The organism is Pantoea sp. E2023-21 (assembly GCF_051302795.1).
GTDB lineage: Bacteria > Pseudomonadota > Gammaproteobacteria > Enterobacterales > Enterobacteriaceae > Pantoea > Pantoea ludwigii_A.
Genome location: NZ_CP195344.1, coordinates 2,921,104 through 3,151,789 on the forward strand (window position 1 = coordinate 2,921,104; position 230,686 = coordinate 3,151,789).

At 55.1% G+C, this 230,686-nt stretch carries 202 protein-coding genes, 4 tRNA genes, 3 rRNA genes, 2 pseudogenes and 2 riboswitches (2 of these 213 running past the window's edge); of the genes and pseudogenes, 84 read left to right on the top strand and 127 right to left on the bottom strand.

Annotation, left to right across the window (positions count from 1 at the left end):
• The 12 genes from trpS to pilM all read right to left on the bottom strand — a co-directional run.
• Positions 1-152, bottom strand: the 5' portion of a protein-coding gene (gene trpS / locus ACRQ84_RS13785; RefSeq protein WP_064739723.1) for a tryptophan--tRNA ligase. Its footprint begins 853 nt before the window's first position; only the first 152 of its 1,005 coding nucleotides appear in the window; it begins with the start codon at positions 150-152; its stop codon lies off the left edge, out of view.
• A gap of 15 nt (positions 153-167) precedes the next feature.
• Entirely contained in the window at positions 168-845 is a 678-nt protein-coding gene (locus tag ACRQ84_RS13790; RefSeq protein WP_064739724.1) for a phosphoglycolate phosphatase, read from the bottom strand.
• A complete protein-coding gene (gene rpe / locus ACRQ84_RS13795) occupies positions 829-1,512 on the bottom strand; it encodes a ribulose-phosphate 3-epimerase (protein ID WP_007892266.1) in 684 nt (227 codons plus the stop codon). The genes ACRQ84_RS13790 and rpe overlap by 17 nt, the downstream gene beginning before the upstream one ends.
• A 65-nt stretch (positions 1,513-1,577) precedes the next feature.
• A complete protein-coding gene (gene dam, locus ACRQ84_RS13800; protein ID WP_064739725.1) occupies positions 1,578-2,390 on the bottom strand; it encodes an adenine-specific DNA-methyltransferase in 813 nt (270 codons plus the stop codon).
• A 96-nt stretch (positions 2,391-2,486) separates the two neighbouring features.
• On the bottom strand, positions 2,487-3,524 hold the full coding sequence (locus tag ACRQ84_RS13805) for an SPOR domain-containing protein (RefSeq protein ID WP_483816351.1): 1,038 nt from the start codon (positions 3,522-3,524) through the stop codon (positions 2,487-2,489).
• Between the two features lie 64 nt (positions 3,525-3,588).
• Entirely contained in the window at positions 3,589-4,677 is a 1,089-nt protein-coding gene (aroB, locus tag ACRQ84_RS13810) for a 3-dehydroquinate synthase (RefSeq protein ID WP_064739727.1), read from the bottom strand.
• Between the two features lie 39 nt (positions 4,678-4,716).
• Positions 4,717-5,238, bottom strand: a complete 522-nt coding sequence (gene aroK, locus ACRQ84_RS13815) for a shikimate kinase AroK (RefSeq protein WP_008107887.1) — start codon at positions 5,236-5,238, stop codon at positions 4,717-4,719.
• 481 nt (positions 5,239-5,719) lie between these two features.
• Positions 5,720-6,979 (bottom strand): DNA uptake porin HofQ, encoded by a 1,260-nt coding sequence (gene hofQ / locus ACRQ84_RS13820; RefSeq protein WP_483816352.1) that lies wholly within the window; start codon positions 6,977-6,979, stop codon positions 5,720-5,722.
• Positions 6,921-7,301: a HofP DNA utilization family protein gene (locus ACRQ84_RS13825; RefSeq protein WP_483816353.1), complete on the bottom strand. Its 381-nt coding sequence runs from the start codon at positions 7,299-7,301 to the stop codon at positions 6,921-6,923. The genes hofQ and ACRQ84_RS13825 overlap by 59 nt, the downstream gene beginning before the upstream one ends.
• The gene (locus ACRQ84_RS13830) at positions 7,291-7,785 is read right to left on the bottom strand and encodes a HofO family protein (RefSeq protein WP_483816354.1); all 495 of its coding nucleotides are present in this window, start codon (positions 7,783-7,785) and stop codon (positions 7,291-7,293) included. Before ACRQ84_RS13830 ends, ACRQ84_RS13825 begins: the two co-directional genes overlap by 11 nt.
• Entirely contained in the window at positions 7,778-8,320 is a 543-nt protein-coding gene (locus ACRQ84_RS13835) for a PilN domain-containing protein (RefSeq protein WP_483816355.1), read from the bottom strand. The genes ACRQ84_RS13830 and ACRQ84_RS13835 overlap by 8 nt, the downstream gene beginning before the upstream one ends.
• Positions 8,320-9,129: a pilus assembly protein PilM gene (pilM, locus tag ACRQ84_RS13840; protein ID WP_483816356.1), complete on the bottom strand. Its 810-nt coding sequence runs from the start codon at positions 9,127-9,129 to the stop codon at positions 8,320-8,322. The genes ACRQ84_RS13835 and pilM overlap by 1 nt, the downstream gene beginning before the upstream one ends.
• Before the next feature lie 243 nt (positions 9,130-9,372).
• Here pilM and mrcA point away from each other — a divergent pair, with 243 nt between their 5' ends.
• Complete coding sequence (mrcA, locus tag ACRQ84_RS13845) at positions 9,373-11,913, top strand: peptidoglycan glycosyltransferase/peptidoglycan DD-transpeptidase MrcA (RefSeq protein WP_064739733.1); 2,541 nt, start codon at positions 9,373-9,375, stop codon at positions 11,911-11,913.
• Between the two features lie 50 nt (positions 11,914-11,963).
• Here mrcA and nudE read toward each other — a convergent pair whose 3' ends face one another.
• On the bottom strand, positions 11,964-12,530 hold the full coding sequence (gene nudE / locus ACRQ84_RS13850) for an ADP compounds hydrolase NudE (RefSeq protein WP_064739734.1): 567 nt from the start codon (positions 12,528-12,530) through the stop codon (positions 11,964-11,966).
• A gap of 396 nt (positions 12,531-12,926) precedes the next feature.
• Between nudE and ACRQ84_RS13855 the strand changes: the two genes are divergently transcribed.
• The 5 genes from ACRQ84_RS13855 (at position 12,927) to pckA (ending at position 19,000) form a co-directional block, all read left to right on the top strand.
• Positions 12,927-15,068, top strand: coding sequence for an intracellular growth attenuator family protein (locus tag ACRQ84_RS13855; protein WP_483816357.1), 2,142 nt, complete (start codon positions 12,927-12,929; stop codon positions 15,066-15,068).
• A gap of 53 nt (positions 15,069-15,121) precedes the next feature.
• Entirely contained in the window at positions 15,122-15,790 is a 669-nt protein-coding gene (gene yrfG / locus ACRQ84_RS13860) for a GMP/IMP nucleotidase (RefSeq protein WP_064739736.1), read from the top strand.
• Between the two features lie 18 nt (positions 15,791-15,808).
• The gene (gene hslR / locus ACRQ84_RS13865; RefSeq protein WP_064739737.1) at positions 15,809-16,210 is read left to right on the top strand and encodes a ribosome-associated heat shock protein Hsp15; all 402 of its coding nucleotides are present in this window, start codon (positions 15,809-15,811) and stop codon (positions 16,208-16,210) included.
• A gap of 24 nt (positions 16,211-16,234) precedes the next feature.
• On the top strand, positions 16,235-17,107 hold the full coding sequence (gene hslO, locus ACRQ84_RS13870) for an Hsp33 family molecular chaperone HslO (protein WP_064739738.1): 873 nt from the start codon (positions 16,235-16,237) through the stop codon (positions 17,105-17,107).
• A gap of 273 nt (positions 17,108-17,380) precedes the next feature.
• Positions 17,381-19,000, top strand: a complete 1,620-nt coding sequence (gene pckA, locus ACRQ84_RS13875) for a phosphoenolpyruvate carboxykinase (ATP) (protein WP_483816358.1) — start codon at positions 17,381-17,383, stop codon at positions 18,998-19,000.
• A gap of 73 nt (positions 19,001-19,073) precedes the next feature.
• On the opposite strand, the gene envZ is transcribed toward pckA, so the two are convergent.
• Positions 19,074-20,438, bottom strand: coding sequence for a two-component system sensor histidine kinase EnvZ (envZ, locus tag ACRQ84_RS13880; protein ID WP_064741228.1), 1,365 nt, complete (start codon positions 20,436-20,438; stop codon positions 19,074-19,076).
• Positions 20,435-21,154, bottom strand: a complete 720-nt coding sequence (gene ompR / locus ACRQ84_RS13885; protein WP_001157751.1) for an osmolarity response regulator transcription factor OmpR — start codon at positions 21,152-21,154, stop codon at positions 20,435-20,437. The genes envZ and ompR overlap by 4 nt, the downstream gene beginning before the upstream one ends.
• Before the next feature lie 500 nt (positions 21,155-21,654).
• On the opposite strand from ompR, the gene yjbE reads away from it, so the two are divergent.
• Positions 21,655-21,894: an exopolysaccharide production protein YjbE gene (yjbE, locus tag ACRQ84_RS13890; protein WP_064741230.1), complete on the top strand. Its 240-nt coding sequence runs from the start codon at positions 21,655-21,657 to the stop codon at positions 21,892-21,894.
• A 56-nt stretch (positions 21,895-21,950) separates the two neighbouring features.
• On the opposite strand, the gene greB is transcribed toward yjbE, so the two are convergent.
• Positions 21,951-22,439 carry a transcription elongation factor GreB gene (greB, locus tag ACRQ84_RS13895; protein WP_064741231.1) on the bottom strand — a complete coding sequence of 163 codons (489 nt, stop codon included), beginning with the start codon at positions 22,437-22,439 and terminating at the stop codon, positions 21,951-21,953.
• 192 nt (positions 22,440-22,631) lie between these two features.
• On the opposite strand from greB, the gene ACRQ84_RS13900 reads away from it, so the two are divergent.
• Positions 22,632-24,959, top strand: a complete 2,328-nt coding sequence (locus tag ACRQ84_RS13900) for a Tex family protein (protein WP_483817929.1) — start codon at positions 22,632-22,634, stop codon at positions 24,957-24,959.
• A gap of 114 nt (positions 24,960-25,073) precedes the next feature.
• On the top strand, positions 25,074-26,762 hold the full coding sequence (locus ACRQ84_RS13905) for an alpha-amylase family glycosyl hydrolase (RefSeq protein WP_483816359.1): 1,689 nt from the start codon (positions 25,074-25,076) through the stop codon (positions 26,760-26,762).
• Here ACRQ84_RS13905 and bioH read toward each other — a convergent pair.
• Positions 26,743-27,516 carry a pimeloyl-ACP methyl ester esterase BioH gene (gene bioH / locus ACRQ84_RS13910; RefSeq protein ID WP_064741233.1) on the bottom strand — a complete coding sequence of 258 codons (774 nt, stop codon included), beginning with the start codon at positions 27,514-27,516 and terminating at the stop codon, positions 26,743-26,745. The two genes, ACRQ84_RS13905 and bioH, sit on opposite strands and share 20 nt — an antisense overlap.
• A gap of 35 nt (positions 27,517-27,551) precedes the next feature.
• Here bioH and gntX point away from each other — a divergent pair, with 35 nt between their 5' ends.
• Both gntX and nfuA read left to right on the top strand, forming a co-directional pair.
• Positions 27,552-28,229: a DNA utilization protein GntX gene (gene gntX / locus ACRQ84_RS13915; RefSeq protein WP_483816360.1), complete on the top strand. Its 678-nt coding sequence runs from the start codon at positions 27,552-27,554 to the stop codon at positions 28,227-28,229.
• Between the two features lie 58 nt (positions 28,230-28,287).
• On the top strand, positions 28,288-28,863 hold the full coding sequence (gene nfuA, locus ACRQ84_RS13920; RefSeq protein ID WP_064741235.1) for a Fe-S biogenesis protein NfuA: 576 nt from the start codon (positions 28,288-28,290) through the stop codon (positions 28,861-28,863).
• A 38-nt stretch (positions 28,864-28,901) separates the two neighbouring features.
• On the opposite strand, the gene malQ is transcribed toward nfuA, so the two are convergent.
• The 5 genes from malQ to glpE form a co-directional block, all read right to left on the bottom strand.
• The gene (malQ, locus tag ACRQ84_RS13925; protein WP_483816361.1) at positions 28,902-30,959 is read right to left on the bottom strand and encodes a 4-alpha-glucanotransferase; all 2,058 of its coding nucleotides are present in this window, start codon (positions 30,957-30,959) and stop codon (positions 28,902-28,904) included.
• An 82-nt stretch (positions 30,960-31,041) separates the two neighbouring features.
• On the bottom strand, positions 31,042-33,447 hold the full coding sequence (malP, locus tag ACRQ84_RS13930; protein ID WP_483816362.1) for a maltodextrin phosphorylase: 2,406 nt from the start codon (positions 33,445-33,447) through the stop codon (positions 31,042-31,044).
• Positions 33,448-33,621: 174 nt separating this feature from the next.
• On the bottom strand, positions 33,622-34,380 hold the full coding sequence (locus tag ACRQ84_RS13935; RefSeq protein ID WP_064741238.1) for a DeoR/GlpR family transcriptional regulator: 759 nt from the start codon (positions 34,378-34,380) through the stop codon (positions 33,622-33,624).
• 42 nt (positions 34,381-34,422) lie between these two features.
• A complete protein-coding gene (gene glpG / locus ACRQ84_RS13940; protein WP_064741345.1) occupies positions 34,423-35,247 on the bottom strand; it encodes a rhomboid family intramembrane serine protease GlpG in 825 nt (274 codons plus the stop codon).
• 32 nt (positions 35,248-35,279) lie between these two features.
• Positions 35,280-35,606 (bottom strand): thiosulfate sulfurtransferase GlpE, encoded by a 327-nt coding sequence (glpE, locus tag ACRQ84_RS13945; protein ID WP_064741239.1) that lies wholly within the window; start codon positions 35,604-35,606, stop codon positions 35,280-35,282.
• A gap of 360 nt (positions 35,607-35,966) precedes the next feature.
• Between glpE and glpD the strand changes: the two genes are divergently transcribed.
• Complete coding sequence (gene glpD, locus ACRQ84_RS13950) at positions 35,967-37,475, top strand: glycerol-3-phosphate dehydrogenase (protein ID WP_064741240.1); 1,509 nt, start codon at positions 35,967-35,969, stop codon at positions 37,473-37,475.
• 80 nt (positions 37,476-37,555) lie between these two features.
• On the opposite strand, the gene iolE is transcribed toward glpD, so the two are convergent.
• From iolE to iolD, 3 genes are all read right to left on the bottom strand, one after another.
• Positions 37,556-38,452: a myo-inosose-2 dehydratase gene (gene iolE, locus ACRQ84_RS13955; protein WP_483816363.1), complete on the bottom strand. Its 897-nt coding sequence runs from the start codon at positions 38,450-38,452 to the stop codon at positions 37,556-37,558.
• 54 nt (positions 38,453-38,506) lie between these two features.
• A complete protein-coding gene (locus ACRQ84_RS13960; protein ID WP_064741242.1) occupies positions 38,507-39,520 on the bottom strand; it encodes a bifunctional inositol 2-dehydrogenase/D-chiro-inositol 1-dehydrogenase in 1,014 nt (337 codons plus the stop codon).
• Positions 39,521-39,712: 192 nt separating this feature from the next.
• Positions 39,713-41,647, bottom strand: a complete 1,935-nt coding sequence (gene iolD / locus ACRQ84_RS13965) for a 3D-(3,5/4)-trihydroxycyclohexane-1,2-dione acylhydrolase (decyclizing) (protein WP_064741243.1) — start codon at positions 41,645-41,647, stop codon at positions 39,713-39,715.
• A gap of 549 nt (positions 41,648-42,196) precedes the next feature.
• Here iolD and ACRQ84_RS13970 point away from each other — a divergent pair.
• Both ACRQ84_RS13970 and ACRQ84_RS13975 read left to right on the top strand, forming a co-directional pair.
• Positions 42,197-44,110 (top strand): bifunctional 5-dehydro-2-deoxygluconokinase/5-dehydro-2-deoxyphosphogluconate aldolase, encoded by a 1,914-nt coding sequence (locus ACRQ84_RS13970; protein WP_483816364.1) that lies wholly within the window; start codon positions 42,197-42,199, stop codon positions 44,108-44,110.
• A gap of 411 nt (positions 44,111-44,521) precedes the next feature.
• Entirely contained in the window at positions 44,522-45,367 is an 846-nt protein-coding gene (locus tag ACRQ84_RS13975) for a MurR/RpiR family transcriptional regulator (protein WP_064741245.1), read from the top strand.
• A gap of 295 nt (positions 45,368-45,662) precedes the next feature.
• Here the strand turns inward: ACRQ84_RS13975 and iolB are convergent, their stop codons facing one another.
• Both iolB and ACRQ84_RS13985 read right to left on the bottom strand, forming a co-directional pair.
• Entirely contained in the window at positions 45,663-46,478 is an 816-nt protein-coding gene (gene iolB, locus ACRQ84_RS13980) for a 5-deoxy-glucuronate isomerase (RefSeq protein ID WP_064741246.1), read from the bottom strand.
• Between the two features lie 24 nt (positions 46,479-46,502).
• A complete protein-coding gene (locus tag ACRQ84_RS13985; protein WP_483816365.1) occupies positions 46,503-48,008 on the bottom strand; it encodes a CoA-acylating methylmalonate-semialdehyde dehydrogenase in 1,506 nt (501 codons plus the stop codon).
• 423 nt (positions 48,009-48,431) lie between these two features.
• Between ACRQ84_RS13985 and ACRQ84_RS13990 the strand changes: the two genes are divergently transcribed.
• Positions 48,432-49,247: a TIM barrel protein gene (locus ACRQ84_RS13990; RefSeq protein WP_483816366.1), complete on the top strand. Its 816-nt coding sequence runs from the start codon at positions 48,432-48,434 to the stop codon at positions 49,245-49,247.
• A gap of 152 nt (positions 49,248-49,399) precedes the next feature.
• On the opposite strand, the gene ACRQ84_RS13995 is transcribed toward ACRQ84_RS13990, so the two are convergent.
• A complete protein-coding gene (locus ACRQ84_RS13995; RefSeq protein ID WP_064741250.1) occupies positions 49,400-50,623 on the bottom strand; it encodes an MFS transporter in 1,224 nt (407 codons plus the stop codon).
• Between the two features lie 226 nt (positions 50,624-50,849).
• Between ACRQ84_RS13995 and ACRQ84_RS14000 the strand changes: the two genes are divergently transcribed.
• The 4 genes from ACRQ84_RS14000 (at position 50,850) to ACRQ84_RS14015 (ending at position 55,400) form a co-directional block, all read left to right on the top strand.
• A complete protein-coding gene (locus ACRQ84_RS14000; RefSeq protein ID WP_483816367.1) occupies positions 50,850-51,563 on the top strand; it encodes an ABC transporter ATP-binding protein in 714 nt (237 codons plus the stop codon).
• On the top strand, positions 51,541-52,512 hold the full coding sequence (locus ACRQ84_RS14005) for an ABC transporter substrate-binding protein (RefSeq protein ID WP_483816368.1): 972 nt from the start codon (positions 51,541-51,543) through the stop codon (positions 52,510-52,512). The genes ACRQ84_RS14000 and ACRQ84_RS14005 overlap by 23 nt, the downstream gene beginning before the upstream one ends.
• A 3-nt stretch (positions 52,513-52,515) precedes the next feature.
• Positions 52,516-54,165: an ABC transporter permease gene (locus ACRQ84_RS14010; protein ID WP_483816369.1), complete on the top strand. Its 1,650-nt coding sequence runs from the start codon at positions 52,516-52,518 to the stop codon at positions 54,163-54,165.
• A gap of 188 nt (positions 54,166-54,353) precedes the next feature.
• Positions 54,354-55,400, top strand: coding sequence for an AI-2E family transporter (locus ACRQ84_RS14015; protein ID WP_064741254.1), 1,047 nt, complete (start codon positions 54,354-54,356; stop codon positions 55,398-55,400).
• A gap of 35 nt (positions 55,401-55,435) precedes the next feature.
• On the opposite strand, the gene ACRQ84_RS14020 is transcribed toward ACRQ84_RS14015, so the two are convergent.
• The gene (locus ACRQ84_RS14020; RefSeq protein ID WP_483816370.1) at positions 55,436-56,389 is read right to left on the bottom strand and encodes an ABC transporter substrate-binding protein; all 954 of its coding nucleotides are present in this window, start codon (positions 56,387-56,389) and stop codon (positions 55,436-55,438) included.
• Between the two features lie 11 nt (positions 56,390-56,400).
• Positions 56,401-57,165 (bottom strand): class II aldolase/adducin family protein, encoded by a 765-nt coding sequence (locus ACRQ84_RS14025; protein WP_483816371.1) that lies wholly within the window; start codon positions 57,163-57,165, stop codon positions 56,401-56,403.
• Positions 57,166-57,403: 238 nt separating this feature from the next.
• On the opposite strand from ACRQ84_RS14025, the gene ACRQ84_RS14030 reads away from it, so the two are divergent.
• Both ACRQ84_RS14030 and ACRQ84_RS14035 read left to right on the top strand, forming a co-directional pair.
• Entirely contained in the window at positions 57,404-59,008 is a 1,605-nt protein-coding gene (locus ACRQ84_RS14030) for an EAL domain-containing protein (protein WP_483816372.1), read from the top strand.
• Positions 58,983-59,942 (top strand): D-2-hydroxyacid dehydrogenase family protein, encoded by a 960-nt coding sequence (locus ACRQ84_RS14035; protein ID WP_483816373.1) that lies wholly within the window; start codon positions 58,983-58,985, stop codon positions 59,940-59,942. Before ACRQ84_RS14030 ends, ACRQ84_RS14035 begins: the two co-directional genes overlap by 26 nt.
• On the opposite strand, the gene ACRQ84_RS14040 is transcribed toward ACRQ84_RS14035, so the two are convergent.
• The 3 genes from ACRQ84_RS14040 to ACRQ84_RS14050 all read right to left on the bottom strand — a co-directional run bounded on the left by ACRQ84_RS14040 (position 59,934) and on the right by ACRQ84_RS14050 (position 61,788).
• Positions 59,934-60,413, bottom strand: coding sequence for a hypothetical protein (locus ACRQ84_RS14040; RefSeq protein WP_483816374.1), 480 nt, complete (start codon positions 60,411-60,413; stop codon positions 59,934-59,936). The two genes, ACRQ84_RS14035 and ACRQ84_RS14040, sit on opposite strands and share 9 nt — an antisense overlap.
• A 111-nt stretch (positions 60,414-60,524) precedes the next feature.
• Complete coding sequence (locus ACRQ84_RS14045; protein WP_483816375.1) at positions 60,525-60,995, bottom strand: hypothetical protein; 471 nt, start codon at positions 60,993-60,995, stop codon at positions 60,525-60,527.
• Positions 60,988-61,788, bottom strand: coding sequence for a hypothetical protein (locus tag ACRQ84_RS14050; RefSeq protein WP_483816376.1), 801 nt, complete (start codon positions 61,786-61,788; stop codon positions 60,988-60,990). The genes ACRQ84_RS14045 and ACRQ84_RS14050 overlap by 8 nt, the downstream gene beginning before the upstream one ends.
• Positions 61,789-62,149: 361 nt before the next feature.
• Between ACRQ84_RS14050 and proP the strand changes: the two genes are divergently transcribed.
• The 3 genes from proP (at position 62,150) to ACRQ84_RS14065 (ending at position 65,830) form a co-directional block, all read left to right on the top strand.
• Positions 62,150-63,655: a glycine betaine/L-proline transporter ProP gene (proP, locus tag ACRQ84_RS14055; protein WP_483816377.1), complete on the top strand. Its 1,506-nt coding sequence runs from the start codon at positions 62,150-62,152 to the stop codon at positions 63,653-63,655.
• A 116-nt stretch (positions 63,656-63,771) separates the two neighbouring features.
• Positions 63,772-64,749, top strand: a complete 978-nt coding sequence (hemB, locus tag ACRQ84_RS14060; protein ID WP_064741263.1) for a porphobilinogen synthase — start codon at positions 63,772-63,774, stop codon at positions 64,747-64,749.
• 109 nt (positions 64,750-64,858) lie between these two features.
• Entirely contained in the window at positions 64,859-65,830 is a 972-nt protein-coding gene (locus tag ACRQ84_RS14065) for a GGDEF domain-containing protein (RefSeq protein ID WP_483816378.1), read from the top strand.
• 31 nt (positions 65,831-65,861) lie between these two features.
• Here ACRQ84_RS14065 and ACRQ84_RS14070 read toward each other — a convergent pair whose 3' ends face one another.
• Positions 65,862-66,884: an alpha/beta fold hydrolase gene (locus ACRQ84_RS14070; protein ID WP_483816379.1), complete on the bottom strand. Its 1,023-nt coding sequence runs from the start codon at positions 66,882-66,884 to the stop codon at positions 65,862-65,864.
• 317 nt (positions 66,885-67,201) lie between these two features.
• Here ACRQ84_RS14070 and ACRQ84_RS14075 point away from each other — a divergent pair, with 317 nt between their 5' ends.
• Positions 67,202-67,693, top strand: coding sequence for a helix-turn-helix domain-containing protein (locus ACRQ84_RS14075; RefSeq protein ID WP_483816380.1), 492 nt, complete (start codon positions 67,202-67,204; stop codon positions 67,691-67,693).
• A gap of 114 nt (positions 67,694-67,807) precedes the next feature.
• On the opposite strand, the gene yfaU is transcribed toward ACRQ84_RS14075, so the two are convergent.
• The 5 genes from yfaU to ACRQ84_RS14100 form a co-directional block, all read right to left on the bottom strand.
• Entirely contained in the window at positions 67,808-68,608 is an 801-nt protein-coding gene (yfaU, locus tag ACRQ84_RS14080; protein WP_483816381.1) for a 2-keto-3-deoxy-L-rhamnonate aldolase, read from the bottom strand.
• Between the two features lie 13 nt (positions 68,609-68,621).
• Positions 68,622-69,908: an MFS transporter gene (locus ACRQ84_RS14085; RefSeq protein ID WP_483816382.1), complete on the bottom strand. Its 1,287-nt coding sequence runs from the start codon at positions 69,906-69,908 to the stop codon at positions 68,622-68,624.
• 50 nt (positions 69,909-69,958) lie between these two features.
• Entirely contained in the window at positions 69,959-71,161 is a 1,203-nt protein-coding gene (gene rhmD / locus ACRQ84_RS14090; protein WP_483816383.1) for an L-rhamnonate dehydratase, read from the bottom strand.
• Positions 71,162-71,174: 13 nt separating this feature from the next.
• Complete coding sequence (locus tag ACRQ84_RS14095) at positions 71,175-71,957, bottom strand: IclR family transcriptional regulator (RefSeq protein ID WP_064741270.1); 783 nt, start codon at positions 71,955-71,957, stop codon at positions 71,175-71,177.
• Between the two features lie 174 nt (positions 71,958-72,131).
• On the bottom strand, positions 72,132-72,722 hold the full coding sequence (locus tag ACRQ84_RS14100; RefSeq protein ID WP_483816384.1) for a hemolysin XhlA family protein: 591 nt from the start codon (positions 72,720-72,722) through the stop codon (positions 72,132-72,134).
• A 241-nt stretch (positions 72,723-72,963) separates the two neighbouring features.
• On the opposite strand from ACRQ84_RS14100, the pseudogene ACRQ84_RS14105 reads away from it, so the two are divergent.
• Positions 72,964-73,142: pseudogene (locus tag ACRQ84_RS14105) on the top strand (cysteine hydrolase); the annotation flags it as partial.
• On the opposite strand, the gene ACRQ84_RS14110 reads toward ACRQ84_RS14105, so the two are convergent.
• Together ACRQ84_RS14110 and ACRQ84_RS14115 are read right to left on the bottom strand one after the other, a co-directional pair.
• Positions 73,143-73,490, bottom strand: coding sequence for a hypothetical protein (locus ACRQ84_RS14110; RefSeq protein WP_483816385.1), 348 nt, complete (start codon positions 73,488-73,490; stop codon positions 73,143-73,145).
• 73 nt (positions 73,491-73,563) lie between these two features.
• Complete coding sequence (locus ACRQ84_RS14115; RefSeq protein WP_483817930.1) at positions 73,564-74,748, bottom strand: BaiN/RdsA family NAD(P)/FAD-dependent oxidoreductase; 1,185 nt, start codon at positions 74,746-74,748, stop codon at positions 73,564-73,566.
• A gap of 241 nt (positions 74,749-74,989) precedes the next feature.
• Between ACRQ84_RS14115 and pitA the strand changes: the two genes are divergently transcribed.
• Entirely contained in the window at positions 74,990-76,489 is a 1,500-nt protein-coding gene (gene pitA / locus ACRQ84_RS14120; protein ID WP_155726429.1) for an inorganic phosphate transporter PitA, read from the top strand.
• A 167-nt stretch (positions 76,490-76,656) separates the two neighbouring features.
• Here the strand turns inward: pitA and uspB are convergent, their stop codons facing one another.
• Positions 76,657-76,992, bottom strand: coding sequence for a universal stress protein UspB (gene uspB / locus ACRQ84_RS14125; RefSeq protein WP_008108136.1), 336 nt, complete (start codon positions 76,990-76,992; stop codon positions 76,657-76,659).
• A 419-nt stretch (positions 76,993-77,411) separates the two neighbouring features.
• Here uspB and uspA point away from each other — a divergent pair, with 419 nt between their 5' ends.
• Positions 77,412-77,849 (top strand): universal stress protein UspA, encoded by a 438-nt coding sequence (gene uspA / locus ACRQ84_RS14130; RefSeq protein WP_007889892.1) that lies wholly within the window; start codon positions 77,412-77,414, stop codon positions 77,847-77,849.
• A 46-nt stretch (positions 77,850-77,895) separates the two neighbouring features.
• Here the strand turns inward: uspA and rsmJ are convergent, their stop codons facing one another.
• The 4 genes from rsmJ to ACRQ84_RS14150 all read right to left on the bottom strand — a co-directional run bounded on the left by rsmJ (position 77,896) and on the right by ACRQ84_RS14150 (position 81,781).
• Positions 77,896-78,645 carry a 16S rRNA (guanine(1516)-N(2))-methyltransferase RsmJ gene (gene rsmJ, locus ACRQ84_RS14135; RefSeq protein ID WP_064741274.1) on the bottom strand — a complete coding sequence of 250 codons (750 nt, stop codon included), beginning with the start codon at positions 78,643-78,645 and terminating at the stop codon, positions 77,896-77,898.
• 8 nt (positions 78,646-78,653) lie between these two features.
• Positions 78,654-80,696 carry an oligopeptidase A gene (gene prlC / locus ACRQ84_RS14140; RefSeq protein WP_064741275.1) on the bottom strand — a complete coding sequence of 681 codons (2,043 nt, stop codon included), beginning with the start codon at positions 80,694-80,696 and terminating at the stop codon, positions 78,654-78,656.
• A 171-nt stretch (positions 80,697-80,867) separates the two neighbouring features.
• The gene (locus tag ACRQ84_RS14145; protein WP_483816386.1) at positions 80,868-81,065 is read right to left on the bottom strand and encodes a hypothetical protein; all 198 of its coding nucleotides are present in this window, start codon (positions 81,063-81,065) and stop codon (positions 80,868-80,870) included.
• A 266-nt stretch (positions 81,066-81,331) separates the two neighbouring features.
• A complete protein-coding gene (locus tag ACRQ84_RS14150) occupies positions 81,332-81,781 on the bottom strand; it encodes a hypothetical protein (protein ID WP_483816387.1) in 450 nt (149 codons plus the stop codon).
• Between the two features lie 330 nt (positions 81,782-82,111).
• On the opposite strand from ACRQ84_RS14150, the gene ACRQ84_RS14155 reads away from it, so the two are divergent.
• Positions 82,112-82,954: a 23S rRNA (adenine(2030)-N(6))-methyltransferase RlmJ gene (locus ACRQ84_RS14155; protein ID WP_064741278.1), complete on the top strand. Its 843-nt coding sequence runs from the start codon at positions 82,112-82,114 to the stop codon at positions 82,952-82,954.
• Between the two features lie 40 nt (positions 82,955-82,994).
• Positions 82,995-83,808: pseudogene (locus ACRQ84_RS14160) on the top strand (CPBP family intramembrane glutamic endopeptidase).
• Here the strand turns inward: ACRQ84_RS14160 and rnz are convergent.
• Positions 83,805-84,716 (bottom strand): ribonuclease Z, encoded by a 912-nt coding sequence (gene rnz / locus ACRQ84_RS14165; RefSeq protein ID WP_483816388.1) that lies wholly within the window; start codon positions 84,714-84,716, stop codon positions 83,805-83,807. The pseudogene ACRQ84_RS14160 and the gene rnz sit on opposite strands and share 4 nt — an antisense overlap.
• A gap of 126 nt (positions 84,717-84,842) precedes the next feature.
• Here rnz and gorA point away from each other — a divergent pair, with 126 nt between their 5' ends.
• Positions 84,843-86,195 (top strand): glutathione-disulfide reductase, encoded by a 1,353-nt coding sequence (gorA, locus tag ACRQ84_RS14170; RefSeq protein ID WP_064741281.1) that lies wholly within the window; start codon positions 84,843-84,845, stop codon positions 86,193-86,195.
• A gap of 107 nt (positions 86,196-86,302) precedes the next feature.
• On the opposite strand, the gene dinD is transcribed toward gorA, so the two are convergent.
• Positions 86,303-87,160, bottom strand: coding sequence for a DNA damage-inducible protein D (gene dinD / locus ACRQ84_RS14175; RefSeq protein ID WP_483816389.1), 858 nt, complete (start codon positions 87,158-87,160; stop codon positions 86,303-86,305).
• Between the two features lie 279 nt (positions 87,161-87,439).
• Between dinD and ACRQ84_RS14180 the strand changes: the two genes are divergently transcribed.
• On the top strand, positions 87,440-88,372 hold the full coding sequence (locus ACRQ84_RS14180) for a nucleoside recognition domain-containing protein (RefSeq protein WP_483816390.1): 933 nt from the start codon (positions 87,440-87,442) through the stop codon (positions 88,370-88,372).
• 341 nt (positions 88,373-88,713) lie between these two features.
• Here ACRQ84_RS14180 and ACRQ84_RS14185 read toward each other — a convergent pair whose 3' ends face one another.
• The gene (locus tag ACRQ84_RS14185; protein ID WP_483816391.1) at positions 88,714-89,535 is read right to left on the bottom strand and encodes an SDR family oxidoreductase; all 822 of its coding nucleotides are present in this window, start codon (positions 89,533-89,535) and stop codon (positions 88,714-88,716) included.
• 95 nt (positions 89,536-89,630) lie between these two features.
• Between ACRQ84_RS14185 and ACRQ84_RS14190 the strand changes: the two genes are divergently transcribed.
• Together ACRQ84_RS14190 and ACRQ84_RS14195 are read left to right on the top strand one after the other, a co-directional pair.
• Complete coding sequence (locus ACRQ84_RS14190; protein WP_483816392.1) at positions 89,631-90,533, top strand: LysR family transcriptional regulator; 903 nt, start codon at positions 89,631-89,633, stop codon at positions 90,531-90,533.
• Positions 90,534-90,681: 148 nt separating this feature from the next.
• Positions 90,682-91,599, top strand: a complete 918-nt coding sequence (locus ACRQ84_RS14195) for a bestrophin family protein (protein ID WP_064741285.1) — start codon at positions 90,682-90,684, stop codon at positions 91,597-91,599.
• A 113-nt stretch (positions 91,600-91,712) separates the two neighbouring features.
• Here ACRQ84_RS14195 and ACRQ84_RS14200 read toward each other — a convergent pair whose 3' ends face one another.
• The 4 genes from ACRQ84_RS14200 to ACRQ84_RS14215 all read right to left on the bottom strand — a co-directional run bounded on the left by ACRQ84_RS14200 (position 91,713) and on the right by ACRQ84_RS14215 (position 95,784).
• A complete protein-coding gene (locus tag ACRQ84_RS14200; RefSeq protein ID WP_483816393.1) occupies positions 91,713-92,609 on the bottom strand; it encodes an alpha/beta hydrolase in 897 nt (298 codons plus the stop codon).
• A gap of 191 nt (positions 92,610-92,800) precedes the next feature.
• A complete protein-coding gene (locus tag ACRQ84_RS14205; RefSeq protein WP_064741287.1) occupies positions 92,801-93,148 on the bottom strand; it encodes a hypothetical protein in 348 nt (115 codons plus the stop codon).
• 26 nt (positions 93,149-93,174) lie between these two features.
• Positions 93,175-94,524 (bottom strand): cation:proton antiporter, encoded by a 1,350-nt coding sequence (locus ACRQ84_RS14210; protein WP_064741288.1) that lies wholly within the window; start codon positions 94,522-94,524, stop codon positions 93,175-93,177.
• A 54-nt stretch (positions 94,525-94,578) separates the two neighbouring features.
• Positions 94,579-95,784, bottom strand: coding sequence for an MFS transporter (locus ACRQ84_RS14215; protein WP_483816394.1), 1,206 nt, complete (start codon positions 95,782-95,784; stop codon positions 94,579-94,581).
• A 92-nt stretch (positions 95,785-95,876) separates the two neighbouring features.
• Here ACRQ84_RS14215 and ACRQ84_RS14220 point away from each other — a divergent pair, with 92 nt between their 5' ends.
• Positions 95,877-96,818 carry a LysR family transcriptional regulator gene (locus tag ACRQ84_RS14220; RefSeq protein ID WP_483816395.1) on the top strand — a complete coding sequence of 314 codons (942 nt, stop codon included), beginning with the start codon at positions 95,877-95,879 and terminating at the stop codon, positions 96,816-96,818.
• Positions 96,819-96,932: 114 nt separating this feature from the next.
• Here ACRQ84_RS14220 and ACRQ84_RS14225 read toward each other — a convergent pair whose 3' ends face one another.
• The 8 genes from ACRQ84_RS14225 to ACRQ84_RS14260 all read right to left on the bottom strand — a co-directional run bounded on the left by ACRQ84_RS14225 (position 96,933) and on the right by ACRQ84_RS14260 (position 107,461).
• Complete coding sequence (locus ACRQ84_RS14225) at positions 96,933-97,442, bottom strand: TIGR00645 family protein (protein ID WP_064741291.1); 510 nt, start codon at positions 97,440-97,442, stop codon at positions 96,933-96,935.
• A 54-nt stretch (positions 97,443-97,496) separates the two neighbouring features.
• Positions 97,497-100,169, bottom strand: coding sequence for a two-component system sensor histidine kinase KdpD (kdpD, locus tag ACRQ84_RS14230; RefSeq protein WP_483816396.1), 2,673 nt, complete (start codon positions 100,167-100,169; stop codon positions 97,497-97,499).
• An 89-nt stretch (positions 100,170-100,258) separates the two neighbouring features.
• A complete protein-coding gene (kdpC, locus tag ACRQ84_RS14235; RefSeq protein ID WP_483816397.1) occupies positions 100,259-100,831 on the bottom strand; it encodes a potassium-transporting ATPase subunit KdpC in 573 nt (190 codons plus the stop codon).
• Between the two features lie 11 nt (positions 100,832-100,842).
• The gene (gene kdpB / locus ACRQ84_RS14240; protein ID WP_483816398.1) at positions 100,843-102,891 is read right to left on the bottom strand and encodes a potassium-transporting ATPase subunit KdpB; all 2,049 of its coding nucleotides are present in this window, start codon (positions 102,889-102,891) and stop codon (positions 100,843-100,845) included.
• 7 nt (positions 102,892-102,898) lie between these two features.
• Positions 102,899-104,578 carry a potassium-transporting ATPase subunit KdpA gene (gene kdpA / locus ACRQ84_RS14245; protein ID WP_483816399.1) on the bottom strand — a complete coding sequence of 560 codons (1,680 nt, stop codon included), beginning with the start codon at positions 104,576-104,578 and terminating at the stop codon, positions 102,899-102,901.
• On the bottom strand, positions 104,578-104,667 hold the full coding sequence (gene kdpF, locus ACRQ84_RS14250; RefSeq protein ID WP_100701897.1) for a K(+)-transporting ATPase subunit F: 90 nt from the start codon (positions 104,665-104,667) through the stop codon (positions 104,578-104,580). The genes kdpA and kdpF overlap by 1 nt, the downstream gene beginning before the upstream one ends.
• Positions 104,668-104,775: 108 nt before the next feature.
• Positions 104,776-105,939 (bottom strand): HD-GYP domain-containing protein, encoded by a 1,164-nt coding sequence (locus ACRQ84_RS14255; RefSeq protein WP_064741296.1) that lies wholly within the window; start codon positions 105,937-105,939, stop codon positions 104,776-104,778.
• Between the two features lie 139 nt (positions 105,940-106,078).
• Positions 106,079-107,461, bottom strand: coding sequence for an MFS transporter (locus ACRQ84_RS14260; RefSeq protein ID WP_483816400.1), 1,383 nt, complete (start codon positions 107,459-107,461; stop codon positions 106,079-106,081).
• Between the two features lie 422 nt (positions 107,462-107,883).
• Here ACRQ84_RS14260 and ACRQ84_RS14265 point away from each other — a divergent pair, with 422 nt between their 5' ends.
• Positions 107,884-108,798, top strand: coding sequence for a sugar ABC transporter substrate-binding protein (locus ACRQ84_RS14265; RefSeq protein WP_483816401.1), 915 nt, complete (start codon positions 107,884-107,886; stop codon positions 108,796-108,798).
• Between the two features lie 79 nt (positions 108,799-108,877).
• Here ACRQ84_RS14265 and ACRQ84_RS14270 read toward each other — a convergent pair whose 3' ends face one another.
• Positions 108,878-109,375 carry a GNAT family N-acetyltransferase gene (locus ACRQ84_RS14270; RefSeq protein WP_064741299.1) on the bottom strand — a complete coding sequence of 166 codons (498 nt, stop codon included), beginning with the start codon at positions 109,373-109,375 and terminating at the stop codon, positions 108,878-108,880.
• A 64-nt stretch (positions 109,376-109,439) separates the two neighbouring features.
• Between ACRQ84_RS14270 and ACRQ84_RS14275 the strand changes: the two genes are divergently transcribed.
• Positions 109,440-111,272 carry an ABC transporter ATP-binding protein gene (locus tag ACRQ84_RS14275; RefSeq protein ID WP_064741300.1) on the top strand — a complete coding sequence of 611 codons (1,833 nt, stop codon included), beginning with the start codon at positions 109,440-109,442 and terminating at the stop codon, positions 111,270-111,272.
• Here ACRQ84_RS14275 and ACRQ84_RS14280 read toward each other — a convergent pair.
• Positions 111,269-112,393: a GNAT family N-acetyltransferase gene (locus tag ACRQ84_RS14280; RefSeq protein WP_483816402.1), complete on the bottom strand. Its 1,125-nt coding sequence runs from the start codon at positions 112,391-112,393 to the stop codon at positions 111,269-111,271. The two genes, ACRQ84_RS14275 and ACRQ84_RS14280, sit on opposite strands and share 4 nt — an antisense overlap.
• Before the next feature lie 226 nt (positions 112,394-112,619).
• Between ACRQ84_RS14280 and ACRQ84_RS14285 the strand changes: the two genes are divergently transcribed.
• Together ACRQ84_RS14285 and ACRQ84_RS14290 are read left to right on the top strand one after the other, a co-directional pair.
• Positions 112,620-113,561 carry a glutathione S-transferase family protein gene (locus tag ACRQ84_RS14285; protein WP_064741302.1) on the top strand — a complete coding sequence of 314 codons (942 nt, stop codon included), beginning with the start codon at positions 112,620-112,622 and terminating at the stop codon, positions 113,559-113,561.
• Positions 113,562-113,572: 11 nt separating this feature from the next.
• Positions 113,573-114,178 carry an alpha/beta hydrolase gene (locus ACRQ84_RS14290; protein WP_483816403.1) on the top strand — a complete coding sequence of 202 codons (606 nt, stop codon included), beginning with the start codon at positions 113,573-113,575 and terminating at the stop codon, positions 114,176-114,178.
• On the opposite strand, the gene ACRQ84_RS14295 is transcribed toward ACRQ84_RS14290, so the two are convergent.
• From ACRQ84_RS14295 to ACRQ84_RS14305, 3 genes are all read right to left on the bottom strand, one after another.
• Entirely contained in the window at positions 114,175-114,972 is a 798-nt protein-coding gene (locus ACRQ84_RS14295; RefSeq protein ID WP_483816404.1) for a sugar phosphate isomerase/epimerase family protein, read from the bottom strand. The two genes, ACRQ84_RS14290 and ACRQ84_RS14295, sit on opposite strands and share 4 nt — an antisense overlap.
• A 106-nt stretch (positions 114,973-115,078) precedes the next feature.
• Positions 115,079-115,456 (bottom strand): fluoride efflux transporter CrcB, encoded by a 378-nt coding sequence (crcB, locus tag ACRQ84_RS14300; protein WP_483816405.1) that lies wholly within the window; start codon positions 115,454-115,456, stop codon positions 115,079-115,081.
• 90 nt (positions 115,457-115,546) lie between these two features.
• Positions 115,547-115,622, bottom strand: a riboswitch (Fluoride riboswitch).
• Between the two features lie 146 nt (positions 115,623-115,768).
• A complete protein-coding gene (locus ACRQ84_RS14305; protein WP_483816406.1) occupies positions 115,769-116,797 on the bottom strand; it encodes a zinc-binding alcohol dehydrogenase family protein in 1,029 nt (342 codons plus the stop codon).
• Between the two features lie 135 nt (positions 116,798-116,932).
• Here ACRQ84_RS14305 and ACRQ84_RS14310 point away from each other — a divergent pair, with 135 nt between their 5' ends.
• Together ACRQ84_RS14310 and ACRQ84_RS14315 are read left to right on the top strand one after the other, a co-directional pair.
• Positions 116,933-117,835 (top strand): GntR family transcriptional regulator, encoded by a 903-nt coding sequence (locus ACRQ84_RS14310; RefSeq protein ID WP_483816407.1) that lies wholly within the window; start codon positions 116,933-116,935, stop codon positions 117,833-117,835.
• A gap of 174 nt (positions 117,836-118,009) precedes the next feature.
• Positions 118,010-119,362 carry an MFS transporter gene (locus ACRQ84_RS14315; RefSeq protein WP_064741308.1) on the top strand — a complete coding sequence of 451 codons (1,353 nt, stop codon included), beginning with the start codon at positions 118,010-118,012 and terminating at the stop codon, positions 119,360-119,362.
• An 86-nt stretch (positions 119,363-119,448) separates the two neighbouring features.
• On the opposite strand, the gene ACRQ84_RS14320 is transcribed toward ACRQ84_RS14315, so the two are convergent.
• Positions 119,449-120,363: a LysR family transcriptional regulator gene (locus tag ACRQ84_RS14320; protein WP_483816408.1), complete on the bottom strand. Its 915-nt coding sequence runs from the start codon at positions 120,361-120,363 to the stop codon at positions 119,449-119,451.
• 2 nt (positions 120,364-120,365) lie between these two features.
• Positions 120,366-121,421, bottom strand: a complete 1,056-nt coding sequence (locus ACRQ84_RS14325) for a dipeptidase (protein WP_483816409.1) — start codon at positions 121,419-121,421, stop codon at positions 120,366-120,368.
• A gap of 187 nt (positions 121,422-121,608) precedes the next feature.
• Here ACRQ84_RS14325 and ACRQ84_RS14330 point away from each other — a divergent pair, with 187 nt between their 5' ends.
• The 6 genes from ACRQ84_RS14330 (at position 121,609) to ACRQ84_RS14355 (ending at position 128,302) form a co-directional block, all read left to right on the top strand.
• Positions 121,609-123,204: an ABC transporter substrate-binding protein gene (locus ACRQ84_RS14330; RefSeq protein ID WP_483816410.1), complete on the top strand. Its 1,596-nt coding sequence runs from the start codon at positions 121,609-121,611 to the stop codon at positions 123,202-123,204.
• Positions 123,204-124,214 (top strand): ABC transporter permease, encoded by a 1,011-nt coding sequence (locus ACRQ84_RS14335; RefSeq protein WP_483816411.1) that lies wholly within the window; start codon positions 123,204-123,206, stop codon positions 124,212-124,214. The genes ACRQ84_RS14330 and ACRQ84_RS14335 overlap by 1 nt, the downstream gene beginning before the upstream one ends.
• A complete protein-coding gene (locus ACRQ84_RS14340) occupies positions 124,211-125,110 on the top strand; it encodes an ABC transporter permease (RefSeq protein WP_064741313.1) in 900 nt (299 codons plus the stop codon). The genes ACRQ84_RS14335 and ACRQ84_RS14340 overlap by 4 nt, the downstream gene beginning before the upstream one ends.
• A complete protein-coding gene (locus tag ACRQ84_RS14345) occupies positions 125,111-125,938 on the top strand; it encodes an ABC transporter ATP-binding protein (protein ID WP_064741314.1) in 828 nt (275 codons plus the stop codon).
• A gap of 100 nt (positions 125,939-126,038) precedes the next feature.
• Entirely contained in the window at positions 126,039-126,779 is a 741-nt protein-coding gene (locus ACRQ84_RS14350; RefSeq protein ID WP_064741347.1) for an ABC transporter ATP-binding protein, read from the top strand.
• Positions 126,776-128,302: a serine hydrolase domain-containing protein gene (locus ACRQ84_RS14355; RefSeq protein WP_483816412.1), complete on the top strand. Its 1,527-nt coding sequence runs from the start codon at positions 126,776-126,778 to the stop codon at positions 128,300-128,302. The genes ACRQ84_RS14350 and ACRQ84_RS14355 overlap by 4 nt, the downstream gene beginning before the upstream one ends.
• Before the next feature lie 111 nt (positions 128,303-128,413).
• Here ACRQ84_RS14355 and ACRQ84_RS14360 read toward each other — a convergent pair whose 3' ends face one another.
• From ACRQ84_RS14360 to mntP, 11 genes are all read right to left on the bottom strand, one after another.
• The gene (locus ACRQ84_RS14360; RefSeq protein ID WP_483816413.1) at positions 128,414-129,250 is read right to left on the bottom strand and encodes a fumarylacetoacetate hydrolase family protein; all 837 of its coding nucleotides are present in this window, start codon (positions 129,248-129,250) and stop codon (positions 128,414-128,416) included.
• A 151-nt stretch (positions 129,251-129,401) separates the two neighbouring features.
• Positions 129,402-130,223: a M55 family metallopeptidase gene (locus ACRQ84_RS14365; protein ID WP_483816414.1), complete on the bottom strand. Its 822-nt coding sequence runs from the start codon at positions 130,221-130,223 to the stop codon at positions 129,402-129,404.
• A 107-nt stretch (positions 130,224-130,330) separates the two neighbouring features.
• Positions 130,331-131,377, bottom strand: coding sequence for a P1 family peptidase (locus tag ACRQ84_RS14370; RefSeq protein ID WP_483816415.1), 1,047 nt, complete (start codon positions 131,375-131,377; stop codon positions 130,331-130,333).
• A 2-nt stretch (positions 131,378-131,379) separates the two neighbouring features.
• Positions 131,380-132,264: an ABC transporter permease subunit gene (locus ACRQ84_RS14375; protein WP_007891891.1), complete on the bottom strand. Its 885-nt coding sequence runs from the start codon at positions 132,262-132,264 to the stop codon at positions 131,380-131,382.
• Positions 132,261-133,193, bottom strand: coding sequence for an ABC transporter permease (locus tag ACRQ84_RS14380; RefSeq protein WP_064741320.1), 933 nt, complete (start codon positions 133,191-133,193; stop codon positions 132,261-132,263). The genes ACRQ84_RS14375 and ACRQ84_RS14380 overlap by 4 nt, the downstream gene beginning before the upstream one ends.
• Positions 133,194-133,268: 75 nt before the next feature.
• The gene (locus ACRQ84_RS14385) at positions 133,269-134,810 is read right to left on the bottom strand and encodes a glutathione ABC transporter substrate-binding protein (protein WP_483816416.1); all 1,542 of its coding nucleotides are present in this window, start codon (positions 134,808-134,810) and stop codon (positions 133,269-133,271) included.
• Positions 134,811-134,831: 21 nt separating this feature from the next.
• Complete coding sequence (locus tag ACRQ84_RS14390) at positions 134,832-136,697, bottom strand: ABC transporter ATP-binding protein (protein WP_483816417.1); 1,866 nt, start codon at positions 136,695-136,697, stop codon at positions 134,832-134,834.
• Positions 136,698-136,715: 18 nt separating this feature from the next.
• A complete protein-coding gene (dgcA, locus tag ACRQ84_RS14395) occupies positions 136,716-137,681 on the bottom strand; it encodes an N-acetyl-D-Glu racemase DgcA (protein ID WP_483816418.1) in 966 nt (321 codons plus the stop codon).
• 1 nt (position 137,682) lies between these two features.
• Entirely contained in the window at positions 137,683-138,690 is a 1,008-nt protein-coding gene (gene dgcN / locus ACRQ84_RS14400) for an N-acetyltransferase DgcN (RefSeq protein WP_064741324.1), read from the bottom strand.
• A gap of 250 nt (positions 138,691-138,940) precedes the next feature.
• The gene (gene azuC, locus ACRQ84_RS14405; protein ID WP_155726430.1) at positions 138,941-139,018 is read right to left on the bottom strand and encodes a stress response protein AzuC; all 78 of its coding nucleotides are present in this window, start codon (positions 139,016-139,018) and stop codon (positions 138,941-138,943) included.
• A 199-nt stretch (positions 139,019-139,217) separates the two neighbouring features.
• Positions 139,218-139,790 (bottom strand): manganese efflux pump MntP, encoded by a 573-nt coding sequence (mntP, locus tag ACRQ84_RS14410; protein ID WP_064741325.1) that lies wholly within the window; start codon positions 139,788-139,790, stop codon positions 139,218-139,220.
• Positions 139,791-140,074: 284 nt separating this feature from the next.
• Here mntP and ACRQ84_RS14415 point away from each other — a divergent pair, with 284 nt between their 5' ends.
• On the top strand, positions 140,075-140,314 hold the full coding sequence (locus tag ACRQ84_RS14415) for a DUF1158 domain-containing protein (RefSeq protein WP_007891898.1): 240 nt from the start codon (positions 140,075-140,077) through the stop codon (positions 140,312-140,314).
• A 534-nt stretch (positions 140,315-140,848) separates the two neighbouring features.
• A complete protein-coding gene (mqo, locus tag ACRQ84_RS14420; RefSeq protein ID WP_064741327.1) occupies positions 140,849-142,459 on the top strand; it encodes a malate dehydrogenase (quinone) in 1,611 nt (536 codons plus the stop codon).
• 76 nt (positions 142,460-142,535) lie between these two features.
• On the opposite strand, the gene ACRQ84_RS14425 is transcribed toward mqo, so the two are convergent.
• Positions 142,536-143,123 (bottom strand): LysE family translocator, encoded by a 588-nt coding sequence (locus ACRQ84_RS14425; RefSeq protein ID WP_483816419.1) that lies wholly within the window; start codon positions 143,121-143,123, stop codon positions 142,536-142,538.
• Positions 143,124-143,259: 136 nt separating this feature from the next.
• On the opposite strand from ACRQ84_RS14425, the gene ACRQ84_RS14430 reads away from it, so the two are divergent.
• Positions 143,260-144,750: an aminotransferase-like domain-containing protein gene (locus tag ACRQ84_RS14430; protein ID WP_064741330.1), complete on the top strand. Its 1,491-nt coding sequence runs from the start codon at positions 143,260-143,262 to the stop codon at positions 144,748-144,750.
• Here ACRQ84_RS14430 and ACRQ84_RS14435 read toward each other — a convergent pair.
• A complete protein-coding gene (locus tag ACRQ84_RS14435; protein ID WP_483816420.1) occupies positions 144,717-145,340 on the bottom strand; it encodes a glutathione S-transferase family protein in 624 nt (207 codons plus the stop codon). The genes ACRQ84_RS14430 and ACRQ84_RS14435 overlap by 34 nt on opposite strands.
• Before the next feature lie 113 nt (positions 145,341-145,453).
• On the opposite strand from ACRQ84_RS14435, the gene ACRQ84_RS14440 reads away from it, so the two are divergent.
• Positions 145,454-146,302 (top strand): PhzF family phenazine biosynthesis protein, encoded by an 849-nt coding sequence (locus tag ACRQ84_RS14440; protein WP_483816421.1) that lies wholly within the window; start codon positions 145,454-145,456, stop codon positions 146,300-146,302.
• Positions 146,303-146,373: 71 nt separating this feature from the next.
• Here the strand turns inward: ACRQ84_RS14440 and ACRQ84_RS14445 are convergent, their stop codons facing one another.
• Positions 146,374-147,132: an SDR family NAD(P)-dependent oxidoreductase gene (locus ACRQ84_RS14445; RefSeq protein ID WP_483816422.1), complete on the bottom strand. Its 759-nt coding sequence runs from the start codon at positions 147,130-147,132 to the stop codon at positions 146,374-146,376.
• 115 nt (positions 147,133-147,247) lie between these two features.
• Between ACRQ84_RS14445 and ACRQ84_RS14450 the strand changes: the two genes are divergently transcribed.
• The 3 genes from ACRQ84_RS14450 to ACRQ84_RS14460 all read left to right on the top strand — a co-directional run bounded on the left by ACRQ84_RS14450 (position 147,248) and on the right by ACRQ84_RS14460 (position 150,823).
• A complete protein-coding gene (locus ACRQ84_RS14450) occupies positions 147,248-148,147 on the top strand; it encodes a LysR family transcriptional regulator (protein ID WP_064741349.1) in 900 nt (299 codons plus the stop codon).
• A gap of 45 nt (positions 148,148-148,192) precedes the next feature.
• Positions 148,193-149,200, top strand: coding sequence for an inner membrane protein YhjD (gene yhjD / locus ACRQ84_RS14455; RefSeq protein WP_064741334.1), 1,008 nt, complete (start codon positions 148,193-148,195; stop codon positions 149,198-149,200).
• 288 nt (positions 149,201-149,488) lie between these two features.
• The gene (locus ACRQ84_RS14460; RefSeq protein ID WP_064741335.1) at positions 149,489-150,823 is read left to right on the top strand and encodes an MFS transporter; all 1,335 of its coding nucleotides are present in this window, start codon (positions 149,489-149,491) and stop codon (positions 150,821-150,823) included.
• A 233-nt stretch (positions 150,824-151,056) separates the two neighbouring features.
• Here ACRQ84_RS14460 and ilvC read toward each other — a convergent pair whose 3' ends face one another.
• A complete protein-coding gene (gene ilvC / locus ACRQ84_RS14465; protein WP_483816423.1) occupies positions 151,057-152,532 on the bottom strand; it encodes a ketol-acid reductoisomerase in 1,476 nt (491 codons plus the stop codon).
• 161 nt (positions 152,533-152,693) lie between these two features.
• Between ilvC and ilvY the strand changes: the two genes are divergently transcribed.
• Positions 152,694-153,575 carry an HTH-type transcriptional activator IlvY gene (ilvY, locus tag ACRQ84_RS14470; RefSeq protein ID WP_007888824.1) on the top strand — a complete coding sequence of 294 codons (882 nt, stop codon included), beginning with the start codon at positions 152,694-152,696 and terminating at the stop codon, positions 153,573-153,575.
• Here the strand turns inward: ilvY and ilvA are convergent, their stop codons facing one another.
• The 6 genes from ilvA to ilvL form a co-directional block, all read right to left on the bottom strand.
• The gene (ilvA, locus tag ACRQ84_RS14475; protein ID WP_483816424.1) at positions 153,576-155,123 is read right to left on the bottom strand and encodes a threonine ammonia-lyase, biosynthetic; all 1,548 of its coding nucleotides are present in this window, start codon (positions 155,121-155,123) and stop codon (positions 153,576-153,578) included.
• Positions 155,124-155,126: 3 nt separating this feature from the next.
• Positions 155,127-156,977 (bottom strand): dihydroxy-acid dehydratase, encoded by a 1,851-nt coding sequence (gene ilvD / locus ACRQ84_RS14480; RefSeq protein ID WP_483816425.1) that lies wholly within the window; start codon positions 156,975-156,977, stop codon positions 155,127-155,129.
• 62 nt (positions 156,978-157,039) lie between these two features.
• Positions 157,040-157,969 carry a branched-chain amino acid transaminase gene (locus ACRQ84_RS14485; protein ID WP_064741340.1) on the bottom strand — a complete coding sequence of 310 codons (930 nt, stop codon included), beginning with the start codon at positions 157,967-157,969 and terminating at the stop codon, positions 157,040-157,042.
• Between the two features lie 19 nt (positions 157,970-157,988).
• Positions 157,989-158,246: an acetolactate synthase 2 small subunit gene (gene ilvM, locus ACRQ84_RS14490; RefSeq protein ID WP_007888814.1), complete on the bottom strand. Its 258-nt coding sequence runs from the start codon at positions 158,244-158,246 to the stop codon at positions 157,989-157,991.
• On the bottom strand, positions 158,243-159,889 hold the full coding sequence (ilvG, locus tag ACRQ84_RS14495; protein ID WP_483816426.1) for an acetolactate synthase 2 catalytic subunit: 1,647 nt from the start codon (positions 159,887-159,889) through the stop codon (positions 158,243-158,245). Before ilvG ends, ilvM begins: the two co-directional genes overlap by 4 nt.
• Positions 159,890-160,038: 149 nt before the next feature.
• Positions 160,039-160,137, bottom strand: coding sequence for an ilv operon leader peptide (gene ilvL, locus ACRQ84_RS14500; RefSeq protein WP_071531048.1), 99 nt, complete (start codon positions 160,135-160,137; stop codon positions 160,039-160,041).
• A 327-nt stretch (positions 160,138-160,464) separates the two neighbouring features.
• On the opposite strand from ilvL, the gene ACRQ84_RS14505 reads away from it, so the two are divergent.
• A complete protein-coding gene (locus ACRQ84_RS14505) occupies positions 160,465-161,985 on the top strand; it encodes a YifB family Mg chelatase-like AAA ATPase (protein ID WP_483816427.1) in 1,521 nt (506 codons plus the stop codon).
• A gap of 30 nt (positions 161,986-162,015) precedes the next feature.
• On the opposite strand, the gene ACRQ84_RS14510 is transcribed toward ACRQ84_RS14505, so the two are convergent.
• A complete protein-coding gene (locus ACRQ84_RS14510; protein WP_064741343.1) occupies positions 162,016-162,354 on the bottom strand; it encodes a MaoP family protein in 339 nt (112 codons plus the stop codon).
• Between the two features lie 121 nt (positions 162,355-162,475).
• Between ACRQ84_RS14510 and hdfR the strand changes: the two genes are divergently transcribed.
• Positions 162,476-163,297: an HTH-type transcriptional regulator HdfR gene (hdfR, locus tag ACRQ84_RS14515; protein ID WP_008106614.1), complete on the top strand. Its 822-nt coding sequence runs from the start codon at positions 162,476-162,478 to the stop codon at positions 163,295-163,297.
• 105 nt (positions 163,298-163,402) lie between these two features.
• Here the strand turns inward: hdfR and ACRQ84_RS14520 are convergent.
• The 9 genes from ACRQ84_RS14520 to btuB all read right to left on the bottom strand — a co-directional run bounded on the left by ACRQ84_RS14520 (position 163,403) and on the right by btuB (position 171,978).
• Positions 163,403-163,478 (bottom strand) — tRNA-Trp (locus ACRQ84_RS14520).
• A gap of 8 nt (positions 163,479-163,486) precedes the next feature.
• Positions 163,487-163,563 (bottom strand) — tRNA-Asp (locus tag ACRQ84_RS14525).
• Between the two features lie 102 nt (positions 163,564-163,665).
• Positions 163,666-163,781, bottom strand: a 5S ribosomal RNA gene (gene rrf / locus ACRQ84_RS14530).
• A 100-nt stretch (positions 163,782-163,881) separates the two neighbouring features.
• Positions 163,882-166,789: ribosomal RNA gene (locus ACRQ84_RS14535) — 23S ribosomal RNA — on the bottom strand.
• Between the two features lie 201 nt (positions 166,790-166,990).
• Positions 166,991-167,066 (bottom strand) — tRNA-Ala (locus tag ACRQ84_RS14540).
• A gap of 142 nt (positions 167,067-167,208) precedes the next feature.
• Positions 167,209-167,285 (bottom strand) — tRNA-Ile (locus tag ACRQ84_RS14545).
• 73 nt (positions 167,286-167,358) lie between these two features.
• A 16S ribosomal RNA gene (locus tag ACRQ84_RS14550) occupies positions 167,359-168,900 on the bottom strand.
• Together the 16S, 23S and 5S rRNA genes with 4 tRNA genes alongside form the textbook arrangement of a ribosomal RNA operon.
• 395 nt (positions 168,901-169,295) lie before the next feature.
• The gene (gene murI, locus ACRQ84_RS14555; protein ID WP_483816428.1) at positions 169,296-170,147 is read right to left on the bottom strand and encodes a glutamate racemase; all 852 of its coding nucleotides are present in this window, start codon (positions 170,145-170,147) and stop codon (positions 169,296-169,298) included.
• Positions 170,092-171,978, bottom strand: coding sequence for a TonB-dependent vitamin B12 receptor BtuB (gene btuB / locus ACRQ84_RS14560; protein WP_483816429.1), 1,887 nt, complete (start codon positions 171,976-171,978; stop codon positions 170,092-170,094). The genes murI and btuB overlap by 56 nt, the downstream gene beginning before the upstream one ends.
• 68 nt (positions 171,979-172,046) lie before the next feature.
• A riboswitch (cobalamin riboswitch) is annotated at positions 172,047-172,228 on the bottom strand.
• A 112-nt stretch (positions 172,229-172,340) separates the two neighbouring features.
• Here btuB and trmA point away from each other — a divergent pair.
• Complete coding sequence (gene trmA, locus ACRQ84_RS14565) at positions 172,341-173,444, top strand: tRNA (uridine(54)-C5)-methyltransferase TrmA (protein ID WP_483816430.1); 1,104 nt, start codon at positions 172,341-172,343, stop codon at positions 173,442-173,444.
• 123 nt (positions 173,445-173,567) lie between these two features.
• On the opposite strand, the gene ACRQ84_RS14570 is transcribed toward trmA, so the two are convergent.
• On the bottom strand, positions 173,568-173,921 hold the full coding sequence (locus ACRQ84_RS14570) for a YijD family membrane protein (RefSeq protein WP_008109647.1): 354 nt from the start codon (positions 173,919-173,921) through the stop codon (positions 173,568-173,570).
• Positions 173,922-173,939: 18 nt separating this feature from the next.
• Positions 173,940-174,584: an HTH-type transcriptional repressor FabR gene (fabR, locus tag ACRQ84_RS14575; RefSeq protein ID WP_064741472.1), complete on the bottom strand. Its 645-nt coding sequence runs from the start codon at positions 174,582-174,584 to the stop codon at positions 173,940-173,942.
• Between the two features lie 194 nt (positions 174,585-174,778).
• Between fabR and sthA the strand changes: the two genes are divergently transcribed.
• Complete coding sequence (sthA, locus tag ACRQ84_RS14580) at positions 174,779-176,179, top strand: Si-specific NAD(P)(+) transhydrogenase (RefSeq protein ID WP_483816431.1); 1,401 nt, start codon at positions 174,779-174,781, stop codon at positions 176,177-176,179.
• Here the strand turns inward: sthA and oxyR are convergent.
• Positions 176,162-177,079, bottom strand: coding sequence for a DNA-binding transcriptional regulator OxyR (gene oxyR, locus ACRQ84_RS14585; RefSeq protein ID WP_064741474.1), 918 nt, complete (start codon positions 177,077-177,079; stop codon positions 176,162-176,164). The two genes, sthA and oxyR, sit on opposite strands and share 18 nt — an antisense overlap.
• A gap of 128 nt (positions 177,080-177,207) precedes the next feature.
• Here oxyR and ACRQ84_RS14590 point away from each other — a divergent pair, with 128 nt between their 5' ends.
• Complete coding sequence (locus tag ACRQ84_RS14590; protein ID WP_483816432.1) at positions 177,208-177,942, top strand: glutathione peroxidase; 735 nt, start codon at positions 177,208-177,210, stop codon at positions 177,940-177,942.
• Positions 177,943-178,158: 216 nt separating this feature from the next.
• Here the strand turns inward: ACRQ84_RS14590 and argH are convergent, their stop codons facing one another.
• The 4 genes from argH to argC form a co-directional block, all read right to left on the bottom strand.
• Positions 178,159-179,532, bottom strand: a complete 1,374-nt coding sequence (gene argH, locus ACRQ84_RS14595) for an argininosuccinate lyase (RefSeq protein WP_483816433.1) — start codon at positions 179,530-179,532, stop codon at positions 178,159-178,161.
• 75 nt (positions 179,533-179,607) lie between these two features.
• Positions 179,608-180,825 carry an argininosuccinate synthase gene (locus tag ACRQ84_RS14600; RefSeq protein WP_483816434.1) on the bottom strand — a complete coding sequence of 406 codons (1,218 nt, stop codon included), beginning with the start codon at positions 180,823-180,825 and terminating at the stop codon, positions 179,608-179,610.
• 14 nt (positions 180,826-180,839) lie between these two features.
• Positions 180,840-181,613 carry an acetylglutamate kinase gene (argB, locus tag ACRQ84_RS14605; protein WP_064741478.1) on the bottom strand — a complete coding sequence of 258 codons (774 nt, stop codon included), beginning with the start codon at positions 181,611-181,613 and terminating at the stop codon, positions 180,840-180,842.
• A 15-nt stretch (positions 181,614-181,628) separates the two neighbouring features.
• Entirely contained in the window at positions 181,629-182,633 is a 1,005-nt protein-coding gene (gene argC, locus ACRQ84_RS14610; protein WP_064741479.1) for an N-acetyl-gamma-glutamyl-phosphate reductase, read from the bottom strand.
• Between the two features lie 169 nt (positions 182,634-182,802).
• On the opposite strand from argC, the gene argE reads away from it, so the two are divergent.
• Both argE and ppc read left to right on the top strand, forming a co-directional pair.
• Positions 182,803-183,951: an acetylornithine deacetylase gene (gene argE, locus ACRQ84_RS14615; RefSeq protein ID WP_007885409.1), complete on the top strand. Its 1,149-nt coding sequence runs from the start codon at positions 182,803-182,805 to the stop codon at positions 183,949-183,951.
• A 253-nt stretch (positions 183,952-184,204) separates the two neighbouring features.
• Complete coding sequence (gene ppc, locus ACRQ84_RS14620) at positions 184,205-186,856, top strand: phosphoenolpyruvate carboxylase (RefSeq protein WP_483816435.1); 2,652 nt, start codon at positions 184,205-184,207, stop codon at positions 186,854-186,856.
• 75 nt (positions 186,857-186,931) lie between these two features.
• On the opposite strand, the gene metF is transcribed toward ppc, so the two are convergent.
• The 3 genes from metF to metB all read right to left on the bottom strand — a co-directional run bounded on the left by metF (position 186,932) and on the right by metB (position 191,640).
• Positions 186,932-187,828, bottom strand: coding sequence for a methylenetetrahydrofolate reductase (metF, locus tag ACRQ84_RS14625; RefSeq protein ID WP_483816436.1), 897 nt, complete (start codon positions 187,826-187,828; stop codon positions 186,932-186,934).
• Between the two features lie 216 nt (positions 187,829-188,044).
• Positions 188,045-190,477, bottom strand: coding sequence for a bifunctional aspartate kinase/homoserine dehydrogenase II (locus tag ACRQ84_RS14630; protein WP_483816437.1), 2,433 nt, complete (start codon positions 190,475-190,477; stop codon positions 188,045-188,047).
• 2 nt (positions 190,478-190,479) lie between these two features.
• Complete coding sequence (metB, locus tag ACRQ84_RS14635; RefSeq protein ID WP_483816438.1) at positions 190,480-191,640, bottom strand: cystathionine gamma-synthase; 1,161 nt, start codon at positions 191,638-191,640, stop codon at positions 190,480-190,482.
• Positions 191,641-191,915: 275 nt separating this feature from the next.
• Between metB and metJ the strand changes: the two genes are divergently transcribed.
• Positions 191,916-192,233, top strand: a complete 318-nt coding sequence (metJ, locus tag ACRQ84_RS14640) for a met regulon transcriptional regulator MetJ (protein WP_007885403.1) — start codon at positions 191,916-191,918, stop codon at positions 192,231-192,233.
• A gap of 77 nt (positions 192,234-192,310) precedes the next feature.
• On the opposite strand, the gene rpmE is transcribed toward metJ, so the two are convergent.
• The gene (gene rpmE / locus ACRQ84_RS14645; RefSeq protein ID WP_064741485.1) at positions 192,311-192,526 is read right to left on the bottom strand and encodes a 50S ribosomal protein L31; all 216 of its coding nucleotides are present in this window, start codon (positions 192,524-192,526) and stop codon (positions 192,311-192,313) included.
• Between the two features lie 225 nt (positions 192,527-192,751).
• On the opposite strand from rpmE, the gene priA reads away from it, so the two are divergent.
• The 6 genes from priA to rraA all read left to right on the top strand — a co-directional run bounded on the left by priA (position 192,752) and on the right by rraA (position 199,841).
• Positions 192,752-194,950 (top strand): primosomal protein N', encoded by a 2,199-nt coding sequence (gene priA / locus ACRQ84_RS14650; RefSeq protein ID WP_483816439.1) that lies wholly within the window; start codon positions 192,752-192,754, stop codon positions 194,948-194,950.
• 199 nt (positions 194,951-195,149) lie between these two features.
• Positions 195,150-196,154 carry a DNA-binding transcriptional regulator CytR gene (cytR, locus tag ACRQ84_RS14655; protein ID WP_483817931.1) on the top strand — a complete coding sequence of 335 codons (1,005 nt, stop codon included), beginning with the start codon at positions 195,150-195,152 and terminating at the stop codon, positions 196,152-196,154.
• A gap of 153 nt (positions 196,155-196,307) precedes the next feature.
• Positions 196,308-197,216: a cell division protein FtsN gene (gene ftsN / locus ACRQ84_RS14660; RefSeq protein ID WP_483816440.1), complete on the top strand. Its 909-nt coding sequence runs from the start codon at positions 196,308-196,310 to the stop codon at positions 197,214-197,216.
• Between the two features lie 105 nt (positions 197,217-197,321).
• A complete protein-coding gene (gene hslV / locus ACRQ84_RS14665) occupies positions 197,322-197,852 on the top strand; it encodes an ATP-dependent protease subunit HslV (protein ID WP_007885391.1) in 531 nt (176 codons plus the stop codon).
• 11 nt (positions 197,853-197,863) lie between these two features.
• Positions 197,864-199,201, top strand: a complete 1,338-nt coding sequence (gene hslU, locus ACRQ84_RS14670; RefSeq protein ID WP_064741488.1) for an ATP-dependent protease ATPase subunit HslU — start codon at positions 197,864-197,866, stop codon at positions 199,199-199,201.
• 154 nt (positions 199,202-199,355) lie between these two features.
• The gene (gene rraA, locus ACRQ84_RS14675; protein WP_061720294.1) at positions 199,356-199,841 is read left to right on the top strand and encodes a ribonuclease E activity regulator RraA; all 486 of its coding nucleotides are present in this window, start codon (positions 199,356-199,358) and stop codon (positions 199,839-199,841) included.
• Positions 199,842-199,891: 50 nt separating this feature from the next.
• Here rraA and zapB read toward each other — a convergent pair whose 3' ends face one another.
• Entirely contained in the window at positions 199,892-200,131 is a 240-nt protein-coding gene (gene zapB / locus ACRQ84_RS14680; RefSeq protein WP_007885384.1) for a cell division protein ZapB, read from the bottom strand.
• A 420-nt stretch (positions 200,132-200,551) separates the two neighbouring features.
• On the opposite strand from zapB, the gene ACRQ84_RS14685 reads away from it, so the two are divergent.
• The 3 genes from ACRQ84_RS14685 to glpX all read left to right on the top strand — a co-directional run bounded on the left by ACRQ84_RS14685 (position 200,552) and on the right by glpX (position 204,045).
• Entirely contained in the window at positions 200,552-201,400 is an 849-nt protein-coding gene (locus ACRQ84_RS14685) for an MIP/aquaporin family protein (protein WP_064741489.1), read from the top strand.
• A 30-nt stretch (positions 201,401-201,430) separates the two neighbouring features.
• The gene (glpK, locus tag ACRQ84_RS14690) at positions 201,431-202,939 is read left to right on the top strand and encodes a glycerol kinase GlpK (RefSeq protein WP_064741490.1); all 1,509 of its coding nucleotides are present in this window, start codon (positions 201,431-201,433) and stop codon (positions 202,937-202,939) included.
• A gap of 95 nt (positions 202,940-203,034) precedes the next feature.
• Positions 203,035-204,045 carry a class II fructose-bisphosphatase gene (glpX, locus tag ACRQ84_RS14695; protein WP_483816441.1) on the top strand — a complete coding sequence of 337 codons (1,011 nt, stop codon included), beginning with the start codon at positions 203,035-203,037 and terminating at the stop codon, positions 204,043-204,045.
• Here glpX and emrD read toward each other — a convergent pair.
• A complete protein-coding gene (emrD, locus tag ACRQ84_RS14700; protein WP_483816442.1) occupies positions 204,035-205,231 on the bottom strand; it encodes a multidrug efflux MFS transporter EmrD in 1,197 nt (398 codons plus the stop codon). The genes glpX and emrD overlap by 11 nt on opposite strands.
• 283 nt (positions 205,232-205,514) lie before the next feature.
• Between emrD and fpr the strand changes: the two genes are divergently transcribed.
• The 3 genes from fpr (at position 205,515) to tpiA (ending at position 207,846) form a co-directional block, all read left to right on the top strand.
• A complete protein-coding gene (gene fpr, locus ACRQ84_RS14705) occupies positions 205,515-206,261 on the top strand; it encodes a ferredoxin--NADP(+) reductase (protein WP_064741493.1) in 747 nt (248 codons plus the stop codon).
• 106 nt (positions 206,262-206,367) lie between these two features.
• The gene (locus ACRQ84_RS14710) at positions 206,368-206,958 is read left to right on the top strand and encodes a YiiQ family protein (RefSeq protein WP_064741494.1); all 591 of its coding nucleotides are present in this window, start codon (positions 206,368-206,370) and stop codon (positions 206,956-206,958) included.
• A gap of 120 nt (positions 206,959-207,078) precedes the next feature.
• Positions 207,079-207,846 (top strand): triose-phosphate isomerase, encoded by a 768-nt coding sequence (gene tpiA, locus ACRQ84_RS14715; protein WP_008109693.1) that lies wholly within the window; start codon positions 207,079-207,081, stop codon positions 207,844-207,846.
• 84 nt (positions 207,847-207,930) lie between these two features.
• On the opposite strand, the gene ACRQ84_RS14720 is transcribed toward tpiA, so the two are convergent.
• The 5 genes from ACRQ84_RS14720 to cpxP form a co-directional block, all read right to left on the bottom strand.
• Positions 207,931-208,689 carry a CDP-diacylglycerol diphosphatase gene (locus ACRQ84_RS14720; protein ID WP_483816443.1) on the bottom strand — a complete coding sequence of 253 codons (759 nt, stop codon included), beginning with the start codon at positions 208,687-208,689 and terminating at the stop codon, positions 207,931-207,933.
• A gap of 132 nt (positions 208,690-208,821) precedes the next feature.
• Positions 208,822-209,811, bottom strand: a complete 990-nt coding sequence (locus ACRQ84_RS14725) for a sulfate ABC transporter substrate-binding protein (protein ID WP_483816444.1) — start codon at positions 209,809-209,811, stop codon at positions 208,822-208,824.
• A gap of 145 nt (positions 209,812-209,956) precedes the next feature.
• Positions 209,957-210,919 (bottom strand): 6-phosphofructokinase, encoded by a 963-nt coding sequence (gene pfkA, locus ACRQ84_RS14730; protein ID WP_007885343.1) that lies wholly within the window; start codon positions 210,917-210,919, stop codon positions 209,957-209,959.
• Between the two features lie 209 nt (positions 210,920-211,128).
• Positions 211,129-212,031: a CDF family cation-efflux transporter FieF gene (fieF, locus tag ACRQ84_RS14735; protein ID WP_483816445.1), complete on the bottom strand. Its 903-nt coding sequence runs from the start codon at positions 212,029-212,031 to the stop codon at positions 211,129-211,131.
• A 201-nt stretch (positions 212,032-212,232) separates the two neighbouring features.
• A complete protein-coding gene (cpxP, locus tag ACRQ84_RS14740; RefSeq protein WP_483816446.1) occupies positions 212,233-212,745 on the bottom strand; it encodes a cell-envelope stress modulator CpxP in 513 nt (170 codons plus the stop codon).
• A 150-nt stretch (positions 212,746-212,895) separates the two neighbouring features.
• On the opposite strand from cpxP, the gene cpxR reads away from it, so the two are divergent.
• From cpxR to trmL, 3 genes are read left to right on the top strand one after another with little or no spacing between them, the layout of a single operon-like run.
• Positions 212,896-213,594, top strand: a complete 699-nt coding sequence (cpxR, locus tag ACRQ84_RS14745) for an envelope stress response regulator transcription factor CpxR (RefSeq protein WP_064741510.1) — start codon at positions 212,896-212,898, stop codon at positions 213,592-213,594.
• Complete coding sequence (gene cpxA, locus ACRQ84_RS14750) at positions 213,591-214,967, top strand: envelope stress sensor histidine kinase CpxA (protein WP_064741511.1); 1,377 nt, start codon at positions 213,591-213,593, stop codon at positions 214,965-214,967. The genes cpxR and cpxA overlap by 4 nt, the downstream gene beginning before the upstream one ends.
• A 35-nt stretch (positions 214,968-215,002) precedes the next feature.
• Positions 215,003-215,476 carry a tRNA (uridine(34)/cytosine(34)/5-carboxymethylaminomethyluridine(34)-2'-O)-methyltransferase TrmL gene (gene trmL, locus ACRQ84_RS14755; protein WP_064741512.1) on the top strand — a complete coding sequence of 158 codons (474 nt, stop codon included), beginning with the start codon at positions 215,003-215,005 and terminating at the stop codon, positions 215,474-215,476.
• On the opposite strand, the gene cysE is transcribed toward trmL, so the two are convergent.
• The 5 genes from cysE to ACRQ84_RS14780 form a co-directional block, all read right to left on the bottom strand.
• Positions 215,473-216,288 (bottom strand): serine O-acetyltransferase, encoded by an 816-nt coding sequence (gene cysE, locus ACRQ84_RS14760; RefSeq protein ID WP_064741513.1) that lies wholly within the window; start codon positions 216,286-216,288, stop codon positions 215,473-215,475. The genes trmL and cysE overlap by 4 nt on opposite strands.
• A gap of 69 nt (positions 216,289-216,357) precedes the next feature.
• Entirely contained in the window at positions 216,358-217,377 is a 1,020-nt protein-coding gene (gene gpsA, locus ACRQ84_RS14765; protein WP_483816447.1) for an NAD(P)H-dependent glycerol-3-phosphate dehydrogenase, read from the bottom strand.
• Complete coding sequence (secB, locus tag ACRQ84_RS14770) at positions 217,377-217,841, bottom strand: protein-export chaperone SecB (RefSeq protein WP_483816448.1); 465 nt, start codon at positions 217,839-217,841, stop codon at positions 217,377-217,379. The genes gpsA and secB overlap by 1 nt, the downstream gene beginning before the upstream one ends.
• Before the next feature lie 40 nt (positions 217,842-217,881).
• On the bottom strand, positions 217,882-218,136 hold the full coding sequence (gene grxC / locus ACRQ84_RS14775; RefSeq protein ID WP_483816449.1) for a glutaredoxin 3: 255 nt from the start codon (positions 218,134-218,136) through the stop codon (positions 217,882-217,884).
• A gap of 18 nt (positions 218,137-218,154) precedes the next feature.
• Positions 218,155-218,586, bottom strand: coding sequence for a rhodanese-like domain-containing protein (locus tag ACRQ84_RS14780; RefSeq protein ID WP_007885326.1), 432 nt, complete (start codon positions 218,584-218,586; stop codon positions 218,155-218,157).
• Between the two features lie 249 nt (positions 218,587-218,835).
• On the opposite strand from ACRQ84_RS14780, the gene envC reads away from it, so the two are divergent.
• The 3 genes from envC (at position 218,836) to ACRQ84_RS14795 (ending at position 222,256) form a co-directional block, all read left to right on the top strand.
• Positions 218,836-220,137 carry a murein hydrolase activator EnvC gene (gene envC, locus ACRQ84_RS14785; protein ID WP_064741517.1) on the top strand — a complete coding sequence of 434 codons (1,302 nt, stop codon included), beginning with the start codon at positions 218,836-218,838 and terminating at the stop codon, positions 220,135-220,137.
• A gap of 3 nt (positions 220,138-220,140) precedes the next feature.
• Complete coding sequence (locus ACRQ84_RS14790; RefSeq protein ID WP_483816450.1) at positions 220,141-221,046, top strand: divergent polysaccharide deacetylase family protein; 906 nt, start codon at positions 220,141-220,143, stop codon at positions 221,044-221,046.
• 130 nt (positions 221,047-221,176) lie between these two features.
• The gene (locus tag ACRQ84_RS14795; RefSeq protein ID WP_483816451.1) at positions 221,177-222,256 is read left to right on the top strand and encodes a glycosyltransferase family 9 protein; all 1,080 of its coding nucleotides are present in this window, start codon (positions 221,177-221,179) and stop codon (positions 222,254-222,256) included.
• A gap of 114 nt (positions 222,257-222,370) precedes the next feature.
• Here ACRQ84_RS14795 and ACRQ84_RS14800 read toward each other — a convergent pair whose 3' ends face one another.
• The 4 genes from ACRQ84_RS14800 to rfaD are packed head-to-tail and all read right to left on the bottom strand — an operon-like array spanning position 222,371 to position 226,229.
• Positions 222,371-223,270, bottom strand: a complete 900-nt coding sequence (locus tag ACRQ84_RS14800) for a sugar glycosyltransferase (RefSeq protein WP_483816452.1) — start codon at positions 223,268-223,270, stop codon at positions 222,371-222,373.
• The gene (gene rfaC, locus ACRQ84_RS14805) at positions 223,271-224,233 is read right to left on the bottom strand and encodes a lipopolysaccharide heptosyltransferase RfaC (protein ID WP_483816453.1); all 963 of its coding nucleotides are present in this window, start codon (positions 224,231-224,233) and stop codon (positions 223,271-223,273) included.
• A gap of 2 nt (positions 224,234-224,235) precedes the next feature.
• Complete coding sequence (gene rfaF, locus ACRQ84_RS14810; RefSeq protein WP_483816454.1) at positions 224,236-225,279, bottom strand: ADP-heptose--LPS heptosyltransferase RfaF; 1,044 nt, start codon at positions 225,277-225,279, stop codon at positions 224,236-224,238.
• A 17-nt stretch (positions 225,280-225,296) separates the two neighbouring features.
• The gene (gene rfaD, locus ACRQ84_RS14815; protein ID WP_064741523.1) at positions 225,297-226,229 is read right to left on the bottom strand and encodes an ADP-glyceromanno-heptose 6-epimerase; all 933 of its coding nucleotides are present in this window, start codon (positions 226,227-226,229) and stop codon (positions 225,297-225,299) included.
• 231 nt (positions 226,230-226,460) lie between these two features.
• Between rfaD and ACRQ84_RS14820 the strand changes: the two genes are divergently transcribed.
• Both ACRQ84_RS14820 and tdh read left to right on the top strand, forming a co-directional pair.
• Complete coding sequence (locus tag ACRQ84_RS14820; protein WP_483816455.1) at positions 226,461-227,669, top strand: glycine C-acetyltransferase; 1,209 nt, start codon at positions 226,461-226,463, stop codon at positions 227,667-227,669.
• Entirely contained in the window at positions 227,666-228,694 is a 1,029-nt protein-coding gene (gene tdh / locus ACRQ84_RS14825) for an L-threonine 3-dehydrogenase (protein WP_064741521.1), read from the top strand. Before ACRQ84_RS14820 ends, tdh begins: the two co-directional genes overlap by 4 nt.
• Positions 228,695-228,729: 35 nt before the next feature.
• Here tdh and ACRQ84_RS14830 read toward each other — a convergent pair whose 3' ends face one another.
• Complete coding sequence (locus ACRQ84_RS14830) at positions 228,730-229,830, bottom strand: glycosyltransferase (RefSeq protein WP_483816456.1); 1,101 nt, start codon at positions 229,828-229,830, stop codon at positions 228,730-228,732.
• A gap of 187 nt (positions 229,831-230,017) precedes the next feature.
• Between ACRQ84_RS14830 and ACRQ84_RS14835 the strand changes: the two genes are divergently transcribed.
• A protein-coding gene (locus ACRQ84_RS14835; protein WP_483816457.1) for a polysaccharide deacetylase family protein crosses the window boundary here: on the top strand, positions 230,018-230,686 show its 5' portion. Its footprint extends 297 nt past the window's final position; the window shows 669 of its 966 coding nt (coding positions 1-669); its start codon is at positions 230,018-230,020; its stop codon lies off the right edge, out of view.

Consider the following 230,686-nt stretch of genomic DNA (forward strand, 5'->3'; position numbering starts at 1 on the left):
TGACGTACGGTGATGGCGTGCAGATCGACGATGCAGTAAATGCAGTGGAAGTCATCCTGCATCTGCACCCACTGACGCAGCGCACCCATATAGTTGCCAATGGTCAGTTCACCGGAAGGCTGGGCGCCGCTGAAAACGATGGGTTTGCTCATGTTATGTCCTGATAATCACAGCCCGATAGCGGGCAAAAGTTCGTCAAAAGAGTCGAGAGTTAAATCGGGAAGGCTGGTCGCAATCGGCTCACCGTAGTTGTAGCCAAATGTCATACCGATGTTCGGTACGCCTGCCGCTTGGGCCGCGAGAATATCATTGCGGGAATCGCCGACAAACAGCAATTGTCCGGGAAGCACACCAAAATGGCCGAGTACCAGGAAAATAGCCGCCGGATGGGGCTTTTTCACTATCACGTCGTCACCGCCGATTATCTGCGTGAAGTATTCGGCAATACCGAGCGACTTAAGCAGCGGAGCAACAAACGGTGTGGGCTTATTGGTGACGATCGCCAGCGGCAGGCCTTTCGCCTGCAGCGCTGCCAGCGTCTCTTTCACCTGCGGGAACAGCGTGCTGCCCGCTTCCACCGTTTGCGCGTAATACTTATCAAACAGCGCACGCGCATCGCGTTGCTCTTCAGCATGTGGCTCGCGTCCTAGCGCCCAGGTCAGCGCACGGCTCATCATCACGTCTGCGCCGTTACCAATCCAGGTGGAGGCTAATGCCACACCCGGCGGCGGCAGTTGCAGATCGGCCAGCGCATGATCGATGGCTTGTGCTAAACCTGGCGCGCTATCAACCAGCGTACCGTCCAGATCAAACGCCAGCGCGCGGATATCAGTGAAATGAGCCATTAACTTTCTCCAGTTCGCCACGCATTTCATCGATCACTTTTTTGTAATCCGGATGACCAAAGATCGCAGAACCCGCGACAAACATGTCAGCGCCGGCGGCAGCAATTTGACCGATGTTATCGATTTTCACACCGCCATCGACTTCCAGACGAATGTTGTAGCCGCTTTGATCGATCAGGCGACGTGCCTCGCGCAATTTATCGAGCGTTCCGGGAATGAAGGATTGACCGCCAAAACCTGGGTTGACCGACATCAACAGAATGATGTCCAGCTTATCCATTACATAATCGAGGTAGTCGAGCGGCGTGGCAGGATTGAATACCAGTCCGGCTTTGCAGCCGTGCTCTTTGATCAGCTGCAGCGTGCGGTCAACATGCTCACTGGCTTCCGGATGGAAAGTAATGAAGGTGGCGCCTGCTTTTGCGAATTCCGGGATCAATGCATCCACAGGTTTGACCATCAGATGCACATCAATAGGTGCAGTGATGCCGTAATCGCGCAGCGCTTTCAGCACCATCGGCCCCATCGTCAGATTGGGAACGTAGTGGTTATCCATCACATCGAAATGGACCACATCACCACCTGCCGCCAGCGCTTTGGCCGTGTCTTCACCTAAACGGGCGAAGTCTGCAGCCAGAATTGAAGGGGCCAGTAAAAATTGTTTCATCCGATTCTCCCAATTTTGTGCGCCAGCCGGAGCTGGCGTAATGCCTTGGTCGCGGACGAAACAGGCTAGCGGAAAAGCGCCAGCAGTTCGTCGACCTGAGTGCGACCACTTATGCTTCGGCTGATGGAACGCCGGGCTTTGACTACGTGTAAATCCGCATTCTGATACCACTCACGCGTGAGCACCGTATCGTGATTAGAAATCAGTACCGGGATGCGATTTTGCTGCGCCAGCTTATTGGCCAATTCCGCCAGATGCTGCTGCTCGCGCAGACTAAAACTGTTGGTATGGTACGCGGTAAAATTCGCTGTCGCCGAAAGCGGTGCATACGGCGGATCGCAATAAACGACTGAGCCTTCAACGGCGTTGTTCAGAGTAACATCGTACGATTCACAGACAAAGGTCGCTTTTTGCGCCCGTTCGGCAAACCATAACAGCTCCGCTTCAGGGAAATACGGCTTACGATAACGGCCAAAAGGCACGTTAAACTCACCGCGCAGATTGTAGCGGCAAAGCCCGTTATAACCGTGGCGATTGAGATACAAGAACAGCACTGCGCGCTGATATTCATCTTTGCTCGCATTGAAAGCGATGCGCTGCGCGTAGTAGGTTTCCGCGGTATTACCTTCGGCATTGAAGAGCTGACGCGCGTCTTCAATGAAACCCGCAGTGCGCGTTTTAACGATGTTATACAGATTGATGAGATCACCGTTGATGTCCGCCAGGTGATAGCGGTCATAATCGGTGTTGAGGAACACAGAACCAGCGCCGACAAAGGGTTCGATAAGACAATCACCTTGTGGCAAATGACGACGAATGTCATCAAGGAGCGGGTATTTCCCTCCGGCCCATTTCAGGAAAGCGCGATTTTTTTTCATGCTGTCGTGGTTATTACATCTTAATTATTGGCTGTGGTGAAACCGACAGCAGCTCTGCGCTTTAAACGGGGCCGCATGTACGCGGCCCCACATCAATTACTGACTTTCTTTCTTCACCTGGCTAAGCGGTTTTACCCACGGATTGGCTGCACGCACTTCCGCTGGCAGTGATGCCACGGCGCGTTTCGCATCGGCTGGCGTGGCGTAAGCACCGCTGACCAACACATACCAAGGCTCACCGTTACGCGTGGTTTTATATACGTGATAACCGCTCAGGTTCTGTTTTCTCGCCCAGGCGTTCAGGCTCTCTTCTTTCGACGCACCGCTCAGCTGCAGCGTGTAATTTCCGCCTGACGGCAGCGACTTGCTGGCACCGCTCGAAGTCGCAGGCGCGGCATTGCGCGTCGCGGTGGTGCGTGTGTTGTTATCTTTCACGGGTGCCGGTTTAGAAGCGGCCGGTGCTTTATGCGGGGTCGACGCATGCGTCTCGCGTGTACCGTTATTGCTGGTGCGCGCAGGTGTTTCTGGACGCATCGCGGGCGGCGTAATCGCTTTACCATTGCCGCTAACCGTTGCCGGTGCGGTTGGCAGCGAACTGTTGCCCTGCGCACCTTGTGCCGCAGCATCAACTGAACCTTGCTGATTGTTCAGCGCAGTATTGAGATCGCCCGGCAGCGTGACGCGCTGTTGGTTGGCTGGCGTATCCACAGGCGCAGCCTGGGTCGGCGTAGAAGAGACCGATGGCATCGAGATGGATTGTGAGTCATTGCCCGCTGGTGCAGCCGTGCCCGCCGTGTTTTGCGGTGCGCTGCTTTCAGCTGAAGGAGTGGCATTTTGCTGGCCGCTCATAGACGTCGATCCCGAAAGGTCGATGTTCTTTTCGCTGCCACCGGCAGAAGGTGCCGCGCCGTTATTAGCGGTATTCGTTGCGGGTTTTTTCTCGTCTGGGCCGGTTAATGCTGAACCTATACCCAGCACCACCAATAGCAGAACCAAAATACCAATGCCCATCATCATATGCTGACGAGAAACCGGTACTTTCACTTTTGGCGCAGAAGACGATTTGCGTGGCCGTGTCGGACGGCGATCACTGGCGTCAGGTTTTAACTCGTCTTCCGGTTTGAACTCATCCATTTAGCCTCCTCCGTAAAACGACGCGCTTCCCACACGCCGCATCACCACTCGTCACGTCTAATAATCAGGGTTTCTGGCAATCGTTAATTGCAGCCAGCACCATATCATGTGCAACACCTGCACGCACTTCAGAGCGGCCAATAGCGAGAGGCAGCACCAGACGCAACTCGCCCGCCAGCACTTTTTTATCGCGCATCATGTGTGGCAAATAATCTTCCGCTGCCATGCTCGCCGGGCCATGCACTGGCAAACCGGCACGCAACAGCAGCGCGATAATACGATCGGTTTCGCCCGAGGTGAACTGACCCAAACGTTCAGCGGTACGTGCAGCCATCACCATGCCAGCCGACACCGCTTCGCCGTGCAGCCAGTTGCCGTAGCCCATATGCGCTTCAATCGCATGACCAAAAGTATGGCCCAGATTGAGCAGTGCGCGTACGCCGGTTTCGCGCTCATCAGCCGCTACCACTTCTGCTTTTAGCTCGCAGCAGCGACGGATACAGTAAGCAAGGGCTTTTTCATCCAGCGCCAGCAGAGCATCAAGGTTCTGCTCCAGCCACTGGAAGAATTCGCCATCAAGAATAATGCCGTATTTGATCACTTCCGCCAGACCGGACGCTAATTCGCGCGGCGGCAGAGTGGCCAGGCAATGTGTATCCACAACGACAGACGCAGGCTGATAAAACGCCCCAATCATGTTTTTGCCGAGTGGATGGTTTACCGCGGTTTTTCCACCGACGGAGGAGTCAACCTGAGACAACAAGGTGGTCGGCACCTGAATAAAGCGCACGCCACGCTGATAGCTGGCTGCAGCAAATCCGGTCAAGTCACCAATCACTCCACCACCGAGTGCAATCAGCGTGGTATCACGGCCGTGCGGCTTTTTCAGCAGCGCGGTGAACACCTCGTCCATTACAGCCAGCGTTTTGTACTGCTCACCATCAGGCAAAATGACTTGATCCACCTTTACACCGGCATTGCTAAGAAGCGCTGACAGGGGTTCGAGATAGATCGGCGCCAGCGTCTGGTTTGTCACCAGCATGGCATTGTCGCCTGCTTTGAGCGGCCAAAAAGAAGCCGGATCGTTAAACAGTCCGGCAGCGATGGTAATGGGGTAACTGCGATCCCCGAGTGAAACAGTGATCTTCTCCATGATGACCGATACCTATTGCTGAGCCCTCAGGGCGCTGGATTAGTTCTTTTCCAGCATGTTGATGATCTGATTGGCCACCACTTTTGCACTTTGATCGTCAGTGCGAATAGTGACATCAGCGATCTCTTCATAAAGCGGATTACGTTCACCTGCTAGCGCTTCCAGTACTTCGCGCGGCGGTGATTCAACCTGCAACAGCGGACGCTTTTTATCACGCTGGGTACGAGCAAGCTGCTTTTCGATGGTGGTTTCAAGGTATACGACCACACCGCGGGCGGAGAGACGATTACGGGTCTCGCGGGATTTGACTGAGCCGCCACCGGTCGCGAGCACAATGCCTTGCTTCTCGGTCAGCTCATTAATGATCTTTTCTTCACGATCGCGGAAGCCTTCTTCGCCTTCCACATCAAATACCCAGCCTACATCCGCTCCGGTGCGTCGCTCAATTTCCTGATCGGAATCGAAAAATTCCATATTGAGTTGCTGAGCCAACTGACGACCAATAGTGCTTTTGCCGGCACCCATCGGCCCAACCAGAAAGATATTGCGTTTCTCTGCCATTTTATCGGTATTACTAAGAATTCGTTGATGATACCCCGCGTTCAGCGTAGCTGGCGGGACAGGAACTGAGACCTCATGAGCGTTAACAAGAGTCAGACGGAAAATTATCTCAACACTCATGGCCGTTTGGCAACCGAATAAATTGCCCCCGGCGACCTCTTAACAGGACCGGTCTGTGGTTCGCGAGACGGTAACGCACCTTCGCTAATCCACTATATTTCGTGCTACAGGCACGCTGGCCGGGGTCATCCACTGTAATCGCTTACTGATGTAAGCACAGTAAATTCACTCATTTAACGTCTTACTGAAGCTCGAATTATTTTGGAGATATTTCTTTTGACGTCAGTATCGCTTGTGACCGACGTCATTCGGAAGGTTATTCTGCCGCGTTCCGTTACACCGTTTTGAAAATCGCTAAACCTTGTAAGCTAATTCCAGCCCTGCGTCAACGCAGTTGGCCTCACAGAACGAATTTTCCGCTTTATCCGGCAGTAAGCGCTGCTTCCCTGACCAGTCTGGGGGTAATAAAGATCACCAGCTCCTTTTTCTTCTGCTCATCAGATTGCTGGCGGAACAAATTCCCCAGCAGCGGCAGGTCGCCCAGCAAGGGGACGCGTTTTTCGCTCTGCGAGCGCTGCTGTTGGAAAATGCCACCGAGCGCTAAGGTTTCGCCATCGCGCAGCGTCACCTGCGTTTCGATCTCTTGTTTATCAATACTCAGCACCTGATTGTCGCCGATGCTTAAACTGCGTCCCGGCAAGTTCTGGCTGAGCCGCAGCTTGAGCTGGATTCGACCATTTCCCAGCACCACGGGCGTTACTTCCATGCCCAGCACTGCCTCTTTAAATTCGATGGCCGTCGCACCACTGTTGCCCGATTTCACCTCGTAAGGAATTTCGGTTCCTTGCTTGATGCTGGCGGTTTGCTGATGCGAGGTAAACAGCCGCGGACTGGCGATAATTTCGATTTGGTTCTCCTGCTCCAGCGCACTCAGCTCAAGATTGAGCAATTCACCGCTGACCTGGCCCAGCGTCACGCCAGCGCGAAACGCCGGATTCCCCACCGCCAGTGGAATGTCGAGTAGCGGGTTGCGCAGCGCCTGCGTCACCACCTCCGCTGGCGACGTACCCCAATTAACGCCCAGCTCACGTAAATGCTCTTCATTAATGGTGACGATATGCGCGGCAAGCTCAACCTGCTCAAGCGGTAGATCCAGCGCTTTAAGCCAACGCTCGGTGTCTCGCAGCGCCTCGGCCGTATCACGTAGCAGCAAACTGTTGGTGCGACTATCTACCGTGACGCTACCGCGCGGCGTCATCAACGAACGCTCGGCCTGAAGGCTCCGGTAGATATCGCTGGCACTGGCGTAATGCAGCATCACCGTTTGTTGAGCCAGCGGCGTTTGCTGTTTCTCCTCCTCGCGCTCCACCTTTTCCTGTTGCGCCTGCAGCTGTTGCCAGCTTTCCGGATAGACCAGCAACACGCCCTCTTCCTGCACCACGGTGAGTTTTGCCAGTTGCGTCACCAGCGCAAGCGCGCGATGCCAGTCAACATTATCTAAGCGCAGCGACAGCCGACCTTCAACGCCCGGCGCAATCAGCAGATTGGTCTGCTGATAATCTGCCAATGCCTGCAAAATGCGTTCAACTGGCGCGTCATCAAACGTTAGGCTTAACCGATCATCATTGGCGCTTAGCGGCATGCTCAGACAAAGCAGGAGCAGTGACGTCATCCATTTCATAAAAACCTCCTTTTATTACCCATGTGATTTGCTGCGGGGTGCAACTTTGCACAGCGTTCAACACCAACGTGCGGGATGTAAGCTTTACCACTTGCCAGGGTGGCTGTGGGAAGGGCGTTTGATCAAGTAGTTGATAGCTTTTGCCTTGCGGCGACACCAGCCACGCCACGAAGCGCGGCGCCGTGCCGATGATGCCCTGCAAGCGCCAGCCTTCTGGTGCGGCAACCTGCGCCTGGCACCGCGTTTCTGCCAGCGGCTGGAAAGGATCGCGGGCGAATGCCAGGGAGCTGCAAAGTAGTAATAGCAACGTATTACTCCGCATCTTCGCTCTCCAGCCAAAGCTGCGTTTGCAGTACGCCCTGCTCGGCTTGCAGCTGAAAACGCTGTGGAACAGGTAATGAGGTGGTGGCCAGCTCGCTAAACAGGGGCAGAAATTGCGACCAGATGAGCCGTAACTGCAGCTGTTGCGGCTGGCTGTCCGGCTGCCAGGCCTCAAGCTGACTGCCGCGCGCAGCCACAATCCTCTCCAGCGTTTGCTGAAAGCCAGCATCCAGCAACGATTGCTGCAGCGCGCTAATCTCGCTCTGTAAGTCCCTCATGGCCGGAAGTGCAGCCAGCTGTTGCAGCCGCTGCTGTTGCTGTTGCTGCATCTGTTCCAACTGCCGCTCTTGCGTGTCATTCATCTGTTGTTGTGGACGAAGCAGCACAATCCACGTCAGCGCAAAGAGCAGCAGGGATAACATCAACAGCCACACCATGCGCAGCGGCAGCGTGAGCATCAGCCAGCGCAGCAAGAGTTCATTCATCTGCCACCTCCTGCACACGCGCATGTAAAGCGAAACGATAGTCACCGCCAAGCTCGCGCTTCACACCGCCCTGCTTTACGCTGCTGAACAGCTGCTGGGTCATTAGCTGATGACGAAAGTCACTGACTGCCGCCATGCTCTGCGCCTGCCCTTCCAGTAGCAGTTGTCCTTGTCGCCGCTCAAGGCGATTAAGCCACAAGGTGTCGGGCATTAATTCCGGCAACTGCTGCCAAAAATGCTGCCAGCGCTGATGCTGATCTTGTCGTTGCTGCAGCGCCCGCTGCGCCTGAAGGAGTGATTCTCGCTGCTGTAGCAATAATTGCTGCTGTTCCAGCTGTTGTTGCAGCGAGTTGAGGCTATAGGTGCTATCCATCAGCGCTTGCGCCTGTTGCTGCCGTGTAATTACGCCGCGCCACCAGAGTAAGCAGAGGATGAACAAGGTGAATACCAACGTAAGGGCCAGCAGCGACATGCTCTGCTGGCGTCGTCGCTGCGATTGCTGGATGCGCCAGGGAAGTAAGTTGACCGCCAGCATCACGCATCCTCCGGACGCAGCGCCAGTCCAAGCGCGATAGCGAAATGACCTTCTTGCGCAGGCAACGGCGGCTGTAGATAGTGCAGCAGCGAAAACGGCTTGCAGCGCTTAACCTGCGGCTCAGGTAAAACCTGCGTTGACGTGCAGAACACGCATTCCATCTGCGGGAAGGTTTCGCGCAACTGCGCGAGCGTAAGAGGTTCCGTGGCCGCACCTGACAGGGTGCTTTCACCCGCCAGCGTCCACAGCCAATGATCGCTGAGCGGATGTATCAATAAGTGGTTGTGACGCAAAGGCATGCGCAGGGCGATCTGCGTTAGCGCCAGGCTACTCAATTCAAGCACATCCGGCCGCAAATCCGCCTGCTTGAGCGGCGTCAGCCATTGTGCAATGACCTCGCGCCGCGCCGCAGTAACGCAAAGCGGCGAATCCTTGCCCGGCGAGCGATAATCCAGCGACAGCGACGCAGGCTCGACAGGAAACAGGCGTTGCGCGGAAGCCGCCACATAGCGTCCCAACGCTGGCTCACGCAGCGAGGTTTCTGGCAGTGGCAAGGTACGTTGCAATACCAGTTGCGGCGGTAGCCCAACGCGCAGTGAATAGCGTTTCGGCAGATGGCGCTGCCAACGCCCTAACATATCCAGTAACGCAGGCGTGGTTTGCAGCACGCCGTTTCTTAACGTATCTTGCGGCAGCGTTTGTTGCCACCAGTGTCGTAACTGCCACCCATGACGTCGGCGTTCGATGCCAAGGGCGCACAGTTGCCCGTTTTGGATATCCAGTCCAATTTGCCAGCGCTGAAAAGCCATACGCGCGATCTCCTTATCATTAAAAGGTAAGCGTGCTGATACCCTAAAGAATTGGCATTGCAGGAAGGCGGCAAGTGGGCGCATCCCCAGCCACTTACTAAAGTAAGTGACTGAGGTGAACACACGCAGCCAACGCACCGGCAACTTCAATTATGGCGGGTATATGAATGCGTCAGGCTTGTCTTTATACTACCGCGCGGTTGCTTATAAACTGCTCAAACGACAACAGATGGGAATTCTCAGGTGAAGTTCGTAAAGTATTTATTGATCCTTGCAGTGTGTTGCATTTTGCTGGGAGCCGGCACGGTTTATGGTTTGTACAAATACATAGAGCCGCAGCTGCCCGATGTGAACACATTGAAAGATGTGCGCCTGCAAACTCCTATGCAGGTTTACAGCGCGGATGGCGATCTGATCGCCCAGTACGGCGAGAAGCGCCGTGTCCCGCTGACCCTACAACAGATGCCGCCTGAGTTAATCAAAGCGTTTATTGCCACCGAAGATAGCCGTTTCTACGAGCATCATGGTGTCGATCCGGTGGGGATTTTCCGTGCGGCCAGTATTGCGCTGATGTCCGGTCACGCCTCACAGGGCGCCAGTACCATTACTCAGCAGCTGGCGCGTAACTTCTTCCTCAGTCCAGAGCGCACCTTAATGCGCAAGATTAAGGAAGCGTTTCTCGCCATCCGCATCGAACAGCTGCTGAGCAAAGATGAAATTCTTGAGCTGTATCTCAACAAGATTTATCTCGGCTATCGCGCTTATGGCGTGGGCGCAGCGGCGCAGGTCTATTTTGGTAAACCTATTGATCAGCTGTCGCTGAGTGAAATGGCGATGATTGCCGGTCTGCCGAAAGCACCGTCAACCTTTAACCCGCTCTATTCTCATACGCGTGCGCTGTCGCGTCGTAATGTGGTGCTGGCGCGTATGCTGGATCAAAACTACATCACGCAGCAGCAATATAACGAAGCACGCAACTCGCCGCTCACGGCCAGCTATCACGGCCCGGAAATCGCTTTCTCGGCACCTTACTTAAGTGAAATGGTGCGTCAGGAGATGGTGAAGCGTTACGGCGATAAGGCTTATGAAGACGGCTATAAGGTTTACACCACCGTTACGCGTCACCTTCAGGAAGCCGCGCAGCAGGCGGTGCGTAACAATGTGATGGCGTATGATATGCGCCACGGCTATCGCGGACCGACCAACGTGCTGTGGAAAGTGGGCGAAGCCAGCTGGGATCAAACCCGCATTCAGAACGCACTGAAAAACTTGCCAACGTATGGCCCGCTCAATGCGGCCGTGATCACCAGCGCCAGCGCCGATCAAGCCACGGCAATGTTGAAAGATGGCAGCAGCGTGACACTCAACATGGCGGGTGTACGCTGGGCGCGCCCTTACAAATCTGACACGCTGCAAGGCCCAACGCCGCGCAGTGTGACGCAGGTGCTGCAAGCCGGTCAGCAGATTTGGGTGCGTAAAGTGAATAACGATTGGTGGCTGGGCCAGGTTCCATTAGTGAACTCCGCGCTGGTGTCGCTCAATCCAGAAGATGGTGCCGTTCGCGCATTGGTCGGCGGTTTCGACTTTAACCAAAGCATGTTCAACCGCGCAACCCAAGCGCTGCGCCAGGTCGGCTCCAACATCAAGCCGTTCCTCTACACCGCAGCGATGGATCGCGGTTTAACGCTGGCATCAATTCTCAATGACGTACCGATTTCGCGCTGGGATGCCGGTGCCGGTGCCGACTGGCGTCCGAAAAACTCACCGCCAACCTATGCCGGTCCTATCCGTTTACGCCAGGGTTTGGGTGAGTCGAAAAACGTGGTGATGGTGCGCGCGATGCGTGCGATGGGCGTGGATTACGCGGCGGAATATCTGCAGCGTTTCGGCTTCCCGGCGCAGAACATCGTGCATACCGAATCATTAGCGTTAGGTGCGGCTTCATTTACCCCGATGCAGGTGGTACGCGGCTACGCGGTGATGGCGAACGGCGGCTTCCTGGTCGATCCGTACTTCATCAGTAAGATTGAGAACGAACAAGGTGGCGTGATCTTTGAAGAGAAACCGAAAATTGCCTGTCCGCAGTGCAACTTGCCGGTGATCTATGGCGATACCAAAAAGTCGGTGGCGTTGAATGAAGAGAGCATTGAAAATGTCGCCACTTCCGATCAATCGCAGAACCAAACCGTGCCCCAGCCTGAGCTGGAGCAAGTTCCTGCGCAGCCTGGTGGCGAGCAGCAGTATGCACCGCACGTGATCAACACGCCGCTGTCATTCCTGATCAAGAGTGCGCTGAACACCAACATCTTCGGCGAACCCGGCTGGATGGGAACGGGTTGGCGTGCCGGTCGCGATCTGAAACGTAACGATATCGGCGGTAAAACCGGTACCACCAACAGCTCGAAAGATGCGTGGTTCTCAGGTTACGGTCCGGGCGTGGTGACGTCAGTGTGGATTGGTTTCGATGATTCACGCGCGCTGGGTCGTTCAACCATGTCAGGCGCGATTCCGGATCAAATCTCCGGTTACGAAGGCGGCGCGAAGAGTGCGCAGCCAGCGTGGGATGACTATATGAAATCTGCGCTGGAAGGCGTGCCGGTGCAGCCGCTGACGCCGCCGGATGGCGTGGTCACCGTCAACATCGATCGTGGCACCGGCAAGCTGGCTAACGGCGGCAATTCGCGCCAGGAGTACTTCATCAACGGTACCCAGCCGACGGAGTATTCGGTTCATGATGTAGGTACCACCATCATGGACAACGGCGAAAGCCACGAACTGTTCTGATCAAAAAAGCCGGCAACTCTGCCGGCTTTTTTTTATTCTGTGAAATGATTTTAGTAGCTTAACCGACCCTGCTTCACCAGCCACTCGCGCACCATGAACAGCGCACTGACATTACGTGCTTCGCGGAAATCGGGTTCATCCAACAGTGCCAGCAAATTATTCAGCGGCCAGCGATGCACAATCAGCGGCTCCGGCTCATCGCCTTCCAACTTCTCTTCGTACAAGCCTTCCGCTACCACGATGTTCATCTTGCTGGAGAAGTAAGAGGGCGCCATGGTGAGCTTGCCAAGCGCTTCCAGTTTGGTGGCACCAAATCCCGCTTCTTCTTTCAGTTCGCGATCGGCCGCTTCAAAGGCGCTTTCGCCAGGATCGATCAGCCCTTTCGGAAAGCCCAGTTCGTAACTTTCCAGACCCACGGCGTACTCCTGAATCAGGATCACATCATCGCCGATGATGGGCACAATCATCACCGCTTCACGGTCGGATGGCTTCATGCGTTCATAGACGCGGCGCGCGCCATTGCTGAAAGCGAGATCGATCGCTTCAATGGTGAACAGGCGGGAACGGGCAACCGCTTCCACATGGAGGATGTCAGGTTTTTTCATTGGGGTTTTCATATCAGCCTCAAACTTAGCACAACCCTGTGAAACGTGATGACGCCAGCATACCGAAGCCAGAACTATTGTGCGACACGCAGCTAAAGTAAACTATGGTGACACACATTCACTTACTGCTGCTAACAACTTCTTGTTATCTATACAGTTAGAAATTCACAATAAGTCAACGGTGTTTTGTTAAATTCAGAAAATGCCGATATTTAATTGAGTCGTGTCTGGTTAACATCCCGTTGAGGAATAATCTACCAAACTATAATTAAATGATTTTGCGCGTTATTTTATCTGACTTTTCCCTTGTCAGAATGACATCTGCTCGCCAAAATTGACTTTATTGATGGATTCATCGGGAGCACATCGTTAACGTGAAGGCAGTTTTTTGGCTGGATTGAGCAAAGCATGAGCACTTATATTGTCATTCTGGCTGTCATGCTCGCCTGTTCCTTATTAGCAGGTATCGGCTATTGGTACGCTATGCGGCATCGTCCGCCGTTGGCGAAACCGCTGCCGTTTATCAGTCCGCCAAATCGAAAGCTCACTGACGAAGAGCGCGATGCCGTTGAAAAGTACCTTGCGTTGCTGGCCAAACAGCAACAACAGAGCAGTGCACAATCTGTAAAGAAGTCACGCGAACCTGAAGCGCTGACGCTCACCGCACAAAGCAATAATGTCTACCCCGTAACGCGTTCCATCACCCGCTATGGTCTCTCCACCGACGATCCACAGAAGTGGCGCTACTATCTCGACGAAGTCGAAGTGCATCTGCCGCCGCTGTGGGAACAGTACATCGCCGAAGAGAACTACGTTGAGCTCATCCGCACGCAAACGCTGCCGCTGGTCATTTCGCTCAACGGTCACTCGCTGGTGAATTACGCCGTGGAACAACCCGCGCTGCCGCCGCTGGTGCGCCCTGTGTCCACCAACGCATCGATTCGCAAAGAAGAGAGCGAGAACGTTGAGCTACTGCAGGTTCGTAAAGAGACTGCAGAAGAGTATCAACTGTCACGCGCCGACGGCACGCGTGAAGCGATCGTCATCTGTCTTGCTTTTCTGCTGTTCTTCCTGAGTCTGGTACTGCCCGGCAGTTTAATGGGGTGGATTGCCTTGCTCGGCTGTCTGATGATCGCCGTCAGCCTGTGGTTCCTCTATCGCTTCCCCGGCGCCAAAGGTTTGCGCGATGTGCATTGCCTGCGCGGTGCGCCTAAGCGCTGGGGCCTGTTCGGCGAATCGAATCAAGAACAGAGCAACATCTCGCTCGGCATTATTGATCTCATCTATCCTACGCACTGGCAACCGTATGTCGCGCACGATTTAGGTCAGACCACCGATGTCGACATGTACCTCAATCGTCAGGTGGTGCGTCAGGGCCGCTTCCTGTCGTTGCAGGACGAAGTGCGTAATTTCCCGGTGCAGCGCTGGCGTAAAAATCTGGTGCTGGCGTGCGGCTCGCTGTTGGTGCTGGTGATGTTGTTCACCTGGATTCCGCTTAGCATGCCGATCAAACTCAGTCTGGCATGGGTAAAAGGGACTGAAAGTATTGAAGTAAACAGCGTTGATAAGCTAAATGCGCTGCCGCTGCACATTGGTGATAGTTTGAAAGTGGGCGGAACCGGCATGTGTTCGGTGCCAGGCAATTATCAAAGCAACCGCAGCTACGCCTACTTGCCGTTCGACTGTTCAGCGATTTACTGGAACAACGCGGCCCCGCTGCCACAGCCGCAATCGGACATTATCGATAAAGCCTCCGCGCTGCTTGATACCACCACGCATCAGCTGCATCCGGAAACCAACACCGATCCGAAACTCAATCCGCAGCTGGCCTCAGCGATTCAGAAATCGGGCATGATTCTGCTGGATGACTTCTCCGATTTGGTATTGAAAACTCAGGATCTGTGCAGCCAGCAGCAGGATTGTGTACGACTAAAAAATGCGCTGGTGAATCTCGGCAATGCTAAGGATTGGGATTCGCTCATCCACCGTGCCGATTCCGGCAAGCTGAATGGCATGAACGTACTGCTGCGCCCGGTGAGTGCGGAAGCGCTGGAAAACCTGGTTAACACCGCCACGTCCAGCTTCTTCTCGCGTGAAACCCGTCGCGCGGCGGAAAACCTTAATAGCCCGCCGCCGGGTGGCTTCCTGATTATCAGTGATGAAGGTCGTCAGATGGTGACGCAGCCGCAGCCGTCGGTACCGCTGTTCGATCTGGATGCCCCTTCGCAATGGCGCGAGTTGCAACGGATGTCCGGCATGCTGCTGCACACGCCGTTCGCCGCCAGCGGCATCATTACTAGCATTACCACTGATGCAAATGGCACGCGCCATATCGCGCTGCACAACGAACCCGATGCCATGGCGCAATGGCGTTATTTGGGTACCGCGCTGTTGATGCTGGTGCTGATTGCCAGCGTCGTGATCAACGGCTTGCTGGCGCTGCGTCGTATTCATCGCAATCGCCTGCGCATGGCGGAAATTCAGCAGTATTACGATAAGTGCTTCAACCACAATCTGAACACTATGCAGAGCGTGCGCTCGCTGTTCTGAGCCCTTCCCTTCTGTGCTACCCTGTCGCCCACTTTTTTGCGGCGAGAAAGAAAATGCAGGTTACGCTTAACTGGTCAGAGATTGATACCGTGCTACTGGATATGGACGGCACCTTGCTCGATCTCGCCTTCGACCGCCACTTCTGGCTGGAACACGTTCCGGAAACCTTAAGTCGTGAACGCGCCATCACGCTCGGCGAAGCGCATCAGCTGATTGAGCAGAAGTACCAGGCCGTGGTGCATACGCTAAACTGGTATTGTCTCGATTACTGGTCGCAGGAACTGGCGCTGGATATTCGCGCCATGACGTGGGAGAAGCGCCACCGCGCGGCAATGCGTGAAGATACGCTGCCGCTGTTGCAGGCGCTGCGTGCTGCAGGTAAGCGCACGATTCTGCTGACCAATGCGCATCCGTACAATCTGGATGTCAAACTGGAGCAGACCGGATTAGCTGCCCACCTTGATTTATTACTTTCCACCCATACCTTTGGATATCCGAAAGAGGATCCGCGTCTCTGGCAGGCCGTTCAGCAACACACTGCGTTTGACAGCGCGCGCACGCTATTCATTGATGACAGCGAAGCGATTCTTGATGCAGCCACACGCTGGGGTATTCGCTGGTGTTTAGGCGTCAGTAATCCGGATTCCGGCCGGCCCGATCTATGTTTCCAGCGCCATCCGGCGGTAAGAGATTATCGTCAATTGTGTGAGACGCTGCGCTAAAGCAGGAGCCGCAATACGATGAAAGAGAAAGTGAGCGAAGGCGTCCGCCTCGACAAATGGCTGTGGGCCGCACGTTTCTACAAAACGCGTGCGCTGGCACGCGAAATGGTGGAAGGCGGCAAAGTGCATTACAACGGCCAGCGCAGCAAGCCCAGCAAATTGGTGGAGCTGAACGCCGAACTGACGCTGCGTCAGGGCAACGATGAACGCACGGTAGTGATTACCGCCGTCACCGATCAGCGCCGTCCGGCCACTGAAGCCCAGGCGCTGTATGCCGAAACGGCCGCCAGCATCGAAAAGCGTGAAAAGACCGCGCTGGCGCGCAAGATGAATTCCTTAACCATGCCGCACCCCGATCGCCGCCCGGACAAGAAAGAGCGCCGCGATCTGATGAAATTTAAATTGTCGGGCGATAAATAACGCGCCCCCAACGAGAGAAACACTATGTCTGCAAACGATCAACTGCACCGCTACCTGTTTGAAAATGTCGCCGTGCGTGGCGAGCTGGTTAACGTGACGGAAACCTGGCGTGAAATCGTCAAAAATCATGACTACGTTGAACCGGTAAAAACCTTGTTGGGCGAGCTGCTGGTGGCCACCAGCTTGCTGACGGCGACGCTGAAGTTTGATGGCGACATCACGGTACAAGTGCAGGGCGACGGTCCGCTGACGCTGGCGGTGATCAACGGTAACAACCGCCAGGAGCTGCGTGGCGTGGCGCGCGTGAAAGAAGACGCCGAGATCGCACCGGGCAGCAGCCTGAAAGAGATGGTGGGCAACGGTTATTTGGTAATCACCATCTCGCCAGAGAAAGGCGAGCGTTATCAAGGCGTAGTTGGCCTGGAAGCGGATACGCTGGCGGGCTGCCTGGAAGATTACTTCATGCGTTCTGAGCAGTTACCAACGCGCCTGTTTATTCGCACCAGCGAGCAAGGTGCGGCGGGCATTCTGTTGCAGGTGCTGCCAGCGCAAGAGCCAAGCCTGGATGATTTCAATCACCTTGCCACGCTGACCGAAACCGTGAAAAGCGAAGAGCTGATTGAGCTGCCCGCTACCGACGTGCTGTGGCGCCTGTATCATCAGGAAGAAGCCACCGTGTTCGATCCGTCGCCGGTCAGCTTCAAGTGCACCTGCTCCCGTGAGCGTTGCGGCGAAGTGCTGAGAACGCTGCCAGAGGAAGAAGTGGACGAAATCCTTGAAGAAGATGGCAAAATCGATATGCATTGCGACTATTGCGGTTCGCACTATGTTTACGATGCTGTGGATATTGCCGCCATTCGTAACGCGCCGACCAACAACAGCGATCAAGTGCATTAATCGCCTGCCGGGCGGTTCATCCGCCCGCATTTCTTCTGAACGTATCCCTATCATTTATCACGGTTATTAGCTTAATAACGCTGACTTTAGTTTCATAAGTGGCAGATTTCTCTACTTGTCACGTTCCAGCTCGCATTTCTGACTATCTTCTCTTTTCCGCTGTGCTCATAAGAGTACACTGCGCGCGATCTGCCCTGCGTGGCTATGCAGGCAGGCAGCAGAATCCCCCATAAAAAATATGCAGTAACAGATACCGATTAAAGGAGCAGTCACATGCGCGTTAACGGCCTGACATCGCAAGACCTCGCCTCTATGGGCATCAGCGGCACCACGGAAGTGGTGTACAACCCTGATTTCGACACCCTGTTTCAGGAAGAAACTCGCCCAGAGCTGGAAGGTTATGCGCGCGGCATTCTGACGCAGAGCGGCGCCATTGCCGTGGATACCGGCATCTTCACCGGGCGCTCGCCCAAAGATAAGTACATTGTTCGGGATGACACCACGCGTGACACACTGTGGTGGAATGATGTCGGCAACGGCAAAAATGATAATCAGCCGCTGTCACAGGAAACCTGGCAGGCGCTGAAAGATCGCTGCACCCAGCAGCTTTCCGGCAAACGTCTGTTTGTGGTTGATGCGTTCTGCGGTGCCAATCCTGACACGCGCCTCAGCGTGCGCTTCGTGATGGAAGTGGCCTGGCAGGCGCACTTCGTGAAAAACATGTTTATCCGTCCGGGCGAGGCCGAACTGGCTAACTTCACACCCGATTTCGTGGTGATGAACGCGGCGCAGTGCACCAACCCGGACTGGCAGGCGCAGGGTCTGCACTCGGAGAATTTTGTCGCCTTCAACCTGACCGAGCGCATGCAGCTGATTGGCGGCACCTGGTACGGCGGCGAAATGAAGAAAGGCCTGTTCGCCATCATGAACTACCTGCTGCCGCTGAAAGGCATCGCGTCGATGCACTGTTCGGCCAACGTCGGCAAAGCGGGCGATGTGGCGGTGTTCTTCGGCCTCTCCGGCACCGGCAAAACCACTTTATCCACCGATCCGGATCGTCAGCTGATTGGCGATGATGAGCACGGCTGGGATGACGATGGCGTGTTCAACTTTGAAGGGGGCTGCTACGCCAAAACCATCAATCTGTCGGCGCAGGCGGAGCCGGAAATTTACCGTGCTATTCGCCGTGATGCGCTGCTGGAAAACGTGGTGGTGCGCGCCGATGGCACTGTTGATTACGCCGACGGCAGCAAGACCGAGAACACCCGCGTCTCTTACCCGATCGAGCATATCGAAAACATCGTGCAGCCGGTCTCAAAAGCGGGCCATGCGAAGCGGGTGATTTTCCTCACCGCCGATGCTTTTGGCGTGCTGCCGCCGGTTTCACGCCTAACGCCAGAACAGACGCAATATCACTTCCTTTCTGGCTTTACCGCCAAGCTGGCCGGCACCGAGCGCGGCGTAACCCAGCCGACGCCGACCTTCTCCGCTTGCTTCGGCGCGGCGTTCCTGACGCTGCATCCTACGCAGTATTCGGATGTGCTGGTGAAGCGCATGGAAGCGGCGGGGGCGCAGGCGTATCTGGTGAATACCGGCTGGAACGGCAGCGGCAAGCGCATCTCGTTGAAAGACACGCGCGCTATCATCAACGCGATTCTGGCGGGTGAGCTGGACGATGTTGAGACGGAAACCTTGCCGGTGTTTAACCTGCAGATGCCGAAGCATTTACCGCAGGTGGACAGCGCAATTCTCGATCCGCGCCGCAGCTGGCCAACGGAAGCAGCCTGGCAGCAAGCCGCGCAGGATCTGGCGCAGCGCTTTATCACCAACTTTGAGAAGTATACCGATAACGACGCCGGAAAGGCGCTGGTGCAGGCCGGTCCGCAGCTGTGATGTGAAACCCAGGTGGGCATAAATGCCCACCCTACAAACCAACCGTAGGGGGCGCATTCATGCGCACCTGGCATCAAACACTATGATTAATACTCACTACTGCAGTACTGCCGCTGCCTTCTGGGATCGGCAACCACGCGCGGATACGTAACCCACCACGATCGCTTTCGCCAATCTCCAGCGAGCCTTCATGCGCATCGATAATACGTTGCACAATCGCTAAACCGAGGCCGGTGCCGCTAGTGCTACGCGCGCTGTCGCCGCGCACAAATGGCTGGAACAGATGCTGTAACTGATCTGGTTTAATGCCCGGACCATCATCTTCCACCTGGAACCACGCGCGGTTCAGCTCCTTGCCGCTGCTAACCTTAATCCATCCGTTACCGTAACGCGCCGCATTGACCACCAGATTCGCCAGCGCGCGTTTAATCGATAACGGGTTGATATCCAGCATCACATCTTCGGTCATCACTGCGTTCTCAATCTCGCGCTCGTAGCCGCTCTCTGCCGCGACCACTTCGCCCAGCACGCTATTGAGGTCGGCGCGCTCGGTCTGCATCTCCTGACCGGTACGCAGATAATCGATGAACTGCTCGATAATCGCGTTGCACTCTTCGATATCTTTGTTGATCGACTCCGCCAGATAACCATCCTGCTCGCCCATCATCTCGGTGGCGAGACGAATGCGCGTCAGCGGCGTACGCAAGTCATGGCTGACCCCCGCCATCAGCAAGGTACGATCGTCGGCCAACTGCTTCACACCGGCCGCCATTTGGTTAAACGCCCGCGTTACCGAACGCACTTCAGATGCACCGTATTCGCGTAGCGGCGGCGGAATAATGCCTTTACCGACCTGCAACGCCGCATGTTCCAAATCCACTAAGGGTCGGTTTTGGATGCGGATAAATAGCCAGGCACCGCCAATCGCCAACAGCATAATTGCCAGCGTGTAGCGGAACAGCGGGGAAAAATCGCCCTGATGGATTTCAGTGAGCGGCACGCGCACCCAGATATCCGGCGACAGCCAGGTTTTCAGCCACACCACCGGCGAGTTTTTATTGACCTCGACACGCACGTCGGTGGGGCCGCCCAGTTGCTGGCCCATCTGTTCACTGAGGAATTCGTAATGCTGCGCCCAGCGCAAACCGCTCTCTTCCGCCGCCGCGTTGGTATACAACGAGATGCCCAGCTCACGATAAATTTCGCGTCGGAAGGCCGGTGGCACTTCCAACTGTGTTCCATCTTCCAGCTGCAGCCGATCGGTCATCAACATACGCACTTCGTACGCGAGGACCTTGTTGAACTGCTGCAAGCTTGGAAGAATGGCGAAATTGAGCACCACCAAATAGGTTGTTACCAGGCTGACGAACAGCAAGGTAACAATCAATAACAAGGTGCGGGCAAACGAACTGCGGGGTGAGAAGCGCAATCGCCTCATGCTTTGCTGCCGTCCGGAACGAATACGTAGCCAAGACCCCAAACGGTCTGAATGTAGCGTGGGTGCGCCGGATCTTCTTCCACCATACGACGCAGACGGGAAATCTGCACGTCGATGGAGCGTTCCATGGCGCTGTATTCACGGCCACGCGCCAGATTCATCAGCTTATCGCGTGACAGCGGCTCACGCGGATGGCTCACCAGCGCTTTTAGCACGGCAAACTCCCCGCTGGTCAGCGGCATTGGCTCATCTTCGCGGAACATCTCGCGCGTGCCGAGGTTCAGCTTGAACTTACCGAAGGCGATAACCGCTTCTTCCTGCGAAGGCGCGCCTGGCAGTTCGTTAGCCTGACGACGTAATACGGCACGAATACGCGCCAGCAGTTCGCGCGGGTTGAACGGTTTTGGAATGTAATCATCCGCACCAATTTCCAGCCCAACGATACGATCCACTTCCTCGCCCTTCGCGGTGACCATAATGATTGGCATTGGGTTGCTTTGACTGCGCAAACGGCGGCAGATAGACAAACCATCTTCGCCCGGCAACATCAAGTCGAGCACCATCAAGTGGAAGGATTCGCGGGTTAACAGTCGATCCATTTGCTCGGCGTTGGCAACGCTACGCACCTGAAAGCCCTGCTCGGTGAGATAGCGCTCCAGCAACGCACGCAGACGCATATCATCATCGACGACCAGAATTTTGTAGTTCTCTTGCATGTTCAACTCCCAAAGGCGCCATTGCCTGAGCCAATATTGTTAAAAAAAGAGGCCTCAGTGTGACAGTCATTAATGGTTTATATTCTAGCCGAAATTGTTACAAAGCATATTAAACAGCGGCTTATATTTATTTTTAGCCCTGAAATGCGCTTCGCTTCGCGTTTTTTATCTGTGCTTTCAAGCTGCTTAGCGCTTATCTGAAAATTTGGCGCATTTTCTTTCTGTTACTGGTTCATGACAGAAATTCTCACGCGCAGAACGGCGCGCAGCGCAATTTGGCTTAAGGACACGGTGCGGAATACACTTTCAGCGTGCGGTGGGCAGTATAAAATCTCGTGATTTAGCTTTGGGCCGCGCAACTGCTCTCGGAACAATTCCACGCCGAAAACAAACAAGACCAGCATTAAATAAAGGCTGATAAATCAGTAAATAAACAGCCCTTTCTTCTCAACACGCGATCTCTGACACTGCGGTCATTGAGTTCATGTGGAGAGATAAAAATGAAAAAAACCGTAATTCTGCTGGGCGCATTAGTACTGACCAGCTTCACTCAGGTTCAGGCTGCCACCAGCGCGGGCGAAGCGGCGGGTGCGCAGGCATCCACGACCGCGAAAGGTAACTCTGATGCTATCGGTGTTGGCGCCGTAGGCGCGCTGCTGGGTGTGGCGTTAGCAACCATGGGCGGTGGCGATAAAGGCAGCAGCACGTCAACCACCACCGCGACCACGCCAGGCAAATAATACGAACGCGCACATCCGTCGTAGGGTCGCCATTCATGGCGACCAGCACACGCTCTTTAAGGCGTCTCTTTCACATATTCGATGCTGTTCACGAACCACATCTTCTGCCCTTCAGGCGTGTTGACCACCACTTCGTCATCCACTTCTTTCTTGATCAGCGCGCGCGCCATCGGCGAATCGATCGAGATATACTCTTTCATCGTCTCGCCATAAATTTCATCCGGGCCAACAATGCGAAAACGCTTCACATCGCCCTGCTCATTCTCCACTTGCACCCAGGCACCAAAAAACACTTTGCCCTCCTGCTGCGGCGCGTAATCAACAATTTTCAAATCGGCGAGGCATTTGCGCAGATAGCGCACCCGGCGATCGATCTGGCGCAGCAGACGTTTATTGTAGGTGTAATCGGCATTTTCCGAGCGATCGCCCAGGCTGGCCGCCCAGGAGACGATTTTGGTCACTTCGGGACGCTTTTCATTCCACAAATGGTCGTGTTCAGCGCGCAGCTTGTTATAGCCTTCGCGGGTAATCAGTTGGGTTTTCATGACTTCAACTCGTGGTGACGGCGTTTCTTCGCAGCAAAGAGGCTAACAATAAGCGACCGATTCGCCATCAGCAAGATTGCGCGCGCTGCATTCAGAAAAAGACGGATTCACTGGCCGCTGGCTGGCAATTTTCGGCCTCATTCCGTATAACTGTCCCCTATTTCCAACCCTGTGTAAGCATTGTTAATGATGATGAAAGATTCACTGAGCCAGATTATCGCAGGTGAGCTGAAGGCACGCGCCGACCAGGTAGATGCTGCCGTTCGCTTACTTGATGAAGGGAACACCGTGCCGTTTATCGCACGTTATCGTAAGGAAGTGACCGGTGGACTGGACGACACCCAGCTGCGTTTGCTGGAGAGCCGTTTGGGTTACCTGCGCGAGCTGGACGATCGTCGCCAGTCGATTCTGAAATCTATCGACGAACAGGGCAAACTCACGCCTGAACTTGCCACCGCCATCAACAGCACGCTGAATAAAACCGAGCTGGAAGACCTTTACCTGCCGTACAAACAGAAGCGCCGCACGCGTGGACAGATCGCGATTGAAGCCGGTCTGGAACCGCTGGCCGAAACGCTGTGGCAGGACCCCTCACAGGATCCCGAGCAGTTGGCTGCCGGCTACGTTGATGCCGATAAAGGTGTTGCTGACGTTCGTGCCGCGCTGGATGGCGCACGCTACATTCTGATGGAGCGCTTTGCCGAAGACGCCACGCTGCTGGCCAAAGTGCGTGAATATCTGTGGAAGAACGCGCATGTGGTGGCACGCGTGGTGGAAGGCAAAGAGGAAGAAGGCGCGAAATTCCGCGACTACTTCGATCACCACGAAGCGCTGAGCGGCGTGCCGTCGCACCGTGCGCTGGCGATGTTCCGCGGCCGCAACGAAGGCGTGCTGCAACTGTCGCTGAATGCCGATCCGCAGTTCGAAGAAGCCCCGCGTGAAAGCTATGGCGAAACGCTGATCGCCGAACATCTCAACTTGCGCCTGAATAACGCACCGGCGGACAGCTGGCGTAAAGCGGTGGTGAGCTGGACGTGGCGCATCAAGGTGCTGCTGCACCTCGAAACCGAATTGATGGGCACCATTCGTGAACGCGCTGAAGATGAAGCCATCAACGTATTTGCCCGTAACCTGCACGATTTGCTGATGGCCGCACCGGCTGGCATGCGCGCCACCATGGGCCTCGATCCAGGCTTGCGTACCGGCGTAAAAGTGGCAGTCGTGGATGCCACCGGCAAACTGGTCGCCACCGATACCATTTATCCGCATACCGGCCAGGCGGCAAAAGCGGCAACGGCCGTCGCTGCGCTCTGCGCTAAACATCAGGTTGAACTGGTGGCGATTGGTAACGGCACCGCCTCGCGCGAAACCGAGCGTTTCTTCCTCGACGTGCAAAAGCAGTTCCCGCACATCAACGCGCAAAAAGTGATTGTCAGCGAAGCCGGCGCATCGGTGTATTCGGCATCTGAGCTGGCAGCGCTGGAGTTCCCGGATCTCGACGTTTCGATTCGTGGCGCGGTGTCCATCGCGCGTCGCCTGCAGGATCCGCTCGCCGAGCTGGTGAAGATCGATCCGAAATCCATTGGCGTAGGCCAATATCAGCACGATGTCAGCCAAAGCCAGTTAGCGAAGAAACTGGATGCGGTGGTGGAAGACTGCGTGAACGCCGTTGGCGTCGATCTCAACACCGCATCAGTGGCGCTGTTGACCCGCGTGGCCGGTTTAACCCGCATGATGGCGCAAAATATCGTCAGCTGGCGCGATGAGAACGGCCGCTTCCAGAATCGTCAGCAATTGCTGAAGGTGAGCCGTCTCGGGCCAAAAGCCTTTGAACAGTGCGCGGGCTTCCTGCGCATTAATCACGGCGACAACCCGCTGGATGCCTCCACCGTGCACCCGGAAGCTTATCCGCTGGTCGAACGCATTCTGACCGCCACTGAGCAGGCGCTCAATGAGCTGATGGGCAATCCCGGCAGCTTGCGCGATCTCAATGCACGCGAATTTACCGATGAGCGTTTTGGCCTGCCAACGGTCACCGACATCATCAAAGAGCTGGAAAAACCGGGCCGCGATCCACGTCCTGAGTTTAAAACCGCGCAGTTTGCGGAAGGCGTGGAAACGCTTAACGATCTGCTGCCTGGCATGGTGCTGGAAGGCGCGGTGACCAACGTCACCAACTTCGGTGCGTTCGTCGATATCGGCGTGCATCAGGATGGTTTGGTGCACATCTCTTCCCTTTCCGACAAGTTCGTTGAAGATCCGCATCAGGTGGTGAAAGCCGGCGATATCGTCAAAGTGAAGGTGATGGAAGTGGATATGCAGCGTAAACGTATTGCGCTCACCATGCGTTTGGATGAGCAGCCTGGTGAAAGTAATACGCGCGGCAGCAACCGCAGCGCAGGTAAGGAAAACACCCGTCCGGCGGCCAATAACAAAGGTCGTGGCAAACCCGCCAGCTCGCCTGCCGGCAACAGCGCGATGGGCGATGCGCTCGCCGCGGCATTGGGTAAAAAACGCTAAGTTCCTGCTGTAAATAACGCGCGGAGAGGGAGATGTCTCCGCGCGTATCAGCTTGATAAATCTCCTCATCCAACTACGCTGAAAAAATAACCTTCCGCGTGGCTCTGCGATCCAATGGATATTATCAACGCCTTAATCGATGAGATTTATCACGGCAACTTTCCTGTCGCGGCGCGTGAACGCCTGCTTTCGCACATTCGTGCCGCGCGCGATACGGTTAAATTGCCACGCAAGGCGCACTGGGACGAGAAAGATGTGGTGCTGATCAGCTACGCCGATCAGTTCCGCGAACCCGAACAACCGACGCTCGCCAGCTTCTCGCGTTTTTTTCAGCAGCACCTGCAATCCACTTTTAGTCTGGTGCATCTGTTGCCGTTCTTCCCCTATTCCTCAGACGATGGCTTCTCGGTTATCGATTATCATCAGGTCAATCCGATCTGCGGCGACTGGCAGCACATCAGCGCGCTGCACAGCGAAACACGCCTGATGTTCGATTTTGTCTGCAATCACATGTCGGCGCATAGCCGCTGGTTTCGCCACTTTCTGGCGCAGGATCCCGGTTGGGATGATTTCTTTATCAGCATGCCGCCCGCGACCGATCTCAGCGCGGTAACGCGCCCACGTACCTCACCGCTGCTTACCCCGTTTGCCATGGCCAATGGCGAGACGCGCTATATCTGGACCACCTTTAGCGCCGACCAGATCGACCTCAACTTTGGTAATCCGGACGTGCTGATTCGCATGGTAAATGTGCTGCTCGATTACCTGATCAAAGGCGCGGATTATGTGCGACTCGACGCGGTGGGCTACATGTGGAAAACGCCGGGCACCAACTGCATTCATCTACCGAAAACGCATCAGTTGGTGAAGCTGTTTCGTGCCATCGCCAATGAAGTGGCGCCTGGCACGGTGATCGTTACCGAGACCAACGTGCCGCACAAAGACAACATCAGCTATTTCGGCAACGGCAAAGATGAAGCGCAAATGGTGTATCAGTTTTCGCTGCCACCGCTGGTGTTGCACGCCATTCACTCCGGATCGGCGCGCGCGCTGCGTCAGTGGGCCAGCACACTGGATTTAGGCGGCGGCACTACCACTTTCTTTAACTTTCTCGCCTCGCATGACGGCATTGGACTGAATCCGGCGCGCGGCATTTTATCGGAAGTGGAGATTGTGGCGCTGGTACGCGATTTGGCGCTGGAAGGCGCGCTGGTCTCCTACAAGAACAATGCCGATGGCACCACCAGCCCGTACGAAATCAACGTGACCTATTTTGATGCGCTTAATCAGCAAAGCGACGACGATGACACACGTCTGCGCCGCTTCCTGCTGGCGCACGCGATTCTGCTGGCGTTTCCCGGCGTACCGGCGATCTACATTCAAAGCATTCTTGGCTCGCGCAATGATAACGAAGGCGTGCGCGCCGCCGGTCATAACCGCGCCATCAACCGTGAGAAGTACAGCCTGCGTGAAATGGAGCAGTGGATTAGCGGCGGCAATTCGTTACGGCAGCAGGTGTTTGAACGCCTCAGCGCGCTGATTCAGCTACGTACGCGCCAGACCGCGTTTCATCCCGATAATCCCATGACGCTGCTGGAGAGCGAAAATACCTTGCTGGTATTGCGGCGGCATCAGCCGGATAGCGAAGAGGGTTTACTGTGCGTGTTTAATCTCAGCAATCATGACGTCACGACGCAGTTACCGTTGGCGCGACATGTGCAGGACGTGATTAGCGGGGAGAAGATGGATGGCAGCCAGCCAATAACGCTGGCTGCGTGGCAATTTATGTGGCTGCGCGGATGAAATTCGTTATCAATTGAGTAAACGCTTCAGGATGCGAAATGAACGGGGCGTGCGCGGCTTTCTCCATCACCACCGATGATGAATGTGGCCAGCGTGTATCCAATTCCTCTGCGATACGCCGCGGCACCAGCCCATCGAGATAACCATAAACCCGCAGGAACGGCAGCGTCAGATCGTCGAGCGATGCGCGCAAATCATCCTGGCGCAGAATCTCCAGGCCACCTTCCAGCACCTCAACCGACGGCATTGGCTGCGATAACACCACGTCTTTCAGCTGACGCGCATCCTGCCGCGCATTTTCCGTGCCCATGGTTTGCAGCGCCAGAAAACGTTCCACGGTGCGCTGGAAATCAGTGCCGAGCTGCTGCTGGAAATTTTGCAGCGTTTCGGGTTTGATGCCCGGCCACGCCTCTTGCGCGGTAAAACACGGCGATGACGCCACGCTGATCAGCGCTTCAACGCGATCCGGCTGGGTTAATGCCAGCTGACTGGCGACTAACCCCCCCAATGACCAGCCGATCAGCACCGCGCGATCCGGTAACTGCGGCAACAGCTGTTGCGCCATTTCCGCTAAGGTCAGCGGCCCAAAACCCTGGCTGCGGCCAAAGCCCGGCAGATCCACCAGATGCAGGCGAAAATGCGGGCTGAGTCGCGGAACAATGCCTTGCCACACTTCGGCGTTCAAACCCCAGCCGTGCAGCAGCACAAGATCGCGATCGCCCGTGCCTGTGGTGTGCCAGTAAAGCGAACTCATCGGTTACACTCCGGAAAAGTGAAAAGGAGGTCGCTATGCTACCAATCCCGGCACTGTGTTGGCTATGCCGCCTGCCGTTGCAGATTGCCAGCCACGGTTTGTGCAGCCGCTGTGTTCAACAAATTCCGCGGCTGCCGGAACTCTGTCCGTGCTGCGGTTTACCGGCCAGCGCTACACAACCTTGCGGGCGCTGCCTGCGCCATCCGCCACCGTGGCACAGCCTGACCTGCGTCAGCGATTATCTGCCGCCAGTGAGTGAATGGGTGCAACAGCTGAAGTTTTCTCGCATAACCGCACTCAGGGTGATGCTGGCGCGGCTGATTTTGTTAAAATTGTTAACAATGCGTCGTGATTATCGGCTACCGCTTGTAGATTTGGTGCTGAGCGTTCCGCTCCATCGTCGGCGCGCCTGGCAACGCGGCTATAATCAGGCGGCGCTGCTGGCAAAGCCGCTGGCACGCTGGCTGGACTGTGAATATCGCGAAGGCGTAAAACGTGTGCGCCACGGCGCGGTACAGCACTCATTGAGTGCCAGCGCGCGTAAAAAGAACCTACGCGGTGCCTTTCGCCTTGAAATGCCGGTACGCGGACGCCATATCCTGCTTATCGACGATGTTGTGACGACCGGAAGTACCGTGGCGGAAATAAGCCGCATCCTGCTGGCGCAAGGCGCGGCCAGCGTACACATTGGTTGCCTGTGCCGTGCCTTGTAGAGCGTCGGTGTTGGGCGTATTATAACCAAGTAATTTAGTCAACTATTGAGCAATCGCCATGATCGTTATTACTGATGCTGCGCAAGAGCACTTTTCAAAATTGCTGTCAAAACAAGAAGATGGCACTCAGATTCGCGTATTCGTCATTAATCCGGGTACGCCAACCGCAGAATGCGGTGTTTCTTACTGCCCACCTGATGCAGTAGAAGCGACTGATACAGAATTTAAGTTCGAGAAACTGTCAGCCTTTGTTGATGAGCTGAGCGCACCGTACCTCGATGACGCGGAAATCGACTTTGTTACCGACAACCTTGGTTCACAGCTGACGCTGAAAGCGCCAAACGCCAAAATGCGTAAAGTCTCTGACGATGCGCCGATGGTGGAACGCGTGGAATATCTGCTGCAAGCGCAGATTAACCCGCAGCTGGCGGGCCACGGCGGTCGCGTATCGCTGATGGAAATCACCGATGACGGCATCGCTATTTTGCAATTCGGCGGTGGCTGTAACGGTTGTTCGATGATCGACGTGACGCTGAAAGATGGCATCGAGAAAGAGCTGCTGGCAGCCTTCCCGGAGTTGAAAGGCGTGCGTGATTTGACCGAGCACCAGCGCGGCGAACACTCTTACTATTGATTTAGCACGCGGCAGCAACCCGATGCTGCCGCGCGTTTTTATTTTCCTTTCCTTCCTTCGCTCACCGCTTTTAATACCTTTTGTACCTCCTCTGTAAACATGGCTTCCAGCGTGACGCTAAGCTTGCGCCGCCAGTTTGGGTATTCGTTAACGGTGCCCGGCACATTAACCGGCGTAGACATACCCAGCCAATCTTCCGGTTGTAGCCCAAGCAATGTGCTGTTAGTACGCGCCAGATAGCGGTGAAACGCCAACGTTAGCGCGGGAGATAATGCCAAACCGTCGGCGCGTTTACCGCTGCGTGCGGGCAGCGTAGCGGCTTGATGCAGTGCATCCAGCAGCGCCTGCTTTTGCTTCACCCGCTGTTGCTGCAGGGATTGCAGCACGCCGTCGCCGGGATAAATGCCCAGCTTGTCACCCAGCGCTAAATCATCTGCGTGCCAAAACCCGCTTAACGTCGGCAAATCATGCGTACTGGCACTGGCGATTGATTGAGAGGGATACTCGTGCGGCTGACGATAGCGGCCATCGCTATGCTGCTCGAAGAACAGCACTTTCCACGAGAAAATGCCGCTGTTGCGCAGCAGGCTGACAATTTCTTTCGGCACCGTGCCAAGATCTTCACCGATCACCATGCAGCGATGGCGCTGGCTCTCCAGCGCGAGGATCGCCAGCAGATCGTGCACCGGATACGCTACGTAAGCCCCTTTATCGGCACTCTCGCCGTAGGGTATCCACCATAAACGCAGCAGCGCCATCACGTGATCGATGCGCAGTGCGCCGCAGTCGCGCATGTTGGCGCGCAGCAGATCGATAAATGGCTGATAGCCGCGCGCACGCATGACATGCGGATCGAGCGGCGGTAACGCCCAGTTTTGTCCCTGTGGACCGAGACGATCCGGCGGTGCGCCGACTGATGCACCAAGCTTATAGAGTTCCGGATCCTGCCAGGTTTCGGCACTGCCCTGCGCCACGCCGACCGCTAAATCGCGATATAAACCCACCGCCATACCGAGCTGTTGGCTGCGCTGCCAGCACGCGGCAAACTGCTGCTGCGCCAGCCACTGCAGCCAGCTCCAGAACTGAATCTCATCGTCGTGTTCTGCACACCATTGCTGCACTTCCGGCAACAACGCGTTGCGCCAGCCTTCCGGCCATTTTGCCCAGCCCCATTCATCGGGATGCTGTTGGCAACGCTCGGCGAGAATGCCGTCAAAAGCGGCCTGATAGCGCAGATGCGCGGCACCGTCGGCGATAAATTGCTGGAATTCGACGTCAGCTGCCGCGCGTGGCTGATAGTTTTGCCAGGCAAAACGCAGCGCGGCTAATTTCAGTTCAGCCACCGCGCTGTAATCGACAAACTCGCTGGCACGCGCTTTCTCCAGCGTCTTGCGCGTTGTGGCGCGCTTCCACCAGCGCTGACCCTCTTTGCTGTGCTGAAAATCCTCTAGCTGATTGATGTCGATATACAACACATTGAGCCAGCGACGCGACGTTGGACTATACGGACTGGCATGTTCCGGCAGCGACGGATAGAGCGCATGCAGCGGATTGAGGCCAACAAAATCGCCACCCTGAGCGGCAATTTCCTCCAGCATCAATTTCAAATCGCCAAAATCGCCAATGCCCCAGTTATTTTCTGAACGCAGCGTATAGAGCTGCACCAGCGCGCCCCAGCGTTTTTCGCCCTGCTCAAGCGGTTCAGGCAGATAGCAGCGCCGCGGGGCAATGATGATGCGCGTTTGCCACTGCTGACGACCTTTGCGCAGCGTGAGCTGATGATAGCCTTGCGGCAGACGCGGCGGCAGTATCAATGGTTCGCCGCCCTGCACCTCACCATCGAGGTTTTTGCCTTGTTCAGTGAGCAGTTGCCATGCATAGGTGCCATTGCCTTGCGGTGTGAGTTGGCGTTGAGCACGAGCGGCAAATACCTGCACCGGCGGCAATGGTGGTGCCTTGCCGGTGGGTGTTTCCATTACCGCCAGCAGCGCGCGTTTGGTGTCATCGCTGATGGTTTCCGGCTCGCCATGGGCATTGATAAAGCGCAGTGCAATACCGGCATCCTGTGCCGCCTGATCCAACTTATTGAGCGTCATCCTTTCTCCTTCAACAAGGTGCGCATAAATGCGCACCCTACGGAATTTGTAGGGTCGCCATTCATGGCGACCGGAATATCGATTATCTTGCCGCCTGCCAAATCAACTGCTGATAATCACGAATCGATCGGTCAGAGCTAAAACGGCCAGTGTGGGCGGTGTTCAGGATCGCTGCGCGCGTCCAGGCCTCCTGGTTTTTCCACAGCGCTTCCACCCGCTGCTGCGCCGCGATGTACGCATCAAAATCGGCCAGCACCAGCCACGGATCGCCGTTCTTCGTCAGGCTTTGCAGCATCAGGGCGAACGCGTGCTTATCGCCATCGCTGAACGTGCCCTTCTCCAACTCCTTCAGCAAACCATCCAGATAAGGATTCTGTTTGCGCAGCTTTTTCGGGTTGTAGCCGCCGGCCTTCAGCGCCTTCACCTCATCGACGCGATTGCCGAAGATAAAGATATTCTTCTCGCCCACCGCCTCGGCAATCTCCACGTTGGCGCCGTCTAACGTGCCAATGGTCAGCGCGCCATTCAGCGCCAGCTTCATATTGCCGGTACCGGAAGCCTCATAACCAGCCGTGGAAATCTGCTCGGAGAGATCGGCGGCCGGAATAATTAGCTCTGCGGCGGTGATGCGGTAATCCGGGATAAACACCACTTTGAGGCGATCGCCGACCTGCGGATCGTTGTTGATGACGTCCGCGACTTTGTTGATGGCATAGATGATGTTTTTGGCGAGGTAATAGCCGGGCGCGGCTTTGGCACCAAAGATAAATACGCGCGGCACAACATCAGGATTGTCCGGATTATCGCGCAGCTGACGATAGCAGTGCAGCATATGCAGCAAACTGAGGTGCTGACGCTTGTACTCATGCAGTCGCTTAATCTGTACGTCAAACAGCGCATCCGGATTGATATCAATGCCGGTCACACGTTTGACATAGAGCGTTAGCCGCTGCTTATTTTGCTGTTTGATGGCGCGAAACTGTTGGCGGAAAGCCTTTTTACGGGCAAAGGGCGCGAGCCACGCCAGCGCATCAAGATCGTTAGCCCACTCCACCTGCAGGCTGTCATCAATGAGCGTCGACAGCAGCGGATTACACTGTTTCAACCAGCGGCGTGGCGTAATGCCGTTGGTGACGTTATGGAATTTGTTCGGCCACAGCAGGTGATATTCCGGGAACAGATCTTTCACCACCAGCTCTGAGTGCAATGCCGCCACGCCATTAACCGCGAAACAGCTCACCACGCACAAATTCGCCATCCGCACCTGGCCCTCAGCCACCACCGCCAGCTTGTGCCACATCGCCTTATCGCCCGGCCACTGCTGCTTAACCACTTTCTTCAGGTGGCGATTAATTTCGCGAATAATAAGCCAATGACGTGGCAATAGGTCGCGCACCAATCGTTCATCCCAACGCTCCAGCGCTTCCGGCATCAGCGTGTGATTGGTGTAAGCGAAGGTGCGGCTGGTGATGTGCCACGCATCGTCCCAGCTCAGTTGATGCTCATCCAACAGCACGCGCAGCATTTCCGGAATGGCGATGGTGGGATGGGTGTCGTTAAGCTGGATCACTTCGAAATCGGGCAAGCTGCGGATTGCGCGCCCAGCCAGATGATGGCGTCGCAGAATATCGCCGACCGCACAGGCGCACTGGAAATACTGTTGCATCAGGCGCAGGCGCTTGCCTTCGGCATGATTATCATTGGGATAGAGCACCTTGGTCAGCTTGTCGGCCTCGATGCCTTGCTGCTCGGCCTGCAGGAACTGACCGTTGTTAAACGCAGTGAGATCAAACGGGTGCGCGCTGCAGGCTCTCCACAGTCGCAGCGGCAGCGTGATGCCATTGCGATAACCCACCACCGGCAAATCCCAGGCTTCACCTTTGAGGTGAATTTTAGGACGCCAGTTGAGGCTACCATCGTGGTTCTTTTTTACCTTGCCGCCGAGGCCAACCTGCACATCCAGCGCGGCGTTATGCCGGAACCACGGATAACGATCGCGCTGCCAGTCATCCGGCGCTTCCTGCTGCTGTCCGTCGGTAAAGGTCTGGCGAAACAGACCGTATTGATAGTTGAGGCCGTGGCCCATTGCCGCCTGGCCGACGGTCGCCATCGAATCCATATAGCAGGCAGCTAAGCGACCCAAACCGCCGTTGCCGAGTGCCGGATCAATTTCCTCTTCCAGCAGTTCGCTCAGCTCAACCTGATATTCCGCCAGCGCGGCTTGCACCTCGTTGTACCAGCCAAGATTGAGCAGGTTATTGCCGGTCAAACGCCCCAGCAGAAACTCCATCGACAGATAATTAACGTGGCGCTGTCCTTGTTTGGGCGGCACCGGTGGCTGCGTCGCCAGCATTTCTGCGAGCACGCTGCTCAGCGCTTGCCACCATTGGTGCGGTGTCATTTGCTGGGCGGATGAGAGTCCAAGATGCTGCCATTGGCGGGTGAGCGCGGCGTCGAAACGTGTTTTATTGAATTTTTGCTGCGACATATCAATCCCTTCGTGTCCGTTAACGGTAAAGCCGGGGCGAGCGCAAAGTGAATGGATAAGTAAAGCTGCGGGCGCAGAAAAAAGCGACAGGGAAATGCGCGTGTTAAGAAAAAAAATCGGTGCGGGTTTTGTAGCGGCGCGATTTATCGCGCAATAAATTGCGCCGCTATGGCGTTAGCAGAGCTCGAGATGCACTTCGTGCTGTTCAATCACTTTCAGCACGCTGGCGGGTGGGCTTTGATCGGTGTACAGGTAATCAATCAGGCTCATATTGCCGAGGTTAACCATCGCATTGCGGCCAAACTTGGAGTGATCCACCACCAGCATCACGCAGCGTGAATTTTCGATAATGGCGCGTTTGGTGCGTACTTCGTGATAATCGAACTCCAGCAGTGAACCATCCATATCAATACCGCTGATGCCGAGAATGCCGTAATCAAGGCGAAACTGCGAAATGAAATCCAGCGTCGCTTCACCCATGATGCCGCCATCACGCGTACGCACTTCGCCGCCGGCGATAATGACGCGGAAATCGGGTTTCGCCATCAACAGAATCGCTACGTTTAGGTTATTGGTGACCACGCGCAGATTGTTGTGATTGAGCAGCGCATGCGCCACCGCTTCTGGCGTGGTACCGATATCAATAAACAGCGTGGCACCATCGGGGATCTGGCTCGCCACGCGCTCGGCGATACGCGCTTTCTCCCCCGACCACATCATCTTACGATCCTGCCATGCGGTGTTTTCTGAGCTGGACGGCAATGCCGCCCCGCCGTGATGGCGCATGATTTTGTTCTGATCGGCCAGGTCGTTCAGGTCGCGCCGAATGGTTTGTGGGCTGACCTCAAAGTGATCCACCAACTCTTCAGTACTGACATATCCCTGACGCCGGACCAGATCGATAATGGCGTCATGACGTTGCGTCTGCTTCACATCTCTCTCCTCGGCTCAAAGCCGCTTCTTTTCATCGTGCTGCTAACGACGCGCAATTTTACGCGTATCAACAAACGCCATCGCTAAACCCACCAGTAAACCGGTGACGTGCGCCGCGTTGGCAATCGCCATACCGAATGCGCCGTACCAGCCAATCACTAACCACACTACCGCGAAGCCAATCAGGCCGCGCTCGAGATAAATGCCACTTTCGGGATCGCGCTCGCCGCGCAGCCAGCAGTAACCCATCAGTGCGTAGACCACGCCCGACAAGCCACCAAACAGCACGCCGCTAAATTTAGCCTGCATGCAGCCGGTCAGCAGCGCCGAGATCAGCATAATCACAAATAGCTTGCCGCTGCCGAGACGCTTCTCAACGGCTCCGCCGAGATACCACCACCACATCAGATTGAACAGGATGTGCAGCAGCGAGAAATGCAGCAGCGCATGGCTGAACCAGCGCCACACCTGGAAATATTGCGAAGAGTCCGCTGGCCACGCCAGCCAATCCAGCGCCACATCATCACCCACAATCTGCATCAGGATAAACACCACCACGCAGGCAATCATCACGGTCATGGTGAGCGGTCCTGCGCGTTCACGAATGCTCGCCCAGATGTGGGTGCGCTCGTAACGCAAACCACTTTCGGTGTTGCCACTGTGCCAGCTGGCAGCCTGATAGCGCGGATGATTAGGATCGCGCACAAACTGCGCGAGTTCGTTTTCGACCATCTCCAGCTTGCTTTCATCATCCAACATGATGACGAAGTGGCTTTCGCGCTCAATTCGTAGCTTCACGCCGCGTGTCGCCATGTAATCGACAAACGCCTGCGCCATGCGCGGATTATTAAACTGGGTGATGCGCATCATGCGGTGCTCCCCTTCCTTATGCGATGGGCTTAGGCTTCGCCGATGGCAACCTGCGCCGGGAATGCCGCGCGCCAGGCGTCAAATCCACCATCAATGCTGTATGCAGCGTTGAATCCCTGCCCCAGCAGGAACTGCGCCGCGCCTTTGCTGCTGTTGCCGTGATAGCACATCACCAGTACCGGCAAATCCTGATTGGCGTTGGCAATAAAGTCCGCCAGGTTATCGTTGGTCAGATGCTGCGCACCCGCCGCATGGCCCATCATAAAGCTCTGCGGATCACGGATATCCACCAGCTGCGCACCTTGTGCCAGATGCTCCTGCGCTTGTAAGACATTAATACTTTCGAAGGTTTCCATGGTGTCTCTCATTACTTCGTCACAATTAGCGGTTGATAAAATCGCCGGTGTTGTTGCCAGGTCGCCATAAATGGCGACCCTACGACTGCTCGGAGTGGCCGTTGTAGGGTCGTCATTTATGGCGACCTAATCGTCTTTACTCACAAGCATTACACAATTAGCGCTTAGTTTAACCTGAGAACCCGCCGCGATAACCTGACAAGTCCTGTGGTTATGTGATTTTTTTCCTGTCGGAATGTTAGCTATATCACGCAAAAATGTTTTTATTCAGTTAACCGCTGGCATAGATGTTGGTTTCCGATTATTATTACGCTCGAAAACGAACATTTTAGAACTATTCCGAACATCGGAGGAGATGACGTGGAAACCAAAGACCTGATCGTGATCGGCGGCGGCATTAACGGAGCCGGCATTGCAGTGGACGCTGCAGGACGCGGACTGTCGGTGCTGATGCTGGAGGCGCGGGATTTGGCCTGTGCAACCTCCTCCAACAGCTCGAAACTGATTCACGGTGGCCTGCGCTACCTTGAGCATTATGAATTCCGCCTGGTTGGCGAAGCCTTAGCAGAACGTGAAGTGCTGCTGAAAATGGCACCGCACATCGCTTTCCCGATGCGCTTCCGCCTGCCGCACCGCCCGCATTTGCGCCCGGCGTGGATGATCCGTATGGGCTTGTTTATGTACGATCGCCTCGGTAAACGCACCACGCTGCCGGGCAGTAAAAGTCTGCGTTTTGGCGCGGATTCGGCCCTCAAGCCAGAAATCACGCGCGGTTTCGAATATTCTGACTGCTGGGTTGATGATGCACGTATGGTGGTGCTCAACGCGCAGGAAGTGGAAAAACAGGGCGGTGAAGTCCGTACCCGCACGCGAGTCACCCGCGCCTGGCGTGAAGCCGGTCTGTGGATGGTAGAAGCCGAAGATATCGATAGTGGCAAAACCTATACCTGGCGCGCCAAGGGTCTGGTCAATGCGGCCGGTCCGTGGGTGAAAGAGTTCTTTGACGACGGCCTGAAGCTGAAGTCGCCATACGGCATTCGTCTGATCAAAGGCAGCCACATTGTGGTGCCGCGCGTACACCGCGAAAAGCAGGCGTATATCCTGCAAAACGAAGATAACCGTATCGTGTTTGTGATTCCGTGGATGGATGAATTCTCCATAATCGGTACCACCGACGTGGAGTACAAAGGCGATCCGAAAAACGTGAAGATTGATGACAACGAAATCAGCTACCTGCTGAACGTGTTTAACGGACACTTCAAACAGCAGCTGAAGAAAGATGACATCGTTTGGACTTACTCAGGCGTGCGTCCGCTGTGCGATGACGAATCCGATTCGCCGCAGGCCATCACCCGTGATTACACGCTGGACGTGCATGACGACAATGGCCAGGCGCCGCTGCTGTCGGTATTCGGCGGTAAGCTGACCACCTACCGTAAGCTGGCAGAACACGCGTTGGAAAAACTGAGCAAGTACTACCCGACTATCGGCCCTGCGTGGACGAAAAGCGCGGTATTGCCGGGCGGTGATTTCTCCGGTACGCGTGAAGATTATGCCGCGGGTCTGCGTCGTCGCTATCCGTTTATCAGCGAAGGCATGGCACGTCACTTTGCCCGTACTTACGGCAGCCGCACTGAAGTGCTGCTTGAAGGCGCGAAAAGCCTTGATGATTTGGGTGAGAATTTCGGCCATGAATTTTATGAAGCCGAGCTGCGTTACCTGGTGAAAAACGAATGGGTGCGCGAGCTGGATGATGCGATTTGGCGTCGTACCAAACAAGGTATGTGGCTGAGTGCAGCCGAGCAGGCGCGTATTGCTGAGTGGCTGGCGGTCAACGCACAGAAACCGGCGCTGTCGCTGGCGTCGTAATGAAAAAAGGTCGTCATGAATGACGACCATTGCTTTGTAGGGTCGCCATTCATGGCGACCTTTTTAACGCCTGCACTATTTTACAACCCGGTATTCTCGCGGATATATTTACGCGCCTTCACTGCATATTCGAACGGATTAGCCAGCGCCGGATCCTGTTCCGCTTCCACCACCATCCAGCCTTTATAGCCAAAATCGTCGAGGATTTTGAACACCGGTTTGAAATCGATCACGCCGTCGCCAGGCACGGTGAAGGTGCCCTTCTTCACGCCATCGAGGAACGACAGTGATTTTTCGCGCACTTCCGCTACCACGCTGTCGCGCACGTCTTTCAGATGCACGTGGAAAATACGCGGCAGATATTTGGTCAGCACGTCCAGCATCGCCTGCTGTGAACCTTCGGAGTAGTAAATGTGGCCGGTATCGTACAGCAGGCCGACATTCTCATTGGTTGACTCCATAAAGCGATCGATCTCAGCGGGCGTCTGGATGCCAGTGCCCATGTGATGATGCAGCGTCAAACGCATGCCTTTCTTCGCGGCGATCTCCGCCAGCTCGTTGTAGCCTTCCGCCGTCAAACGCCACTCTTCATCACTGAAGATCGGCTTCTGCTCCAGCACCGCCAGCGTGGTGCCCTGAATACTTTTGCTCTGCTCGGAGCAGCCAATCACGCGCGCGCCCATCGCATGCAGGAAGTTCATGTGATTGGTGAATTCGTCGATGGTTTTGGCTTTGTCGCCATTGGCGAAAAAGGTGCTGAACCAGGCATTGCAGATCTGAATGCCACGGATATCCAGCATCGGCTTGAGAATCGCCGGATCGCGCGGATATTTGCTGCCCACTTCGCTACCGGTAAAACCCGCCAGCGCCATTTCACTCACGGTTTGCTGGAAGGTGTTTTCGCTGCCCAGCTCCGGCATGTCGTCGTTGGTCCAGCCGATTGGCGCTATTGCCAGTTTTACGTTGTCTTTGTTCATCTTGTTGTCCCTGATTCACAGAGGCGGCCGCTGAGCCGCCGAGGAGTATTCGCGTTATTTGGCGTAGAAATCCGGACGCGGCGGCATGGTTACCGGCTCAATCGCACCGCTGTTCTGCGCTTTATGGCAGGCATCGGCCGCCACGGAGGCAGCAAAACCATCCCAGGCCGAAGGTCCCGTTAGTTGGCCGTCTTTGACGTCATTGATGAACGCTTGCAGCTCAACGTCGTAGGCATCAATGAAACGATCCTTCCAGTCGGTCAGCAGCGGCACGCCGAGACGCGCGTTTTTGCGCGTTTGGATAGCAGAAGGCTCAGGCAGCTTAGCAATGCCCTCTTCACCCACGACTTCACACTGGATGTCGTAGCCGTACGCGCAGTTAACAAAAATTTCCACATCAATGCGGATGCCTTTCTGCGTTTCGAACAGCACGATCTGCGGATCTTTCAGATTGGCATGAGATTTCGAGGTGGTACGCGGGAACACCACCTGCACGGTTTTGTAGTCGTCTTCGGTCAGCCAGCGCAGCACGTCCAGCTCGTGAATCAGGGTGTTGGTGATCGCCATGTCCGTGGTGTAATTCTCGCCGACGCTCTGGTTGCGGTGCGCGCAGTGCAGCATCAGCGGTTCGCCGATTTCACCGTCGGTAATCACTTTTTTCAGTGCGCGATAGCCGGAATCGTACGGACGCATAAAGCCAACCTGCACCAGACGTTTACCGTGTTTGATCTCGGCATCAACAATGCGACGGCAGCCTTCGGCGCTCAGTGCCAGCGGCTTCTCACAGAACACCGGTTTGCCCGCAGCAATCGCGGCCAGCGTAAACTCTTCGTGGGTCGGATCCCAGGATGTCACCAGCACGGCATCGACTTCTGGCGAGTTGATGACCTGATGGCCATCCTGATACACCTCGGCTTCGATATTCAGACGTTGCAGCGCTGCGCGCGCCCCTTCCACGTTGATATCTGAAACTGCCACAACCTTTGCTCCCTGCAATACATTATTGCAGCGACGAATGTGTTCCTGACCAATTGCGCCGGTACCAATTACACCGAGTTTGAGCGTCATAATTACACCTGTAGAGTCGGATAAGTGTCCCCTTCATATTTCAAGATGCAGGTACGTTGGCTGCTCTCGTTCACCTGAATCACTGACTTAAGTCAGCTCATCGGGATTCTCGCGTTGGCTGCCTTCCTGCCTCTCGAATGATGTTGGGTATAGGGTTTAACAAGGCCGGATGACGCCGGCCTAAAAGAGGTATTAGTACTTACGCGCTTGTTCGATATGCACGTTAAGGTTGTCGGCCACTTCCTGCGTGCGCGTTGACGTGGAGGTCTGCGCCACGCCGACGTGCCACCAGCTGAAATATTTGTGCACCATGGTTTTGGGCAGCACTTTGATGTCGAACAGCGTTGAAACGGTCTGCTTTTGTGCATCGATCAGCGCGGCTTCCAGCTGCTCCAGCGTGGTGATGCGGTAGGTTTTGCACCCGTAGCCACCGGCAATCGCCGCAAAGTCCACCGGCACAAAGCCGCCATCCAATTTGCCGCCTTCGGGGTTACGGAAGCGGAACTCGGTGGTGAAGCTGTCCATGCCGTGTTCCATCTGCAGATTGTTGATACAGCCGTTAGTCATGTTATCCAGCAGCACCACGTTGATTTTGGCGCCTTCCTGAATTGAGGTAACCAGCTCGGAGTGCAGCATCATGAACGACCCGTCGCCGACCATGACGTAGACTTCACGCTGCGGCTGCGCCAGCTTTACGCCTAGCGCGGCATTCACTTCGTAACCCATACAGGAATAGCCGTACTCAACGTGGTACGAGTTGTAATCTTTGGTGCGCCACACGCGTTGCAGGTCGCCCGGCAGACTGCCCGCCGCCGCCACAATCACCGCATCCTTTGGGAGTTGCTCGTTTAAGGTGCCCAGCACGCTGCTCTGCGTCAGCACCGATTTCGTCAGGCGCTCAAACTCCGCAAACAGCGCTTCGCGATCGGCGTGGTCGGCGATTTCTGGAATGAAATCGTCGGTGTTATAGGTCGCGGCATATACGCGCTGCGTCTCTTTCAGCAGCTTGCTTTGCGACAGCTCAATCTGGCCGCCCCACTGATTTTCGAAACCTTTCAAGCCGCTTTCCAGCGCGGTTAACCCTTCACGCGCATCCGCCAGCAGCTGCACCGCATCCAGCTTGTAGCTGTCGAAGTTGCTGACGTTGAGATTCAGATAGCTGACCTGCGGATTTTGGAAAATCCATTTCGACGCGGTGGTGAAATCGGTGTAGCGCGTACCAATGCCAATCACCAGATCGGCCTCTTTCGCCAGCAGGTTGGCTGCCAGACAGCCGGTTTCGCCCACACCGCCCACGTTCAACGGGTGATCGGAAACAATGGTGCCTTTACCCGCCTGAGTTTCAGCAAACGGAATGTTGAAGCGCTCGGCAAACTTCAGCAGCGCATCACCGGCATCGGAGTATTTCAGGCCGCCCCCGACAATGATCAGCGGTTTGTGTTTACGTGCAATGAGCGCCAGCGCATCTTGCAACTGCGCGGCCGTGGGCAGGCGGCGATCCAGACGATGCACACGTTTCTGGAAGAAGTATTCCGGGAAATCCCAGGCTTCGCCCTGCACGTCCTGCGGCAGTGCGATAGTGACCGCGCCGGTTTCCGCTGGATCGGTCAGCACGCGTAACGCGTTGATGCAGGCAGTCATTAGCTGTTCCGGGCGGCTGACGCGGTCCCAGTATTTGCTTACCGCGCGGAACGCGTCGTTGGTGCTGATGCTGAGATCGTGACTCTGTTCGATTTGCTGCAATACGGGATCCGGTTGGCGCGTCGCGAACACATCGCCCGGCAGCAGCAATAAAGGAATGCGGTTGGCGGTCGCCGTCGCGGCAGCCGTAATCATGTTGGCCGCGCCAGGCCCGACAGAAGAAGTACAGGCGATAATCTGACGACGCAGCGACTGCTTCGCAAAACCAATGGCGGCGTGCGCCATGCCCTGCTCATTACGGCCCTGATGCACGACCAGATCGCCGCTGTCCTGCTCCAGCGCCTGACCCAACCCCAGCACGTTGCCGTGACCGAAAATGGCAAAAATACCTTTCACAAATTTGGTTTCAACACCGTCAACGTTCAGGTATTGGTTATCGAGAAATTTTACCAGCGCCTGTGCCGTAGTGAGTCTGATTGTGCCCATATGCTTCTTCCTTTACATGCTGGTACCTGCGGCGAGGTACATCGCGGTTCGGGTAAAAACTGCCGTTCACGGCGCCCGCGGATTAAGTGAAACGTGAGGCGATTATAAACAAATATTTTTTTCATTAAACACGATTACAGAAGAAACATTTCATTTTGCGATGGAGATCAAATTCAGCAATGAAACGTGGGCGACATGAGCCGCGAAAGGGGGAAAAGTGGAACAGTAAAAGGTCATTTGCAGGTCATAACGAAATTTCATTTCACTTCAGTAGCTTCCTTGATTCGCCAACACTTTCCTGAGACCTGGCTCACAAGCCTGACTATCACTGAAACTCACCGCGAATGCGCTGCTGTTTAGCGGCTTCGTCAGAGTTTTACCTGGCTCACAAAATCGTGATGGATGTTTCATTTCATATTGAATTTGGAATTTTTATTCCTCATACTGCGACCAAAGCCAATCAGGCACCTTGAGAACCCGGAAGCAAAGCGCTCGACGTTGGGCGGCAGCGCCCGCAGTGTCTGCTTATCACAGAAGGAAACAATAGGTATGAGTACACAACAGAAGCGGCTTGATGTGATTTGTATTGGACGCATCGCCGTCGACCTTTACGGTCAGCAAATTGGATCACGTCTGGAAGATATGACCAGCTTCAACAAATATCTGGGCGGTTCTTCCGGCAACGTGGCTTACGGCACGGCCATTCAGGGCCTGAAATCAGCCATGCTGGCGCGTGTAGGTGACGAGCACAACGGCCGCTTTTTGCGTGAAGCGCTGCAACGCGCAGGTTGCAACACTGACGGACTGATCACCGATAAACATCGCCTGACCGGCCTGGTGATCCTCGGGATCAAAGATGAAGAGAGTTTCCCGCTGATCTTCTACCGCGATAACTGCGCCGACATGGGTCTGGTGCCGGAAGATATCAAAGAAGAGTTCATCACCTCGTCACGCGCCGTTGCCGTGACGGGCACGCACCTGTCGCATCCACAAACCCGCGCAGCCGTGCTGAAAGCGCTGGATATCGCCAAACGTAGCGGGCTGCGCACTGCGCTGGATATCGATTACCGTCCCGTGCTGTGGGGCTTAACCTCACTCGGTGATGGTGAAACGCGTTTCATTGAGTCGGGTGAAGTGACGCAACAGCTGCAGGAAGTGCTGCACTATTTCGATTTGGTGGTGGGAACGGAAGAAGAGTTCCATATCGCTGGCGGCAGCACCGACACGCTGACCGCGCTGAAAAATGTGCGCAAATCCAGCCAGGCAACGCTGGTGTGTAAGCGTGGCCCGATGGGTTGCGTCGTATTCGAGGGCGAGATCCCGGATAGCTGGGAACAGACCAAACTGCAAAGCGGTGTGCGCGTAGAAGTGCTGAATGTGCTGGGTGCGGGCGATGCCTTTATGTCTGGCCTGCTGCGCGGCTGGCTCAATGATGAAAGCTGGGAGCAAGCATGCCGTTACGCTAACGCCTGTGGCGCATTGGTGGTTTCTCGCCACGGCTGCGCCCCGGCGATGCCGACCAAAGAAGAGCTGGACGATTTCCTGAGCCGCGATAAAGACGTGAAACGTCCGGATCTGGATGTGCGTCTGAATCACCTGCATCGCGTCACCACGCGTAAACAGCAGTGGCCAGAGCTGAATGTATTCGCTTTCGACCACCGCAAGCAGCTGGCAGATATGGCGCGCGAAGCCGGCGTCAGCGAAGAGCGCATTCCACAGTTGAAACTGCTGCTGCTGCGTGCCGCAGAAGAAGCGGCCAACGAAGCCGGTTTGAATGAGAAGAGTGGCATCCTCGCGGATACCACTTACGGTCAGAAAGCACTGAACGCAATTACCGGCAAAAACTGGTGGATCGGGCGTCCGATTGAGCTGCCAAGTTCACGCCCACTGCGTCTTGAGCATGGCAACATTGGTTCGCAGCTGGTCGACTGGCCTGCTGAGCACGTGGTGAAATGCCTGGTGTTCTATCACCCGCACGACAGCGCTGAACTGCGTAAAGAGCAGGATGATCTGGTTCTTGATGTGTGGAAGGGCTGTAATAAGAGCGGGCACGAGCTGCTGCTGGAACTGATTCTGCCGGAGAGCAATCCAGACCGGAATGAATCCTATTATTACGATATGCTCAGCCACTTTTACAGCCTGGGCGTTCAGCCGGACTGGTGGAAATTGCCGCCGCTGTCTGCGGAGAGCTGGCAGGCGATTGGTGAGCTGATTGAGCAGAACGATCCGCACTGTCGTGGCATTCTGTTGCTTGGCCTCGACGCGCCAGAAGAGACGCTGAAAGCCGGCTTCGCGGCGGCGGCGCAAGCGCCGTGGGTGAAAGGTTTTGCGGTAGGCCGCACTATCTTTGGCCAGCCGTCACGCCAGTGGCTGCAAGGCGAGCTGGACGACAAAGCGCTGATTGAAACCGTGAAAGGCAATTACCTGCGCCTGATCGGCTACTGGCGCGCTGTGCGCGGTTAATGATCGAATATAGGTTTATGAAACGGCCCTGATGGGCCGTTTTTTTGGTCGCCATGAATGGCGCCCCTACATAACTGCACGCTCACGTAGGGTCGCCATTCATGGCGTAATGCTTGTCAGTTAAGAGATGAAAACCCCAACTAGCTGGCGCACACCTTGTAGCGGTATTTAATACGGGGCTTAACTGATCGGCATTACGCCATTTATGGCGACCACGTCAGGATGCACGTTCACCCAAGAGCGCCATTTATGGCGACCAGACAAAGGCATAACTTCCCCTCTTTTTGTGAGGCATTTCATAAACCGATGAAATAAGCGGCACGAAGATGTCAAACGAATGAAATTTTCCATCCATCTGGTACTATAGCGCTCATTATCCAGCCATATTTTCTTTTTTAGCGGGCCGAAGTAATGACCAATAATCCAACGCAATTAACCCTGTTACAGGACGAGATCCGTCGTCGCTATGAGACGCTGAGTAAACGCCTGAAGCAGGTGGCTCGTTATATCCTTGATAACAGCAACAGCATCGCTTTCGATACCGTTGCGTCTATCGCGCAGCATGCTGATGTTCCGCCCTCCACGCTGATCCGCTTTGCTAACGCGTTTGGCTTCAGCGGCTTTAACGAAATGAAACAAGTTTTCCGTCAGCATCTGATGGAAGAGACCGTTAACTACACCGAGCGCGCACGTCTGTTCCGCCAAACCGCCACCGACGACAGCGCCACTTCACCCGAAAGCCCGGCCGAAATCCTCAACGTCTTCACCATGGTAAATAGTCAGGCGCTGCAGCAACTGGCGATGCAGGTCAATCCTGATCAGCTTAACCGCGCGGTGAAAATGCTTGATGAAGCCGAGAACATCTACATCATCGGCCTGCGTCGCTCGTTCAGCGTGGCGTCTTATCTGGTGTATGCGCTGCGTCATCTTGAGCGTCGAGCGTTCCTGATTGATGGCCTCGGCGGCATGTTCACCGAGCAGTTGAGTATGGTAAACCCGAAAGACGTGGTGATTGCCATTAGCTACTCGCCTTACGCGCGTGAAGCAGTGGAGTTAGTGGAATTGGGTGCCAAGCGTGGTGCGCATCTGATCGCTATCACCGACAGCCAGGTGAGCCCGCTGGCCGCCTTCAGTGATGTGTGCTTTGTGGTGCGTGAAGCGCAGGTCGATGGCTTCCGTTCGCAGGTCGCTTCGCTGTGTCTGGCACAGACGCTGGCGGTGTCGCTGGCGCTGAATAATAACGTCATCAGCGAATAAATATCCCGTACGATCGCCATTCATGGCGTAATGCCGCTGCAGATATGCAGGTGCGCATGAATGCGCACCCTACGAAACCCAGCGCAATACACGTAGGGTCGCCATTCATGGCGACCAGCCAGCAAAAAGGGCAGCCACATGGCTGCCCTTTTTACGTTGGTACTCATAAATGCCCTACTGCGTTTCAGTTAAGTGATGAAAAAACCCAATTACCTCGCGCACACAGTGTAGCGGTGATTAACACGGGGCTTAACTGATCGGCATTAGCGCATTTATGCCCACCTTACTAACCCGCTTAACTGCGCGGATACTTATCGCTGTTCACCCAGGCGTGGTCTTTCTCCCAGGTAAATTTCCATAGACGTTTTGGCCCCGCCATCACGTTCAGATAGTAGTTATCGTAACCGGCAATCGTTGCCACCGGATGATAGCCACGCGGTACCGTCACCACGTCGCGGTTATACGGCGCCATGCACTCGTCGAGTGAACGGTCGTCGGTATAAACACGCTGCATGGCGAAACCGGGCTCAGGGTCGAAACGGTGATAGTAGGTTTCTTCCAGATAGGTTTCGTCCGGGCTGTTTTTCTGGTCGTGCTTGTGGCTGGGGTACGAGCTGGTCGCGCCTTCGTCGGTATACACCTCCACCACCAGCAGGCTGTCGGCCTCTTTGTTGTCCGGCAGGATGTTGTGCACCAGGCGCTGATTGCGCCCTTTGCCACGCTGCTCAACGCCAACATCTTCTGGCGCAATCAGTCGCGCCGGCAAATTGCCGCTGCCCGGTGCATTACACACCGCCAGCTCCAGATCGCTATCCGCATACACGTCCACTTCGTCGTTATGCGGCACATACACCGAATAAGGCGGAATGCGTTCAAACGGCGACAGACGTTTACCGAGGTTCGGGAACTCGGCGTGACGGGTTTTCACCGATGCAAAGCCCGCCACCAGTACCAGACACAACTCTTTATCGCCGCTGCTCAGTTTCAGGCTCTGCCCTTTTTTCAGCAGATAGGCATCAAAGCCGACGTATTCCCAGCCCGCGCTTTCAGGTGTGACGTGCTGGATACGGCCATTACTGTCGGGTTGTTGCGCTTTCGAAATCAGAGACATCCTGTTCCTCCTTGTTGAGCGAAATTAACCCAGCGTCGGCATGCTGAACTCAGATACAGTCTGCTGACCGCTCGGCCAACGCACGGTGGCGGTTTTCATGCGGGTATAGAAACGCACACCGTCTGGACCGTGCACGTTAAGCGCGCCAAACACTGAACGCTTCCAGCCGCCGAAGCTGTGGAATGCCATTGGCACCGGAACCGGGACGTTAACGCCCACCATGCCGGCTTCCACGTTTTGCACGAACTCACGCGCGGTGTGGCCGTTGCTGGTGAAGATGGCGCTGCCGTTGCCGAATTCGTGGCTGTTGACCAGCTGAAGTGCGCTGTCGTAATCAGTGGAACGCATGATGCTCAGCACCGGTCCGAAGATCTCTTCACGCCAGATGGTCATGTCTGACGTCACGTTGTCGAACAGCGTACCGCCCACATAGTAACCCTCAGCGTGCCCGGTCACCTGGATGCCACGCCCATCCACCACCAGCTTCGCACCTTCCTGCTCACCTTTGTCGATGTAACCCAGCACTTTCTTCTGATGCGCAGCAGAAACCACCGGGCCCATTTCATTCTCTTCGGCACCTTGCTGGATGCCAGGACCAACGCGCAGCGCTTTAATCAGCGGCGTCAGACGGGCAATGAGTTTATCTGCAGTGTCGTCGCCCACCGCAACGACGACCGGCAGCGCCATGCAGCGTTCACCGGCTGAGCCAAACGCGCCGCCCATAATGGCGTTCACGGTGGCATCGAGGTCAGCATCGGGCATGACGATGGCGTGGTTTTTCGCCGCGCCGAACGCCTGCACACGTTTACCGTGGGCGCTGGCGGTTTTGTAGATGTGTTCCGCCACGCCGGACGAACCGACAAAGCTCACCGCCGCAATACGCGGATCTTTGTACAACTGCTCGGCATCTTCGTTTGACGAATGCACCACGTTGAACACGCCATCTGGCAGGCCCGCTTCTTTCAGCAGCTCAGCCATGCGCACAGAAGCGGAGGGATCTAGCGCCGGTGGCTTGAGGATAAAGGTGTTGCCGCACGCCAGCGCGATCGGGAACATCCACAGTGGTACCATCGCCGGGAAGTTGAATGGCGTAATGCCCGCCACCACGCCGACAGGCTGCATCAGCGAGTAGCTATCAACGCCGGTGCCCACGCTGGGCGAGTTCTCGCCTTTAATCAGATGTGGAATACCGCAGGCATACTCGATCACTTCGATACCGCGCGTCAGCTCGCCCAGCGCATCTGACCACACTTTACCGTGCTCAGAAACGATCAGTGCCGCCAGCTCTTCGCGGTGTTTTTCCATCAGGGCTTTAAAGTTGAACATCACACGGGCACGACGCAACGGCGCGGTTTTCGACCATTCCGGGAACGCAGCATGGGCGACTTCAATCGCCTTTTCCACTTCAGCAGATGTGCTCTGCGTCAGTTCACGCACCACTTTGCCGGTCGCCGGATCGTACACGGGAATAGTTTCATTGCTGGCGCTGTGGGTAATTTTGCCGCCGATAAAGTTTCCTACGATAGTCATGTCGTTGCCTCTTAGATGTGAAGTTCCCTGCAGAGAGCCCGTTCGAACCGCGACGCTGCGTGTGCAGGCAATACTTAAAGCGTGCTATGAAGCTATCGTAATGAAATGAATTTTTCAAATGCTTATTTTTGGAAAATTTCCTTTTAGCGGCATGGATCGCATTTTTTCCGCCTGGGTTGCAAGCCGGGCACAAATCGGCCTGAAGCGCTGCCCTGCTGGTGCGATAGGCTTGTCAAACTGCACCACCGCTCAGCCGTGGCGAGCACAAAAGTTGTGTCCGAAATCTAGCTTCTTCGTGCAACGCGAAACGAAATATGAAATTTTTGCGAGGCAGATCCAATATCTGATATTTCATAATTCAATAATAATGAAATAAATGTTTTCTTTGCAGCACCTTATCTGCATCCGCTGACAGGAGCCGCCATGGCCATCGATCCCACCCGTTTCTGCATTAACCGTAAAATTGCGCCCCGGCTATCGCTGGAAGCCTTCTTTCAGCTGGTTCAGCGCTTAGGATTGAGCAAGGTTGAACTGCGTAATGACATGCCAAGCGGCAAGGTTACCGATGATCTCAGCGTAGCGGCGCTACGCGCGCTAACAGATAAGTACCACATTGAAATCGTCACGATTAACGCGTTGTATCCGTTTAACCGTGCTGATGCTGCGCTGCTGGCAAAAGCCGACGCGCTGCTGAGCGAAGCGCAGGCGATTGGCGCAAGAGCGCTGGTGATGTGTCCGCTGAATGAAGGGATTGAGATTTCGCCACAGCAGACGCTGGAAGCACTGCAGGTGCTGGCGCCACGCTTTGAGAAGTATGGCATTCAGGGATTAGTAGAACCGCTGGGCTTCCCAGTGAGTTCGCTGCGCTCAGCGGTGCAAACGCAACAGCTGATTCAGCAGGCAGGCGTACCCTTTAAAGTGCTGCTCGATACCTTCCATCATCATCTGTATGAGAACGCCGAAAACGAGTTCCCACAGGAGATTGATATCAACCATATTGGCCTGGTGCATTTGTCTGGCGTGGAAGATACCCGCCCAACGGCGCAGCTCACCGATGAAGAGCGCATCATGCTCAGCAATCGCGATGTGCTGAACAGCGTGGCACAGGTGAAACGACTGGAGATGCTCGGCTACAAAGGCATCTATGCGTTTGAGCCGTTTTCATCGGAACTGGAGACGTGGAGCGAAAAAGAGATCGAACGTGAAATTCGTCAGAGCATTGAATTACTGCAGGCCTGAAAACGTACCCTTATCTGTGTCTCTTAGACACTTTTGTTAGTGTTGGCCTCGGTCGGAGGCCTTTTTTTATCCTGCATATATCTGAATGACCTGGTGCGCATAAATGCGCACCCTACGGGTTTTGTAGGGTCGCCATTCATGGCGACCACTAACTACGCGTTCTCTTTAATCTCCACCACCGGATCTTCCGGCAAACGCTTGATCATGCGCAGCGTACAAAACAGCGCTAAACACACCAGCAGCGCGGTAAGAAAATAGACCAGCGACACCCCTGCATAACTCATGATGAAACCGGCAATCGGTCCGGTAATCCCCAACGACAAATCCATAAACGCGGTATAAGTCGCTAACGCGCTGCCCTGATTCTGCTGCGGCACCACTTTTACCGCCACCACGCCAATCGCTGGGAATACCAGCGAGAAGCCCGCGCCGGTAAGGAACGCACCCATTTTCGCCATCCATGGATCAACCGAGCCGGCCACCAAAAACAGGCCAATCGCTTCAACCGCAAAGCAGATGCTCGCCACACGTAATCCACCCAGCTTATTGATGGCATTGGGGAACAGCAGGCGCGTGCCGACGAACGCGGCGCTAAACATGGTCAAGGCAAAGGCTGCGCCATCCCACCCCTTGTCCTGATAAAACAGCGTGATAAAAGTCGCGATAACGCCAAATCCGGCGGAACCCATCGCCAGAATCAGGCCAAAACCGTACACCTTGCTCAGCACCGCACGAAACGGCAGCGGCTTGGCTTTGCTGCCTTTCACCGGCGCACGTGGCAGTGCCAGCGCAATCGCCACCAGACAAATCGCGATAATGATGCTGGAGAGCAGCAGTAAACCGCCGCTACGGAAGATCACCACGCCAAGCGGCGCACCGATTGCCATCGCGCCATAGGTCACAATGCCGTTCCACGAAATCACCCGGCCAATATGCAGCGAACCGACGCGTGCCACGCCCCACAGCGACGTGCCGGTGCCAGAGAAACTCTGCCCCACGCCCAGAATCACGCGGCCCAGACACAGCAGCACCAGGCTCAGCACGCCCTGCCCTTCGCTCAACGCTGATAACAGAATACAGATGCCGCTCAGCAAACAGCCCACCAGCCCCAGCACCACCACTTTTTTTGGCCCCCACACATCGGCATAGCGCCCGGCGTGTGGTCGGCTCAGCAGCGTGGCGATGTATTGCAGGCTGATCACCAATCCGGCCCAGAAGGCGTTGTAGCCCAATCCGTCATGGACAAAACCGGGCAGCACCGCCAGCGGCAAGCCGATGGTGAGATAGCTGGCAAAGTTGAACTTCACAATCGAGAGGATCAGTAGGTTAAGGCGAAAACGGCCATGTTCAGGTGCAGCGGCGGGCAAGTCAGGCATGAGTGATTGCGCTCGTGGGTGACGGAATTTTTATAACAGAAGCATAACTATACGCCTTTTCATCTCTTCTGCATCAGCCGATCGCCCAGGTTTATGGTCATCATTTCGTCATATCGCCCTCGTAGACTCGCCGTCAATCAAATCCCAAAGAGGATAACAATCTGATGACGCTCCTGATGACTCAGGCGCGCGTGCGTATAGCCCACTCTCTTGCGAGAGGGGGTCGATGATGCACGCCGCGCTGCCTATTGAATTGAAAAATCTCAGATGGTCGGTAGGTAACCTGACTATTCTGCACGATCTCTCCCTGACCATTCCCGCTGGCGAAATCCTTGCGCTGCTCGGCCCGAGCGGCTGCGGCAAAAGTACGCTGCTGAAACTGCTGGCGGGCTTGTTGCAACCCACGGATGGCGAGTTGTGGATCGGTGAACGCTGCGTGGCGTCCGCGCGCCACTGCGATGCGCCAGAGAAGCGCAACCTCGGCATGGTATTTCAGGATTACGCGCTGTGGCCGCATATGTCGGTGGCGCAAAACGTCGCCTTCCCGCTGCGCATGCGTGGCATAAAAAAAGCCGCCGCACATGAACAGGCCGATGCCGCCCTGGCGCAGGTTGGCCTGGCTGATTTTGGCGATCGCAAACCGGCGTTGCTCTCCGGCGGCCAGCAGCAGCGCGTAGCGCTGGCACGCGCGCTGGTGGCGAAACCGGCGATTCTGCTGTTTGACGAACCGCTCTCCAATCTTGACCGCGACCTGCGCGAAACCCTGGTTCACACCATGGCGGATTTGCTGCGCGCGGCGGGCATCACGGCGGTTTACGTTACGCACGATCGCGAAGAAGCCAACACCCTCGCCGACCGCATCATTCATCTGGCGCAGGGCCAGATTGTTTCCGTTACTCACCTCTCAGGGGACCACCATGCCATCTCTCAAGTCAGTTAAAACAGGAGCCATCAGCGCGATGATGTTGACTTCCGCCATGATGATCAACGATGCCCAGGCGCTGACGGTGTATACCGCCGGTCCGGGCTCGCTGTCGAAAAGTCTTGCCGCTGGTTTTGAAAAACAGACCGGCATCAAAGTGAATATTTTCCAGGCCACCACCGGCAAAGTGATGGCGCGTCTGGAAGCCGAACAGGCCAATCCGCAGGCCGATGTGCTGATTTCGGCGTCGTGGGACACCGCCGAAGATCTGCAACAGCGCGGCTGGTTGTTGCCGTTCAACAGCGCCAATGCGGAGAAGGTGCCAGATCAGTTCAAAACCGCCCACTATGTCGCGCAGGGTGTTTCTGCGCTCGGCATCGTGTGGAATACGCAAAGCAACACGCCAGAACCGAAAACTTGGCAGGATCTCACCGCCCCCTCCTTTAAAGACAACGTCACCACGCCGGATCCGGCGCTTTCTGGAGCGTCACTCGATCTGTTGATTGGCCTGCAAAACAGCGAAGGCGAAAAAGCCTGGCAGCTGTTCGACCAATTAAAAGCCAACGGCATGGTGATGAGCGGCCCGAATGCGCAAGCGGTGACGCCGGTGCTGCAAGGTGCAAAGGCCGCGGTGTTTGGCGCAGTTGATTACGTTACCTACAACAACATCGCGCAGGGCGAGAGCGTGAAGGTGATTTTCCCGGAGAACGGCACCGTGGTTGCGCCGCGTCCGATGATGATCCTGAAAAGCAGCCAGCACGCAGATGATGCAAAGAAATTCGTGGATTACGTGCTGTCAGATGAAGGTCAGGAGCAAGTGGCGAAAGCCTGGCTGATGCCGGCGCGTACCGATATCAACGCGCAACGTCCGCTGTTCACCGAGATTAAGCTGTTACCTACCCATCAGGACGGCAGCAGCGAACGTTCGGCGGTGCTGAAGCGCTTTGGCACACTGTTCGGGCAATAAACCATGTCGCGTGCTCTGAACGGATTGATTCTCCTGGCGCTGTTGCTGCTGGTGGCGCTGCCGCTGCTGTTTATCATGCTGCAAGCGCTGTTTCCCCACTTCAGCGAAGGGAGCTGGCGTGATGCCCTCAGCGCGCTACCGCCGCTGTTGAACGATCCGCAGCTGTCATCTATGTGGCTGGGCACGCTGAAAATCGGCGGCGGCGTGGCGTTGGGCAGTTTGCTGTTGGGCTTACCGCTCGGCGCACTGCGCGGCCTGTTTCGCCTGCCGGGTGCGGCGCTGTGGGATCTGCTATTCCTGATCCCGTTTCTTACACCGCCGTATATCGTGGCGTTGTCATGGACGCTGGCGCTGCAACGCAACGGTTATATCGAACAGCTAACCGGCATCAACTTCGACAGCCTGCTGTTTAGCAGCTGCGGCATGATTCTGGTGATGACGCTCAACATTTTCCCGGTAGTCTATTTCGCGGTTTCACGTTCGCTGCTGGCGAGCGGACAGCGACTTGCCTGGGTGGCGCGCGTGCACGGTGCCTCGGCGTGGCGTGGCTTCTGGCACATCACGCTGCCGCTCACCTTGCCCGCGCTGGCGGGCGGTGTGCTGCTGGCGTTCACGCTGGCCATTGAGGAGTATGGCGTGCCCGCCGCGCTCGGTGCGCAGGCCAGGCTGACGCTGATGACCGTTGGCATTGAAACAAAACTCGCCGACTGGCCCATTGATCTGCCCGGCGCGGCGTCGCTCTCATTAATGTTGAGCGTGGTGGCGCTGGCGGCATGGTTGCTGCAGCGCAAATTGACTGGCAGCAGCGATGTGACGGCGGTGAGCGGCAAGCCGGTGAATCAGGAACTGGCGCAGGCCGGCGGCTTACAAACGTTGATGCTGCTGCCTTTTGCGCTCACGGTGCTGCTGGCGGTGGTGCTACCGCTCGGAGCCATGACATTGAGCGGCTTACTGAATACGCTCTCCGGCGGAATACATCTCAGCAATTTGACGCTGCGCCACTTTGGCGCGCTGTTTAGCCAGCAAGGTGATGCGCTAGCGGCCTTCTCCACCAGTATTGGCCTGGCGCTCGGTGCGGCGCTACTGACCGGCGCGCTGGGCTTTCTTATTGCCTGGCGCGTGTCGGAAGGGAAAACCCGTTTGCTGGCGATGATGGACGGCTTATCACTGCTGCCTGCGGCAATGCCGGGCGTGGTGATCGGCGTGGGGTTGATTCTGCTGTGGAATCGCGGCTTTTGGCCGGTTTCGCCGTATAACACCATCTGGATTCTGCTGCTCTCTTACAGCTGTTTGCTGCTGCCGTGGCCGGTGCGCTATGTCAGTAGCGCATTACGCCAACTGGCACCCACGCTGGAACCGGCCGCGCGCGTTCACGGCGCATCACGTTTGCAGGCGCTGCGCCTGATTGTGCTGCCGCTGGTGGCACCCAGTTTGTTGGCGGCAATGATGATGGTGTTTGCCGTGGCATCGCGCGAACTGGTGACCTCGCTGCTGCTGGCACCGGCGGGCACGCAAACCGTGGCGATCTTCATCTGGCGGCAGTTCGAACAGGGATCCGTAGGACAAGGCATGGCGATGGCGACGGTGACGCTGCTCGCCAGCTTGAGTTTGATGTTAGCGGCGACCACGCTGATGCGGCGCCATGCGAAATAGCCAGACATACCGTAGCGGCGCGATTTATCGCGCATATCACAGGTGATACCGTGCCCATCCTGGCATTGCGCAATAAATTGCGCCGCTACGGATGATGCAGGATGTTGGTTTTTCCATTTATCTTAAAAAACATAAGGTTAATTTTCATCGGCTACACTCTCCTGAGAAAATTTATCTCAGGAGAGAGAATGAATAACCTGCTTCAGGAAAAAATTGGCCAGAACATCCTGGTAAAACTGGCGATGCTGGTGATTATTCTGGCGGGCATTCGCGCCGCCTCGGACATTCTGGTGCCTTTCCTACTGGCTAGCTTTTTAGCCATTGTGCTCAATCCGCTGGTGACGATGTTGATGCGGCGCGGCGTCAAGCGCAGTCTGGCGATCACGTTGGTGATTACGGTGATTTTCATCGTGTTACTGCTGCTGGTGGCGGTACTCGCCAGCTCGGCCAGTGACTTCAGTGATACTTACCCGCAAATTCGTACTCTGCTAGAGCAAAAACTCGCCGTGGTGCAGCATTTTGCCGGTCGTTTTCATATCAATATCTCCACCGATGCACTGGCGGCGCGTCTCGATCCCAACGTCGTAATGAATATGGCCACTACCGTGCTAACGCAACTTTCAGGCGCGATGACCAACGTACTGCTGCTGATTCTCACCGTGGTGTTTATGCTGTTTGAAGTGCGCCATCTGCCGTACAAAATGCGTAACGCGATGGTTAATCCGCAGATCCGCATCGCCGGTTTGCACCGTGCGCTGAAAGGCGTGACGCACTATCTGGCGCTGAAAACCCTGGTCAGCTTGATCACTGGCGTGGCCGTTTGGCTGTCGCTGCTGCTGCTCGGCGTAAAGTTCGCGCTGTTCTGGGGCGTGGTGGCGTTCATCCTCAATTTCATCCCTAATATCGGGCCAATCATCGCCGGTATCCCACCGTTTATTCAGGCGCTGGTGCTGAATGATATTTACGATGCCATGTTGGTGGCGGCACTGTTCAGCGCGATTCATATGGTGTTCGGCAATATGCTGGAGCCAAGATTAATGGGCCGAGGGCTGGGTTTATCAACGCTAGTGGTATTTTTGTCGTTGATTTTCTGGGGCTGGCTGCTGGGTCCGGTCGGCATGTTACTGTCGGTGCCGCTCACCAGCGTGACCAAGATTTTGATGGAAACCACGCCGGGCGGCAGCCGGTTGGCGATTATGCTGGGTAATGGTAGGCCGGGTAAGCGGGCGCGATAACAACGAGGTCGCCATGAATGGCGACCCTACGTCCATTATTGCGCGGCGTTAAACACGCTGTTATCGGTTATCGCCTGCACATCGACTCTGTTTGGCAAGATGTTCAACTCGCTGAACAGGTCTGAGACCTTTTGCACCTTCGCCACATCCTCGGGCGTCACGCCGCGCACGCCGTGGGAAATACGCGTAGTGATTTGCTGCGCATCCGCCGGTTGCAGACGCGTGAGCTGCGCATACACCTCGTTGTACTGCTGCGGATGCGCCAGCGCCCACGCACGCGCTTTAGCCAAACGATGGGTGAAATCCGCAATCGCCGCGCGCCTGGCGGGATCGTCGAGCGAACTTTGCGTGGCGGTGACAAACGACAGCGCGGTTGTCAGCCCTTTGCCATCACGCAGCAGTCGCGCGCCATGCTTTTCCGCAATACCTAAATAGGGATCGAAGGTCGCCCACGCGGCAATTTGCCCGGAGTTAAACGCCGCGCTGGCGTCGGTTGGCAACACAAAACGCACCGGCACCGTATCACGCGACACTTTTGCCTCTTCCAGCGCTTCATACAGCAAGTGCTGCGAGATACTGCCCCGCGCCGACGACACCACCACCTGTTTGCCCGCCAGATCCTTCACGCTGTGAATTGGCGAATCAGCGGGCACGATCAGCCCGTTCGAACCGGCATCCCCGACGTTAGTGGCGATGATCTTCAGCGGCACACCGCCGGAAGCCGCCATCAGCACCGGCAAGTCACCGGCGTAGGAGGTATCCACCGCGCCGGCACGCTGCGCTTCAAACAGCGGCGCAGCGCCCTGGAAGTTCGCCCAGCTATAGTGATAAGGCGCATCCTTCATGACGTCCGCCGCTTCTATCAGCGAACGCAGATTGCGTGCCTGATCGCCCAACACCAATGTGACTTTACTCAAATCAGGCGCCGCCTGACTGCCAAACGCCACGCACAGCAGCAGCGCAGAAACTACCGGTTTTATCCATTTCATCGGGGAGGTTCTCAGAGTGCGTTGCGATTAAGCTGGCGGATGTAAGCATCCCAGTGCAGCTGATATTTGCGATTGCGAATGCTGTTATCAAACGCCTGCGCGGCTTTCTCGGAAACCGCATCGGGCAGAATGATCAGATCTGTGCCGCCGGATTGTGCTGCCAGCTGTGCCTGGCAGGCGCGTTCGAGGTAATAGAGGTTGTAGAAAGCTTCTTCGATGCTGCCGCCGCTGGTCAGCAGACCGTGATTGCGCAAGATCAGCGCGTTAAGATCGCCAAGATCAGCGACGATGCGCTGCTGTTCGTCGAGATCCAACGCGATGCCTTCGTAATCGTGATAACCCAGGCGATTGTGGAAACGGGTGCTGTGTTGCGAAATCATCAGCAGGCCGTTTCTCTGCGCTGAAACGCCAATGCCCGCTGCGGTATGGGTATGCAGCACCGCATGGGCATCTGGCCGCGCACGGTGAATCGCGCTGTGAATAACAAATCCGGCAAGGTTAATCCCCAGCCCGGTTGGGTCGTCAATAATATTGCCGTCGATGTCGATTTTCACCAGCGTTTCTGGCTGGATTTCATCAAAGGTTTGCCCGAAAGCGTTGATGAGAAAGTGCGGCTGATCGCCCGGCACGCGCAGGGAAAAATGGGTGTAGATATGATCGGTCCAGCGCAGTTTCGCCGCAAGATGATAAGCCTGCGCCAGCTTGATGCGCGCCTGCCATTCGCCTTCGCTGATACGCTGCCGTAATGATGTGACATCCAGGGTTTCAGTGCTCATTTCCACTCCTCAATTCGGGTCAATGTGCTTACCTAACATCGTGGCATAGCGTTTTTACCGCTGGGAAATGCCAATAACGGCAAAACATTGTCAATAAACGCAAAGCGGGATGGATAATTGACCTACATCAGATGGGATAAATCTTAAATCGTTACCATGCAGCCCCCCATGAAAATGGTATGCTTCTGACGCCGCGATCGCAGCTGATGAGCGTCTTAAACCGACCGAGGATTGTCTGTTGCCACTAAAAAAACGACATCACGATTTTGATTGGGTCTTAATCGTCTGCGCCGGGTTGTTACCGCTGGTGCTCGGCATCCTTTGTACCGCCATCGAAGCGCGCCACACGGTGAGCCAACAGCAGATCTCCACCGCTAATACCCTGCTCACTCAGGCTGAGAAGATGAGCGATAACGCCTGGGATATGATCACTGAGCTGCGCCAGTATCATTACCAGCCTTGTGCGCAAATTGAAGATCAGCTGCAGCGCGCCGGCACGCTCAATCCCTATTTCCGCTCTATAGGGATGCTGAAAGGCGATGACATCAGCTGCTCTTCCGCCTTTGGCCTGAAGCACGGCACGCTAACCGAAATGATGATGCAGCCGCCGCCCATTACCGGCAAAGCCTGGTGGAGTATTTCGGTGCGCGGTACCTACGGAGTACCGAATCGTCCCGCCGTGGTGTTTATGCGCCAGCTTCCCGATACCAGCGGTTTCTGGGCGGTCATCGACGGCCAATATTTGATGGACTTTATGAACGCTATCGGCGGATCGCGTGGCTATCACATGAACCTGCAATTTAGCGGCGGTGCGGTGATTGCCAGCGGATCCAATGACATGCAGCCGAAGCTGTACATGAAAAGTGAATCCTTTCAGACCGAGTCCAGCCGCTATCCCATTACCGTTAATGTGACCGTTCCGGCTGCTGAGTTGCTCAAAGCCTGGCGTCAGGCACTGTTTATCTTCCTGCCAATGGCGGCGATTTTCTCGATTCTGCTGATGGTCCTCACCGCCAACTGGTTGCGTCGCCGCATCTCCTGGCACGATGAGATTGGCCGCGCCATCCGCGCCCGGCAGTTTTCGGTACATTATCAGCCGGTTTACAGCACGACATTACAAGCCTGTGCCGGTGCCGAAGCCTTACTGCGCTGGCAACGGCCAAACGGCGACATGATTCGTCCGGATATTTTTATTAGCGCCGCGGAAGCCGAAGGGATGATTGTGCCGCTGACGCAACATCTGCTAGAGCTGATGGCCGAAGATATTCAAAGCTGGCAGGTTGAACCGGGTTTTCACATCGGGCTGAACCTGGCGGCGGAACACCTGCAACATGCCGACTTTGTGGCGGACATTGAGCAGTTTGCTGCACGTATTAAAGACAAGCAGATGTGCATTACGCTGGAACTGACCGAACGTAGCCTGATTGAAGATGGTGAAATGGTGGCGCGCAAACTGCGTCATTTGCGGGCGCAGGGCATGAAGGTGGCGATTGATGATTTCGGCACCGGCCACTGTTCGCTGACTTACCTGCTCACCTTCCCGCTGGATTATCTGAAAATTGATCGCGGCTTTATCAACGCGATTGAAGGCCTCGACGTCGAGACGCCGGTGCTGGATGCCATTATTAACCTCTGTCACAAGCTGGAACTGGACGTGCTCGGTGAAGGCGTAGAGACCGCAACACAATTTGAATACCTGCGGCAGCGTGGTGTGATATTTATTCAGGGCTACTATTATGCCCGTCCGCTGGATAATGACCGGCTGCGTGCCTGGCTCAGCGAGCAAGGGCACAAGCCACTTCTCGTTGAGGAACATCATGAGCCTGAACTGCATCATTCTTGATGATTACCAGAACGTCGCCCTAACGCTTGCCGATTGGGCGTCTCTTGAACCATTGGTTCACACCACTTCCCTCTCCTCTCATTACACCGACCAGGATGAACTGGTTAAGCAGATCGTGCAGGCAGATATTCTGGTGGTGATGCGTGAACGCACGCCGCTGAGCGCCGAACTGATTGGCCGTCTGCCTAACCTGAAGATGGTGGTCACCTCCGGAATGCGCAATGCTGCCATCGATTTGCACGCTTGCGCCGAACGCTACATTGCGGTGTGCGGCACCGCCAGCAGCAGCGCGGCACCCATGGAACTGACGTGGGCATTGCTACTGGGGTTGGCGCGCCACATCGTGCCAGAGAATCAGGCGCTGCGCAGTAATGGCGCATGGCAGCACACCTTAGGCATGAGCCTGCAAGGCAAAACGCTCGGATTGCTCGGACTCGGCAAGATTGGCGGCGAAATGGCAAAAGTGGCGCAGGCGTTTGGTATGCGCGTGTGTGCATGGAGCCAGAATTTAACCTCCGAACGTGCCATCGCCTGTGGCGTTGAGCGCATGTCATCGCTGAACGCGCTGCTGAACATCAGCGATGTGGTGTCGATTCATCTGGTGCTTAGCGAGCGTTCACGGCATTTGATGGACGCTGCCGCACTGGGACAAATGAAACCTGGTGCGCTGCTAATTAACACCTCGCGCGCCGGCATTGTCGATCAACCAGCAATGATCGCCGCGCTACAATCGGGCCAGTTAGCCGCTGCGGGATTGGATGTGTTTGAACAAGAACCGCTGCCCGCAGACCATCCGCTGCGTTTGCTGCCGAACGTGCTGGCAACGCCGCATCTTGGCTATGTTGCTGACAGCAATTATCACACCTACTTCACGCAGGCGGTGGAAGATATTCAGGGATGGTTGACGGGTGCGCCGCTGCGCTCACTACTCTGAACGTCCTGCACGACGTTTTTCGGCGATGCGCAACGCCACTTCGAGACTGTCTTCTGCCAGTGCGCTATCAGGAAGAGCGCGTTGCGCGTTAAGACGTTGGCTTATGCGCTCCAGCGTTGGCGTTATTTGCCCAACTAACTGCTGATATTCATCAAGTTGCGTGATGGGTTGGTTACGCGCGATGCTGGTTTGTGTCAGGCGTTGCAGCTGACGAAAGCCGTCCAGCGCCTGACTGGAGAGTAATCCAGCCTGGCGCCAGCTTTTTAGGCGCTGCAACAGTTCATCCGGTTGTTGCACCAACAATGCCAGCTGCGCATCTGCACGCTCGCCACAGTTACTCCACTCAATCGGGTTGCCGGAAACCACAGTATTACGCTGCGCTGTCGGCACAAGATTGATAAGATTCCTTTCTACACTGTCGATCATCGACAGCCAGGGATTCTTATATAACTGGGCGTTTTTCCTCGACATGAACACTCCACCAAAGCAAGGCGGCAGAGTATTACTGAATGTTTACACGCTGGCAAGAGGTGCATATCGCCTCGAATTTTGATAAGTTTTACTTATCTATCTAGCCCGTAATCAGGTATGGCAATAAAGCCGCGGCATGCCAGAATAATTGATTATTTGATCGCCGTTAGGGAGTTGATACATCTGATAATAATCATTGTGGGACTCAAGCGCCGAAGTGAAGAGGATCTGCGCTGCGAGCGCTTCGGGCAGCGTATCATCGGCCATCACCTGAACCTTACGAGTGTTCACTAACATAAAATCGCCCTGACGATGCCAGGTGCTGACCGCAGCTCGGTTCAGCCGATATTGTCGATCTCGCACAGTGACGTTACCGAAGAGCATTGACGTGCCGCTCCCATCCGCTTTAAAGCGAGTGCGTATCGTTGCATTCAGCGTGCCTTCCGGATTCCCCAGATTATCAATACGATAGGGTATTTCACACCATTCCGGCACGGGTTCGGATGGCCGCACCAACAGCACCAACGCCCAGGGAAGAATGAAGGCCACCAAAACCGCGCTAATCCGTAATGATTTACGCATCGGGTAACTCCTGAATAAACACCATCCACGATATGCACTCATTATCCTTTAGTGCGATCGGTCTGGCGCAGAGGAAAGCGCTGGTATGAACACGGGTTCGACTCTGATTGATGTACAGCAGCGCTGGCATTGAGCCATCAGGCATGCGCGGCTTTACATCGTCGAAACGTTGCAGCGCATCGCTAACAACCAAAGAGTGAGTGGAGAAGCTTTCCGCAATAAATATCTGGGTCTGGGTATGCTGATTATAAAATTTATAGTGCATCCCCCCTTGTTTTACGGGAGCAAATGCCTGGCGCGCCACCAATGCCAGCACCGCATTGAGCAGCAATATGCCCAGTATTATGCCGCGTAACAGCCAGGATTTTTTCTTGACCGCATCGGTGTGAACAACAGGTTTGGGTCGCGCAGTTGCCGACGTTTCCGCTGCGGGAGCAGACGATGCAGCATCATCGGAGGATTCGACGTCCACCTGCTCCGCTAACACGCAACCAATCAGCGGCACCTGGTGAATCAGAGCGCCCGGTGCGTACGCCTGCTGCGCCAGACGATTGATCTCAGTGATGGTCACCGTGAGCCGATCGGCAAATGTCATATTGGAAGGTTCGCGCTGGAACAGCACATGCAGCGCCTGATTGCGCACCAGCTTACCTTGTGCATTCAGCACGCGACGCAATACCGCACTTTGCAACGGACTCAATGCCACGCGTTGTGCAGGAGAATTGAGGGGATAAAACACCTGTTGGTCGGCATCAAAACAGAGACTTTTGGCAAATAAAATAAAGCGCGCCATATGAAACCTGATTTCCAAAAAAGCAACTCACGCAAGTATATGTAGTTTCGCTAAATGGCGCACGCTTAGTGCAAATCGCTGGTGGAAAGTCTCAGCTTTTTTTGACGCGTTTAAGGGGGTTAATAGGCCACAGCATTAGCTAGAAAATAGCCAGTTAATGGCGGAAACATGACAAATATCACACAAAATCGGTATACTCTGTCGCGGTTGGCAATCATTAACCCCCTAATAATTGCCGCGCAGGGCAGGGAAAAAATGTTATATCCCCGCTATGCTTTAATTTTCTCAACGCCGCGGACTGTTGGCATTTATTGAGTCCGCAGCGTTGAGGATTTTTCGAATTCCAATACAGGGTATCTGCATGAAACTACGTAGGAAGCGTGTAAAACCTATCGGGATTGATGATGTCACGATTATCGATGACTCCCGTTTACGTAAAGCCATCACCGCGGCTTCGCTGGGCAACGCGATGGAATGGTTTGATTTTGGTGTTTATGGCTTTGTGGCTTATGCACTGGGTAAGGTGTTCTTCCCAGATGCTTCGCCAAGTGTACAGATGATTGCCGCACTGGGTACGTTCTCGGTTCCGTTCCTGATTCGGCCACTCGGTGGTTTATTCTTCGGCATGTTGGGCGATAAATACGGTCGCCAGAAAATCCTTTCTATTACCATCGTCATCATGTCGATCAGTACCTTCTGTATTGGCTTGATACCCTCTTATGCCACAATTGGCATCTGGGCACCGATCCTACTGCTGTTGGCAAAAATGGCGCAGGGCTTTTCGGTCGGCGGTGAATATACCGGCGCATCGATCTTTGTTGCAGAGTACTCGCCTGACCGTAAGCGCGGCTTTATGGGCAGCTGGCTTGATTTCGGCTCCATCGCCGGTTTCGTCCTGGGTGCGGGTGTCGTGGTGCTGATTTCCACCATTATCGGTGAAGAGAAATTCCTCGAATGGGGCTGGCGCATTCCCTTCTTTATCGCGCTGCCGCTAGGCATCATTGGTTTGTATCTGCGTCACGCACTGGAAGAAACCCCAGCGTTCCAGCAGCACGTTGAGAAGCTGGAACAGGGCGACCGTGAAGGTCTGCGCGACGGCCCGAAAGTGTCGTTTAAAGAGATCGCGACCAAACACTGGAAAAGCCTGTTGGCCTGTATCGGTCTGGTGATTGCCACCAACGTGACCTACTACATGCTGCTGACTTACATGCCGAGTTATCTGTCACACAACCTGCACTACTCTGAAGATCATGGCGTATTAATTATTATCGCCATCATGATGGGTATGCTGTTTGTGCAGCCAGTGATGGGCATGTTGAGTGACCGTTTTGGTCGTCGTCCGTTTGTCATCATTGGCTCTATCGCCCTGTTCATCTTCGCGATACCGTCCTTTATGCTGATCAATAGCGGTGTATTGGGCCTGATTTTTGCGGGTCTGCTACTGATGGCGGTGATTCTCAATGCCTTTACCGGTGTGATGGCGTCGTCGCTACCGGCGATGTTCCCCACTCACATCCGCTACAGCGCGTTAGCAAGTGCCTTTAATATCTCGGTGCTGATTGCTGGTTTAACCCCGACACTCGCCGCTTATTTAGTCGAAGCCACTAACAATCTGTATATGCCGGCTTACTATCTGATGGTTGTTGCGGTGATTGGTTTGATTACCGGTATCTACATGAAAGAGACCGCTAACAAGCCGCTGCGCGGCGCGACTCCGGCGGCCTCGGACATGGAAGAGGCGCGTGAAATCCTGCAGGAGCATCACGACAATATCGAGCAAAAAATCGAAGATATTGATGGTGAAATCGCTAAGCTAGAGGCGAAGCGTAAAAACCTGGTGCAGCAGCACCCGGACATCAACGAGTAATCTTCTCCACTCCCGCCGCCCGGCGGGAGTTTTCGTTTCCGCACACAATCCTTCATCCACCGGCGCGAAAAGGGGTAAACTATTGCCACTTTTTTAACCTGTATAAGTTGTAGATCATGTCTGAATTTAATCTGATCCAGCGCCCAAGAAGGCTGCGTAAAAGCGCGTCAATGCGTGAGATGTTCCAGGAATCCAACCTCAGCATCAACGATCTGGCACTGCCGATTTTCGTCGAAGAAGGTGTGGATGATTACGTGCCGATCAACGCCATGCCGGGCGTACGACGTATCCCAGAAAAACGTCTGGCGTATGAGATCGAACGTATCGCCAAAGCAGGCATCCGTTCAGTGATGACCTTCGGCATTTCCCACCATACCGACGCCACCGGCAGCGATGCCTGGAATGAAAACGGTTTAGTGGCGCGCATGGCACGTATCTGCAAAGACACCGTGCCAGAAATGATCGTCATGTCTGACACCTGTTTCTGTGAATACACCAGTCACGGCCATTGCGGCGTGCTGTGCGATCATGGCGTCGATAACGACCAGACGCTGATTAATCTCGGTAAACAAGCCGTTGTTGCTGCACAAGCAGGTGCCGACTTTATCGCACCTTCTGCGGCGATGGATGGCCAGGTTAAAGCCATCCGCCAGGCGCTCGACGCTGCGGGCTTCACCGATACCGCCATCATGTCTTACTCGACTAAGTTCGCATCCTCCTTCTACGGCCCGTTCCGTGAAGCGGCAGGAACCGCGCTGAAGGGCGACCGTAAAACTTACCAGATGAATCCGATGAACCGCCGTGAAGCCTTGCGTGAGTCGCTGCTGGATGAAGCGGAAGGTGCAGATTCACTGATGGTAAAACCGGCGGGTGCCTACCTCGATATCCTGCGCGATATCCGCGAGCGCACCACATTGCCGCTGGCTGCGTACCAGGTCAGTGGTGAGTACGCGATGATTAAATTCGCGGCACAAGCGGGCGCAATCGACGAACGTAATGTGGTTCTGGAAAGCCTTGGCGCAATTAAACGTGCCGGTGCCGATCTCATTTTCAGCTATTTTGCCCTTGATCTCGCCGAGCAAAAAGTGCTCTGATTATCGTTACGCTTGGCATCGGACATCGCATACCGTTGCCAGGCGCTTTCAGCCTTTGTGGCACAAACACCAGTGTTTCTGTAATTCCATAATTAATAAGAGTAACGCGATGAAAGCACCTGCACTGCCTGCGGACGAGTCACATCGTCTGGCCCAGTTACGTGCGCTCAACATTCTGCACACGCCTGCAGAAGAGCGTTTTGACCGATTAACCCGTCTTGCCCGTCGCCTATTTGGCGTGCCGGTGGCGCTCGTCAGCCTAATGGAAGAGGACCATCAATGGTTCAAATCGATTGCCGGGCCGAGTGCGGCAACCGCGCCACGCAATACCTCATTCTGTGGCCACGCCATTCTGCAAGATGATGTGATGGTGGTAGAGAATCCGCTGGATGATGAGCGTTTCCACGACAATCCGCTGGTTAAAGATAACGACAACCCGATACGTTTCTACGCCGGTTGCCCACTGCGCACGCCAGCCGGTGCCAAAGTCGGCACGCTGTGTCTTATCGATCACCACACGCGCGAGTTTAACGCCGACGATATCCACACGCTGCGCGATTTAGCGGCCATGGCGGAAGCAGAACTGGTGGCTTTCCAGACCGCCACTTCGGATGAGCTGACGCAAATTACCAACCGTCGCGGCTTTATGACGCTCGGCCAGCTGGCGCTGAATGAGTGCCAGATCAAGCAGTTACCGGCCAGCCTGACCTTCCTCGATCTCGATCGTTTCAAAGCCATCAACGATACACTCGGCCATCGCGAAGGCGACCGCGCGCTGATGGACTTTGCCGATGCCATGAAAGTGAGTTTCCGCCATGCGGATATCTTTGCACGTTTAGGTGGCGATGAGTTTGTGGTGCTGTTTAACGGCTTGCAACAAGGCGATGCCGAAGGTGCATTGGCGCGCTTTGATCGTTTCCTACAGCAGCAAACCCAGAATCTGGAGCGTCGCTACGCCCTTCACTTCTCTTCAGGCATTGTTGAGTTTGATCCCGATCATCCGCAATCGCTGGAGCAGTTGCTGGAAGGAAGCGACGAACGCATGTACGCCGCGAAGAACGGTAAAAAGAATCTGAGTTGATTGTGGGTCGCCATCAATGGCGACCATGGGATTAATGACCCGCTAAATCACCGATCAATGTCTGATTAAACTTCTGCGGCTCTTCCATTTGCGGCGCATGTCCCATACCCGGGAATTCAATTAAGTGCGCGCCTGGAATCATCTGTGCGACTTGCTTGCCCAGCAGGTTGTAGTGCCCGAGTTTCGCTTTCACTTCTGGCGAGGCGATATCGCTGCCAATCGCCGTGGTGTCGGCAGTGCCAATCATCAAGGTGGTTGGCACGCGCAAGTCTTTAAACTCGTAATAGACCGGCTGAGTGAAAATCATGTCGTAGATGAGTGCCGAGTTCCACGCCACTTTTGTGTGGCCCGGTCCGCTATTGAGTCCGGCCAGCATATCGACCCATTTGTCATATTCTGGCTTCCACTGGCCGCTGTAATAAGTCTGCTGTTCGTACTTCTTGATGCCCGCCGCATCCAGCTTGAGTTCACGCTGATACCACTGATCCACCGAGCGCCACGGTGCGCCCTTGGCTTTCCAGTCCTCTAAGCCAATGGGATTCACTAATACCAGTTTTTGGGTTTGCTTTGGATACATCAGCGCATAGCGCGTCGCCAGCATGCCGCCGGTGGAATGCCCGATGATAATGGCGTTTTCGATACCCAGCTGCTGCAACAATTGATGGGTATTCTGCGCCAGCTGCTGGAAGGTGTATTGATAGTTGGCAGGTTTAGTTGAGCTGCAGAAACCGATCTGATCCGGAGCAATGACGCGGTAGCCTTTCTGACTCAGCGCTTTAATGGTGTCATCCCAGGTTGCGCCGCAGAAGTTCTTACCGTGCATTAGCACCACCGTTTTGCCATTGGCCTGCTGCGTGGGCTTAATATCCATATAACCCATACTCAGCGCCTGCTGCTGCGATGAGAAATTATAGTGCTGCAGCGGATAGGGATAACTGAACCCTTCTAACTGTTCACCATAGACATTGGCGGCAACGGCCGGTGCGGTGCTGAATAACGCCATCGATGCCAGAAGAGTGGCAAGTGACTGTTTTGGCTTGAAACAAAAAGGCATGTGGCCGTTCCTTAACAGTGAAAACATTCAGTCTGGCACGTAAATCCTGTTTATGTATTGATGGTCTGTGCCGCTGAAATACGCAAAAATTACCGTTAAGCGCTGCAAAGCGATGCGAAATTTGAGTTAATAATCACTTGCGTTATTACGATAAATATTCAACATCATCACAACATGCAAACGTTTATATTCACGAAAATCAAGACCGGTCTTGATGACAAATAAAAAAACAGCCGAATCATCAAAAAACTTTACATTAATTGCAGATTGGAAAGGTTAATTAAATTACACTCTTCAGTTGTTAATGGAGAACTACGATGACACAGCAAAAATATAATGAAGGGGTAATTGATTCAGTGACCGAATGGATTATGACTAATCTGGATCAACGTTTGAGCATCGATGATATTGCACTGAAGTCTGGCTATTCCAAATGGTATTTGCAGAAACTCTTCGCCCGCTATCACAACGAAACGCTAGCTCGATATATTCGCAAAAAAAAACTTGTGCACTGTATCAATGACTTAAAATACAGTAATACACCCATAATCGGTCTGGCAGTGAAATACCATTTTGAAAGTCAGCAATCTTTCACGCGTTCATTTAAGCATGTGCTGGGCTGTACGCCGCTATTTTGCCGCAAAAGGCAACTTGATGACCAAGCCAGACAAGCCCTGAGCGAAAGTAGCGATCCCTGTGTGCTTTGCCGTCAGGCAGGTTTTGATGCAACGGAACGTAATAAAGATATTATTGCACCTACCGTGCGTAACGATAAATTCGACCCGCGACTTAGCTGTGTCATACGCTAATAAATAGCTAGCTAACTATTTATTAGCGCCTTTAGACATCAACTGATTGATTTATTCCAATTCTATGCTCTATTTAATTAATAAAATGCGGATGGCTTACCATCCGCCTCGGATTTAGTAGCTCGATTTATTCAGCGCCATTGCGCTCTTTTTAAAATGCGCTAATCGACTATCCAGCGCATCGGTATAAAGCATGGTATCCACGCCGACGGCGACAAAGTTGGCCCCCCAACTGATGGCCCGTTCCGCCATGGCCAGATTAACCGCCAGAAAACCTGCGGCTTTTCCCGCGCTGCGGATACGTTGAATACTGTGCTCAATCACTTTCTGCACCTCTGGATGATCCGCATTATCGGGATAGCCCAACGAGGCTGATAAATCCGCCGGGCCGATAAATATTCCGTCTACGCCCTCCACTTCCAGCAATGCATCCAGGTTATCAATCGCGGTTTTGCTCTCGGCCTGAATCAGCAGACACAGCTCTTCATTGGCGCGCGCCATATAATTTTCCACCCGTCCCCAACGTGCTGCCCGCGCGACACCCGCGCCAACGCCGCGTGTGCCATAAGGCGGATAGCGCGTTGCCTTAACCAGCGCCTGCGCCTGCTCGGCGGTGTCGATCATCGGCACCAGCAAGGTGCGTGCGCCGATATCCAGCACCTGCTTGATGAGCGCCGTCTGGAATTCGATTGGGCGAATCACCGGCTGACTGCGATAAGGCGCGATGGCCTGCAGTTGGTGATAGAGATCCTGCACGGTATTCGGTGCATGTTCGCCATCAATCAACAGCCAGTCGTAGCCGCTGGTAGCGGCAATTTCGGCCAGATATGACGATGTACTGCTCAGCCACAGGCCAATTTGCGTTTCGCCTTTAGCCAATCCGGCTTTGAACGGATTTTTCAACGGATCCTGCATACATCCTCCTTTTTTAATGACTTGTCTGTGGGGATTGCGGCAATGGGCGATCCACTTTCAGACTCAGAATAATCAGCGAGCCGATGGCGGCAATCAGCGCCAATGCCAGTAATCCGGCGCTGCTGCTGTTAAATTGCATCTCAGCGTTAACGCGAATCAGCGGTGCAAGGAAACCGCCGACAGCACCAAACAAGTTGACGAAGCCAATGCCCGCCGCCAGCGCGGTGCCGGACAGCAATTGGGTTGGCATGGTCCAGAACACCGGCTGCACCGCAATAAAACCAACGGCCGCAACGCTAAGCGCAATAATGGCCAGCAAAGGTGAAACCAGGCCGGAAAGACCGATACCCAACGCGGCGGCCAGCAAGGTAAACGCCGCCACCCGACGCCGCTCGCCGCTACGATCGGAGTAACGTGGAATCAGCCAGGTACCGAACAACGCAGCCACCCACGGAATCGCCGCCACCAGCGAGGCGAGGAAACCCACTTTAGTACCAATCAGCGCCGCCACCTGCGAAGGCAGGAAGAAGATCAGGCCGTATACCGCGATTTGGATGGTCATGTAGATAATGGCAAGCTGCCAGACGCGACCATTGCGCAGCGCATCACGCAGGTGTGCGGTGGGCTTTTGCTGCTCTTCACTCTCCAGCTGACGTTGCAGCGCCTGCTTCTCTTCTGCGCTGAGAAAACGCGCTTTTGCCGGGGTATCGTCGATATAGCTAAAGGTGAAAATACCCGCCGCCACAGCCAGCAGCCCTTCGATGATAAACATCCAGAACCAGCCAGGATGTCCCAGCACGCCATGCATTTCCAGCAGTGCGCCAGAGAGCGGCGAACCCAACGTCAAGGCCAACGGCGCGCCCATATAGAACAGCCCCATTACGCTGGCACGCTGCTGCTGCGGGAACCACAGCGAAGTCAGATAGATCATGCCGGGAAAGAAGCCCGCTTCGGCAGCACCGAGCAAGGTACGCACCAGTAAAAACTTCGCTTCGGTATCGGCAAACGCCATCGCCGCTGAGAGAAAGCCCCACAGCAGCGTGGTGGTGCCAATCCAGCTGCGGGCACCAAAACGGCGCATTAGCAGATTAGCCGGAACGCCAAGGAGCGCGTAAACCACAAAAAAGATGCCGGCACCTAATGCGTAGGCTTCGTTACTCAGCCCGGTATCGAGTTGGTAAGCCTCTTTGGCGAAACCAATATTGGCGCGGTCGAGGAATGCCAACACGTAGAGCATCAGCATGAAAGGAATGAGACGTGCGCGGTTTTTCTTTACCGCGCTTAACACCAGATTATCCATGAGAAAAACCCTCACCAACGGCTGCGACATCATGCCGCAGCCGCTGCGATTTAGTGTTGATAAGGACGTTTCAGGCCATCGCGGTTCAATTCCACACCGAAGCCCGGTTTATCCAGCACGGATTTGTGCATGCGGCCATTCACCGGCACCGGCTCGTTAATCAGCAGCGGATCAAACTGCGGACGGAGCGTGCTGCAATCCGGGCTGGTCATCAGGAATTCACTGAATGGGCTGTTGGTGAAGGTGATGACTGCGTGATGCGAGTAAACCGAAGATCCATGCGGCACCACCAGCTGGCCGCGTGATTTCGCCAGCGCAGCCACCTCCACCAGCGTGGTCAGGCCGCCGCACCAACCCACGTCAGGCTGCAAGATATCAATGCCGGTTTCTGCCAGGGTGCGGAACGATTGCAGCGTGCCGTGGTGTTCGCCGCTGGTAATCAACATGCCCTGCGGCGCCTGCTGTTTCAGTTGCGCATAGCCTTCGAATTGCTGTGGCGGCAAACACTCTTCCAGCCACTTAACGTTATAAGGCGCACAACCGTGTGCCAGTTTGGTAGCGAAATTGACGTCCTGACTCATCCAGCAGTCGAGCATCAGCCAGAAATCCGGGCCGCAGGTTTCACGATAGTGAGCGATGCGCGCCACCTCTTTGCGAATACCTTCGTCGCCATCGTGCGGTCCCCACTGCACCGCCATTTTTCCGCCGATGAAGCCCAATTTTTGCGCCAGGTCGGGTCGTGCACCGGTAGCGTAGAACTGCAATTCATCGCGCACCGCGCCGCCCAACAGCTTGTACACCGGCAGATCGGTGACTTTACCGAACAGATCCCACAGCGCTAAATCCACACATGAAATGGTGTTCATGACCAATCCGCCGGAGCCGGCGTAATACATGGTGGCGTTCATCATCTGATCATGGATTAGCTTGATATCGCTGACACAGCGCCCTTCCAGGAAACGATTCAGATGTTTTTCCACGATGAAGCAACCCATTTCACCGCCGGTGGTAATCGCAAAACCGGTCTGGCCGTTATCGGCTTCCACTTCGACAATTAACGTCCCTAATACGTTGATGCCGAAGGATTGGCGTGACTGCTCATACTGCTTGTATTTACTCATTGGCGTGGCGACGTGATCGTCAATCCAGTGATTGGCACCTTGATCGTGATAATCACCACCAGCCGCCGCTTTATCGGCCGTTGCGCCACCGGCAAAGTAGGCGCGGACTGTTTTAATTTTAGGTAAGGACATGGTCTTCTCCTGGTTACGAGGCGTGTTTTTCCGCCGGGCTACGCCAGCCCAGCAGACGGGAAATGTCGCGGGCGCAGGCAATCGCCTGACCTGCGAGGTAATCGCGCTTGTCATCGTCAATGTCGAGCCGGGTGCCAACCAGCGAAATGGCGGCGACTAACTGCTCGCGAACGTTGAAAATCGGTGCCGCCACACAGCGCACATCGGGATAATCCTCGCCGTTATCAAAGCTCCAGCCCTGACGACGTATACGTGCTAACTCGGTGCGCAAAGCGTCGGCGCTTCGTAGCGACGTTGGCGTTACCGCCACAAAGCGCATGTCATTAATGATGCGTTCTTGCTCTTCGGGCCGTTGCCAGGCCAGCAGGCATTTACCAATGCCCGAGCGATACAGCGACAGGCTTTTTCCTTCGTGCGAGCGCACGCTGATGGTGGCGGCAGATTCGAGTTTGAGGATGTAACAGGCGTGGCCACCATCGAGGATGCCGAGGTGGCACAGCAGATTGGTTTGCTGCATTAAGCGGGTCAGACGGGGACGCGCGATATCACGAATATCCATGTGCTGCAGTGCATGACCGGCAAACTCCACCAGCCGGGTCCACAGGCAATAGTTGTTGTTGCGATCAATGGTTATCAGACGCTGTTTTTTTAGCTCAGCGAACAGCAGATAGGCGCTGCTTTTTGGCAGCGTCAGCGCTTCAATGATCTCGGCGGCGCTGCAGGGCCCGTGCTGCGCAATAAAGTCGAGAATCGCAATCGCGCGCGTCAGGGCGGGGACAGGCGTAATTTCCAACATGCTGGACTCCAGTCTGATTATCTGGAGGGCAGTGTTGTGGTTTTAGCGCGGCATAAGTGTGCGCCGCATCAAATTACACGGCGTAAAGCGTATCTGGCGGAAGTGTTAATGTGGGAATGTGAATCGCACCGCGCTGCGAGTACAGCCGACTGTACTCGGCTGCGGTGGAGAGATTTAAGAGAAGATGTATTTGATTGCCGCTATGACCATGGTGGTGGCCATCACCATTAACAGGCGCTTTATCCAGCGCATGTCGGTTTTAAGAACATTGATGTCCCTTTCAATGACTTCAAGACGAGCTTCTACCTTATCAAGTCGAGCTTCCACCTTATCAAGTCGGGCTTCAATCTTATCAAGTCGTAGCTCAACTTTATTAAGGCGCCCATCCAGCTCTTTAATCGCACCGCTGAGCCTAATATCCAGCTCTTTGACCACACCGCTAAGCCTATCGTCCAGCTCTTTAATCGCTCCAGTTAGCCTGATATCCAACTCTTTGACCGCACCGCTAAGCCGATCGTCCAGCTCTTTAATCGCTCCACTCAGCCTAATATCCAACTCTTTGACCGCACCGCTAAGCCTATCGTCCAGCTCTTTAATACTTCCGCTTATCCCTTCGCCGGCCTGCATCAGATCGGCACGCGATAACGCATTATCCTGCTGCATCTCAGTAAAAATCTCGACCATGGCTTCAGCTTGTTGATCGCTGACGCCGGCCAGTTGCAGCGCTTTAAAGGCTTTATGTGTATTCATCATCGCGAGTGTCATCCGTGAAGCTCCTGAGTTGATGTGGCGCGTATGCCAACATCATGCCCAGCGAGCAATTATTGCACCATGTGACTGTTGATATTTTGCGCTGCGCTACGGAAAATATCAATTAGTACAACAAGTAACGTACATGCGGATGCAAAACGGCTCGCAAAACTCTCGCCAGGATCGGCCGCGAAAGGTTTTGCGATATTGCAGCGGAGAGGTGTTGAGTTGCTTCTTGAAATGCCGGCGCAGCATCAGCGGTTTCGCCGAGTTCCACAAAGATTTAAGCCCGCTCAAGGTGACTGCGTGATCAGCAAAGCTACGCCAGGTTCATTTGTTGGCACGGATTTGCAGCAAGCCGCGCTGGCAGGGGCTGCAGATGTGTTTGCTGAAATTAAAACCACCGATCAGGTATTAGCGCTGCCGGTACATTAATTACTGCACCGGCTGGCCGGGCAGCAGTTTCTCAGACATTACACGGCGGCAGGATAAGCCATCCTGCCGCGCTTGCTGCTGTTGTTGCGGAGATAAATCCTGCCAAACCCTGTGCAGATGATCGGCCAGACCACGTTGGAAATGGATCTTCTGCAACGCGTAATCCGAATTGCTGCCTTCAATAATCTGCTGCATATCCTGCGACGTGTTACCGCGCCCATCGTGCGTCAGGGTGCAGAACATGGCGATGTAATAGCCTTTGTCCTCATCGCTGTAATGCGGCATCAGCCACCAGACAACCGCACTCATCACGATCAGCAACGGCAGGAGGAATTTGATTTTCAACATAAGGCGAGTCACCCGCTGGAGTGTAAAGCGCGCGATAGTAGCAGATTGCACGGGCGTGACCTATTCAGCATGCTTAAAGCGCCTGCGCACACGCCCAGGCCGAGCTCCATGCCCACTGGAAGTTATAGCCGCCCAACCAACCGGTGACATCCACCACTTCGCCGATAAAGAATAAGCCCGGCACATCGCGCGCTTCCATGGTTTTCGACGATAGCTGCGTGGTGTCGACGCCGCCCAGCGTTACTTCGGCAGTGCGGTAACCTTCGGTGCCGTTCGGCTGCACGCGCCATTGATGCAGCGTGCTGACCAGTTCGCCCTGCTGCTTGCTGTTCAGCTGCTTCAGCGTGACATCGGGAATCTGCTTCAGCTCCTGCAGCACTTCCACCAAACGTTTTGGCAGAATCTTCGCCAGGCTGTTTTTCAGGCTAAGATTGGGGTGCGCCTCGCGCTGCACATTAATGAAATCATCCAGCGAAGTAGCGGGTGACAAATCAATGGTGACGAATTCGCCCGGTTGCCAATAGCTGGAGATTTGCAGCACAGCAGGACCCGACAAGCCGCGATGGGTAAACAGCATCGCTTCTTTAAATAAGGTGCCGTCCTGCGCGGTGATCGTGGTCGGCAATGCTACGCCCGACAGCGTATTGAGCTGTTCAAGCAGCGGTTTATGCAAGGTGAAAGGCACCAATGCCGCGCGCGTTGGAAACACTTTCAGGCCGAACTGTTCCGCCACTTTGTAACCAAATGGCGTAGCGCCGAGGCCGGGCATCGAGAGTCCGCCGCTGGCAATGACCAGCTTCTCCGCCTGCACCGCCGTGCCGTTAAGCTGCAAAGTGTAGCCGCTGTCATCGCGCTCAACGCTCAGCACTTCACTGCGCAAGCGCAGCGTTACCTGCCCGGCATCACACTCTTTCAACAGCAGATCGACAATCTGCTGTGCGGAGTCATCGCAGAACAATTGCCCAAGCGTTTTTTCGTGCCAGGCAATGCCGTGCCGATTAACCAGATCGATGAAATCCCACTGGTTGTAACGTGCCAGCGCCGATTTACAGAAATGGGGATTGTGCGACAGATACGCCGCCGGCTCGGTATGCATGTTGGTGAAGTTGCAGCGACCGCCGCCTGACATCAAAATCTTGCGGCCCGCTTTTTTGCCGTTATCCAGCAGCAACACGCGACGACCCAATTGCCCTGCCTGCGCCGCACAGAACATGCCGGCTGCGCCTGCACCAATAATGATAACGTCAAACTTTTCCACTGCTTTACCCAACCTGTCCGAAAGGCGCTGATTGTAGAGATCTGCGGCTTTTAGCGCCAGCTTCAAAAAAACGCCGCAAATGTGTCATAATGTAACTCACTAATTTTTCGCTATTTTCAGCTAAATCTATACGCAGCATTACAATTTTAAGACAATAAAGAGCTATATTTTTCTTTCATATCGCGCACGTTGTCGCAGATAATGCGCCGCGTTCATGTCCTCCCAAAATGGCGTAACGTTTATGCTACATCTGTTTGCTGGTCTCGACCTCAGTACCAGCCTGTTACTGATTCTTGCTCTGCTGTTTGTATTGTTCTATGAAGCAATCAACGGTTTCCACGACACTGCTAACGCGGTCGCGACTGTCATTTATACGCGTGCGATGCGGGCGCAACTGGCAGTGGTTATGGCGGGTGTTTTCAATTTCCTGGGTGTTTTGCTTGGTGGATTGAGCGTGGCGTATGCCATCGTTCACATGCTTCCAACCGATTTACTGTTGAATGTCGGTTCGGCACACGGTCTTGCCATGGTGTTCTCCATGCTGCTGGCCGCGATTATCTGGAACCTTGGCACCTGGTATTTGGGTTTGCCGGCCTCCAGTTCTCACACCTTGATTGGCGCTATCATCGGTATTGGTCTCACCAACGCCCTGATGACCGGCACCTCGGTGGTTGATGCGCTCAACCTGCCGAAAGTCATCAACATCTTCATGTCCCTGATTCTTTCACCGATTGTGGGTCTGGTGATTGCAGGCGGTCTGATCTTTATCCTGCGTCGCTACTGGAGTGGAACCAAGAAACGTTCACGCATCCACATGACGCCCGCTGACCGTGAAAAGATTGATGGCAAGAAAAAACCACCGTTCTGGACGCGCATTGCCCTGATCGTTTCGGCGATTGGCGTGAGCTACTCCCACGGCGCAAATGATGGTCAGAAAGGCATTGGCCTGATTATGCTGGTGCTGATCGGCGTAGCGCCGGCGGGTTTTGTGGTTAACCTGAATGCGTCCGGTTATGACATCACTCGCACGCGTGACGCAGTAAACCATCTGGAACAGTATTATCAGCAACACAACGAGTCGCTGACGCACATGGTGCAGATGGCGCCGCCTGTGGTACCCACGCCAGATGAGTCGCTTGGCGGTCCGCAGGAGTTCCATTGCGATAGCAGCCGTGCGTTGCAGGCCATCGATCGCGCTCAGCTGCTGCTGAACAATCTGCAGAGCTACGATCAGCTGAATGTTGACCAACGTAGCCAGATGCGTCGTCTGCTGCTGTGCGTGTCCGATACCGTGGATAAAGTGGCCAAGCTGCCTGAGACCAGCGCGGAAGATAAGCGCTTCCTCAACAAGCTGAAAAGCGATTTGCTCGGCACCGTTGAGTACGCACCGATCTGGATTATTGTGGCTGTCGCGCTGGCGCTGGGCATCGGTACCATGATTGGCTGGCGTCGTGTTGCCACCACGATTGGTGAGAAAATCGGTAAAAAAGGCATGACCTATGCGCAAGGTATGTCGGCGCAGGTGACAGCCGCCGTCTCGATTGGCGTGGCCAGCTACACCGGTATGCCCGTTTCAACCACCCACATTCTGTCGTCGTCGGTAGCCGGTACGATGCTGGTCGATGGCGGTGGATTGCAGAGCCGCACCATCAAAAATATCGCTATGGCGTGGGTATTCACCCTGCCAGTGTGTATTTTGCTGTCGGGTTCGCTCTACTGGATTGCATTGAAGTTAATTTGATGGATACCCTAAATAATTCGAATTGCAGGAAGGCAGCAAGTGGGTGAATCCCCAAGAGCTTACTGAAGTAAGTGACTGGGGTAAACACACGCAGCTAACGCAGCGGCAACTCGAAGTATGACGGGTATCAGGGCGACAGTGATGTCGCCCTTTTTTATTGCCGTTACTTATTGCCAGATCGCCATCGCAATCAGGCTGACCACCACCAGGAAGCAGAGCCCGCTGGTCAGCACAAACTGCCCGCGCACGCGCTCACAGCGGCGAATGAATTCGTCGTCATGATGATCGTGATAGCGCTTCTCCCAGATATAACGCACCAGCCGCACCTGTTTGCTCGGCTGACCATGAGAGGTGAAGAAACCTGCGCCATCCACATATTGATATAACAGCGGATCGCAACCGCGCAAAACGGCCAATAGTGAGCGCAAAGAAGAGAAGTAGCGCGCCATATTCACCAGACAAACCACACACAGAGCCCAAAAAAGCGCGATAGTGCTGATCATGTTCCCCTCCCGGCTGGAGCCGTAACGACGTCGAACGCAGCGGGGAATTGCTGTAGACGCCGCACGGGAAATAAACCAGCCACTGAATGATTTCGATTGCATTGTTGTTATGCGAACCTGAGTGCACAACGCATACGGCAGTGGCACTTAATTTCAGTGTAGGAGATCTGTTCAATTTTTTTCCAGCGATGATTTTCGTTCAGGGCGAGTGAAAAAGCCGATAACGCTTGATCTTACTCACAAGCGAACTTTCGCTTGCAGCATTTGTTAACCACTCTGGGCTATACTCAGGGCATAACAAAAATCGCCTGCAAGGCTGAAATAGTTGGTTGGTGGCGCTTCATGGCCGTCTCGCGCAAAGGAATCGCCTACCGTGAAAGCAGGAAGATTTCCCCGAATCTTGAGAAAGGAGTTTTATCATGGCTTATAAACACATCCTGATTGCAGTAGACCTTTCCCCGGAAAGCCAGTTGTTGGTTGATAAAGCCGTTTCCCTGGCCCGTCCTTACGATGCGAAAATCTCGCTGATCCACGTTGATGTAAACTATTCCGATCTCTACACCGGGTTGATTGACGTCAATCTGGGTGACATGCAAAAGCGTATTTCTGAAGAGACGCACACCGCGCTGAAAGAACTTTCTATCAATGCCGGTTATCCGATCAGTGAAACCCTGAGCGGCAGCGGCGATCTTGGCCAGGTGCTGGTGGATGCGATTAAGAAATATGATGTGGACTTGGTGGTGTGTGGTCACCATCAGGACTTCTGGAGCAAGCTGATGTCATCGGCGCGCCAGTTGATTAACACCGTGCATATCGACATGTTGATTGTGCCGCTGCGCGATGAAGACGAAGAATAAACCGTAGGGTCGGCATTCATGCCGACCTTTTTCAATACCGCACGATTTACACCAGCGGCGGATAAATATCAAAACGATGGCTTTTAGTCACCACCGCATCCTGCGTCACCACGCCGGCTAACGGCGGCGCATAATCGGGACGCTTCACGACAATGCGTTTCTTCGCCAGGCGGCGCGCCGGTTCCAGCAGCGCATCGGCATCGTCATCTGCACCTACCAGCGACTGAAACACCCGCATCTCTTTCTTTACCATTGCGCTCTTCTGCCGATGTGGATACATCGGATCGAGATAGACCACATCCGGCGCGGGCGTGATATCGCTCAGGGCTTGCTGGCTGACGGCGTGCAGCAATGTAAGACGATCGCGCAGCCAGCCGCCAATTTCCGCATCCTGATAGCCACGACGCAACCCATCGTCCAGCAAGGCCGCCACCACCGGATGGCGCTCCAGCATACGCACGCGACAGCCCAGCGCCGCCAACACAAAGGCATCGCGCCCTAAACCGGCCGTCGCATCGATCACGTCTGGCAGATAACCACTTTTGATGCCCACCGCTTTCGCCACCGCTTCGCCGCGACCACCGCCAAACTTACGCCGATGTGCCATCGCGCCCGAAACGAAATCCACAAAGATGCCGCCGAGTTTCGGCTCATCCCGCTTACGCAGCTCAAGGTGTTCAGCGGTTAACACCAGCGCCATTATCGCCTGGTCGTCCTGCTGCAAACCCCAGCGCTCGGCCAAATGTAATAAGGCGCCGTCTCCGGCGCCTGTTTCATCGATTAAACCAATTTTCACAAGCCGGCTTATCCCTGAATTCCGTAGTGTTCCAGCATCGCATCAAGCTGCGGCTCGCGGCCACGGAAGCGTTTGAACAGCTCCATGGGTTCTTCGGAGCCACCGCGCGTCAGGATGTTGTCGAGGAACGACTGGCCCGTTTGACGGTTAAAAATGCCCTCTTCTTCGAAGCGAGAATAGGCATCGGCAGCCAGCACGTCGGCCCACAGATAGCTGTAGTAACCTGCCGCATAACCGCCGGCAAAGACATGGCTGAATGCGTGCGGGAAGCGGCCCCATTCCGGGCTTGGCACTACGGCAACCTGCTTCTTCACTTCACGTAGGGTTTCAAGGATGCGTGCGCCTTGTGCCGGATCGAACTCGGTGTGCAGACGGAAATCGAACAGGCCGAATTCCAGCTGGCGCAGGATAAAGAGCGCAGCCTGATAGTTCTTCGCCGCCAGCATTTTATCCAGCAGTTCCTTCGGCAGCGGTTCGCCGGTTTCGTAATGGCCGGAGATAAACGCCAGCGCTTCCGGCTCCCAGCACCAGTTTTCCATAAACTGGCTTGGCAGCTCAACGGCATCCCACGGCACACCGCTGATACCGGACACGCCCGGCGTTTCAATGCGCGTCAGCATATGATGCAGACCGTGACCAAATTCGTGGAACAGCGTGATCACTTCATCGTGCGTGAACAGCGCCGGTTTGCCCTGCAGCGGACGGTTAAAGTTACAGGTGAGATACGCCACCGGCTTCTGCAGGCTGCCGTCAGCTTTGCGCATCTGACCGACACAATCGTCCATCCACGCGCCGCCACGCTTATGCTCGCGGGCATAGAGGTCAAGATAGAAGCTGCCACGCAGTTCGCCGCTTTCGTCGAACAGATCGAAGAAGCGCACATCAGGATGATACACATCCACGTCTTTACGCTCTTTCGCGGTGATGCCGTAAATGCGTTTCACCACCTCGAACAAGCCGCTTACCGCGCGCGCTTCCGGGAAGTACGGACGCAACTGCTCATCGCTGATGGTGTAGAGATGCTGTTTCTGTTTCTCGCCGTAATACGTGAGATCCCACGGATTCATCTCGTCGACGCCATGCTCTTTTTTGGCGAAGGCGCGCAGCTGAGCCAGCTCTTTTTCACCCTGCGGACGGGCGCGTTTAGCCAGATCGGTCAGGAACTCGATCACCTGAGATGGGCTTTCCGCCATTTTGGTGGCCAGCGATTTGTCGGCGTAGGAGTCGAAGCCCAGCAGTTGAGCCAGTTCATGACGCAGCGCCAACTCTTCCGCCATAATCGGGCCGTTATCCCATTTGCCGGCATTCGGTCCCTGCTCAGACGCACGCGTCGAATAAGCACGGTACAGCTCTTCACGCAGTGCGGCGTTGTCACAGTAGGTCATCACCGGCAGATAGCTCGGGATATCCAGCGTCAGCAGCCAGCCTTGTTGCTCTTTCGCTTCGGCCTGCGCTTTCGCGGCGGCCAGTGCGCTTTCCGGCATGCCCGCCAACTCGGCTTCATCGGTCACCAGCTTGCTCCAGCCCATGGTAGCGTCGAGCACGTTATTGCTGTAAGTGGAACCCAGTTCAGATAAGCGTGCAGCGATTTCGCCATAACGCTTCTGTTTTTCTTTATCCAGGCCGATACCGGACAGCTCGAAATCACGCAGGCTGTTATCGACCGCTTTCTTCTGCGCCGTATCCAGTGCCGCGTAGCTATCGCCCTCTTTCAGGTTACGATACGCCTGATACAAACCTTCATGCTGGCCAACCCAGGTGCTGTATTCGGACAGCAGCGGCAACGTTTGCTCGTAAGCTTCACGGAGTTCCGGGCTGTTTTTTACCGAGTTAAGATGGCTAACCGGCGAGAACAACCGACCTAAACGATCGTCAACTTCAGCCAGCGGCTGCACCAGGTTTTCCCAGGTATAAGGCGCGCCTTGCGCCACAACGCGTTCCACCGCTGCGCGGCAGTCGTTCAGCGCCTCGGTAACCGCAGGAACCACATGTTCAGGTTTGATGGCAGAAAACGGGGGAAGCGAAAAAGGCGTGAGTAACGGATTGGTCATAAGCGCAGTCCTTTCATGATGAAGTTGGGGCGCGAACTCTCGCGCGACGCAATTTTACTAACATGCGGCTTGATAGCATGAAAATCAATGCCACCTGAGGGAATGATTGCCAGGCTGGGGTGAAGGAAGAGGATTTTGTAAGGAGCGCATTCATGCGCACCGGGCTAAAGATTATTTAATTGCCAGTTGATAGTGAATCACATCGTAGGGCGCCACCCACTGCGGTAGCGGTTCGCGTTCGAAGCTATCTTTCGCCAGCGCCCAGCCTTCCACGGCGCCCCCTTTCCCGGTGAGCGACATGCCGTCATGCAGCAGCGGCGGCAAACTGTCCTCAAACTGCACGTTGTCATCCGTAAAATCGTTAATCACTTTGGCGTCGGCGCGGGAGGCAGTGAGCGAACCGCATCACCAAAAGTCTGTAACATCGCATCGTCGGATGTAGCCGATGCCAGTGCAGGGAATAGCGCCACAGTAATTAAAAGCATCTGTGTCAGATGACGCAATGTCATCACAACCTCGCGTTAGTCGATAAGAATACAAAAGGCTTCATCCCTATTCGTTAAATAGAGATGAAGCCCTTCCACAGCGCGAAAATTCGCGCTGTTACATCGCAAGTTTTGTAATAAATACCTGAATTAACCGGCCTGACGAATAATAAGCTGCGACAGACGAGTCTTAATGCGGAAGCACAATTCACGAATCTGGAACTGATAGCGCGGCATCACTAAATCGTTAATATCCGCGCCAATTGAATCTTTAATTTGCAGGTATTTGTTGGTCTGCGCGCCGATTTTCTGGAATTCGGCTTGATAGCTATCATAAGACGCCTGGCTGTAAAGACGCATCGCATCGAGCTCTTTGCGGCACTGCTGGATATTGCTGGTACGGTCGTCACTCAGGGAAGCCTCCGCTGGCTGAGCCGGCGCGGAAGCCACAAATGGCGTACCTTGCTGCTCTGACACATTATGTGCAGCGGATTGTTCTTCCGCAGTTGGCGGCGTGACTAAGCTATGAACGGGTTGTTGTTTCGCGCAGCCGGTCAGTACCAATAAGCTTGCCACCGCGACACCAGTTATTTTATTCATTATTTTCACCAGGAGTTATAAGAGATATTTTCAGCCCAAAATTATACGGCCTTAACCGGAAAGTTTCCTGCCAAAAACGCCTGGCATTTCGCTCGCGACCGCTTCGTTCTCGCGAATTAACTTACTTAATCCTTAGTAAAATTTCGAGCGTCGCTTGAATACATCGTCGAATTTTCCCTGCCGAAACCTGTCGCACCCTGCTAAAGCGGCCCTATAACGGAAAACTTAAGTCACCAACGAAACGTCAGCAATTTTTATGCAGCGCGGCTATAATCGCGCCACACACGATGTTTTAACTCCCTTTGATCCAACCGCGGACCCCTCTTTTTTATGCTGAGTTATCGCCACAGTTTTCATGCCGGCAACCATGCCGACGTGCTGAAACACACCGTTGAAAGCCTGATCCTCACCGCCCTGATGGAGAAGGAAAAACCTTTCCTCTATCTGGATACCCACGCCGGTGCCGGACGTTACCTGCTGAGCGGAGAGCACGCCGAGCGTACCGGTGAATATCTGGAAGGCATCGGCCGCATCTGGCAGCAGCCGGATGTGCCGGAGTTGCTCAAGCCGTATCTCTCGGCGGTGCGTAATCTCAATCCGCACGGCACGTTGAAGTATTATCCCGGTTCGCCGTTGATTGCCCGCTTCCTGCTGCGTGAAGAGGACAAAATGGAGCTGACCGAACTGCACTCCAGCGATTATCCGCTGCTGCGCACCGAGTTCAGTAAAGATGCCCGCGCGCGCGTGGCGCGGGGTGATGGCTATCAGCAGCTGAAAGCCAAGCTGCCGCCGCTGAGCCGTCGCGGTCTGATTCTGATCGATCCCCCGTATGAGATGAAAAGCGATTATCAGGATGTGGTGAAAGGCATTCAGGAAGGTCACAAACGTTTCGCCACCGGCGTTTTTGCGCTGTGGTATCCGGTGGTGATGCGTCAGCAGATTAAACACATGGTTAAAGATCTGCAGGCCACCAACATCCGTAACATTCTGCAAATTGAGCTGGCGGTGCGCCCGGACAGCGATCAGCGCGGCATGACGGCCTCCGGCATGATCGTGATTAACCCGCCGTGGAAGCTGAAAGCGCAGATGGAAGAGCTGCTGCCGTGGCTGCATCAGAAGCTGGTGCCAGCAGGAACCGGCCACTTTAGCGTCACGCAGATCGTTCCCGAGTAAGCTCGCCTTAACGCGCCGCCAGCCCAATAGGACAATTATCATGTGGATCATTCTGGCTGGCGCGCTCGCTGCACTGTCGCCTGCCAAACGTTTTTTCGGTACTGCTGCTCACGCTGGCCACTATTCTTGGGCTGTTCCAGGATGTGCTGGATTGGCCGGCAATGGTGCTGCTCGGCGCGATTGCCATCATCACCTGGATTCGCGTGGAAAATAACGCGCGCTGGATCCAGCGGGTGAGTGAAGCCGCACTCGTCGCCATCGCTATTGGCCTGTTTGTGCATTTTTTTCCTGGTTTCAAAAATCCGCGCCAGGTGGAAGATGTGCAAGCCGGACCGCTCAGCCTGCCCTTTAGCTTCTCGTACAATTTCGATAAAGCGCTGATTCCGTTTGTGTTGCTCATCTGCTTGCCGCAGCTGTTCCGCACCCCATCCGCGCCGCCGCGTTACAAAATCTTATGGCTGGCGCTGCTGGCGGCAATTCCGCTGCTGCTCTATGTCGCGGTGCAGTTGGGTGGCCTGGCCGTTGAACCCCATTGGCCGGAATGGTTGGGCAGTTTTATGCTGGCAAACCTGTTCTTCGTGTCACTGGCGGAAGAGGCATTCTTTCGTGGATATCTGCAACAGCGTCTGCGCCAACACATCGGTGCCGTCGCGGCATTGTTGCTGACGTCGCTGCTGTTCGGCCTGGCGCACTTCCCCGGCGGACCGTTGCTGATGATCTTCGCGACCCTGGCCGGATTGATTTACGGCCTGGCGTGGCAGTGGAGCGGACGCCTGTGGGTCGCCACCGGCTTCCATTTCCTGTTCAACATGACGCATCTGCTGTTTTTCACCTATCCGGCGTTACAGCATTAAACCTCGAACACCGCAAAATCATGTGCCAGCTCGGTCGCCGCAAACACCGACTGGCACTCCGCCAGCAGTCTCTCCCGATCCTTTGATAAATAGCGCGAGCTGAAATGCGTGGCAATCATGCGCTTCGCACCCGACTGTTTGGCCACTTCGGCGGCCTGAAGCGTGGTTGAATGGCCGCGCCCATTGGCTTTCTCCTGCAGCGCCGCTTCCAGCGTAGTTTCGTGCACCATCACATCGGCATTAGCAGCCAGTTGCAGCGCCACCTCGGTTGGCGCGGTATCGCCAAAAATCGCCAGCACCTTGCCTTTAGTTGCCGGACCAAGATAATCCGCGCCGTTAATCTCACGGCCGTCTTCCAACTGGATGCGCTTGCCCGCTTTTAAATCCTGATACCACGGCCCGCGCGGTACGCCTGCGGCTTTGAGGCGCGGCGCATCAAGGAAGCCCGGTTTATCGTGCTGCTCAATGCGATAGCCGTAGCACTCAATCACATGATTCATTGGCCAGGCCGTCACACGCACTTCGCCGTCATCCAGCACCAAACCGGCTTCGATCTCGACAATCTCCAGCGGATAAGAGGTGTACGAGCCACTTAAACTGAGCGCCGTCTCAATAAACTGCCGAATGCCTTTTGGGCCGTAAACTGTCATTGGTTCGGGAATGCCCGCCATCGATCGACTGGTGAGCAATCCGGGCAGCCCAAAAATATGGTCACCGTGCAGATGAGTGATGAAGATTTTTTCCAGCTTGCCCGGCTTCAGCGCGGAGCGCATGTATTGATGCTGCGTCGCCTCACCGCAGTCAAACAGCCAGGTATCGCCCCGTTTCGACAGCGTTAGCGCTATCGCAGTGACGTTACGTTGCAAGCTGGGCGCACCGCCGCCGGTGCCGAGAAATGTCAGTTGCATAATATTCTTCCCTGTAAGCGGAACCTGAATTTGACCCTATCATAAACATAGGCGCAAACTTTGCGCGTCTCGCTATCGTAGCGTTAAACTCTATGCCAATTTTCTTCCAACAGATGGACATAACGGATGACCAGACATTTTGACTACCTCGCCATCGGCGGCGGCAGCGGCGGTATCGCCTCAATTAACCGTGCCGCGATGCACGGCCAGAAGTGCGCGCTGATTGAAGCCAAAGAGCTGGGCGGCACCTGCGTCAACGTCGGCTGCGTACCAAAGAAAGTGATGTGGCATGCGGCGCAAATCGCTGAAGCCATTCATCTTTATGGACCAGATTATGGCTTCGACACGACGGTAAACCGTTTTGACTGGTCAATTCTGGTGAAAAACCGTAGCGCCTACATCGACCGTATTCACAGCTCTTACGATAACGTGCTGGGTAAAAACAAGGTTGAAGTGATCAAAGGTTTCGCGCGCTTTATTGATGCCAACACCGTTGAAGTTAACGGTGAAACCCTCACCGCCGATCATATCCTGATCGCCACGGGCGGACGCCCAAGCCATCCACAGGTGCCGGGCGCGGAATACGGTATCGACTCTGACGGTTTCTTCGAGCTCGATGCGCTACCAAAACGTGTGGCGGTCGTGGGCGCGGGTTATATCGCAGTAGAACTGGCGGGCGTGGTGAATGCGCTGGGCGCAGAAACGCACCTGTTCGTGCGTAAACATGCGCCGCTGCGCAGCTTCGATCCGCTGATCGTCGATACGCTGGTAGAAGTGATGCAGGCGGAAGGTCCAACGCTACATACTGAGTCGACGCCGAAGGCCGTGATCAAAAATGCCGACGGTAGCCTCACGCTGCAACTGGAAAGCGGCCACGAGCAAACCGTGGATTGCCTGGTGTGGGCGATTGGCCGTGAGCCAGCGACCGATAACCTCAATCTGGCGGCAACCGGTGTCGCGCTGAACGACAAAGGCTACATCAACGTCGATAAGTTCCAGAACACCAATGTGAAAGGCATTTATGCGGTAGGCGATAACACTGGCGCGGTTGAGCTGACGCCGGTGGCGGTTGCCGCAGGTCGTCGTCTCTCCGAGCGTCTGTTTAACAACAAACCAGACGAGCATCTGGATTTCAGCAACGTACCGACCGTGGTGTTTAGTCATCCGCCGATTGGCACCGTTGGCCTGAGCGAACCGCAGGCGCGCGAGCAGTACGGCGACGATCAGGTCAAAGTGTACACATCTTCTTTCACCGCGATGTATACCGCCGTCACCCAGCATCGCCAGCCGTGCCGCATGAAGCTGGTGTGCGTCGGTTCGGATGAGAAGATTGTCGGCATCCACGGTATCGGCAACGGTATGGATGAAATGCTGCAAGGCTTCGCGGTGGCGCTAAAAATGGGCGCCACCAAAAAAGACTTCGATAATACCGTGGCAATTCACCCAACGGCGGCAGAAGAGTTTGTGACGATGCGTTAATATTCGATTTATTTAAGTCAGGTAGTTATGTCTAATAAACCATCAGGATAATGAAACATCCTGATGGTTTATTAAATTTTAATCCGATGCATTTTCAAGATTCAGTCTTAATCGTCTTCACTCTCTTTCTCAAGCTTATCGGGTTTAATCAGTGATTTCTTTTCAGCAGAAGCCAACCTACGCTCAACTTTTTTGACATCTTCAGCAGCCGGTAAGCTTTCTGGTTTAATGCCGCGATTAAGTAATGTTTCTCTTACCGCTTCGTTGTTATTAACGTGCTCACCCGATATTTGCTGCTCACTTTGCATCTGTAGCGTTCTGGCGTTATGAATAGTAATTTCTGTTGCGAAATCCTTAGCCTTTAAAATAATGGTTGGCGCGAAATCAGCTAAAGGGCGACTTTCTGGCACATTCCACTGCGCTTTCATAGCTTGTGTGCTTCGGTTGAACAGTGCTAAATCGCCTTTACTTCGGATCAGGGCAAAATTCTGGCTCCCACCCGTTTGTTCGTAAATAACATTCGAAAGTTCTTTTTCTGTTCCGCTGAGCTTTTTCCTCGCCTGGACTCGCTCAGTTTCCAACAGCCTAAGTTCTATCAGTTCCGCTTTACGGGTCTGCATGGCGAAGTAAGTCTGGGCGAATGCAATCTCCTGCTTTCTGGGATCGCCGTTTTGAGCAATCAGATAACATGCGTAACGCGTAAGCATGACATCATCAATCTCGCGCTGCCCCCCTTTGCCAAGTTCGATCATTTTCCCGACGTCGGCAAAATGATCCAGCACCTCATGACCCGAAATCTCGCAAGCCGTTTTGGCTTTCAAAATAACGCTTTGAAAGTTATCCCATTTGCTATATCCCAGCAGATGTTGCAAGTTTCGACCCTGCCAGAACTCCACGCCATTATCCGTTTGCTGAGAGCAACCTTCAAAAGCATTGGTTAGCATCTGAATGTGACTGTTTTCCATCGGTTCCCCCTTTAACTCATGTCCGCATCTCACTCAGCGGATCAAACTGCACAGCCTAAGTTTAGATCGGTAGCAGTTCTGTCTTGTTTATTCACTACTCAATATTCTATGCACAGGATAAGATTTATTTCTTTGGGGGCGCTGAGTATTCGGTCGCCATTAATGGCGACAGTACAACGTTTTTGTAGGGTGCGCATTCATGCGCACCGCAAACTTAATGGCATTGCCAATTGATATATTTTTCGGGGAGAACGGTGTGAATTCAGGTGTTAATCACTCATGAATATCATCAACATCATTATGTCCGCCGGCAAAGCCTCGGTGGACGTAGCGCTCTACACGTTGATTCCGATTATGGTCGTGATGTTATTCATCATGAAATATCTGGAAGTTAAAGGGCTGTTAGATTTTGTCGTCCGTCATGCCACGCCGTTATTAAAACCCTTTGGCATTACCGGGCTGGCCTTTTTTGCCATGATTCAGCTTAATTTCGTCAGCTTTGCGGCACCGCTGGCGGCGTTGGCAATCATGGAAAAGCGCGGCACCTCTGATCGTCATATGGCCGCCACGTTGGCGATGTTATTTGCCATGGGCCAGGCCAGCACCTTTTATCCACTGATTCCGGCGGGATTACACTGGAGCACAGCACTGATTATTTCGGTTTTTGGCGGTGTGTTAGCGGCAGCGGCGACGTATCACCTGTTTGGCCGCAACCTTTCCGATGCCGCGCTGCTTAATGAAGATGACGCTGTGACCACCAATGAAAATAAAATGGGCCTGATTGGCATCATTAATAGCGCCGGCTCCGATGCGATTCGGCTGGCGCTGGGTTCGCTGCCAATGTTGATTATTTCGTTGTCGGTGGTGGGTATTCTAAAAGAAGCGGGCGGCATTGAAATACTGACGCGTCTGGTGTCACCACTGCTGGATAAGCTGAATATTGCCGAAGTCTATATCCTGCCGGCGCTAACCAAATGTCTGGCCGGCGGCACTGCTTATTACGGCGTGGTGGCGGGATTGGTGGAGAAAGGCTTGTACAGCGCGCATAACATTAACGCCTCGGCGGGTTTACTGATTCAGACCTTCGACCTGCCCGGCATCGGTATTTACCTTGGTCTGTCGAGCCGATTCCCGCGCCTGTTCCGCTTCGCCGTGCCTGGCATTCTGCTCGGTATCGCGCTGCGCGCGACAGTACACGCAATACTATTCTGACGTGTCATGGCGCTGAATATCCTCTTCAGCGCCGTATCAAATCACCACACCTTCCATAGCGGCGCGATTTATCGCGCAATGAATTGCGCCGCTACAATGTGTGCGCCATTCATGGCGACACTCCACCTGTCAGAGTAGGATGCGCATTCATGCGCCGTATCAAATCACCGCACCTTCCATAGCGGCGCGATTTATCGCGCAATGAATTGCGCCGCTACAATGTGTGCGCCATTCATGGCGACACCTGTCAGAGTAGGATGCGCATTCATGCGCAACGGGCAAAATGCATGATGGCTGAGTTTGAGCAGCTATCTGCAGATTCCGTCTAACATCCTAAGCGATTACACGTCCGCGCCAAATGCCACGTCACGCTGCCCGCGCAGCTCCGCCAGACGGCTTTCCAGCGCCGTTTCAATGTTCTGATACGCCGTACTCCCGAGCGCCAGTCGCAGCGGCATGCGGGCTTGATCGAGTGTCGCAATCATCGCCGTCACGCATTTACCGGCGTCACCGGCGATGGTGAAATCGCCGGATAAAATCGCGCGTCGCAACTGCCCGGACGCGTTATCACGGTAGACATCGAGCGCCGTTGCCACATCCAATCCTGCTCCGAAGTTGGTCGCCGTTGGGCCGGGTTCTACCAGCAGAAAATTAATGCCGAAGCTCGCCACTTCCTGGCGCACCGCTTCGACAAACCCTTCAATCCCCCATTTGCTGGCGTGATACAGGCTGAAATTGGGATAGGCCACCTGCCCGCCTTCTGAAGAGATCTGCGCGATGCGTCCACCGCCCTGTTGGCGCAAGAAAGGAATCACCGCGCGAATCAGCTGGATGGAACCGGTGAGATTGGTGGCGATCTGGCGGTCGATCTGCGCATCGCTCAACTCTTCCGCCGCGCCGAACAGACCATAAGCCGCATTGCTTACCACCACATCGATACGATCGACAGCAGCAAAGGCCCGCTGCATCGTGGGCGCGATGCTGGCCGTTTGCGCCAAATCCAAAGCGATAACCCGCAGCTGTTCGCCATAGGTTTGCTGCAGATCGGCCATCGCCTGTTCACGCCGCACGCAGGCCAGCACGCGATCGCCGCGCGCCAGTAAACGTTCACTCATCAAACGACCCAGCCCGCTGCTGGCGCCGGTAATTAACCAGGTTTTCATGTTGTGATCCTCTTCTTGAAAACCTGATAGTAGAACGCTTTACTGGTGGCGATAATCCACTTAATCGCGCATGACCCGGTGAGGAAAAACCACCAATGAGAAGGCCTTCCTGGCACGAACTGCAGGCTATCAAAGCCTTGAGCGAGCAGCGCAGCTTTCGCCGTGCCGCCGAAATGCTCGGCTTGAAGCGCTCATCGCTCAGCCACCTGGTGAAAACGCTAGAGCACAATCTTGGCGTGCAACTGTTTCAACGTACTACGCGCAGCGTGTCGCTCACCGATGCCGGACAGCAACTGCTGGATCGGCTCTCGCCGCTGCTGAATCAGATGGATGATGTGCTGCACGACATCTCCGCCAGTCGCCATCAGCATTACGGCACGCTGCGTATCAGCGCCAGCGATGCTTCGATCGGCTTGCTGCTGGAAAAAGTGGTGGCGGATTTCAGCGCGCGCTATCCCGACATCCAGCTCGATTTCGCCGCGCAAGGCACGTTAGTGGACATCATCGCCGCCGGTTTCGATGCCGGTATTCGGCTGATTGAGGATGTGCCGCAGGATATGGTGGCGGTTCCGCTCGGCGGTCCGCTGACATTTGTGACCGTAGCCGCGCCCGCTTATCTGGCAAGAAGCACGCCAATTTCTCATCCACACGATCTTTTGCAGCAGCAGTGCATTCGCCAGCGTTTGCCGAGCGGTAAACGGTATCAGTGGGAATATGCGCAGGCGGGAGAAAAGCATGAGATTGATGTGCCAGGCTCGCTGACTTTAGATAGCAACGCGCTGATGGCGCAAGCCGCTCGCGCCGGTCTGGGTATTGCGTATGTGCCGTCGCTGTATGTGGAGAAGGAAATGCGCAGCGGCCAGCTGGTGGAACTGCTGGCCGATTGGCGGGTGCAATCGGCGGGGATTGCGTTATGGTTCCCGCCCAACCGACATCAGTCGATGGCGCTGCGGCTGTTTATTGATGCGCTGAAAGTCAGCCTGCCGCGCCCAGCGTGATTCAGGCCGTGCGCTGCGGGGCTTTATGCACCGTGGTATAAATCAACGCCGGTATTTTCCTGCTGACACGGCAGAAGCGGCGTTGATTCTGCCGTCCTTACCAGCGTAACCTGTCGCCACAAAACCTCATCAATAACACCATCGCAAAATGATTGTACGTCCTCATCAACACTGGTTTCTCCGGCTGTTTGACTGGCATGGATCGGTGCTCAGCAACATCGTGTTCCGCCTGTCCCTCAACCTGTTAATGTCGCTGATCGCCATCTTTGGCTATCCGTGGTACTCCACATTCGGCATTCACCTCACTACCGCACCCTTTAGCCTGGTGGGTGTGTCGATCGCCATCTTCCTCGGCTTTCGCAACAACGCCAGCTATGCGCGCTTTCTTGAAGCCCGCACGTTGTGGGGCAACCTGCACATCACCCTGCGCTCGCTGCTGCGACAAATCAAAAGCATTCGTGGCGTGAGTGAAGAGCAGGTGCGGGAATTTACCGGCTTGCTACTGGCGTTTAGCCTGTGCCTGAAACATCGCCTGCGTAAAACGGATATGCAGACCGATTTGCAGCGTTTGCTGCCCGCCAACTGGCATGGCGCGGTGCTAAATCATCCGCTGCCGACGTCACAGATTTTGTTGTGTTTAAGCGAATGGCTGGCGCAGCGCCGCGATGAAGGGTTGGTGTCGGATATTGTCTGGCAGAGCATTGATGAAAATCTTAATCAGCTGTCGGCCATTCTGGGCGGCTGCGATCGTATCGCCAGCACGCCGATTCCGTTCGTCTACAGCCTGATTTTGCATCGCACCGTGTATCTGTTCTGCACGCTACTGCCGTTCGCGCTGGTGGCGGATTTGCACCTGATGACGCCGCTGGTGTCGATGTTTATCTCATACACCTTTTTATCGCTGGAAGCGCTGGCGGAAGAGCTGGAGCATCCGTTTGGCACCGCGCCCAATCATCTGCCGCTGGATGCGCTATGCGTCAATATTGAACGTAATTTGAAAGCGATGAATGGCGATATGCCGCTGCCGGAACCGCTGCAGCCGGATGCCCATTTTAATTTGACGTGATTTACGTGGTCGCCATGAATGGCGTCATCACGGTCGGTGCGTCCATTGGGACGGTCGCCATAAATGGTGACCCTACAGAATCGGCGTAGGGTCGCCATTTATGGCGACCTGCTTTAACCCAAATTATCCAGCCAGCGCACATACGCCTGATCCCACAACGCGGCGGGCGAGCCCGCTTTGCCGAGACCAAAGCCGTGACCGCCGCTGCTTAGCTCAATCAGCTCAACCGGCACGCGCATGCGGCGACAGGTATCCCGCATCAGTTCGGTATTGTGGGGGTTCGAGGTGCGATCGTCTTCGGCCTGCGCGAGGAAGGTGGGCGGATATTGCCGCGTGACGTAGTTTTGCACCGACCAGTTGGCTTCCTGGGTGGGCGTGGCATTTTTTCCCACCATCATCAGATGCGTATTGGTGTGCTGGTAAGGCGCTTCCAGGGTGATCACCGGATAAATCAACCCGACGCTGTCAACGTTGGGTCTGATCTGATCAAGCGGATCCTGCGCTGGATAGGATGTGAAATCCGGACGCGCCGCCGCCATGCCGAGCAGATGTCCACCGGCGGAAAAGCCCAGGACATGCACTTTGCGCTCCATCGAGCGCACCAGACGAATCGCGCGTTGTGCATCTTGCAGCGGTGCCAGATTCCCCGCCTGCCACTTTTCACCCGGCAAACGGTAGCTGAGCACATACACGGTGTAGCCGTTGGCATTGAGCCAGCGCGCCACTGGCCAGGCTTCACGCCCCATACCAATAAAGCGATAGCCGCCGCCCGCTGCCACAATCACCGCTTCACCGTTGGGCTTCTCCGGACGGAAACGCTGAATAGCGGGAGAAACAATGTTGGTCCAGGAACCGTATTTGTTCACGTTAAGCAAACCTGAAGGGCCGCCGCCGCCCGGAGGATCGTCGGGCCACAGCGGAATGACGTCATCGCGGGCAAAGAGTTTGCCCGTGGTCATCGAGAGAACGGTTGCTCCGCTAGCCAACAAAAAGTGACGACGTGTAATCATCTTGCCCAGTGCCAGTATGCAAAAAATGCCAGCTGCAAAAGCTGAATCTCATTATGTGACGCGTGTCTGATTTCGACGTTGGCGATTATGTACGTAAATCGTACAAAAAAGCCATAAAAAAACGCGCCTGAAAAGGCGCGCGTTCTTTCGAATACCCTAAATAATTCGAGTGGCAGCAAGTATGACGGGTATTAATCCTGTTGCTGGAACTGCGTCATCACCGTTTGCTCGCACTGCGACTGATCTTTACGCAGTTTGCCGCGCTCATCCTCGCCCAGCTCCAGCCATGCGCTGATCACTTCCTGCGCGATTTCTTCGTTGAATTCAGGCTGCTGCATCGCCGATGAAGACTGGCTGGCCGCGAGTTGTGACTTCAGCTTTTCGGTGTAGCCATCCAAATCGCTGGTGCTCTTTTCGCTGCTCACTAGATGACACAGCTGGCTGGCATAGACATTCTCTTCCTGATTATTGTCACCGTCGGCAGCCAACGCTCCGGCCGAGAGAGACAGCCCAACGAGGGCGAGTAATAACGCTTTCATAATAGGCTCCAATAATTTCCAATAAATCAGTTTTCGTTCTGTTCCGCGCGTGCGGCCTGACGGGCGGCACGCCAGTTTAACAACGGTGTTACCGTGATGCCGTGCAACACAATGCTGCACACCACTAAGGTTAACGCCATATCCACCATCTGTTCCGCTTCGGGTCCACGCATGCCGTGCACCCATGCATAGGCAATATAATTGATACTGCCGATGCCGCGAATACCTAACCAGCCAATCAGCAACCGTCGCATCAGCGGAATATCGCAGCGCCAGGTGGTGATCCACACCGCCAGCGGACGCACCACCACGAACAGTAGCAGCGCCAGTCCGATGCCGGTGAGATTCCAGTGCTGCGCCAGCGTAATGCCGAGCACGACCATCATGCCCGCCGCCAGCAAACGCTCGATAGTATCACCAAAGGAGAGCGCATCACCGATCACCAACCCCACCGATTTCACCATGCCGCTGCTACCCTGCGCCATCCGCTGACCGGTATTTACGCGGGCTTCGGCCGGTAAGAAACGCTCCTCTTCAGACATCTCATCTTGCGGATAGTGCTTCACCACGCGCAATTCCGCGCGGCGTAAGCCAACACCTGCGGCAAAGGTGGCAAGGAAGCCGGAAGCATCAACCGCCTGCGCGGCCGCATAGCTCAGCGCAATCAGGGCCAGAGCAAACAGATCGTTGGGGGCCACATCCTGATTGGCGGTGCGTAAATGCGTTGCCAGTTGACCAATCAGCCAGCCCAACGCGAAGCCGATTCCCAGTCCGCCGCCAATCGCCCACAGCGCATCTTTGGCAAACCATTCACCGAATGAAGCCATATTCAGCGCATTCGGCTGCAGCATTAACATCGCCAGCATCAACAGCGGCAGTGCCGAACCGTCGTTCATGCCTGCTTCGCTGGAGAGCGCCACGCGCAGGGCGTCGTCATCACGCGCATCATTCACAGAAATCAGGCTGGCGAGCACCGGATCGGTCGGCGCGACAATGGCACCAAACGCCAGCGACAGCGCCCAGTCAAAGCCGGTAATCCAATGCACCAGCACCGTCATACTGCCAACGGTCAGCAGCATCGCCGGAAAAGCCAACCTAACGCCAAGCCGCCACGCATGCGCATTAAGCGGCAATCGCAACTTGAGTCCGGTAATGAACAGCGAGGCGGCCATGGTGATTTCAGTGATATGCGCGGCGAGATTAGCGTGACCGATGATATCGACTTGCAGCAAATTGAGCATCCACGGGCCACACAAGATGCCCGCAAACAGGTAGAGACCAAATGAGGTCACTGGCCCGCGGTGAATCCAACCGGAAGCCAGTGACATAAGAAGTAGCAGACCGCCGGTCGCAGCGGTCCAGGCCAGGAAGTTCATAACGCTCCGTTTTTAAATAATATTCTTCCCTTAAGCCTGGCACATGTTACGCGGTTAGTTTTTCAGATGACGGCTCGCCAGACGAATCATCAGGGCAAGCGCAGCGGCTACCGTCGAAAGTGCCACCACGCCGGTCCAGCCAAAATGCGCTAACGCCATGCTTCCCAGCGCCGCACCGGTCGCCATGCCGATGAAAACAACAGTAAACATCAAGGCGTTAAGACGGCTGCGCGCGTCCGGCGCCAGGCTGTAGACCAGCGTCTGATGCGCCACCAGCGTGGCCTGCACACCCAAATCAAAACCGATGGTGCTGATGATAATCAGACCAAGCTGAGCCGGCATCGGCAGCAGCGGCAGCAGGAACATCAACGCGAACGACACCATCACCAGCGTGGCACCGTACTGCGTGACACGTGCGGGACCAATGCGATCCGCCACGCTGCCGGCTAACGGTGCGGCCAATGCGCCCGCGGCACCGGCCAGGCCGAATGCACCGGCAACGGCGCTGTCGAGATGGAACTTGTCGCTGAGCATCAGCGCCAGTGTTGACCAGAAGGCGCTAAAGCCCACTGACAATAAACCTTGCGCCAGCGCGGCGCGGCGCAAGGTTTGATGGTGCTGCCACAGATGCGCCAGCGACAGCAGCAGACGTGGATAGCTCACCGAGGTGCCCGGCGTAAAGCGCGGCAGCACGCGCCACAGCGCCAGGCTTATCAGCAACACCGCCACTGCCGCAATCATGTACATGGTGCGCCAGCCGAAATACTCCGCGACCACGCCGCTTACCACGCGTGACAGTAAAATCCCCACCAGTAATCCTGTCATCACCGTGCCGACGATTTTGCCGCGACTGCGCTCCGGTGCTAACGCTGCCGACGCCGGTACGATGTCCTGCGCCACGGTGGCGGTTAAGCCGGTAACGAAGCTGGCGATCAGCAAGGCGTTCAATCCGCCCGAAAAGCCACACAGCAGCAGCGCGGCAACCAGCATCAAGCCTTTAATCAGGATAATGGTGCGCCGATCGTGGCGGTCACCCAGCGGGGCCAGCAGCAGAATGCCGAGCGCATAACCGGCTTGTGTCAGCATCGGCACCATACCGACACTGCCAATCCCGACGTTAAATTGTTTGCTGATGATATCCAGCATCGGCTGGCTGTAGTAAATCGATGCCACGCTGAGTCCGGCACCGGCCGCGAGTGTAAACACCAGCGGCGCGGGCAGTCTTTCTGCTGGCATGGCTGAAGATGAGATGGCTGACATTGTGGATTCCCCCGTGAAAGTGCGCTTATTAAAGCGCGTCGCCGCCATACGCGGTAGACTGCTCAAACACAGAACTGTTATGCGCGGTGCGTATGAACAACACTTCCAGCCTTGATCGCATCGAACTGATGCAGACGTTTATCCGCATCGTGGAGAGCGGATCGCTGTCTGCCGCAGCAACCCAGCTTGGCACCACGCAGCCCACCATCAGCCGTCGCCTGCAAGCGCTTGAGCAGCGGCTCGGTCTCAAACTGATTCTGCGTACCACGCACGCGCTGAAACTCACCGACGATGGCGAGCGCTGTTATGCGCAGGCACGTCAGCTGGTGGCGACCTGGCACGCACTGGAAGATGAGTTGACCGGCGCCAGCGACGATCCGATTGGCACTCTGCGCGTGCGGGCGCCGCATGCGTTTGGTCAGGATCAGCTGATTGAACCGCTGATTGATTATCTGCATCGCTATCCGCGCTTAACCGTGGAGTGGACGCTGAATGACCGCACACCGGACTTCATCAGCGAAAACATTGACTGCGCGATTCAGGTGGGTGCTCCCAGCGATGCATCGATCGTGGCGGTGCTGCTGGCGGAAGTGCCGCGCTTTGTGGTGGCTGCGCCGTCGCTGCTGGCGTCGCATCCTCCGGTCGAAGAGGTCTCGCAGCTGACGAATTTGCCGTGGCTGGCGCTGACCAGTTTTTATCGTAACGAAATCGCTTTGCAGCGCATTAGCGATGGTCAGCCAGTGAATCTGGCGATTGCCCCACGTCTTGCCAGCGATAGCTTGTACGCGGTGCGCAAAGCCGCCGTGGGTGGCATGGGCGCGGCTGTGGTGTCGTCATGGGTGGTGCAGGAGGATTTGGCGAACGGAGATTTGATTCAGTTAATGCCGGAGTGGCAAGCGCCGCCGCTGCCGGTGTGGCTGACCTATCCGTGGGCCAGCTATTATCCGGCGCGCTTACGCCAGTTTTTCGCCATGATACGGGAAGTGATGCCGCAACTGGCAGGAACGCAGCCAGCAACGTCAGCGAGGAAATGAAAAGGTCGCCATAAATGGCGACATCATGGTTCGTGCATTCATTGATTCGGTCGCCATAAATGGCGACCCTACGGGATGATTTGTAGGGTCGCCATTTATGGCGACCTGGATTCATCACATCTTCGCCGCGCTCTTATCCGCCTTCGACATATTATCCAGCCAGCCCATCACAAAAGCCGACAGCACAAACGTCAGGTGGATAATCACGTACCACATTAACTTTTCGTTTTCGATGTTGCGGGCGTCCATAAAGATGCGCAGCAGGTGAATCGACGAAATCGCCACAATTGATGCCGCCACTTTGTTTTTCAACGAGCCGGAGTCCATTTTACCGAGCCAGCTCAGCTTCTCTCTGTGCTCATCAATATCCAGCTTGGAAACAAAGTTCTCATAACCCGAGAGCATCACCATCACCAGCAAACCGCCGACCAGTGTCATATCCACCAGCGACAGCAGCAGCAGAATCAAATCGTTCTCCGCGATGCTGAAGACATGCGGCAGCAGGTGAAAAATTTCCTGGAAGAATTTGATAGTCAGCGCCAGCAGGCCCAACGAAAGTCCCATGTAAACCGGAGCCAGCAGCCAGCGCGATGAATACATCAGGTTTTCGATAAAACGTTCCATAAGTTCCCATTAATCAACAGACAAGTGGGCGAGTATAACCGAACTTATGTGAAGTTATTTCAGCCCTTCTTCAGAAATTTCAGGCGCTGCGGGTAGCGGTAATGACAAACGAAACACCGCGCCGCCTTCCGGCCGATTCTCCGCCCAGATGCGCCCGCGATGGGATTCAATAATGGTTTTACCGATCGCCAGTCCCAATCCCACGCCCGGCACCGCCGACTCTTTATCGCCGCGTGCAAACTTGTCAAAAATGCGCGTGAGATTGTCGGGCGCGATGCCGGGCCCGCTGTCCCACACCGCAATCTCCAGCCGATCGCGATCGCGCCAGGCACGAATACCGTGCTGCGCTGCATTGCCCGCGTATTTCAGGCTGTTTTCAATCAGATTGGTAAACACGCGCTCCAGCATGGCGCTGTCGCCTTTGATCAGCACCATCTCTGGCAAATCGAGAATAAAATCATGGCCTTTCAACAACGGGCCCATGCTGCTTAGCGCGCCGCCGATCACCTCATCCAGCGCCACCCACTCTTCACGCAAATTGAGTCCGCCAGATTGAATGCGCGCCATATCCAGCATGTTACTCACCAGCCGGATGGTGCTCAGCGTCTGTTCGCGAATCTGATTGGCCTGCCCGACATACTTCGACTCTTCGCTGGCGAGATCGAGCATCAGCATCTCCGCCTGACCAAACAGCACCGTTAACGGCGTGCGCAGGTCGTGCGACAGCGCCGACAGCAGCGCATTGCGCAGCTGCTCACGTTCGGCGGCCAGCCGCGATGCCGCTTCACTGTGCGACAGCGCCATACGTTCCAGCGCATTGGCAATCAATACGGTGAAGGTTTCCAGTAAACGCTGCTGCTCGGGAATCATCAGTTGGCGCAAGTTTTCCGGTTCCACCACCAGTAAACCGCGACAGTGATGGCCACTTTTTAGCGGCAGAATCTGGTACGGCACCGCCGGCAAAGTATCGGTGCCCGCGCCCGCCGGTTGGCCTTTACTGAAACTCCACTTGGCGATGGCGAGATCCGGCGGCGTGCCAATCGCGGTATCGCCCACGGTTTGCAGCTCGCCCTGCTCATCCGGCAGCAGCAGCAAACTGCGCGCCTGCAGGGTGACATCGATGATGCGCTGGCTGGTGGTGGCGATATCCTGCGGCGTCAGGTCGCTGCCGAGCGCTTTCGCCATCTCATACAGATGCCGCGCGCGCTGTTCACGATAGCGCGCCACTTTGGCTTGATAGCGCACGCCCGCAGTGAGATTCCCGACTATCACGCCCACCGCCAGCATCACCGCGAAGGTCACCAGATACTGCAAATCCGATACCGCCACGGTGCCGGTCGGCGCGACAAAAAACAGGTCGAAAGCAATGATGTTGATCACCGTGGCGAACACCGACGGCCAGCGACCATAGCGCAGCGCCACCAGCACCACCGCCAGCAGATAAATCATCACGCTGTTAGCAGGATCAAACGCTACCAGCAGCCAGCGGCCCACCGTCGTGACCAAAATACACAGCAGCAGCGCCATCAAACAGCCGCGTAAGTACAGCCGCCATTTTTCGCTGCTGCCGCGTTGGCCGCTGAGCGGATGCGGCGCATCGCGCACCGGTTCGTCCAGCGCAACCACCAACAAATCGAGATCCGGCCCGAGTTCGCCGAGACGCTGGGCAAAACTGTCGCGCCGCCAGCGCCGCTGGGGCTGGCGACCGGTAACGATTTTGCCGAGATTGTGCTCACGCGCATAGCGCAGCACCGCGCGCGCTTCATCGGGATCGGAGAGCGTGGCGGTTTCAGCACCGAGTTCCTGCGCCAGCTGCAGCGTGCGCAAAATGGCGCGCCGCCGCGCTTCCGGTAGCCGATTAAGGCGCGGCGTTTCCACGTACACCGCGTGCCATGCGCTGCCGAGCCGAGCCGCCAGCCGCGCGGCGGTGCGCACCAGCTTTTCACTGCCGGTATCGTCGCCGATGCACAGCAGAATGGCATCACGCGTGTGCCAGACCTTTTCTTTGCCTTGCCGATCGCGCCAGGCGCGCATCTGGTCGTCCACGCGATCGGCGGTGCGGCGCAGCGCCAGTTCACGCAGCGCGAACAGATTGCCCTTGCGGAAGAAGTTTTCGATGGCGCGTTCGGCGCGGTCGCCGACGTAGACTTTGCCCTCTTTTAGCCGCTGACGCAGATCGTCTGGCGGCAGATCCACCAGTACCACTTCGTCGGCGCTATCGAAGAACGGATCGGGCACGGTTTCGCGCACCTGAATACCGGTGACGCCGCCCACCACATCATTCAGGCTCTCCAGATGCTGGACGTTGACGGTGGTAATGACGTCGATGCCCGCCTCGAGCAACTCTTCAATATCCTGCCAGCGCTTGGGATGGCGTGAACCCTGCACGTTGGTGTGCGCCAGTTCATCCATCAGGATCACCGCTGGATGGCGCGCCAGCGCCGCATCGAGATCGAATTCGGCATGGCGCGAACGCCCGGTGGCGCGACGCGGCAACAGCGCCAGGCCGTGGAGCAGCGCGGCGGTCTCTTCGCGGTCGTGGGTTTCCACCACGCCAGCGAGTACATCAAGGCCGTGCGCGCGCAGCCGTTGCGCCTCCTGCAACATGGCGAAGGTTTTCCCCACGCCCGCACAGGCACCGAAGTAGATTTTCAGCTTACCGCGATGGCTGTCGCTGTGGTTCAGCAGCAGTGCATCGGGATCGGGGCGAGACATGTCGTCGTTCATCGATCGTCCATTGTAAAAACCGCGCGATAAATCGCGCCGCTACAAGTACGTGCACATACCGTAGCGGCGCAATTTATTGCGCGATATGTTTATCCTTGCAAATCATCCAGCGCCAGATTCAGACGCAATACATTTACCGTCTCTTCGCCGACAAACGGTAGCAGCGGGCGTTCGGTGTGGCGCGCAATCAGCGCCTCAACATCACCGAGCTTCATGTTGCGCGCGGCGGCGATACGCGGTGCCTGCCACAACGCGGCTTCTGGCGAAATGTCCGGGTCTAATCCGCTCGCCGACGCGGTCACCAACTCCACCGGCACCGCTTTAGGCGCTTGCGGATTGGCCGCGCGCAGTGCGGCAACACGTTCCGCCACCGCTTTATCCAGTGCCGGATTGCTGCCCGCCAGGTTGCTGCCGCTGGAGGCCTGCGCATTATAAGGCGCATCACCGGTAGCGGAAGGTCGGCCCCAAAAGTGTCCTGGCTGGCTGAATGCCTGGCCGATCTGTTCAGAGCCGCGCACCGCGCCATTCTGTTCAATCAGCGAACCGTTCGCCTGTGACGGGAACCACCACTGCGCCAGACCCGTCGTCAGCAGCGGATAGACCGCGCCGGTGAGTAGCGTAAGCAGTATTAACAATACAATAGCCGGACGTAACTGACTCATTTCTCTTCTCCTCAAGCCAAGCCAAGCAGCGTCAGCAGCAGGTCGATGGCTTTAATCCCAATAAACGGCACCACCAATCCGCCCGCGCCATAAATCCACAGGTTGCGACGGAGCAATGCCGCGGCACTCAGCGGACGATAACTGACGCCTTTCAGCGCCAGCGGAATCAGGAACACAATCACCAGCGCGTTAAAAATCACCGCCGACAGAATTGCCGAATTCGGCGAATGCAGCCCCATCACGTTGAGCATGTTGAGCTGCGGATAGGTAGCGGCAAACGCAGCCGGAATAATGGCGAAATACTTCGCCACGTCGTTGGCGATACTGAAGGTGGTGAGCGAACCGCGCGTCATCAGCATCTGTTTACCGATGTGGACCACTTCCAACAGCTTGGTCGGATTCGAGTCGAGATCGACCATGTTACCGGCCTCTTTCGCCGCCTGCGTCCCGGAGTTCATCGCCACCGCGACATCAGCCTGCGCCAGCGCTGGCGCATCGTTGGTGCCGTCGCCGGTCATCGCCACTAAGCGCCCTTCCGCCTGATACTGACGAATCAGCGCCAGCTTGGCTTCCGGCGTAGCTTCCGACAGGAAATCATCAACGCCCGCTTCCGCCGCAATGGCCGCGGCGGTTAACGGGTTATCGCCGGTAATCATCACCGTTTTGATGCCCATCTTGCGCAGCTCAGCAAAACGCTCTTTGATGCCGCCTTTAACGATATCTTTCAGCGCCACCACGCCCAACACCTGCGCGCCTTCGGCCACCACCAGCGGCGTGCCGCCGGCGCGCGCCACCTCTTCAACGGCGGCATTCACTTCCGTTGGGAAACGGCCCTGATTGGCTTCAATGTGGCGACGCACCGCATCGACCGCGCCTTTGCGGATCAGCCGATCCTGCACATTGACGCCGCTCATACGCGTTTGCGCAGAGAAAGGAATAAAACTTGCGCCCATGCTGCTCAGATCGCGTTCGCGCAGGTTAAATTTCTGCTTCGCCAGCACCACGATGCTGCGCCCTTCCGGCGTCTCATCAGCCAGCGACGCCAGCTGCGCCGCATCCGCCAGTTGCTGTTCGCTGACGCCCGGCGCGGGCAGGAACTGCGTCGCCTGACGGTTACCGAGCGTGATGGTGCCGGTTTTATCCAGCATCAGCACATCGACGTCGCCCGCCGCTTCCACCGCGCGGCCGCTGGTGGCAATGACGTTGGCGCCCAGCATGCGGCTCATGCCTGCCACACCGATGGCCGATAGCAGGCCGCCGATGGTGGTTGGAATCAGGCATACCAACAGCGCCACCAGTACCGTGATGCTGACCGGCGAGCCGCCGTAGGCCGAAAACGGCCACAACGTGGCGGTTGCCAGCAGGAACACAATCGTCAGCGACACCAGCAGAATGGTCAGCGCCACTTCGTTCGGCGTTTTACGGCGTTTCGCGCCTTCAACCATCGCAATCATGCGGTCGAGGAAGGTTTCGCCCGGATTGACGCTGCACTGAATCACCAGCCAGTCGGACAGAATGCGCGTGCCGCCGGTTACCGAGGAGAAATCCCCGCCGGATTCACGAATCACCGGTGCAGATTCACCGGTGATCGCGCTCTCATCCACCGATGCGCCGCCCTCCAGCACTTCGCCGTCGCACGGGATGATGTCACCGGCTTCCACCAGCACCACATCGCCTTTACGCAGCGTATCGGCGGCAACGTTGTGCCACGCTGCGCCGTAGCGCGCTTCGGCCAGTTTTTTCGCATCGCTGGTTTTGCTGATGCCTTTCAGGCTGTTGGCCTGCGCCTTGCTGCGCCCTTCTGCCAGCGCTTCGGCGAAGTTAGCAAACAGCACGGTAAACCATAGCCAGATGGCGACGCCGCCGGTAAAGCCCGCATTGCCACTGAGTGATCCGATGGCCATGCCAACCGCCAATACCGAGGTCAGTACGCTGCCGATCCACACCAAAAACATCACCGGGTTGCGGAACTGCACGCGCGGATCGAGTTTTTTCAGCGCATCCAGCATGGCAACGCGAGTGAGCGCCGCATCAAACAGCGCCAGTTGTTGACGACTCATGATTCCGTTATCCCTGAATTAATTGCAGATGTTCCGCGACCGGGCCCAGTGCCAGCGCGGGGATGAACGTCAATGCGCCCACCAGCAAGACGGTGCCAATCAGCAGCGCGATAAACAGCGGACCGTGTGTTGGCAGCGTGCCGTTGCCCACCGGCTGAATTTTCTTCGCCGCCAGCGAACCGGCAATCGCCAGCACCGGAATGATGATGCCGAAGCGCCCCACCAACATGCATAAGCCCAGCAGCAGGTTCCAGAACGGCGTGTTGGCGCTCAGTCCGGCAAAGGCGCTGCCGTTGTTGTTGGCCGCCGATGACACCGCATACAGCACTTCGCTAAAGCCGTGAATGCCCGGATTGGCCATGCCGGCGCGTCCGGCGTCGGTCATCATCGCCAGCGCAGTACCCAGCAGCACCAGCGTCGGCGTCACCAGAATCGCCAGCGCGGTCATCTTCATCTCCCACACGTCGATCTTTTTGCCCATGTACTCAGGTGTGCGACCGATCATCAACCCGGCGATAAACACGCCGAGCAGCACGAACAGCAGCATGCCGTACAGGCCTGCACCGACGCCGCCAAACACCACTTCACCCAGCTGCATCAACCACATCGGCACCATGCCGCCAAGCGCGGTGAAGGAATCATGCATGGCGTTAACCGCACCGCACGATGCAGCGGTAGTGATAACCGCAAACAGGCTGGAGTTAAGGATGCCGAAGCGCGTCTCCTTGCCTTCCATGTTGATGGCGCTGTCCGCACCGAGCGCGAGGAAGTGCGGATTACCGCGCAGTTCGGCCCACATCACGGTAATGACCGCCAGCACGAACATGATGGTCATTGCCCACAGCAGCATGTGGCCCTGACGACGATCGCCCAGATGCTGACCAAAGGTGAAACAGAGCGCCGCCGGAATCAGGAAGATGCTCAGCATCTGCACGAAATTGGTCAGCGCCGTCGGGTTTTCGAACGGATGCGCGGAGTTGACGTTGAAGAAACCGCCGCCGTTAGTGCCGAGCATTTTGATCGCTTCCTGCGACGCCACCGGGCCGAGCGGCAACGTCTGCTGCGCACCTTCCAGCGTGGTGAGCGCATGGTAAGGTTCGAAGGTTTGAATGCTGCCCTGACTCACGAAGAACAGCGCGACAACCACGCTGATTGGCAGCAGCACGTAAACGGTAATGCGCGTCAGGTCACGCCACGCATTGCCGAGCGTGGCCAGTGAACGGTTGGCGAAGCCACGAATCAGCGCAAACGCCACCGCGATGCCGGTCGCCGCCGACAGGAAGTTCTGCACCGTGAGGCCCGCCATCTGACTGAAATAGCTCAGCGTGCTTTCGCCAGCGTAGGATTGCCAGTTGGTGTTGGTGACGAAGCTGATGGCGGTATTGAGCGCCAAATCCCAGTTCAGATTCGGTAAGTGTTGTGGGTTGAGCGGCAGCGCGGCCTGCGACATCAAGATCAGCAGCAGCAAAATAAAACCGAGCGCGTTAAACAGCAGGATCGCCAGCAGATAATGCGGCCAGCGCATCGCTGCCCCGTCAGCACCGGCCAGTCGCCATAATACGCGTTCCGTGCGCGGCAGCAGCGGCTTGTCGGCCACAAACAGGGCGAGGTAACGTCCCAGCGGTTGGGCCAGCACCATCAGCGCCAGCAGGAACACCGCAATCAGCAAGAATGCATTCGCAGCCATCAGAACGCCTCCGCATTAAGCAGGGCATAAATCAGGTAGCCCAGAAGAATAAACACCAGCACAATGCCAGCTATCACGCCCACGCTCACAGCAACCTCCAGAGGATTTGGTAGTGCTGCAAGCATGCGCGGCGCGGTATAAAGAAGAGGTAAAAAGGCAGGAAGCTGGCGTAAAGAAAGTATAAAAATGGTGAAGAATTAGGCGCTTTCTAACGCCCAGATACGATTCAAATCGATGTTCTGCCACAATCCGCTGTCTTCCGCGCCGGTAATGCTATCGGTACAAAAGCTATCGCCGAGATCGAGCACTTCCGGTTTTACTTCACGCTGGCCGTGCAGCGACCAAAATACGTGAACTTTAGGCTTCAACAGCGATTTTTCACCCGCCTGCACCACCAGCGCCACGCGGCCAGATGCCAGTCGCACCAGCGATCCGACCGGATAGATGCCGATGGTACGCACGAAGGCGTGCAGCAAGGTGTTATCGAAATGCCCACGCCAGCTCAGCATGTTGTGCATCGCTTCGGCGGGTGTCCAGCCTTTGCGATAAGGGCGATTTGACGTGACGGCATCATAGACGTCGCACACCGATGCCATGCGCGCATAGAGCGAAATTTCATCGCCTTTCAGACCATGCGGATAGCCGTTGCCGTCATATTTCTCATGGTGATGCAGCGCGATATCCAGCAGATCTTCACCGGCGTTCGCTTCCATCAGTATCTGTGCGCCCACAATCGGATGCTGACGCATCACAGTGAACTCTTCATCGCTGAGCTTGCCGGGTTTGTTAAGAATCTCCAGCGGTACCGCCGCTTTACCCACATCGTGCAGCAAACCGCCCATACCAACGCGCCGCAGCTGATGTTCATCGAGGCCCATTTTTTTGCCGAGCGAGATCATCAAGCCACACACCGCCATCGAGTGCAGATAAGTGTAATCGTCGTGATTTTTCAGCCGCGCCACGCTCAGCAGCGCCGTAGGTTCACGCGTGATCGAACCGGCAATTTGATCGACCAGATCAAGAGTGTAATCGAGGTCGAGGCCCTGCCCCATGCGCGCCTCGTTAAACATCGCCAGCACTTGCGTTTTCCCCTGATTGAAGATGCTTTGTGCCTGATCCATCTCCAGGAAAAAGGGGGTTTTCGGCATATCTTTTTTCGGCGCAGGCGCAGCAGGTGCCTGAACCGATTTGTCGAGATCGATCCATAACTGCAGGATCCCCTCAGCGTGGATCATCGCGATCTGGCGTTTATCAGTGATCAGCATTTGGTTGCGAATGCGCTTATCCTTTACCCACCAAACCTCCAGTTTGTGGATAAACATGCCCTGCCGCAATTCGTCAACGTTAATCAGCTTTATCACGATATCGCTCCTTAATATCAGTGGATGGTAAGGAGGTATCGGCAGCTGAGCAAAAAACCTTCAGAGTGGATTTGTGCGATTGGTGAGGATTGCGAAATGGGTGCGCATAAATGCGCACCCTACGACAGTGCGGGCTTTCCTATGGGGTTGTAGGGTCGCCATTCATGGCGACCTGGCTTGAGACATCCTGCTCCTCGCCAACACGCTCTATCGGCCCCATCACCAGCAGGAACAACAGTGCGGCGACCACGCAGTGCGCACCGACAAACACTAACCCGATGCTGTAGCTGCCGGTTAAGCCGACGATGATGCCGAACAGCAGCGGCGTGATAAAACCGGCCATATTGCCGATGCCATTGAAGATTGCGCCCGCCAGGCCAACAGCTTCTTTCGGCGCAGTATCGCTGACAATGGTCCAGGTTCCAGCACCCGCCGCCACGCCCTTACCAAAGAAAGCGAACGACATAATGGCGATAATGCCGACATTGCTGGGAATGATCGCCGCCAGAATCAACGACGCCGCCATCAGCATGCCGACGATGTACGGCGCTTTACGCGCCCAGGAAAGACTCCAGCCATTCGCCAACAGCTTATCGGAGATATAACCGCCGCTGATACCGCCAAGAAAGCCGAATAGTGCCGGTGCGATGGTGGCAAAACCGGCATCCATAATGTTCATACCGCGCGCCTGCACCAGATAAATCGGGAACCAGGTGATGAAGAAATAGCTCAGCGCGATGGTGCAGTATTGGCCGATATAGGCGCACCACAGCATGCGGTTGCTGAGCAGCTTTTTGAACATCGCTTTGCTCAACGGCGGACGCGCTTTCAACGTTTGCGCCGAATCGATATCCACCAGCGCACCGCCCTGCTCGATATAGCGCAGCTCCGCGTCCGATACCTGCGGATGGTGGCGCGGGCTGCGCATAAAGCCCATCCACACAAATACCGCCAGCACGCCAATGCCGCCCAGCACAAAGAACGGCCATTCCCAGCCGAAACGCGACACCAGCCAGCCTGACAGCGGTGAGAAGATGGCGACGGCAAAATATTGCGCCGAGGCGAAGAGTGAAGAGGCGCGGCCGCGCTCGGCGCTCGGGAACCACATGATTACCGCGCGCGCATTGGCGGGAAAACTCGGCGCCTCAATCAGCCCCAGCGCGAAGCGCAGCGCAAACATCAGCGTCAGCGCCATGGTTATGCCGCTGGAGAACTCGCCGACAAAGCCCATTAGCAAGGTGGAGATCGACCACAGCGCCAGCGTCACGCCATACACTTTTTTGGTACCGAAGCGATCGAGAAACAGTCCGCCGGGGATCTGGCCGATCACATAGGCCCAGCTAAATGCTGACAGGATCAGGCCAAGCTGGATCGCCGATAGCCCGAACTCATCTTTGATCGCCGATCCCGAGATCGACAGGATCGAACGGTCGGCATACGCCACCACGGAAAGAAACAGGATCAAGCCTAAGATCCCTACGCGTACGTGGCTGTTCTGTGGGCGATGTTTGGCTTTTTGCATGGGCTGATTCCTCAAATGAAGCGCGAGATGTCTTGCAGGAATACCGCTTTATTTCCATTGATTAGCAACTATAGGAAGCAGCTTCAGGCGCGGTCATTGTGCGATTGGAGGAATCGGCGAAGCGAAATAGCAATAGATTTGGTAACTGGCACAACTCGAGGTGCGGCGCCGCACAGAACACTAAATATCAGCGTGCGTTTGCACTGCAGTGTGCGCCAACTCTAAGAAAATCCTTCACAGCGCAACTATGAGCGCGCGAACAGAAAGCCCACCCGCGAGCAAAGTGTGCGCTTAGCAGCAAAATCCATCCTTGCTGATTGTCAGCCGCATGGCGGGCTCGTAGGCTAAAAATGATTTCATTGATCCATTTTAAATATCAATGAAACGTTCATTCTAATAATCAGCTTACTCTGGAGTCTGCGATGAAAACCTTCAAGGCGATGGTGTTGCTCGGCCTGCTCTCAACCTCAGCCTCAGCACTGGCGGAAAAAATTGGCGTCTCGATGGCCTATTTCGATCAAAATTTCCTCACCATTATTCGCCAGTCGATTGATAAAGAAGCCAAAGCGCGCGGACTCGACATTCAGTTTGAAGATGCACGCGGTGACGTTGGACGTCAGACCGATCAGGTGCAAAGTTTTATCGGTGCGGGCGTGGATGCCATCATCGTTGATCCGGTCGATTCTGCCAGCACGCCGCAGCTGACCAAGCTGGCGCAGCAGGCCAAAATTCCGTTGGTGTATGTGAATCGCACGCCGGGCGATAAATCGCTGCCGGCCGGCGTGGTGTTTGTTGGCTCCGACGAGCGTGAATCCGGCACCTTGCAGATGGAAGCATTAGCGAAAATGGCTAACTTCAAAGGCAACGTGGCGATCATGATTGGGAACCTGACCGATGCCGGTGCGCTGCAACGCACTAAAGACGTTGAGCAGGTGGTGGCGAAATATCCCGGCATGCAAGTGGTACAGAAACAGCCCGCCAATTACGCGCGCAACGAAGGCATGGATTTAATGAATAACTGGCTGGGCAACGATGAAGCGATTGATATCGTGGCGGCTAACAACGATGAGATGGCGATTGGTGCGGCAATGGCGCTGGCTAAAAGCAATAAAAAGGTGCTGATTGGCGGCATTGATGCCACGCCAGACGGCCTGAAAGCGCTGTCGCAGGACAAAATTCAGGTCACGGTGTTCCAGGATGCGGTTGGCCAGGGCAAGACATCGGTAGATGTGGCGCAGAAGCTGATCAAAGGCGAGAAAGTCGACTCACACGTGTGGATCCCGTTCGAGCTGGTGACCAAAGAGAATATGCAGAAGTACGTTGAAAAGAGTCAATGACAGGTTAACTTCGCGCGATAAATCGCGCCGCTACGAATGCGTGCAATGACTCTGTAGCGGCGCAATTTATTGCGCAAAATCATTCAGTTTTTAGCTGCGCCATCTGCACGATATCGTGATATTCGCCGTCGCGCAGGCACGCCTTACGCTTCACGCCTTCGCGCTCGAAGCCCAGCTTTTGATACAGGCGCAGCGCGCGTTCGTTATCGTGGAACACTTCCAGCTCAATGCGCATAATGCCGAGCCAGTTAAAGGCGTAATCCATCGCGTTACGGATCAGCTTTTCACCAATGCCGCGCCCGCCAAAGGCCGGATCGACGCTGATACCAAAACTGATGCTGTGGCGCGTACGCGGGCGCTGCTCAACAAACAACGTCAGTTCACCGACCATCGCGCCCTCGATTTCCGCCACAAAGCCGATATAACCCAGCTCATCCATCTTCTCGAATTTTTTCTGCCAGGTGGCCACGCTGGGGCACGGCAGCTGCGTGGTCCAGCGATAAACCTCAGGATGGCTATAAAGGCGTTGGTAGGCGGCGGCATCGCCCGGTTCGCGACCGCGAATGTGTAAATCCATGTCGGTAATCCCTTTTCACTTGCACTAAGCTGTTAACTCTCACCAATTTGGGAAGAGTGACTCTATGTTGTATCGCCGTTTTGAACGTTTTATCAATATTTTCCAGGATGCGCCAACCGATTCACCGCCCGCTAGCGTCTGGCCCTTCTACTTCTATTATCTGCGTCAGGTGTGGCCAAGCTTTGTCGCGCTGCTGATTGTCGGTCTGGCGCAGGCGCTGATCGAAGTGGCACTGTTCAGCTATCTCAGCCGTATCATCGATCTGGTGAATCACTCCACGCCCGCCACGCTGTTCAGCGATAACTGGCCGACGCTACTGTGGATGGGATTTGTGGCGATGATTCTGCGGCCCATTGTGATTGCCGCACACGATATGCTGGTGCATCAAAGCATTAACCCCAGTATGACCAGCATGATCCGCTGGCAGCATCATAACTACGTGCTGCGTCAAAGCCTGAACTTCTTCCAGAACGATTTTGCCGGGCGCATCGCCCAGCGCATTATGCAAACCGGTAACTCACTGCGTGATTCAGCGGTGCAGCTGGTGGATGCCATCTGGCACGTGGTGATTTATGCGGTAACCTCGCTGGTACTGTTCGCCGAAGCCGACTGGCGCTTAATGATTCCGCTGGTGATTTGGCTGGTGGCTTATAGCGTGTCGCTGAGTTTCTTTGTACCGCGCGTCAAACAGCGGTCGGTGGTGTCATCGGAAGCGCGCTCCAAACTGATGGGTACCATCGTCGATGGCTACACCAACATCGCCACCATCAAACTGTTCTCCCATAACGATCTGGAAAAACGTTACGCGCGTGAAGCGATTCAGGAGCAAACCGATAAAACCCAGCACGCCAGCCGCATGGTGACGACGATGGATATCACGCTCTCCACGCTGAATGGTCTGCTGATTGTCAGCACCTCGGCGCTGGCGCTGTGGTTGTGGAGTCAGTCGCTGATCAGCGTCGGGGCGATTGCGCTGGCGACCGGTTTGGTAATCCGTCTGGTCAATATGTCCGGCTGGATCATGTGGGTGGTGAACGGCATCTTTGAGAACATCGGCATGGTACAGGATGGCCTGAACACCATTGCGCAGCCGTTGAGCGTACAGGATGAGCCGAATGCGAAGAAGATGCAGGTGACCCATGGCCAGATCCGCTTTGAAGATGTGCGTTTTGATTACGGCGGCAGCCGCCAGGTCATTAATCGCCTCAATCTCAACATCAAGCCGGGGGAGAAAATCGGCTTGATTGGCCCTTCCGGCGCCGGTAAGTCCACCTTAGTGAATCTGCTGCTGCGACTGTATGACATCAACAGTGGCCGCATTGTGATCGACGATCACAACATCGCCGAAGTGACGCAAGAGAGTCTGCGCGGGCAGATCGGCATGATCACGCAGGACACATCGCTGCTGCACCGCTCAATTCGCGAAAACCTGCTGTATGGTCGTCCAGACGCGACGGAAGAGGAGTTGCAGACGGCGATTATCCGCGCGCGCGCCGACGAGTTTATTCCGCTGCTCTCCGATCCGCAGGGCCGCACCGGTTTGGATGCGCACGTTGGCGAGCGCGGCGTGAAGCTGTCGGGCGGTCAACGTCAGCGTATTGCCATCGCGCGGGTGCTGCTGAAAGATGCGCCGATTCTGATCATGGATGAAGCCACTTCCGCGCTGGATTCCGAGGTGGAAGCGGCGATTCAGGAGAGCCTGGAAACGCTGATGCAGGGCAAAACGGTGATTGCCATCGCGCACCGTCTTTCTACCATCGCCAAAATGGATCGTCTGGTGGTGCTGGAAAAAGGGCAGATTGTCGAGATGGGCAACCACCGCGAACTGCTGGCGCACGGCGGCTTGTACGCGCGCCTGTGGCAGCATCAGACCGGCGGTTTTGTCGGCGCGGATTAATCACCGCGTCGATACGGCAGGGCGTCGCGCGCTTCAATGGCCCAGGCGCGCACGCCCTCTCGTTCCTGCAGCAGAAAATCTGCCACCGCATCGCGTAAACCGGGGTGACACAAATAGTGCCACGAGTGCGTGATGTGCGGCTCAAAGCCGCGCACCAGCTTGTGTTCGCCCTGCGCGCCGGCATCAAAACGCTGCAAACCCTCCGCAATGGCAAAATCCATGCCCTGATAGAAGCAGGTTTCAAAATGCAGACGATCAAACTCCGCCAGACAGCCCCAATAACGACCATACAGCGTGTCGCCATCCACTAAGCAGAACGCCATCGCTGCCGGTTGCCCCTGTAGCGTGGAGATCACCACGCGAATCGAACGCGGCATGCGCGCGGCCAACAGGCTAAAGAAGTGGCGCGTCAGATACGGTCGCTGACCGCGCACTGCATAGGTATTGGCGTAACAGGTGTAAACGAAATCCCACTGATCTTCGCGCAGCTCATCGCCGCGATACCAGGTGAATTCAAAGCCGCTGCTCATCACCTGTTCACGCTCTTTGCGCAGCTGTTTGCGTTTGCGCGACATCAGCGTATCGAGGAAATCCTGGAAATCGCGGTAGCCTTTGTTGTGCCAGTGATACTGCAAACCAAGGCGTTCCAGCCATTCCGGCTGCTGCTGCATAATGTGGTTAGCGAACGGCGTGGTGAAGTTGATGTGCGCGCCGCTGAGGCCGTGCTCGAAAAGATTATCTGGCAGCGCGCTGAGCAGTTTCAGCACGGCCGGCTCATCGCCCAGCAAACGCGCGCCGGTCACCGGACTGAACGGAATCGCGCCCAGCCATTTCGGATAATAAGGAATGCCCGCCCGTTGGCAGGCATCCGCCCACGCGTGGTCAAACACATATTCCCCGCGCGAGTGGCGTTTACGATAGCCCGGCAGCGCCGCGCACACGGTGCCGTTTTCACGCCACAGCAGGTGATCGGGCTGCCAGCCGTTTTCAGGCCGCACGCTGCCGCTCTCTTCAAGTGACAAGAGAAAAGCGTGGCGTAAAAACGGTTGATCGTCAGGTAACAGCGCATCCCATTCGGCGGCGGCAATCTCCGCCAGCGACGACAGATGAAGCAAAGACATTCACGGCTCCCGGCCAGGTGAAAGCAAAAGTCTAGTTCAACAGGTTTTCCCGCGCGGGAAAAGGTGCAGCGCACTGAATGCGTAGTCGCGGGGCAATCGGGAAAAAGAGCGTCCTTCATACTGACCAACTAATTCCAAAATGGAAAAAATGAAAGCCATTTTGCCCTGATTATCACCAAAACAGCAGCACTGTATGCTCTCTTCATCACTTTAGAGGAGCAATGCAATGTTGGTTAACGGTAAATGGAGTGCAGAGTGGCATCCGGTGCAAGCCACCGATAAACAAGGCGGATTTGTACGCCAGACCTCAAGTTTCCGTCACTGGATCACGGCTGATGGTTCCAGCGAATTTGCCGCCGAGCCGGATCGCTATCACCTTTATGTAGCGCTGATTTGTCCGTGGGCCTCGCGCACGCTGCTGGCGCGTAGCCTGAAGGGATTGGAGAAGGCGATCAGCGTGTCGGTAGTTGAGCCGCAGCTCGGCGCGCAAGGCTGGCACTTTGGTGACTATCCTGGCGCCGATCGTGACTGGCTGAACAACGCCGAATACCTTCACGAACTCTATACCCGCGCCGATGCTGATTTCACCGGCCGCGCCACCGTACCGGTGCTGTGGGATAAGAAAACGCAAACCATCGTCAGCAACGAGTCGGCCGATATTTTGCGCATGCTGAACAGCGGTTTCGGCGATCTGGCGGACGATCGCATCGATCTTTATCCCGAGGATCTGCGTGCTGAGATCGATGCGCTGAATGAATCGATCTATCCGCGTTTGAATAACGGCGTGTATCGCACCGGTTTCGCCACTACGCAGGTCAGTTATCAGCAGGCGTTTAACGATGTGTTTAGCCAGCTGGATGAGCTGGAGCAGCGCTTGCAGGATGGTCGTACTTTCCTGCTCGGCGAGCGCTTAACCGAAGCGGATATCCGCTTGTTCGTCACGCTGGTGCGCTTTGACGTCGCCTACCACGGCCTGTTTAAATGCAACCTGCGCCGCTTGAGTGACTATCCGCTGCTCGATCGCTATCTGAAGAGTATGCTGTCCCTCTCTGGCGTGCGTCAGACGGTCAATATTGATCATATCAAGCAGGGCTATTATTCGATTAAAGCGCTGAATCCCAACGGCATTGTGCCGGTTGGCCCGGATATGTCGGCCTACGGTTTATAAGGAGCAGTGCGATGGCTAAAGCGTTAGTGATTTTTTTACATGGTGTGGGCAGCAACGGCAACGATCTGGCGGTGCTCGGCGAACATTGGGCACGCTTGCTGCCGGATGTGGCCTTTGCCTCGCCGAATGCGCCCTTTCCGTTTGAACATGCGATGGGTTATCAGTGGTTTAGCCTGACGGGTATCACGCCTGAAAACCGTCCGGCACGTGTTCGTGAAGCGCGCGCGGCCTTTGATAGCACGCTGCAACAGCTGATGGCGCAGCACGACATGGCGGACGCGTGGGACAAAGTGATTCTGGTGGGCTTTTCGCAGGGTTCAATCATGGCGCTGGATGCATTGGCGTCTGGCCGTTATCCGCTGGCTGGTGTGGTGGCATTTGCCGGTCGTCTGGCGTTTGACGATGCCTTAACGCCGCAGCCGTACACGCCCGCGCTGCTGATTCACGGCAAAGCGGATGATGTGATTCCGTTTAGCGAGAGCGAATCGGCGACACAGCGTTTGCTGCAGGCCGGCGTAACGGTGGAAGCACGTTATGAAGCGGCCACCGGCCACACCATTTCATCGCAGGGCGCGATGGATGCCGCCGGATTTATTGCCCAATGTTTGCAGGATTAAGGCCAGTAACGCGTTAACGCCTGCCACGCCTTGTGCGCAGCCACGTCCGCTGGCTGCGCCTTCAATTCATCGTTAAACACTTCAATGCCGACCGGCCCGCGATAACCGGCGCTTTTCAGCTTATCCACAAAGCGCTCCACCTCGATGATGCCATCGCCCGGCAACAAGCGCTGATGACGCGCATACTCGCTGAGCGGCTGCTTTTCCTGCGGCGGCATTTCGGCCATATCGCACAGCTGCACTTCATAGATGCGATCGGCGGGAATGCCGTCCAGCTGCGAAGCATCGCCGCCTAACGCGCAAATGTGGAACAAATCGACCACTAAACCGATGTTCGGCTGATCCAATCTTTGCAGTCGCTCCCACGCCAGCGGCAGCGTGTTATCCACGCTGCACCACGCCATCGGCTCATACATAATGCGCATGTTGTAGCGCGCGGCTTCCGACGCCATCCAACGCAAATCTTCATCAATCCGCGATGCCACGCAATCTTCGCGCGTGCTGGCGGGTGCCTGGATGGTGTCGCAGCCAATAGATTGGGCAATCTGAATAAACTGGCGCAGCTCTTCGCGTTTTTGCTGGCGGTCGCGATCCGGAGCGCCGGTGAAATCGCGCAGCACCTGCACATTAGTGAAGCCAAGCTGCAACTGCATTGCCTGATGTAACGTATTGGCCCGCACATCTTCACGCCAGATCTCAACCTGCTCGAAACCGGCGGTATGCGCAGCGCGCAGCTTCTCCTCAGGTTCACCGTTTAACAACACCAGGTTAAGGAATTTGGGGTTACGACTCATTACACAGCTCCTTAATCGTCCGGATAATCGGTGACAAATTCTGTGCGTCACACGCACAGAACGGCCATCAGTATCTACCTCTTAGTGGTTATTTCAAGCGTGACGGTTATCCCAGCAGATTTACCGCAGCAAAACCGGCAAAGGTCATGAGCAGAGAACCGATCACATGCACCATGACACTCGACATCGCCCAAAGGTATTTTCCTGATTGTAGCAGCCCGACAATTTCCGCCGAAAAAGTAGAAAACGTGGTTAAACCGCCACACAAGCCGGTAACAATCAGTAATTTCCAGAAGGGATCGATGTGGGGGTTGCGGACAAAAAAGGCCAGCGCGGCACCAATGATAAAGCCTCCCACCAGATTCACCATCAAGGTGCCCGGCGGCAGATTGGGGAACAGCGCGTTGAAACGTAATGAGATTAACCAGCGCAGCGAACAGCCCACCGCACCGCCAACGACAACCGCGAGTAACGACTTCAACATAGTTTGTAGCTCCTGAAATAAATTACGCGCAGGGCCGCGGCAGGACAGAAGAGCACCTGACACACCGCCGTCTCCCGCGCAGGGATACGAGTGTAGTCAGGCGTCATCAGCCGTCTGTTACCAGAACGGCGGTTGGGGAAGGTGGCACGCCATCACCTTAGGCGGGAGATAATACGCTGGCTGGGCAATACAGACAATATGATGAAAGAGGCACACAGCTGTAGCGGCGCGATTTATCGCGCATATCAATGGCGGCAGCGCGCCCAACTCAGAAATGCGCAATAAATTGCGCCGCTACGGTGTGTGCGAATATCAACGCTCGAAGTGAATCACGGCCTTAATCAGTTCGCGATTATTGATGACCTCGGCTTCAAAGGTCTCGGCCAGTGTGGAGAAGTCATAGTGACGATTGAGCATCATGTCGGCACGAAGCTGCCCGTTCGCCATCAGTTCGCGCACTTTAGCGAAATCTTCCAGCGTGGCGTTGCGGCTGCCCATCAGCGTGGTTTCCTTTTTGTGGAACTCAATATCCGGGATCACCAGATCGCCTTTGTGCAGGCCAACGAATACGATGGTGCCGCCGTGACGAATCAGTTTCACCGCCCCGTTCATCGCCGCTGGGCTACCCGTGGCATCGATCACTTTGGCGGCTAAACGTCCGCCAAACTCCGCTTTTAGCTGCGTTTCAAAATCGGCTTCTAACGGATTCACCGTCGCCAAACCCAGTTTCTGCGCGACATGCGCACGCCGCTGCTCGCTGGTATCAGCCACCACCACGTTTGCGCCCGCCGCCGCCGCAATCGCGGCCACGCCAAGACCAATTGGGCCAGCGCCCACCACCAAAACCTGCTCATCTGCCGCGACTGCCGCACGACGCACCGCATGCGCACTGATGGCGAAGGGTTCAATCAGCGCAGCAGCTTCGGGATCGACATCATCCACCGCCAGCAAATTGCTCGTTGGTACGCTGAGGAATTCGCAGAAACCGCCATCCTGATGCACACCAATCACCGAGATCTTTTCGCAGCAGTTGGTTTTGCCGCTTAAACAGGCATCGCACTGCTGGCAGGCAACATAGGGAATCAGCGCCACGCGCTGGCCCAGCCTGAAGCCGCTGGCCTCGCTGCCGAGTTCCACCACTTCGCCACACAGTTCATGCCCCAATACGCGTGGATAGCTGAAGAACGGCTGATTTCCGGCCCAGGCGTGAATATCGGTGCCGCAAATCCCGGCGGTGAGGGGTTTGATCAGAACGTCATTGGCGGCGGGCGTCGGCTTAGCGCGCTGCTGCCATACCATCTGGCGCGGTTCGGCGACCACCAGCGTTTTCATCGTTGTCATTGGCTTCTCCTGTGCTGTTGTCGCAGTTATGGCGAAAATCGTCGATTACAGCTTTTTGCGTGAGGGGAACTGTGAAGCCAACCGCTTTTTTTGGGCTTTGTATGGTTTTTAATTGATAAAAAACCGGAGCCACGCATGAGCCGCAGCCAGAACTTACGTCAGAACGTCATTAACCAAATGCTGGAAGGCATTGCCAAACGGCATATCCGTTCGCCCTTGCCGCCGCAGGCGGCGCTGGCCGAAATGTTCAACATCAGCCGCACCACGGTGCGCCATACTTTGCAGCATCTGCATGAGCGCGGCGTGCTAGAAAAGGTGGATGAAACCTACGTCATCGTGCGTGATCCCAGCGAAGAAGACGGTTTTAACGCCCTGACGCCGCCAATTGATCAACAGGCACTGCAATTTGAGCAGACCTTTTTCAATCTGATCAATCAGCGCCAGCTGGTGCCGGGCGACACCTTTAGCGAGCTGCAACTGGTGCAGCAGGTGAAAGTCAGCCCGATTGTGGTACGCGAATTCTTGCTGCGCTTTATGCGTTATGACCTGCTGGAACCGGTGAAGCGTGGCCAATGGCGCATGAAGAAGTTCGATCAAAAGTATGCCGAGAACCTGTTTGAGCTGCGTGAAATGCTGGAAACGCACGCCCTTACCCGTTTTCTTAATCTGCCCTCGCAGGATGAACGCTGGATGCAAGCGCGCGACCTGCTGGATCGCCATCGTTCGATGCGCGACACCATCGCCAGCAATTATCGCCATTTCGCCGCGCTGGATAAGGAGATGCACACGCTGATTCTTTCCGCCGCCAACAATCCGTTTTTTAATCAGTCGCTGGAGATCATTTCGGTGATTTTTCATTCGCATTATCAATGGGATGAAACCGATCTTAAGCAACGCAATATCGTGGCGCTGGAGGAGCATATGGCGATTCTCACCGCGCTGATCAGCCGCCAGGATGTCGAAGCCTTGTGCGCCCTGCACAACCATCTCGGCACCGCCAAAACCTCGATGATCCGCTCTATCCGTCAGTACAATTAAAAACCGATTAAAAACCACAAAGCATTAGCTCCCGCACGAATCTGAAACATCTTCGCAACATCCCGATCTGATTGCTTCTAGTCTCGACATCAATCCGTTGAGGCAGCATCGTTTCGCTGCCCCAGGATCCCACTCAAACGCATAACGATAAGTACCCAGATCCGGGAGGTTGCAATGGAAAATACTTCGGCTCGTGGCCGCGAAAACGCGCCACAACCCGCTGCGGACGGGCAAGATTTTATCCCGGCGCGCAGTGATGTGGTGCGCTCACCGCGCATCAAAAAGATTCAGGTCACCGCCATGTTGCTGCTGCTGTTTGCCGCCATGATTAACTACCTCGACCGCAGTTCGCTATCGGTCGCCAATATGACCATCCGCGGCGAACTGGGCTTATCCGCTACCGAAATTGGTGTGCTGCTGTCTGCCTTCTCGCTGGCTTATGGCCTTGCACAACTGCCGTGCGGTGCGCTGCTCGACCGCAAAGGGCCGCGCATTATGCTGGCGATTGGCATGTTCTTCTGGTCGCTGTTCCAGGCCGCCGCCGGTTTGGTGCATAACTTTACCCAATTTATTTTGGTGCGCATCGGTTTAGGTATTGGTGAAGCGCCGATGAACCCGTGCGGCGTGAAGGTGATCAACGACTGGTTCAATATCAAAGATCGCGGCATGCCGATGGGCATGTTTAACGCCGCCTCGATGATTGGGTTATCCATTGCGCCACCTATTCTGGCGGCAATGATGATGGTGATGGGCTGGCGCGGCATGTTTGTCACCATCGGCGTGCTCGGCATGTTCCTTGCCGTTGGCTGGTATCTGATGTACCGCGACCGCGACAACAGTAAGTTGAGCGGTGAAGAGATTCACTATTTGCAGGCGGGCAGCGTGGCGTCACGTAAAGAGCCGCTGAGTTTTGCCGAGTGGCGCGGGCTGTTCAAGCAGCGCACCATGTGGGGCATGATGATTGGCTTCAGCGGCATCAACTACACCGCGTGGCTGTACATCGCCTGGCTGCCGGGCTATCTGCAATCGACGTATAACCTCGACCTGAAAAGCACCGGTTTACTGGCCGCGATTCCATTCCTGTTCGGCGCGGCAGGCATGCTGCTGAACGGTTATGTGGTCGATGCGCTGGTACGTCGTGGTCATGATGCGGTCAAGGTGCGTAAGGTCTCTATCGTGTCTGGTATGCTGCTTTCCGCTGCGTTTACCGCCTTTGTAACCCGTGCCACCGACACCACCAGCGCCGTCACTATGATTGGTATGGCGCTGTTTTGCATCCACTTTGCCGGGACATCGTGCTGGGGTTTGATTCACGCCAACGTGACGGCGCGTATGACGGCCTCGGTCGGCAGCATCCAGAACTTCGCCAGCTTCGTGTTCGCTTCGTTCGCGCCGGTGATCACCGGTTGGGTGCTGGATACCACCAAGTCATTTAGCCTGGCATTGATGATTTGCGCCGGTGTGACGGTGGTGGGTGCGCTGGCGTATTTGCTGCTGGTACGTAAACCGATTACCGATGGGGTTTGATTCGGAGCGGGATGCGGGACGGTCGCCATAAATGGCGACCGTACGGGTTTTGTAGGGTGCGCATTTATGCGCACCAGCAACAGGCGTTATGCCGGGCGGGTGAAAAACTGCGATTCACACTGGCGCGCAATCTCCCACAGCTTGTTGCGAATCACCTGTTTTAGCTGCAGCGTCGATTGCGACTGCGGCTGATCGCGGCGACTGATCAACATCACTTCAAACGGTAGCGGCTGCGCTACCGGCAATAGCTTAAGCTGATCGGCATAGCGGCAGGCGGTGAACAGATCGACAATCCCCACGCCGCCGCCCGCCAGCACCATATCGGCAATCACCGAATAGGTTTTGATCGACAGCGATACCGCCGGATTCAGCCCTTTATCGCGCAGCGCGCGGTGCAGCACGCGACCCAGCGGATCCTGATTTTGCATCATCAGCAGGTTGTTGGCGCACAGCCACTCCAGCGTCACCGGCTCATTGTGAGTGTGATCGCGGGGTAGTAACGCCACCATCGACGACTGAAACAGCGGCTCTGCCAGTAAATCCGCCTCCACCTGCTGACCAAACACCAGCGCGAAATCGAGCTGGTTATCAATGATCATGCGACACAAGGTGCTGAAGTGCTCGGTGACCAACTCCACGCTGACCGACGCCGCCTGTTGTCGCCAGTTCACCAGCGCCGGTGCCAACACCATCTGTCCAAACGCGTGTGCAGCGCCGACGCGCACCGTTTGCCCTTCACCGCGCCGCAGTTGTTCGGTTAACTGGGTAATCGCCTGTAAACGTTGGTAGATATCTTCCACTTCCGGTAGCAAGCGCCGCCCTTCTGCGGTGACGATCATCCCCTGCGCGCGCCGTTCAAACAGTGCAAAACCGAGCTGCTGCTCGGCGTGATTCAGCACGCGGCTGACATTCGGCTGCGAGACATTTAGCAAGCGCGCTGCCGCGCTGATGCTGCCGGTCTGCACAATCGCCTGAAACACTTCAATATGCCGCAGCCGCATGATTATTCGCCCCAGGTGGCTTCAAGCACGCGCAGCCAGTTGCCGTGGCAAATCTTCTCCAGCAGCTCGCGTGAATAGCCGCGAGCTGCCAGCGCCTGCACCAGCAGCGGGAATCCGGCCACGTCTTTCAGATCGCCCGGCATGGTTGCGCCATCCAGATCCGAACCAAATCCGACGCCATCTTCCCCCACTTTTTCCAGCAAATATTCAACATGACGCACGATGGCATCGACACCGGTTGGCGCATGGCGATCGCCGTCTTCCCGCAGGAACGGCACCGCAAAATTGACGCCAACAAAGCCGTTGGTTTCGGCAATCGCCGCCAGCTGGCGATCGGTGAGATTACGCGACTGCGCACTGATCACATGCGCATTAGAGTGGCTCGCCACTAGCGGTGCATCGCTGATCTCAGCGGTATGCCAGAAGCCTTTCTCATCCATGTGCGACAGATCGACCATGATGCGGCGGCGATTACAGTCGCGCACCAGCTGCTTGCCCGCCTCGGTCAGTCCGTTACCGATATCCGGCGACGAGGGATAAAGAAACGGCACGCCGTCGCCAAACTGATTCGGACGGCTCCACAGCGGCCCCAGCGTGCGTAAACCGCTGGCATAGAGCATATCGAGCAGCTCGCCGTGGGTATCCAGCGCTTCCGCGCCTTCAACGTGCATCACCACCGCTAACACTTTGTTTGCCATGCAGTGGCGAATATCGCGCACGCTGCGGCAAATCTTCACCTGCCCGTTCGAGGCCTGCTCAATGCGCAGCAGCAGCGCCAGCATAGAAAAGGTGGCGTCGCGCGCTGAGTTGATAATTTCCTGAGGAAAATCTGCGAGGTCTGGCGCACTTCTTGCAATCAGAGGGTGGGACGGCACCCAGGTGGCGAAAATGCCACCTAACATCTTTCCCTGACGGATGCGCGGAAAGTCCATTTGGCCGTTTTTGCAGCCAGTGAAAAATGCATTCACCGCGTCCGGCTGATGGTGCTGCCACAGCTTATTCAGCACATCGTTATGGCCGTCAAAGACCGGAATATCGCAGATCGACGAGTCAGACATGTTGTTCGGTTCCATGTTCAGAGAAAGGCGCGCACTGCCAGCTGGCGGAGCAAATTGCACCAAAACGGGGCGCGTGAAACAAAGGGTTTAGCGTCGGTATTAATCCTCCCGCACGGGCGGAAAGTCAAGACATAAAAATGCAAAATAACAATTTTTTATTTTAATTATCAATCAGTTGGGAGTTTACATGGTTACCAGAAGACGTTTTCTTGCAGGATGCACCGCTGTACCTGTTGTTTCCTACCTCAGCCTGAATTCGGCCTTTGCCGCTACGCCGCCGACCATGTTGGTGATGGCAATGCAGCTCGATAACATCACCAGTCTGGATCCGCATGAAAGCTTCGAAGCCACCGGCGGCCAGATCTGCGGCAACCTGTATCAACGTTTAGTTACGCCAGATCCAAAGCAAGCCGACAAAGTGATTGGCCAGTTGGCAAAAAGCTGGGAGGTCAGCAGCGATAACAGCACATACACCTTCCACCTCGATCCGGCGGCAAAATTCGCCGATGGCTCGCCGCTCACCGCAGAAGATGTGGCGTTTTCCATTGAACGCATCGTCAAGCTGGATAAAAGCCCGGCCTTTATTATCAACCAGTTCGGTTTTACCAAAGACAACGTGACGCAGCTGGTCACCGCGAAAGATGCGCATACCGTTGAGATGAAACTTGGCGCGCCGGCAGCAGAAAGCTTCCTGCTGTATTGCTTGTCCGCCACCGTTGGCTGCGTGGTGTCGAAGAAAGCCTGTCTGGCGAACCAGCAGAACAACGATTTCGGCAACGGCTGGCTGAAACAGCACAGCGCCGGCTCAGGCGCCTTTACCCTGCGCACCTGGAACGCCAGCGAAACGGTGATTCTGGAACTGAGCCCGCAATTTACCGCGCAGAGTAAAATCAAACGCGTGATCCTCAAACATATCGCCGACCCGGCCGCACAGGCGCTGATGCTGAAAAAAGGCGATGTGGATGTGGCCTACGATCTCACCACCGAACAGCTGCTGCCGCTGCAAAATGACAGCTCAGTGTCGCTGGTGAAAGAGCGTTTGTCGGCGATCATGCTGATGTCGTGCAACACCACCCATGAACTGCTAAAAAAACCGCAGGTATGGCAAGCGTTGAAGTGGGCGTTGGATTACGAAAGCATCCAGAAAAATATCCTGTCACAGACCTATTCCGTGCATCAAAGCTTCCTGCCCGGCGGTTTCCCGGCGGCGCTGGATGACACGCCGTTCCACAAAGATGTCGCCAAAGCCAAAGCGTTGCTGGCAGAAGCCGGTTACCCGGACGGTTTCGAGATCACGCTTGATCACTACTCGATGCAGCCGTATCCCGATATCGCGCAAGCGGTGCAAACGCAGTTGGGCGCAATTGGCATCAAAGTGTCGCTGATTGCTTCCGAAAACCGTCAGGTGCTCACCAAGATGCGTGCGCGTCAGCATCAGCTGGCTATCACGTCCTGGGGCGCGGATTACTTCGATCCCAACTCCAACACCGAAGCATTCTGCGTCAATACCGATAACAGCACCAATGCGCGCAACCGCACGCTGGCATGGCGCTGCGGCTGGTCGGACGATGAATTCAACCAGCTGACCGTGCAGGCGCTGCACGAGCCGGATCCGGCGAAACGCATTGCGTTGTACGAACAGATTCAGCGTCTGCATCGCGAAAAGAGCCCGTTCATTCCGATGATGCAGCAGGTGCAGACCACCGCCTGCGGCAAGAACATCACCGACGTACACATGACCGTGCTGGAGCAGTGGCCGTATGCGCAGGTGAAAAAAGCCTGATGCCGTTACTGAAGAGAATCGTCAGCACCCTGGGAAGCCTGGTGCTGACGCTGTTTGGCCTGTCGGTGTTGACCTTTTTCATCGGCCGCGTCATGCCCACCGATCCGGTGCTGGCGGCGGTCGGCGATAACGCACCGCAATCGGTCGTTGAGCGTGTGCGGGCGGAAATGGGGCTGGATCAGCCCCTTTACGTGCAGTTTGGTCACTACCTCAATCAACTGCTGCATGGCGATCTCGGTAAATCGATTCTCACCTCGAATCCGGTGCTCACCGACATCGCCCGCTTCTTCCCCGCCACCATGGAACTGGCGACGGCCGCCATCATCATCGCGGCGCTGGTGGGCATTCCGCTCGGCGTATGGGCGGCGGTGCGTCAAAGTTCGTGGGTCGACCAAACCATTCGCGTGATCTGTCTCGCAGGCCATTCACTGCCGGTATTCGTGCTGGCGCTGCTGAGCTTGCTGGTGTTCTACGCGGTGCTCGGCATTGCGCCCGGCCCCGGACGGCAGGACATCATCTGGCAGGATATGGTGCCGCAGGTCACCGGCTTCCTCACCATCGATTCGCTGCTGGCGGGTGAGGTTGACGCCTTCTGGGATGCGCTGGCGCACATGGCGCAGCCGGTGCTGATTCTGGCCTATTTCAGCATGGCCTACATCACCCGCATGACGCGCACCTTTATGCTCAACGCCTTAAGCGGCGAGTTTGTGATTACCGCACGCGCCAAAGGCTTGTCGTCACGGCGGGTGATCTGGCGGCATGCCTTTCCCACCGTGGCGGTGCAGCTGGTGACGGTGCTGGCGTTAACCTACGCCGGGTTGCTGGAAGGCGCGGTGGTCACAGAAAACGTCTTCGCCTGGCCTGGCCTCGGCCAATATCTCACCACCTCGCTGATGAATGCTGACATGAATCCGGTGGTCGGCGCGACCTTGTTAGTCGGCACCGTGTATGTGCTGCTCAATCAGCTGGCTGACCTTCTCTATCGACTTTGGGACCCGCGCGTAAAATGATCTTCTTCTCTCGTGACTGGCTACTCGACGACACGCCAGCCAACCGCCGCCAGGCGGTGTGGGGCCGACGCTATCGTCTGTGGCTCACCCTGCGCAGCAATCCATTGGCGATGGCCGGCTTATTGGTGGTGGCCGTCATGCTGCTGCTGGCGCTTTTTGCGCCGTGGCTGACACCGTTTGATCCCGGTGTGCAGCATCTGGAAAACCGCCTCGCTGCGCCTTCTGTCACGCACTGGCTCGGCACCGATGAATTGGGGCGCGATGTCTGGACGCGCATTATCTACGGCGGCCGCACCACGCTAGGCATGGTGATCGCCGTGGTGCTGCTGACCGCGCCGCTCGGCCTGCTGATTGGCTGTATCGCCGGTTACGCCGGTGGGTTCATCGATAAAGCGCTGATGCGCATCACCGATATTTTTCTCGCCTTTCCGCGTTTGATTCTGGCGCTGGCGTTTGTTGCCGCACTGAAACCGGGTGTCGAGAGCGCGATTCTGGCGATTGCCCTGACGTCGTGGCCGCCGTATGCGCGTCTGGCACGCGCCGAAACCCTGCAGTTCCGCCACAGCGATTTTATCGCCGCCAGCCGTCTGACCGGCGCTTCGCCGCTGCGCATCATTTTGCGCCATATCATGCCGCTGTGCGTGCCGAGCCTGATTGTGCGCATTACGCTGGATATGAGCTCCATTATCATCACCGCCGCCAGCCTCGGCTTTCTCGGCATGGGCGCGCAGCCGCCGTCACCGGAATGGGGCACGATGATCGCCACCGCGCGTCGCTTCCTGTTCAGCGAGTGGTGGGTGCCGCTGATGCCCTGTATCGCGATTTTCCTGACGTCACTGGCGTTCAACTTTCTCGGCGACGGTCTGCGCGACGTGCTGGATCCCAAGGAGCGCTAAATGTTGGTGGAAATTAGTAATCTGCGCATTGCCTTTCGCTCACGCAGCGAAACTTTTGAAGCGGTGCGCGGCGTCAGTTTTAGCGTGGGCCACGAGAAGTTTGCCATTGTCGGCGAAAGCGGCTCCGGCAAATCACTTACGGCGCGCAGCCTGATGCAGTTATTGCCGGGCAATGCCGAAGTCAGCGCCGACGTGCTGCGCTTTGATGGCATCGATCTGCGCGGTGCCAGCGAAAAAGTGATGCGGAAAATTCGCGGCAAGCGCGTTGGTTTTATCCTGCAGGACCCGAAATATTCACTTAATCCGGTGATGACCATTGGTCAGCAAATTGCCGAAGCCTGGCGCGAGCACAAAGGCGGCAGCCACAAAGCGGCGATGCAGGCGGCGGTAGAACTGCTGGAACAGGTGAAGATTCGCGATCCCGCAGCCGTGGCAAAACGCTATCCGCATGAAGTCTCCGGCGGCATGGGCCAGCGCGTGATGATTGCCATGATGCTGGCACCCGATCCGGAGCTGTTGATCGCCGATGAACCCACCAGCGCGCTGGATGCCACGGTGCAGGCCGACATCCTTAAGCTGATTGACGAGTTAGTGTCAGCGCGCGGCATGGGGCTGATCCTGATTAGCCACGATCTGCCGCTGGTATCGCACTTCTGCGATCGCGTGGCGGTGATGTACGGCGGCCGCATCGTTGAATTGCTGGATGCCGGACAATTGCAGCAGGCACAGCATCCGTATACGCGCGGTTTGCTGGCGTGTTTGCCGTCGTTGCGTCATCCGCGTGAGCGTTTACCCGTACTGCAGCGCGATGCCGCGTGGCGGGAATAATTGGCCAGGTCGCCATGAATGGCGACCCTACGACCGTTCAGCGCGTTTTTGTAGGGTCGGCATTCATGCCGACCGTTTTAATGCCCGCTGGGAGCAAACCATGATTCAAATCGATAACCTGCACATCGCCTTTGGTGCGCACACGGCGGTGAATAACGTCAGCTTTGCGGTTGGCAATGGCGAAAGCTTTGGCCTGGTCGGCGAAAGCGGCTCGGGTAAATCCACCATTCTGCGCGCGCTCGCCGGATTGAATGCCGACTGGCACGGCAGCATGCTGTTTGGCGGCATGCAGCTTAGCGCCAAACGCAGCCGCACTTTCTATCGTCAGGTGCAGATGGTGTTTCAGGACCCGTTTGGTTCACTGCATCCGCGCCAGACCATCGATCGCATCCTGCATGAACCGCTGCTGGTGCATCGGCTCGATCGCGCCGAACAGCGTATCAGCCAGGCGCTGAGCGAAGTGGGTTTACCGGCGGCAGTACGTTTTCGCTATCCGCATCAGCTTTCCGGCGGACAGCGTCAGCGCGTGGCGATTGCCCGTGCGTTAATTGCCGAACCGGAAGTGCTGCTGCTCGACGAACCGACTTCAGCGCTGGATGTGTCAGTGCAGGCCGAAATCCTGAATTTACTCAGCGATCTACGCAGCGAACGTAAACTCACCTACATTATGGTGACGCATAACCTCGCGGTGGTAACGCACCTGTGTCAGCGCATTGGCGTGATGCAGAATGGTGAAATGGTGGAGCAGCTAAGCGCCGACGATCTGCGCGCGCGGCGCATCCAGCATCCGCATACCGCTCAACTTTTCGATCTCAGCATGACGCTGGAGGAACCGGCATGACCGCTAACTGGCAACACGCTGCGGATGTCGCACAACAGATCACTGAAAGCTGGCAACAGCCCGGCGCGCCGGGCGGCGCGATGATCCTGTTTGATGCGCAGCAGATTCACTCAACCCACTGCGCCGGATGGGCCGATTTGGCGCAGCAAACGCCGTTCAGCGCCGACAGCGTGGTGCGTTTCGCCTCGATCACCAAACACATCTTTGCCGCTTTGGTGACTGGCCCCGGCCGCCGCTATCTGCAACTTGATGACCCGCTGGTACAACATCTGCCGCAGCTGAGCGGTGCCAACGGGCAAATTACTGTCGGCCAGGCGCTGGACATGAGCAGCGGCCTGCCGGACGTGCGCGAAACCTTATCGCTGCTGGGATTGTCGGTGTTTAACGCCACCAGCGCCGCCGACCTGCTGGATTTTATCGCGTGTGAAGGCGAGCTCAACTATGCGCCCGGCAGCGAAATCTCTTACACCAACACCGGCTATCGGCTGGTTGAAGAGGCGCTGAAAGCCAAAGGTGTGCAGTTTAACGATCTGCTGCAGCAGTACCTCTGCGATCCGCTGGATATCAATCTGATTGCGCCGGAAAGCTGGTTCGATATCGTGCCCGGTTTGGTGCCAGGCTACTGGCAAAACGGCACGCAGTGGCAGCTTGCCAGCGCCGGATTGCATCTTTCGGCGTCAGGTAGCGTCACCGGCAGCCTCAATCATCTGACGCGCTGGCTGCAAAGCCTGCTGGCCGATAGCGGACCAGGCGCGGGCGTGTTACAGCGCCTGAGTGCGCCGCGCAATCTCAACGATGGCCGCACCAGCGGTTACGGGTTGGGCATCACCAGCTCGACGCTCGGTAGCCAAACGCTGTTTGGCCACGGCGGCTCGCATGCCGGTTATAAGAGCTATTTCCTGCTGCATCCGGAGCTGAAACTGGGTGTGGCGCTGGTCGCCAACCGCGAAGATGTCACCACCTCAGAAAGCGTACTGCGGGTGATGGCAGCGCTGCTGAATCGCGCGTTACCGGAGAAAGGGCATGATTTAACGCCCGGCCTTTACGTGGCGGAAAACGCCGCCGACTGGCTGGAAATCAAAGGCGTGACCGCCACCTGGCTTGGCGCAGGTGAAACCTTGTGGCGCGATGATGCGCACGGCGATGCGGTGTCGCTCTCCAGCACCTTCCCCATGCAGTTACGCCATGATGGCGCGGCGATTGTGGGTGAAATCGGTCATGCCGCACGACGTTTTGTGCCGGTGCAGGCCGATCAGGCCAGCCTCGATAATCTGCAGGGCCGCTGGTTCGCGCCGCAGTGGCGCAGCGAGTTAGTGGTTGAAGGGGACAACTTGATCATAGGCATCGGCCCGGCGGCGATTCGCGCGCGGTTGCAGTCGCTGGGCAACGATCGCGTCCTCGCCACCGCGCAGGATGGCCCGTGGGAGAAGCGTTTTGTGATGGCGCGCGCAGGCGATTCGCTGCGGCTGATGTTGAACCGCAGCCGGGTAGTGCGCTTTTTACAGACAGCACGCCCTAAATAATTCGAGTTGCAGCAAGGCGGCAAGTGGGTGAATCCCCAGGAGCTTACATCAGTAAGTGACTGGGGTGAGCACACGTAGCCAACGCAGCGGCGGCTCGAAGTATGACGGGCGCTAAGCCACGTAATGATGTAAACGACCGATTTTCTCGATTTCGACTTCAATCTCATCGCCGGGGAACATAAACAGCGGTGGCGTGCGTTTTTTACCGACGCCGCCCGGTGAACCGGTGATGATCACATCGCCTGGCGACAGCGGGCTGAAGGCAGAAATGTACTCGATGATTTTCGCTACCGGATGCACCATGCTGGCGGTGGTGTCGTTCTGCACTTCGCGCTGATTGAGCCAGGTTTTGATCGCCAGCTGCTGCGGATCGGGGATTTCGTCAGCGGTGGTCATCCACGGCCCGAAACCGCCGGTTTGCTGCCAGTTTTTCCCGGCGGTGAACCAGGTAAATTGCATGTCGCGCACCGTGGCGTCCATAAAGCAGCTGTAGCCGGCAACGTGCTGCAGCGCATCGGCGGCTTTCACCTGATAGGCCGCTTTGCCGATGATCACCGCCAGTTCGCCTTCGTAATCAAATTCCTGCGTCGTCACGGGTTTCAGCAGCGGCTGTTTGTGCGCCGCCAGTGAATCCGCGAAACGTACAAACAGCGTAGGCGCTTCAATCGTCTCGGCGAACTCTTTGCGTTTATCGGCGTAGTTCATGCCAACGCAGAACACTTTGCCAGGATTTTCCACCACCGGCAGGAAGCGGATGGCGCTAAACGGATGATCAATCGGCTGCGAAACGTAGGCATCGAGATCGCTTAATGCGCCGCGTTGCAGCAATGTTTTCAGATCCGGGCAGTCAGCGCCGAGACGCGCGCCGATGTCAATCACGCCCTCATGCTGCACAATACCGTAACTTTTTCTTTGCTGTTCAATGAGATAAAAACTGCAGAGCTGCATGACTGCCTCGTTGTTATATATAAATTGCGCGCAGGTTAGCAAAATTCAGCAGGAGATGCGGACCGACCTGCTGATTTAGCGGTCGCCATCAATGGCGCCCCTACGTGTTGCATGTGGCAACGTCGTAGGGTGCGCATTAATGCGCACCGGATTATGACTGTGTGCTCGCCAGATAAGAGAAAGCGCTCAGCAGGCTAATTAACGTGTTCATGTCATCCGCGCGATAGCCCACGGTAACCGCGTCGAGGCGCGTTACGCCGGGAATCAGGCTGAACAGATCCGCCAGCACCGGTTTGCTGGCTTGCAGCTGCATCTCATAGGGCGCGCTCAGACGCGTGGTGCCGATCTGCCGTTTCCGCTGCACGGCGGCGGTCGCCGCAGCACGAATAGCATTTTGCGCCGCCTGCGGGCTGATAGATTCTGCGCAGGTGTGCGAGATGGCGCGTTTCACGCAAACGTAATCCACCGATGGATAGTGTTCAGCAATCCAGCCTTTGAGCTGATCGTCACCGCTCACCAGCCACAGCGGCGTGCCCTGCTCAGCTGCTGCTGCCGCATAGATATCGCTTTCGCCCATCACTTTGCCGTTGATGTGAATACGCCAGAACGCACGGCCGTTAATGGTGTGCGCCAGCACGCCCGGTTCGCCCGCCGCGCTGTGGAAGCCGATAAAGAACAGGCCATCAAATGGCTGCTGCTCAATGCCTTCCACCATCGATAAGCCGCGCGGTTTGCCCTGCACCATACGCGCGCGCGGGTCGATATTTTCCGCGCGCAGGTTGGTCATCTGCGCGTGGCTGTCGGCGACCACCACTTCGGTTGCGCCACCGGCGAAGGCACCATCGATGGCGGCGTTGACTTCCTGCTCCATCAAACCGCGCGCTAAATGGTACTCCGCGTGACCGGGTGAACACTGTTCCGGACGCATTACGCCCGCGATGCCTTCGATATCGGCTGAGATGAAGATTTTCATGGGGCTTCCAGTAGGTTGAAATTTCTGCGATTCGTAGCGGCGCGATTTATCGCGCATTTCAATGGCAACACCGAGCCCATCCGGGCATTGCGCAATAAATTGCGCCGCTACGGTTTGATCAGTTCATCAAGTACATTCGTCAGCGATGGACGATGATGGCCGCGAAAACCGGTGACGGCTTCAGCGCTTAATAAGGCATCCAGCACCGCGTGCTCGGTGGCATCGGCGGCGGCGGCAAGCAGCGGTTCCAGCGCAGATTCTTCCGGCGGTTGCGGCTGCGGCTGGGTGGCGAACGCCACAGCAATATCGCCCGAACCGTGGCCCCAATAGCTGCCCAAACGTCCTAAACCGGCACCGGCGCGTTTGGCGACGCGCTTCAGTTGACGCGCATCGAGCGGCGCATCGGTCGCCATAATAATGATGATGGAACCGGCATCGCGTTGCGGCGTCAGCGCCGGCAGCAGCGGCGCGATCATTTCCCCGAGGCGCACGCCATCCAGCGTCAGCGCGGTTAATGCGCCGAAGTTCGCCAGCACCAGCACGCCCAGCGTGGCATTGAGCGACGGAATCATGCGCGATGCGGTGCCAATGCCGCCTTTTAAACTGAAGCAGCTCATACCGCGCCCGGCACCAACGCTGCCGCGATCAAAATCGGCCGTGGCGTTATTCAGGGCCTGTTGCGCCATCGCTTCGGTGATCGCCAACGCCTGAATATCGTTGAGCCAGCCGTCGTTGCACTCCAGCGCCAGCGGATTGACGGTTGGCAAACTGCGGCCCAACTCGCTGTTGCGGCTGATGGCATCGCGCACCAGCGTAGTAAACAGCGTGCCGACTGCCAGCGTGTTGCTCAGCAAAATCGGCGTTTGCAGCACGCCCAACTCTTCGACCTGCACCAGTCCAACCGGCTTGGCGAAACCGTTAAACACCGCCGCCGCACAGGGCAGCGGCTGGGTAAACAGATTGTCGCCCGGCGGCACAATCGCGGTGACGCCGGTTTGTCGCTCGCCGTCGGCTAGCGTGTAATGCCCGACGCGTACGCCCGGTACATCGCTAAGGCGATTGGTGGCACCGCTAACGGTGCGCGGTTGTCCCAGCTGACGCTCGCTGCGCCAGCGTTGCAGCAGCAAGTCGCGCTGCAGTTGTTGAAAATCCATGCTTAGCTCTTCAGTTTGGGATCGAGCGTGTCGCGCAGCGCGTCACCCAGCAGGTTAAACGCCAGCACGGTAATAAATATCGCCAGGCCGGGAAACACGCTGACGTGCCATAAGCCGGCCATCATCATGCTGCGGCTCATCGCCAGAATATTGCCCCACTCCGGCACATCAGGTTCCGGGCCGAGGCCGATAAAACTCAGGCCGGCGGCAGTGAGAATACTGGTGCCGATACGCATGGTGAAATAGACAATCACGTTAGAGAGCGTGCCTGGCAGAATATGGCGCAGCAGAATCACGCGATCCGGCGCGCCGGCGCAGCGCACCGCTTCGACATACGCCGCCTGTTTCAGCGACAAGGTGGAAGCACGCACAATGCGGGCAAACACCGGCACGCTGAAGATCGCCACCGCAATGATGACGTTGTTCAGTCCCGGACCGAGAATCGCCACCACCGCAATCGCCAGCAACATGCCGGGAAAGGCAAACAGCACGTCGGAGCCACGCATAATCAGCATATCGATCCAGCGGCCATAATAGCCCGCCAGCAGGCCCAGCAGCACGCCAACCACCATGCCGAGCGTCACCGACAGCACGCCGACATAGAGCGAGATGCGCGCGCCAAAGATGATGCGACTGAACAGATCGCGGCCCAATTCATCGGTGCCCATCCAGTGCGTGCTGGACGGCGGCGATGACAGCGCCATCCAGTCTGGCGCCATCGGATCCCAGGGCGCCAGCCACGGCGCAAAAATGGCCACCAGCACCAGCAGCAGCACAAAGCCGCCGGAAACCAGCGCCAGCGGATTACGTACCAGCGCGTGCAGGAAATCGCGCCACGGCGAACGGATCGCCTCCTGCGCGTGGGCAGGCAGAGATTGCAGACTCATGAAGGCTCCTGTCGCAGGCGAATCGCTGGGTTGACCACGGCATACAGCAGATCGACCAGCAGGTTAATCACAATAAATTCAAACACGAACAGCATCACCAACGCCTGAATCACCGGCTGATCTTGCGCTTTGATCGACTCGATCAACAGCCAGCCCAATCCCGGCCAGTTGAAGACGCTTTCGACCACGATCGATCCGCCGAGCAGAAAACCAAACTGCAAACCGAGCATGGTGATCACCGGGATCAGCGCGTTGCGCATCACGTGTTTCCACGTCACCAGCCGATTGCGCAGCCCTTTGGCTTTGGCGGTGCGCACATAATCTTCCTGCGCCACTTCGAGAAACGCCGAGCGGGTGAAGCGCGCCATCACCGCCGCCACCGACGAACCGAGCGTGATAGCGGGTAATACGATGTCGCTGGGTTGGTTGAAGCCGCTGACCGAAAACAGGCCAAACGGCATGGCGACGAACTGGATCAGCAGCAGACCGAGCCAGAAGGTCGGCATCGAGATGCCGCCGACGGCGACGCTCATTAAGGTCCAGTCCTGCCATTTTCCGCGTTTTAGCGCGGCAAAGACGCCGAGGAATAACCCCAGAATCACCGACCAGGCAAAACCGGCCAGCGCCAGCCACAGCGTTGGCATAAAGCCCTGTTTGATCACCTCCAGCACCGGTTGTTGGGTGCGATAGGTGACGCCAAGATCGCCGCGCAGCAGGCCGCCGATCCAGTTGATATATTGCTGCGGCAGCGGATCGTTAAGTCCGAGATGCTGACGCGCGGCTTCCACCGCAGCTAAAGGCGCGTCCGGTCCAGCGTAGATGCGCGCCGGATCGCCAGGCAGCAGCTTGATGAAGCCGAAGACCAGCAGCGAGACCACCAGCAGAACGGGGATCATCTCCAGCAGTCGGCGAATGATGTATGCGAACATGCGGTTCCTTTGAATGGGTGCGCATAAATGCGCACCCTACGTTGTAGGGTCGCCATTCATGGCGACCACCAACCTTTACTTAAACGTCGCCTGATTAAACAGGAAGTTACCGTCTGGCAGCATCGACACGCCGCTCAGCGTGCTGCGCTTGCCAACCAGATTGTCTGGTGTGCCGAGGAACGCCACCGGCGCCTCTTTCCACAACACTTTCTGCGCCTCGGCGTAGGCCTCGCCACGCTTCGCCGGATCGGCAGTGGCTAAGCCTCCGGCAATCGCTTTGTCGGCTTCGGCATTGCTGAAATAGGAAACGTTGTACGAGGTCGGCACCCAGGATTCCGTGGCGTAGAGCGGACGCAAGGCCCAATCTGCGTCACCGGTTGAGGTCGACCAGCCGCCATAATAGAGATCAAATTCCGCCTGTTTCGGGTCTTTCACGCCCCACAGTTTGGCATTGCGCGTGCCAGAATCCATCGGCGTGACCGTGGCGCGAATGCCCACCGTTGCCAGCTGCGCTTTCAATACCTGCGCGGCACGCACGCTGGCGGTAGCGTTGGTGACCCACAGTTTAAGATCGAGACCGTTCGGATAGCCGGCCGCTTTCAGCAGCGCTTTGGCTTCATCTGGCGCATAGCGATAGTTTGGCGTGCTCTGCTTCTGGTAGAACTGCACACCTTCAGGAATCGCCGAACTGGCCGGTTTGCCCATGCCGGCAAAGGCGACTTTTAACCACAGATCGCGGTCGATGGCGTAGTTGATCGCCTGACGCACACGGACATCATTCAGCGGTTTGTGCTGAGTGTTGATCGCCATATAGTAGAGATAAATGCTCGGATCGCGCTGGATCGCCAGTTTGCTGTCGCTCTGCACGGTGGCGATCAGATCCGACGGCAGCGGCCAGATCGCATCAACCTGTCCCGATTTCAGCGCCGCAACGCGCGTGGCATCTTCCGGGCTTGGCGAGAAGATCACGTTATCCACCTTCGGCCAGCCTTTTTGCCAGTAGCCGTCATATTTCGCCAGCGTCACGGCTTTACCCGGCTGCCAGGTCACGAATTTAAACGGACCGGTGCCGACCGGATGCAGGCGCAGCTGCGCTTCTTCCGGATACTGCTTGAGAATCGCCGGGCTCCACATCACCGCTGACGGATGCGCCAGCGTATTAATGAAGGCACCAAACGATTGGTTGAGCTCGATTTTTACCTGATCCGGCGCCAGCACCGTGACCTTCGCAATCATCTTGTAGAGGCTGTTGCGCTTAAGGCCTTTTGTCTGGTCGGCGAGCCGATCGAGGTTGGCTTTTACCGCTTCGGCATCGAACGGCGTGCCGTCCTGGAAGGTGACGTCTTTACGCAGCGTCAGGGTAAATTCGGTGGCGCTGTCGTTGCTGGTGTAACTCGTGGCGAGCCACGGCTGCAATTTCATCTGCGCATCGAACTGGAACAGGCGCTCAAAGATGCCGCTCTGCACCGAATAGCTGACGTTATCGGAGGTATCGTGCGGGTCGAGGCCGGTGATATCGGCATACATCGAAATGCGCAGATCCTGTGCCTGAGCGGCGGCGGCCAGCGAGAGGGTCAATCCGAGCGCAAGCGCAGTACGGCGAAAAATCGGGTTCATGAAATCTCCTGGTATTGAGGGTTAGCGCGAAACACAGTCAGCGACCCAGTGTTGCGGGGCAACCTGGCGATAACGCGGTTTAATGACCGTTTCTCCCACCTTGCGCAGCGGCGATGGAATTTCGCTCTCTTCGAAAGTGCGGGGTTGACGGTTCTGGGGATCGGCTACCGGCACCGAGGCCAGCAGACGTTGGGTATAAGGATGCTGCGGCTGGTTAAACACCGATTGACGCGGGCCGAGTTCGACAATCTGGCCGAGATACATCACCGCCACGCGATTGGCGATACGTTCCACCACCGCCATATCGTGCGAGATAAAAATCCACGCCACGCCAGTTTGCTGCTGCAGATCCATCATCAGGTTCACCACCTGCGCCTGAATCGACACGTCCAGCGCCGAAACCGCTTCGTCGGCGATGATCACTTTGGGTTTCAGCGCCATGGCGCGCGCAATAGCAATGCGCTGGCGCTGGCCGCCGGAAAATTCGTGCGGATAGCGCCGCGCATGCTCTGGCAATAAGCCCACGCTTTTTAACAATGCATCGACCTGCGGCGATGCTTCTTCCAGCGACTTCACCATGCCGTGCAGCAGCAGCGGTTCGGCAATGGTGAAACCAACGGTCAAACGCGGATTGAGTGAGGCGTACGGATCCTGAAATACCATCTGGATTTCACGGCGCAGCGGCTGGAACTGCGCCTCTTTCAGGTTGGCGATTTCATTGCCCTGAAAATGGATGCTATCGGCATCGCTGTTAATCAGCCGCATCAACGCGCGACCGGTGGTGGATTTTCCGCAGCCACTTTCGCCAACAATCGCCAGGGTTTCACCGGGCCACAGGCTGAAATCGATCTGCTCCACCGCGTGGACCTGATGGGTCAGCGCCGAGAAAATGCCGCTGCGAATCGGGTAGTACACTTTCAGACCGCGCACATCCAGCAGCGGCGTTTCGTCATAGCGCGCGGTGCGCTGCTCGCCTTTGTCTTCCTCCGTCTGGGAACCCAATAGCGGAAAACGCTGCGGCCACGCGTGTTCGCGCATATCGCCGAGTTTTGGCACGGCCGCGAGTAACGCTTTGGTATAAGGATGCTGCGGCGCATTGAAAATTTCCGTCACGCTGCCCTGTTCAACCACTTCGCCACGCAGCATCACCACCACGCGATCGGCAATTTCGGCCACCACGCCCATATCGTGAGTGATGAACAGCACCGCCATCTGTTTCTCGCGTTGCAGATCACGCAGGATGTGCAGAATGCGCGCCTGCACCGTGACATCCAGCGCGGTGGTCGGTTCATCGGCAATCAACAGTTGTGGATCGCAGGCCAGCGCCTGAGCAATCATCACGCGCTGGCGCATTCCGCCCGACAGCGAGTGCGGGTAGCTTTTCATCACGCGATCGACATCGGCGATGCGCACCTGACGCAGCAGTTCACGCGCACGCGCATCGGCCTGGCTTTTGTCGCAAATCTGGTGGTCACGCAGCGCTTCGGTCAGCTGATCGCCAACGCGCAGCACCGGATTGAGTGAGGTCATCGGCTCCTGGAAAATCATCGCCATCTCACGACCCCGCAAGGCGCGGCGCTGCGTTTCATTCAGGTTGGCCAGTTGATGCGCTTTGCCCTGACGATCGCGAAATTGCATGCTGCCGCGATCGATGCGTCCGGAGGCCGCCAGCAAGCCCATTACGGCCAGCGAGGTGACCGATTTGCCCGAGCCACTTTCGCCCACCACGGCGACAATTTCGCCTTGGTGAATGTTAAAACTGATGCCCTTCAGCGCCTGATTTTCGCCGCTGCGGCCGCGAAAACTGACGCTAAGGTCTTGAATCGCGAGCACCGGTGGTGAACCGGCAACGCTGGCGGCGTTGGGGGTAAGTAAAGTGTCCGTCATCGTTGCTCCGCGTGCGGGTTACAGCCAGATTTGGCCTTGAGCATAAGAAAGGAAGGGCGAGCTGTCGGCGGCCAACCAAATTGGGCCATCGAGATCGACATGCTCAGCGGCAATCGCTACCGGTAATGCCGCCTCCATCGCCAGTGATGAACCGAGCATGCAGCCCACCATCAGCCGCATATCGAGCTTCTGTGCCTCTTCCACCATGGCCAGCGCTTCGGTCAAACCGCCACACTTATCCAGCTTGATGTTGATCATCTCGTAGCGGTTGCGCAGCTGCGCAATATCTTCACGCGTATGGCAGCTCTCATCGGCGCAGACCGGAATCGGGTGCGCGAAACGCTGCAGTTCCTGATCCTGGCCCGCCGGCAGCGGCTGTTCGACCATCGCGATGTTAAAGCTGACCAGCGCGTTGAGCAGGCTGGGCAAATCCACGCCCGACCAGGCTTCATTGGCATCAATGATTAAGGTGGCGCGCGGCGCGGCCTGGCGAATCGCGGCGACTTTTTCCAGAATCTCGTCGCGGTTGAGTTTGATTTTCAGCAGGATGGCACCGCGGGATACCGCATCGGCAGCGGCGGCGGCCATGTTCGCGATGGAATCGAGGCTGAGGGTTTCGGCGGTGATCACCGAGGGCGGCTGACGGCGTTCGCACTGTTGCCACAGCGTGTGTTTCGCCAGCGCGGCATCGAGACGCCATAGCGCGCAGTCCAGCGCATTACGCGCTGAACCGGCGGACAAACGGCTTTGCAGATCGAGACGGCTCAAGCCCGCTTCAATGTCGGCGCGCAGCGCGTCCAGTTCGGTGTTGACGCTTTCTGGCGTTTCATCGTAGCGCGGCGTTGGCGTACATTCGCCGCGGCCAATAAAGCCATTCTGCTCCAGCGTCACGCGAATCACCGTCACTGCGGTGCGTGTACCGCGTGAGATAGCGAACGGCCGCGCCAGCGGCAGCTCCAGCACTTCAATCTGCATGCGCCGCATGTTAGCCGCGCTCCTGCAGCAGCGCGGCGATATCCGCGATGCCGAAACGCACCGGGTCAGTGGCGGGTACGCCAAATTCCGCGCTGATTTCCGCACAGTAAGCGCGCGCTTCATCTTCGCTGTAGTTGGAGGTGTTGATAGCGAAACCGGCCAGCTGTACCGCGTCGCTGGTGACGTGCGCGGCGCGCAGGTTGGCTTCAACGCAATCTTTCAGGCTAACCATCGGCTGATGCGGCAGATGGCGCATATGTGGGCGGCCCATTTCGTGGCACATCACCAGCCAATGCGGCTGCGCACCGTGGATAAGTCCCATGCTGACGCCAGCATAAGAAGGATGGAACAGCGAACCCTGACCTTCAACAATATCCCAGTGATCGGCATCATTGGCTGGCGACAGCGCTTCGGCCGCACCGGCGATGAAATCGGCGATCACGGCATCAATTGCAATGCCTTCCCCTGCGACCAAAATGCCGGTCTGCCCGGTGGCGCGGAAATCGGCTTTCATGCCGCGTTCGCGCATCGCCGCTTCCAGCGCCAGCGAGGTATACATCTTGCCAACGGAGCAGTCCGTACCAACAGTAAGTACACGCTTACCTGAGCGCTTTTTACCGCTGCCCACATTCAGTTTTGGACGCATGTGGCGCAGGTCGAACAGCTCCACACCAAACTCTTTGGCCAATGCCACCAATTCCGGCTCATCGACTAAACGATGGTGCAAACCGCTGGCGACATTCAATCCCGCGGTAAGGGCGCTTTTGACCGTGTCGAGCCAATGCGCGGGCAGATAACCACCGGCGTTGGCGGTGCCGAGCACCAGCGTTTTAGCACCGCGCGCTTTGGCGGCGGCGATATCGAGTTCTTCAAGGCCAAGACTGACGGTGCAGCCGGGCAGTTTGATTTCGCCAACGCACTGTTCTGGACGCCAGACATGAATGCCGCGTGCGGTTTTAGCGGCCAGTGGATCGGTTACGTCGCCGAGGAAGAGTAAATAAGGTTGTGGGATCAGCATGATGTTTCTCGTTTCAGACGGTTTATAGGGCCTGAACTGACTATTTCATGCTGGAGAAAGGGTGACGAATGCTTGTTTAGTGGCGAGGTATAACCTCAGGCTATAGGCAGATCGAAATGTGATGGCTGAAGGGATATATCAATGCGTTAGGAAGAAAAGGGTGGGAGGCGTAGTGCGAGAGATAAGAAAACAGTTGATAACCACAGGTCGATCCCTGACCGCGATTATCGAGGGTATCTGGCGGGGTGCATTAATTTAATGCACCTGGCGGTACGTGTTTAAACGTCTCAACATAGGAGCGGAACACGTTGCGGAAAAAGCGTTTCATAAGGCACCTGGTTCAAAAAATGTTGAATAAATACGCGAAAAGTATAACTCCTGAGCGTTTTTACCGCAAATATTTTTGAAGTGGATCACAGAATGGGGATTTATTGGGGATTTGCGGTGGTCGCCATGAATGGCGCCCCTACAGCAGGCGCAGTTGAAATTGTAGGGTGCGCATTTATGCGCACCAGGCAGCAGCATCGTTAGTTAAACCAACCCATGTGTTCGCTTAAAATGGTGCAGCCAATGCTGATCAGCACCACCCCGCCCAGCACTTCCGCCCATTTGCCCATCACCGGACCGATAAAACGGCCGACCATTACGCCGGTAGTCGCCATTATGGTGGTGGCGGCGCCGATGGTGACAGCGGTCATAATGATATTTACCTGTAAAAACGCCAGACCGACACCGACCGCCAGCGCATCAAGACTGGTGGCAACGGCGGTTAACGCCAGCACCATAAAACCGTGACGCTGCGGCGCTTCGCAAGGCTCATCAGCGGTTTGACGAAAGCCTTCCATCATCATACGACCGCCCAACACGCTTAACAGACCAAACGCCACCCAGTGATCCCACGCCATAATGTAGCGGCTGGCCGCCAGGCCAATCGCCCAGCCAATCAGCGGCGTCAGCATTTCAATGACACCAAAAATCAATCCGGTACGCAGCGCTTCTTTAAAATTCGGGCGATTCAATGATGCACCTTTGCCCAATGCTGCAGCGAAAGCGTCCATTGACATACCAAAGGCCAGAATAAGGGTTGCGATAAATGTCATGGGTTTTCAATCAATGCCGCGGAACAGGCTGTAAAGCCGCTACTTCTCCGCATTTATTGTTCAGTAATGAAAAAGTGCGCGCAGTCTAACACGCAAAAACGCCAAAAAAAAGACAGTAAAATCAGGGATTTAAGTATAGCAAAGGCTATAACTCTTAACTAAAGCTCATTTTGACGCTAAGTGAATGGAATAGAAGAAATTTCTTAGAGCGAATCGGCATGGGGATTGCACCACGCCGCCGTTTTATGCGCTAATGCCCGCGCTAACTGATTTGGAAAATGACCATGAATAACCCGTTCGAAACGCTGATTATCCCTGGTGGCATTCTGCTGCTGGGCTTTCTCTCCGCCCTGCTGTTGCCTGCGCCCTCATTTGGCATTGAGCTGGCTAAACAGTTACAAGAAAGTTTGCATCTGATGGATGTTAATCAGCTGTATACCATCGTCTTTAGTTTGTGGTTTTTGCTGCTGGGCGCGATTGAGTTTTTCGTGATTCGCTTCTTGTGGCGTCGACGTTCGCGTTGATTACTTTTCAGTCAGGTGATGCATTTTTCTTCTGAAGGGTACGCCGCGTCGCGCCCAAAATCATCACCACAAAAATGTAACATTAGTTTTACACGAAAAGGCGAAATATCGAGCAACATAAAATCCGCATAAATAATCAATTTGTGTTAATTCTTTAATTATCAATTCATTAAAGTGTGATACAGCTCACCGGCCGTTTACTCCCGCCTTCCAATCACTCACAATAACGCAACAAATATTTTACCCTAAGCGTCTGATTAAGAGATAAAAATCCCTTATGACCGCGGGGTTGAGCTGATTAATTCTTATGCTGAATCATTTCCGCCTTTAAAAAATAAACAAACGTTTAATTCCGATACGAGAATGTTATATTCGAATGCATATGCATAACGTGCAGTTAACCGTTATCGTCCCCATGACTTATACCTGAGTCTTAACCTTTGAGAGATAGCGCCACGCGCTCGAAAGAAGCGCGGCTATTTCGCCTGCGAACCTGTTGAGCTTCAGGTCAACAGAGAGAGGAGATGTCGCCTCATGAGTACTACTGCGGTAAATCTGGCGCTCGCCGCCGCTGGCAAGGAAAGCGCAAACCTTCAGGAACGGAAAGATGTCGACGTACTGCTGATTGGCGCAGGCGTGATGAGTGCGACCTTGGGCGCATGGCTGCAAGATCTGGAGCCTGACTGGTCGATTGAGATGGTTGAACGCCTCGATGATGTGGCCGTTGAATCCTCTAATGGCTGGAACAACGCCGGCACCGGTCACGCCGCATTGGCGGAGCTGAACTATACGCCGCAAAAAGCGGATGGCAGCATCGACATCGCTAAAGCGGTGGCGATTAACGAATCGTTCCAGATGTCGCGTCAGTTCTGGGCCTATCACGTTCAGAAAGGCAACCTGCGTAATCCCAAAAGTTTTATCCACAGTACGCCACACATGAGTTTCGTCTGGGGCGACGATAACGTTGAGTTCCTGCGTAAACGCTTCAATGCGCTGCAGAAAAGTACGCTGTTCCGCGGCATGAATTACTCAGAAGACCGCGCGCAAATCGCACAGTGGATTCCGCTGGTGATGAACGGACGTGACAGCAAGCAAAAAGTCGCCGCGACCTGGACCGAAATGGGCACCGACGTGAACTTCGGTGAAGTGACGCGTCAGCTGATTGCTTCTTTAGAGAAGAAAGCCAATTTCCGCCTGCGCTTACGTCAGGAAGTGCGTGATATTAAGCGCCTGAGCGATGGCCGCTGGCAGGTGAGCCTGCATAATCTGGCTAGCGGGGAAAACCGCGTCCTGACTACGCACCAGCTGTTTATTGGCGCGGGTGGCGCGGCGTTGCCACTGCTGCAGAAATCCGGCATTCCTGAAGTGAAAGGCTACGCCGGTTTCCCGGTGGGCGGCTCATTCCTTGTGACGGAAAATCCGGAAATCGTTAAGCAGCACATGGCGAAGGTGTACGGTAAAGCCAGCGTTGGCGCACCGCCAATGTCGGTGCCACACGTCGATACCCGCGTGCTGGACGGCAAACAAGTGCTGCTCTTTGGCCCATTCGCCACCTTCTCCACTAAGTTCCTTAAACAAGGTTCATTATTGGATATGTTCGGCGCGATGAACGGCAGCAACCTCAAACCGATGGTGCAAGTTGGGCTGAAGAGTTTCGATCTGGTGAAATATCTGGTTGATCAGGTATTACAGAGTGACAGCGATCGTATGGAAGCCTTGCGCGCTTATGTGCCGCAGGCGAAACAGGAAGATTGGCGTTTAGTCACTGCCGGCCAGCGCGTGCAGATCATTAAGAACGATGCTAAAGAAGGCGGTGTGTTGCGCCTTGGTACGGAAGTTGTAACGTCTGAAGATGGCTCAATTTCGGCCTTACTGGGTGCATCGCCGGGCGCATCAACCGCCGCGCCGATTATGCTTGAGCTGATGGCGAAAGTATTCCCAGAACAGATGCGTTCCCCAGAATGGCAGACCAAAATTCGCATGGTGATCCCTTCGTGGGGTCGCAAACTGAACGGCGATGTGGCGCTGACCGAAAAAGTGCTGGCCGATACCAGCCGGATACTGCAACTCGACTACGAGCCGGTGATTACCCCGGATGCCGCGAACGATGAAGCGCGCGAAACGGCGCACGTGGTGGGGAAGTAATAAGGTAGCATCAACCCAGGTCGCCATGAATGGCGACCCTACAATGTAGGGTGCGCATTCATGCGCACTGAAATCACTAACTTAGCAGTACCGCGTCATACAGCATCCAGGCCGTTGTCGCCACCAGCGATAACGCCATCAAACTGTTAAACGCCTGGCGTTTCCACGCGACTTGCAGATGGTTGCGCAGGCGGTCGCCCAGCGCGGCCCAAATCAAAATACACGGCAAATTCAATGCGGCGAAGCCCAGTAATACGGTTAATACGCCGTTGCTGTTGGCGTACATCAGCGCCACGTTGGTGACCATCAGCCAGGCCTTTGGATTTACCGCCTGAAAACAGATGCCGCCTATTAGCGTCATTGGGCGCGGCCGTTCGCGCAGCTGCGGCGCGCCGGCGCGGAAAATCTTCCACGACAGCCACAGCAAGTAGCTGCAACCGACAATCGTTAGCGGCAGGCGAATCGCGCCCATCCAGTGCAGCAATACATCCAACGCCACACTCGCCAACAGCATCTGTATCGCGCAACCCACCAAAATGCCAAATAGCATCGGCAGCGTGCGCTTAAAGCCAAAGTTTACGCCGGAGGTCGCCAGCAGCAGGTTGTTGGGGCCTGGCGTGATCGACATAACGGTGACATAACTGAAGAATGAGGGATCGAGCATGATGCACTTCCTTGAGAACCAATAATGCCTTCATGCTAATGCGGACGCAGCAATGGAAACAGAGACACAAAACCACTATTGTAATGGATACAGTTGTCTCAAAAATGAATTGTATCCATTGCGCGCGGAGGCTTTTGTGTCCCTTCCACTCTCATCCGGCCAAACGCTGTATCAGCAGCTGGTCGACAGTTTTGCCGAGTCGATTCATCAGGGCACGCTAAAACCGGGCAAACGGCTGCCGGCGATCCGTCGCGTGGCGCAATCGCATCAGGTCAGCATCAATACCGTGCTCAATGCGTGGCAAATTCTGGAAGATCGCGGCCTGATCGAATCGCGTCCGCAATCCGGCTATTACGTGCGTGGCGTGCTGCCCGCCGTGACGCGCCCGGTTAAGCCGCTCACCACAAAAATCAACGATCCCAGCGCGCAAAAGCTGGAGTTAATTGAGCAGGTATTCGCCGCACAAAATAATCCGGATTACACCAATATCTCATTGGCCTGTCCGCAGGATGGCACCTTTTATCCCGCCGCTCGTTTGGGGCGCATTACTGCGTCAATTTTGCGGCAGAACCCTGACATTATCGGACGCTACGCGCTTCCGCCTGGTAGTGAGCGCTTACGTGAGGAGATTGCGCGCCGCGCGCTGCATAACGGCATTAATCTGCCGCCGCAGGAAATTACTCTCACCCACGGCTGCATGGAAGCATTGCAGCTGGCGCTGCGCGCGGTGACCAAACCCGGTGATTGCATTGGTTTGGAATCGCCAACCTATTTCTTCCTGTTCCCGCTGCTGGCTTCGCTGGGGCTTAAGGCGCTGGAAATTCCGACCGATCCGCAGCAGGGCTTGTCGCTTGATGCACTGGAGATGTTGCTGCAAGAGAAGCGGATTCAGGCGGTGATCGCCATGCCTGGCGCACAGAATCCGCTGGGATATGTAATGCCGCTGGAGAACAAAAAGCGGCTGGCAAAGTTAGTGAATACTTACCACGTTCCGCTGCTGGAGGATGGTTTGTATGACGAACTGCAGTTTGAGTGGCCGCTGTCGCCGCCAGTGAAGGCCTTTGATAGCGATGGCTGGGTGATTTACTGCACCAGTTTTACCAAAACCGTGGCGCCGGATTTTCGCATCGGCTGGACCGCCGCCGGGCGTTTTCATCACATTATCGCCCACCTCAAAGCGGTTTCATCGATGGCAGAATCACGCTTGTTGAGTGAAACGCTGGCCGAGTTTCTTGCCAGCGGCGGTTACGATCATCATCTGCGTACGCTGCGTCGGCGCTATGCGGCGAATCTGGATGCAGCGCGCGGTATTCTGGCGCGCCACTTCCCGCAAGGCACGCGCGCTACCCTGCCGCGCGGCGGATTTGTTTTTTGGGTAGAACTGCCGGGAAATATCGATACCGTGGAGATGTTTCATCGTCTGTTGCAGGAGCAAATCTGTGTGACGCCCGGCGCGCTCTACTCCCTGAGCGATCGCTACAAACACGCGCTGCGGCTCTCTTGCTGCTATCCGTTCGATGAGCGTTATACATGGGCGTTACAGCGCACTGGCGCACTGGCCTGTGAGATGACAGGCCTCGCGCCGGGACAGGATCAGGGTTTGCCGTTGCGACCCCAGGTGGTGTAAGGCTCGCGCTCGGTCAGACGCTCATAGTAGGTCTGCACCGCCGGGAAGTTGGGATGCTCGAGCGGCGTTTCAAACCAGCGATTCACCGCCAGCCCAACCGGAATATCGGCTAGCGAGAAATTGCGGCCCGCCACATAGCGCCCGGTTTTCTCCAGATGCTGGTTGAGAATATTCATGGTGTGCGTCCAGCCTTTGACGGCCGCAGCCAGCAAGCGGGGATCCTGGTGCGCTGGCGAGTTACGTACCAGCGACATAAACGCGTAGCGCCAGGAAGTATTGAGTTCGGTGGCTTGCCAATCCATCCACTGATCGACCGGCGCGCGCGCGCGGGGATTCTCGGGATAGAGCCATTCGCCGCCGTTGCTGTTGGCGAGATAGCGCAGAATGGCGTTGGATTCCCACAGCACGAAATCGTCCTCGATAATCACCGGGACCATTGCGTTGGGATTGAGCGCCATAAACTCGGGCGAGTGCAGCGATTGTGGATCATCACCCCAGGGTTCTAATTCGTACGCAATATCGAGTTCTGCGCACAACCACAGAACTTTTCGCACGTTAATTGAAGAAGTACGGCCGAGAACTTTTAGCATTGCGGACTCCGATTCCAGAATTCTTAATCTATTCATAGTCCTGTTGCTGGCCTTTCGCAATCGACAGGATGTAAATCCGGATTTCAGACAACCTCAACGAGGAAGGAATAACAATGAAGGTCGCATTTAAACAGGTGGATGTGTTTACCTCATCGGCGTTTAAAGGGAACCCGCTGGCGGTGATTATGGATGCACAGGGATTGAGTGACGCGCAGCTGGCAGCGATTGCACGCTGGACCAATCTGTCGGAAACCACCTTTGTGCTGCCACCACAGGATGCGGCAGCGGATTACCGCGTGCGCATTTTTACTGTCGAAGGCGAACTGCCGTTTGCCGGCCATCCGACGCTAGGCACCGCACATGCGCTGCTGGAAGCCGGTTGGCCGTTAATAACACCGGGCAAAATCGTGCAAGAGTGCGGCGTGGGTCTGGTGGAGGTGAATATTAGCGCCGACGGCGCGCTGGCGTTTGCGGCACCCGCTGCAACCCTAACGCCCTTTAGCGATGCGCTGATGAGCAGCGCGCTGAACAGTGAATCTTTCGATCTCAGCCAATCGCCGACCATTGTCGATATGGGCATTCGCTGGTTGCTGGTTCCCATGAGTAGTGCGCAAGCGGTGCTGGATGTGGTGCCGTCAGCAGCGGATTTACACCGTTTGCATCAACATGCCGACGTTAACGGCACGGCGATTTTTGGGGCATTACCGTCGGATGAGAACGAGCAGTATGAAGTGCGTGCGCTGCTGGTTGAAAATGGCAGTTTGACCGAAGATCCGGTAACCGGCAGCGCCAATGCGTGTCTGGCGCGCTATTTCGCCGCGCAGGGTCATACGCAAAATTATCGGGCGCGTCAGGGCAGCGCGATTCAGCGAGAAGGACGAATTCAGGTAAGTTTTACGGATGAAGCGATCTGGATTGGTGGGCAAACGGTGACGGTGATTGATGGGACGATTGAGGTGTAAGGTTGCCATTTATGGCAACCTTGGCGGGTGACAATATTTCACAAGGTCGCCATTAATGGCGACCCTACATATTACAGTCCTTGCCCGCCTGAGGCTTCAATGCGCTGTGCGGTGATCCAGCCGGTTTCATCGCTGAGAATCGCGCTGATCGCATCACCGATATCATCCGGCAAGCCGACGCGGCCCAATGCGGTCACCGAGGCGATATGATCGTTGAGATCTTTGGTGTCACGCACGCGACCGCCGCCGAAATCGGTTTCAATCGCGCCGGGCGCCAGGATATTGACACGAATATGGCGTTCACCCAGCTCTTTAGCCTGATAGCGGGTTAATACCTCCATCGCGCCTTTGATGGAGGCGTAAGTGCCGGAACCCGGCAGCGTCAAACGGGTTAAGCCGCTGGAGATATTCAGGATGCGTCCACCATCAACCATCAGCGGCAACAGCTTCTGCGTCAGGAAGAACGGCCCTTTAAAGTGCACCTTCACCAGCGCATCAAACTCCTCTTCCGTGGTCTCTGCGAACAGCTTGTAGTGACCGTGTCCGGCGTTGTTCACTAAATAATCAAAGTTGTCACGCTGCCAGGTTTGCTGCAGCGCTTCCTTCACCTGCGCCACGAAGCCGTCGAACGAGCTTGTGTCGCCAACATCCAGCTGCAACGCCACCGCACGTGCGCCCAGCGCTTCAATTTCTTGCACTACCGCCTGGGCTTCTTCCGCATGACCGCGATAGGTAAATAGGATATCGGTGCCTTTGGCGGCCAGTTTCAGCGCCCCATTCTTGCCTAAACCGCGATTTCCGCCGGTAATCAATGCAATTTTATGACTCATATTTCGCTCCAGTTGGAAAATTGAACACGTGTTAAGGATATTCGTGAATAATTGATCTATAAACGCAGAGGAATACGCAGCACTGTTTCACTAACAACAACAATCGGTGAACAACATGGATAAAATTCACGCAATGCAGGTCTTTGTGCGGGTGGCAGAAATGGGCAGTTTTACCCGTGCGGCAGAAAGTTTGGGTTTACCGAAAGGCAGCGTTTCGCGCCAGCTGCAGGCGCTAGAGAATCAAATGGGGACGCGCTTGCTGCACCGCACCACGCGACGCGTGCATCTGACGCAGGATGGCTTGGTTTATTACGATCGCTGCCTCGATTTGCTCTCGATGCTAGACGATATGGATAGCCTGTTCCAGCACGATCCCGCCACCTTAAGCGGCAAACTGCGCGTTGATATGTCGGTGGCGATGGCAACCGGCTTTGTGCTGCCACGTTTGCCGGAATTTTTGCAGCACTATCCCGGCCTGGAAATTGAACTGAGCAGCAGCGATCGCCAGGTGGATGTGATTCGCGAAGGCTTTGATTGCGTGGTGCGCGTAGGCGAGCTGAAAGATTCCGGGCTGATTGCACGAAAAATCGGCTCATACGCCTTGATCAACTGCGCCAGTGCCGACTACCTTTCCCGCTTCGGCATGCCGGTGCGACTGGAAGATCTGTCGCAACATGCGATGGTGCATTACACCCAGCAGCTTGGGCAACCTTCTCATGGCTTTGAATATTTCGATGGCAAGCAGTGTCATTACATTCAAACTGGCGGCGTGGTCACGGTGAACAGTACCGAAACCTATCGCGCAGCGTGCATGGCTGGGCTCGGCATTATTCAGGTGCCAGCGATGGGTGTGCAGCCGCTGCTGGAGTCAGGACAACTGGTTGAAGTACTGCATCACTTCCCGGCTAAACCGATGCCGATCTCACTGCTTTATCCGCATCGCCGTAACGTGGCACGCCGCGTGCGGGTGTTTATGGAGTGGCTGAGCCAGGTCTTGCAGGAGTATGTGACATAGCAGGCTATAATTGTATTTTCGCAGTGAACAGGATGACTATCGTCTATGACGGACAAAAACCTTAAAAAGACTGAGTCAGAGGCAGAAAACAAGCCGCTGATTGATATTAAAACCGGCAATAAAACCGTAGATGGCTCGATCCAAAATGTGTCGCGCTTCGCTGCCTGGTTCCAGGCGATTCCGGCGGTGGCGCATTTTATGCGCGCGCTGGAACGCTTTAACGATCGTCTCGGCAGCCAGTTTGGCGCGGCGATCACCTACTTCTCTTTTCTCTCCCTGATACCGATTTTGATGGTCTCCTTTGCGGCAGTCGGCTTTGTGCTGGCGTCGAATCAGGATTTGCTCACCGAGTTGATCAACAAAATCGTTAACAGCATCAGCGATCCGACGCTGGCCACCACGCTGAAAAATACAGTGAATACCGCGATTCAACAGCGTGCCACGGTGGGATTAACCGGTTTGCTGCTGGCGCTTTACTCCGGCATTAACTGGATGGGTAACCTGCGTGAAGCGGTGCGCGCGCAGTCGCGCGACGTGTGGGAACGCACGCCGGACGATCAGGAGAAATTCTGGAAGAAGTACGCACGCGATCTGCTTTCGCTGCTGGGTTTGATGTTCGCGCTGGTGATTACGCTGTCGCTGACCTCCATTGCCGGTGCGGCGCAGGCAGCGATCGTCAATGCGTTAGGGTTGGAAGGCATTGAGTGGCTGCGTCCCGCGATGACGGTGATTGCGTTATCCATCTCAATCTTCGCTAACTATCTGCTGTTCCTGTGGATATTCTGGATTCTGCCGCGCCATAAACCGCGCAAAAAGGCCTTGTTCCGCGGCACGCTGCTGGCAGCGATTGGCTTTGAAGTGATCAAGTTTGTCATGACGCTGACGCTGCCGAAGCTGGCAACCTCACCGTCAGGCGCGGCCTTTGGTTCGGTGCTCGGTTTGATGGCGTTCTTCTACTTCTTTGCACGTTTGACGCTGTTTTGCGCGGCGTGGATCGCCACCGCGAAGTACAAAGATGATAAAGAGATGCCACAGCCGCATCAGGCAAAATAAGCCACCCGCTTGTTACAATTGCCTGACTAGCTAAAAATGTTTCCTGCTGGCTATTTTTACCGCAAAAACCAGCAGGAAACGCTGAAGGGTCACTTTAATTTGGCCCTTTTGCAGAGATTCCCGCCAAAAAAGTGACACTTCCCGTTCCCATCCGCCACTGATCGCAGCAACTCAGAAATTATCCACTTATTCGCCGAAAAAGCCCGGTCTGACGCGGTTTTTCGCCATTGAATGCCGCAAACCAGGTGCGTAAGATTCTCTGTCTACATTTACAATTAAGAAACACTTATGCAAGCCTCCATCACAGAAACACTCGACAAAAAACACGACGAAACGCCGGTCAATTCACGTGGCAAAGTGGTTGTGGCATCGCTTGTCGGCACCGCCATTGAGTTCTTCGATTTCTATATCTATGCCACCGCCGCGGTGATTATTTTCCCGCACATCTTCTTCCCGCAGGGCGATCCGACCGTGGCAACGCTGCAGTCGCTGGCGACCTTCGCTATCGCCTTCGTTGCGCGCCCTATCGGTTCTGCCGTGTTTGGCCACTTTGGTGACCGCGTCGGACGCAAAGCAACGCTGGTTGCTTCGCTGCTGACCATGGGCGTTTCGACGGTGCTGATTGGTTTGCTGCCAGGTTATGAAACCATTGGCGTGGCAGCGCCGCTGCTGCTGGCGCTGGCGCGTTTTGGTCAGGGTCTTGGCCTCGGTGGCGAATGGGGCGGCGCAGCACTGCTGGCGACCGAAAATGCCCCAGCGAAAAAACGCGCGCTCTATGGTTCATTCCCACAGCTCGGTGCGCCGATTGGCTTCTTCTTCGCTAACGGCACATTCCTGCTGCTTTCGTGGCTGCTGACCGATGAGCAGTTCATGAACTGGGGCTGGCGCGTGCCGTTTATTCTTTCTGCGGTGCTGGTGTTGATTGGCCTGTATGTGCGCGTTTCGCTGCATGAAAGTCCGGTGTTCGCCAAAGTGCAGAAAGAGAACAAGCAGGTGAAAATGCCGATTGGCACGCTGCTGAGCAAGCATATGACGGCAACCATTCTGGGCACCTTCATCATGCTCGCCACCTATACACTGTTCTACATTATGACCGTTTACTCAATGAGTTACGGTACCGCACCTGCGCCAGCTGGCCTCGGCTACTCGCGTAACAGCTTCCTGTGGATGTTGATGGTGGCGGTGATTGGTTTTGGCGTGATGGTGCCGATTGCGGGTCTGTTAGCCGATCGCTTTGGTCGTCGTAAAACCATGATCACCATTACGCTGATGATTATTGCCTTCGCATTGATGTTCCCAATGCTGCTGGGTTCCGGTTCTCAGGTGTTGGTGATGGGCTTCCTAATCCTGGGCTTAAGCATTATGGGGCTGACGTTTGGTCCGATGGGCGCGCTGCTGCCAGAGCTGTTCCCGACTGAAGTGCGTTATACCGGCGCATCATTCTCCTATAACCTGTCGTCGATTCTTGGTGCATCCGTGGCGCCTTATATCGCCACCTGGTTGAACGCCAATTACGGTTTGCAGGCGGTGGGTTTCTATCTGGCTTCGATGGCAGTGTTGACACTGATCGCGCTGATTGCCTGTAAAGAGACGCGCAATCAGACGCTGTATGAAGCGGTGTAATTGAGCGGTGTTCGCTGTCCCCTTCCCCCGCAAGCGGGGGAAGGGGACGCTGCCACATGCAGCTTCAGAACTAACATATGGCAGCATCTTCCTCCCCCATTTATGGGGGAGGAACGAGGAAGGCCGGGATGGGGGACAGCGAGTACATACATAGAGCAACAGCGAGCACTAATTAAAAAAAACCCCGGCAAGCCGGGGTTTTTTATTGTGCTGAAAACTGTGTCGCGCGTGGCTTAGCCAGCAACAGCGATACGTTTCATGTCGGTCATGTAGCCACGCAGTTTGCGGCCTACCGATTCGATTGGATGCTGACGTACCGCTTCGTTGACGTCACGCAGCTGCGCGTTATCAACCTGAGTCCCTTCAATCGCTTTGCCCAGATCGCCCGGCTGCAGGGTGGTCATGAACTCTTTCAGCAGGGGAACCGCTGCGAAGGAGAACAGGTAGTTACCGTATTCTGCGGTATCAGAGATAACCACGTTCATTTCATACAGACGCTTACGGGCGATAGTGTTGGCAATCAGCGGCAGCTCATGCAGTGACTCGTAGTAAGCCGACTCTTCGATGATGCCTGCATCCACCATGGTTTCAAACGCCAGCTCAACGCCTGCTTTCACCATCGCAACCATCACGACGCCTTTGTCGTAGTATTCCTGCTCTTCGATTTTGCCCTCAAACTGCGGTGCGTTTTCGAATGCCGTTGCGCCGGTCTCTTCACGCCAGGTCAGCAGGTTTTTGTCATCGTTAGCCCAGTCAGCCATCATTCCCGATGAGAATTCACCAGAGATGATGTCATCCATGTGCTTCTGGAACAGCGGCGCCATGATGGTTTTCAGCTGCTCAGACAGCGCATAAGCACGGATTTTCGCCGGGTTAGACAAGCGATCCATCATCAGCGTGATGCCACCAAACTTCAGGGATTCGGTGATGGTTTCCCAGCCGAACTGAATCAGTTTTTCGGTATAAGCGGCGTCGTGACCTTCAGCCACCAGCTTGTCGAAACACAGCAGAGAACCGGCCTGCAGCATACCGCACAGGATGGTCTGCTCGCCCATCAGGTCAGATTTCACTTCTGCAACGAAAGAAGATTCCAGCACGCCCGCACGGTCGCCGCCGGTGGCTGCGGCCCAGGCTTTCGCAATCGCCATGCCTTCGCCTTTTGGATCGTTTTCCGGGTGAACGGCGATCAGCGTCGGTACACCGAAACCACGCTTGTACTCTTCACGCACTTCGGTACCCGGGCATTTCGGTGCAACCATCACGACGGTGATGTCTTTACGAATGGTTTCGCCCACTTCAACAATGTTGAAACCGTGTGAGTAACCCAGCGCTGCGCCATCTTTCATCAACGGCTGAACAGCCTGAACGACCGCTGAGTGCTGCTTGTCTGGCGTCAGGTTAACCACCAGATCAGCCTGTGGGATCAGCTCTTCGTAAGTGCCCACTTTGAAGCCGTTATCGGTCGCTTTGCGGAAAGAGGCACGCTTTTCAGCAATCGCTTCAGCACGCAGGGCATACGCCACGTCCAGACCAGAATCACGCATGTTCAGGCCCTGGTTCAGACCCTGAGCACCACAACCAACGATGACCACTTTCTTGCCTTTCAGGAAGCTAGCGCCATCAGCGAATTCGTCGCGTGACATGAAACGACATTTGCCCAACTGCGCTAACTGGTTGCGCAGATTCAATGTGTTGAAGTAATTAGCCATGGGTACTCCGGTTAGATGTTGTGTTTGTTTTTGTTCAGTAACGACGTTGTCTCTCACGCCGCGAATGACCCCATCATATGACAGGAAATCCGTTGCTTAAATTGATATATTAGCAAGGTCACATTGCAAAATTTGCAACATAACCTTGAGGCGATACGCGCATGGATTTACGAGACCTGAAACTCTTCCTTCATCTGGCTGAAAGCTGCCACTTTGGTCGCACCGCGCGCGCCATGCACGTCAGTCCCTCCACTCTTTCGCGCCAGATTCAGCGCCTGGAAGAGGATGTTGGTCATGCGCTGTTCCTGCGTGATAACCGCACCGTGACGCTGACCGAAGCCGGCGAGCGCCTGCGTCAGTTCGCTCAGCAGACGTTGCTGCAATACCAGCAGCTTCGTCATGTGATGGATCTCAACGGCCCGTCATTGAGCGGCGAACTGCGCCTGTTCTGCTCGGTGACCGCCGCTTACAGCCATTTGCCGCCGATTCTTGATCGCTTTCGCGCTGAACATCCGCAGGTCGAGATCAAACTCACCACCGGTGATGCGGCCGATGCGATTGAGATGGTGCAATCCGGTGATGCCGATCTCGCCATTGCCGGACGTCCTGAATCGCTGCCCGCCAGCATAGATTTTACGCCACTGGGCCTGATTCCGCTGGTGCTGATCGCCCCGGCGCTGCCTTGTCCGGTGCGCAGCCAGGCAACACAAGACGAACCGGATTGGGCGCAAATCCCGTTTATCCTGCCGGAACAAGGTCCTGCGCGACGCGGTATCGATTTGTGGTTCCGCCGCCAGCGCATTCCCAACCCGCAGATTTATGCCACGGTTTCCGGACATGAGGCGATTGTGTCGATGGTGGCGCTGGGATGTGGTATTGCGCTGCTGCCGGACGTGGTGCTGGAGAACAGCCCGGAACCGGTACGCAATCGCGTGTTAACGCTGGAGAATGTGGAATCTGTTGCGCCGTTGGAACTTGGGGTTTGCGTACAAAAAAAGCGGCTCGGAGAGCCGCTTATCAATGCGTTCTGGCACCAGCTGTAATTACTGCCCGGCAAGGAAGAAACGAAACGCCGGGTTGTTCGCTTCGTCGTGCCATTCGTAACCCAATGCGGTGAGATGGGTTTCGAAATCCGCCTCCTGTTCGTTGGCTTCGAAGGCCGCCAGTACGCGGCCATAATCGGTGCCGTGGCTGCGATAATGGAACAGCGAAATATTCCAGTGCGCCCCCAGCGTCTGCAGAAACTTCAGCAGCGCGCCCGGTGCTTCCGGGAATTCAAAGCTAAACAGACGTTCGCGCAGCGGCTTCGAGGGACGTCCGCCGACCATGTAACGCACGTGCAGCTTCGCCATCTCATCGTCCGACAAATCCACCACGCGATAACCGGCTTCATTCAGTTGGCTGATGATCTCGCTGCGCTCCTCCAGCCCACGCGTTAAGCGCACGCCGACGAAAATGCAGGCGTTATCCGCATCCGCATAGCGATAGTTGAACTCGGTGATCGAGCGCCCGCCGATGGTTTGGCAGAACTTGAGGAAGCTGCCTTGCTGCTCTGGAATGGTGACCGCCAGCAGCGCTTCGCGCTGTTCGCCCAGTTCGCAACGCTCCGAAACATAACGCAAGCCGTGGAAGTTGACGTTAGCGCCCGACAGCACGTGCGCCAGGCGCTCGCCTTTGATGTCGTGCTGCTGGATGTACTTCTTCATGCCCGCCAGCGCCAGCGCGCCAGAAGGCTCCGCCACCGCGCGCACATCTTCGAACAGGTCTTTTACCGCTGCGCAAATCGCATCGCTATCTACCGTGATGATGTCATCGAGATACTCACGACACAGACGGAAGGTCTCATCGCCAATGCGCTTGACCGCCACACCTTCAGCGAATAATCCCACGCGCGGCAAATCCACCGGTTCGCCGGCATCCAACGCCGCTTTCAGACACGCTGAATCTTCCGATTCTACGGCGATCACTTTGATCTGTGGCATCAGCTGCTTGATCAGCACCGCAACGCCCGCCGCCAGACCGCCGCCGCCGACCGGCACGAAGACGCGATCGAGGTGGGCATCCTGCTGCAACAACTCCATCGCCAGCGTGCCTTGTCCGGCGATCACCGCCGGATGGTCAAACGGCGGCACGAAGGTGTAGCCCTGCTGCTCGGACAGCTCAATCGCCTTGGCTTTCGCCTCGTCGAAGTTGGCACCAAACAGATAAGCCTCACCGCCAAATGCGCGTACTGCATCAACCTTGATGTCTGCCGTGGCCAACGGCATCACAATCAGTGATTTGATGCCTAAGGTGCTGGCCGAGAGCGCCACGCCCTGCGCATGGTTACCAGCCGAAGCTGTCACCACGCCGCGCGCTTTTTGCTCTTCATTCAGCCCGGCAATCATCGCGTAGGCCCCGCGCAGCTTGAAACTGTGCACCGGCTGACGATCTTCACGCTTCACCAGAATGGTGTTGCCAAGACGCGATGAAATTTTTTCCATTTTTTGCAGCGGCGTCACCTGAGCAATTTCATACACCGGTGAACGCAGCACTGCGCGCAAATATTCCGCGCCGTTGGGCGACGCGGGTAGCGGTTGAGACTCAGCCATCGGTTAGCCTCCCAGCTTGGACTTATCGCGCACCGCGCCTTTGTCAGCGCTGGTCGCCAGTGATGCATACGCACGCAGTGCGAAGGAGACTTCACGTACGCGGCCATGCGGCGTGTAAGCCGCATCGCCACGCGCTTGCTCTTCTTCACGACGAGCGTGCAGTTCGTTATCCGGTACCGCCAGCTTGATGCCACGGTTCGGGATATCGATTTCAATCATGTCGCCATCTTTCACCAGCGCGATGGTGCCGCCGCTCGCCGCTTCCGGTGAGGCGTGACCAATCGAAAGACCGGATGTGCCGCCAGAGAAACGACCGTCGGTGATCAATGCGCAGCTTTTGCCGAGGCCCATGGATTTCAGATAGGTGGTTGGATAGAGCATTTCCTGCATGCCTGGCCCGCCTTTCGGCCCTTCGTAGCGGATTACCACCACATCACCGGCCACCACTTTGCCGCCAAGAATGGCTTCAACCGCATCATCCTGGCTTTCGTATACTTTGGCAGGGCCTTTGAAGGTGAGGATCTCTTTGTCTACGCCAGCGGTTTTTACGATGCAGCCGTCTTCAGCAATGTTGCCGTAAAGGACGGCCAAGCCGCCATCCTGCGAGTAAGCGTGTTCGCGGGTACGAATACAGCCATCGGTACGATCGTCATCCAGCGTATCCCAACGGCAATTCTGCGAGAACGCCTTGGTGGTACGAATACCGGCAGGACCGGCGCGGAACATATCTTTTACCGCCTGATCTTTGGTCAGCATGATGTCGTACTGATCGAGGGTTTCGCGCATGCTCTGCTGCAGGATGTTACGCGCGCTGGTGTCGATCAGACCCGCACGATCCAGCTCACCGAGAATGGCGATAACGCCGCCCGCGCGGTGAACATCTTCCATATGATATTTCGGCGTACTTGGCGCTACTTTACACAGCTGCGGGACTTTGCGAGACAAGCGATCGATATCAGAGATATTGAAGTCGATTTCGCCTTCCAGCGCCGCTGCCAACAGGTGCAGAACGGTATTGGTGGAGCCGCCCATGGCGATATCCAGTGTCATCGCATTCTCGAACGCCGCTTTGGTGGCGATGTTACGCGGCAGCATGTTGACGTCATCTTGCTCGTAATAGCGTTTAGTCAGGCTAACGATGCGCTTGCCAGCATTGATGAACAGCTCTTTACGATCGGCGTGCGTTGCCAACAGTGAACCGTTACCGGGCTGCGACAAGCCCAGTGCTTCGGTCAGACAGTTCATCGAGTTGGCGGTGAACATACCGGAACAGGAACCACAGGTCGGACACGCTGAACGTTCGATCTGATCGCTGTCGGCGTCGCTAACGTTCGGGTTGGCACCCTGAATCATCGCATCCACCAGATCCAACTTGATGATTTGATCGGACAGTTTGGTTTTACCGGCTTCCATCGGGCCGCCGGAAACAAAGATCACCGGAATGTTGAGGCGCAGAGCGGCCATCAGCATGCCCGGGGTGATTTTGTCGCAGTTGGAGATACACACCATGGCGTCGGCACAGTGCGCGTTGACCATATACTCCACTGAATCGGCAATCAGCTCGCGTGAAGGCAGTGAATACAGCATGCCGCCATGACCCATGGCGATACCATCATCCACCGCAATGGTGTTGAACTCTTTGGCCACACCGCCTGCTGCTTCGATCTCCTCCGCAACCAGTTTGCCAAGATCGCGCAGGTGCACGTGGCCCGGTACGAATTGGGTGAATGAGTTGACCACGGCGATAATCGGTTTACCGAAATCGTCGTCGGTCATTCCTGTCGCGCGCCACAAGGCACGGGCACCGGCCATGTTACGACCATGAGTGGTGGTGGCGGAACGGTACTTAGGCATGCTCTATTTACTCCAGTAATAATAAGGTTGCGGGCGCCATCTGACGCCCGCAAAAAATCTCGTTATGCGTTAACCGGATCCAACCAGCCCCACTTGTCTTCCGTCTCGCCAGTGAACAGGCCAAAGAAGGCCTTCTGGATACGACCGGTGACCGGACCTCGTTTACCTTCGCCGACTTGAATACCGTCGACGCTGCGCACCGGAGTGATTTCCGCTGCAGTACCTGACATGAAGACTTCGTCTGCCAGATACAGGGATTCGCGCGACAGAACCTGCTCACGCACTTCGATACCCATGTCTTGCGCCAGCTTGATGATGGCGTCACGCGTGATGCCTGGCAGTGCGGAAGAGGTGAACGGTGGCGTGAACAGAATGCCATCTTTCACTTCGAACAAGTTTTCGCCAGCACCTTCAGAAATATAGCCGTTGGTGTCGAGCGCGATGCCTTCCTGATAGCCATGACGACGCGCTTCGCTGCCTACCAGCAGAGAGGAAAGATAGTTACCACCGGCTTTTGCGGCGGTCGGCAAGGTGTTTGGTGCAACGCGGTTCCACGAAGAAACCATCGCATCGATGCCGTTTTCCAGCGCTTCAGCGCCCAGGTAAGCACCCCAAGGGAAAGCAGCGATGATTACATCGGTGGTGTAGCCATCTGGCGGGTTCACACCCAGACCCACGTCACCGACAAAGGCCAGCGGACGGATGTAAGCGCTTTTCAGTTTGTTCACGCGGATCACTTCGCGGCACGCTTCCATCAACTCATCTACGCTCGCTTCAATCGGGAAACGATAAATTTTGGCGGATTCATGCAGACGCTTCATATGCTCACGGTGACGGAACACCACTGGGCCTTTGTGTGAGTCGTAGCAACGCACGCCTTCAAACACAGAAGTACCGTAATGCAGTGCGTGAGACATAACGCTAACCTTGGCGTCTTCCCACTTAACCATCTCCCCATTGAACCAAATAAAGTCTGCTTTCTTTGTACTCATTGCTTTTTTCCTTTGGCGACTATGCGCGGATTTGTTGTGTTGTCTGTTGTTGGATCTCGACGCAAGCGACATCCATAAGTTTGCTTAACTGCGAAGACAGTAAATCGACAGAGCGTTGGCTGGCAACGGTCATTTCGATATTAATGTTTCCGGCATTGACCGCGGAGGCCATATTCATCGCACATACCTGGAAACCACGGTGACGTACGACACGCAAAATGCGCTCCAATATTTCAGGACGAAAGCGGGCTTCGATAGACAATTGATGCTGATTCATGCGGTTTTCTCCATCATGTTTGCGTTGCTGGCACCCGGTGGTACCAATGGCCAGACGTTTTCATGCTCATCTATCGAAACATGCAGGAAGTAAGGACCTTCACTGTTCAGCAGAGCATCAAGGGCGGCGTCGACCTGATCTTTACGGCTAATGCGCTGGCCTGGGATATCAAAAGCGCTGGCCAGGGTGAGGAAATCGGGGTTATCGGTCAGGATGGTTTCGCTATAGCGACCATCAAAGAACAGTTGCTGCCACTGGCGCACCATGCCGAGACGCTGGTTATCCAGCAGCAGGATTTTCACCGGCAACTTGCCGCGCTTAATGGTGCCAAGCTCCTGAATGTTCATCATGATGGAGCCATCGCCGGACACGCAGATTACCGTGTCTTCAGGGCGTGCAACCTGCGCACCAATCGCCGCCGGCAGGCCAAAGCCCATGGTGCCAAGACCGCTGGAGGTGATGAAGTTTTCTGGTGCGGTGAAACGCATGTGCTGAGCGGCCCACATCTGGTGCTGGCCCACATCGGTGGTCACCACGGCGCTATCCGCTTTACGATCGGACAACTGCTTCAGCAACAGCGGCGCGTAAATCGCTTCGCCTGGATGATCATAACGCCAGTCGAATTCGCTTTTCATCGCGCTGACTTCTTTGCGCCAGCCGTCAATCTGCAGCGGCATGCTGAGCGCTGGCAGCACCTGATTCATATCGCCCTGCAATGAAACGTGCGCACGGCGCAGTTTGTTCAGCTCGGCAGGATCGATATCGATATGGATGACGCTGGCGTGCGGAGCGAAGGTATCCAGCTTGCCGGTGACGCGGTCGTCAAAGCGCGCGCCCACCGCAATCAGCAAATCACAGGATTGTACGGCGAGGTTAGCCGCTTTGGTGCCGTGCATGCCCAGCATCCCGAGATAGAGATCGCTGCTGGCATCGGCGCTACCAAGACCTTTCAGAGTGGAAACCATCGGAATACCGGTTTCCTGCGCCATGGCGCGTAATGCAGGAACCGCCTGCGCCATGCCAACGCCGCCACCGATATACAGCATCGGTTTGTGCGATTGCGCCATCAATGCGCGTGCTTCCGCAATGTGGTGCGCGGAATGACTCACTTCTTCTTCCACCGGCAGCAGGTGCGGCGTCAATTCGCCATTGGCAACCTGAATGTCTTTGGGGATATCTACCAGCACCGGGCCGGGACGGCCAGATTGCGCAATGGCGAAGGCTTCTGCCATCACCGAAGGTAAATCATCAAGCGATTCAACGAGGAAACTGTGTTTGGTGCAGGCTAACGATAATCCGAGAACGTCGATTTCCTGAAACGCGTCGGTGCCGATAAAGGCCGACGAGACCTGACCAGTGATCGCCACTACCGGGATCGAATCCATCATCGCATCCGCCAGACCGGTGATCAGGTTGGTTGCCCCAGGACCCGAAGTGGCGATACATACGCCAGTCTTGCCGGTTGCACGGGCATAACCAATTGCCGCCATCACCGCACCTTGCTCATGACGGCACAGTAGGTGTTCCACGCCGCCATCGTAGAGCGCATCGTACACTGGCATGATTGCGCCGCCAGGATAGCCAAACACTGTATCGACACCCTGCGCGCGTAAAGCCTGAACTACCCACTGTGCACCTGTCATGGTTATTCTCCTGTATTCCTAGGGGAACAACAGAATTTTATGCTACTGCTCATAATCTGTTCCTCGCTAATTTGCTGATATTTAGCCTGGTTAAAAAAAAACCCCCGGACCTTTCGGTGCGGGGGTTTTTGGAATTCCAGACTTGATTTTTAAGCCTTTCTTTCTCCAAGCGATGCCCCGCACGGTGGGATAATAATCACCACCACGCTAATCACGACTAGGCTAATCACTTGTAGAAGGGCTTTCATGTGTTGTTTGTTTTTTCGATTGTTCGAAGTAATACCTACAGAGTTACCATAGTTAGCAGGCCGCTGACAATTATTTTCATTGAAAATTTCATGATGCCTTTGACGCCGGGTGGTTATCATATTGTAAGTAAAAGGTTATTTACATTTGTGATAAATTTTCATTACGACCGTGTCGTAATCTTGATTTGAAGTTTATGCACAAGCTCTGATTTTCGTTGGAACAACTGCAACTATCACCGAATGTAAGGAATCGAGCTCGGAAGTTGGGCTCTTGGGAATTGTTCCTCCGCCTTGCAGATAAGATGATAAGGACAACAAGGAGCGGTTATGTCTTTATCCAAGGTATTAACGCGGGCTGCGCTAGGCATTCAGGCTCCGCTGGTGACGGTGGAAGTGCATATCAGCAACGGTTTGCCTGCCCTAACGTTGGTTGGCCTGCCCGAAACCACAGTTAAAGAGGCGCGAGAACGGGTACGTAGTGCGATCATCAACAGCGGATTCACCTTCCCGGCGAAACGCGTCACTATAAATCTGGCACCTGCCGATCTGCCAAAAGAAGGTGGACGCTATGACTTACCCATTGCTATCGCCATTCTGGCGGCCTCAGAGCAGCTTCCTGACGCCAAATTAGGGCAATATGAATTCCTGGGGGAGCTCGCGCTTAACGGTGCGCTGTGTGGCGTTCAGGCTGCTATTCCGGCAGCGATGGCGGCTCTGCAAGCGGGCAGACAAATGGTGTTAGCTGAACAGAATCAGCAGGATGTGGGGCTGATTCAACAAGGTGAAACGCTGGTGGGCAAACATCTTGTAGATATCTGTGCCTTTCTTCATAACAAAACCACCCTCACCGTTGCCCATTATCAACCTGAAACGCTTGAGCAGGAAAAGCAGGACCTTAGCGATGTCATCGGTCAGGATCAGGGCCGACGTGCACTGGAAATCACGGCAGCAGGTGGGCATAACCTTTTACTGATTGGCCCTCCTGGCACGGGTAAAACGATGTTGGCGACACGTCTGCCCGGCATCATGCCTCCATTAGACGACCAGGAGGCACTGGAGTGCGCCGCTATTGCCAATCTGGTCACCAGTGGCAATCTGCATCACCAGTGGCGCAAACGGCCGTTCAGAGCCCCTCATCACAGTGCTTCGCTGTACGCGCTGGTTGGAGGTGGTTCCTTGCCGCGTCCGGGGGAGATTTCTTTGGCACACAACGGCGTGCTATTTCTTGATGAACTGCCTGAGTTCGAGCGCAAGACGCTGGATGCGTTACGAGAACCGATTGAGTCCGGTGAAATCTCTATTTCGCGAACCCGCGCTAAAGTGACTTATCCTGCGCGCTTTCAATTGATTGGTGCAATGAATCCGAGTCCTACTGGGCATTATCAAGGTAACCATAATCGTTCCTCCCCACAGCAAGTTTTGCGTTACCTTAATCGCCTCTCAGGACCTTTTCTCGATCGCTTCGATTTATCGCTTGAAGTCCCTCTTCTGCCCAGCGGATCACTGAGCAAGAAACAACAGGTCAGCGAAAGTAGTGCTGAGGTTTTAAGCCGGGTCCTGACTGCCCGTCAGATTCAAACAGCACGCAGCGGCAAGGTGAATGCTCAGCTCTCTAATCCAGAAGTTTTACGTTGGTGCACATTGAAGCAGCAGGATGCCAAGTGGCTGGAAGAGGTATTGAATTCGTTGGGGCTTTCAGTACGCGCCTGGCAAAGGATTTTAAAAGTTGCGAGGACAATTGCTGACTTAGCGGGTGAAGAGCAGATTACGCGGGGCCACTTGCAGGAGGCGGTGGGTTATCGCAGCATTGACCGTTTAATGATTTATTTGCACAAAAACCTGGAATAAAAAACGGGGCTTATATAAGCCCCGCTATTCTTAATCATCGCTATCGCTGAAATCTTCCACTGTGTCCATTTGCGGCTTACCGCCAGACAGCGTATGGAAACGCTTAGGACGCTTGATACGTGCGGTATATTTCGACCATACACGTTCAGCTTCCGTTTGCGGCTCACGAAGACCACGACATACTTCTAAAAATGAACGCTCTTCTTCTGTCATGGGTTCACGCTTAGCGAGATCCAGTTCATTAAAGGCATAACCGTGGCGCTCCAGAAGCTGAGCTTCTTTAATGGTGAAATCACCATGACGCGAAAAACCACGTGGGTAATGTTTGTTATCAAAGAAACGATTCGTTGTTGCGAAGCTATCCGCCATTTTACACGCTCCTGACTCTCATATGGCCGTGCTATTTATGGCGCGGAGTATTAGATAGGCTTGACAGAGTGTAAAACAAAACATTTAAATCATTACGACAAACAAATTTTGGGAGAATGCAGTGGATACGGAATTACTGAAAACTTTCCTCGAAGTGAGCAGAACACGCCATTTCGGGCGTGCTGCTGAAGCGCTTTACCTCACGCAATCTGCCGTTAGTTTTCGCATTCGTCAGCTCGAAAATCAGCTGGGTGTAAACCTTTTTACTCGCCACCGTAATAACATCCGGCTGACTTCAGCTGGTGAGCGTTTATTGCCTTATGCTGAAAGCTTGATGAGTACCTGGTTGATGGCAAAAAAGGAAGTTTCTCATACACAACAGCATCATGAGCTTTCGATAGGAGGTAGCGCATCCCTTTGGGAAGCCTACTTAACTCCTTGGTTACAAACACTTTATGAGAACCGTGAAAGCCTTCATCTTGAGGCACGTATTGCTCAGCGGCATTTGCTGGTTAAGCAACTACATGAGCGTCAGTTGGATCTGTTGATTACTACCGAAGCGCCAAAAATGGATGAGTTAACCAGCCAGCAAATTGGTCATATCTCTCTCGCATTATTCCGTGCACGCAAAACTGAGAAGCGTGAAAAATATGACTATATCAAGCTGGAATGGGGCGCAGATTTTCATCAGCATGAAAGTTATCTGTCCAGTGATGATGTCCCCGTATTAACGACAACATCAGCGCACCTTACCCGCGAATTACTGCATACCACAGGTGCTTGTGCCTTTTTACCTGATTTTTGGCACGGCATTTATAGTGATTTGATGGTTATTCCAGATACGCCTGTCGCCGTGCGACCGTTATATGCGGTGTGGCTGCAGAATAGCGATCAGCAAAGTCACATTCGGCAGCTGCTTAAATATCCAGTTTTGACACAATAAGACAATTAATGAGGAAGTTTGAGTGGATCAGAGTGAAACTCAAACTCATTTCACTGCTGAATTTTGGACAAAAAAAATCCTTTGCCGAAGCAAAGGATTATTTTCTGGCAGGGGCGGAGGGACTCGAACCCCCAACACCCGGTTTTGGAGACCGGTGCTCTACCAATTGAACTACGCCCCTAATTAGGGTGGCGGAACGGACGGGGCTCGAACCCGCGACCCCCTGCGTGACAGGCAGGTATTCTAACCAACTGAACTACCGCTCCACCGATTCTGTACTGATATCAGACAATCGCTCTGATTTCAGGTGTTTCGCCCTTCCCGCGTCACGGGGAAGGTCACGACCCGATAAGGGGTCTTAAATTGATGCCTGGCAGTTCCCTACTCTCGCATGGGGAGACCCCACACTACCATCGGCGCTACGGCGTTTCACTTCTGAGTTCGGCATGGGGTCAGGTGGGACCACCGCGCTAAAGCCGCCAGGCAAATTCTTTTGCTCACGCCGCCCTCGCGGGCCGCGCAAATCTATCCGGTAAAACAAGCTGAAAATCAGGTCTCTCAGACCAAAACGCCTCTGGCGTTGTAAGGTTAAGCCTCACGGGTCATTAGTACCGGTTAGCTCAACGCATCGCTGCGCTTACACATCCGGCCTATCAACGTCGTAGTCTTCAACGTCCCTTCAGGACTCTCAAGGAGTCAGGGAGAACTCATCTCGGGGCAAGTTTCGTGCTTAGATGCTTTCAGCACTTATCTTTTCCGCACTTAGCTACCGGGCAATGCCATTGGCATGACAACCCGAACACCAGTGGTGCGTTCACTCCGGTCCTCTCGTACTAGGAGCAACCCCCCTCAATTCTCCAGCGCCCACGGCAGATAGGGACCGAACTGTCTCACGACGTTCTAAACCCAGCTCGCGTACCACTTTAAACGGCGAACAGCCGTACCCTTGGGACCTACTTCAGCCCCAGGATGTGATGAGCCGACATCGAGGTGCCAAACACCGCCGTCGATATGAACTCTTGGGCGGTATCAGCCTGTTATCCCCGGAGTACCTTTTATCCGTTGAGCGATGGCCCTTCCATTCAGAACCACCGGATCACTATGACCTGCTTTCGCACCTGCTCGAGCCGTCACTCTCGCAGTCAAGCTGGCTTATGCCATTGCACTAACCTCCTGATGTCCGACCAGGATTAGCCAACCTTCGTGCTCCTCCGTTACTCTTTGGGAGGAGACCGCCCCAGTCAAACTACCCACCAGACACTGTCCGCAGCCCGGATTACGGGCCTACGTTAGAACATCAAACATTAAAGGGTGGTATTTCAAGGTTGGCTCCACGCAGACTGGCGTCCACGCTTCAAAGCCTCCCACCTATCCTACACATCAAGGCTCAATGTTCAGTGTCAAGCTATAGTAAAGGTTCACGGGGTCTTTCCGTCTTGCCGCGGGTACACTGCATCTTCACAGCGATTTCAATTTCACTGAGTCTCGGGTGGAGACAGCCTGGCCATCATTACGCCATTCGTGCAGGTCGGAACTTACCCGACAAGGAATTTCGCTACCTTAGGACCGTTATAGTTACGGCCGCCGTTTACCGGGGCTTCGATCAAGAGCTTCTCCTTGCGGATAACCCCATCAATTAACCTTCCGGCACCGGGCAGGCGTCACACCGTATACGTCCACTTTCGTGTTTGCACAGTGCTGTGTTTTTAATAAACAGTTGCAGCCAGCTGGTATCTTCGACTGGCTTCGGCTCGGGGAGCAAGTCCCTCCACCTACGCGCCAGCGTGCCTTCTCCCGAAGTTACGGCACCATTTTGCCTAGTTCCTTCACCCGAGTTCTCTCAAGCGCCTTGGTATTCTCTACCTGACCACCTGTGTCGGTTTGGGGTACGATTTCGTGTTACCTGGAGCTTAGAGGCTTTTCCTGGAAGCAGGGCATCAGTTACTTCACCACCGTGGTGGCTCGTCGTCACGCCTCAGCCTTAAGACACCCCGGATTTACCAAAGGTGTCAGCCTACACGCTTAAACCGGGACAACCGTCGCCCGGATAACCTAGCCTTCTCCGTCCCCCCTTCGCAGTAACACCAAGTGCAGGAATATTAACCTGCTTCCCATCGACTACGCTTTTCAGCCTCGCCTTAGGGGTCGACTCACCCTGCTCCGATTAACGTTGAACAGGAACCCTTGGTCTTCCGGCGAGCGGGCTTTTCACCCGCTTTATCGTTACTTATGTCAGCATTCGCACTTCTGATACCTCCAGCAGCCCTCACAGGCCACCTTCAACGGCTTACAGAACGCTCCCCTACCCAACAACACATAGTGTCGCTGCCGCAGCTTCGGTGCATGGTTTAGCCCCGTTACATCTTCCGCGCAGGCCGACTCGACCAGTGAGCTATTACGCTTTCTTTAAATGATGGCTGCTTCTAAGCCAACATCCTGGCTGTCTGTGCCTTCCCACATCGTTTCCCACTTAACCATGACTTTGGGACCTTAGCTGGCGGTCTGGGTTGTTTCCCTCTTCACGACGGACGTTAGCACCCGCCGTGTGTCTCCCGTGATAACATTCTTCGGTATTCGCAGTTTGCATCGGGTTGGTAAGCCGGGATGGCCCCCTAGCCGAAACAGTGCTCTACCCCCGAAGATGAGTTCACGAGGCGCTACCTAAATAGCTTTCGGGGAGAACCAGCTATCTCCCGGTTTGATTGGCCTTTCACCCCCAGCCACAAGTCATCCGCTAATTTTTCAACATTAGTCGGTTCGGTCCTCCAGTTAGTGTTACCCAACCTTCAACCTGCCCATGGCTAGATCACCGGGTTTCGGGTCTATACCCTGCAACTTAACGCCCAGTTAAGACTCGGTTTCCCTGCGGCTCCCCTATACGGTTAACCTTGCTACAGAATATAAGTCGCTGACCCATTATACAAAAGGTACGCAGTCACCCCCATAAATGAAGGCTCCCACTGCTTGTACGTACACGGTTTCAGGTTCTGTTTCACTCCCCTCGCCGGGGTTCTTTTCGCCTTTCCCTCACGGTACTGGTTCACTATCGGTCAGTCAGGAGTATTTAGCCTTGGAGGATGGTCCCCCCATATTCAGACAGGATACCACGTGTCCCGCCCTACTCTTCGAACTCACAGAATGTGCACTTTCGTGTACGGGGCTATCACCCGGTATCGCGCGACTTTCCAGACGCTTCCACTAACGCACAAACTGATTCAGGTTCTGGGCTGTTCCCCGTTCGCTCGCCGCTACTGGGGGAATCTCGGTTGATTTCTTTTCCTCTGGGTACTTAGATGTTTCAGTTCCCCAGGTTCGCCTCGCAACACTATGTATTCATGTTGCGATGATGCACTGAGTGCACCGGGTTTCCCCATTCGGACATCGTCGGCTGTAGCGGTTCATATCACCTTACCGACGCTTTACGCAGATTAGCACGTCCTTCATCGCCTCTGACTGCCAGGGCATCCACCGTGTACGCTTAGTCGCTTAACCTCACAACCCACAGGCGTTTTGCAACGCTGCAGACTGCAAGCATTTGAGAGACTCGAACATGTCGTTATTCATTTCTTATTACGGAGAAATGAGCCAACACGTCGTTTCAATTTTCAGCTTGTTCCGGATTGTTAAAGAGCATAATACTTCGCAGCACGCCGTTGCCGGCACGCTCTGAAGTATTGTTTTGAGTCACTGTAATGGTGGAGCTAAGCGGGATCGAACCGCTGACCTCCTGCGTGCAAGGCAGGCGCTCTCCCAGCTGAGCTATAGCCCCATACAGTTACTGCAGAGACCACTACTACCACTCACCAGGAGTCCCGTTTTTACAAACGGTCATTTCTTTTCAGGCAAGGCAAAGTGTCGCGACGTATAGTTCACTATACGAGCGGCGCTTTAACGCAGCATGAGAAGAAATTTGGTAGGCCTGAGTGGACTTGAACCACCGACCTCACCCTTATCAGGGGTGCGCTCTAACCACCTGAGCTACAAGCCTGTAGAGGTTTTTTCTGCTCGTTACTTTCTATCAGACAATCTGTGTGAGCACTACGCGGGAAGGTATCTTCAGGTAAGGAGGTGATCCAACCGCAGGTTCCCCTACGGTTACCTTGTTACGACTTCACCCCAGTCATGAATCACAAAGTGGTAAGCGCCCTCCCGAAGGTTAAGCTACCTACTTCTTTTGCAACCCACTCCCATGGTGTGACGGGCGGTGTGTACAAGGCCCGGGAACGTATTCACCGTAGCATTCTGATCTACGATTACTAGCGATTCCGACTTCACGGAGTCGAGTTGCAGACTCCGATCCGGACTACGACGCACTTTATGAGGTCCGCTTGCTCTCGCGAGGTCGCTTCTCTTTGTATGCGCCATTGTAGCACGTGTGTAGCCCTACTCGTAAGGGCCATGATGACTTGACGTCATCCCCACCTTCCTCCAGTTTATCACTGGCAGTCTCCTTTGAGTTCCCGGCCGAACCGCTGGCAACAAAGGATAAGGGTTGCGCTCGTTGCGGGACTTAACCCAACATTTCACAACACGAGCTGACGACAGCCATGCAGCACCTGTCTCAGAGTTCCCGAAGGCACCAAAGCATCTCTGCTAAGTTCTCTGGATGTCAAGAGTAGGTAAGGTTCTTCGCGTTGCATCGAATTAAACCACATGCTCCACCGCTTGTGCGGGCCCCCGTCAATTCATTTGAGTTTTAACCTTGCGGCCGTACTCCCCAGGCGGTCGACTTAACGCGTTAGCTCCGGAAGCCACTCCTCAAGGGAACAACCTCCAAGTCGACATCGTTTACGGCGTGGACTACCAGGGTATCTAATCCTGTTTGCTCCCCACGCTTTCGCACCTGAGCGTCAGTCTTTGTCCAGGGGGCCGCCTTCGCCACCGGTATTCCTCCAGATCTCTACGCATTTCACCGCTACACCTGGAATTCTACCCCCCTCTACAAGACTCTAGCCTGCCAGTTTCGAATGCAGTTCCCAGGTTAAGCCCGGGGATTTCACATCCGACTTGACAGACCGCCTGCGTGCGCTTTACGCCCAGTAATTCCGATTAACGCTTGCACCCTCCGTATTACCGCGGCTGCTGGCACGGAGTTAGCCGGTGCTTCTTCTGCGGGTAACGTCAATCGGTAAGGTTATTAACCTCACCGCCTTCCTCCCCGCTGAAAGTACTTTACAACCCGAAGGCCTTCTTCATACACGCGGCATGGCTGCATCAGGCTTGCGCCCATTGTGCAATATTCCCCACTGCTGCCTCCCGTAGGAGTCTGGACCGTGTCTCAGTTCCAGTGTGGCTGGTCATCCTCTCAGACCAGCTAGGGATCGTCGCCTAGGTGAGCCATTACCCCACCTACTAGCTAATCCCATCTGGGCACATCCGATGGTGTGAGGCCCGAAGGTCCCCCACTTTGGTCTTGCGACGTTATGCGGTATTAGCTACCGTTTCCAGTAGTTATCCCCCTCCATCGGGCAGTTTCCCAGACATTACTCACCCGTCCGCCACTCGTCACCCAAGGAGCAAGCTCCTCTGTGCTACCGTTCGACTTGCATGTGTTAGGCCTGCCGCCAGCGTTCAATCTGAGCCATGATCAAACTCTTCAATTTAAGTTTGATTTGCTTAAACAAGTTAAGCGATGCTCATCTGTAAAACGTCATAATGAATTTCATTATGTGTTCACTCGTGAGACTTGATATTTTTTTGCGTCCGGAGACGCTGATATCAATCCTGCGAGTGCCCACACAGATTGTCTGATAAATTGTTAAAGAGCATGCCGCGATTTCTCTAGCGGCGCGGGATGCGTATATTACGCTTTCCGCATTCTCAGTCAAGCATTTATTTTTGCTTTTCTGAAGGTTGCCTTGAAGACTACCTCCTGAACACATCGCTTCGTAAGCCGTTGTTCCGTGTCAGTGGAGGCGCAGTATAGGGATTTCTTCGGGGCTGACAAGTGCTAATTTCAAATTAATTTTCGAGTGCTGATTTTTTCGTCGAAACGCGACTAAACTGCTAATTTTTCCAGCAACGGGAAGCCATAACGCTGCAAAATCGGTGACAATTTCGTCACTTCATCATCCATACGCGTACAGAACGCTACATTCTGTCCGGATGAAACCGCCTGCGGTGCTTCATGCTCTAATAACCAGACGGTACGACGCGCAATAGCCGCACCCGAATCCACCAGCCTGGTCCCTTCCGGCATGACCAACTGCAGTTCATCCCGCAATAAAGGGAAATGCGTACAACCCAGCACCACGGTATCAGGTGGCTCTTTCATACGTAGCCAGGGTTGCACAGCGCGGCGCACATCTGCCAGTTCAACATCTTCGCCATGCAGCTTGGCTTCCGCCAGTTCCACCAGCTCCGCCGAACCGAGCATTTCGATTTTGCAGTCCCGGGCAAATTGCGCCACTAACTCATGCGTATATGGACGTTTCACCGTGCCACGCGTGGCCAGTAATCCCACCACGCCATTACGCGTCAAGCGCGCAGCAGGTTTAATGGCAGGCACCACACCCACAACCGGGAATTCGAAGCGCTCACGCAGAGCCGGCAAAGAGATGGTGCTGGCCGAGTTACAAGCGATGATCACCAGCGCAAGTGGGAAACGCTGGGTGATAGCCGTCACCACCGCCACCACACGCTCGACAATAAAGTCTTCGGATTTTTCGCCGTACGGGAAACCTTCATTATCGAAGGCGTAGAGATAGTGAAGATCCGGCAGTAAATGCCGGACCTCATCATAAACGGAAAGCCCACCGACGCCGGAGTCAAACACCAGCACGGTGGGACGCAGATCAGAAGCTGTAGCTGGCGCTGAGGTAATACTCCGTTCCTGGAGTTGGATAGCCATACGCTGTCTCATAATCTTTATCGAACAAGTTGGCAATTCTACCACGAACGGTGAGCTGTGATGTGACCGGATACGAGACAGCGAGATCTACCGTGCTGTAACTCGATAAACGACGTTGCTCGCTGGCATATTCGCTGGTGTTGTTGTCGTAGCGCTTACCGAAGTACTGGTAGATGACATCGATATCAACGTCATACACCGTCATACCCAGCTGATATTTGGCTTGCTCACGCGCGCGACGCGCCAGCGTTTCACCATCTGAATCACGACGAGCATCCAGATAACCCAGGGTGATCTGATGATGAAGGAAGCGGGTATCAAAATCAGCGGTGGCTTCAATACCTTTTAGCGTAACGGCTTTTTCATTGTAATAGCCGCCCTCAAAAGTCACAGGATCGGAAGCATAGGTAATAAGATTGCTAACCTTGTTGTGATACGCCGCAACACGCCAATTAACCGCTCCCGTTAAACCTTCTAACGCGGCTTCCCACTGCTTTGATTTCTCAGGGTTCAGATCGGGATTAGAACTGATACCAAAACGCTTCAGACCATATAGTTGACCTAATGTCGGCGCCTGGAAACCTGTACCGTAAGAGAGTGAAGCTTTATAGCCCGGCACAAACTCCCAACCCGCAGCGGTTTGCCAGGTGCCATGACGACCAAAGTCTTGGTTGTCATCGCCACGCGCCGAACCTTCAAGCGTAACATTGCCAAACTGCTGCTGCGCCGTCAGGTAAGCACCCGTGTTATCTTGCTTGTATCCATCTTCATCACGCGGTGCGCCAGAATAGAGTTGTCCAACCGAGCTCAGTTTCTGCTGCTGCCAATCCAGACCGGCGCTAACCATGCCATGCCCCACCGCAAAGGTGTTGCCCCACTGCAGGTTGCGCTGTTCCATATCATCCAGGCTATTGGAATCCGCATAGCGGCCGTCAGACCCAACGTAATTATAGATTTTGTACTTCTGATAACTGGCGGTCAGCTGCGAGGAGTAATTCTCTTTATTAAAGCGCAGACCGGTATCAAACGAGTGATTATAGATTTGCTGCTCATCCTGACCACCGACATAGCCCGCATCATAATCTGAGTTCGCGGCATAGCCATAACCGCGAAAGAAGCCAGAAAACGTGTCATTAAACTTATGATCAACGCCAGCCCAGAACGCCTTATTGCGCCAGCCATCCCGATCGCGATCGGTCGGAGACGTTGAGCCCGGTTGAACGTTGTAGCCATTAGTCGCCTGATAAGAACCCGCCACCGTTACGCGCGTCTGATCCGTGACATTTTGATTGATGCCGCCGCTATATTCCTGATAACCCTTCGAACCAAAGCCAGCGGTCAGCGAGTTTTGATTATTCGGGTTTTGCGTAATGACATTCACCACACCGCCAATCGCATCTGCGCCGTAAACGGCAGAACGCGGGCCGCGAATGAACTCAACGCGCTGGATGATTGAAACAGGGATTTGGTTGAAGTCAGCAACGCCGGTAATACCGGGTTTGGAGAACGGCACACCATCAACCAGAATCAGCGTATGGCGCGCTTCCGAACCACGCACATACATCGAAGCGCTTTGCCCAATGCCGCCGCTTTGCGCGATATCCACGCCCGGCAAGCGACGCAACACTTCCAGCAGGTTCTTAGATTGCCACTGATCGATCTCGTCACGGGTGACAACAGACGTAGAAGCCAGCACCGACGACACCGGCTGTGCGAAGCGGTTAGCGGTGACGATTTGCGTACCATCATTCTGCTGCGCGTAGCCAAATTGCGCCCAGAGAGACAACGCCGTTGCACTGAAGGCAAACAGCGAAGCATGTGTTTTTTTCATTGTTATAGCATCCAAAAGACGAAGCAGGATGCCGCACGACTACAACCAATAGCTCGCGATGGTCGTATGTATTGCGACGTCACACCGGCAGGTCTTCGGGCTGAGAATCATAAATGGTGAAAAACTTCCCATCCGGCAGGACAGTGTTTATAAGTGCCATCACCACGACATTCTTTACCGCTGCGCGTCAGCTCCAGATTCGCACTGGATTCCCTTTTAACTCAAGGAGGCCGGCAGGCGCAGTCTACGGCCAGGAAGGCCGGAAATCCAGACTTCCAGCCATCTTGTTTTCCGCAGGGCTGGACATCAGCAGTTGAATGCCTACAATCGCCCGGCAAGCCAGCTTATTACCAGGATTAAAGATGACACCCGAACAGCTCCCGATTGAACAATACGACGCGCAACTGGCGGAAAAAGTCAGCCGCTTACAGGCGATGATGGTGCCCTTTGCCGCGCCCGACGTGGAGGTGTTCCGTTCGCCGGTCAGCCACTATCGGATGCGCGCCGAATTCCGCATCTGGCACGACGGTGACGATCTCTACCACATCATCTTTGATCAACAGACCAAGCAACGTATCCGCGTCGATCAATTCCCGGCGGCCAGTGAATTAATCAACCAGCTGATGCCAAAACTGATCGCGGCGATCCGCGACAACCGTGCGCTGCGTTTTAAGCTGTTCCAGATTGATTACTTATCGACCATGAGCAATCAGATTGTCATCTCGCTGCTCTATCACCGCAAGCTGGAAGAGGAGTGGACTGCCGCCGCCAGCACGCTGCGCGACAACTTGCGTGCTGAAGGCTTTGATGTGCAACTGATTGGCCGCGCCACCAAAACTAAAATCTGCCTTGATCGCGATTACGTCGATGAGCGCTTGCCGATCGCTGGGAAAGAGATGATTTATCGTCAGGTGGAGAACAGCTTCACCCAGCCAAACGCGGCGATGAATATTCAGATGCTGGAGTGGGCGCTGGATGTGACTAAGGATTCGCGCGGCGATCTGCTGGAACTTTACTGCGGTAATGGCAACTTCTCGCTGGCACTCGCGCGTAACTTCCGCCGCGTGTTGGCCACGGAAATTGCCAAGCCGTCAGTGGCATCCGCGCAATACAACATTGCCGCTAATCATATTGATAACGTACAGATTATTCGTATGGCCGCCGAAGAATTTACTCAGGCTATGAATGGCGTACGCAGCTTCAATCGCTTAGAAGGTATCGACCTGCAGAGTTATCAGTGCGAAACCATTTTTGTCGATCCGCCGCGCAGCGGGCTGGATGAGGAAACCGTGAAGATGGTGCAGGCCTACCCACACATCATTTATATCTCCTGCAATCCACAAACGCTGTGCGACAATCTCGCGGTGCTGGGTGAAACGCATGACGTCACGCGTCTGGCGCTGTTTGATCAGTTCCCCTATACCCATCATATGGAATGCGGCGTGCTGCTGACGCGCAAAGTCTGAGAGCAGAATGGATTGGTCGCCAAAAATGGCGACCCGATAAAACCGGTGCGTCATGCGTCGGTTTTGTAGGGTGCGCATTTATGCGTCGATTTTGTAGGGTGCGCATTCATGCGCACCGAAAACTTAGTTTCTATTCTTACGGCGAAAGCGCATGCCAATCCAGAACACCAGCGCCACCATCAGAATGGTAGGAATAAAGTTGGAGCCGATATCCGGGTATTCTGCCCGCACCAGCGCGCTATAGACCAAAATGCCCAGCAGGAAGAATGCCGCCGCCAGGGAAGGCATGCCGTCTGGCATGTTGCGGTTGAGATAACGCTGATGCAAACACCAGGCCGCAAGGCCAAGCGCGATCAACGGGAATATCGAAAAGGGAACAAACGTGCTGAACAGCACCGAGAAGGAGCCGTTGATCGCTAAACCGGTGATAAAAGCCAATAAAAGCGTTCCTTTATCGCGTGGGTTTTGCTCAATCATTTCATTATCCTTGTCACATTACTCTTCGTTTTTTTCCAGGGTAACCGACAGTCGCTCTTGCTCCCGGCGATACCAGTAATAAGCGCCTTTGGCGATCATGCGCAGCTGTAACACCAGGCGATCTTCAAGCTTACGACGCTGTTCGAGATCAACGTCCAACGCTTCGGCGCCTGCACTAAACACAATCGTCACCATCGCTTCGGCCTGCGCTTCGGTGAAGCTGCGCGGCATGCGATTTTCCAGCTCAAGATAATCCGCCAGTTCAGCGATAAAGTGCTGGATCTCTCGGGCAACGGCGGCACGAAATGCCGCCGACGTTCCGGATCGTTCGCGTAGTAAGAGCCGAAAAGCGTTGGGATTGTTCCCGATGAACTCCATAAAAGTTGCCACCGAGGTTTTGATGATGCTGCCGCCCTTGGCAATACGCTGGCGCGCCTGGCGCATTAATTGACGCAACATCAAGCCGCTTTCGTCGACCATGGTCAAGCCCAGTTCGTCGACATCGCGGAAATGGCGATAAAATGAGGTCGGCGCAATCCCCGCTTCGCGTGCGACTTCACGCAAACTCAGGCTGGCAAAACTCCTTTCTGCACTTAACTGACTGAAGGCAGCTTCAATCAGTGAACGTCGTGTACGTTCTTTTTGTAGCGCTCTGACGCCCATTTTCCCGGCCTTTTAGGTGATTTGGCAGGCACTATAACAAACTTTTCAGCGTACAGCGGTGCAAACTTTGTGAACGCCTGTGAACCTCACGCTTTGTCAAACTTCAGCAATTTACGCTGTTAGAATTCAGATGTGCGCGGCGAGATGTTAGAATCTCGTTGTAAAAATGTGATAAAAAAATAGGACGTATTGGTATGCAAAAGTCTTACGATTACGATGCCATTGTGATTGGCTCCGGTCCGGGCGGCGAAGGTGCGGCGATGGGGCTGGTGAAGCAGGGAGCGCGTATTGCAGTGATCGAACGCTACCATAACATCGGCGGCGGTTGTACTCACTGGGGAACCATCCCTTCCAAAGCCCTGCGCCACGCTGTCAGCCGTATTATCGAGTTCAATCAAAACCCACTTTACAGCGATCACACTCGACTCCTGCGCTCCTCATTCGCCGATATTCTGAACCACACCGAGAACGTTATCAGTCAGCAAACCGCGATGCGTCAGGGCTTCTACGAGCGTAACCGCTGTGAACTTTATCAGGGCGATGCCCGATTTGTTGATGCCAACACCATCGAAGTGGAACAACCCGACGGCACTCGCGAGCGCTTAACCGCCGAGAAATTCGTTATCGCCTGTGGTTCCCGCCCGTATCATCCAGCGGATGTCGATTTTACCCACCCACGCGTTTACGATTCCGACTCCATCCTCAACCTGCACCATGAACCTAGCCACGTGATCATTTATGGCGCTGGCGTGATTGGCTGTGAATATGCGTCGATTTTCCGCGGTCTGAACGTCAAAGTTGACCTGATCAATACCCGCGATCGTCTGCTGGCATTCCTCGATCAGGAGATGTCAGATTCGCTCTCCTATCACTTCTGGAACAGCGGCGTGGTGATTCGTCACAACGAAGAGTTTGAGAAAATTGAAGGCGTTGATGACGGAGTGATTATTCACCTGAAATCGGGCAAAAAAGTGAAAGCCGATTGCCTGCTGTACGCGAATGGTCGTACCGGTAACACCGATTCACTGGCGCTGGAAAACGTGGGGCTGGAAGCGGACGGACGTGGCCTGCTGAAAGTAAACAGCATGTACCAAACCGCACAGCCGCACATCTATGCCGTTGGCGACGTGATTGGTTATCCAAGCCTGGCTTCTGCCGCTTACGATCAGGGCCGCATTGCCGCGCAAGCGATCATCAAAGGTGAAGCCACCGCGCATCTGATCGAGGATATTCCTACCGGAATTTATACCATTCCAGAGATCAGTTCTGTGGGCAAAACGGAACAGCAGCTCACTGCGATGAAAGTGCCGTATGAAGTGGGTCGTGCGCAGTTTAAACATCTGGCGCGTGCGCAGATTGTGGGCATGCACGTGGGCAGCCTGAAGATTCTGTTCCACCGTGAAACCAAAGAGATTTTGGGGATTCACTGCTTTGGTGAGCGTGCCGCGGAAATCATTCACATCGGCCAGGCCATCATGGAACAGAAGAACGGCGGCAACACGATTGAGTACTTCGTGAATACCACCTTCAACTACCCCACTATGGCCGAAGCCTATCGCGTGGCAGCGTTAAACGGCTTAAACCGCCTGTTTTAACGTCGTGTTCAGGTAACCCTGCATGTGGGTTTTGATTGCTTCTGCCAGTTGCTCATAGCGGCTGCGCAGAGGCGATCCTGGACGATACACCAATGCGATGGTGCGCTGCGGAACAGGCTTGTAGCACGGCAGATAGCAGACGCCATCACGCACGCGTTCGTTTGGCACGGACAGCGCAGGTAGCAAGGTGATACCGCTTCCGGCGGCCACCATGTTGCGCAGCGTTTCCAGGCTGGTGGCGCGGAAATGCGTATCTTCATCGGCACCGGCTTCGAAGCAGAAACCCATCGCCTGATCGCGCAAGCAGTGGCCATCTTCCAGCATCAGCAATTTCTCACCGGCCAGATCCGACATCGGCACGCGATCGCGATCGCGCCACGGATGATCGGCATACACCGCCAGCGTCATGGGCTCATCAAACAGCGGCACCTCAATAAAGGCTTCGCTCTCTTTCACCAATGCCACAATCGCACAATCCAGCTTGCCGCTGTCGAGCTGAGCCAGCAGTTGCTGCGTCTGCGCTTCGTGTAGGTACATTTCGAGTTTGGGGAAGGTCTTATGCAGCATCGGGATGATATGCGGCAGCAGATACGGCCCAGTGGTCGGAATCAAACCAATATGCAGCGGTCCAGACATCGCTTCGCCCTGCTGGCTCGCCATCTCCTTCAGCACTTTCACTTCGCGCAGCACGGTGCGCGCCTGATCCACCAGCAACAATCCAGCCTGAGTAAACAACACTTTACGGCTGGTACGTTCCAGCAGCATCACACCAAGTTCATCTTCTAGCTTGCGAATCTGTCCACTTAAGGTGGGCTGGCTGACATGACAGGCGTCAGCTGCACGCCGGAAATGGCGATGCTCCGCCAGTGAAACCAGGTATTCGAGATCACGAATATTCATTGAAATCCTCCAAACCACGATAGCCCGTGGCGATAGATAGAATAGCAATGAACGATTAGCCCTATCAAGGCGCCAGCGGGAATAATACGCCTCATCTGATTAAGACCATTGAATTTTGAGGAGAAGATATGTTCGCAAGCCAGGAAGGCAAAGCCGTACCGCAGGTCACCTTTCACATGCGTCAGAGCGATCGCTGGGTTGATATCACGACTGATGAACTGTTCAAAGACAAAACCGTTATTGTGTTCTCGCTGCCGGGTGCGTTTACGCCGACCTGCTCATCGAGCCACCTGCCGCGCTACAACGAGTTGTTTAGCACCTTTGCACAGCACGGTGTCGACAGCATTCTGTGCGTGTCAGTGAACGATACTTTTGTCATGAATGCGTGGAAAGCCGATCAGCGCGCTGAACATATCACCTTTATCCCGGACGGCAATGGCGACTTCACCCGCGGCATGAATATGCTGGTGGAAAAAGCGGACGTTGGATTTGGTCCGCGCTCATGGCGTTATTCCATGCTGGTGCGCAACGGCATTATCGAGAAGATGTTTGTCGAACCCAGCAAGCCGGGCGATCCGTTTGAAGTGTCAGATGCCGATACGCTGCTGCGTTATCTGGCCCCCGAATTTAAAGTGCAGGAGTCTGTGTCGCTCTTTACCAAGCCGGGTTGCCCATTCTGTACGAAAGCGAAACAGCTGCTGATTGATCGCAGCATTGCGTTTGAAGAAATTGTCCTGGGGCAAGATGCCACAACCGTGAGTCTGCGCGCCGTATCAGGCCGCGCCACGGTACCTCAGGTATTTATCGGTGGTCGTCATATTGGCGGGAGCGACGATCTGGAGCAGTACCTGCAATCTGCTTAAAACCAATCACTGTGCTGGCCGGGAGTGGCCTGCCCTTGATGATGTGCCTATAACAATATGTAATTCCGAAGCTAGAGGTTAGCGGGCTACCGAAGAGGTGCCCGCTTTTTTTTGCTTGTCATAACCGTAATGAATGAACATCAACTGAGCGCGATAAATCGCGCCGCTACAAAAATGTGCACAAACCGTAGCGGCGCAATTTATTGCGCAATGCCTTTAACCCAAACGCTTCTGGGCTTCGCCGATAGCAAAAGCGACCTGCTGCGGCGAGACGCCGCCCTGTGCATTACGCTTATCCAGGCAGGATTGCAGCGACAGAATCGGATAGACATCATCTTCAATCACCGCGCTAAACTGCTTTAACTGCGCCAGCGTGAGTGCTTCCAGCGCCACGCCTTGCTTGATCGCTTCCACCACGGTTTCACCCACAATGTGGTGTGCTTCGCGGAACGGTACGCCTTTCGCCACCAGATAATCGGCCAGCTCAGTCGAGTTGGCGTAGCCCTGCTCAGCGGCTTCCTGGCAACGTGGACGTTTTACCTGAATGCCATCCAGCACCAACACCGACATGTGCAGGCAGTCGAGCCAGGTATCGAGTGCATCGAACAGCCCTTCTTTGTCTTCCTGCATATCTTTGTTGTACGCCAGCGGTAAACCTTTCAGCGTCATCATCATGCCAGTCAGCGCACCTTGCACACGACCGCATTTGCCACGAATCAGCTCCAGCGCATCCGGATTTTTCTTCTGTGGCATCAGCGAGGAACCGGAAGTGACTTTATCAGACAGCTCAAGGAAGCCTGCTTCACCGGTGTTGAAGAAAATCAGGTCTTCAGCAAAGCGCGACAGATGCACCATGCCAATCGAGGCGTCTGACAGCAGCTCCAGCACGTGATCGCGATCGGAAACGGTATCGAGGCTATTACGCGTCGCAGAGGCAAAACCTAACCAGCCCGCCAGCTGCTGACGATCGATTTCATACGCCGTGCCAGCCAGCGCACCGCAACCCAGCGGGCTGACATCCATACGCTTCAGTGCATCTTGCAAACGGCTTTCATCACGCGCCAGCATCTCAACGTACGCCAGGCACCAATGCGCGAAGGTCACCGGCTGCGCACGTTGAAGGTGCGTGTAGCCGGGCATCACTGCATCCTGATTGGCTGCGGCGGTGGTAACCAGCGCCGATTGCAGTTCGCGCGTGGCGTCCAGCAGCACGGCAACTTGCTCTTTGCACCACAGTTTCAGATCGGTCGCGACCTGATCGTTACGGCTACGGCCGGTGTGCAATTTCTTACCCAACGCACCCACTTTATCGATCAGCTTGCCTTCGACCCAGCTGTGAATATCTTCCGCATCGCTTTGCAGAATCTGCTCAGGATTGGCGCGCACCTCGGCCAGCAGTTCATTCAACGCGCTTTCCAGCTGTTGCTGCTCGTCATGGGTCAGCACGTTGACCGTGACCAGCGCTTTTGACCAGGCAATCGAGCCGGTAATGTCTTGCTCGGCCAGGCGATAGTCAAAACGCAGCGAGTCGTTGAACTGTTTGAACCGTTGGTCTGCTGCCTGCGAAAAACGTCCGCCCCAAAGTGCCATCTGAATTACTCCTGAATCCGTTATAGAAAAGGCGGCCCGAAGCCGCCCTTGCAAAATATGTCGATTGCCGCGGTATTACTTCTTCTGCTCGTTCAGCGCGCGAATGCGTGAAGAGAGCGAGAACAGACGGATAAAGCCGCCCGCGTGACGGTGATCGTAAACTTCGTCTTCGCCAAAGGTGGCGAACTCTTCTGAGTACAGGCTGTTAGGGGACGTTTTCTGCGTCGCGGTGGCCTGGCCTTTGTACAGCTGCAGTACCACTTCGCCGTTCACTTCTTCTGCCAGCGATTCGGCAGCAGCCTGGATCGATTTACGCAGCGGCGCGAACCAGCGGCCATCGTAAACCACGTAAGACATTTCATGGCCCAGCTGCTCACGCCATTTGAAGCTATCGCGATCCAGCACCAGCTGTTCAACCGCACGCAGCGCATTCACCATGATGGTGCCACCCGGGGTTTCGTAGCAGCCGCGAGACTTGATGCCCACCAGACGGTTTTCTACGATGTCGATACGACCCACGCCGTGTTTCGCACCCAGCACGTTGAGTTTTTCCAGGCACTGGAACGGACTCAGCTTCTCGCCATTCACCGCTACCACACGGCCTTTCTCGACGGTTACCGTCACGTTTTCTGGCTGATCGGGCGCTTCCAGCGGATCAACGGTCCACACCCAGCAATCTTTGTTTGGTGCATTGGCTGGGCTTTCCAGCACGCCGCCTTCGGTAGAGATGTGCCATGCGTTCTCATCACGGCTGTAGATTTTTTCCAGCGACGCGGTGGTCGGGATATTGCGCTCTTTCAGGTAATCCAGCAGCGCTTCACGCGAACGCAGGTCCCATTCACGCCATGGCGCAACCACTTTCAGCTGGGGTGCCAGCGCGGTGTAGGTGGTTTCGAAACGCACCTGATCGTTACCTTTACCGGTTGCGCCGTGGCACAGCGCATCTGCGCCCACTTTCAGTGCCAGCTCAACCTGGGCTTTAGCGATGATTGGACGCGCCATTGAGGTACCCAGCAGGTAAGTGCCTTCGTACAGGGCGCCGGTCTGCAGTACCGGATAAACGTATTCGCTAATGAACTCTTCACGCAGGTCAACTACGTGGCACTCAGAAGCACCTGACTGCAGCGCTTTCTTCTCAACGCCTTCCAGATCGCCACGTTCCTGGCCGATATCCGCCACAAACGCCACCACTTCACAGCCGCCGTAGTTCTCTTTCAACCATGGAATGATGGCGGAAGTATCGAGGCCGCCTGAGTAGGCCAGAACGATTTTTTTGATGTTTTGCGTGCTCATGTCTTAATCCTTGATTATGCGAGAATCCGGGTGCCAATCGACACGCCGTTGAAAAGGGTTGGCAGTTGTTCAGCATGACGCCAGCTGGCGATATCCACCGGGCGACCGAGCGTACGTGCCGCATCAAGCGCCGCATTCACTTTCACGATCATGCCATCGGTAATAATGCCCTGGGCGATCAGCTGTTCCGCTTTCGCGGCGGTCATCTCTTCGATGCGCTGACCTTTGCCGTCGAGAATACCGCTGACGTCAGACAACAGCACTAAATCGGCACCGAGGGTCGCGGCCAGCGCGGTCGCAGCCTGGTCGGCATTGACGTTCATCAACGCGCCGCCGTCGGTGATGCCAATTGAGCTGATGACCGGCATGTAGCCCGCGGCCAGCAACGTATTCACCAACGCCGGATTACCTGGCGTGGCGTTGCCAACGTGTCCCAGCTCTTCATCGAACTGCGCCACATTGACCAAACCGGCATCGCCCAGGCACAAACCCACTGCGCCGATGCCATATTTCTTCGCCCACGCCAGCAGCGTTTTGTTGGCGGTACCGGCTAACGCACCGGTAATAATGTCAATCTGATCGGCTGGCGTCACGCGCAAACCGTTCTTCTTTTTCACCGGCAGCGCGAGCTTCTTCATCAGCTCGTCCACCACGCAACCGCCGCCGTGCACAATGATCAGCGGACGCTGATGTTCATTGCGATACGCCAGCAGGGCATCAAACAGACGGGCCAGCGCTTCTTCGCTATCCAGCAGCACGCCACCCAGTTTAATGATTAATGGATTCATTGCGTTATCCGTTGGTTAAATCAGAGACAGCGTTTCGGGGAAGCCGAAACGAATGTTCAAACACTGAACCGCCTGCGATGAGGCACCTTTCAGCAAGTTATCTTCGGCAGCGACCACAATCAGGTGTTCACCTTGCATGGCGAAGCCGATGTCGCAGAACGGCAAACCAACCACCGCTTTCAGCGCCGGAACGCCTTTGTCATACACGCGCACCAGCGGCTTGTCGTGGTAAGCGTGATGGAAGGCATCGGCGACATCCTGCTGCGTCACGCCCGCTTTCAGGCGGCAGGTGGTGGTCGACAAAATACCGCGCGGGAAGCTGCCCAGATGTGGCGTGAAGATCACTGGCGTGCCGAGATGCGCCACGATTTCCGGATGATGACGGTGATTAAACAGGCCGTAAGGCTGCAAGCTCACTTCACAGAAGCTGGTCGCCACATTGGCTTTACGCCCTGCGCCGCTTACGCCGCTGGTGGCATTGATCACCGGCCACTGTGCATCGTTAAGCAGGCCCGCTGCGATCAGCGGTTTCAGCGACAGCTGTGCTGCGGTTGGGTAGCAACCCGGCACCGCAACCAGTTCCGCGTCTTTAATTTTGTCGTGCTGCCATTCAGCCAGGCCGTAAACCGCCTTGTCCAGCCAATCCTGATGCTGATGGCTGAAACCGTAATATTGCGTATAAAAAGCATCGTCGTTGACGCGGAACGCGCCGGAGAGATCAAACACCACGCAACCTGCTTTAAGGAATTCGGGTGCCAGATCGTGGCTGACTTCGTGGGCCGTGGCGAGAAATACCACATCCACTTTATCGGCCCATTCAGCGGCATCGCTCAACGGCTGCAACGGCAAATCAACAATGCCTTTGAGCTGCGGATGCAAATCCGACAATAACTTTCCGGCATCCGGGCTTTGCGCTGAAACCGCCAAAGCGGTTATGTTCATATGCGGATGGCGATTCAGGTAGGTGGCAAGCTCTACGCCAGCGTAACCACTGGCACCAACGATCAGCGTATTCAACATCAGGCTGTATACCTTATTACAGTCACACGTATCGGGTCGCGGCCTTGCCCCGTTGCCCAGAATGCCGTTTGCAGAAGATTTGATGCTTCACATGCAAGCGACGTTATTGTATTTTTATTCACTATTAATGCATGAATATTGATACATCCTAACCCAAGGACCGTCAACAGTGAAGACAAAATTACCACCTTTTATCGAACTCTACCGCCAGTTGATTGCCACGCCATCAATCAGCGCAACCGACAGCGCACTGGATCAGAGTAATGAAACTTTAATCAATTTGCTGGCCGGCTGGTTCCGCGATATTGGCTTCAGTGTAGAAGTGCAGCCGGTGCCTGGCACGCGGCATAAATTCAACATGCTGGCACGCAGTGGATTGGGCGCAGGCGGTCTGTTACTCGCCGGTCATACCGACACCGTGCCTTACGATGATGGCCGCTGGACGCGCGATCCCTTTACGCTGACAGAACATGACAACAAGCTATACGGCTTGGGCACCGCCGATATGAAAGGCTTCTTCGCCTTTATTCTGGATGCGCTGCGTGACGTTGACGTGACCAAACTTAGCAAGCCGCTCTACATCCTCGCCACTGCCGATGAAGAGACCACCATGGCGGGCGCGAAGTATTTCTCTGAATCAACCCAGTTGCGTCCAGATTGCGCCATCATCGGCGAGCCCACCTCGCTCAAGCCGGTGCGCGCTCATAAAGGTCATCTGTCGAATGTGATTCGTATTCAGGGACAATCAGGCCACTCCAGCGACCCATCGCGCGGCGTGAACGCCATTGAGCTGATGCATGAATCCATCACTCAGCTTATGCAGCTGCGTAACACCCTGAAAGAACGTTACAACCACGATGGTTTTGCCATTCCGTATCCAACCATGAACTTTGGCCATATTCACGGTGGCGACGCGGCCAACCGCATCTGCGCCTGCTGTGAGCTGCACATGGATATTCGTCCGCTGCCGGGCTTAACCCTGAGCGATTTAGATGGTCTGCTGAATGACGCGCTGGCGCCAGTCAGCGCGCGCTGGCCAGGACGTTTAACCGTGGGCGAGCTGCATCCGCCGATTCCAGGCTACGAATGCCCGGCCGATCATGAGCTGGTGCAAGTGGTGGAGAAGTTGCTGGGCGTGCCAACTGAAGTGGTGAACTATTGCACCGAAGCGCCTTTTATCCAGCAATTGTGCCCAACGCTGGTTTTAGGCCCGGGATCGATCAATCAAGCCCACCAGCCAGATGAGTTTATTGATACTGCATTTATCAAGCCGACTCATGCGCTTATCACCCAAGTCGTGCAGCATTTTTGTCATTGATGAACAACAGATGGGGCATTTCACTGTTAAATCAGCAAATTGCCCCGTCATTGTTCGGGATTTGATAATAAGAATAACTTATCTCGCTTCGCTGCAAGCAAATTCTTTGAATTTCCGTCATTTAGCAGCACATTTACGCAGATTTAAGGCAATTGACGTGCAGGAAGATACGTGGCTAGATAAAAGACGATGTTATGCCCGTGGATAATTCCCGTGGGGATATTTAAAAAGATGATGAGGGTGTCAGGGTCCAATGAACGAACAATATTCCGCAATGCGAAGTAATGTCAGTATGCTCGGCAAACTGCTCGGGGATACGATTAAGGATGCACTAGGAGAGAACATCCTCGACCAGGTGGAGACCATCCGTAAACTCTCTAAGTCATCCCGTGCGGGAAATGACACCCATCGTCAGGAACTGCTGACCACGCTGCAAAATCTGTCGAATGACGAGCTGCTGCCAGTAGCACGTGCGTTTAGCCAGTTCCTTAATCTCACCAACGTGGCTGAACAGTATCAAACCATTTCCCGTAGCGGTGATGGCGCGAACCATCCTGAACTGTTGAAAAAGACCTTTGAGCGTCTGAAACAGCAAGGTGATATCAGCGAAGCGGCTATCCGCCAATCGATTGAAGAGCTGTCACTGGAACTGGTGCTGACTGCGCACCCCACCGAAATTACCCGCCGCACACTGATTCACATGCTGGGCGAAGTGAATAGCTGTTTGCAGCAGCTCGATCACAGCGATATCTCTGACTATGAGCGTACGCAGGTAATGCGCCGTCTGCGTCAGCTGGTGGCGCAAGCCTGGCATACTGACGAAATCCGCAAATATCGCCCAACGCCAATCGATGAAGCCAAATGGGGCTTTGCCGTGGTGGAAAACAGCCTGTGGCAAGGCGTACCAGCTTTCCTGCGTGAGTTGAACGAACAAGTCGAAGAGAGCTTTGGCATCAAGCTGCCGGTCGATTTCGTGCCGATTAAGTTTACGTCCTGGATGGGCGGCGACCGTGACGGTAACCCGAACGTCACCGCGCCGATTACCCGCCATGCGATGCAGTTGAGTCGCTGGAAAGCCGCAGACCTGTTCCTGCGTGATATCGGCGTGCTGGTTTCTGAGCTGTCGATGTCCGAATGCAGCGACGAAGTGCGCGAGCTATGCGGCGATCCCGAAGCGCTGGAGCCTTATCGTATGGTGCTCAAGCGTATCCGCAGTCAACTGATGACCACGCAAGCCTATCTGGGCCGTCGTCTTAAAGGTGAGCGCCTGCCGCGTCCAGCCGATCTGCTGGTTTCTAACGATCAGCTGTGGGATCCGTTGTTTGCGATCTATCAATCTCTGCAACAGTGCGGCATGGGCATCATCGCCAATGGCCAGCTGCTGGATACGCTGCGCCGCGTGAAATGTTTCGGCGTGCCATTAGTGCGTATTGATATCCGCCAGGAGAGCACCCGCCATACTCAGGCAATTGCGGAAGTGACGCGCTATCTCGGCCTTGGTGATTACGAAAGCTGGTCAGAAGCCGATAAACAAGCCTTCCTGATTCGCGAACTGAATTCTAAACGTCCGCTGTTGCCGCATCAGTGGGAACCCGGTGATGAGACGCGCGAAGTGCTCGATACCTGCAAAGTGGTGGCCGAAGCGCCGCAGGGTTCGATTGCCTCCTACGTGATCTCAATGGCAAAAACGCCGTCGGACGTGCTGGCGGTACATCTGCTGCTGAAAGAAGCCGGTATTCCTTACGCAATGCCGGTGGCGCCGCTGTTTGAAACCCTTGATGACCTGAACAACGCCAACGACGTGATGACCCAATTGCTGAGCATCGATTGGTATCGTGGCTTTATCAATGGCAAACAGATGGTGATGATTGGCTATTCTGACTCGGCGAAAGATGCCGGTGTGATGGCGGCCAGCTGGGCGCAATATCAGGCGCAGGACGCGCTAATCAAAACGTGTGAGAGCGCGGGCATCACGCTAACGCTGTTCCACGGACGCGGCGGCTCAATCGGTCGTGGCGGCGCGCCAGCCCATGCCGCGCTGTTATCACAACCGCCGGGCAGCCTGAAAGGTGGCCTGCGCGTCACCGAACAGGGCGAGATGATTCGCTTCAAATACGGTCTGCCAGAAGTCACCATCGCCAGCCTGTCGCTGTACACTGGCGCCATCCTGGAAGCCAACCTGCTGCCACCGCCGGAACCTAAACGCGAATGGCAGGAGATCATGAACGGTCTTTCGGCGCACTCTTGCGCGATGTATCGCGGTTATGTGCGTGAAAATCCGGACTTCGTGCCCTATTTCCGCTCGGCCACGCCAGAACAGGAGCTGGGCAAACTGCCGCTGGGCTCACGTCCGGCTAAGCGTCGCCCAACCGGCGGTGTGGAATCGTTGCGTGCCATTCCGTGGATTTTCGCCTGGACGCAGAACCGCCTCATGCTGCCAGCCTGGCTCGGTGCCGGTGCTGCGCTGCAAAAAGCGATGGATGAAGGTCATCAGGATGAACTGGAAACCATGTGCCGCGACTGGCCGTTCTTCTCAACGCGCCTGGGTATGCTGGAGATGGTATTCTCGAAAGCCGATTTGTGGCTGGCAGAGTACTACGATCAGCGTCTGGTGGATAAATCACTGTGGCCGCTTGGCAAACAGTTACGCGATCAACTGGATGCAGATATCAAAGCGGTGCTGACCATCGCCAACGATGCGCATCTGATGGCTGACCAACCGTGGATTGCCGAATCTATCGCGCTGCGAAACGTCTATACCGATCCGCTGAACGTGTTGCAGGCTGAACTGCTGCATCGTTCGCGTGCCCAGGAAGAGCGTGGTGATGAGCCGGATGCACGCGTTGAGCAAGCGCTGATGGTGACCATCGCAGGTGTTGCAGCAGGTATGCGTAATACCGGTTAATCTACTGACATAATGTGAAAAAGGAGCCCTCTGGCTCCTTTTTTGTAGGGTCGCCATTTATGGCGACCGGGTACATTACACATTAATTGCCGGACGCACGCCCAGCGTGTGGCAAATGGCGTAACTCAACTCGGCGCGGTTCAACGTATAGAAATGGAAATCCTTCACGCCTTCGCGCGACAGGATTTTCACCATGTCCATGGCGACGCTCGCGCCGACCATTTTGCGCGTTTCCGGATCGTTATCCAGACCTTCAAACATTGCGCTCATCCAGCCCGGCACACGCACGTTAGTCATGGTGGCGAAGCGTTGTAGCTGCTTGAAGTTAGAAACCGGCAAAATGCCCGGCACGATTTCCACATCAATACCCGTTGCAACACAGCGATCGCGAAAGCGCAGATAGCTTTCAACGTCGAAGAAGAACTGCGTGATCGCGCGGTTAGCACCGGCATCAATTTTACGCTTCAGGTTAATCAGATCAGCCTGCGCGCTTTTCGCTTCGGGATGCACTTCGGGATAGGCCGCGACAGAGATATCGAAATCGCCAACGTCTTTCAGCAGTTCAACCAGATCGGAACCGTACATTTCCGGTTTACCGCTGCCCGGCGGTAAATCCCCGCGCAGTGCCACGATATGACGAATGCCGCTATCCCAGTAATCACGTGCGATCCCCCGCAGCTCATCGCGTGTAGCATCGATGCAGGTCAGATGAGGTGCCGCTTCCAGACCGGTACGATCTTTAATGCCTTTAATGATGCTGTGCGTACGATCGCGCTCGCCCGAGTTGGCGCCGTAGGTCACGGAGACGAATTTAGGTTTCAGGCTGCTCAGTCGATCAATTGAGCTCCACAGAGTTTCTTCCATTTCGCTGGTACGTGGCGGGAAAAATTCGAAAGAGACATTAATTTGCCCATTCAGCTCAGCCAGGCTCTGGTTCAACGCTTCGCGTTGATTGGCGTGAAAGAAACTCATCCTGATTACCTCGTCATCACATATCGGTTATTTTGCGGACCGTGAACATCCATACGTTTAGACGTCCAGATGCACAAAATGAACGATTAGCGCGCTAGCGTCAACAGAAAATTAATGAACAGGCGTGACAAATCTTCATTCAAGATGAACGCTTTTCATGATGCGTGGGAAAGTCAAAGAAGCAGACGGACGATGCCGTCTGCAAAGTCAGGCAGGTTACAGCAGTTGTGCGAGGCGGTTGATATCCGATTGCAGCGCGCCAGCCGTGACGTCACGGCCCGCGCCCGGTCCACGAATCACCAGTGGATTATCGCGATACCAGCGGCTTTCGATGGCAAACACGTTATCGCACGGCAGCAACGCGGCCAATGGATGCTCTGGACGCACGGCCTCCACACCAACGCGTGCTTTGCCGTTGGCATCAAAACGTGCCACGTAACGCAGTACCAAACCCATCTCCTGCGCCGCTTCCAGACGCTGCAGCATCTGGTCATTCAGCTCGTCGGCGTTTTCGAAGAAGTGATCAATCGACTCCCCTTCGCAAATGGATGGCACCAACGATTCAACCCGCACCTGATCGGGCTCGATATCGTAGCCCGCCTCACGCGCCAGGATCACCAGCTTGCGCATCACATCCTGTCCGGATAAATCAACACGCGGATCCGGTTCGGTCAAGCCTTGTTGCCACGCCTGATCGACCAATTCGCTAAACGGCACCGTGCCGTCAAATTGCAGGAACAGCCAGGACAGCGTGCCAGAGAAAATCCCGCTGATTGATAAAATGCTATCGCCGCTTTCACGCAAATCGCGCACCGTATGATTGACTGGTAAACCGGCGCCCACGGTGGCGTTGTACAACCAATGACGACCGGTTTTGGCGAAAGCATCACGCACCTGACGCCAGCTCTGGCCGCTTGACGCACCGGCAACCTTGTTGGCGCTGATGACGTGGAAGCCGTGACTGGCGAAGTCGTGATACTGCTGCGCCAGCTGCTCGCTGGCGGTGACGTCCAGCACCACTAAATCATCGAACGGGTGCGCACGCATCCACAGGAACAGCGACTCTTCATCACGCTCGACCGCTTCATCATCAAAGAACGCCAACGCGCGGCTGGCTTCCAGACCGTCGTAGCTCAACAAACTGCGGTTGCTGTCTGCGACGCCCGCCAGCACATACTCAAATCCCGTGCGTGCTGACAGTGATTCCTGCTCGCGAGCAAACAACTCCAGCCAGCGTGAACCGATGTTACCTTTACCGAACAGCATCAGGCCAATACGTTTCTCGGCGCGAAACAGCGACTGATGCAGTCCCTGAATCAGATGCTGCGTCGGGCCAACGCGCAGTACCGCCACGATGCTGATGTGATCTTCAGACTGCCAGACAAACTCCACCGGCTGATCTTTGATCTGCTGCCAGAAGCGATGGCTGTGCAGCGGATTACGCGTCACGCCCGCACCCACCAGCGCCACTAGCGCTAAGCCGTCGCGCAATTGCAGATGGCCCGGCAGTGCGGCGTCCTGCAGCAGATTGAAGGCGCTATTCACCACTTCCGAGGTATAACACAGCTGCAGCAGACGACGATCGGGATGAACACCGATTGCCAGCGGACGCAGCTGCGCGCGCTTCAGCAGCAAATCGATCTCTTTCTGCTGCGTTTTGAAATCGTGATTAGCGGGAATCTCAATCTCTATCAGACACACATCATCATGGCTGGTGACGATACGCGCACCGGTGCCGGAGGCCAGCACGCGCTCGATGCGCGTCGAGCCCTGCTCCGGTTGATAGCTGCAACGCAGCTGTAAATCGATATCGCTATTGGATACCGGCTGCAAGGTGCGGGTGTGCAGCACCGGTGCCGCCAGACGCGCCAGTTCGCTGGCTTCATCCAGACGCAGCAGCGGCAGCAGGCACGCATCAGAGACTTTACGTGGATCGGCGCTGTAGACGCCCGCCACATCGCTCCAGATAGTCACGCGACCCACACCCGCCAGCGCACCAATCTGTGTAGCGGAGTAGTCTGAACCGTTACGACCCAGCAATACCGTTTCACCGGCTTCGCTACGGCTGATAAATCCGGTTACCACCAGGCGTTTATGCGGATGCTGCGCCAACAGCGCCTGCAGCAGCGGCCAGGATTTACCTTCATCAACCTGTGGCTGCGCGGCGCGTTCAGCGCGCAGGAAGTCACGCGCATCCAGCCAGGCTGCTTCAATTTCCCGCTGGCTCAACACGGCGGCCATCAAGCGCGCTGACCAGATTTCACCGTGTCCCACCACTTCGGCATACACCGCATCGGTGATGGTGCCATCAAGCAGCGCGGCCAGTCTTTCCAGATCGCGTATAAAGGAAGACGTCAGGGTTTCGGCATATTCAGCAGGCAACAGCGCAGCAATTAACTCGCTGTGAAAACGGCGTAAAGCCTGTTGCACCTGATGGGCAGATAAGCGATCGCTCTGGCTCAATTTCAGCCAGCTGATCAACTGGTTAGTCGTGCTGCCTGCGGCAGAGACCACCATTAAGTCGCCAGGCTGGCTGTAATCCGCCATGATGCTGGCCACGCGTTGATAGCAACGTGCGTCGGCCAGGCTACTGCCACCAAATTTATGCAACTGCTTGATCGGCGTTCCCGCGCCTACTGAACTCGTCATGGTTACTCCTCGGCTGCGATCCGGAATGCATTATCCAGATCGGCAATTAAATCTTCGTGATCTTCAATCCCAACAGAAATACGCAGCAGTGTTTCAGAAATTCCCGCTGCCGCGCGCGCTTCTGCAGACATGCCCGCATGCGTCATGGTCGCGGTATGTGAAATCAAACTCTCTACGCCGCCGAGCGATTCGGCCAGCGTGAACAGCTGCAGCGCTTTCAGGAAGCGGCGCAGGCGAGCCTCATCGGCATCGATTTCGAAACTCAACATGGCACCAAAGCCACGCTGCTGACGTACCGCAAACTCATGTCCGGCATTTTCCGGCAGAGAAGGATGATACAGTTTTTTCACCAGCGGTTGTTGCTTCAGGTAATCAACTATCGCCAGTGCGTTGCGTTGTGCAGCGGCGATACGCGGGGATAATGTACGTAAACCACGCAGCAGCAGGTAGCTATCAAACGCTGCGCCGGTTACGCCAATATTATTCGCCCACCACGCCAGATCGGTGGCCATCGCCGGATCTTTCGAAATCACCGCGCCCGCCACCACATCAGAGTGGCCGTTCAGATATTTGGTGCAGGAGTGAACCACCAAATCGGCACCCAGCGCCAGCGGGTTTTGCAGTGCCGGGCTGAGGAATGTGTTGTCCACCACGCTAATCGCGCCGGCGTCGCGCGCCGCGGCGCAAATGCTGGCAATATCAACCACACGCAGCAGCGGATTGCTTGGGCTCTCAACCAGCACCAGTTTTGGCTTCTCGGCTAACGCCGCGGCCAGCGCCGCTTTATCACCCTGATCAACAAACTTCACGCGATACGCGCCGCGTTTGCTCAGGCTATCGAACAGACGATAGCTGCCGCCGTAGCAATCGTGGGGTGCTACGAGCAAATCGCCTGGCTTCAGGAACACGGTTGTCACCAGATGAATCGCTGACATGCCGGTATTCGTTAATACCGCGCCTGCACCACCTTCTAACTCCGCTAGCGCGCGCTGAACCACATCACGCGTTGGATTACCACGTCGCGAATAGTCATGCGCACGCGGCTCATTGAAGTCGAGAAAGTTATAGGTGCTGGAGAGATGAATCGGTGGGACAACGCAGCCATATTGCTCGTCATCATTCAAACCGCTGCGTACTGCGATGGTTGCCTGTTTGCGCGTCATGGTGCTTACTGTTCCTGAAGAATAAAGAAGAGCAACAGCATAACATTCAGCACATAGACGTCAATACATCTGGACATCTAAATGTCTTTGCGTATAGATTGAGCAAATCATTAATAACCGCTAAAATTGTCCGTCATCGCCTGGTGTTCAGCGCGCTTTCCTTGGCAGAAGCGGTGCTCAAGCATAAAACCTGCAGTTTAAGGGGTCAGGCATCGAAAAATCGGGCATAATCAACGGATTTCCCCATATTCAACTTTTATTGATTAAGGTAACCCATGGCTGAATGGAACGGCGAATATATCAGCCCTTACGCTGAACATGGTAAGAAGAGCGAGCAGGTCAAGAAAATCACAGTTTCTATCCCGCTGAAAGTGCTGAAGATTTTAACAGACGAGCGTACCCGCCGTCAGGTGAATAACCTGCGTCACGCCACCAACAGCGAACTGCTGTGTGAAGCCTTTTTGCATGCTTTCACCGGGCAGCCTCTGCCGAACGATGTTGATCTGCGTAAAGAACGCAGCGATGAGATTCCGGAAGAAGCGAAACAGATTATGCGTGAGATGGGCATCGATCCCGATAGCTGGGAATACTGAAGCCAGAAATAAAAAAACCCAGCCGAAGCTGGGTTTTTTCTTGCATCCGAATCGCGAGGATTCGACGGCAAATAATCTTATTTCTTGGTTGCTGGCACGCTGAAACGCTTGTTGAAGCGATCTACACGGCCACCGGTGTCAGCTACACGCTGCTTACCAGTGTAGAACGGGTGGCATTTGCCGCACACGTCCAGGTTCAGACCAGAAGCCATGGTTGAACGGGTGTTGATCACGTTACCGCAAGAGCAAGTCATGGTTACTGCTTCGTACTTAGGGTGAATACCTTGTTTCATGGGAGAACCTCATAAAAGGCCGTGTCGCTCTCCGTGCCAGGCTCAGCCTGCACAGCACCACACGCGGTTGAACATTAAGTGTATGCTCCGACGAGCGATCTCATCGAAGGCGGCATAGTATACAGAAATTAACCACTTTTAGCAAATCACTGCTGTAGATACCCGCTCAAGGTAGCAACGTGTACACTACTTCTCCTTATTTCTTCGAGCCGGATAGAGATTCCCATGCCCGTTGTTCAGGTTGCCCTGCCCGTTCCGCTACCTCGCCTGTTTGATTACTTGCTGCCGACCGATGCGCCGCAGCCGGTGGCGGGCGCACGCGTGAATGTGCCGTTCGGCAATCGCAAAATGATCGGTATTGTGGTCGGCACGCGTGAGACCAGCGATCTCCCGCTGACGCAGCTCAAGCAGATAGACAGCGTGCTCGACAATCACAGTCTGTTCTCGCCCGCGCTATGGCGCATTTTGCACTGGGCCGCGCACTACTATCATTCGCCGCTGGGTGAAGTGCTCAGCCATGCGCTGCCGGTGCTGCTACGTCAGGGTAAACCCGCGCAGGAAGCGCCGCTGTGGCAATGGGTCATTAATGATGCTGGCCGCGAAGTGGCGATGGAGAGCCTGAAGCGCGCGCCGAAACAGCAGCAAGCGCTGGCGATGCTGCGTCAGCGACCACTGTATCGCCATCAGGTCAGCGAACACGATTTTACCGATGCCGCGCTACAAGCGTTGCGGGCAAAAGGCTTGTGCGAGTTGCGTGAACATACGCCGCAGATGCACGACTGGCGCACCAGCTTTGCCGTAAAAGGTGAACGCCTGCGCCTGAATACCGATCAGGCGATGGCGGTGGGCGCGATGCGTAGTGAAGACGATCACTATGCGCCATGGTTGCTCGCCGGTATTACCGGTTCTGGTAAAACTGAGGTGTATCTCAGCGTGTTAGAGAACGTGCTGGCACGCGGCAAGCAGGCGCTGGTGCTGGTGCCGGAAATTGGACTGACGCCACAAACCATCGCCCGCTTCCGCGAGCGCTTTGATGCGCCGATTGATGTGCTGCACTCGGCACTGAATGATAGCGAACGCCTTGCCGTCTGGCTGCGCGCGCGCAGTGGTGAAACCGCGATTGTTATCGGTACACGTTCAGCATTGTTCACGCCGCTGGCGCGTCCCGGCGTGATCATCATTGATGAAGAGCACGATAGCTCGTACAAACAGCAGGAAGGCTGGCGCTATCAGGCGCGCGATCTGGCGGTGTTCCGCGCTCATGAAGAAGACATTCCGATTGTGATGGGTTCGGCCACGCCCGCGTTGGAAACCCTGCACAACGTGCGCGTGGGCAAATATCGCCAGCTTAATCTCACCAAACGCGCGGGCAATGCCAAACCAGCGCTACAGCAGCTGATCGATCTTAAAGGCCAGCAGCTGAAAGGCGGATTAGCGCCAGCGCTGCTCGGCAAAATGCGCCAGCATCTGCAAGCCGATAATCAGGTATTGCTGTTCCTTAACCGTCGCGGCTTCTCGCCGGCGCTGATGTGCCATGATTGCGGCTGGCTGGCGGAATGTCAGCGCTGCGATAGCTATTACACGCTGCATCAGAACCATCGCCAGCTGCGCTGCCACCATTGTGACAGCCAGCGTCCGCTGCCGAATCAATGCCCGGGCTGTGGTTCAACGCATTTGATGCCGGTTGGTGTGGGCACCGAACAGCTGGAACAGCAGCTTGGCACGCTGTTCCCCGGCGTGCCGGTATCACGTATCGATCGCGACACCACCAGCCGCAAAGGTGCGCTGGAGCAACATCTGGCCGATGTACATCGCGGCGGTGCGCGCATTCTGGTAGGCACGCAAATGCTGGCGAAGGGCCATCACTTCCCGGATGTCACGCTGGTGTCGCTGCTGGATGTTGATGGCGCGCTGTTCTCGGCCGATTTCCGCGCCGCTGAGCGTTTCGCACAGCTGTATACCCAGGTTGCAGGCCGTGCGGGTCGCGCCGGTAAACAGGGCGAAGTGTTGCTGCAAACCCATCATCCAGACCATCCGCTGCTGCAAACTTTGCTGCACCGCGGCTATTTCGCTTTTGCCGATCAAACGCTGCTGGAGCGCCAGTCGGTGCAACTGCCACCGTGGACCAGCCACGCGCTGTTCCGCGCCGAGGATATGGATAATCAACAGGCAGCAGAATTCCTCACTCAACTGCGTAATTTGCTGGAAGCCAGCCCGTTAAAAGATGACGCGATGTGGCTGATGGGGCCGGTTCCGGCATTGGCTCCGAAGCGCAGCGGCCGCTGGCGCTGGCAGCTGCTGTTGCAACATCCTTCACGAAAACGTTTGCAACAGTTGCTGAGCGGATCGCTGCCGCTCATCGCCACGTTGCCCGCCGCGCGCAAAGTGAAATGGACGCTGGATATCGACCCCACCGAGAGTTAAGCCGCGCCACATCTGCGAGCCAGATCGAAAAAAGTCGCACAAGTCACAATTTTTATGCAAATTAAGTAACAACCCGGCACGACCTTGGGTTAACAATAGTGCCGACCCGGTTGAAGCCCGGTAATGTCTGAAAATCAATGCGCTGTACCGCGTCAGGAGTTATACGTTGGACCAGAAGCAACCTTCCACCGCCGCCACCATGAAAGATGTGGCCGAGAAAGCAGGCGTTTCCACCGCCACGGTTTCACGTGCGTTGATGAATCCAGAAAAAGTCTCAGCCGCTACCCGGCTCAAAGTTGAAAAAGCCGTAATTGCCGTGGGCTATGCGCCGCACGGTTTGGCGCGCAATGCTAAACGCGGAGAAACGCAAACCATTCTGGTGATTGTGCCGGACATCTGCGATCCCTTCTTCAGTGAGATCATTCGCGGCGTGGAAGTCACCGCCGCACACGAAGGTTATCTGGTGCTGATTGGCGATTGCGCCCATCAGAATAAACAGGAAAAAACCTTCCTGAATTTAATGCTGACGCGACAAATAGACGGCATGGTGCTGTTAGGTTCACAACTGCCGTTTGACGCTGGCATTGAAGACCAGCGCAACCTGCCGCCCATGGTGATGGGTAACGAATTTGCGCCGGAAATGGCGCTGCCTACGGTCCATATCGATAACCTGACGGCAGCCTTTGAAGCGGTGAATCACCTGCTGCAACTCGGCCACCGCCAAATCGCCTGCATTACCGGGCCAGAACACATTCCGCTAAGTCAGTATCGACTGCAGGGCTACATCCAAGCGCTGCGCCGCAGCAGTATCGCTATCGATCCGACCATGATTGTGCACGGTGACTTCACCTTTGAAGCGGGTGCTAATGCACTGAAACAATTGATGAGTTTGCCGCAGCCGCCGAAAGCGATTTTCTGCCATAGCGATCTGATGGCGCTGGGCGCAATGAACCAGGCGCGCAAACTCGGCATGCGTATTCCGCAGGATCTCTCAGTGGTGGGCTTTGATGATATCGAACTGGCGCAATACTACGATCCGCCGCTAACCACCGTGGCCCAGCCGCGCTTCGCCATTGGCCGTGAAGCTATGCTGCTACTGCTTGATGAATTGCAGGGCAAACGCGTGAATAACGGTTCGCGCCTGCTGGATGCAGAGCTGCGCGTGCGCGGCAGTACGGCACCCGCAGCAAAACGCGAAAAATAACGTATAGAAGCCTGCATTTTCAGCGCATTCTGAAGGCAGACTGTGCTGGTCAAAGTTCCAGCCCTTGCGTAACATGGCGCATTCATTGCCGGGCAATTAACAGCACATTTACATGCCCATTGGCATATTTTTTTGAAGGGTATTAGAACGAAAGTGGCACAGAAAGATTATGTAGGCCGCGGGCGTTCAACAGGGACGCGTCGCAAAAAACCCGCCAGCCGCAGTAAGAAAAGCAAAGGCGGATCAGGCACTTCAAAGCTCATGATGGTACTGGCCGTGGCCGTGCTGGTCACCTTTGCCGGTGGTTTATGGTTCATCTCGCATCATAAGAAAGAAGAGATTGAGGTCATTCCAAATCATAAAGCCAACGGTAACGGCCTGCCGCCGAAGCCCGAAGAGCGCTGGAAGTACATCAAAGAGTTGGAAAATCGCCAAATTACCGTTCCTTCGCCGACTGAGCCTTCAGCCGGTGGCGTGCAGTCACAAACTCAGCTGACCGATGAACAGCGCCAGCTGCTGGAACAGATGCAGGCCGATATGCGCCAGCAGCCTACGCAGCTGAATGAAGTGCCGTGGAACGAACAAACCCCGGCGCAGCGCCAGCAAACGCTGCAGCGTCAGCAGGTGCAACAACAGCAGCAGCAGGTACAACAACAACAGCAGCAGTTGCAACGTCAGCAGCAGCTACAGCAGCAGCAGCAGCAGCGCCAGCAACAGTTGCAGCAACAACAGGCCGCCCGTCAGCAGCAACAGCAAGCTGCACCAATCACGCGCGAGCCAACGCAGCAGACTAAACCGCAGGAAACCGCCAAGGCGAAAGCGGAAGAGAAAGCCTCTTCGCAGCGCTGGATGGTGCAGTGTGGTTCGTTCAAAGGCACCGATCAGGCGGAGTCAGTGCGCGCCGGGTTGGCATTTGAAGGATTTGAGAGCCGTATTACCACCGGCGGTGGCTGGAATCGCGTGGTGATCGGGCCATTTAAAGATCGCAGTAGCGCGGACAGCACGGTCAAACGCTTACACAGTTCCGGTCACGGAAGTTGTATTCCCCTCGCTTTACCTTAAATTCTTTAGGGGTTGAAACTCCCCAATCCTGCCCCATATCTGGTTGCATGATACTCCGCGCCGAGTGCGCGGAGTTCCTTTTCTACTGCAACAAGGGGTCTGCCCGTGACAACAATAGTAAGTGTACGACGCAACGGCCAGGTAGTGATTGGCGGTGATGGCCAGGCTACGCTCGGCAATACCGTAATGAAAGGCAATGTTAAAAAAGTCCGTCGTCTTTACAATGATAAAGTGATCGCCGGTTTTGCTGGCGGTACCGCAGATGCCTTCACCCTGTTTGAACTGTTTGAGCGCAAGCTGGAGATGCACCAGGGCCACCTGGTGAAAGCGGCGGTCGAGCTGGCCAAAGATTGGCGTACCGACCGCATGCTTCGTCGCCTTGAAGCGCTGCTGGCGGTCGCCGACGAAAACGCCTCGCTGATCATCAGCGGCAACGGCGATGTCATCCAGCCGGAAAATGACCTGATTGCCATTGGTTCTGGTGGGCCTTACGCCCAGGCAGCGGCACGCGCGTTGCTGGAAAACACGGACATTGGTGCGCAAGATATCGTTGAAAAGGCGCTGAACATCGCCGGCGATATCTGTATCTACACCAACCACAATATTAACATCGAAGCATTACCGTCTAAGGCGTAAGGATAAAAATCATGTCCGAGATGACTCCACGCGAGATTGTCAGCGAGCTTAACCGCTTTATTATCGGCCAGGACGGTGCAAAGAAGGCGGTCGCGATCGCCCTGCGTAACCGCTGGCGCCGCATGCAGCTCGACGAAGAGCTGCGCCATGAAGTGACGCCAAAAAACATCCTGATGATTGGTCCAACCGGCGTTGGTAAAACCGAAATCGCCCGTCGCTTAGCTAAACTGGCTAACGCACCGTTCATCAAAGTGGAAGCCACCAAATTCACCGAAGTCGGTTACGTCGGCAAAGAGGTTGATTCCATCATTCGCGATCTGACCGATTCTGCCATCAAGATGGTGCGCAGCCAGGCGATCGAGAAGAACAAATACCGTGCCGAAGAGATGGCGGAAGAGCGCATCCTCGATGTGCTGATTCCACCGGCAAAAAATAACTGGGGCCAGGCTGAGCAAGCGGCTGAGCCATCAACAGCGCGTCAGTCATTCCGCAAGAAACTGCGCGAAGGTCAGCTGGACGACAAAGAGATTGAGATCGATCTGGCTGCTTCTTCAGCCGGCGTTGAAATCATGGCGCCTCCGGGCATGGAAGAGATGACCAGCCAGCTGCAATCGATGTTCCAGAACCTCGGTGGACAGAAGCAGAAGCCGCGTAAGCTGAAAATCAAAGAAGCCATGAAGCTGCTGATTGAAGAAGAAGCGGCCAAGCTGGTGAACCCGGAAGAGCTGAAGCAGGATGCCATCGATGCCGTCGAGCAGCACGGCATCGTGTTCATCGACGAAATCGACAAAATCTGTAAGCGCGGCGGCCAGAATGCCGGCGGCCCAGACGTTTCGCGTGAAGGCGTACAGCGCGACCTGCTGCCGCTGGTAGAAGGTTGCACCGTTTCCACCAAGCACGGCATGGTGAAAACTGACCACATTCTGTTTATCGCTTCCGGCGCGTTCCAGGTCGCCAGTCCGTCAGATCTGATTCCCGAACTGCAGGGCCGTCTGCCGATTCGCGTTGAACTGCAGGCGCTGACCGTCAACGACTTCGAGCGCATCCTGACCGAGCCAAACGCCTCGGTTACCGTGCAGTACAAAGCGCTAATGGGCACTGAAGGGGTTAACATCGACTTCACCGAAGATGCAGTGCGTCGTATCGCCGAAGCCGCATGGCAGGTGAACGAAACCACTGAGAACATCGGTGCGCGTCGTCTGCATACCGTTCTGGAGCGTCTGATGGAAGATATCTCCTATGACGCCAGCGATCGTAACGGTGAATCGATCACCATCGATGCCGAGTACGTTGGTAAGCATCTGGATGAGCTGGTGGCCGACGAAGATCTCAGCCGCTTCATTCTGTAAGCTTCACCCGCGAAATCTCTGCCCGGCCACTGTGCCGGGCTTTTTTTTACGCAGGATATTGATGCAACGCTTTTTTTGGCGGTTGATGATTTTGCCAACAATCGCCAGATAGCGATATACTTAGCGCTCCTGTGGCAAACAGACGAAAACCCTCATGAAATACGATACATCTGAACTCTGTGACATCTACCACGAAGCTGTGAATGTTGTTGAACCGCTTTTTTCGAACTTTGGTGGGCGCAGCTCATTCGGTGGTCAAATCACCACAGTGAAATGTTTCGAAGATAACGGCTTACTCTACGATTTGCTGGAAGAGAACGGTCGGGGTCGCGTATTGCTGGTGGACGGCGGCGGTTCGGTTCGTCGCGCACTGGTCGATGCTCAGCTGGCGAGTCTGGCGGCGCAAAATGAGTGGGAAGGCATCGTGGTTTACGGCTCGGTACGTCAGGTTGACGACCTTGAAGAGCTGGAAATCGGCATTCAGGCGATCGCGGCGATTCCGGTGGGTGCAGCAGGTGAAGGCATTGGCGAAAGTGATGTGCGCGTTAACTTCGGCGGCGTGACCTTCTTCTCTGGCGACCATCTGTATGCCGATAATACTGGCATCATCCTGTCTGAAGACGCACTCGACATCGAGTAAGTCGCAACAAAAACGGGTGCCGCGGCACCCGTTGGTTTAAGCATTGACGCTTAAACTTCTTCCATTTTTCCCAGCAGTGCCCGCAGACGATCCTGCCAGACGTGCTGCTCTTCTTTCAGATGTTGATTTTCACGCACCAGTGCATCCTGGTTGCCTGAAGCCTGGCTGACTTCGTTTTTCAGCGTATTGTTTTGCTCTTTCAGCTCTTCAATTTCCATCTGCAGCAGAGTGATGGTATCAATCGCCTGCTGTACTTTCGCTTCCAGTTTCTCGAACACTTCAAATGACATCTTTCTGACCTCTCCTAAATCTTGCAAGGCGTTGATGGGGCTAATGCATGCCTTATGATGGTGCGCTCAGCCACGATGACTCGATTGTATGTAGCCAAACCCAGCAAGTCCAGCGGCACAAGGCTTGCGGGGGTAGTCTGTAACACTTTTCAGTCAATGCCTAAAAAAATGCGCATCTTCGCGCATCTGTGTGCGCGATCACGTCACCATCAACCCGCAAAGCCGTCTTAATGGGCCTTAAAGAAACGCAAAAGACGCGAAAACGCGCATTTTTATGACGCAGTACACAGTTTTCAATTTCGCTATTTCTCGTTTATGCTCGTTAACGATAAATTCACATCAACCCTACATTAAAAGCTGGGCGACTCATGGATGAGAACAAAAACTGATAAAATTTAACCTCGCTTCAGGAATGCCATTATGAGTCAAACAACTAACACACTAACAGGTCAGTGCATCGCCGAATTTATCGGCACCGGTTTGATCATCTTTTTTGGTGCAGGCTGCGTTGCCGCACTGAAATTGGCCGGTGCTGCGTTCGGTCAGTGGGAAATTTGTATTATCTGGGGTTTAGCCGTATCCATGGCCGTCTATCTTAGCGCGGGCGTTTCTGGCGGGCATCTTAACCCTGCCGTCACTATCGCGCTGTGCCTGTTCGCTAACTTTGAAGGTCGTAAAGTCGTCCCGTATATCCTGGCGCAGGTTGCCGGCGCGTTCTGCGCTGCCGCGTTGGTTTACGGTCTTTACTACAATTTGTTCGTGGATTTTGAAACCAGCCACCAGATGGTACGCGGTAGCGTCGAAAGCCTTGATCTGGCCGGTATCTTCTCTACCTATCCGAACCCGCACATCAGTGTTGGTCAGGCGTTCCTGGTAGAGATGGTGATTACCGCCGTATTGATGGGCGTTATCATGGCGCTGACCGATGATGGCAACGGCGTACCACGTGGTCCACTGGCACCGTTGTTGATCGGTCTGTTAGTTGCCATTATCGGTGGTGCAATGGGCCCACTCACCGGCTTCGCACTTAACCCGGCGCGTGACTTCGGTCCAAAACTGTTCGCCTTCTTCGCTGGCTGGGGCAACGTCGCCTTCACCGGTGGCAAAGATATTCCTTATTTCCTGGTTCCGATTTTTGGCCCGCTGGTCGGTGCTTGCCTCGGAGCCTTTGGCTACCGCTCACTGATTGGCCGTCATCTGCCAGTAAACATCGCGGAAGCCAGCACAGCAGAAAAACCGGTTGCGCGCGCTCAGCAGCGTAAAGCGTAAGTTTCATCGATACCACATCAGGAAAGCACAATGACTACTGATAAAAAATATATTGTTGCACTCGATCAGGGCACAACCAGCTCACGCGCCGTGGTGCTTGATCATGATGCCAACATCGTTGCGGTTTCTCAGCGCGAATTTACTCAGATCTACCCGAAAGCGGGTTGGGTTGAACATGACCCAATGGATATCTGGGCGTCACAAAGCTCAACACTGGTTGAAGTGCTGGCCCACGCCGACATTAACTCGGATCAAATCGCGGCGATTGGTATCACCAACCAGCGTGAAACCGCCATCGTGTGGGATAAAGAGAGCGGCAAGCCAATCTACAACGCCATCGTCTGGCAGGATCCGCGCACCGCAGATTACTGTAACAAGCTGAAGAAAGAGGGCCTGGAAGAGTATATCCAGCACACCACCGGTTTGGTGATTAACCCGTACTTCTCCGGCACCAAAGTGAAGTGGATTCTCGACCACGTTGAAGGCGCGCGTGAGCGTGCAAAACGCGGCGAACTGCTGTTCGGTACCGTTGATACCTGGCTGATTTGGAAAATGACGCAGGGACGTGTACACGTCACCGATCACACCAACGCCTCACGTACCATGATGTACAACATCCACAAGCTGGAGTGGGATGAGCGCATGCTGGAGATCCTCGATATCCCGCGTGAAATGCTGCCAGAAGTGAAAGGCTCTTCTGAAGTGTACGGCCAGACCAACATTGGTGGTAAAGGCGGTACGCGTATTCCAATCGCGGGTATTGCCGGTGACCAGCAGGCGGCGCTGTATGGCCAGCTGTGCGTACAACCGGGTATGGCGAAAAACACTTACGGCACCGGCTGCTTTATGCTGATGAACACCGGCACCGAAGCCGTGACCTCAACGCACGGCCTGCTGACCACCATCGCTTGCGGTCCGCGCGGCGAAGTGAACTATGCGCTGGAAGGTGCGGTGTTTATCGGTGGTGCGTCGATTCAGTGGCTGCGCGATGAGATGAAACTGATCAGTGATTCCACTGACTCTGAATACTTTGCGTTGAAAGTGAAAGACAGCAATGGCGTCTACATGGTGCCTGCCTTCACCGGCTTGGGTGCACCTTACTGGGACCCGTATGCACGCGGCGCGATTTTCGGTCTGACGCGCGGTGCTAACGCTAACCACATCATCCGTGCCACGCTGGAATCGATTGCTTACCAGACGCGTGACGTACTGGAAGCGATGCAAAACGATGCGGGCACGCGTCTGCAATCGCTGCGTGTTGATGGCGGTGCGGTAGCCAACAACTTCCTGATGCAGTTCCAGTCAGACATTCTCGGCACCCGCGTTGAGCGTCCGGAAGTGCGTGAAGTCACCGCGTTGGGTGCAGCGTACCTGGCTGGCTTAGCCGTCGGCTTCTGGGGCGACCTGGAAGAAGTCCGTGCTAAAGCGGTGATTGAGCGTGAGTTCCGCCCAAGCATCGAAACCACCGAACGTAACGTGCGTTACGCAGGCTGGAAGAAAGCCGTCGCTCGCGCCAAAGCGTGGGAAGACGAAGAGTAAAATCCTGCTGACCCGCGGCACCCTGCCGCGGGTTTTCCCCCGTCACGCTTCCCCGCTGTGTTAAACTGCCTGCCTGTTTTTTGTCAGGTGCAACCATGAAACGAGAACTCGCGATTGAATTTTCCCGCGTGACCGAAGCCGCCGCTCTGGCGGGCTATCACTGGTTAGGACGCGGCGATAAAAATGCGGCCGACGGCGCAGCCGTTCACGCCATGCGCATTATGCTCAACACTATCGATATCGACGGCCAGATTGTGATTGGCGAAGGCGAAATCGACGAAGCGCCGATGCTGTATATCGGTGAAAAAGTCGGTACCGGTCGCGGCGACGCGGTGGATATCGCCGTTGATCCGATTGAAGGCACGCGCATGACGGCGATGGGCCAGGCCAATGCGCTGGCGGTGCTGGCGGTGGGCGATAAGGGCAGTTTCCTGCACGCACCTGATATGTACATGGAAAAGCTGATTGTCGGGCCAGGCGCGCGCGGCGCCATCGACCTCAATCTGCCGCTTGATATCAATCTGAAAAACATCGCGCTGGCATTAGGCAAACCGCTTAGCCAGTTAACGGTGTCGATTTTGGCCAAGCCACGCCACGATGCGGTGATAGCCCAGCTGCAGCAGCTTGGCGTGCGCGTGTTCTCCTTCCCGGATGGCGACGTCGCGGCCTCGATTCTAACCTGTATGCCGGATAGCGAAGTCGATGTGATGTACGGCATCGGCGGCGCACCGGAAGGTGTGGTGTCGGCGGCGGTGATCCGTGCGATGGATGGCGACATGCAGGCGCGCTTGCTGGCGCGTCACGTGGTGAAAGGCGATAGCGAAGAGAATCGTCGCCTGGGTGAGAATGAGCTGCAGCGCTGCGCTGAGATGGGTATTGAGGCCGGTCAGGTACTGAAGCTGGATCAGATGGCGCGCAACGATAACGTGATCTTCGCCGCTACCGGCATCACCACCGGCGATTTGCTAAAAGGCATCACGCGTAATGGCAACATTGCCACCAGCGAAACGCTACTGGTGCGCGGCAAATCGCGCACCATTCGCCGCATCCAATCGATCCATTATCTGGATCGCAAAGACGCGGCGCTACATCAATTTATCCTGTAATCGCCTGATTGCCGCTCTCCGGATGACGTGAGAGCGGCCACCAGCACAGCAGCATCACCAGCGACGTCACAAACATCAGCATGCCCAGGCTGGATTGGTCGTGCTGTGGCAACATCGCAGAAAGCCACGCCACCACGCCAGAGCCCAGGTTCTGCAAACCGCCGATGAGTGCACCGGCGCTGCCCGCCAGCCACGCATACGGCTCCATCGCGCCCGACGTTGCCAGTGGAAACAGCATGCCCGCGCCAAAAAAGAACAGCGCAGCCGGCACCAGCAGCGTCCAGATATTCATTACGCCAAACCAGGCGGGAACCCACATCAACAAGCCCGCCAACAGGCAGCTGTTCACGCCGTACCACATCAGCGTGTGCCAGGATTTCTGTTCGCGTCCGGCAAACCAGGCACCAAAGAACGCCGCAGGAATCGGCAGGATGAACAGAATGCTGACGGTCAATCCATCCAGCCCCAACACGCCGCCCATCAGCACGCCGCAGCTGGCTTCAAACACTGCGATGCCCGCCAGTGCGCCAATCAGCAGCAGCAGGTAGCGCACGAAATTGCCGTCACTCAGTAACGTGGCATAACGCTTCAGGAACGGTGTAGCAGGCGTGTCGGCAGGACGGGTTTCCGGCAACCAGCGTGCCATCGATGCGGTAACGCCGACGCACAGCAGCAGCAGGAAGGCAAAACAGGCGTGCCAGCCAAACAGATGCGTTAGCAGCGCACCAATCACCGGTGCCAGCAGCGGGCTCACCAGAATGCCCATATTAAGCAGGCTGTTCGCCTGGCGCAGGGCGATGCCGGAGTAGAGATCGCGCGGCATGGTACGCGCCATCACGCCCGCTACGCCGGTGCCTAAACCTTGCACCGCGCTGCCGAGTACCAGAATATCGAGCGAGGGCGCGAACATGGCGATCAACGCGCCGACGGCAAAGATCGTCATGCCAATCAGGATCACCGGACGTCGGCCAAAACTGTCCGAGAGTGGGCCGTAGATCAACTGCGATCCGCCGTAGGTCATCAGATAGGCGCCCATCACCTGCTGGATCGCCCCACTGCGCACATTGAGCGTTTCGGCCATGTTGGCCATCGCTGGCACATAGATGGTTTGCGCCATCTGCCCAACCGCCACCAGCACGATCAGCATGAATAACAGAAAGCGATTTTGCGTTTTACTTATCAACATGGAACAAAATGTCTGCCTGAGAAACAAAGAATAAGCAGCACAAAAAAGGCCGCCTCGGATTTATGGCGGCAAAAATATCAGGATTCAGTGACAAATCGAGAGGCGCAGGCAAAGCGGTATGTCTTAAGCCGTCAAGCTGAGAGTCCAGATTGTAAACCGTCCGCTACAGTTGCTGATCTGTGCGCTGGGTTTGTCGCTGAGAGCCCTTTGCCCGAGCATGGACTGGAAATCCGTTAGGCCGATAGCGATGATGTACCTACACAATCAAGATTAAGGAGCCAACATGGCAGAGTGGATCAATGCTGAAGTTAAAGAAGTAAAGAACTGGACCGATGCACTGTTCAGCCTGCGCGTTGAAGCGCCTATCGATGCCTTTACGGCGGGTCAGTTTGCCAAGTTGGCACTGGAGATTGACGGCGAGCGCGTGCAACGTGCCTATTCCTACGTCAACGCGCCGCAGGATCCGTTGCTGGAGTTTTATCTGGTCACCGTACCGGAAGGCAAACTGAGCCCACGCTTGCAGGCGCTGCAGCCCGGCGAGCAGGTGATGATCACCAAAGAGGCGGCGGGTTTCTTTGTGCTCGACGAAATTCCAGACTGCCAAACGCTGTGGATGCTGGCGACCGGCACGGCAATCGGTCCCTATTTATCGATTCTGCAACAGGGGGACGATCTGGATCGTTTCGACAATATTGTGTTGGTGCACGCCGCGCGTTTTGCCGATGACCTGAGTTTTCTGCCCTTGATGCAGGCCTTGCAGCAGCGCTATCAGGGCAAGTTACATATTCAAACGGTGGTGAGTCGCGAAGAGATTGCCGGTTCACTGCACGGTCGCGTCCCGCAGCTGATTGAAAGTGGTGAACTGGAACGCGCAGTCGGCTTGCCGCTGACGGCAGAAACCAGCCATGTGATGCTGTGTGGTAACCCGCAGATGGTGCGCGATACTCAGCAACTGTTGAAAGATACGCGAGAGATGCGCAAGCATTTCAAACGTAAACCCGGCCATATGACCAGCGAGCATTACTGGTAATGGGCGCGGGGCGAAGAATCTGAGATTTTTCCCAGTGCGGGTTTTGACTTTGCCCGGTAAAAACCGTTCTAATCGTGGGCTAAGTGAATGATTTAGGGCCGAAGCAATGAACAACCTGCCAGTCGCGCTGCTGCTTGGCCTCGCACTGACATTTCCCGCCTGGGCGGATGATGCGCCTGCACTGGATCGTAGCGATCATCTGCCTGCTGCGCCTTATCTGCTTGCGGGTGCGCCAACGTTTGATATGACCGTTGCTCAGTTCCGTGAGAAGTACAACGCGGTTAATCCCGATCAACAGCTGCAGGAATATCGCGCCATCGATAATCGCGGCGATAAAAGCAATCTGACGCGTGCCGCCAGCAAAATCAGTGAAACCTTGTATGCTTCCACCGCGCTGGAGCAAGGTACCGGCAAAATCAAAACGCTGCAGATCACCTGGTTGCCGGTTCCCGGCCCCGATCTGAAAGCCGCTCAGGCACGCGCCATGGATTATATGACCGCCCTGCTGCGCTTCTTCATCCCAGGCTTGTCGCCCGAAGAGGGGCGTAAAAAGCTTGATTCGTTGTTGAGCGCCGGGAAAGGCGCGCGCTATTTTGCCCGCACCGAAGGTGCATTGCGTTTCGTGGTGGCGGACAACGGTGATAAGGGTTTGACCTTCGCCGTTGAGCCGATAAAACTGGCGCTCGCTACGCCCTGATCGCACCGGCAAAAATGACGAAAAGCAAAGCCAGCAATCCATTTGATCTCTATACTGTCTCGCAGACATCGCTGCCCGATGGCAGCGCTATTTCATGAATCGCGTTATGCGGAGGAAAGAATGCGACATCCACTGGTTATGGGTAACTGGAAACTGAACGGTAGCAAGCAGATCACCAAAGAGCTGATTGAAGGCCTGCGCAAAGAGCTGTCTGGTGTTGATGGTTGTGGCGTCGCGATTGCACCGCCAGCCATCTATCTGGACCTGGCAAAACACGCCATTTCCGGTAGCCACATTGCTCTGGGTGCTCAGAACGTTGACGTTAATCTGTCTGGCGCATTCACTGGCGAAACTTCCGCAGACATGTTGAAAGACGTTGGCGCGAAATACATCATCATCGGCCACTCTGAGCGCCGCACCTACCATAAAGAGAGCGACGAGTTCATCGCGAAGAAATTTGCCGTAGTGAAAGAAGCTGGCCTGGTGCCGGTTCTGTGCATCGGTGAAACTGACGCAGAAAACGAAGCGGGCAAAACTGAAGAAGTGTGCGCACGTCAGATCGACGCCGTGCTGGAAACGCAGGGCGCTGCAGCGTTCGAAGGCGCGGTTATCGCTTACGAGCCAGTTTGGGCGATCGGTACCGGCAAATCAGCCACTCCAGCGCAGGCGCAGGCCGTGCACAAATTCATTCGTGACCACATCGCGAAGAAAGATGCTGCTATCGCACAGCAAGTGATCATTCAGTACGGCGGCTCGGTAAACGACAAAAACGCCGCTGAGCTGTTCACCCAGCCCGATATTGATGGCGCACTGGTTGGCGGCGCTTCACTGAAAGCAGATGCTTTCGCAGTGATCGTGAAAGCGGCGGCAGCTGCGAAAAACGCGTAACGTAACGTTTTCGATGCAGAAAAAGGCGGCTGATTAGCCGCCTTTTTTATTGGCCGCCATTCAAGGCGATCCTGCGAAAAAGCGTTAGTGCGCCAAAATCCCACAGTTATGATCCTGCAACTCTTCCGCCGAGCCGCTGTTCAGTTTGAGCCAGTTACGTTCCAACGCCAGCAGGGCTAAGCGACCATCCGGCAGCTGCGCCAGCGCCAGACCATATTTCCCCATCTCCGTGCGCGCATACGGGATTTCATTCGCCAGACGGATAAACGCACTCTGCTCCGCCAGTTCTGTCGTTGAAAGCGTGCGCACCCAATAACGATGCTTGCGCAGCGTTTCGCTTTGCCATTGCGCATTAAGCTTTGGTGCCAGTGCATCGAGTTGCTGACGCACATCCGACCGCAGACAAGAGATATGAATATGCAGCTGATTCTGGGTACGCCCATATTGGGCATTGATTGCCAGCGACAGCGCGCTATCTGGGATCGGCGCGCCGAGCTTCTGCACCAGTAATGCACGCTGTTGCCAGGCTTCGGCAAAAAGATTCGGCGTAACGGGCTCAAGAATGATGGGACTTTCCATGCCGGTGATTTTTTCGATCGGCATCAGCAGATACTGCAACGGACCGTTGAGATCTTTCAGCGTGACGTATCCCTGCGCGCGGTTCACCTGCTGGCAAGGTGCAGGTTTGCCATTCGCCGCCATATTTGGCACACACTTTTCACTGATGATCTGCCACAAGGCGTTGGAATTTTTCTGGAAATGGATGGCGCAGGCAATCAGTCCGACAATGAGCAGCACCAATAACACGGTAAGTAACTTCAGGGTACGACGACTGCCCTGCATAGCCCGAATCCTCTGTTCATCACCTGCCAGCATCCTCGCCTGGCAGGTGATGAAAGTCACGGATTAATCCGTATTGCCTTCCATTAGGCATAAAAAAACGGCCAGCATTATCGCTGGCCGTTTCTGGAGTCGTTAAGGTTTCATCACCTGATCATAGCTGCCGCCATCAGCGAAGTGGGTTTTCTGGGCTTGTGTCCAGCCACCAAACTTGCTGTCGATGGTGAACAGTTTCACCGGCGCGAATTTATTCGCAAACTTCTTGGCTACCGTTTCGTCACGTGGACGGTAGAAGTTCTCTGCGGCAATGGTCTGGCCTTCCGGCGAATAGAGATACTTGAGGTAATCTTCGGCCACTTTACGGGTGCCCTGCTCGTCGACCACTTTATCCACCACCGAAACCGTTGGCTCTGCCAGAATCGATTCGCTTGGGGTGACAATTTCAAACTTGTCTTTACCCAGCTTATCCACCGCCAGATAGGCTTCGTTTTCCCACGCAATCAGCACATCACCAATTCCACGTTCTACGAAGGTATTAGTCGCACCACGTGCGCCGGAATCCTGTACTTCAACGTTCTTAAACAGCGATTTCACGTAAGCCAGGGCTTTAGCCTGATCGCCACTGTTTTGATCCAGTGCCCAACCCCATGCAGCTAAATAGTTCCAGCGTGCGCCGCCCGACGTTTTCGGGTTTGGCGTGATAACGGAAACGCCTGGTTTGATCAGATCTGGCCAATCATGAATGCCTTTGGGGTTGCCTTTGCGCACCAGGAACACGATGGTCGAGGTGTATGGCGCGGAGTTGTCCGGCAGGCGTTTAATCCAATCTTTATTGATACGACCACGGTCAGCAATAGCATCCACATCGGATTGCAACGCCAGCGTAACCACATCAGCACGGATGCCATTGATCACGGAGGTCGCTTGTTTACCCGATCCGCCGTGCGACTGGCGAATCACCACGTTGTCGCCGGTTTCCTGCTTGTAGTGCGCGCTAAATGCTTTGTTGTACTGCTCGTACAGCTCACGGGTAGGATCGTAAGAGACGTTTAACAGCTGAATATCCTTTGCCAGAACACTGGTTGAAGCCAGTAACAGGGTGACTCCAATACTCCACTTATTCATTGCTTGCTCTCCCGAGGTCGTTATAGAACAAGACTGACACAAACTTATCCATGGATTAAAGAATTAAAAATAAGCTGTTATAACCGTGTGGAATATGTGCAGGTATAAAAAAGCGCGAATCTCATCGCGCCTTAGTGCTGAATGATTAGTAGAGTTTTTTCGCGGTATCGAGCCAGTCACGTTTGAACGGACGCTTCATGTTTTCAATTGCGTCGATGATGTCGTGATGCACCATCTTCTCGTTCTGAATACCGACGCAACGCCCGCCATAACCTTGCAGCAGCAGCTCAATAGAGTAAGAACCCATGCGCGAGGCGAGGATGCGGTCATAAGCACAAGGTGCGCCGCCACGCTGAATATGACCCAGCACAGTCGCGCGGGTTTCACGTTTGGTTTCAGCTTCAATGAAGTGAGCCAGATCGTCGATATCACAGATGTGCTCGGTGATCGCCACAATGGCGTGTTTTTTGCCTTTGGCGATGCCCGCCTTAATCTCGGAAACCAGCTCTTCACGGGTATACGGGATTTCTGGCAACACGATGAATTCACAACCGCCGGCAATGGCTGCCGCCAGCGTTAAATCGCCGCAATAACGGCCCATCACTTCGACGATGGAGATACGCTGATGAGAAGATGAGGTGTCACGCAGGCGGTCAATCGCTTCAACCACGGTTTCCAGCGCAGTGAAATAACCGATGGTGTAATCGGTGCCCGCCACGTCGTTATCGATGGTGCCCGGTAAGCCAATGCACGGGAAGCCCATTTCGGTCAGGCGCTTCGCACCCATGTAGGAACCATCACCGCCGATAACCACCAGCGCATCGATACCGCGCTTTTTCATGTTATCAATCGCGGTCTGGCGCACTTCATCGTTACGGAATTCTGGGAAGCGTGCGGAGCCGAGGAAAGTGCCGCCACGGTTGATCATGTCTGACACGCTGTAGCGGTCGAGGTTAATCATGCGATCTTCGTACAATCCCAGATAGCCGTCGTAAATACCAAAAACTTCCAGTCCTTCACTCAGCGCGGAACGTACAACTCCGCGAATGGCTGCGTTCATGCCTGGGGCGTCGCCGCCGCTGGTCAATACTCCGATTTTTTTGATCATGACAACCTCTGGATTGTTCAAAAACTAAGGATTATTCCTGCCATGTGTCCGGCGTGGACCAGCTCGCGATCGCATGGCTTAATAGTTGCAGAATAGTATATCAAAGGCTTGATGCTGAATTGATTCAGGTCAGACAAGTTTTCTCTAATTTTTTACAGAGTTGTTAGCGTTACGTCACTTTTTTTGTGTAATTGCATGATTTTAAATCGCTAACCTTGAAAAAAGCCGTGTTGATTGCTCGGTACAACAGAGCAGGGATCTTGATGGATAATCACGTCTGAACCGGGAAACTTCTTTAGTAACGCCTGCTCAATTTGATCCGCCACCTGATGCGCCTGCACCAACGGTAACTGATCTTCCATCTCCAGATGCAACTGGATGAAACGTGTGGGGCCTGATTGTCGTGTGCGTAGCGCATGCGCGCCGCGTACGCCAGGCCAGTTGGTCACCACGTTAATAATCTCCTGCGTTTCATGCTCAGGCAGTACGCGGTCTAACAGCGCCTGCACGGCCTCATAACCCATCCGCAAGGCGTTGTAGAGAATATAAACGCCAATGCCGAGCGCGAACAAAGCATCCGCCCGTACAAAACCATAGCTGCTCAAACCGAGTGCAACCAATATTGCGCCGTTCATCACCACATCAGATTGATAGTGCAGCATGTCCGCACGAATCGCCTGACTTCGTGTGCGACGCACCACCCAACGCTGAAAGGCAACCAACGTCAGGGTGGAAAATAGCGCAATCACCGTCACCACAATGCCCACCAGCGGGGCATGCAAGGTTTCGGGCGATGCCAGATGCTGAATGCCGGTGAGAAACAGAAACAGCGCCGATCCGGAGATAAACATGCTCTGTGCCAGTGCGGCGAGTGATTCCGCTTTACCGTGGCCGAAGGTGTGATCATCATCGGCTGGCTGCAGCGAATAGCGCACCACCAGCAAGTTTGTAAGTGAAGCGGCGATATCCACTAAGGAATCCACCAACGCCGCCAACATGCTGACTGAACCGGTATGCCACCAGGCAAATATTTTCACAATTAACAGCACCGTGGCCAGCGTGGTCGCCGCCAGCGCCGCCCGATTGACTAACTTTGCATAGGAAGAATCCATGCCATGCCTCGCAGGTCGCACATATCAAAGGTACGGCCTTTTCGTCGTAAGATGGCTAAACCTTATCATCGGCAGAAGTGTGCTGCATGGTTGAATTTTAAGGCAATGATGTTAGAGAGAAATAACAGGCAAAAAAAACCCCCGCATCATGCGGGGGAAGACAGGGATGGTGTCTATGGCAAGGAAAACAGGGATACTATGTTACTGGTTACTGCTGGTACTACTCACTGCTTGCAGCGGTGATGATGGCTGCAATCCTGAGAGTCGACGAACTTCAGCCAATCGTCGCTCATAATTCTTCTGCAATGTCGCTTGCTGTGCAGGCGTTAGCAGGTGGTACATCTGATTACGAACCCGAGCCATCTCGACTTGCTGCTCTACTGCTGCGCGGGCTTGTTTCTCTGCCTGCTGTCGGATAGCCGATTCATTAAATTTGTCTGCAATGACAAGGTCATGCATAGTTTCTATATCTTGAACGCTGATTGCTGGGCGTTCGTGTCGCGCTTGCTGCATCAGGTCTCGCATCTGTTGCCGCTGTTGTTCAGTCAGCTCAATGCCATCGAACATGTAGCTTTGCGGATTTTGCGTCATACTGCCTGTCGTCAATCCGCTGTTCTGATGCATCTCGTCAATCGTCGTCGTGTCTGCTGCTTCGGCGCTGGCGTGACTGAGAACCATCGCTGAGGCAATGACGACGGCGGTTAAGTAGCGCATCGTTAACTCCCAGTTCGTTCCGTTTTGCGATTCAACGAGAGCCAGTGTACGGCGGTGGCTGCAAACATCCGTCAGGGGGTGTAAAACTACGTAAAGCGTTGGATTGCAAGTCAAGGAACACGGTATTTTGCCTGCGGAGGGCAATAAAAAATGAATAAAATCCTGTTGGTTGATGACGACCGCGAATTAACTTCGCTGCTTAAAGAACTGCTTGAGATGGAAGGTTTTGAAGTCATTGTGGCAAGCGATGGTGAGCAGGCGCTTAACCTGTTAGACAACACCGTGGACTTGCTTTTACTTGATGTGATGATGCCGAAGAAGAACGGTATCGACACGTTGAAAGAACTACGCCAACAGCACCAAACTCCGGTCATTATGCTGACTGCACGTGGCAGCGAACTGGACCGCGTTCTCGGCCTTGAACTCGGCGCGGACGACTATCTGCCGAAACCGTTTAACGATCGCGAACTGGTGGCGCGTATCCGTGCCATTTTGCGCCGTTCAAACTGGAGCGAGCAGCAGCAACAGCACGACAACAGTTCGCCAACGTTGGAAGTGGATTGCCTGCGCCTGAATCCAGGTCGTCAGGAAGCCAGCTTCGATAGTGAAACGTTGGATCTCACCGGCACCGAATTCACTCTGCTCTATTTGCTGGCACAGCATCTGGGTCAGGTGGTATCACGTGAGCATCTTAGTCAGGAAGTGTTAGGCAAACGTCTGACACCGTTTGACCGTGCTATCGATATGCACATTTCTAACCTGCGTCGTAAATTGCCGGAACGTCGTGATGGTCATCCGTGGTTTAAAACCCTGCGCGGACGCGGCTATCTGATGGTTTCGGTATCATGATAGGAAGTTTAACTACTCGCATCTTCGCCATCTTCTGGCTCACGCTAGCGTTGGTGTTGATGCTGGTTTTAATGGTACCCAAACTCGATTCGCGCCAGATGACAGCGTTACTGGAAAGCGAGCAGCGTCAGGGCACCATGATTGAACAGCACGTTGAAGCGGAATTGTCTCAGGATCCACCGAACGACTTGATGTGGTGGCGTCGGCTGTTCCGCTCCATCGATAAATGGGCACCGCCCGGCCAGCGTTTACTCTTGGTTACCAGCGAAGGCCGCGTGATTGGCGCGCAGCACAACGAAATGCAGATCATTCGCAACTTCATTGGCCAGTCTGATAATGCCGATCATCCGCAGAAGAAGAAGTATGGTCGCGTTGAGATGGTGGGCCCCTTCGCCGTCCGCGATGGCGAAGACAACTATCAGCTCTATCTGATTCGTCCTGCTACCAGCTCGCAACTCGACTTCGTCAATCTGCTGTTTGATCGTCCGCTGCTATTGCTGATTGTCACCATGCTGATTAGCTCGCCGCTGCTGCTGTGGCTGGCATGGAGTCTGGCGCGTCCGGCGCGCAAACTGAAATATGCTGCGGATGAAGTGGCGAGCGGCAATTTACGTCAGCATCCGGAACTGGAATCAGGGCCGCAGGAATTCCTGGCCGCGGGTTCCAGTTTCAACCAAATGGTGAGCGCGCTCGAACGCATGATGACTGCGCAGCAGCGCTTGCTGTCTGACATCAGTCATGAATTACGGACGCCGTTAACCCGCTTGCAGTTGGCAACAGCGCTGCTGCGTCGTCGTAATGGTGAAGGCAAAGAGTTACAGCGTATTGAAACTGAAGCGCAGCGCCTTGATGGCATGATTAACGATTTGCTAGTGCTGTCACGCACGCAGCACAACAACGCGCTGGTTAGCGAGGCGATGAAAGCTAATCAGCTGTGGAACGGCGTGCTGGAAGATGCCAAATTTGAAGCCGAGCAGATGGGCAAGCTGATGGATGTACCTTATCCGCCAGGCCCGTGGCCGCTTTATGGGAATCCGCATGCGTTGGAGAGTGCGTTGGAGAATATCGTGCGTAATGCGTTGCGCTATTCAAACTCACACATCAGCGTTAGCTTTTCGGTGGATATTGAAGGCATCACTATCCACGTCGATGATGATGGTCCTGGCGTCAGCCCAGAGGATCGCGAGCAGATATTCCGTCCGTTCTATCGTACTGATGAAGCGCGCGATCGTGAATCAGGCGGCACCGGATTGGGTCTAGCGATTGTTGAAACGGCTGTCCAGCAGCATCGCGGTTGGGTCAAAGCCGATGATAGCCCGTTAGGCGGCTTGCGCCTCACGCTCTGGCTGCCGCTGTACTCCGCACGCCAATAATTTGTTATGCTTCGGCCCTCGTTTCTGGGGGCCTTATGCTAAACATTGTTTTATTTGAACCTGAAATCCCACCTAATACCGGCAACATCATCCGTCTGTGCGCGAATACCGGTTTCCAGTTACACCTTATCGAACCGCTAGGTTTTGCCTGGGATGATAAGCGCCTGCGTCGCGCTGGGCTGGATTACCACGAATATACCGCCTTAAAAAAACACGCAAATTACGCGGCATTTCTGACGTCAGAAGCCCCGCAGCGCCTGTTTGCACTCACCACCAAAGGTACGCCAGCGCACAGCGCGGTGAGCTATCAGAAAGGCGATTATTTGATATTTGGTCCAGAGAGCCGCGGATTACCAGGGGAGATTCTCAATGCACTGCCGGCTGAGCAGAAAATACGTATTCCCATGATGGCGGAAAGCCGCAGCATGAATCTCTCTAATGCGGTGTCTGTCGTGGTCTATGAAGCGTGGCGCCAGCTTGATTATGCTGGCGCACTGATCAAGGGTTAAATGCCGTCGCCATACTCAAAGCCAGCGCCGTTAAAGTGTTGATCCATATCCATCGCCGGTTTATCGCTGGTGGGTTTGCCGACAATGCGCGCTGGCACGCCAGCAGCAGTGGTATGCGGTGGTACGGGCTGAAGAACCACAGAACCCGCCCCGATTTTCGCCCCGCGTCCCACTTCAATGTTACCCAGAATCTTGGCACCCGCGCCAATCATCACGCCTTCACGGATCTTCGGATGGCGATCGCCGCTGGTTTTACCCGTACCGCCCAGCGTCACCGATTGCAAGATTGAAACATCATTTTCAATGATCGCCGTTTCGCCGATGACAATGCCGGTGGCATGGTCAAGCATGATGCCGCGGCCAATGCGCGCCGCCGGGTGAATATCCACGGCAAACGAGACGGAAATTTCGTTCTGCAGATAGACAGCCAGCGCGCGGCGGCCCTCTTTCCACAGCCAATGGCCGATGCGATAAGCCTGCAAGGCGTGGAAGCCTTTCAGATAGAGCAGCGGCGTGGAGTATTTATCAACCGCGGGATCGCGCTGGCGTACAGCCTGAATATCGTAGGCCGCGGAGACAATCATCTCTGGGTCTTCTCGGTAGGCTTCTTCTACGATTTCGCGGATGGCAATGGCTGGCATGATAGGATTCGCCAACTTGTTGGCGAGCATGTAACTGAGCGCGCTACCGAGGTTTTCGTGTTTAAGCAATGTCGCATGGTAAAAGCTGGCCAGCATCGGTTCACAGTCGGCCAGGGCTCTGGCTTCAGCTTTGATATGGTTCCAGACCAGTTCTAACTCTTCAGACGACATTGCTGTATGCTCCCGATAAAAAAAGCGCCTGATGGGGCGCTACAGGTGGTGACGCTGGCGCATCCTGCTTCAGCTTTGGCTGTTTTCGTCCTTCCTTGCACGGCCAAGTAAGGTCAATGCTGCCTCTCGCGCTGATTTTCCGCAATAGAGCACCTGATAAATCTGCTCGGTAATGGGCATTTCTACGCCGACGCGAGCTGCCAATGCTTTGACTTCTTTGGTGTTTCTATAGCCTTCTACAACTTGTCCGATAATGCGTTGCGCCTCGTCTACGCTCTCGCCTTGCCCCAGCATCATGCCAAAACGACGATTGCGCGACTGATTATCGGTACAGGTCAGCACCAAGTCGCCTAAACCGGCCATACCCATAAAGGTGGTGGCATCCGCACCCAACGCGGCGCCAAGACGGCTCATTTCCGTCAGGCCTCGCGTAATCAGCGCGGTACGCGCATTGGCACCAAAGCCAATGCCGTCTGAAATCCCCGCACCAATCGCAATCACATTCTTCACCGCGCCACCTAATTGCACGCCGATGAAATCCTGATTGTTGTAGACGCGGAAACTCTTCCCGCAGTGCAGCTTCTGCTGCAGATCTTCTGCAAACTGCGCGTCGGTAGCTGCCAGTGCAATAGCCGTTGGCATGCCTGCTGCTAGCTCTTTAGCAAAGGTTGGCCCGGAAATCACCGCTAACGGAATCGCATCCCCAAGGATTTCACGCGCCACGTCCTGCAGTAACCGGCCGGTCTCTTTTTCCAGCCCTTTGGTTGCCCAGACAATCCGTGAATCGGCACGCAAATGCGGCTTAAGCTGCGTTAGCACATCACCAAATACATGGCTCGGTACCACAACCAGCAGATCGCGACTGGCGTTAACCACGGTAGCCAAATCGGCTTCAGGAACGAGATTGTCAGGGAAAGGAACATCAGGCAGGAAAGCAGCATTGCAGCGGTCAGCTTGCAGCTGCGCCACGCTTTGTGGATTGTGGCCCCAGAGCAGAACCGGGTGGCCGTTACGGGCCAGCGTAATGGCCAATGCGGTGCCGTACGAGCCGGCACCGATGACGCTAATTGAAGCGTTGAGGTTAGTCATCAGGCATCCTGATGTGGCGCTTCGCCTTCACCTTGCTGCTGCAGATAGTTCATGAACAGCGCATCAAAGTTAACGGGCGCCAGGTTGAGCTGCGGGAAAGTCCCACGAGACACAAGGCTGGTTACGCATTCGCGTGCATAAGGGAACAAAATGTTCGGGCAGTAAGCACCGAGGCAATGTGCCATCTGCGTCCCTTCGATACCGCTGATGGTGAAAATACCCGCCTGCTGTACTTCACACAGGAATGCGGTTTCTTCAGCAACGGTTGCCGTTACGGTAACACGCAGAACGACCTCAAAAACGCCGTCAGCCAGCTGAGAAGAGGCGGTATCCAGGTCCAGCTTCACTTCTGGTTCCCACTCTTTCTGGAAAACCTGAGGTGCATTTGGCGCTTCGTAAGAAACATCTTTGGTGTAAACACGTTGAATCTGGAACTGCATTTCGCTGTTGCTTTGCTCTGACATGTGACTAAATCCTGTGAGTTAAAATTGTCTGACCGAAAAGTTATGCCTGGAGTAAAGGATCAAGTCCCTGACGCCCATCCAGCGCGTAAAGATCATCACAGCCGCCAATGTGCCGCGCATCAATAAAAATCTGCGGCACCGTAGTACGGCCGCTGCGTTGAATCATTTCTTCACGTTTCGCCGCGTTCCCGTCAATGGGAATCTCCTGGAACGACACGCCTTTCTGATCCAACAGCGCCTTTGCACGATGGCAATAAGGACAAGTGACTTTGGTGTAGATCTCTACATTCGCCATACGGTGACCTCTAAGAAGTTATTTACCGCGTACCAGTGGCAGATTTTCACCACTCCAGCCGCTCACGCCATCTTTCAGTACGGAGACTTTTTCAAAACCCGCCGCGCTCAATTTCGCCGCAGATTCACCCGCGCTTTGACCAGTGGCGCAAACTACAATTATGGGTTGTGACTTGTGCTTTTCCAGCTCGCCAAAACTCTCTTTTTTGATGTCTGCTGCCGCTACGTTGATAGCCCCAGAAATGTGTCCTTTGCGGTAATCGTCACGTGAACGAACGTCTACCACCACCGCGTCCTCTTTATTAATCAGGTGGGTTGCTTCACCACGACTGATAGTTTTTACTTTAGAGAACATACCTTTAACGGTGGTCACAATCACGAGAACGAGTAAAGCAACCCATGCCAGACTGAGGATGGGGTGATTGCTTGCAAACTGCATAATTTCTTGCATGAGGGGTAACGACTCCAAACCGGGCTGATAAGCTAAAACAAGGGTTCTGAGTATACCTGCGCCACTTCGCATGTACAGTCGCTAAGGGGACAGAGTTACGATTTGTGCGTCATTTTCCAAAAAAAGTGTTCTAATCGCAAAATTAAGACAAAGTTTATGCCGGTAAGCTCGGTGCAGACATTTTTAGCAAAGTAAAACCCGGCCAGGCCAACTGGTAAGCGGCTGTTCATCGTGGAATAATTATCGACTATGAAGGGAAAAGCGACCGTTACACACACAAGGACCCGTCACAACGGCATCACGTCTCCGTTGTCATTCCGCTGGTCCGAAATCTCCCTCAGTCTGCTTCTGGCGGGCACACTTTTAATGCCTGCTGCCGCTCGCAGCGCGGATGACAACAAAACGCAATTGAAGTCCATTCAACAGGGCATCGCCGAGAAAGAAAAGAGCGTGAAAGCGCAGAAACTGCAGCGCAGTAAACTGTTGGATCAGCTGCAAAGTCAGGAAAAAGTGATTGCGCAGGCCAGCCGTCAGTTGCGTGAAACGCGCAACAGTTTAAGTACCCTCGACGGTGAAATCGCGCAGGTCACCTCCTCGATTTCGCGTTTGGAAAAGCAGCAGGCACAACAAGAAAAACTCCTGGCGCAACAGCTTGATGCCGCCTTCCGTCAGGGACAGCACAATGGTTTACAGTTGCTGCTCGGTGGTGAAGAAGCCCAGCGCAGTGAGCGCATTCTTGCCTATTTCGGCTATCTCAATGCTGCGCGCCAAAAAAATATCGACGATCTTAAGCAAACCCAGCAGCAATTAGCGGAACAGCGACAATCGTTGCAGGGCAAACAGGAACAACAAAAATCGCTGTTAGCCCAGCAACAGACGCAGCAAAGCAAGCTGGAAGTGGCCAGCGCGGCGCGCAAGAAAACGCTCACCGTGCTAGAGAGTTCGCTGGAAAAAGATCAGGCTGACCTGGTTGAAATGCGTGAGAACGAAAGCCGTCTGCAGAGCAAAATTGCTAAGGCAGAGCGTGAAGCGCGTGAACGTGCCGAACGTGAAGCCCGCGAGGCGGAAAAAGTGCGGCAGCGTCAGGCGCAGGCGAAAGCTAAAGGATCAAACTATCAGCCTACGCAGAGTGAACGTGAGCTGATGGCGCGTACCGGTGGATTGGGCAAACCCGGCGGGCAAGCCGTCTGGCCGGTACGTGGACGTATTGAACATCGCTTCGGTGAATCGATGCAGGGCGAATTGCGCTGGAAAGGTTTGGTGGTAGCTGCGCCAGAAGGTACCGAAGTGAAAGCCATCGCTGATGGACGTGTATTAATGGCCGACTGGCTGCAAGGCTACGGTCTGGTTGTAGTACTGGAACACGGTAAAGGTGATATGAGCCTTTATGGTTACAACCAAAGTGCACTGGTGAGCGTAGGTGCTCAGGTGAAGGCAGGACAGCCTATCGCCCTTGTAGGCACCAGTGGCGGCCGCGGCACGCCTTCGCTCTACTTTGAAATCCGACGTCAAGGACAGGCCGTCAATCCACTACCGTGGTTAGGAAGATAAGTTTTGTTTCAACCCTCTAAGCTCTCGGTCGCGTTGTGCGGCCTATTTCTATCACTTTCAGCCCATGCGGGTAAACTCTCCATCGTGATCGACGACTTCGGTTATCGGCCAAAAGAAGAGAATAAGGTGCTGCAGATGCCCACCGCGATTTCAGTTGCGGTCCTGCCAAATGCCCCGCATGCCCGCGAGATGGCCACCAAAGCCCATCAGGGCGGTCGCGAGGTGCTGATTCATCTGCCCATGGCGCCGCTCAGTAAACAGCCGCTGGAGAAAGACACGCTGACGCCAGAGATGAGCAGCACGGAAATCGAACGTATTATTCGTGAAGCCAGTGGCAAAGTGCCCTACGCGGTCGGGCTGAATAATCATATGGGCAGCAAAATGACGTCCAGTCTGTCTGGCATGCAGAAAGTGATGCAGGTGCTTAATCACTACAACTATTACTTTCTCGATAGCATGACGATTGGTAACAGTCAGTCGATTCCGGCAGCGCAAGGCACCAACGTTAAAGTGCTTAAACGTCGTGTGTTTCTTGATGATAGCCAGGATGAAGCTTCCATCCGCACGCAGTTTACCCGTGCTGTGAAACTGGCACAGCGCGATGGTTATGCCATCGCCATTGGTCATCCGCATCCTACGACGGTGCGCGTACTGCAACAGATGTTGCCGACATTGCCAGCAGATATCACATTAGTGCGCCCAAGCCAGTTGCTGAATGAGCGGCTGCATCAGGGGCTCACACCGCCGCCATCCAGGAACCAGCCGGTGCCAAATCCGCGGTTCCGCGCGCCGAGCATGTGTAAGCCAGGTAAACCGTTACCGGCAGTGCCGCAGAGCTATGCTGTTGAGTTGGTCAGTGACAGCATTGCACAAAGCCCATTGTTCAAGCGTTTAGAGTCATTGTTGTAAACGAGTTAAAATGCCAACTGACCTTTAGCGTTAGCCTCAATACGAGGCTGCCGTTTTTTTCGTTATAATCGCGAAATTATTTTCTGCTATGGCTGTCGAATAGCCAGATTCTTTAGGGTAAGCCGTATTAATGAAAAAGCGTTGGAAAATAAATCTAATTAACACCGTGCTGAGTTTGCATGCCAAACTGAGCCAAATCGATAAGAATAAGTCTCCGCTGAGCTCGACGCATGAGTTCGAGCGTATCGTTATTTTTTCGACGACGGCATTAGGTGACTTGCTGTTTAACACACCTGCAATTAAAGCGATTAAGCGCCGTTATCCATCCGCTAAAATCATGCTGGTTTCCAGCGATAAAAACCGCGATCTGGTTGAAAACAGCAAATGGTTTGATGAAGTCGCTATCTGGGATAATAAAATTGTCCGCGCGCCTAATTTGATCAGAAAACTACGCCGCTTTAAACCAGATCTTACACTGCTACTGCACTCCAGCTTAGGCTACGATATTCTTAGCGCGCGGCTTGGCGGTTCAAAATATCTGGTTAGGGATAATTTTGGTAGCGATAGCCCCGTGTTCAATCATTGGCTTGATCTCTACTCACCGCGAGCTGAATCACATATCATTCAACGCAAGCTGAATCTTATTAGCGCATTAGGCTGTGACATCACTGATATCCGCATGGAATTTCCGATAAAAGTTAATGATGTTCCCCGATCAGAAAGCTCGGCTGTTGTCGGCTTTCAAATGGGCGCCTCAGGAAATAACCGTCGCTGGCCTGTGGAACACTTTGCACAATTGGCAGAGCGTATTTTTGACAACGTTCCAGATTCCAGGTTAGTTCTGACTGGTGCCGGGCAAGACCGCTCGATCGAAAGCGATTTTTTCGCGCAACTACCGGAAGAGTATCATTCTCGCGTCACGTCCTATATTGGCAAAACGCGTTTGCCAGAACTGCTTCAGCTTATTAATCGGATTGATGTATTAATTACAGGCGATACGGGTCCATTACATATTGCTGTTACCGCGCAAACACCGACGGTAAGTCTGTACGTAAGTGCCAATCCTCGCCATACCGGACCTTATCAGGATCTGGATATTCACCAGATTATCCGTATTGAGCCAGAGAACAATGATGACCCACAATTTCCCATGCGGAAAATTAGTGTAGATCAGGTCTATAATGCCGTGTTAAAAAGCCTGGATCGATAACATTTATACCAGGTTTTAGGCTAAAGCCTGGTATAGTATTCTTTCAACCTGGATAAGTTTATTAACGCAGATAATTTAAAAGCGCGGGAGTATATTTTAGGCTCAGGATTATTTTTAAAGGATAGCTTCTGGTGCTGCCTTCTCAAATATATTCTCATCAAGAGCACTTTCTAAGGAAAGATTATAGGTTTTAATACCCGCTCGTTCTAATTCACGGCTTGCATGCATGAAGGCTGGTCTAATGACAGTGCTAAAGTTGGATTCAAGCAAACTTGGAAGCTTATCATTTTCGTTTTCATAAAATCGCGGTGCTGAGAAGTTGTTCATATCAACGCCAGCCAATAAAATACGGCTGGCACCCAGCCAAACGGATATCTGTAACGCCCAGTATGCAACAGTGCCGGCGTCAAAAATGCCCTGACAAATATCCCATGAAAAACCTGACGTTAGTGGCGCTTCACAGAGAGAAAGGCCCATTTCCCCCTGATAGTTGAGCGCATATTCTTCAGGGCGCACGATACCTCTGAATACTTTAAAGCTCAGATCTTCAATGATTGCCAGGCGGCACTTCACATCCCGCAAATTAGCACGGTGCAAGATATCATTGAAGCAGTGCACGGTTGTAAACAGAACTAAGTTATTGTCACTGATAATATCCATGACAATATCGAATCTTTTATCGATAAATCCTCGATCGACGATGACATAATAAGAAAACGTAATTCTGTCGCGCAAATAGTAGGCGCCATTAACGCCCACAAATGTGGTGCTCGCAAGCTTCTCAACGTCTAACGATTTAACTGAAGGACCCGTGGCCAGGATAGTCACATCTCCAGATATCGTGGCACGCAATGCGTTAAGATCCTCAATCTTGACTTGTTTTCCCCAGTAGCTCAGCCGCTGAATATTATCGGTTTTGGCTCTACGGATTTTAATATGAGGCCACAAGTTTTCGTTGTGTCTCAATGCTCTGGCATGAGTGTAACGATAGATTTGTTTGAAAATTGAAGCCATTCAGAGCAGTTCCTTCAATTTTTCTATCACCATCGCGGCTGTAATTGCCTGCATGGTACCATCGCTTCCTTTTAATTCATGCTGATTCTTGCCATAACCGCCAATCAGACCCGGATCGGTCGGTCCAAATAAGGTGATATTCGGGCGATCCAGCGCCGCCGTCAGATGGCTCAAACCGGTATCCACCGACACCACCGCCCGCGCGCCTGCTAACTGCTGTGCCACCTGCTCAAGCGTTAACTTTGGCAGCACCTCAACATAGTTGAAACCTTCGGCCAGACGCAGTGCCCGCTGGTGTTCATGTTCCGCGCCCCAGGGTAATTTTACGCGTAGGCCGGTTGGCTGCACTAACTCAATCAGCTCGCGCCAGTGTGATTCCGGCCAGTGTTTGTTATCACGCGTGGTGGCGTGCAAAAACACCAGATATGGCTGAGCGTGGTTGGGCAGCGTAGAGCGGAAATGACCGGCAATTGCGTAGTCGCCTTGCGTGGTGGGCTTTTCATAGCCGAGGCTTTTGGCAAATAGCTCACGCGTTCGTTCAACGGCATGCTGCTGCTTGTTGATTTCATGACGTTTGTCATACCACCAGCTGGCGAAAGGTTCGCGCGCGCTGCGACTGTCCTGACCGTGCTTCACGCCTTTTGCCAGGCGCGTTACCAGCGCGGCGCTTTTGATCAGGCCCTGCGCATCCAGCACCACATCATATTGGCGTGATTGCAGCTCACGTTTGAACAGCACACGCTCCTCACGCTGCTGGCTACCGAACCAATGCTTGCGCCAACGACGAATCGCCACCGGCAACACCTTATCCACCGCCGGATGCCAGCCAGGAATTTGAGCGAAGTTTTCCTCAACCACCCAATCAAATTTGATGCCAGGGATCGCCTGCATCGCATCCGTGAGCGCCGGTAAGGTATGCAGCACGTCTCCCATCGAGGAGGTTTTAACAATCAAAACGTGCATTTCTACTCCTGCACCGGATGCAATAACGCGCTCAGTTCCTGATGAACACGCGCCGGCTGAATATCAATCAGGCTCTGGTGATAACCTTGCTCGGCATCTCCTTTGCGCACTTTGTGATAGCCGGTGATCAAACGAATGATACGCGCATGCTGGGACAGCGGCGGTGTGAAGTCCGGGCTGCTTGGACCATACAGGGCCACCAGCGGGCGATTAAGTGCTGCGGCGATGTGCATCAGGCCGGAATCGTTACTCACCACGGCTGCGCAGTGCGCCAGAAGAATGACCGCTTGCTCCAGTTGCGTATCACCCGCCAGATTTTTGCAGTGCGCGCGTGCTGCTTCTGACAGCGTCTGCACAATGGTGTCACCGGTTTCGCGATCTTTCGCCGAACCGAACAGCACCACTTGATAACCTTCACTAATCAGCTGTTCAGCCAGCGCAGCATAATGGTAGTGCGGCCAGCGCTTCGCCGGTCCGAACTCTGCGCCTGGACAAAACCCAATCGCCGGACGATCGGCTGACAGCGCAAACTTTGCCGCCGTCATGCGTTTCTCATCGTCATCAACGCGCAGCTGGGGCCACAACAATGGCTGCGGCAACTGCTGCGCTGAAGCCACCGGTTTGTCGTAGCCGAGCGCCACATAGCGCTCAACCATCAATGGAAAGGCTGCTTTATCCAGCACGCGCACGTCATTCAGTACGCCATAGCGCATCTCGCCACGCCAGCCAGTGCGACGTTTGATCCCAGCGAAAAAGGGCACCAGCGCGGATTTTAAGGAGTTCGGCAGCACATAGGCACGGTCATAGCCACTGGCACGCAGGGATTTCCCCAAACGGCGACGCTCACCCAGCGCTAATGCGCCATGCCCAAGTGGCATCGCCAACGCCTGATTCACTTCCGGCATACGCGACAGTAACGGACGGCACCAGGCTGGCGCCATCACATCGATCACCGCTTCAGGATGCTCAGCCTTGAGCGTGCGATAGAGACTTTGCGACATCATCATATCGCCGACCCATGATGGGCCAATAACCAGAATTTTCATCGCTGCTGCCGGTTTCCTTATGCGTTACGGTTCAGCCACGCCATGTATTCGCCCACGCCTTGCGCGACGGTTTTGAACGGCTTGTCGTAACCGGCTGCACGCAGGTTAGTGAGATCGGCTTGGGTAAATGCCTGATAACGGCCTTTCAGCTTCTCCGGGAACGGGATGTATTCAATCTGACCTTGCTGATGGAAGTTCAGCACCGCATCCGCCACTTCCTGGAAAGACTCCGCGCGACCGGTACCGCAGTTGTAGATACCTGAAACACCGTTTTCCCAGCACCACAGATTTACGGCTACCACGTCATCAACATGGATGAAGTCGCGACGGAAATCGTCGCTGCCTTCGAACAGTTTTGGATTTTCACCGTTACTGATCTGCGTGTTGAGGTGGAACGCTACGCTTGCCATGCCGCCTTTATGGCCTTCACGCGGGCCATATACGTTGAAGTAACGGAAGCCGCATACCGGGGATTCGGCTTCTGGCAGAATCTGACGCACATAGTGGTCGAAGAGCATTTTTGAGTAGCCGTAAACGTTCAGTGGCTGCTCGTACTGGCGCTCTTCGATGAAGTTCTCATTGCGGCCGCCGTAAGTGGCAGCGGACGAGGCGTAAAGGAATGGGATTTCGCGCTCCAGACAGAAGTGCAGCAGATCTTTAGAGTACTGATAGTTGTTATCCATCATGTACTTGCCATCCCATTCGGTGGTCGCTGAACACGCACCTTCATGGAAAACGGCTTCGATTGGGCCAAGATCTTCGCCAGACATGATGTAGCTGAGGAATTCCTCTTTATCCATGTAGTCAGCGATATCGAGATCCGCCAGATTCACGAACTTGGTGCCATCCTTCAGATTATCCACCACCAAAATGTCGGTCAAACCGCGGTCATTCAGCGCTTTAACAATATTGCTGCCAATCATGCCAGCGCCACCGGTTACGATAATCATATGCTTTGCCTTTAAAGAGTTGGGGTGAAACAGGAGGTTTCATCCACGAATGCCTACCATCATAACATTTCAGCCAGACGCAGGCAGCCAGATGACGCCGCATGCGCTGCACAAATCCTGTCCGCAGCGTGAACTATGCTGCAAAACCGACATATTGATGGCTGAAATGTCGTCTATTCGCTTTTCGATCAGTAATATGTGCCAAAATTTTGCTATCTGAGGAGCAGAATCATGTCCAGTCAGTTTTATTCGCAAATTCGTCAACAACTTGAGACAACACGTCAGGACGGATTGTTCAAACAAGAACGCACCATTACTTCGGCGCAGCAGGCAGAAATCAATGTCGCCAACAGTCCACCGGTCATCAACTTTTGCGCCAATAACTATTTGGGTTTAGCCAATCATCCGGCATTAATCCAGGCGGCGAAAGACGGCATGGATTCGCACGGTTTCGGTATGGCCTCGGTGCGCTTTATCTGCGGCACGCAAGACATCCACCAGCAGCTAGAGCACAAGCTCGCTGAGTTCCTCGGTATGGAAGATGCGATTCTGTTTTCATCCTGCTTTGATGCCAATGGTGGCCTGTTTGAAACGCTGCTCAGCGCGGAGGACGCGATTATTTCGGACGCCCTCAATCACGCGTCGATCATTGATGGCGTCCGTCTATGTAAAGCGCAGCGCTATCGTTATGCCAACAACAACATGAATGAGCTACGGGCGCGCTTACAGGAAGCACGCGACAAAGGCGCGCGCCACATTCTGATCGCCACCGACGGCGTGTTTTCCATGGATGGCGTGATCGCCAATCTGCAGGGCATTTGCGATTTGGCAGATGAGTTTGATGCGATGGTGATGGTGGATGATTCACATGCGGTGGGCTTTGTCGGTTCTGCCGGGCGTGGCACGCACGAATATTGCGGTGTGATGGATCGCGTCGATATTCTCACCGGTACGCTGGGCAAAGCGTTAGGTGGCGCATCGGGCGGCTACGTGGCAGCGAAAAAAGAGGTGGTTGAGTGGCTTCGTCAGCGTTCGCGGCCGTATCTGTTTTCCAACTCGCTGGCACCGGCGATTGTTACCGCCTCGCTGCGCGTACTGGAACTGCTGAGTGAGGGCGACGGTTTACGCCAGCGTCTATGGGAAAACGCCCGTTTCTTCCGCGAAAAAATGACCGCTGCCGGCTTCACGCTGGCCGGTGCCGATCACGCCATCATCCCGGTGATGTTGGGCGATGCCAACGTGGCGCAGCAGTTTGCCAACCTGTTGCAGCAAGAAGGCATCTACGTGACAGGCTTCTTCTATCCAGTGGTACCGCAAGGTCAGGCGCGCATCCGTACCCAGATTTCTGCCGGCCATACGCAGGCGCAGCTGGAACACGCCGTGGCTGCCTTCACCCGCATTGGTCAACAGCTGGGCATTATTTCAGGAGCAGGGAAATGAAAGCACTCGCCAAATTAAAAGCCGAAGAAGGCATTTGGATGGTTAAGGATGCGCCGATTCCCGAACCCGGCCATAACGACCTGCTGATTAAGATTCGCAAAACCGCCATTTGCGGCACCGATGTGCACATCTACAACTGGGATGACTGGTCGCGTAAAACCATTCCCGTCCCGATGATTACCGGTCACGAATATGTCGGTGAAGTGGTAGGTATGGGCGAGGAAGTTAAAGGCTTTGCCGTTGGCGATCGTGTCTCTGGTGAAGGCCATATCACCTGCGGTCATTGTCGCAACTGCCGCGCCGGACGCACACATCTGTGTCGCAACACGGTTGGCGTTGGCGTCAATCGCCAGGGCTGTTTTGCTGAATATCTGGTGATCCCAGCGTTTAACGCCTTCAAAATTCCCGACAACATTTCTGACGAACTGGCGGCGATCTTCGATCCCTTTGGTAATGCGGTGCATACCGCGCTGTCGTTCGATTTGGTGGGTGAAGATGTGCTGATTTCCGGTGCCGGACCGATTGGTATTATGGCGGCGGCAGTGTGTAAGCACGTCGGCGCGCGTCACGTGGTGATCACCGACATCAACGAATATCGCCTCGATTTGGCGCGAAAAATGGGTGTGACGCGCGCGGTTAACGTCGCGCAGGAAAATCTGCGCGACGTGATGGCCGAACTCGGTATGACCGAAGGTTTTGATGTTGGGCTGGAGATGTCCGGCGCGCCACCGGCGTTCCGCACCCTGCTGGAAGTGATGAATCACGGCGGACGCATTGCGCTGCTGGGCATTCCGCCGGGCGAGATGTCCATCGACTGGAATCAGGTAATTTTCAAAGGTTTGTTCATCAAAGGCATTTATGGCCGTGAGATGTTCGAGACCTGGTATAAGATGGCGGCGCTCATTCAGTCCGGCCTCGATCTCACGCCTATCATCACCCATCGCTATCACATTGATGAGTTCCAACAGGGCTTTGATGAGATGCGATCCGGACGATCAGGCAAAGTGGTGTTGAGCTGGGATTAAACATTCATTAAAGGGAGCTTTGCTCCCTTTAATTATTATTCGGTCAGTGCCAGATAGCGTCGACAAATGACGTGGGTATCAAAAGCAGCGAACTCATCAGCATGTAGCTGAGGCGGGTACTGATAAATCTCCAGCATTTTTTCTGCCAGCGACTCAGGCGTTAAATCCGCCAGGCCGCGCGCTAAATCGCCTTGCAGCAAAGAAGAAGGTCCACCCGGACAGCGTGTACTCACAACAGGTGTGCCGCACAGCATCGCTTCAATCAAGACATTACCAAAACCTTCGCTATCCGAGCTGACTATCAGCATCTTAGCCCGACTAATCCACGCATAGGGATTGAGAGTAAATCCCTGAAAGATGACGCGATCGCCAATACCTAACTGTTGGGCCAATGCCTGTAATGTTGCTTTACGCTCTGGTGATCCCTGGCCTAATAACACCAGCGGCAGCTCTATTTTGCTCAATGCATAGGCCTGCAACAGACGATCATGGCGCTTGGTTTCGTGAAATCGCCCCACATGCACCAGAAAACCCTGGGGCGGCACTGCAGCCGGCTCGGCTGCACGTTGCTGAATATCTGCGATATCAAAGGGATTACCAATCACTTCCTCGCGCGACGGGGTAATCGCAAAGGCAGACTTGAGATCCTCCACCACCGCTGGCGAAACGCCAATCACATTACGTCCCTGATAAACACGGTGAATTTTGCGTACTTTTAACCAGCGCGATAGCCCCTGACGATGGCCCAGATAGGATGCGGAAAATACACCGTGTAGACAGAACCAGGTTTTACGAGGCAAGAGCGTTCGACAGCGACGCACAATACGATCGGTTTTGTGTAAATGAGAAACCACCAAATCGTATGTTCCTGCGCTCTGTTCTGCCCGGAGAACCGCGTCATCCAGTAATCTGGCGCGACGTGTTAACTCGGTCAGCTTGCGCCAGGGCTTGCGATTAGTATCCTGAATGACCTGATAATCAACGCCATCAGGCAAAGGGTAATCGCACACCTTACGCAGCGAAAATAGCGACACCCGATGTCCCAGCTCAAGCATACCGGTCACCAACGTCAGTACGACTTTTTCAGCTCCGCCGCCCGGTAAACCATCAATCACCATGAGTATGCGCTTTGACAAAATGCCCCACCTGTCTGATTTTAAAAGTCTGTTTGACGAAATAATGTCGCGTGAATCTTAACGCAGTCTGATGGCAAATCCGATTCCTCACTGCGCTATTTACGTCTTTCTTATCCGTAGCAATTAGTTTTGCGTCACTGAAAAGCTCAGCGTAACATTGCGTTTTTATTGGCCTCAGGCGGCAAACATGACCCGGCATGCTTTCCTTATTACCATAGATACCGAAGGCGACAACCTTTGGCGCAATCATCGCTCCATTACCACTGAAAATACCGGCTATCTGCCACGCTTTCAGGCTTTGTGTGAGCGCTATGGTTTTAAACCCACCTGGCTGACCAACTATGAAATGGCAATGGATCCTGCTTTTATCGAATTTGGCAGAGATGTTATTGCGCGCAAACAGGGTGAAATTGGCATGCATTTACATGCCTGGAACAGTCCTCCGGAAGCACCGCTCACTGATGATGACTGGCGCTGGCAACCTTTCCTGATTGAATATCCTGATACGGTATTGCGCGATAAAGTTGCCTATATGACCGATTTACTGGAAGAAAAATTCCAGGTAAAAATGCTGAGTCATCGTGCCGGACGCTGGGCTTTTGATGAGCGCTACGCGGCGATCCTCACTCAACTGGGCTATAAGGTTGATTGCTCAGTAACACCGCGCGTTAACTGGGCCTTCACCCGTGGTGCGCCGCAGGGAAAAGGCGGCACTAACTATACTCACTTTCCACATAAGCCTTATTTTATCGATCCTGAGGATATTTCACGCAGTGGCCACTCATCCCTGCTCGAAATCCCCATGAGTATTCAATACAAATATTCACCGCTAATGAATACGGTGAAACAGGGCCTG

Bases quoted from the DNA above. Each gene is read 5' to 3' on its own strand.
- ACRQ84_RS13790 (WP_064739724.1), bottom strand. From the start codon at position 845: ATGGCTCATTTCACTGATATCCGCGCGCTGGCGTTTGATCTGGACGGT.
- rpe (WP_007892266.1), bottom strand. From the start codon at position 1,512: ATGAAACAATTTTTACTGGCCCCTTCAATTCTGGCTGCAGACTTCGCC.
- dam (WP_064739725.1), bottom strand. From the start codon at position 2,390: ATGAAAAAAAATCGCGCTTTCCTGAAATGGGCCGGAGGGAAATACCCG.
- ACRQ84_RS13805 (WP_483816351.1), bottom strand. From the start codon at position 3,524: ATGGATGAGTTCAAACCGGAAGACGAGTTAAAACCTGACGCCAGTGAT.
- aroB (WP_064739727.1), bottom strand. From the start codon at position 4,677: ATGGAGAAGATCACTGTTTCACTCGGGGATCGCAGTTACCCCATTACC.
- aroK (WP_008107887.1), bottom strand. From the start codon at position 5,238: ATGGCAGAGAAACGCAATATCTTTCTGGTTGGGCCGATGGGTGCCGGC.
- hofQ (WP_483816352.1), bottom strand. From the start codon at position 6,979: ATGAAATGGATGACGTCACTGCTCCTGCTTTGTCTGAGCATGCCGCTA.
- ACRQ84_RS13825 (WP_483816353.1), bottom strand. From the start codon at position 7,301: ATGCGGAGTAATACGTTGCTATTACTACTTTGCAGCTCCCTGGCATTC.
- ACRQ84_RS13830 (WP_483816354.1), bottom strand. From the start codon at position 7,785: ATGAATGAACTCTTGCTGCGCTGGCTGATGCTCACGCTGCCGCTGCGC.
- ACRQ84_RS13835 (WP_483816355.1), bottom strand. From the start codon at position 8,320: ATGCTGGCGGTCAACTTACTTCCCTGGCGCATCCAGCAATCGCAGCGA.
- pilM (WP_483816356.1), bottom strand. From the start codon at position 9,129: ATGGCTTTTCAGCGCTGGCAAATTGGACTGGATATCCAAAACGGGCAA.
- nudE (WP_064739734.1), bottom strand. From the start codon at position 12,530: ATGAAAACCCCAATGAAAAAACCTGACATCCTCCATGTGGAAGCGGTT.
- ACRQ84_RS13855 (WP_483816357.1), top strand. From the start codon at position 12,927: ATGAGCACTTATATTGTCATTCTGGCTGTCATGCTCGCCTGTTCCTTA.
- yrfG (WP_064739736.1), top strand. From the start codon at position 15,122: ATGCAGGTTACGCTTAACTGGTCAGAGATTGATACCGTGCTACTGGAT.
- hslR (WP_064739737.1), top strand. From the start codon at position 15,809: ATGAAAGAGAAAGTGAGCGAAGGCGTCCGCCTCGACAAATGGCTGTGG.
- hslO (WP_064739738.1), top strand. From the start codon at position 16,235: ATGTCTGCAAACGATCAACTGCACCGCTACCTGTTTGAAAATGTCGCC.
- pckA (WP_483816358.1), top strand. From the start codon at position 17,381: ATGCGCGTTAACGGCCTGACATCGCAAGACCTCGCCTCTATGGGCATC.
- envZ (WP_064741228.1), bottom strand. From the start codon at position 20,438: ATGAGGCGATTGCGCTTCTCACCCCGCAGTTCGTTTGCCCGCACCTTG.
- ompR (WP_001157751.1), bottom strand. From the start codon at position 21,154: ATGCAAGAGAACTACAAAATTCTGGTCGTCGATGATGATATGCGTCTG.
- yjbE (WP_064741230.1), top strand. From the start codon at position 21,655: ATGAAAAAAACCGTAATTCTGCTGGGCGCATTAGTACTGACCAGCTTC.
- greB (WP_064741231.1), bottom strand. From the start codon at position 22,439: ATGAAAACCCAACTGATTACCCGCGAAGGCTATAACAAGCTGCGCGCT.
- ACRQ84_RS13900 (WP_483817929.1), top strand. From the start codon at position 22,632: ATGAAAGATTCACTGAGCCAGATTATCGCAGGTGAGCTGAAGGCACGC.
- ACRQ84_RS13905 (WP_483816359.1), top strand. From the start codon at position 25,074: ATGGATATTATCAACGCCTTAATCGATGAGATTTATCACGGCAACTTT.
- bioH (WP_064741233.1), bottom strand. From the start codon at position 27,516: ATGAGTTCGCTTTACTGGCACACCACAGGCACGGGCGATCGCGATCTT.
- gntX (WP_483816360.1), top strand. From the start codon at position 27,552: ATGCTACCAATCCCGGCACTGTGTTGGCTATGCCGCCTGCCGTTGCAG.
- nfuA (WP_064741235.1), top strand. From the start codon at position 28,288: ATGATCGTTATTACTGATGCTGCGCAAGAGCACTTTTCAAAATTGCTG.
- malQ (WP_483816361.1), bottom strand. From the start codon at position 30,959: ATGACGCTCAATAAGTTGGATCAGGCGGCACAGGATGCCGGTATTGCA.
- malP (WP_483816362.1), bottom strand. From the start codon at position 33,447: ATGTCGCAGCAAAAATTCAATAAAACACGTTTCGACGCCGCGCTCACC.
- glpG (WP_064741345.1), bottom strand. From the start codon at position 35,247: ATGCGCATCACCCAGTTTAATAATCCGCGCATGGCGCAGGCGTTTGTC.
- glpE (WP_064741239.1), bottom strand. From the start codon at position 35,606: ATGGAAACCTTCGAAAGTATTAATGTCTTACAAGCGCAGGAGCATCTG.
- iolE (WP_483816363.1), bottom strand. From the start codon at position 38,452: ATGAACAAAGACAACGTAAAACTGGCAATAGCGCCAATCGGCTGGACC.
- ACRQ84_RS13960 (WP_064741242.1), bottom strand. From the start codon at position 39,520: ATGACGCTCAAACTCGGTGTAATTGGTACCGGCGCAATTGGTCAGGAA.
- iolD (WP_064741243.1), bottom strand. From the start codon at position 41,647: ATGGGCACAATCAGACTCACTACGGCACAGGCGCTGGTAAAATTTCTC.
- ACRQ84_RS13970 (WP_483816364.1), top strand. From the start codon at position 42,197: ATGAGTACACAACAGAAGCGGCTTGATGTGATTTGTATTGGACGCATC.
- ACRQ84_RS13975 (WP_064741245.1), top strand. From the start codon at position 44,522: ATGACCAATAATCCAACGCAATTAACCCTGTTACAGGACGAGATCCGT.
- iolB (WP_064741246.1), bottom strand. From the start codon at position 46,478: ATGTCTCTGATTTCGAAAGCGCAACAACCCGACAGTAATGGCCGTATC.
- ACRQ84_RS13985 (WP_483816365.1), bottom strand. From the start codon at position 48,008: ATGACTATCGTAGGAAACTTTATCGGCGGCAAAATTACCCACAGCGCC.
- ACRQ84_RS13990 (WP_483816366.1), top strand. From the start codon at position 48,432: ATGGCCATCGATCCCACCCGTTTCTGCATTAACCGTAAAATTGCGCCC.
- ACRQ84_RS13995 (WP_064741250.1), bottom strand. From the start codon at position 50,623: ATGCCTGACTTGCCCGCCGCTGCACCTGAACATGGCCGTTTTCGCCTT.
- ACRQ84_RS14000 (WP_483816367.1), top strand. From the start codon at position 50,850: ATGATGCACGCCGCGCTGCCTATTGAATTGAAAAATCTCAGATGGTCG.
- ACRQ84_RS14005 (WP_483816368.1), top strand. From the start codon at position 51,541: ATGCCATCTCTCAAGTCAGTTAAAACAGGAGCCATCAGCGCGATGATG.
- ACRQ84_RS14010 (WP_483816369.1), top strand. From the start codon at position 52,516: ATGTCGCGTGCTCTGAACGGATTGATTCTCCTGGCGCTGTTGCTGCTG.
- ACRQ84_RS14015 (WP_064741254.1), top strand. From the start codon at position 54,354: ATGAATAACCTGCTTCAGGAAAAAATTGGCCAGAACATCCTGGTAAAA.
- ACRQ84_RS14020 (WP_483816370.1), bottom strand. From the start codon at position 56,389: ATGAAATGGATAAAACCGGTAGTTTCTGCGCTGCTGCTGTGCGTGGCG.
- ACRQ84_RS14025 (WP_483816371.1), bottom strand. From the start codon at position 57,165: ATGAGCACTGAAACCCTGGATGTCACATCATTACGGCAGCGTATCAGC.
- ACRQ84_RS14035 (WP_483816373.1), top strand. From the start codon at position 58,983: ATGAGCCTGAACTGCATCATTCTTGATGATTACCAGAACGTCGCCCTA.
- ACRQ84_RS14040 (WP_483816374.1), bottom strand. From the start codon at position 60,413: ATGTCGAGGAAAAACGCCCAGTTATATAAGAATCCCTGGCTGTCGATG.
- ACRQ84_RS14045 (WP_483816375.1), bottom strand. From the start codon at position 60,995: ATGCGTAAATCATTACGGATTAGCGCGGTTTTGGTGGCCTTCATTCTT.
- ACRQ84_RS14050 (WP_483816376.1), bottom strand. From the start codon at position 61,788: ATGGCGCGCTTTATTTTATTTGCCAAAAGTCTCTGTTTTGATGCCGAC.
- proP (WP_483816377.1), top strand. From the start codon at position 62,150: ATGAAACTACGTAGGAAGCGTGTAAAACCTATCGGGATTGATGATGTC.
- hemB (WP_064741263.1), top strand. From the start codon at position 63,772: ATGTCTGAATTTAATCTGATCCAGCGCCCAAGAAGGCTGCGTAAAAGC.
- ACRQ84_RS14065 (WP_483816378.1), top strand. From the start codon at position 64,859: ATGAAAGCACCTGCACTGCCTGCGGACGAGTCACATCGTCTGGCCCAG.
- ACRQ84_RS14070 (WP_483816379.1), bottom strand. From the start codon at position 66,884: ATGCCTTTTTGTTTCAAGCCAAAACAGTCACTTGCCACTCTTCTGGCA.
- ACRQ84_RS14075 (WP_483816380.1), top strand. From the start codon at position 67,202: ATGACACAGCAAAAATATAATGAAGGGGTAATTGATTCAGTGACCGAA.
- yfaU (WP_483816381.1), bottom strand. From the start codon at position 68,608: ATGCAGGATCCGTTGAAAAATCCGTTCAAAGCCGGATTGGCTAAAGGC.
- ACRQ84_RS14085 (WP_483816382.1), bottom strand. From the start codon at position 69,908: ATGGATAATCTGGTGTTAAGCGCGGTAAAGAAAAACCGCGCACGTCTC.
- rhmD (WP_483816383.1), bottom strand. From the start codon at position 71,161: ATGTCCTTACCTAAAATTAAAACAGTCCGCGCCTACTTTGCCGGTGGC.
- ACRQ84_RS14095 (WP_064741270.1), bottom strand. From the start codon at position 71,957: ATGTTGGAAATTACGCCTGTCCCCGCCCTGACGCGCGCGATTGCGATT.
- ACRQ84_RS14100 (WP_483816384.1), bottom strand. From the start codon at position 72,722: ATGACACTCGCGATGATGAATACACATAAAGCCTTTAAAGCGCTGCAA.
- ACRQ84_RS14110 (WP_483816385.1), bottom strand. From the start codon at position 73,490: ATGTTGAAAATCAAATTCCTCCTGCCGTTGCTGATCGTGATGAGTGCG.
- pitA (WP_155726429.1), top strand. From the start codon at position 74,990: ATGCTACATCTGTTTGCTGGTCTCGACCTCAGTACCAGCCTGTTACTG.
- uspB (WP_008108136.1), bottom strand. From the start codon at position 76,992: ATGATCAGCACTATCGCGCTTTTTTGGGCTCTGTGTGTGGTTTGTCTG.
- uspA (WP_007889892.1), top strand. From the start codon at position 77,412: ATGGCTTATAAACACATCCTGATTGCAGTAGACCTTTCCCCGGAAAGC.
- prlC (WP_064741275.1), bottom strand. From the start codon at position 80,696: ATGACCAATCCGTTACTCACGCCTTTTTCGCTTCCCCCGTTTTCTGCC.
- ACRQ84_RS14150 (WP_483816387.1), bottom strand. From the start codon at position 81,781: ATGAATAAAATAACTGGTGTCGCGGTGGCAAGCTTATTGGTACTGACC.
- ACRQ84_RS14155 (WP_064741278.1), top strand. From the start codon at position 82,112: ATGCTGAGTTATCGCCACAGTTTTCATGCCGGCAACCATGCCGACGTG.
- rnz (WP_483816388.1), bottom strand. From the start codon at position 84,716: ATGCAACTGACATTTCTCGGCACCGGCGGCGGTGCGCCCAGCTTGCAA.
- gorA (WP_064741281.1), top strand. From the start codon at position 84,843: ATGACCAGACATTTTGACTACCTCGCCATCGGCGGCGGCAGCGGCGGT.
- dinD (WP_483816389.1), bottom strand. From the start codon at position 87,160: ATGGAAAACAGTCACATTCAGATGCTAACCAATGCTTTTGAAGGTTGC.
- ACRQ84_RS14180 (WP_483816390.1), top strand. From the start codon at position 87,440: ATGAATATCATCAACATCATTATGTCCGCCGGCAAAGCCTCGGTGGAC.
- ACRQ84_RS14185 (WP_483816391.1), bottom strand. From the start codon at position 89,535: ATGAAAACCTGGTTAATTACCGGCGCCAGCAGCGGGCTGGGTCGTTTG.
- ACRQ84_RS14190 (WP_483816392.1), top strand. From the start codon at position 89,631: ATGAGAAGGCCTTCCTGGCACGAACTGCAGGCTATCAAAGCCTTGAGC.
- ACRQ84_RS14195 (WP_064741285.1), top strand. From the start codon at position 90,682: ATGATTGTACGTCCTCATCAACACTGGTTTCTCCGGCTGTTTGACTGG.
- ACRQ84_RS14200 (WP_483816393.1), bottom strand. From the start codon at position 92,609: ATGATTACACGTCGTCACTTTTTGTTGGCTAGCGGAGCAACCGTTCTC.
- ACRQ84_RS14205 (WP_064741287.1), bottom strand. From the start codon at position 93,148: ATGAAAGCGTTATTACTCGCCCTCGTTGGGCTGTCTCTCTCGGCCGGA.
- ACRQ84_RS14210 (WP_064741288.1), bottom strand. From the start codon at position 94,524: ATGAACTTCCTGGCCTGGACCGCTGCGACCGGCGGTCTGCTACTTCTT.
- ACRQ84_RS14215 (WP_483816394.1), bottom strand. From the start codon at position 95,784: ATGTCAGCCATCTCATCTTCAGCCATGCCAGCAGAAAGACTGCCCGCG.
- ACRQ84_RS14220 (WP_483816395.1), top strand. From the start codon at position 95,877: ATGAACAACACTTCCAGCCTTGATCGCATCGAACTGATGCAGACGTTT.
- ACRQ84_RS14225 (WP_064741291.1), bottom strand. From the start codon at position 97,442: ATGGAACGTTTTATCGAAAACCTGATGTATTCATCGCGCTGGCTGCTG.
- kdpD (WP_483816396.1), bottom strand. From the start codon at position 100,169: ATGAACGACGACATGTCTCGCCCCGATCCCGATGCACTGCTGCTGAAC.
- kdpC (WP_483816397.1), bottom strand. From the start codon at position 100,831: ATGAGTCAGTTACGTCCGGCTATTGTATTGTTAATACTGCTTACGCTA.
- kdpB (WP_483816398.1), bottom strand. From the start codon at position 102,891: ATGAGTCGTCAACAACTGGCGCTGTTTGATGCGGCGCTCACTCGCGTT.
- kdpA (WP_483816399.1), bottom strand. From the start codon at position 104,578: ATGGCTGCGAATGCATTCTTGCTGATTGCGGTGTTCCTGCTGGCGCTG.
- ACRQ84_RS14260 (WP_483816400.1), bottom strand. From the start codon at position 107,461: ATGCAAAAAGCCAAACATCGCCCACAGAACAGCCACGTACGCGTAGGG.
- ACRQ84_RS14265 (WP_483816401.1), top strand. From the start codon at position 107,884: ATGAAAACCTTCAAGGCGATGGTGTTGCTCGGCCTGCTCTCAACCTCA.
- ACRQ84_RS14270 (WP_064741299.1), bottom strand. From the start codon at position 109,375: ATGGATTTACACATTCGCGGTCGCGAACCGGGCGATGCCGCCGCCTAC.
- ACRQ84_RS14275 (WP_064741300.1), top strand. From the start codon at position 109,440: ATGTTGTATCGCCGTTTTGAACGTTTTATCAATATTTTCCAGGATGCG.
- ACRQ84_RS14280 (WP_483816402.1), bottom strand. From the start codon at position 112,393: ATGTCTTTGCTTCATCTGTCGTCGCTGGCGGAGATTGCCGCCGCCGAA.
- ACRQ84_RS14285 (WP_064741302.1), top strand. From the start codon at position 112,620: ATGTTGGTTAACGGTAAATGGAGTGCAGAGTGGCATCCGGTGCAAGCC.
- ACRQ84_RS14290 (WP_483816403.1), top strand. From the start codon at position 113,573: ATGGCTAAAGCGTTAGTGATTTTTTTACATGGTGTGGGCAGCAACGGC.
- ACRQ84_RS14295 (WP_483816404.1), bottom strand. From the start codon at position 114,972: ATGAGTCGTAACCCCAAATTCCTTAACCTGGTGTTGTTAAACGGTGAA.
- crcB (WP_483816405.1), bottom strand. From the start codon at position 115,456: ATGTTGAAGTCGTTACTCGCGGTTGTCGTTGGCGGTGCGGTGGGCTGT.
- ACRQ84_RS14305 (WP_483816406.1), bottom strand. From the start codon at position 116,797: ATGACAACGATGAAAACGCTGGTGGTCGCCGAACCGCGCCAGATGGTA.
- ACRQ84_RS14310 (WP_483816407.1), top strand. From the start codon at position 116,933: ATGAGCCGCAGCCAGAACTTACGTCAGAACGTCATTAACCAAATGCTG.
- ACRQ84_RS14315 (WP_064741308.1), top strand. From the start codon at position 118,010: ATGGAAAATACTTCGGCTCGTGGCCGCGAAAACGCGCCACAACCCGCT.
- ACRQ84_RS14320 (WP_483816408.1), bottom strand. From the start codon at position 120,363: ATGCGGCTGCGGCATATTGAAGTGTTTCAGGCGATTGTGCAGACCGGC.
- ACRQ84_RS14325 (WP_483816409.1), bottom strand. From the start codon at position 121,421: ATGTCTGACTCGTCGATCTGCGATATTCCGGTCTTTGACGGCCATAAC.
- ACRQ84_RS14330 (WP_483816410.1), top strand. From the start codon at position 121,609: ATGGTTACCAGAAGACGTTTTCTTGCAGGATGCACCGCTGTACCTGTT.
- ACRQ84_RS14335 (WP_483816411.1), top strand. From the start codon at position 123,204: ATGCCGTTACTGAAGAGAATCGTCAGCACCCTGGGAAGCCTGGTGCTG.
- ACRQ84_RS14340 (WP_064741313.1), top strand. From the start codon at position 124,211: ATGATCTTCTTCTCTCGTGACTGGCTACTCGACGACACGCCAGCCAAC.
- ACRQ84_RS14345 (WP_064741314.1), top strand. From the start codon at position 125,111: ATGTTGGTGGAAATTAGTAATCTGCGCATTGCCTTTCGCTCACGCAGC.
- ACRQ84_RS14350 (WP_064741347.1), top strand. From the start codon at position 126,039: ATGATTCAAATCGATAACCTGCACATCGCCTTTGGTGCGCACACGGCG.
- ACRQ84_RS14355 (WP_483816412.1), top strand. From the start codon at position 126,776: ATGACCGCTAACTGGCAACACGCTGCGGATGTCGCACAACAGATCACT.
- ACRQ84_RS14360 (WP_483816413.1), bottom strand. From the start codon at position 129,250: ATGCAGCTCTGCAGTTTTTATCTCATTGAACAGCAAAGAAAAAGTTAC.
- ACRQ84_RS14365 (WP_483816414.1), bottom strand. From the start codon at position 130,223: ATGAAAATCTTCATCTCAGCCGATATCGAAGGCATCGCGGGCGTAATG.
- ACRQ84_RS14370 (WP_483816415.1), bottom strand. From the start codon at position 131,377: ATGGATTTTCAACAACTGCAGCGCGACTTGCTGCTGCAACGCTGGCGC.
- ACRQ84_RS14375 (WP_007891891.1), bottom strand. From the start codon at position 132,264: ATGAGTCTGCAATCTCTGCCTGCCCACGCGCAGGAGGCGATCCGTTCG.
- ACRQ84_RS14380 (WP_064741320.1), bottom strand. From the start codon at position 133,193: ATGTTCGCATACATCATTCGCCGACTGCTGGAGATGATCCCCGTTCTG.
- ACRQ84_RS14385 (WP_483816416.1), bottom strand. From the start codon at position 134,810: ATGAACCCGATTTTTCGCCGTACTGCGCTTGCGCTCGGATTGACCCTC.
- ACRQ84_RS14390 (WP_483816417.1), bottom strand. From the start codon at position 136,697: ATGACGGACACTTTACTTACCCCCAACGCCGCCAGCGTTGCCGGTTCA.
- dgcA (WP_483816418.1), bottom strand. From the start codon at position 137,681: ATGCGGCGCATGCAGATTGAAGTGCTGGAGCTGCCGCTGGCGCGGCCG.
- dgcN (WP_064741324.1), bottom strand. From the start codon at position 138,690: ATGCTGATCCCACAACCTTATTTACTCTTCCTCGGCGACGTAACCGAT.
- azuC (WP_155726430.1), bottom strand. From the start codon at position 139,018: ATGAAACGCTTTTTCCGCAACGTGTTCCGCTCCTATGTTGAGACGTTT.
- mntP (WP_064741325.1), bottom strand. From the start codon at position 139,790: ATGACATTTATCGCAACCCTTATTCTGGCCTTTGGTATGTCAATGGAC.
- ACRQ84_RS14415 (WP_007891898.1), top strand. From the start codon at position 140,075: ATGAATAACCCGTTCGAAACGCTGATTATCCCTGGTGGCATTCTGCTG.
- mqo (WP_064741327.1), top strand. From the start codon at position 140,849: ATGAGTACTACTGCGGTAAATCTGGCGCTCGCCGCCGCTGGCAAGGAA.
- ACRQ84_RS14425 (WP_483816419.1), bottom strand. From the start codon at position 143,123: ATGCTCGATCCCTCATTCTTCAGTTATGTCACCGTTATGTCGATCACG.
- ACRQ84_RS14435 (WP_483816420.1), bottom strand. From the start codon at position 145,340: ATGCTAAAAGTTCTCGGCCGTACTTCTTCAATTAACGTGCGAAAAGTT.
- ACRQ84_RS14440 (WP_483816421.1), top strand. From the start codon at position 145,454: ATGAAGGTCGCATTTAAACAGGTGGATGTGTTTACCTCATCGGCGTTT.
- ACRQ84_RS14445 (WP_483816422.1), bottom strand. From the start codon at position 147,132: ATGAGTCATAAAATTGCATTGATTACCGGCGGAAATCGCGGTTTAGGC.
- ACRQ84_RS14450 (WP_064741349.1), top strand. From the start codon at position 147,248: ATGGATAAAATTCACGCAATGCAGGTCTTTGTGCGGGTGGCAGAAATG.
- yhjD (WP_064741334.1), top strand. From the start codon at position 148,193: ATGACGGACAAAAACCTTAAAAAGACTGAGTCAGAGGCAGAAAACAAG.
- ACRQ84_RS14460 (WP_064741335.1), top strand. From the start codon at position 149,489: ATGCAAGCCTCCATCACAGAAACACTCGACAAAAAACACGACGAAACG.
- ilvC (WP_483816423.1), bottom strand. From the start codon at position 152,532: ATGGCTAATTACTTCAACACATTGAATCTGCGCAACCAGTTAGCGCAG.
- ilvY (WP_007888824.1), top strand. From the start codon at position 152,694: ATGGATTTACGAGACCTGAAACTCTTCCTTCATCTGGCTGAAAGCTGC.
- ilvA (WP_483816424.1), bottom strand. From the start codon at position 155,123: ATGGCTGAGTCTCAACCGCTACCCGCGTCGCCCAACGGCGCGGAATAT.
- ilvD (WP_483816425.1), bottom strand. From the start codon at position 156,977: ATGCCTAAGTACCGTTCCGCCACCACCACTCATGGTCGTAACATGGCC.
- ACRQ84_RS14485 (WP_064741340.1), bottom strand. From the start codon at position 157,969: ATGAGTACAAAGAAAGCAGACTTTATTTGGTTCAATGGGGAGATGGTT.
- ilvM (WP_007888814.1), bottom strand. From the start codon at position 158,246: ATGAATCAGCATCAATTGTCTATCGAAGCCCGCTTTCGTCCTGAAATA.
- ilvG (WP_483816426.1), bottom strand. From the start codon at position 159,889: ATGACAGGTGCACAGTGGGTAGTTCAGGCTTTACGCGCGCAGGGTGTC.
- ilvL (WP_071531048.1), bottom strand. From the start codon at position 160,137: ATGAAAGCCCTTCTACAAGTGATTAGCCTAGTCGTGATTAGCGTGGTG.
- ACRQ84_RS14505 (WP_483816427.1), top strand. From the start codon at position 160,465: ATGTCTTTATCCAAGGTATTAACGCGGGCTGCGCTAGGCATTCAGGCT.
- ACRQ84_RS14510 (WP_064741343.1), bottom strand. From the start codon at position 162,354: ATGGCGGATAGCTTCGCAACAACGAATCGTTTCTTTGATAACAAACAT.
- murI (WP_483816428.1), bottom strand. From the start codon at position 170,147: ATGGCTATCCAACTCCAGGAACGGAGTATTACCTCAGCGCCAGCTACA.
- btuB (WP_483816429.1), bottom strand. From the start codon at position 171,978: ATGAAAAAAACACATGCTTCGCTGTTTGCCTTCAGTGCAACGGCGTTG.
- trmA (WP_483816430.1), top strand. From the start codon at position 172,341: ATGACACCCGAACAGCTCCCGATTGAACAATACGACGCGCAACTGGCG.
- ACRQ84_RS14570 (WP_008109647.1), bottom strand. From the start codon at position 173,921: ATGATTGAGCAAAACCCACGCGATAAAGGAACGCTTTTATTGGCTTTT.
- fabR (WP_064741472.1), bottom strand. From the start codon at position 174,584: ATGGGCGTCAGAGCGCTACAAAAAGAACGTACACGACGTTCACTGATT.
- sthA (WP_483816431.1), top strand. From the start codon at position 174,779: ATGCAAAAGTCTTACGATTACGATGCCATTGTGATTGGCTCCGGTCCG.
- oxyR (WP_064741474.1), bottom strand. From the start codon at position 177,079: ATGAATATTCGTGATCTCGAATACCTGGTTTCACTGGCGGAGCATCGC.
- ACRQ84_RS14590 (WP_483816432.1), top strand. From the start codon at position 177,208: ATGTTCGCAAGCCAGGAAGGCAAAGCCGTACCGCAGGTCACCTTTCAC.
- argH (WP_483816433.1), bottom strand. From the start codon at position 179,532: ATGGCACTTTGGGGCGGACGTTTTTCGCAGGCAGCAGACCAACGGTTC.
- ACRQ84_RS14600 (WP_483816434.1), bottom strand. From the start codon at position 180,825: ATGAGCACGCAAAACATCAAAAAAATCGTTCTGGCCTACTCAGGCGGC.
- argB (WP_064741478.1), bottom strand. From the start codon at position 181,613: ATGAATCCATTAATCATTAAACTGGGTGGCGTGCTGCTGGATAGCGAA.
- argC (WP_064741479.1), bottom strand. From the start codon at position 182,633: ATGTTGAATACGCTGATCGTTGGTGCCAGTGGTTACGCTGGCGTAGAG.
- ppc (WP_483816435.1), top strand. From the start codon at position 184,205: ATGAACGAACAATATTCCGCAATGCGAAGTAATGTCAGTATGCTCGGC.
- metF (WP_483816436.1), bottom strand. From the start codon at position 187,828: ATGAGTTTCTTTCACGCCAATCAACGCGAAGCGTTGAACCAGAGCCTG.
- ACRQ84_RS14630 (WP_483816437.1), bottom strand. From the start codon at position 190,477: ATGACGAGTTCAGTAGGCGCGGGAACGCCGATCAAGCAGTTGCATAAA.
- metB (WP_483816438.1), bottom strand. From the start codon at position 191,640: ATGACGCGCAAACAGGCAACCATCGCAGTACGCAGCGGTTTGAATGAT.
- metJ (WP_007885403.1), top strand. From the start codon at position 191,916: ATGGCTGAATGGAACGGCGAATATATCAGCCCTTACGCTGAACATGGT.
- rpmE (WP_064741485.1), bottom strand. From the start codon at position 192,526: ATGAAACAAGGTATTCACCCTAAGTACGAAGCAGTAACCATGACTTGC.
- priA (WP_483816439.1), top strand. From the start codon at position 192,752: ATGCCCGTTGTTCAGGTTGCCCTGCCCGTTCCGCTACCTCGCCTGTTT.
- cytR (WP_483817931.1), top strand. From the start codon at position 195,150: ATGAAAGATGTGGCCGAGAAAGCAGGCGTTTCCACCGCCACGGTTTCA.
- hslU (WP_064741488.1), top strand. From the start codon at position 197,864: ATGTCCGAGATGACTCCACGCGAGATTGTCAGCGAGCTTAACCGCTTT.
- rraA (WP_061720294.1), top strand. From the start codon at position 199,356: ATGAAATACGATACATCTGAACTCTGTGACATCTACCACGAAGCTGTG.
- zapB (WP_007885384.1), bottom strand. From the start codon at position 200,131: ATGTCATTTGAAGTGTTCGAGAAACTGGAAGCGAAAGTACAGCAGGCG.
- ACRQ84_RS14685 (WP_064741489.1), top strand. From the start codon at position 200,552: ATGAGTCAAACAACTAACACACTAACAGGTCAGTGCATCGCCGAATTT.
- glpK (WP_064741490.1), top strand. From the start codon at position 201,431: ATGACTACTGATAAAAAATATATTGTTGCACTCGATCAGGGCACAACC.
- glpX (WP_483816441.1), top strand. From the start codon at position 203,035: ATGAAACGAGAACTCGCGATTGAATTTTCCCGCGTGACCGAAGCCGCC.
- emrD (WP_483816442.1), bottom strand. From the start codon at position 205,231: ATGTTGATAAGTAAAACGCAAAATCGCTTTCTGTTATTCATGCTGATC.
- fpr (WP_064741493.1), top strand. From the start codon at position 205,515: ATGGCAGAGTGGATCAATGCTGAAGTTAAAGAAGTAAAGAACTGGACC.
- ACRQ84_RS14710 (WP_064741494.1), top strand. From the start codon at position 206,368: ATGAACAACCTGCCAGTCGCGCTGCTGCTTGGCCTCGCACTGACATTT.
- tpiA (WP_008109693.1), top strand. From the start codon at position 207,079: ATGCGACATCCACTGGTTATGGGTAACTGGAAACTGAACGGTAGCAAG.
- ACRQ84_RS14720 (WP_483816443.1), bottom strand. From the start codon at position 208,689: ATGCAGGGCAGTCGTCGTACCCTGAAGTTACTTACCGTGTTATTGGTG.
- ACRQ84_RS14725 (WP_483816444.1), bottom strand. From the start codon at position 209,811: ATGAATAAGTGGAGTATTGGAGTCACCCTGTTACTGGCTTCAACCAGT.
- pfkA (WP_007885343.1), bottom strand. From the start codon at position 210,919: ATGATCAAAAAAATCGGAGTATTGACCAGCGGCGGCGACGCCCCAGGC.
- fieF (WP_483816445.1), bottom strand. From the start codon at position 212,031: ATGGATTCTTCCTATGCAAAGTTAGTCAATCGGGCGGCGCTGGCGGCG.
- cpxP (WP_483816446.1), bottom strand. From the start codon at position 212,745: ATGCGCTACTTAACCGCCGTCGTCATTGCCTCAGCGATGGTTCTCAGT.
- cpxR (WP_064741510.1), top strand. From the start codon at position 212,896: ATGAATAAAATCCTGTTGGTTGATGACGACCGCGAATTAACTTCGCTG.
- cpxA (WP_064741511.1), top strand. From the start codon at position 213,591: ATGATAGGAAGTTTAACTACTCGCATCTTCGCCATCTTCTGGCTCACG.
- trmL (WP_064741512.1), top strand. From the start codon at position 215,003: ATGCTAAACATTGTTTTATTTGAACCTGAAATCCCACCTAATACCGGC.
- cysE (WP_064741513.1), bottom strand. From the start codon at position 216,288: ATGTCGTCTGAAGAGTTAGAACTGGTCTGGAACCATATCAAAGCTGAA.
- gpsA (WP_483816447.1), bottom strand. From the start codon at position 217,377: ATGACTAACCTCAACGCTTCAATTAGCGTCATCGGTGCCGGCTCGTAC.
- secB (WP_483816448.1), bottom strand. From the start codon at position 217,841: ATGTCAGAGCAAAGCAACAGCGAAATGCAGTTCCAGATTCAACGTGTT.
- grxC (WP_483816449.1), bottom strand. From the start codon at position 218,136: ATGGCGAATGTAGAGATCTACACCAAAGTCACTTGTCCTTATTGCCAT.
- ACRQ84_RS14780 (WP_007885326.1), bottom strand. From the start codon at position 218,586: ATGCAAGAAATTATGCAGTTTGCAAGCAATCACCCCATCCTCAGTCTG.
- envC (WP_064741517.1), top strand. From the start codon at position 218,836: ATGAAGGGAAAAGCGACCGTTACACACACAAGGACCCGTCACAACGGC.
- ACRQ84_RS14795 (WP_483816451.1), top strand. From the start codon at position 221,177: ATGAAAAAGCGTTGGAAAATAAATCTAATTAACACCGTGCTGAGTTTG.
- ACRQ84_RS14800 (WP_483816452.1), bottom strand. From the start codon at position 223,270: ATGGCTTCAATTTTCAAACAAATCTATCGTTACACTCATGCCAGAGCA.
- rfaC (WP_483816453.1), bottom strand. From the start codon at position 224,233: ATGCACGTTTTGATTGTTAAAACCTCCTCGATGGGAGACGTGCTGCAT.
- rfaF (WP_483816454.1), bottom strand. From the start codon at position 225,279: ATGAAAATTCTGGTTATTGGCCCATCATGGGTCGGCGATATGATGATG.
- rfaD (WP_064741523.1), bottom strand. From the start codon at position 226,229: ATGATTATCGTAACCGGTGGCGCTGGCATGATTGGCAGCAATATTGTT.
- ACRQ84_RS14820 (WP_483816455.1), top strand. From the start codon at position 226,461: ATGTCCAGTCAGTTTTATTCGCAAATTCGTCAACAACTTGAGACAACA.
- tdh (WP_064741521.1), top strand. From the start codon at position 227,666: ATGAAAGCACTCGCCAAATTAAAAGCCGAAGAAGGCATTTGGATGGTT.